Here is a 226,918-nt window from a genome sequence, read left to right as displayed (position 1 = left end):
GCGACACGACGACGGCCGGCGCCTCGCTCGTTGCCGGCTCAACGGTGGCCCTGCTGTTCCTCCGCCGTCAGCGCCGCATCGAGAACCCGCTCGTCGACCTGTCGCTGTTCCGCAGCCGGGCCTTCTCGACGGCTCTCGCCGTGATGTTGATCGGTGGCGTCGTGATGGCCGGCGTGTCGTTCCTCAGCACGCAGTGGCTCCAGCTCGTTGCCGGGCTCGAGCCCCTGGGCGCAGGCCTCTGGATGCTTCCGGCGAACCTCGCGCTGCTCGCCGGGTCGTCCTCGTCCGCCGCCATCGCCCGTCGGCTCGGCACCGGGCGCACCATGGCCGCCGGCCTGGGCATCTGCGCGGCCGGCCTGGCCCTCTACACACAGATCGGTCCGTTCGCCGGCCTCGGACTTCTCGTCACCGGGATGTGCCTCGCCTCCTTCGGGATCATGATTCCGTCGACGCTGACGATGTCGGTGATGATGCAGTCCGCGCCGCCGGAGCGCGCCGGCTCCGTGGCGTCGATGTCGGAGACGTCCGGGGAGTTCGGCATCGCGGTGGGCATTGCCGGGCTGGGCTCGTTGGCCACCTTCGTCTACCGCGACGAGCTCAGCCCGTATGCCGCTGAGCACACTTCCAGCGCCACCGCCGTCGCGCTCGACTCCCTTGCCGGCGCCGTCCAGGCTGCGGCCGGCGTCCCCGGCGCCGCGGGCCGGGAGCTGCTCGCCGCTGCGCAGGGGGCCTTCACGACGAGCCTCAACGTCGTCGCGGCGGTCGGGGCGCTGCTCTTCGTCGCCGTCGCCGTGGCGGCACTGCGAGTCCTTCGGGCCGCTGACTGACGGTCCTGCGGCGGACGCAGGGCAGGAGCACCCGGGCCGGCCGACCCGGGTGCTCGTCCGCAGGTCTCGCCGCGCCGGGCTGCACCGCCTGTGGCAGCATGCTGGCCGTGGCCCTCCTTCTCCGTGTCCTTGGTGTGGAGCTCATGGTGCGGCTCGGGCGTCGCCTGCCCGCGTCGGCGTCGTGGCTGGTCAGCGCTGTGGTGCTCGTCCTGGCGAACCTGCTGCCCATCTGGGCCCTGCACGAGGGGAGGTTCGGCGTCGGTGACGCGCTCCTCATCTACTGGTTCGAGAACCTTGTGGTCTGGTTGATGACCGTGGTCCGGGTCCTCACCGTCCGGGACCCCTCCCTCGCGCGCCGCGCCCGGTCGTGGGTCACTGGGGACCGACAGCGGGCTCGGGCCTTCGGGGTGCGCTTCGGGGTCTTCACGCTCGTGCACGGCGTGCTGTCCTCGTCCTCATCGGCACGGTGGGGGTGCAGGGAGGCCTGCTCGACTGGGCCGCCGCGGCCGCCCTCATCCTGTTCAGCCACGCCCTGTCGCTCGGGGTGCACTGGTTCGGCCGGCAGGAACGGACCCGGGCCACGGCCGCGTGGGCCGTCGTCGCCCCCTATCCGCGGATGCTGGCCCTGCACATCACGGTCATCGGGGGCTTCCTGCTCATGGGGGGCCCGGACAGTGCGGTCGCCGACGACGTCGCCGCGGTGATGGTGCTGATGGCCGGCAAGCTGGTCATCGACCTGGGCTTCCACGTCGTCGAGCACCTGGGCCTGGCGCGGGCCGGGAGCGCGAGTGTCGAGGCCTGGCGCTGATCCGGGGAGTCCACGAGGCGGACGCGACTTCATAAGTTTCGATTATGCAATGCATAATGAGGCATGCGTTCTTCTCGCTTTCCCGTGGTCGTCGACGACGTGACCGTCCGGCTCATCGCCGCAGTGGTGCTGCTCGTCTCCACCGCTGCCCTTGCGACGCAGCAGTGGTGGCTCCTGGCCGTCCTCGCCGTGGACTTCACCCTCCGGGCCGTGCTCGGGCCCCAGGCAAGCCCCATCGCCCGCCTCGTGCAGCAGTGGATCCGACCTCGGGTCCGCGCCGAGCGGCGCCCGACCGCCGGTGCCCCGAAGCGGTTCGCGGCGTCGATCGGCGCCGTGCTCACGGTCGCGGGCACCGCCGCCTGGCTGGTCCACTCGGCGACGGGTTCCGGTGCTGCCCTGGCCGCGGTCGTCGCGATCACCGTCGTCATGGTCGCCTTCCCCGCGCTCGAGTCGATCTTTGGCCTCTGTGTCGGCTGCGTCCTCTTCGGCCAGCTGATGCGGCTCGGTCTCGTTCCCGAGGATGTCTGCCTCGACTGCGCCGACATCACTCGGCGGGCCCGGCTCCGGACGGTCTCCACCTCAGGGCGCGCGGCCTGACGGAGCGTCCCACGGCGGATTCCGCCGAGAGCGCACAGAATCCACGGATCCGTCGGGTCCCCCGGCCCCTCCCGCTCCTCTCGCCGACTAGCGTCGATGGAGCCCGCCGCCCGGTGGGTGCCCTCCACGTGGCCGCTCGCGCCAGCGCGAGCAGAGGAAAGGACCTGCATGGGATTTCTTGACAGCCTGAAGGATGCGCTCGGCATCGACGACGACGACAACGCCGTCGAGGAGGCCAAGAAGGCAGCCGACGAAGCCGCCGCGAAGGCCAAGGAGGCAGAGGAGAAGGCCAGGACGGAGTCGGCCGAGAAGGCCGCCGCGGCGCAGAAGGAGGCGGACCAGGCAGCCGCCGTCGCGAAGCAGAAGGCCGACGAGGCGCGGCAGGCCGCCGAGGAGGCGGCAGCGCGTTCCGGCAAGCCGGCAACGCCCGCACCCCCTGCTGACCAGGCGAAGGCGACGCCGACGGACAAGCCGAAGGCCGCCACACCGGCCGCCAAGCCGAAGGCCGCGCCGGCCGAGAAGGCGAAGCCCAAGCACCGGACGTACACGGTCAAGAAGGGCGACACGCTGAGCGAGATCGGGCAGCGCTACGGCGTCTCCTGGAAGGAGATCGCCCGGGTCAACCACATCAAGAACCCGGACCTGATCTTCCCCGGCCAGACGTTCATCATCCCCGAGGACTGACCGCGCGTCGTCTACCCGGGAGCGAGGGCCCGGCCACCCACGTGGCCGGGCCCTCTCGCCTGAGCCGGCCCAGCGGCATACGGCCTCATCTGTTGACAGCCCTGCGAGTATCGGCACATGGCCGACACGCGCACCCACCTCATCGGACTGCTGCTCGGTGCCGAGGAGGACTGGCCGACCGCCTTCGAGGCCCTCCTCGGGCTGGTCGGACCGATCACCACCGACGATGGGGTGACCCACGAGCTGACGTCCGAGCGGTTGACCATCGAGCCGTTCGACCTGCGCCAGCCGGTGCGCACCGAGCTCGTCATCGACCGGCTCGCGCACTGGTACTACCACCCGCGTGAGTGGCTCAAGAAGGCCGCGCTCGTCGACGACACCTACCTGCTCAACAGCCCGTTCACGTTCCAGTCGATGGAGAAGCACAGCGCCTACTGCGCGCTGATGCGCCTCGGGCTCAAGGTCCCGCAGACGATCCTCGTGCCCTACAAGAACCCGCTCGACAACGTTCGCTGGGCCTACACGAGCGCGAAGTACAACCGGCCGTTCGACCTCAAGCAGATCGCCGGCAACCTCGGTTACCCGATGTACATGAAGCCGTTCGACGGCGGGGGCTGGCGCGGAGTCTCCCGGATCGACGACGAGGCCGACCTGGTCAGGGCCTACGACGAGTCCGGCGAGATGCTCATGCACCTGCAGGCGACGATCGACTACGACATCTTCGCCCGGGCCCTGTCCATCGGCCCGGAGACGATGGTGATGAACTTCCGTCCCGACGAGCCGATGCACAACCGCTACGCCGTCAGCCACGGGTTCCTCAGCCCGAGAGCGGGGCGGGAGACGGCGGCGATCAGCCGGATCGTCAACGCCTTCTTCGGCTGGGAGTTCAACTCCTGCGAGATGCTCGTCAGAGGGGACGACGTCTACCCCATCGACTACGCCAACGCCTGCCCGGACGTCGCGGTGACGTCCCTGCACTACTACTTCCCCTGGGCCATCAAGGCCCTGGTCCGGTGGTCGGCCTACTGCCTGGTCACCGGGCGGCGGTCGCGGACCGTCGACCTCGAGACGCGGCGTTACTTCGACGTGGCCGACCGCGAGGACCTCGGCGACGACGACAAGCTCAACGCCTACCTGGCCATCGCGAACGAGTACTTCGAGACCACCGCCTACGAGCGGTGGTGCGCCGAGCACCTCGGCCACCTCGACGCCGCTGCTCTCGAGTGGTTCGGCAGCGATGCCTTCACCCGCATGCTGCGCCGGACCGTCGAGACGACCTATCCGGAGCCTGAGCGCGAGCGGTTCATGGCGCACTTCCAGGGACTGGTCGGCCTCTGGATCCGGGACGAGGAAGCCCGGCTCGCCGTCGGCGGTTAGGCCGTATGCCGCTGGGCCGGCCCGGGCGTTGCCCGTGACCGGCGCGGAGGGCGGGGTAAGGGCGCGATGTCCAGCACCCACCGACGCCCTCCGGGCGTCCACTCACCGGAAGGGATGAGCCGATGTCCAAGAAGGTCGCGTTCCTCGTCGCAGCCGAAGGAATCGAGCAGGTCGAGCTGACCGAACCATGGAAGGCGGTGACCGACGCCGGTCACCACGCGGTCCTGATCAGCCCCGAGTCGGGATCGGTCCAGATGTTCAACCACCTCGACAGGGCCGACTCGAAGCAGGTGGACCTCACGGTCGCCGACGCTCGGGTCGACGACTTCGACGCCCTCGTCCTTCCCGGCGGGGTCGCCAACCCGGACGCGCTGCGTCGTGACACGGGCGCCGTGTCGCTCGCCCGCGACTTCGTCGCCTCCGGCAAGCCCGTCGCGGCGATCTGCCACGCCCCGTGGACCCTCGTCGAGGCCGACGTCGTCCGTGGCCGGCGCCTCACCTCGTGGCCGAGCCTGCAGACCGACATCCGCAATGCCGGCGGGGAGTGGGTCGACGAGCCGATCGTCGTCGACGGCAACCTCATCACCAGCCGCAACCCGGACGACCTGCCGCACTTCTGCTCGACCCTCGTCGAGTGGCTCGAGCACGGGTCCGCAGCAGCGGCGTCGTGACCGAAGGGTAGTCCGGCCCCTCGCTTGGGTACCTCATTGGTGCGGGGGCCGTCGAGCGAGGAAGATGCACCATGCCGGATTCTCGAAGACGACTCACCGTCGTCTACAACCCGATGAAGGTCGAGGATCTCGACGGCGACCAGGGCGTCGTGGCCGAGGCCTGCCAGCGGCACGGCTGGGAGGAGCCCCAGTGGATCGAGACCACCGCGGAGGAGACCGGGGAGAAACAGGCCCGCGAGGCGGTTGAGGCCGGCTCGGACGTCGTTGCCACGCTCGGCGGCGACGGGACGGTGCGGGCCGTGGCCACCGCGCTCGTCGGCACCGACGTCGCGCTCGGCCTGCTCCCGGGTGGCACCGGCAACCTCCTGGCCCGCAACCTCGACCTGCCGGTCGACTCGATCGAGGACGCGATGGAGGCCCTGCTGACAGGGTCCGACCTCCGCCTCGACGTCGGCTTCGTCGCCGCCGACGACGACCCCGAGGAGGTCTTCCTCATCATGACCGGCCTCGGCTTCGACGGCGAGATCATGGCGGGCACGAGTGAGCGGGTGAAGGGGGTGCTCGGCTGGCCGGCCTACCTCCTGTCCGGGATGAGCAACCTCTTCAACCGCGGTTTCACCGTCGAGGTCGAGTCCACCGGGGCCGGCGGGGTGGTCGGCTCGCCCGGCGACCGACTGCGCCGCCACGCGCGCACCGTCATCGTCGGCAACTGCGGAACCCTCCAGGGCGGGATCGAGCTGATGCCCGAGGCGGAGTACGACGACGGCGTCCTCGACGCGGTCGTCATCGCACCCAAAGGGGCCTTCGGGTGGGCGTCGGTGATCGCCGACGTCAGCACCCGTCACCGGGTCGGGCACAAGCGGTTCCACCGGATGCGCGGTCGTGAGTTCACCATCGTGGCGAAGCGACCCATCGAGGCGGAGGTCGACGGGGACCCCGTGGGTCCCAAGAGCCGGCTCGACATCCGGGTCGAGCCGCTGTCCCTGGTGGTACGCCATGCCTGACCGCCTCCCCGACCACACGGCCGACCGTGCCGCACACCGTCCCCCGGCGCGTGCCACGGACCCGACCGCCCACCCGACCGCCCACCCGAGCGGACCGGCGACGGACGCCCGCCCAGCGGCATACGGCCGGGGTCGTCGGATGCTCAAGGCGGTCGGCTACGGGCTGGCCTTCGCCGTCCCGGTGACCCTCCTGGCATTCGTCGTCCGGCAGAAGTTCCTGCCCGTCATCGAGGTCGACGAGGCGGCCATCGCCGCCGCGACCGACGTGACCCGCCACAACGAGGGTTTCCAGCTGTTCCTCGTCGCCTGGCAGGAGATGACCCAGCCGAAATGGCCCTACATCGCCGCGACGATCGTGTGCCTGGTCATGTGGCGACGGCATGACCTCAAGACGAGGGCGCTGTGGGCGTTCGTCACGATGATGGTGGCCTGGAACCTCCAGCTGCTGCTCAAGGTCGTCGTCCACCGGGCGCGACCGGTCGTCAGCGACCCGGTGTCCCACGCCCCGGGATACAGCTTCCCCTCCGGCCACGCCGCCAACGCCGCCGCAGTGGCAACGATCGTGACCCTCCTCGTGTGGCCGGTGCTGTCCGCCCGCGCGCGACGGATCCTCCTCGTCAGCGCCGTCGTCTATGCCTTGGTCACGGGGGCCGACCGCGTCTTCCTCGGGGTGCACTTCCCGTCCGACGTCGTCGCCGGTCTGCTCTTCGGCACCGGGCTCGGTTTGGCCTCCTACATGGGCTATCTCGGCTGGAACCCGAGCCAACACCACGCTCCGCCGCCGCCTGAGGGCACGGCCGGGCCCGAGCCGCACGAGCTCAATCCCCTTCCTCCAGAAGAAAGTAACGACGACCATGACCGTTGATCTCCACCGCTGGCAGCGGGACGAATCCAAACCCAGCGCGCGGGAGGCCTGGCGGGACGCCGCTGCCCGCGTGATCGGTCCCGCTGTGGTGCTCTTCGCCGTGATCGTGTCGGCGGGCTGGCTCATCACGGGTCCCCTCGGGGGTCTCGAGGAGGAGACCGCTGTCAACCGTGAGCTCCAGGAGGGCCGGTCCCGGACGGCGCTGTGGGACACGACCACGGAGATCTGGTCGCGCCTCGGCAACACCGAGATCATCATCGGCACCTGCGCCATCGTCAGCCTGGTCATCCTGTGGCGGACGCGGAAGTGGTGGTACGCCGTCATCCCCGCGATCGCCATCTCGATCCAGGCGACCGTCTTCGTCATCTCGGCCTGGATCGTCGGGCGGGAGCGGCCCGACGTGGAGAAGCTCGACCCGGCGCCCCCGACGTCGAGCTATCCGAGCGGCCACGTCGGTGCTGCGACGGCGCTCTACCTCACGTTCGCCTTCATGGCGCAGCGGATCGAGCGGGCATGGCTGCGTCGGCTGGTCACCACGGTGTGCATCCTCGTGCCCCTGCTGGTGTCGTACGCACGGCTCTACCGCGGGATGCACCATCTGAGCGACGTGCTGCTCGGTGTGCTCAACGGCATCGTCTGCGCCCTGCTCGCCTGGCACTGGCTGCGCCGGCGGCGCAGCTGAGCACGCGAGGAGCCCAGGGGGTGCACGAGAGCCGCGCCGGTGCGACACCGGCGCGGCTCTCTCGGGCGTCTCTCAGACGCGGGCCTTCTTCGAGCGGACGAACGAGTAGATGCCGAAGGCGATGAAGCCGAGGGCGACCAGGGTGAGGAGCCACTGGCCGGCTGGTGCCTCGAGGATCGTCTTGAGGGCGCCGTCGAGGCCGGTCGCCTCGTCCGGGTCGTTCTCGAGCGCTGCGGTCACGAAGAGGCTGCCGACGACGATGAGCGCCACTCCCTTGGCGATGTAGCCGAAGCGAGCCAGCTTCTCCACCGCGGGGCCGGGGTGCTCGACGAGGTCCGAGAGGAACTTGCGCTTCCAGCCCTTGTGGATGTGGTAGACACCGACCCCCACCATGACGAGCGCCACGAGGACGACGAGCCCGGTGCCGAACGGCTGTTTCATCAGGCTGGCGGTGAAGTCGGACGACTGCTCCTTGCTCGAGGAGGAGCCGCCCCGGGCGAACCCGAACGCCGACCAGGCGAGGACGAAGTAGACGACCGCCTTGGCGGCGTACTTGGCCCGGTCCTTGGCCTCCTCGTGGGTGATGACCGCCTCGATGGCCTGCCACAGACCGAGGCCGAGCCAGCCGACCACGCCGATCCACAGGATGATCCGGCCCATCGTGTTGGACGCCAGCGTTCCCAGGGCGCCCGACTGGTCGGCGCTGCCCGAGGCGCCGAGCCCCCAGGCCAGCTGGAGGGCGATCCAGCCGATGAGCAGGTGCAACACCCCGTTGACCACGTAGCCCACGCGAGCCGCCATGAGCAGCGCGTCCTGGTTGCCGGCCTCCCGCGCCGCATGCTTGACGCTGTATCCGTCCATGTCTCCCTCATCTTCCGGTGCCGCAGGCGCGGCGTCTGGAGACACCTCTACCCCGTGGCGCGGCGCCGCGCGCCACGAAGGCCCGGCGACACGCCGCGGAGGTGGCGGTCAGGCGGTGCGAGCGGCCCTGCGCCGGCCCGAGACGGTGAGCCGGTAGAGCAGCCAGCCACCTCCGGCGACGACGACGGCGAGCACGGTCCACGCGACCACGATCATGCCCGCCTTGCCCGCGAGTGACCCGCCGACGGTCGGCCCCGCGGCGAAGAGGACTGCCGCCACGGGCACAGCCAGCAGGTGGGCGACCTTCTCCCGCGACGTCCAGAGGGCCGAGATGCCGACCAGGAGAGCCATGACCGTCCACAGGGGCAGGGCCGCCAGCCCTCCGGCGAGGACTGCGGCGAGGCTGCTCCCCCCGTACGTCGTCACCTCGGTCTCCCCGGTCGAGGTGGCGCCGGAGCCCTCGACCCACGCGACGCTCCCGCCGACGACCAGGATGACGAGGAGGAGCGACAGGCCCTGCAGGAGCGCCACGACGACGGGCACCCACGGACGACTCGTGATCGGGATGCGGGCGGCCCGCGGTGCCGCGGGTGGCACGGGTGGCACGGCCCGGTCGGCGTAGGCCGCCTGCGCGATCGCATCGGGTGGGCCGAGCTCGGTGAGCACGGCCGCCACCGCTGCGTCGTCCTGGTGCTGGTCACCGAGGGCCCCCTCGATGTGCTCCCGGACCCCGGCCAGGACTTCGGCGCGCTCGCCGGGCTCGAGGTCGCCGAGCATCCGGGCCAGGTCGTCCAGGTACCTCGCGACGAGGGAGTGGGTGGTGCCGTTCATCGTGTCTCTCCTTGGGTGAGCGCCGCGTCCACCGCGTCGCGGAATGGGGTCCAGGCTCGGGTGAAGGCCTCCACGGCCAGCCTCCCCTGGTCGGTCATGGCGTAGTAGCGGCGCGGGGGCCCGCTGGGCGACTCCTGCCACGTCGTCTCGACGAGGCCGGCTCGACGGAGTCGGGCGAGGAGGGGGTAGAGCGTGCCCTCGCTGGCCAGCAGGACGGAGTCGGCCGTCAGCCGGCGGGCGATGTCCAGGCCGTAGAGCGGGCCGTGGCCCAGCATGGCCAGCACGCAGTACTCCAGCGCCCCTCGTCGGAGGTTGGTGAGGATGACGTCCTGGCCGGGTACCATGTCTGGCAAGGTACCTGATCAGCAGAAGGTCTGACAAGAGGGCTGACCGCTCGGTCAGCCGCCGAGGCGCTCGAACCCCGTGACGGTGAGCACGGCGGCGCCCACGTCGTCGCTCGCTATGAGGTCGACCTCGGCCGTGATGGCCCAGTCGCGGTGGTCCTGCGGGTCGATGACGACCTGACGCAGCCGCCACGTGTGGGGCAGCTTCTCGATCTGGAGGAGGGCGGGGGAGCGAGCCTGCTGGTCGGTCGCGATCGCGTCGTGCTCGTCGTAGTAGGCGCCGAGCGCGTCGTTCCACGCCTCCGCGTCCATCACCACCTTCTGCGGCGGGTCGGTGAGCTCGGCGACCCGGGCCTCGAGCTGGCCGAGTGCCTCCCACTGGTCGCGCGCGGCGAGCTCCACGCGGTGGAACATCGCGTTGCGGATGATGACGGTGAAGGCGCGCTCGTTCGCCGTGATCGGTCGGGTGGGTGGGGCGACCTCGGTCTCCCGGGTGAGGACCTGCGCCGGGTTGACGAGGTCCTCCCACTCGTCGAGGAGGCTGGAGTCGGTCTGGCGCACCAGCTCGCCGAGCCACTCGATGATGTCCTCGAGCTCCTCGGTGCGGTTCGTCTCGGGCACGGTGTGCCGCAGCGTGCGGTACGCGTCGGTGAGGTAGCGCAGGACGAGGCCTTCGGAGCGCGCCAGGGTGTAGGCGGAGACGAACTCGTTGAACGTCATGCCCCGCTCGTACATCTCGCGGACCACCGACTTCGGCGACAGGGCGTCGGGGGAGAGCCAGGGATGGGTCTGCCGGTAGGCCGCCAACGTGACCTCGAGGAGATCGGCGAGGGGCTTGGGCCAGGTGACCTCCTCGAGCCGCTCCATCCGCTCCTCGTAGTCGACGCCGTCGAGCTTCATCGCCGCCACGGCCTCACCGCGCGCCCGGTACTCCTGGGCCCAGAGCACCTGCCGTGGGTCCTCGAGGATCGCCTCGATGACCGAGACGATGTCGCGGGCGTACGTCTCGGACTCCGGGTCCAGGGTGTCCATGACGGCGAGGGCGAACGGGGCCAGGGGCTGGTTGAGCGCGAAGTCCCTCTGCAGGTCGATCGTCAGCGCGTGGCGGCGCCCCGACGGGTCCGCGGCCGGCAGCCGCTCGACCACGCCGGAGGTGAGCAGCTCCCGGGCGAGCACGAGCGCGTGACGACCGAGACGGCGCTGGTCCTTGTCCTCGTGGTGGCTCTCGCGAATCAGCCGCACCGCATGTGCCACCGGGTTGCCTTGGCGTGCAAGAAGGTTGATGAGCAGAGCGTGCGACATGCGGAGTCGGGGCTGCAGCGGCTCGGGGTCGGCCGCGATGAGCCGCTCGAAGGTGTCACGAGACCAGCTGATGAAGCCCTCGGGCGCCTTCTTGCGCTGGATCTTGCGCTGCTTCTTCGGGTCGTCACCGGCCTTCTCGACCGCACGGAGGTTCTCGATGACGTGCTCGGGCGCCTGCGCCACGACCCAGCCGCGGGCATCGAAGCCGGCGCGGCCCGCCCGTCCGACGATCTGGTGGAACTCGCGCGCCTTGAGCATCCGCTGCTTCGTGCCGTCGAACTTCGTCAGCCCCGTGAGGAGGACCGTCCGGATGGGCACGTTGATCCCGACGCCGAGCGTGTCGGTGCCGCAGATGACCTTGAGCAGCCCGTCCTGGGCGAGCTGCTCGACGAGCCGGCGGTACTTCGGCAGCATCCCGGCGTGGTGGACGCCGATGCCGTGGCGGACGAGCCGCGACAGCGTCCGGCCGAACCCGGCACCGAACCGGAACCCGCCGATCCGCTCGGCGATGGCGTCGCGCTCCTCCCGTGACGTGATCTTGACGGCGACGAGGCTCTGGGCGCGCTCCAGTGCAGCGGCCTGGGTGAAGTGGACGACGTAGATCGGCGCCCGCCCCGCCTCGAGGAGCTCCTCGATCGTCTCGTGCAGGGGAGTCTCGGCATAGGAGAACTCGAGGGGCACCGGCCGCTCGGTCCCGGCGATGACCGCCGTCGACCGTCCGGTGCGGCGGGTCAGGTCGTCGCGGAACATCGTCACGTCGCCCAGGGTCGCGGACATGAGGATGAACTGGGCCTGCGGGAGCTCGAGGATCGGCACCTGCCACGCCCAGCCCCGGTCCGGCTCCGAGTAGAAGTGGAACTCGTCCATGACGACGAGCCCGATGTCTGCGGCCGTCCCCTCCCGGAGTGCGATGTTGGCGAGGATCTCGGCCGTGCAGCAGATGATCGGGGCGTCCGCGTTGACGGAGGCGTCGCCGGTGATCATGCCGACGTTGTCCGCGCCGAACTGCTCGCACAGGGCGAAGAACTTCTCCGACACGAGGGCCTTGATCGGCGCCGTGTAGAAGGAGACGCGGTCCTCGGCGAGCGCGGTGAAGTGCGCGGCCGTCGCGACGAGTGACTTACCGGAGCCGGTCGGGGTGGACAGGATGAGGTTGCTGCCGCTCAGCACCTCGAGGAACGCCTCGTCCTGGTGCGGGTAGAGCGTCAGGTCCCGCTCGCTCGTCCACTCCGTGAAGACCTCGTAGAGGCTGTCCGGATCCGGGTCGGCTGGGATCCGCTCGCTGAGGTTCTTCACTCAGTGAGTATGCCGCTCAGCCCGGGGCGGCGCGAACCGCGAGGGCGCGCTCCAGCAGGGTCAGGGCATGCAAGGTCGTCTGCTCCAGGACGTCCTCGGGCTCACCGTCCCAGCGACGCAGCTCCGTGCTGACCCCATCGGGTGTGCTGATGCCGAACCAGACGGTGCCGGGCGGCTCTCCGTCCTGCGAGTCCGGTCCCCCGACCCCGGTGACGGCCACGGCCGTGTCCGCCCCGAGCAGCTCCGCCACCCCTGCGGCCATGGCAGCCGCGGCGGCTGCGCTGACGACCGGCCCCTCCGGCACTCCGAGGACGGCACGCTTCACGGCGCTCGAGTAGGCCACGAGACACCCGCGGAACCAGTCGCTCGAGTCGGAGGCAGCCCCCAGATGGCACGAGATCTTGCCGCCGGTGAGCGACTCCGCCAGGGCCACGGTGCGTCCCTCGCGGGTCGCCGCTCGCGCGATGGCCTCGGCGACCCGCTCGGCCGGGCCCGTCAGTTCGTCGGAAGTCGTCATGCACCTCTCCTACCCCGGAACCTCAGCGCTCTCAGCCCCACCATCGCTCGCCGTGGAGGCGCGCCTCGAGGTCGTGCTCGATGTCGCGGGTCGCGAGGGCGAGGGCACTCACCACGTCGACGAGGCGGTCCTCCTGGAAGCGGACGGTGGGCATCGAGACGGTGACGGCGGCACTGGTCTGCTCGCCGACCCGAAGGCCCCGGCCGATGGCGGTGACTCCCGTCTCGGTCCGGTCTCGGTTGATCGCGAAGCCGCGGCGCCGGACGACCTCGAGCTCCCGCTCGAGCGCGTCCACGTCCGGGCGCTCGTCCTCCCGTCCCTCCCAGCGCTCGGGTGCGTAGAGCTCGGCTCGCGCGTCCGCTGGGAGGTCGGCGAGCATCGGCTTGCCGCCCGATGTCAGGTGCGCGGGAAAGACCATGCCTTCGCGGCTGCCGACCCGGAACGCCTGCGGCGACTCGACGGAGGCGATGAAGCGGACGTAGTCGCCGGCGAGCACCAGGACGTTGGCCGTCTCTCCGACCCGATCGACGAGGACCTGGAGATGGGGCATCGAGACCTCGCGGAGCACGGCGGTGTGGTCGCTGCCGCCGGCCTCGAGTGAGATCACCGGGCCCGGGTAGTAGCGGCGGTCCGGGCCCTGGCGGGCGAAGTCGCGGTAGACGAGCATCGACAGGAGCCGGTGCGCGGTCGACCGGGCCACGTCGAGGCGCCGCGCGACCTCGGTGACCGTCTGAGGTCCTTCCACCTGAAGGATGACGGCGAGCTGGAGCGCGTGGTCCACACTCTGGAGCGCATAATGCGGTTTGTTCTTCATAGCAGAATCCTCTGTTCTCCCATGGCGAACTTAACGGAGGATCTCTCCTCATGGCAACGACGCCCCTCAATCCTGCAAATCTCGCTTCCACGCTTCGGACCCGTCCGGCGTGGCTCGTCACGCTGCTCTGCTGGCTCATCGTCGTGTTCGACGGCTACGACCTCATCGTCTACGGCACGACCATTCCGGCCCTGCTCGAGGAGCCGGGCTGGAAGCTGACCCCCGCGACCGCGGGCTTCGTCGGCAGCCTCGCCTTCGCCGGGATGCTCGTCGGGGCCCTCGGTGCCGGCTACCTCGCCGACCGGCTCGGGCGGCGGCGCACCATCCTCTGGTGCACGCTGTGGTTCTCCCTCTTCACGGCGCTCTGTGCCATCGCGACGACGCCTGAGACCTTCGGCCTCTTCCGCTTCATCGCGGGACTCGGGCTCGGTGGGCTCGTCCCCTCGGCCAACGCGCTGACGGCCGAGTTCGTCTCACGCAAGCACCGCTCTGCCGTGCCGACGATCATGATGTCCGGGGTGCCCATCGGTGGGTCGGCCGCCGCCCTCGTCGGCCTGTGGCTCCTCCCGGAGTTCGGCTGGCGCTCGATGTACGCCGTGGCGTTCCTCGCCGTCGTCGTCCTGCTGCCGCTCTGCTTCGTCCTCCTGCCGGAGTCTCCGACGTGGCTGCGCGCCCACGGCCGGAGGGAGGAGGCGCTCGCAGTGGAGGCCCGCTACTCCCTGGTCCACGACGCGTCGGAGCACACGGGAGACGAGCACGCCCCGGGTTTCCGGACCATCCTCAGCGGCCAGTGGCGCCGGCCGACCGTCCTGTTCGCCGCCGCCACCGTCGCGACCCTCTTCGCCTGGTACGGCCTCGGCACGTGGCTGCCGAAGCTGATGGGATCCGACGCCCGCTTCGAGATGGGCCAGCCCCTGCACTTCCTGCTCGCTCTCAACCTCGGCGCCGTGCTCGGATCCGTCGTCACCGCCTGGGCCGGAGTGCGCTTCGGGCCCCTCCGCAGCGCGATCTTCGCCGCGGCGGCCGCCGCACTCGGTCTCGCCTTCCTGCTCACCTACCCGACCGACCTCCTGCCGATCTACGGCGCGCTCATCCTCGCCGGCGTCGGCACGCACGGCACCCAGTGCCTCATCATCGCGGCGGTGGCGACGCACTACCCGTCTCGGCTGCGCGGCACGTCGCTCGGCTTCGCCCTCGGCGTCGGCCGGATCGGCGCCGTCCTCGCACCGCAGGTCGGCGGCTGGCTGCTCGCGGCCGGCCTCGGCGTCGGGAGCAACTTCCTCGCCTTCTCGATCGCGGCCGGCGTCGCGGCCGTGCTCCTGCTCACCACCTTGCTCGCCACTCGTCCGGCCGCTCAGCCCGCTGACGTCCGCGACCAGCTCCTCGTCCACTGAAAGGGACTGCCATGACAACGGAAGCCACCGCCCCGATCGCGACCTCCATGGCGACGCCGGTCAGCATCAAGGCCGTCGACGCGCCCGACCAGCCGACGGTGACCCCGGAGCTCGAGGACCTCTACCGCGGCTTCGAGAAGGAGCTGCTCGTCCCGCTCTGGACCGAGATCGGCGACCTCATGCCACCGAACCCCAGGTCCAAGGCGCAGCCGCACCGGTGGGAGTGGGCCACCCTGCTCGAGCTGGCCGGTCGGGCCGGCGACCTCGTGCCGGTCGGCCGAGGCGGCGAGCGCCGGGCCATCGCCCTGGCGAACCCCGCCCTCGGCGGCAAGCCGTATGCGAGCCCCACCCTGTGGGCGGCGATCCAGTACCTCATGCCCGGTGAGGACGCCCCGGAGCACCGGCACACCCAGAACGCCTTCCGCTTCGTCGTCGAGGGAGAGGGCGTGTGGACCGTCGTCGGCCAGGACCCGGTCCCGATGAGCCGCGGCGACTTCCTTCCGCAGGCGGGCTGGAACTGGCACGCCCACCACAACGCCGCCGACCAGCCGATGGCGTGGATCGACGGTCTCGACATCCCCTTCCAGTACGAGGTCGAGGGCCAGTTCTTCGAGTTCGGCCGGGACGTCATCTCCGACGCCGAACGCATCACGCCGGAGCGCTCGCGGTCCCAGCGCCTCTGGGGGCACCCGGGGATCGCTCCGGTGTCGCAGCTCGGCTCGACCCAGGGCAGCCCGCTGCTCTGCTACCGCTGGGAGCACACCGACCGGGCGCTCGCCGACCAGCTCGAGCTCGAGGCCGAGCGGCACGGGGCGACGGTGGAGCACGGCCACGCCGCGATCCGCTTCACCAACCCCACCAACGGGCTCGACGTGCTGCCGACGATCCGCGCCGAGTTCCACCGGGTCGCTGCAGGGGTCGACACCGCGCCACGCCGGGAGACCGGCTCGTCGGTCTACCAGGTCTTCGACGGCTCCGGCACCATCACCGTCGGTGACGTCACCTGGTCGGTCACGCGCGGCGACCTCTTCGTCGTCCCCTCGTGGCAGCCGTTGTCGATCCGGTCCGAGGCCTCGGCCTCCGACTCGGACTCCGGCGCCCTGGACCTCTTCCGGTTCAGCGACGCCCCCATCTTCGAGAAGCTCAACCTCGCCCGCACCGTCGTCGACGCCTGAGCGCCGCCCGCCCCGCCAGCCCGACCAGAACGAAGGAACACGAACCCATGAAGCTCGCCACCATCCGCACCGCCGACGGCGGCACCCAGGCCGTCCGCGTTGACGGGGCGACCACCGTCGCCCTGGGCTTCCCCGACGTGGGGGCCCTGCTCGCCCAGCCCGACTGGCGCGACCTCGCGACCAACGCCAGCCAGGGCGAGACCGGGCAGGCGCTGGAAGCCGGCTCAGCGGCATACGCCTCACTCGTCACCCACCCGGGCAAGATCATCTGCGTCGGTCTCAACTACCGCAACCACATCCTCGAGATGGGGCGCGACCTTCCCGAGCACCCCACGCTGTTCAGCAAGTACGCCGACACCCTCATCGGTGCCGACGACGACATCAAGCGGCCGGCCGAGACCGAGGAGCTCGACTGGGAGGCCGAGCTCGCCGTCGTCATCGGGGCCGAGGTGCGCCGCGCCACGACGGAGCAGGCCGAGGCCGCGATCGCCGGCTTCGCCGTCCTCAACGACGTGACCTGCCGCGACTGGCAGTTCCGCACCCGTGAGTGGCTCCAGGGCAAGAACTGGGAGTCCACCACGCCGCTCGGACCGTGGCTCGTCACTCCTGACGAGCTGCCCGGTGGCGTCCGGCCGGCGCTCGCCATCCGCAGCGAGGTCGACGGAGAGGTCATGCAGGAGGACAACACGTCCGACCTGCTCTTCGACCCCGTCGCCCTCGTCGAGTACGTGTCCACGATGATCACCCTCCGCCCGGGCGACGTCATCGCGACGGGCACGCCCGGAGGCGTGGGCCACGCTCGGAAGCCGGCGCGCTACCTGCAGGCCGGCCAGAAGCTGGTCACCGAGATCGAGGGGCTCGGTCGCTGCGAGAACGTCGTCGTCGCCGACGGGCCGGGCGGCTCCCGCTGATGGCACCCCGGCCGGCGCTGTCGCGCGAGCTCATGGCGCAGGGAACGGCGCTCTTCCGGTCGGCGCTCGACAGCGTCACGGACGAGCAGCTCGCCGGACCCACCTCCCTGCCGGGGTGGACCGGCACGCACGTCGTCGCCCACGTCGCGGCGAACGCCGAGGCCCTGGGCAACCTCGTGACCTGGGCCAGGACGGGTCACGAGACACCGATGTACTCCTCGCCGGACCAGCGCAACGCCGACATCGAGGCGGGTGCGACCCGTCCCGCCGCCGAGCTGCGCGAGTGGGTCAACAGCTCGGCCGCCGACCTCGAGGCCGGTCTCGCCGGGCTCTCCGAGCAGCAGTGGCAGCGCGAGGTCCGCACCGCGCAGGGGCGTCTCGTCCCGGCCACCGAGATCCCGTGGATGCGGGCCCGCGAGGTGATGGTCCACGCCGTCGACCTCGGCGGCTCCGTGGGTTACGCCGACCTGCCGGCCGAGTTCCACGCGGAGCTGATCGACGACATCGTCGCCAAGCGGTCCGCGTCGGCCGACGGCCCGGCGCTGCACCTCGCCCCGACCGACGACGAGCGCCGCTGGGACGTCTCCGGAGCGGGTGAGCCGACGACGGTCCGTGGCCCGCTCGGCGACCTCGCCGCCTACCTCACCGGCCGGCCGGCCACCGGTCTCGTCGCCGACGGCGCCGAGGGCCACCTGCCCGACCTTCCCCGCTGGCTCTGAGCCGGCTCGCACCGAACATCGAAGGAGATGTGACATGACCCTCAACGCCCTGAGCAAGGCCACCTCCGCCGTCGACGTCATCGTGGTCGGCGGCGGGATCGGGGGCCTCGCGGCCGCCGTCGCCCTGACCCGGAAGGGCCTGCGGGTCCGAGTCCTCGAGCGTGCACCCGAGTTCGGCGAGGTCGGCGCCGGCCTGCAGATCGCCCCGAACTGCACCCGCATCCTCGACCAGTGGGGCCTGCTCGACGAGGTGAAGTCCCTCGGCGTCCTGCCCAGGAACATCGTCATGAAGGACGCCGTGGACGGGTCGGAGCTGAGCCGCCTCGACCTGGCCGACACCGAGGCGCGCTACGGCTACCCCTACATGGTCATCCACCGGAGCGACCTCCACGGCACCCTGCTCCGCGCCGCCCGCAACGCGGGCGTGGACCTCGTCAACAACGTGGCCGTCTCCGGCTACGAGCAGACCGAGCACGGCGCTGCGGTCCTCCACGCGGAGGGCCGGGAGGAGGCGCCCGTCGTGATCGCCGCGGACGGCCTGCACTCCGTCGCCCGGCCGCTCATCTCCGACGACGAGCCGGTGAGCTCGTCCTACGTCGCCTACCGGGGCGCCGTGCCGGTCGATCAGGTGGCCGGCCACGACGTGTCCCTCGACGACGTCGTCGTCTACGTCGGACCGCAGCGCCACTTCGTCCAGTACGCGCTGCGCGGCGGGGAGATGTTCAACCAGGTCGCGGTGTTCGAGTCACCCAAGGCGAAGGCCGGCGAGGATGACTGGGGCACCCCCGACGAGCTCGACGGCGCGTTCGAGGGGTCGTGCGAGCAGGTCACCCGGGGACTGCCGCTCATGTGGCGGGACCGGTGGTGGCGGATGTTCGACCGCGACCCGATCATGAACTGGGTCACCGGTCGCGTCGCCCTCCTCGGCGACGCCGCGCACCCGCCGCTGCAGTACCTCGCCCAGGGCGCGGTCATGGCGATCGAGGACGCGTGGGTGCTCTCCGAGCACGTCGGCCGCCAGCTCGCCGCTGGTCGCTCGGTCGCCGAGCTCGACTGGGACGGCGTGCTCTCTGCCTACAACGCCGTGCGCCCCGAGCACTGCCGGCGCGTGCTCACCACCGCTCGTGCGTGGGGCGAGCTCTGGCACGTCGACGGCGCCGCCCGGGAGTGGCGCAACGAGATCCTCCGCGAGCGCTCCGTGGACGACTACAGCTATGTCGACTGGCTGTACGGGCCGACCGCGCTCACCCCGGACGAGGAGGCGGACATGTTCCTCCCGCACTCCGCGCGGGAAGCCGCCACCAGCGCCGTCTGAGCGCCACCTCACGTCGTATGCCGCTGGGCCGGGTCCCAGCCCCGCCCTCACTCAGCGGGTGGCCAGGACCCGGCCCAGCGGCATACTCCCTCCGCAGCGACCCCGACCGGGCTGGGAGGGCGGGTGACGGTCAGCTCCGGGCGAAGACCTTCTCCACGAACTCGCTCAGCTGGTGCTCGTCCAGGTGCCGGGCGAGATCGGCTTCGCTGATCATGCCGACGAGCTGGTGGTTCTCGATCACGGGCAGCCGCTTGATCTGGTCGCGGCCCATGACGTCGACGACCTCGCGGACGTCGGTCATGGCGTCGACCCAGGTGACCTCGCCCTGGGCGAGCTCCCCGGCGGTGCAGGTCGCGACGTCCTTGCCCTCGGCGAGGCACTTCACGACGATGTCGCGGTCGGTGATGATGCCGTGCAGCTTCTTGTCGTTGCCGCAGATCGGAAGTGAGCCGACTCCCATGTCGCGCATCATGCGCGCGGCCTCGAGCAGGCTCTGGTCCTCGTTGATGCAGGTGGCTCCCGGGTTCATGATCTCTCGGGCGGTCGTCATGGTTCCTCCTTCATCCCTCACGGGCTGTGGTGGTGGTGGAGGCGGCGCGTCAGCGCGTGCTGGCGATGACACCCAAGGGCGTCAGCCGCCATCCGGCACGTCGCCCACGGTCCACTCTCCTCCGGAGGCCGTACCCGGACAAGACGGATCGACACACCAGGGACCCCCCCCGGCCGAGGGGCAGCGGAGGGGGTCAGTCGCGCGCGTCGTTCCGGAGCTCCTCCGCGAACATGACGATGATGCCGCTGGGGCCGCGGACATACGTCAGCTTGTAGACGTCCTGGTAGGTCGCCACGCCGCGCAGGGGGTGACAGCCGTGCCTCGCGGCGATCTCGAGGGCCTCCTCGATGTCGTCGACCGAGAAGGCGACGCGGTGCATGCCGATCTCGTTCGGTCGGGTGGGCTCCGTCTCGATCGCGTCCGGGTGGAGGTACTCGAAGAGCTCGAGGCGACCGTTGCCGTCCGGCGTCTGGAGCATGGCGATCTTGGCGTGGTTGCCGTCGAGGCCGACCGCGGTGTCGGTCCACTCTCCACTGACCGTGTCACGGCCGAGAACGGTCAGTCCGAGGTCGGTGAAGAAGGCGATCGTCGCTTCCAGGTCGCGCACGGCGATCCCGACGTTCTCGAGCTTGATGGGCATGTGTTTCACGGTACCGAGCCAGGATCGGCACGGGGCTGTTCGGCTGGGTCAGGCGGTCGGACCGCTCGGTGTCACCGCGTGGTGGCAGGCTGGGCTCGATGGCGACAGAGGACGAGGCGAGCGACGGCGTGCTCGACCGCTTCTCTCCGGCGACCGCGGCGTGGTTCCGGAGCAGCTTCCGCGCGCCCACCACCGCCCAGTCGGGGGCCTGGGATGCGATCTCCTCGGGCCACCACTGCGTCGTCGTCGCACCCACCGGCTCGGGCAAGACGCTGTCCGCCTTCCTCTGGGCCATCGACCGGATGGCGCGCGAGCCCGTGCCCGAGGACCGGCTCGCCCGGTGCCGCGGTCTCTACGTCTCCCCGATGAAGGCGCTCGCCGTGGACGTCGAGCGCAACCTCCGGGCCCCGCTCGTCGGCATCGGACACGCGGCGACGCGGCTCGGCCTGCCGGTCCCGCAGATCGGGGTGTCGGTGCGCTCCGGCGACACGCCGGCCAATGAGCGCAGGGCCTTCGCTCGCACACCGACCGACATCCTCATCACGACACCGGAGTCGCTCTTCCTCATGCTGACCTCGTCGGTGCGCGAGGCGCTCCGCGGCGTCGAGACGGTCATCGTCGACGAGGTCCACGCCGTCGCGGGGACGAAGCGAGGGGCGCACCTCGCCCTCTCCCTGGAGCGACTCGACGCGCTGCTCGAGCGGCCGGTCCAGCGGGTCGGCCTCTCGGCGACCGTCCGGCCGGTCGAGGAGGTCGCCCGCTACCTCGCCGGCGGCCGTCCGGTCGAGATCGTCCAGCCCCCGTCCACCAAGGAGTGGGACCTCGACGTCGTCGTGCCGGTGCCCGACCTCGCCGAGCTCGCAGGTGCGCCGGTCGAGCTGTCCCCCGGGGTGCGGGACCTGTCTGGTCCAGCGGCGGGCAACGGCCCGCGTGCCTCCATCTGGCCCCACGTGGAGGAGCGGATCGCCGACCTCATTTCCGAGCACCGGTCGACGTTGGTCTTCGCCAACTCGCGTCGGCTCGCCGAGCGGCTCACCGCCCGGCTCAACGAGATCTGGGAGGAACGACAGACGGAGGCGGATGCCGCTGAGCCCGCTCCCACCGAAGGCGAGGTGGGCACGGCGCCGGCTGAGCGGCATACGGCCTCCTCGCGACCACCCGCGCAGGTGATGGCGCAGTCCGGAGCCAGCCGGGGCGCCCCTGCGGTCCTCGCCCGGGCCCACCACGGCTCGGTGAGCAAGGAGCACCGCGCCGCGATCGAGGAGGACCTCAAGGCGGGCCGGTTGCCCGCGGTTGTGGCCACGAGCAGCCTCGAGCTCGGGATCGACATGGGCGCGGTCGACCTCGTCGTCCAGGTCGAGAGCCCGCCCAGCGTCGCCAGCGGGCTCCAGCGGGTCGGGCGCGCCGGCCACCAGGTGGGGGCGGTGAGCCGGGGGGTGCTCTTCCCGAAGTTCCGTGGTGACCTCGTGCAGACGGCCGTCGTCGTCGAGCGGATGCGGGCCGGGGCGATCGAGAGCCTGCGCGTGCCGGCCAACCCCGTCGACGTCCTCGCCCAGCAGGTCGTCGCGATGTGCGCCATGGACGAGTGGACGGTCGACGAGCTCGAGGCGCTGGTGCGCCGCGCCGCGAGCTTCGCCGGGCTGCCGCGGACGGTGCTCGAGGCGACGCTCGACATGCTCGCGGGCAAGTACCCGAGCGACGAGTTCGCCGAGCTGCGGCCCCGGATCGTCTGGGACCGGGTGACCGACACGCTCACCGGGCGGCGCGGCGCCCAGCGCCTGGCCGTGACGAGCGGCGGCACCATCCCCGACCGCGGTCTCTACGCGGTCTTCCTCGCGTCGGGCGAGGGCCCGGGGCGGCGCGTCGGCGAGCTCGACGAGGAGATGGTCTACGAGTCCCGCGTCGGCGACGTCTTCACCCTCGGCACGTCGTCATGGCGGATCGAGGACATCACCCACGACCGCGTCCTGGTGACGCCCGCGCCGGGCCAGGCCGGGCGCCTGCCGTTCTGGAAGGGCGACCAGCAGGGTCGACCGGCCGAGCTCGGCCGGGCCGTGGGCGCCTTCGTCCGCGAGGTCGTCGGGCTGTCGCCGGCCAAGGCGCGGGCCAGGGTCGTCGAGGCGGGGCTCGACGAGTGGGCCGCCGACAACCTGCTCGCCTACCTCGCCGAGCAGCGCGAGGCCACTCGCCACGTGCCTGACGACCGGACGATCGTCGTCGAGCGGTTCCGCGACGAGATCGGCGACTGGCGGGTGGCCGTCCTCTCGCCCTTCGGCGGCCAGGTGCACGCCCCGTGGGCCCTTTGCGTCGCCGCGCGGATGCGGGAGCGGTTCGGCATCGACGTGCAGGCCATGCACGGCGACGACGGGATCGTCTTCCGGCTCCCCGACCTCGAGTTCGACGACGGGGACGGCGCGTCCGGGCCGGCCGCGACGAGCAGCGAGATCGGCCGCCAGCTGATGGAGCTCGTCACCCTCGAGCCTGACGACGTCGCGGAGCTCGTGACCCAGGAGCTCGGCGGGTCGGCCCTCTTCGCGGCCCGCTTCCGCGAGTGCGCGGCCCGGGCGCTGCTCCTGCCACGGCGCCGGCCCGACCGGCGCCAACCGCTCTGGCAGCAGCGCCAGCGAGCGGCCCAGCTGCTCCAGGTGGCGAGCCAGTACCCAACCTTCCCCATCGTCCTCGAGACGGTCCGGGAGTGCGTCCAGGACGTCTTCGACGTGCCCGGCCTGGTCGAGCTGATGACCGACATCCGGTCCCGCGCCGTGACCGTGGTCGACGTCGAGTCGGGGCAACCGAGCCCGTTCGCCAAGTCGCTTGCCTTCGGCTACGTCGCGCAGTACCTCTACGAAGGTGACTCACCGCTCGCCGAGCGACGAGCCGCCGCGCTCGCACTCGACCCGTCGCTGCTCTCCGAGCTGCTCGGGCAGGGCGACGCCCTCGCGCTGCGTGACCTGCTCGACCCCTCGGCCGTCGCGCGGACCGAGGCCGAGCTGCAACGGCTCACCCCCGAACGCTCCGCCCGGGACGCCGAGGACCTCGCCGACCTCGTCCGCGTCCTCGGGCCGCTCCCGATGGGTGACATCGTCGCGCGCTGCGCCGACGGCTTCCCCCCGGAGGCGGTGGTGGCCGCCCTGCGCTCGCTGGAGGAGGCTCGCCGGGTCATCGCCGTGCGCGTCGCCGGCCAGGACCGCTGGGCCGCTGTCGAGGACGCCGGTCGCCTGCGCGACGCGCTGGGCACGGCTCTGCCGGTCGGTGTTCCCGGAGCCTTCCTCGAGCCGGTCCCGGACCCGCTCGGTGACCTGGTGGCGCGTTTCGCGCGCACGCACGGTCCCTTCACCGTCCACACGGTCGCCGAGTGGTGGGGCCTCGGGCCCGCCGTCGTCCATGACGCCCTGCGCCGTCTCGTGTCCGCCGGCAGGGTCGTCGAGGGAGAGCTGCTTCCGACCGAGAGCGGCGGCGGCCACGGCGCCGAGTTCTGCGACGCCGAGGTGCTCCGGCTCCTGCGGCGCCGGTCCCTCGCGGCCCTGCGGCACGAGGTCGAGCCGGTGTCCCAGGTCGACCTGGCGCGGTTCCTCCCGCAGTGGCAGGGCATCGGCAGCGGCCAGCGCGGGCACGAGGGACTGCTCCGCGCGGTCGAGCAGCTGACCGGCGCCGTCCTCCCCGCGAGCGCCCTCGAGACCCTCGTCCTGCCGGCGCGCGTCGCCGATTACCGTCCGGCGCTGCTCGACGAGGTGATGAGCTCCGGAGAGGTCATCTGGAGGGGCCACGGCTCGCTGCCCGGCGACGACGGCTGGGTCAGCCTGCATCTGGCCGACACCGCGCAGCTCACCCTGGCCCCACCCACGCTGACCGACCTGACCGACGCCGAGGATGCGGTGCTCGAGGCCCTGGCGGGCGGGGGCGCCTGGTTCTTCCACGCCCTGACCGAGCGGGTCCGGGCCGCGGGGGCCGACCTGCGAGACGCGGAGGTCCTCGACGCGCTGTGGTCGCTGCTCTGGGCCGGACGGGTCACCAACGACACGATCGCGCCGCTGCGAGCCCTGCTCTCGGGGGGCCGCACCGCCCACCGACGCACGACGACGGCCCCCCGGACCGCCCGCTACGCGGGGCGACGGGGGTCGCTCGGCCGGCTCGGCTCACTCCGCGGCCCCTTGGCAGGCGTCCCCCAGGACCGCATCGCGCCGCCGACCGGAGTGGGCCGCTGGACACTCCTGCCCCCCGCCGAGACCGACCCGACGGTGCGCGCGCTGACGAGCGCCGAGCTGCTCCTCGATCGCTACGGCGTGCTGACCCGCGGCTCGGTCGGGTCCGAGGAGGTGCCGGGAGGGTTCGCCGCGGTCTACCGGGTGCTCTCCGCAGCGGAGGAGGCCGGCCGGGTGAGGCGGGGATACTTCGTCGAGTCGCTCGGCGCCTCACAGTTCGGCTCCACGGGAGCGGTGGACCGGATGCGCTCACTCTCACGGCTCCCGGGGAGCCGGCCCAGCGGCATACGGCCGGACTCGGCGCCCACGGCTCTCGTGCTCGCGGCCAGCGACCCCGCCAACCCCTACGGTGCGGCGTTGGCCTGGCCCGACCGGCCGACCGACGACCCCGCTGACCTGCCGACCCGCAAGGGGCACCAGCCCGGCCGCAAGGCGGGCGCGCTCGTCGTGCTCGTGGACGGCGCCCTCGTGCTCTACGTCGAGCGTGGGGGCAGGACGATGCTGTGCTGGGCCGACGACCCGGACGTGCTCCAGGCTGCCGCAGATGCGCTGGCGCTGGCCGTGCGAGAGGGGGCGCTCGGCCGGCTCACCGTCGAGAAGGCGGACGGGGCGCCGCTGCTCGGCTCGGACCACCCCCTGGTCGAGGCCCTGTCCCGAGCCGGGTTCCACATGACGCCGAGGGGACTGCGCCTGCGCCGGTGACTCGGAGCTGCGACCCCGAGCGGACCCGGGGGGCCGGATCACCGGACATGATGGAACCGCGGGTCCCCGCGACGCGGGTCGCCCACGCCGTTCCGCCCGTGGACGGGTAGGGAGTGGGTGGAAGGCGATGGAAGGAGCGTGTCGTGCCGGAGGGTGACACGGTGTGGCGCACGGCCCGCCGTCTCCACGAGGCTCTCGCGGGACGTGAGATCGTCGATGCGGACCTGCGCTGGCCCACGCTCGCGACGATCGACCTCACCGGACGCCGCACCCTCGAGGTGGTCAGCCGGGGCAAGCATCTGCTCCATCGGGTCGACGGCGGGCTGACGCTCCACTCCCACCTGCGGATGGAGGGACAGTGGCGGATCGAGCCGACGGCCCGTCTGAGGCCCGGCTGGCGACGCTCGCCCGACCTGCGCGCCCTCGTGGCGGCGGCGGACTGGACGGCGCTCGGTCTGCGGCTCGGCATGCTCGACGTCGTCGAGACGCGCCGCGAGCGCGACCTCGTCGGCCACCTCGGCCCGGACCTGCTCGGCGCCGACTGGGACCCGGTCCGCGCGGTCGACAACCTCGCGGCCGCGCCGGCTCCCATCGGGGAGGCGCTGCTCGACCAGCGCAACCTCGCCGGGCTGGGGACCCTGTGGACGGCCGAGACGCTCTTCGCCCTGCGCCTGCACCCCTGGGCCACTGCGTCGGGCCTCGGCCGCCCGACACTGGAGCAGGTGGTGGACCGGGCACGGCACCTCATCGACACGGGCCGTCGGGACGCCGTCCAGTCCTCGACCGGGTCCCGCGCCAAGGGGGAGACGACCTACGTGCACGGTCGGAGCGGACGCCCCTGTCGACGCTGCGGGTCGACGGTCCGGGTGGCGCTCATCGGTCCCCCGACCCGCGAGCGGACGATGTTCTACTGCCCGTCGTGCCAGGGCGGACTCGGCCCGACCGACGACGGGCGACCCCAGCACCCCTTGGGTTCCGAGGCGAGCCGCGACGCCGGTCAACGGCGACGCCGGGGCGGCAGTCAGCGCTGAAGGGCCTTCAGCGACATCGGCCGGCCCCCGCTGAGCCGCGCGACCTGCGCCAGGTAGAGCTCGGCGCAGGCCAGGGCGTCGGTGAGCGCCTCGTGGGCGCTGTAGCGAGGCAGGCCGAGGTGGGCGCGAGCGGTGCTGAGACGCAGCGCCCCCGGCGGCAGGTCGGCGCCGGTGTGGCTCCCGAGGAGCCGCGCCTGCAGCTCCATCGTGTCGACCGCTTCGAGCGGAAGCGGAACCCCGTGCGTCCGCAGGCAGGCGGCGGACAGGAAGTCCCGCTCGATGCCGGCGTGGTGCGCCAGCAAGATCCGTCCCGTCAGCGCTGCGGCCACGCGCTCCACCACGTCGCCGAGCTCCACGCCGCCCGCGAGGTCGTCGTCGGTGATGCCGTGGACGACGGCGCTCTGGCCGACCTCGGCGTCGGCTCGGCAGAGCACCCCGGCCGCCCCGGAGAGGTCGATGGCCAGCCCGGCGACCGGCACGAAGCCCACGGCGAGGATCTGGTCCGTGCGCGGGTCGAGTCCCGTGGTCTCGAGGTCGAGGGCGAGCAGCCGGAGCTCGGTGACGTCGGTGCGCGGGCTCTGCTCAGGGGTGCTCAGCAGGTCACGGACGGGTCCGGCGGGCGCCTGCCCGGCCAGCCGGGCCCGGCGCCGGTCCGGGCCCAGGAGCGATCGGATCACGTGACGAAACCCAGGGGGTAGCTCTGCACGACGGTCTGCTGCGCCGACCGGACGATGTGGAAGGCGTCGCGAAGGTGCCGCTTCTCGAAGCTGCTCAGCTCGTCGGGGGAGACGAAGCTGTCGCAGTCCTGGCCCTCACGCAGCTGACGGGCCTGGTGGAGGAGGCGGACGTAGCGGATGAACTCGAAGGCGTCGTGCAGGTCCGCCGCGGTCTCGGGGGCCAGTGCGCCTGCGTTGGCGGCCGCGCTGATCCGCGAGAGGGTGTTGACCTGCGGAAGTCCCTTGGAGAGGGACTGGACCCGTGCGATCTCGACGATCGCGTGGACCCCGCCACGCTTGAGGTCGAGCCTGTCCTTGTGCTCGCCCTTCCGCTCGAGGACGAAGCCGCGGAAGAACCCCAGGGGAGGTTCGTTGTGGGCGGCGTTGCGAGCCAGGTGGGCCAGGAAGCGACCACTCCGGGGAGCCAGGGCGGCCACGTGGGCGTGGAGCGCGTTGACCAGGCTGCGCTCGCCGTGGACCAGGCGGAGGTCGAAGAAGATCGCCGACCGGAGGACCGCCTCCGGAGTGGGCTCGTTGATCCACCGGGCGAACATCCGCTTCCAGTCGCGGAGCGGCTGTCGCCACTCGGGGTTGCTCGCCATGATGCCGCCCGGGCACCGCGGGTAGCCGCACGCGACCAGACCCTCGACGACGAAGGACGCGAGGGACTCGAACCACTCGAGCTGTTCCGGCGCCACCTCGTCGGAGAGCACGAGAGCGTTGTCCTGGTCGCTCCCGGGCCCCTGCTCCAGCCGGGCCTGGGACCCCAGGACGATCCACGCATAGGGGACCGGAGGTGGTCCCAGCCCCTGCTCGGCCAGGGTGATGAGCCGCTTCTCGATGGCATCGCCGACCGCGGTGACGATGCGTCCGATGCCGTCCGCCGTGGCGTCCTCGTGGACGAGCTGGTCGACGATGCGGGGCAGCCGCTGGCTGAGGAGCACCAGAGCGGCGAGGTCCTTGGCCTTGGCGACGTCGCCGACGAGGTGGATCGGGTTGGCGCGCTCGAGACGCATCAGGTCGGTGCTCGTCAGCATGCCGAGTGGCCGGCGCCCCTCGACGACGGGCATGTGGTGGATGTTGCGGGAGGTCATCTCCAGGATGAGCTCCATCGCGAGCGCGTCCGGCGACGCCGTGACCGGGTCCGGGGTCATGATGGCGCTGACCGGCTGGGTCGTCTCCAGGCCGGCCGCGAGGACGCGCGTGCGCAGGTCCCGGTCGGTGACGATGCCCGTCAGCCGGTCGCCCTCGACGACCAGGAGCGAGGACACCTGCTCGCGAGCCATCAGCTCCGCGGCCTCGCGGATCGTCGCGCCCCCGGTCGTCGTGATCGGGTCGCGCCGCAGCAGGTCGCGCAGGCGGGTCTGGAGGACTGCGCTGTGCCGGTCCTGCTGCGGCAGCGACACCAGGGCGTGGCGGAGTCGCGCCTCGCGCTGCTCCGAGAAGAAGTCGCGGACGGCTGGGTGGTGGTCGGCGAGCTCCCTGAAGACCTCGGACGACATGACGAAGAGGAGGCAGTCCTCGATCGCGACGACGTCGAAGCGAGATGGACTCCCGCCCAGCGCCGTCGTCCCGAAGCCGGTGCCCTCCCCGCCTCGTTCCACGAGGGAGCCGTTCTCGTCGGTGATCTGGACCGCGCCGGACCGGACGACGAAGACCTCGTCGTTGCCCTTCCCGACGCTCATCAGGTGGGTGCCGCGACGGGCGTACCGCACGGTCAGTCGGCGACCGAGCCGGTCCAGCTCCTCACGCGGCACGGCCGCGAACGGCGCGTGCTCGGCGAGGAAGTCGGTGACTTCGGGGATGTCGACATCGGCCACGGCGCCATCGTCGCACCACTTGGCGCATTCCGGTCGGGCAAACGAGGCTGACCGCGACGGTGCTGCCGTCCTAGGCTGGTCGCGCCAGATCAGCACCGCAACGTCAGGAGCAGGATCAGATGGCTTCACTACTCAACCCCTACATCTCCTTCAAGGACAACGCCCGGGAGGCGATGGAGTTCTACCGTGACGTCTTCGGAGGGAACCTCGAGGTCAACACCTTCGGCGAGTACGGTCAGCCCGACTCCCCGGATGCCGACAAGATCATGCATGCGCGGCTCGAGACCGACAGCGGGTTCACCCTGATGGGCGCCGACACGCCGCAGGGCATGGAGCACCACCCCGGGGACAACATCGCCGTCAGCGTCACCGGTGACGACGCCGACGAGCTGCGGGGCTACTGGACCAAGCTGGCCGAGGGAGGTCAGGTGTCGGTCCCGCTCGAGAAGCAGATGTGGGGCGACGAGTTCGGCATGTGCACCGACAGGTTCGGCATCAACTGGATGGTCAACATCGCCGGCAGCAGCGCCTGAGCGCCGCAACCCCGGGGCTCAGGCCAGGTCGAGCCGGGCGAGCTGGGCCTCCAGCTCGCCCGCCTCGATGAAGCTCGTGTGCGTGCCGGCCGTCCCGCAGGCCCACGCACCTCCCACGCTGCCCGACCACGCAGCCGTCAGCACGCCGCGGCCAGCCAGCCAGGCGTGCAGGAAGGCCGCGACGTAGCTGTCGCCTGCACCGTTCGAGTCGACCACCGCGCGCCCGGGCAGGTCCACCGCGGGCACCGAGAAGCGGGTCCCGTCCCGCTGGATCACCCTGCTCCCGCGGGCGCCGTCCATGACGACGACCACCTGGGCCCGTCCGCGCTCGAAGATGTCCGAGACGACGGCCCCCTCGCGAGCCGAGCGTGCACCGTCGAGGCGCGACCCGGACAGGAAGACGAGGTCCGCCCCGTGTGCGAACGGCCGATGGTGGTCGGCCACCCCGTCCCAGTCATGCAGGTCGGTCGAGGTCGACAGCCCGGCAGCCGTCGCGTCGGCGAGTGCGTGGATCGTCCACGGCATGATCGAGGCATGCACGTGCCGCGCCTCCGCGAGGGGCGTTTGCCAGAGGTCCGGGTCAGGGACGAGCTCGTAGGGGTGGCGACTGTCGTAGAAGGAGAGCCGGCGCCCTTGTGGGTCAACGAGATTGACGGCCCGCCGGGTACCGCTGGGGTGAGTCGTGTGCCCGAAGACGAGCCCTTCCTCGTCGGCCCGCGCCCGGATCAGCCGACCCTCATGGTCGTCCCCGATGACGTCGACGAAGCGGGTGCCCAGGCCGAGGCGGTGGCAGCCGAGCGCAACCCCGAGTCCGGTGTGCCCGACGTACGTCTCGATGGGCGGCACGCCGTAGGAGTCGGCGAGGGGGACGGGCAACGCCTCGACCCGCACGATGGTGTCAACCCCGGCGCCCCCGACGACGAGGACGTCGTACGTGGGCGACTGCGCCGCCGGTGCCATCAGCGGGTCACGCCCAGGATGCCGAGGCACATCTCGTCGGTCGTGCCCTCGCCCCACACCACGTAACGATCCGGAACTCCCTGCAGGGCAGGCAGTCTGTCGCGCCACGCCTGGTCGTGGGTGCAGGTGACGGTGATCCGGTCGCCGGGCCGCACCTTCGTCGGCCGGACCCGTCGCGCCGCCTGGTCGTCGAAGTCCCACTGCTCCACGTCGAGCAGCGTCCTCGCCGTGGCGGTCCCCGCGTTGAGCTCGATGCGGATGCTCGAGCCGAGCAGGTGCATGTGGCCGGCCGCAGACCGGACCGTCGCTGCCTCGCCCACGGTGCGGGTGCACGACTGGGTCGGTCCGGGCTCGGGCTCGAACGAGCCGTTGCAGAGCAGCTGGAGACCCGCCACGGTCGCGGCCGCGCGTCTGCCGAAGCGCGCGCCCACGTCCCAGAGGGCTGCCTCACGGTCACACAGCCGGCCGGACCTGCCGTCGCGGCAAGGAAGCTCGACCGGCGCGGGGTAGAGCACCGTCTCGAGGGGCGACAGCCTGGACGAGGTGGACAGGCGCAGGTCGACGGCGGTGCGGTCCGGCTTGGCGCCGTGGAGCAGGTTGTAGTGCACCTGGAGGACGATCCGCGAGCCCTTCTCCACGGGGATGCCGAGGTCGGCGTCGAGCAGGCGAGCGGTCCCGCCCGGCGCCCAGGCGCCCACCCACGGCGCGTCGTCGAGGCTGGCCCCCTGCTGCTCGATCCCCGTCCCGCCGAAGCAGGTCCACCCGTCGCCCGGAGTGCGGGCGTCCTGGGCCCGAGCGAGGCGCACCTTGTCGGCGGGGACGCGGTAAAGGATGACGTGGTGGACGACGGAGACGTCGCCGGGCACGACGTCGTATCCCGTGACGAAGCTGTCCCGGGTGACCTTCGGGTCGAGGAGGAAGCACCGGTAGTCGTCGGTCGCGCCGTTGGGGGCCCTGGGGAGGTAGCCGGCCGGCATGGCGACGCGCCTGAGCTCCTCACCGGCGCGCAGGGGCGGCGCCGAGGTCGTCGCGCGCGGTTGCCCGGTGCCGTGTCCAGACGAGGGGGCGGCACCGGCCGGCGCGCTCGGTGTCGCCCCGGAGGGAGCTCCCGCCGGTGTCTCAGCGGTGCGCTGGGCAGCCGGGTCGGGGCCATCCGAGCCGCACCCGGCGACGAGCAGGCCGACGGCCACGCCGAGTGCGACGAGGATGCGCCGTGACCTCATCACGTCAGTGTAGGAGCCGTCCGCGGTGCCGTTGGTCTCGCGGTGACGGTGGCTCTCGCGGTGAAGCTGGCGTCTGCGATGGCTGCCCCGGCTAGTCCCGGCTGACCGGGATCCGGCGGGGGTCGGGTGCGCTGAGGCGCTCGGCGTTGGCCTCGGAGTCGACCAGCTCGCGCTGCGACTCGCGCTCCGCCTCGACCCGGGCGACATAGGCGGCGACCTCGGCCTCGGTCCGGTCGACGTCCCAGCCGAGCACCGGCGCGACGAGCTCAGCGGCGGCCCGGGCACTGTCCACGCCCCGGTGCGGTGTCTCGATGGAGATGCGGGTCCGCCGGGTGAGGACGTCGTCGAGGTGGAGCGCCGCCTCATGGGTGGCGGCGTAGACGATCTCGACCTTGAGGTACTCCTCGGCTGCCTGGAGCGGCTGGTAGAGGCTCCGGTCGGCCTCACCCAGGGCGAAGAGCTCGTGGACCAGGGAGCCGTAGCGTTGGAGCAGGTGCCGGATGCGCCAGGCGGGGAGCTCCTGCTTGCGGGCGAGCCGGTCGACCTGGTTGACGAGTGCGACGTAGCCCTCGGCGCCGGACAGGGGGATGAACTCGGTGACGCTGTCGCTGACGTCGCCCCCGATGTCCTCGCGAGCAGCATCGACGGCGTCCTCGGCCATGAGGCGGTAGGTCGTGTACTTGCCGCCGGCGATGGAGACGAGGCCGGGCTGGGGTCGCGCCACCGCGTGCTCGCGGGACAGCTGGGTCGTGAGGGCGGAGTCCCCGGAGAGGAGCGGGCGCAGGCCGGCGTAGACGCCCTGGATGTCGTCGTGCGTGAGCGGCACCTTGAGGACGGTGTTGATGTGCTCGAGGATGTAGTCGATGTCGGCGCGGGTCGCTGCCGGGTGGGCGCGGTCGAGATCCCAGTCGGTGTCGGTCGTGCCGATGATCCAGTGGGTGCCCCACGGGATGACGAAGAGCACCGACCGGTCGGTGCGCAGGATCAGCCCGGTCTCCGAGTTGATCCGGTCGCGGGCGACGACGATGTGGACTCCCTTGGACGCCCGGACGCGGAAGTGTCCGCGGCCGCCGGCCATCGCCTGGATGTCGTCGGTCCAGACCCCGGTGCAGTTGATGACGACCGACGCGTTCACCTCGTGGGTGTGGCCCGTCTCGACGTCGTCGACGACCGCGCCCACGACCCGCTCGCCGGCGCGGAGCAGGCCGGTCACCCGGGCGGAGCTGACCACGGTGGCTCCGTAGGCGGCCGCGGTGCGCACCGTCGTCAGGGTGTGCCGCGCGTCGTCGGTCTGCGCGTCGTAGTAGAGCAGGCCTCCGGTCAGCGCCTCGCGCTTGAGCGCGGGGGCGAGCTTGAGTGCGCCGCTGCGGGTGAGCTGCTTGTGCCGAGGCATCGCGCGGCTGCCACCCATCGAGTCGTAGAGGGTGAGGCCGGCGGTGACGTAGGGCCGTTCCCAGCCGCGGCCGGTGAGCGGGTAGAGGAAGGAGACGGGACGGACGAGGTGCGGGGCGATCGTCTTGAGCGTCAGGTCCCGCTCCTTGAGCGCCTCCCGGACGAGGTCGAAGTTCATCTGCTCGAGATAGCGCAGCCCGCCGTGGAAGAGCTTGGACGACCTGGACGAGGTGCCCGACGCGAAGTCGCGTTGCTCGACCAGCGCGGTGGCCAGGCCGCGGGTCGCGGCGTCGAGCGCGACCCCGGCGCCGGTGATGCCGCCGCCGATCACGAGCACGTCGAACTGCTTGCCGGCGAGCCGCCTCCAGGCTGCCGCGCGGTAGTCCGCGTCGAGGCGCACGGGAGTCGTCATGCCCTTCCCCTTACATCGGTGCCGACGGTCTCACCCTAGCCATGCGGTCGCAGTGTCGAGGCCGTATGCCGCTGGGCCGGCTCTCGGGCGGAGGTTCACGCGCGCTGTGGCATGGGTCACACCCCAGCCGATTCCCGCCGCACGGCCTGTCGTGGTGCCAGCGTGGACCCCACGGGCGCGACCCGAGGGTCGGGCCGGCCCTACGGAAGTGAGGCGTGACCATGAATCGACTCGTTCGTCGTGCGTTCCCGCTCGGCGTCGTGTTGGCCGTCACTGCCGTTGCTCCGGTCTACGCCGCAGGCGTCACCAGCCCCACGGGCCTGGGTGCCGCCGGCGGGAGTGGGCTGAGCGCGACACAGGGCGCCGATGGGGCCAACCTGTCGACTCCGGGACGAGACGACAACCGGATGGATCCGCTCACCAGCAGCCAGCTCGAGCTGAAGCAGAAGGCTCTGGAGGCCAGGCTCAACGGCAAGGCGAAGGGCAGGGCGTACGAGGCGGCCAAGGGCCAGTACGTCGAGCTGCAGCGCGAGGGCGAGGGCGCGTTGTGGACGGTGCTCGGCGAGTTCGCCGACCTCTCGCACAACCAGATCGCGGAACCGGACCGCACGGTGGACAACACGACGCTGTGGCGGGCCGACTTCGACCGGCAGTCGTATCTGAAGATGCTCTTCGACGACTCGCGCGGCGCCAACTCGATGCGCAACTTCTACATCGAGCAGTCGTCCAACCGCTACACCGTCCACGGCGACGTCACCGACTGGGTCCAGGTGCCCGGCGCGGCCGCGACGTACGACGACGACGTGCAGAGCCCGCTCGGCGGCAACGCCGTCTGGTACTTCCTCAAGGATGCCGTCAACGGCTGGTACGACGCCCAGATCGCCGCCGGCAAGACGCCGGCCGAGATCAACGCGTACCTCAAGACCTTCGACGTCTGGGACCGCTACGACTACAACGGCAACGGCAACTTCGACGAGCCCGACGGCTACATCGACACCTTCCAGTCGGTCCACGCCGGCGAGGGCAACGAGGCCGGTGGCGGCGTCCTCGGCGACGCAGCCATCTGGAGCCACAGCTGGTACGCCTTCTACGGCGATATGGGTGACACGGGCCCTGACTTCAACAAGCTCGGCGGGATCCGGATCGGCGACAGCGACATCTGGGTCGGCAAGTACACGATCCAGCCGGAGAACGGCGGCGTCGGCGTGTTCACCCACGAGTACGGTCACGACCTCGGACTGCCCGACCTCTACGACACCTCCGGTGGCGAGAACGGCACCGGCTTCTGGACGCTCATGTCCTCGGGATCGTGGCTGGGCGACGGCACGGAGGACATCGGCTCCAAGCCGAGCCACATGGGCGCATGGGAGAAGTTCCAGCTCGGCTGGCTCGACTACGGAGTCGCGTTCGCGGGCACGAAGTCGGTCCACCGGATGGGGCCCATGGAGTTCACCACCAAGCAGGAGCAGGCGCTCTTCGTCGTCCTCCCGAAGAAGGAGGTGATCACGGTCATCGGGACGCCCTTCGCCGGTGCGCACTTCTACTACAGCGGCGCGGGGGACGACCTCGACAACACCATGACGAAGTCGGTCACGCTGCCGGAGGGGGCGGTGTCGCTGGCCGCGAAGGTCCGTTACAACATCGAGCTCGACTGGGACTACGCCTACCTCACGGTCAACGGCCAGCCGGTCCACACCAACCTGTCGTCCATGACCAGCCCCAACGGGCAGAACTTCGGCCACGGCATCACGGGTTCGAGCGGTGGCAACTGGGTCGACCTGACGGCCGACCTGTCGGCGTTCGCCGGGCAGACGGTGGACCTCGGGTTCCGCTACTGGACCGACGGCAACACCGGCGGCTTCGGCTTCATGGCCGACGAGATCGCCCTCACCGGGCTGCCGACCGACGGAGCCGAGGCCGACGCGGGCTGGACGTTCAAGGGCTTCAAGGTGAGCACCGGCACCGAGAGCGCGCTCTTCAGCCACTACTACGTGGCCGAGTACCGCACCTACAAGGGCTACGACTCCACGCTGAAGACGGGCCCGTACTACTTCGGCTACCCGGCGACGCCCGACCTGGTGGACCACTTCCCCTACCAGGACGGCCTGCTCATCAACTACTGGGACACCTCGCAGCGCAACAACAACACGCGCCAGCACCCGGGCCAGGGACTGATCCTCCCGATCGACTCGCACTACGCGGCGCTCTATCGGGTTGACGACGGCCTGTGGCGCAACCGGATCCAGACGTACGACGCGACCTTCACGCTCGCTCGCACGGACGGCATCCCGAACATCCACCACGCCGGTGTGCTGTCGCCCGTGCCGAGCCTGGCTGCCGTGCCGGTGTTCGACGACCGCACGATGTACTACGACCCGGCGAACCCGCGGGGCAGCGTGAAGAACCCCGACACCGGGACCCAGATCCGGGTCCAGGGCATCAACCGAACCGGGTTCATGCAGGTCGAGGTCCGGCCCGCCAGGTAGCGGCACCGCCCCGAACCCCGCAACAGCAGAGGGCCGTCACCACGTCGGTGGCGGCCCTCTCGGCCACCCCGGGGACCCGACCGTCCCGTGGGAGCGAGCCCAGCGGCATACGGCTGAGCTGTGCCGGGCCGGCCACGGCGCGACGGGCGCTACGGTCGGCCCATGGACTACGTCGTCGCGATCGACCAGGGCACCACGAGCACACGCGCGATGGTGTTCGACCGCGCGGGAAGCATCGTCGCGATGGACCAGCGCGAGCACCGTCAGATCTTCCCTCGCGCAGGGTGGGTCGAGCACGACGCCCTGGAGGTCTGGGAGAACACCCGGGCCGTCGTCGGGGGGGCCCTGGGCAAGGCGAACCTCGACGCCAAGCGCGTCGTCGCCGTCGGGATCACGAACCAGCGCGAGACGACCGTCGTCTGGGACCGCGCCACCGGCCAGCCCGTCCACAACGCGATCGTCTGGCAGGACACCCGGACCCAGGCCATCTGCGACGACCTCGCTGGTGACGTGGGGCCCGAGCGGTTCACGGAGCGGACCGGCCTGCCCCTGGCGACGTACTTCGCCGGGCCGAAGATCCGCTGGATCCTCGACCACGTCGACGGGGCCCGCGCGCGGGCGGAGTCCGGTGAGATCCTCGCCGGGACGATGGACAGCTGGGTGCTGTGGAACCTCACCGGTGGGCCCGACGGCGGCGTCCATGTCACTGACGTCACCAACGCCTCCCGCACCCTGCTCATGGACCTGCGCACGCTGGCGTGGGACGAGGACATCGCCGCCGAGATGGGCGTCCCGCTCCGGATGCTCCCCGAGATCCGGTCCTCCTCCGAGGTCTACGGCACCTGCCAGCCGGGCATCCTGCTCGACGTCCCCGTCGGCGGGATCCTCGGCGACCAGCAGGCAGCGACCTTCGGGCAGGCGTGCCTCGAGCCGGGCACCGCGAAGAACACCTACGGGACCGGCAACTTCATGCTCCTCAACACGGGCGAGGAGATCGTCCCGTCCCACCACGGACTGCTGACGACCGTGTGCTACCAGCTCGGGGACCAGCGACCCGTCTATGCCCTCGAGGGCTCCATCGCCGTGACCGGCTCGCTCGTCCAGTGGCTGCGCGACAACCTCGGCCTGATCCGGGACGCGGCCGAGGTGGAGACGCTCGCGGCGTCGGTGGAGGACAACGGCGGCGCCTACTTCGTCCCGGCGTTCTCCGGGCTCTTCGCGCCGCACTGGCGTCCGGACGCCCGAGGGGCACTCGTCGGCCTCACCCGCTACGTCACCAAGGGGCACCTGGCGCGAGCGGCGTTGGAGGCCACCGCGTTCCAGACCCGCGAGGTGCTCGACGCGATGAACGCGGACTCCGGCGTCCCGCTCACGGAGCTGCGGGTCGACGGCGGGATGGTCGTCAACGACACCCTCATGCAGTTCCAGGCCGACCTGCTCGGCGTCGACGTCGTCCGCCCGCGGGTGGCCGAGACGACGGCGCTGGGTGCGGCGTATGCCGCCGGGCTGGCTGTCGGGTACTGGTCGGGTCCCAGCGAGGTGACCGCCAACTGGGGCGAGGACCGGCGCTGGTCACCGTCGATGGACCCGGCCGAGCGCGAGCGCCTCTACCGCAACTGGAAGAAGGCGGTTCAGCGCACCCTCGACTGGGTCGACGACGACACCCCCTGACAATCGAAAGAGCAGTTCGCGACGATCGAAAGAGCAGTTCGCGACATCGACCTCCGTCGCGAACTGCTCTTTCGATCGGGTGTCGCGAACTGCTCTTTCGATCGGGTGTCGCGACCTGCTCTTTCGATCGGGTCAGTTGAGGGCGGCGATGGCCGCGTCGTAGTCCGGCTCCTGCGAGATGTCCGGGACGAGCTCGGTGTGGAGCACGGTGCCCTCTTCGTCGATGACAACGACGGAGCGGGCGAGCAGGCCGCGCATCGCACCCTCGGCGAGCGTGACCCCGTAGTCCTCGCCGAAGGTCGACCGGAAGCTCGACGCCGCGATGACGTTGTCGATCCCCTCGGCCCCACAGAAGCGCTTGAGCGCGAAGGGCAGGTCCTCGGACGCGCAGATGACCTTGGTGTTCTCGAGGGCGCCGGCGAGCTCGTTGAAGCGGCGCACGCTCTGGGCGCAGACGCCCGTGTCGATGCTCGGGAAGATGTTGAGGACGAGGCGTGTGCCGTGATTGAGGGGGACGTCGGTGAGGTCGGCGCCCGCGAGGACGAAGTCGGGTGCCACGTCGCCGACGGTGGGCAGGTCCCCGGTCGTCTCGACGGGGGTGCCGCGCAGTGCAGTGGTAGCCATGGGTTGTTTCTATCCCGGTTACTCGCCGGTTGCCATGTTGTCCCGGGTCCCGGACACGGGGGTGGGACAAACCGGGGCGTATGCCGCTGGGCGCGGCTCCGCACGGTGGTGCACTCAGTAGGTTGGTGGCCATGACAGGCACCCAAGGGGAGCGATCCCTCACTCCGGAGGACCGACGGCGGATCGTCGACATCGCGATGGAGCTGGCCCGCACCGGACAGACGGCGGACCTGCTCGACTTCCTCGACCACGGCGTGCCGGTGGACATCACGGACGCCGACGGCAACAGCTTCCTCATGCTCGCCGCCTACCACGGGCGGGCCGAGACGGTGCAGGCCCTCATCGCCCGTGGCGCCGATGTCGACCTGCGCAACTCGCGGGACCAGTCGCCGGTCGCTGGCGCGATCTTCAAGGGCGAGGAGTCCGTCGTGCGCTTCCTCGTCGGGGCCGGGGCGGACCTCGACGCGGGCACTCCCACCGCCCGGCAGGCCGCCGAGATGTTCGGGCGCACTCGTCTGCTCGAGGTGGAGGAGTGACCCAGCCCTCAGTCGGCGAGACCGGAGTCGGTCGCCGCTTCCTGATCAACATCATCGGCGCGGTCGGGCTGGTCTTCGGCTTCCTGCCGATGCTGCGCTACCTCCTCGAGCTCGACCTCTTCGACTTCACGGTCGCGCCCTACGAGTGGCTCGAGCTCGAGGGCGCCGCGCGACTCCTGCCGCCGGCCATCGTGCTCGTCACCTGCCTCGTCGTCGCCTACCTCCTGGAGCGGGGCAGCGCCGAGGCGTGAACCGTGCGGGATTCGCGCACCGCCGTGATGTGATTGCCCAATGTCGCCGTCATCCCGGGCTCGTGGGCCCCGGCTCCGTGCCGGTGTCGCCGCGCTCGGGCTCGTCCTCGGCGCAGCCCTCGGCGCCGCTGCGGCCCCGTCGGCGGGGGCGGCCCCGGCGGCCGCCGCTGCTGCTGCGGTCGAGAACCTCACTGTCCGGGTCGCGCCGGAGCCCGATGGCGCGGCCGTCACGCTCGACGCCGCGGTCCGTACCCCTGCCGGCGGTGGCCGGCACCCCGTCGTCCTGCTCGCCCACGGCTTCGGCGGGTCCAAGGACTCGGTGACCACCGAGGCGACCGAGCTGCAGGAGCGGGGCTACGTCGTCGTCACGTGGTCGGCCAGAGGGCACGGCACGTCGGGTGGCCGGATCCACCTCAACGCGCCGGAGTTCGAGATCGCGGACGCCAGGGCTCTGGTCGACCTCGTGGCCGAGCGCTCCGACGTCCTGCTCGACTCCGCGGGCGATCCCCGGCTCGGAGTGATGGGCGGTTCCTACGGAGGGGCACTCGGTCTCATGCTCGCGGGCGTCGATCCCCGGGTCGACGCCGTCGTCGCGGCGATCACGTGGAACGACCTCGCTGACGCCTTCTTCCCGCAGGCCGCCACGACGTCGACCGGCCCGACGCCGGCAGGTCGCGAGCCGGTCGACACCCCGGGCCCGTTCAAGCAGGTCTGGGCCTCGAACTTCTTCCTCGGCGCCAACGCCTCGTTCCGGTCGGTGGCCTCGTCCGACGGTGCCGTGCCCAACCCCACGTCGAGTGCGCAGGACATGCCGCCCTCCGCACCCTCGAGTGGGCAGCGACTGCCGACGACGTGCGGCCGTTTCGACGCCACGATCTGCGCCGGGTTCCTCGACGCCTCGGAGCGGGGCGAGCCGAGCGAGGCGCTCCTCCGGCTGCTTCGCGCGCACAGCCCGCAGCCCACCCTGGACCGGGTGACGGCACCGACCCTGCTCATCCAGGGCATCGCCGACTCCCTCTTCGGGCTCGAGCACGCGGACGCGACCGCCCGGGGGCTCGCCGCAGCCGGGACGCCCGTCGCCGTCCGCTGGAGCGACGGAGGACACGACGGGCCGAGCTCTCGGGAGGCGGAGGAGACCGAGGCGGCGCAGGCCTGGCTCGACCACTACGTCCGCGACGGTGCGTCGCCCGAGTCCGCCCTGCCCGTGGCCGGCTTCACCTTCCCCACGCCGGCGGGCCGGCGCAGCGAGCCCGCGGACCTGTGGACCCTTCCTCAGTACCCGGGCCTGGGCGGCAGCGCGGGGTCGGGCCCCGTGGAGACCGAACGGCTGCCGCTCGCCGCGACGACCGGCGCGCTGCTGCACCCGCCGGGCGGCCAGCCGGCGTCGATGGTCGTCGTGCCGGGCCTGGCCCGCCTCGGGATCACCGTGTCGACCTACCAGATCGCAGCCCTCCCCGGCCTGTCGACGGCCTTCGAGACCGAGCCGGCGCTGCGCACCGTCACCGTCGCCGGGTCGCCGACCCTCACCCTGACCCTCACCTCGGACCGGCCCACCGTCACGCTCTTCGCCTCGCTGTGGCGGATCTCGGGCGAGCAGGCGACGATGCCCGCCGCGCTCGTCGCCCCCGTCCGCGTCCCCGTCACGCCCGGCCGACCGACGACGGTGACGGTCTCCCTTCCGGCCGCGACCTACGAGATGCCGACCGGCAGCCGCTGGCGCGTGCTCCTCACGAGCACGGAGGCGACCTTCTCGAACGACCGGGAGCCGGCCCGCATCGCCGTGCAGGCCGGGGCCGACCTGACCGTGCCCGTCGTCAGGGCCACCCCCGTGGGCACGTCCATCGGCGGCACCGACACCGAGTCCGCTCTCGCCGCCAGCCTCCTCGCCGCCCTGCTCCTGCTGGCCGGTGGCGCGGCGCTCTGGCGGCGTCGGCAGCGGCGGCACGAGGAGCCGCGGCTCGATCTCGCCGACGTCCCGCTCGTCGTCACCGACCTCGTCAAGTCCTACGCCGACGGTCACCGGGCCGTCGACGGCGTGACCTGGCGCGCCGAGAAGGGCCAGGTCGTCGGGCTCCTCGGCCCCAACGGCGCCGGCAAGACGACGACGATGCGCATGGTCATGGGCCTCATCGCGCCTGACTCGGGCACGGTCCACGTCCTCGGCCAGCCGGTGTCCGCCGGCTCCGACGTCCTCGAACGCGTCGGCGCCCTCATCGAGGGGCCGGGCTTCCTGCCCCACCTGACCGGCCGCCAGAACCTCGAGGCCTACTGGTCCGCGACCGGCCGACCCCTGACCGAGGCGCACCTCGCCGAGGCACTGGAGGTCGCCGCGCTCGGCGGGGCCGTCGACCGACCGGTGCGCTCCTACAGCCACGGGATGAAGCAACGGCTCGGGATCGCCCAGGCCATGCTCGGTCTGCCCGAGCTGCTCGTCCTCGACGAGCCGACCAACGGGCTCGACCCGCCGCAGATCGCCGCGATGCGCCCGATCCTCCGGCGCTACGCCGAGACCGGGCGGACGGTCGTCGTCTCGAGCCACATGCTCGCCGAGGTGGAGATGACGTGCACCCACGTCGTCGTCATGCACGCCGGTCGGGTCGTGACCCAGGGCCCGGTCGCCGAGCTCATCGACAGCCAGGACACCACGATCCTCGACCTCGACCCACTCGCGGTCGAGGCCGACGACGACTCGGGCTCGCCCGAGATCCCGCGCCGGCTGGCCGCCCTGCGCGCGACCGCGGGCATCGAGGAGGTGCGGCGCGACACCGAGACCCGGGTCGTCGTCGTCGCCGAGCGGCCCCGTGTCGAGGTCGTCGGCGCAGCGGTCAAGGCCGGCCTGCCCGTGATCGGGGTGAGCAGCCGTCGGCACCTCGAGGAGGTCTTCCTCGGCGTGATCTCCAGCGCATCGGCCAACGGGTCCCGCCCCTCCGACGCCACCGACGCGTCCCTGATCGAGCGACTGAGGCAGGTGCGGGCCCGATGACCCAGCCCAGGACCACCGAGCAGACAGCGGAAGCGAGCCCAGCGGCATACGGCATCACGCGCGTGCGAGACCCGCTGTCCTGGCGCGCCGAGTGGGGTCGGCAGTGGGGACGGCGGCGCACCCTCGTCGCCTTCGGGCTGCTCCTCTCGCTGCCCCTCATCCTCGTCATCGCCTTCGCCTTCGGCGACGACGGCGAGAACCGTCGCGGAAGTGCGGCGTCCCGGATCTTCGACCTCGCGCAGAGCGGTGCGGCGAACTTCAGCCTCGTCGTCGTCTTCCTCGCCTCGGAGCTGCTCCTCATCCTCATCGCCGCGCTCTTCTGCGGCGACGCGGTGCCGAGCGAGGCGTCCTGGTCCTCGCTCCGCTACCTGCTCGTCGCACCGGTCCGCCGCGCCCGCCTGCTGACGAGCAAGGCCGTCATCGGCCTCGCGTCCACGGTCCTCGCCACCGCGCTGCTGCCCGCGTGGGCGTTGCTCGTCGGCGGGGTCGCCTACGGCTGGGACCCGCTGACCAACCCGCTCGGCGAGAACCTCACCTGGGCACAGTTCCTCCCTCGCCTCGCCCTCGCCTGCGCCTACATCTTCGTGACGCTGCTGCCGATCGCGGCGATCGCCTTCTGGCTCGGGGTGCGCTCGGACGCACCGCTCGCGGCCGTCGGTGGGGCCGTGCTCATCAACATCCTCGCCAACATCCTCGACCAGCTCGACGCCCTCGACCCCTATCGCAACGCCCTTCCGGGCCACTACAGCCGGGCGTGGCAGGATGCGCTCGCGATCGAGCCCCAGTGGACCGACATGATCCACGGGAGCCTGTGGTCGCTCGTGTGGGCGGTCGCCTTCACCATGCTCGCCTACCGCAGGTTCCGGCGGGTCGACATCCTCAGCTAGCGGCTCGGCGCGCGCTCCCACGGGGTCACGCTGGAGCACGACGAAAATCCGTCAAAAGACACCCCCGCGACACCCCTCAGAGCGGGCGCGCCGGGAGTAGCGTGACGGTCGGCGTGACCGCTGACCGGCGACCGCTCGGCCTCTCGTCATGCCGCTCCCATCCCGTCCCCGAGAGGTGAGGTAGATGAGCAACATCGCTCCAGATCAGACCGAGCTGCCACCCGCCGCGGTGGATCCTCAGGTCGCCGACGAGTACGACCGGCGCTGGACCCCGCAGAAGATCGTCACCTGGGCGGTGGTAGCCCTCGTCGGCGCCGTCGCCTGGTCGATGATCGCCTTCTTCCGCGGGGAGACGATCAACGCCATCTGGTTCGTCTTCGCCGCCGTGTCGACCTACCTCATCGCCTTCCGGTTCTACTCGAAGTACATCGAGCGCAACATCACCAAGCCGGACGACACCCGCGCGACTCCCGCCGAGTACAAGGACAACGGCAAGGACTTCATGCCGACCGACCGGCGGGTCCTCTACGGCCACCACTTCGCCGCCATCGCCGGCGCAGGTCCTCTGGTCGGGCCCGTCCTCGCCGCGCAGATGGGCTACCTGCCGGGCACGATCTGGATCATCGTCGGCGTCGTCCTCGCCGGAGCGGTCCAGGACTACCTCGTCATGTTCTTCTCGATGCGTCGCGGCGGACGTTCGCTCGGGCAGATGGCGCGTGAGGAGCTCGGCATCATCGGGGGCACGGCTGCCCTCATCGCGACCCTCACCATCATGATCATCATCACGGCGATCCTCGCGCTCGTCGTCGTCAACGCCCTCGGTGAGTCTCCTTGGGGCGTCTACTCCGTCGGCCTGACCCTGCCGATCGCGCTCTTCATGGGCGTCTACCTCCGGTTCATCCGGCCCGGCAAGGTCATGGAGGTCTCGGTCATCGGCTTCGCGCTCCTGATGTTCGCGATCATCTCCGGCCGCTGGGTCGCCGAGTCCGCTTGGGGTGCAGAGTTCTTCCACCTCGACCGCACGACGATCGCCTGGCTCATCATCATCTACGGCTTCATCGCAGCCGTCCTGCCGGTGTGGCTCCTGCTCGCCCCGCGCGACTACCTGTCGACCTTCATGAAGATCGGCGTCATCTTCCTCCTCGCCATCGCCATCATCGTCGTCCGTCCGACCGTCAACTTCCCGGCCGTGTCGGAGTTCGCGAGCCGCGACAACGGGCCCGTCGTCCCGGGGTCGTTGTTCCCCTTCCTCTTCGTGACGATCGCCTGCGGAGCGTTGTCCGGCTTCCACGCGCTCATCTCGTCGGGCACGACCCCGAAGCTCGTCGAGAAGGAGCGCCAGACCCGCTTCCTCGGCTACGGCGGCATGCTCATGGAGTCGTTCGTGGCCATCATGGCCCTCGTCGCCGCGATCACCATCGACCGCGGGATCTACTTCGCGATGAACTCGTCCGCCGCCGCGACCGGCGGTACCGTCGAGGGAGCCGTGGCCTTCGTCAACTCGCTCGGCCTGTCCGGCGTCAACCTCACCCCCGACATGCTGTCCGAGCTGGCCCGCAACGTCGGCGAGCAGTCGGTCGTGTCGCGCACCGGTGGTGCGCCGACGCTCGCCGTCGGCATCGCCACCGTCCTGCACCAGTGGTTCGGCGGCACCGCCCTGATGGGCTTCTGGTACCACTTCGCGATCATGTTCGAGGCGCTGTTCATCCTCACCGCCGTCGACGCCGGCACCCGAGTCGCGCGCTTCATGCTGCAGGACACCATCGGCAACGTCATCCCGAGGTTCAAGGACACCTCGTGGACCGTGGGAGCGTGGATCTGCACCGCCATCATGGTCGGTGGCTGGGGCTACATCCTCGTGCTCGGCGTCACCGACCCGCTCGGTGGCATCAACACGTTCTTCCCGCTCTTCGGCATCGCCAACCAGCTCCTCGCCGTCATCGCCCTGTCCGTGGTCATGGCGATCGTCGCGCGCCGGCGCAACTTCAAGCACATCTGGGTCGTCATCGTGCCGCTCAGCTTCGCCGGGGTCATCACCGTCACGGCCTCGATGTACAAGATCTTCTCGCCGGTCCCGGCGGTCGGCTACTGGGCCCAGAACAACGCCTTCCGCACCGCTCTCGATGAGGGCAAGACGAGTCTCGGCACGGCCAAGACGGTCGAGGCGATGCAGGCGGTGGTCCGCAACACGACGGTCCAGGGCACCCTGTCCGTCGTCTTCGTCGTGCTCACCCTCATCGTCCTCGTCGCCTCGATCGTCGCGACGATCCGGGCCGCGCAGGGACACGTCGGTGTCAACAGCGAGGACCCGCGCGTCGAGTCGCGGATCTTCGCACCGGCCGGCCTCTTCCCGACACCCCCGGAGCGTGAGCTCGAGGAGGAGTGGGCGAAGGTTCCGGTGGGCCGTCCGGCCAGAAGGCACCACTGACCATGGGCATCCCGTCCAACGAGCGGCTGCCGGGACTCTCGAGGCTCTTCTCGGGAGGCCTGGCCGGCGCCCGTGGCCTCGTCGGCTACCTCAGTTCGGTCATGGGCGCCGACGCCTACGACCGCTACTGTGCCCACCTCGCGGCCAACCACCCGGACCGGGAGCCCCCGACGGAGAAGGAGTTCTGGCGGGAGCACATGGACTGGATGGAGAAGAACCCCCAGGGCCGCTGCTGCTGACCCGGCCTGAGCTGGAGGGAGCTTGCAGGGCAAGCGAGCCCAGCGGCATACGGAATGACGACGGAGGCCCCACCACCCGCAGGTGGTGGGGCCTCCGTCTACCGCGGGAGCCTCAGAGGACGTCGGCGAAGTCGTCGTCCCGGTCGATGGGGGCGCCGTCGACGGGGGCGTTCGCGTTGGCTGCGCCCTTGGCGACGTCGTCCGCCTCGGCCGCAGCGGCGTTGAGGGCGTCGATGGCTGCACGCACGCCGGCACCGTAGGCGGCGTCGGCCTTGGTGCAGTTGGCGATGTGCCGCTCGATGGTCTCCCTCGACGCGCCCGCGATGGCGCGCGTGGTGTTCTCGAAGAGAGCCTGCTGCTGCTCCGGAGTCATCTTCTCGCGGAAGAGGATTCCGGGCTGCGTGAAGTAGTCCTGGTCATCTTCGCGGTGGTTGAACCGGTCGGCGTAGGGGTCGATCTTCCACGCCGGCTCCTTGTACTGCGGCTGGCTGGAGTAGCGGCCGTAGGAGTTCGGCGTGATGGCCGGCGTCGCCCCCGCGTCGATGCGCATCGCGCCGTCCCGGTGCGGGCTGTTCGTGACCGCGGCCGCCTTGGGGGCGTTGACCGGGATCTGGTGGTGGTTGACCCCGAGGCGGTAGCGCTGCGCGTCACCGTAGGAGAAGAGGCGGCCCTGGAGCATCCGGTCGGGCGAGAAGCTGATGCCCGGCACGACGTTGGCGGGGGAGAAGGCGGCCTGCTCGACCTCGGCGTGGTAGTTCTCCGGGTTGCGGTTGAGCTCCCACTCGCCGACCTCGATGAGCGGGTAGTCGCCCTTCGGCCAGACCTTTGTCAGGTCGAACGGGTGGTAGGGCACCTTGAGGGCGTCGGCCTCGGGCATGACCTGAACGAAGAGCTTCCACTTCGGGAAGTCGCCGGCCTCGATCGCGTCGAACAGGTCCCGCTGGTGGGACTCGCGGTCCTTGCCGATCAGGGCCTCCGCCTCGGCGTCGGTGAGGTTCTTGATGCCCTGCTGGGTGCGGTGGTGGAACTTGACCCAGAAGCGCTCGCCCTCGGCGTTGTAGAACGAGTAGGTGTGCGAGCCGAAGCCGTGCATGTGGCGGTAGCTGGCCGGGATGCCGCGGTCGGACATGACGATGGTGACCTGGTGCAGGGCCTCGGGGAGGTTGGTCCAGAAGTCCCAGTTGTTCTCGGCGTTGCGCAGGTTGGTCTTCGGGTCGCGCTTGACCGCGTGGTTGAGGTCGGGGAACTGCAGCGGGTCGCGGAAGAAGAAGACCGGGGTGTTGTTGCCGACGATGTCCCAGTTGCCCTCCTCGGTGTAGAACTTCACCGCGAAGCCGCGGATGTCACGCTCGGCGTCGGCCGCGCCGCGCTCACCGGCGACGGTGGAGAAGCGGACGAACATCTCGGTCTGCTTGCCGACCTCGGCGAAGATCTTCGCGCAGGAGTACTTCGTGATGTCGTTCGTCACGGTGAACGTGCCGTAGGCGCCCGAGCCCTTGGCGTGCATCCGGCGCTCCGGGATGACCTCCCGGTCGAAGTGGGCGAGCTTCTCGAGGAACCAGACGTCCTGCAGCAGCATGGGGCCGCGCGGGCCGGCGGTGACGCTGTTCTCACCGTCCCAGACGGGTGCGCCGGCGACGGTGGTCAGCGGCTCGGTGTTGCCCGGGTCCTGCCGGGGGCCTTCGACAGACATGTGTCTCCTCGTGTTGTGTGTTGCGTTGCGTTGTGGACAGGTGGTCGTATGCCGCTGGGCTCAGTCAGCGGGAGCCGTTGCGGGAGCAGGGCGGCCGGCTCTGCAGGCGGGGCATGTGCCCCAGTAGATGACCTCGGCCTCGTCGATGTCGTAGCCGTGGTCGTCGGAGGCGTGCAGGCAGGGGCGGATGCCGGTGGCGCAGTCGACGTCGGCGATGGCTCCGCAGCTGCGGCAGACGAGGTGGTGGTGGTTGTCGCCGACGCGCAGCTCGTACCTGGCGGGGGAGCCGGCCGGTTCGATCCGGCGGACGAGGCCCGCCTCGGTCAGGGCGCCGAGGATGTCGTAGATGGCCTGCGTGGAGACCTTGCCGAGGCCGGCGCGGGCGGCGCGCGCGATGGTGTCGGCGTCCGCATGGGGGTGCTGCTCGAGGAAGTCGAGCACCGAGAGCCGCGGCCTGGTGACCCGGAGCCGCGCCTCGCGCAGCATCGTCATCGGGTCGCTGGTCGTCACGGTCCTGACTCAACCACCTGATCTGGAATCAGTCAAGAAAACAGCGGCCCCGTCTCGGCCGGTGCGATGGGCTCGGCTCCCGACCCCTCGAGTGTGCAGTTCGGGCCGGGACGGGAAGTGCGCACTCGTGGCCGGACTGCCGGTTCGCCTCAGCAGTGCGTGCTGCAGGGTGCACCTCTGGGGCAACGGTGGTCCCGGAGCACGAGTGTGCCCTTCTCGCCGGGAACGATCCCCGCGCCTGACCCCGGATGAGAGCGGTGGCGAGCCCAGCGGCATACGGCCTAAACCCCGCAACACACCCGCTTACCTCCTGCTGACCCCGCCTGCAGCCGGCACCTCCAGGACGTAAGCGGGTGTGTTGCGTCAGAGGGTGGCGAGGCGGCGCAGCGCCATTTCGGCGAGATACGCTGCGGCGTCGGGGAGGACCGAGTCGTCGAACGAGGCCCGAGGCGAGTGGTTGTCGTCCGCGAGCTCGGGGTCGCCAGTCGCGCAGGCGCTGAGGTTGAGGTAGGCGCCGGGGACGTGCTCGAAGACGATCGCCATGTCCTCGGAGCCGAGCTCCGGGTTGGCCATCTCGACCCACCGCTCGGGTCCGAACAGGTCGACCACGGTGTCCCGGGCGAGCTCGAACTCCGCCTCGTCGTTGACGGTGACGGGGTAGGCGCCGGAGGCCCAGGTGATCTCGACCTCGAGGCCGTGGGCGTGGGCGATGCCGCGGCAGGCGCGCTCGATGTCGGCGATCGCCTGGGTGCGGGCGGCCGCCGAGAGCGTGCGCACGGTCCCCTCGAACACCGCGTCGTCGGGGATGATGTTGTCCTTCGTCCCGGCGGCGAACCGGCCGACGGTCACGACGACCGGGTCGAAGACGTCGAACCCTCGGGTGACGCGGGTCTGCAGCGCCAGGACCATCTCGCAGGCCGCCGGGATCGGGTCGCTGGCCCGGTGCGGTTGAGAGCCGTGGCCACCCTGGCCGACGACGCGGACCGTCATCTCGTCGGCGGCGGCCATCTGAGCGCCGGGCCGCCCGAACCAGGTCCCGAGCGGGTGCTCCGCGGAGAAGACGTGCAGCGTGTAGGCCGCACTGACCGGGGTGCCGCTCGCCTCGAGCAGTCCCTCCTCGATCATCGGTGCCGCGCCGCCGGGGCCCTCCTCGCCGGGCTGGAACATCAGCACGACGTCGCCAGCGAGCTCGGCCCGTCGCTCGACCAGGATGCTGGCGGCGCCGACGAGCGCCGCGACATGGAGGTCGTGGCCGCACGCGTGCATCGCACCGTTGGTCGACCGGAAGTCCACCTCGACCTCCTCCGTCACGGGCAGCGCATCCATGTCGGCTCGCAGCAGCACCGCTGGCCTTGGCGCCCCGTCCGGGACGGCCCCTCCACGGAGCACGGCGACCACGGACGAGAGCGCCTGCCCTGTGGTGATCTCCAGGCCCAGCCCCTCGAGAGACTCGAGCACGACTGCCTGAGTCCGTGGCAGCTCCAGCCCGATCTCGGGAACCTGGTGCAGCCGCCGCCGCAGAGCCACGAGGTCAGGGGTGAGGGACCGCGCGATCTCCAGGCTGCGGGTGCTCATGGCAGTCACCCTAGTGAGAGGTGGATTCCGGGGTTGGTGTGGAGGATTGCCAGTCGCATGGTGCCGGCCGGTAGCTGCTGCACGGGCACGTCCGGAGTGAACGGAGTCTCCCCGGCGCCGCCCGTCAGAGTGTCCACTGGGTGAACGCCAATCTGCTTGGATAGCAAGCCAGTTCCCAAGTTGCTGGGCCTGCCACGGGTTGCTAGGTTCCTTTGCGGTCGGGGGACAACCGGTCTCCCGTCTCGATCTCCTGCGGCGTCGTGTGCGCGGTGAGCTCCGGAACCCTGTGCGCGGCGTGCGTGGCTGCCGCAGGCAGCGTGACCGCGACCACGATCTTCTACTGTGCGAGAACGTCATGACGGAGCAGGCAGCGGGCGGTCGGCGGCGCTGGGCCTGGATCTTCCTGCTCGAGCCACCTCTCGTCCTTCTCGGCACGTACAGCGGCTCGAGCTTGGCCCCACTGGGCTGGATCGGCGCCGCGCTGGTGCTCGCCACGATGCTGGTGGTCGCGTCGAGGTCCGCCAGGCACTAGGCGTGGCGCGGGGCGCCTCCTCCGTGCAGGAGGCGCCCCGTGGCCGTGTCCGCTCTCGCGCGGGCTACCCGCTCACCTCGATGAAGCCGCGGGCGCCGCGCTCGGCGTCGACCATGATGTGGCTGACCAGCGGATAGCGGCCCGGCTCCGGGAAGCTCAGCTCGACGAAACCGCCTTGCGCCGCAGCGAGATCGAGCGCCTGCGAGCCGCCGGTCCTCGTGCCCGGCGGGTCGAGTGCGCCGCGGCCGTCCTTGAGCAGGTAGGTCCCTTCCTTGTAGACGGTGTCGAACTGGCCGCCGACGACGTGGAAGGACGTGGGCCGGTTGGGGCCGATGTCGAGCACCCAGATCCGGACGCGCTCGCCGACGCGCGCCTCGAGCGGGTGGTCGACGTACTGGTTGGCGTGGCCGTTGAAGACGACGGCGTCTGGCTGCTCGGCTGCGACCTTGTCGGCGTCGACCGGGCCACCCGGGGCGCCGAGGTAGATCTCCGACTGGGCCAGGACGTAGGTCCGGTCCACCGCGGGGAGCCCGTCGGGCTCGATGACGACGGCGCCGGCCATCCCGGCGGCGATGTGGGACGACATCGGCATCGTGCTGCAGTGGTACATCCAGATCCCCGAGCGCTTCGCCGTGAAGCGGTAGACGAGGCTCTCGCCCGGCTGGATCGTCCGCATCGGGCCCTGTGGGGCGAGCTCGCTGGCGTGGAAGTCGATGGAGTGACCCATTGACCCCTGGTTGACGAGGGTCACCTCGAAGGTGTCGCCCACTCGCCCGTGAAGCGTGGGAGCGATCGAGGAGCCGTTGTAGGTCCACCGCGTCTGCGTGACGCCGGGCGCTACCTCGAGCGCGACCTCGCGGACGGTGAGGGTGATCCGGCGCACCCTCTCGTCGGTCAGGGGTGGCAGAAGGGGGTCGTATGCCGCTGAGCCGGCTCCCCACTTGGCCATGAAGTCGATCTCGGGGCTGGGTCCCGAGCCTGCTGGGGTGCCGTGGCCGGTCGCTTCGTGGGTTGCGCCGGTGTGGCCGGCCGCCGGGTCGTCGGAGCTGGTCGAGCCGGAGGCGGGGGAGCCGATCGCGTTGACCGTGAAGAGCATGCCCATCTGGCGGTGTCCGACGACGGAGCACCAGCCCTCGATGGACGATCGGACGACCTCGACCTCGAGGCGTCCGCTGCCGCCCGGGGTGATCCGACCGGAGCGCTCGCCGGAGGCGAGGACGAGGTCGTGGACGTCACCGGCGTCGGTGTTCTGCACCTCGATGACCAGACGGTTGCCGAGCGGGACGTCCACCGTGTCAGGGGTGAACCTCATGTCCTGCATCGTGACCTTGACCGTCGTCGTCTGGCCGGTCGGGGTGACCGCGGCTGCGGCGGGTGTGGCGCCGCTGGCGACGGTGAGGCCGGCTGCTGACGGGTCGAGGCCGACGCCGAGGGTGGCCCCGACGGCGATGATGGCGACACCGGCGACCAGCTGGGGTCGGGACCAGGTCTGGGACTGCGACTCTGCGGTCCGGGCCGCGACCTGCTCCTTGGACAGTCTCGTGTCGCCAGGGGCCGCGGTCGGGTCGGCGGCGGCCTCCTTGGCCCGTTTGGCCGCGACGGACGCGCGGATCCCCCGGAAGACCAGCGGGATGGACGTGGCCAGGGCCGCGAGGGTGAGCACGGAGAGGACGACGCGCACCAGGCTCGGGACGGGCAGCAGGCACAGGGCGAGCCCGAGGTTGGCGACCGCGACGCGCGCGGTCCCCCACCGCTCGAGCTCGACCATCCCGGCGCGGACCACGGAGGGCCCGCCGCCGATGACGACGGGCAGCAGGTAGGAGAGGGCGCCGAGGAGGACCTGGAGGGCGAAGCCGACGACGAAGATCGTCGTGAGCGCACCGTAGTTGTCGGCGATCGCCTCCCAGGAACCGCGCGCCCCGAGCGACCACGCCATGAGCAGCAGGCCCACGGGCAGCCAGAGCAGCCCGGCGCCGACCGACAGCGTCGGGAAGGCGTAGGGCGGGCGCTGCCGCGCGGCGGTGAGGATGGGCCGGTAGACCCAGAGCGTGCCGGCGAGGTAGAGACCGATGCCGATGGCCCCGACGAGGGGCTGGTCGAGGAAGGGGGAGGTGACGACGAGGGCGACGCCGGCCGCGAGGACCGGCAGGGCGCGCTGGGACGCGCTCTCGGCGGAGGCGGCCATCCGGGTGCGCAGCATCGTCGGCCACAGGGTGACGAGGGTGCCGAGAATCGTCAGGCCGACCCACCCGAGCAGGTTGACCATGGTGTGCGCGACCAGGAGCTGGGCGTGGCGGCTGTCGGATGCGCCCGCCGCGTGGTCGTGGCCCGCCGCGAGGAGGATGCCGAACGTCGCCCCGACCGGGAGGAGGAGCGCGGCGAGGATGTAGTAGCGGACGGTGACCCGAAAGCGCCCGGGGAGCGCGGCCTTGAGGCGCCGGACGAGCATGACCGCGTGCCAGAGGACGGCGCCCGAGATGAGGGTTCCGCCGATCATCGTCAGGACCGGGACGCTGGTGGGGACGCCGACGAGGACGAGGGCGACGCCGGCCTGGAAGACGCTGAGGCGGATCGTCTGGAGCCGGCGCTCCTCGAACCCGGCCCGTGTCTTGAGCAGGGCCTCGGAGAAGTGGACGCTCCACACCATCGCTGCATGGGTGACCGCGCCGAGGACGACGAGGTGGACCATGAGCCACCGTGAGTAGCCGAAGAAGGGGTGGACGAGGCTGACGAGCAGGGCTGCCATCAGCCAGATGACGACGGGACGGTCGCGCATGAACCACGTGCCGCGGGTGCTCATGAGGGGCTCCGGGTGCCGGTAGGGATGGAGGTGAGGGGCTGGGGCTGGGTCTCGGGCTGGGTCTTGTCTTGGGCCTGGTCAAGGGTGGCTCGGGTGCTGCTCCTGCTCGGCGTGCGGGCGGCGCCGGCGCGGCGGCTGGTCCGCTTCACGGGGCCGGCGATGCTCGAGGCGGCGGCGACGCCGAAGAAGAGGAGCAGGGCGACGATGTTGATGATCGAGCCGACCTGCCAGACGGTCCGCAGACCCGCGAAGTCGCCGGCGATGATGCGCGCCGCGAGCCCGAGATGCATGAGCACCAAGGGAGCCCACATGAGCGGCCGATAGGGCAGGGGGCGCTTGAGGACGGCCGGCAGGATGATCGGCGCGTGCGCCATGACCATGGACACGGCGAAGCCCAGCATGACCGCGTGGACGACGGCGTCGTAGCCGAAGCCCTCGGTCTGCGCACCCGTGCCCAGCCAGGTGATGGCTGCGAGCAGCAGCCACGCATAGCCGCCGAGGAGGGCGGCGGCGCTGAACCGCGGCAGACCGGTGGCCCGCACGGTCCGGCGGGCGACGTCGTGCCGCACCAGCCAGAGGACGAGTGAGGTGAGGACGAGGCCGGAGGCGCGGGCCCCGGCGTCGACATGGACCAGCGTGAGGACGAGGGTGGTGGTGAGGGCAGCCGCGTGCAGGACGAGGGTCCGCCCTCCCGACGCGGGCATGGTCAGTCGCGCGAGCTCGACCCGTTCGGCGCAGATCGTCAGGACGAGGAAACCGACGAGCCACGGCATGAGCCACGGCACCTCGAGGCGCAGCCACAGCACCGCAGCGATGGTCAGGTGGACGGCGCCGAGGAGCTCGACGAGGACGACGTCGTCGTGGTTGCGACGCCAGAGTGCGCCGTAGACCGCCACGAGGGCGATGCAGCCGTCGACGAGAAGCAGCTGCCCGAGGGCCAGCGGTGCGGGGGTGAGCAGGGAGATCGCGCCCAGGCCGAGCAGTCCGGGAGCCACGAAGCCCAGCGGCTGGCGGAGCGCGACGGCACGCTCCATCGCGATGAGCGTGCCGAGGAACCCGGCGACCATGAGCATGCCGTGCAGGTCGCCGAGCCGCCCTGTCTGGACAGGAGCGCTGACCCCGATGAGCAGGAGCGCCGCGTTGAGACCGGCCAGCACGGCGATCCCGGCCGGGACGAGGAAGACGGCCCGGCGGAGCGTCTCGCCCGACCTGTGATTTTGCACGGAACCCACTGTAGATAATCAGCGGGGCGGCCACCAAGCCGGGGTCCGGTGTCCTCCGCCACACGCACGGGCTGGCTGCCGACGGCTCGTCCCTCAGCGGACGAGGACCTCCGCGATCTCCTCGGCGATCCGGCCGGGGACCTCGAGCGGGAGGCCATGGGCGATGCCCTCGAGCTCGACCTCCTTGACGAGACCCTCCTGTCCCGGTTGTGCGGCGTAGCCGGCGAGCACCGCACGGGTCTGCTGCTTCATCGGCTGGGACGGCAGGACCGCTGCGCCGGGCCAGCCGGGGACCGCGCCGAGCTCGCCGAGGGTGCCGAAGTCGAACATCGACCGGTCCGCGCAGACAGCGTCGTCGCTGCCGTGGATCCAGGTGATGGGGATGCCGGCTGTGCTCCGTGCGATGGCCGAGGTGTCGTAGTGGTTGGGTGACATCGTGTTGAGCACGCCCCGGTCGCCGGGGGCGAGCATCGGCCAGTTCTCCGATGGGCGGCTGTCGCCGGGGTAGAAGTCGTCGCCCACGCGCGTCGTCAGGGCCTCGGAGAGGAGGAACTCCTCGTCAACGTTGGGCGCGTTGGCCCCAGCGCCGAAGAAGGATCGAAGCACGATCCGCGGGCTCGAGCCGGGGTCGTCCTCGCTGCGGTCCTTCTCGCGCAGCCGACGCACGAACTCAGGCGCAGCGCCGCCCCCGCCACTGCCGGCCGCGTCGTCGAAGGCCCGAGTGCCGGCGGCATCGACCGTCCCACCGAAGCCGTACGGCGACACCGGCGCCACGAGGACCAGGGCGCCGAGGTCGTCCGGGTGCTCGAGAAACAGCTGCTGGAGAACGCCGCCGCCCATCGACCAGCCGGCGGCGGTCACCCGACGCGTGCCGGCCAGTCCGAGCGTCTCGAGGAGAGCGTGGACGTCGTCAGACATGTCGCCGAGGCCGCGCGTGGCGTCGATAGGGGCTGCGTCGGTGCGGCCGAAGCCGCGCATGTCCGGTGCGATGACGCGCACGTCACTCGGCAGCTCGGCTGCGACGTACGTCCAGAAGCCGCCCGTCGTGAGGTTGCCGTGGACGAGCAGCACGGGCGCGCCGTCCGCCGGCCCGCTGGTCCAGACGTTCATCCGAAGCCGCGGCGTCTCGACGACAGAGCAGGTGAAGTCCGATGCTGCACCACCCGGCGTCGGTGCGGGGGTCGTTCCTGAAGTCGACACAGCAGTCCCTTCGGCAGTGGGTCGGTGGACGCACTGTGTCTACCAGCCGGCGGCCAGCGACGGCAGTGTGTGTGGATCCCACAGGTGCGGTGCTCCGATGTGGCGGTGGTGAGAGCTCATTTGATTTCTACGGCCGATTCCGTGTAAAAAGACTACGACGTTAAGTAGTACTTCATCCCGTTTGCCCCAGGCTGGAGCGCCCCATGACCGAGTTCGACTTCCCTGCCTGGCTCCGCGTCACCCACCTGCTCAACTTCTTCCTCATCGGTCTCCTGCTGAGGTCCGGGTGGCAGATCATCGCGACGCACCCCCGCTTCTACTGGCGCAGCGACTGCGGCCCGGGGACCGAGTGGATCAAGTTCACCAAGCGGATCGTTCCGCCGGAGGAGGGCGCGTACACCGCGCACGACGACGAGCTGGAGCCGCCCAGCTGGCTGACGCTGCCGGGCCGGCGAAACCCTGGACTGGGCCGCCACTGGCACGGCCTGGTGACCATGCTCTGGGTGCTCAACGGTCTGGTCTACGTGTCGCTGCTCTTCCTCACCGGCGAGTGGCGGCGCATCGTCCCGACGTCGTGGAGCGTCTTCGGGGAGGCGTGGGAGTCCCTGAAGATCTACGCAGGCTTCGGGGTGCCGTCCATCGAGCACTTCACGCCCTATGACTCACTCCAGCGGCTCACCTACTTCGCCGTCGTCTTCGTCGTCGCACCGCTCATGATGGTGACGGGTCCGGTCATGTCCCCGGCGGTCAGCAGCCGGTTCCCGTGGCTGCCCAAGCTGTTTGGCGGCCGTCAGGCTGCCCGCTCGATCCACTTCCTGGGGATGGTCGTCCTCAGCCTCTTCATCGTCGGTCACGTCGCCCTCGTCTTCGTCACGCACCGCGAGTACAACGTCACCCACATGGTCTTCGGGGCCTACGACCCCGCGCGGGTGGGTCAGGCCACCACGATCATCCTCACCACGATCGCCCTGGTCGTCGTTGCCTGGGTCGCGATCAGCTATCTCAGCCTCGTGGACCGCCGCAGGACCCAGCGATTCCTCTTCGCCCTCCTCGAGCCCTTCCGCCGCGCGACAGTGAACAAGCTGAAACCGAGGAACCGGCGCTCGCAGGCATACACGGAGAAGGACATCTCGCCCTACCACTGGACCAACGGCCGCTACCCGAAGCCGGACGAGTCGCCGGAGTGGCACGAGCTGGCCGCGCACGACTTCCGCGACTACGTCCTCGAGATCGGCCCGTCCAACGACCCGGACAGGGTCCTTCGGGTGTCCTTCGACGAGATCAAGGCACTGCCGCAGCAGGAGCAGATCGTGGCCCACGCCTGCATGCAGGGCTGGACCGGGATCGCGAAGTGGAAGGGCCCGAAGGTCATGGACGTCATGGCCCTCGCCGGTCCGCCTCCTGCGGACGCGAAGTACCTGCTCGTCACGTCGTTCGGCCTCGCCCAGAGCATGCACGACGGGCGTGCGCTCGAGCCCTTCTACTCCTGCGTCCCGATCGACGACTGCCGCGAGGAGGAGTCGATCTTCGCCTGGTCGATGAACGACAAGCCGCTGCCGTGGACCTTCGGGGCGCCGCTCCGTCTCCGCGTCGAGTCCTACGTGGGCTACAAGATGGTCAAGTACATCCGGTCCCTGGAGTGGATCGCGGACTACCGCACCGTCGGAGACGGAATGGGCGGCACGCGCGAGGACTCCGGCTACCAAGCGATCAACGCGCGGATCTGACGTCTCACCCCCGATCCGGACCGAGAAGGAGTTCCCGTGTCGACCACCCAGGACGGGCCCGCCCCGTCGACGATCCTGTCGCCGGCCCAGATGGCGCAGGCGGCAGAGGACGCCGCCTTCGCCAAGGCGACGAGCAGCCCGATGAAGTCCTTCCTCCTGGGCCTGACGGCGGGCGGCTACATCGCCCTCGGTTTCGTCTTCTTCACGACCAGCCAGGTCGGGGCGCAGGCGCTGCCCTGGGGAGTGGCAAAGGTCCTCGGCGGGCTCACCTTCTCAACGGGACTCGCCCTCGTCGTGCTCACCGGAGCGGAGCTGTTCACGTCCTCCACCCTCACCTTGACGGCCCGCGCCAGCGGACGCATCAGCTGGGGACAGCTGCTGCGCAACTGGCTCGTCGTCTACGTCGCCAACTTCCTCGGCGCCCTCACCATGGTCGGCCTCGTCTTCGTCGGGGGCACCTGGCGCAGCGCGGGCGGCGGGTGGGGCCAGGTCGTGCTCACCACGGCCTCCGCCAAGCTGCACCACTCCTTCCTCGAGGCGCTCGTCCTCGGCATCCTCTGCAACCTGATGGTCTGCCTGGCCATCTGGGCGGCCTACTCGGGCCGCACGACGACGGACAAGGTGATCGCCGTGACGATGCCGATCGCACTGTTCGTCGCCTCGGGTTTCGAGCACTCCGTCGCGAACATGTTCCTGGTGCCGCTCGGGATCCTCGTCAAGGACCATGCCGATGCCGACTTCTGGGTCATGAGCGGTCTGGACCCGACGACCTACGGAGACCTCACCTGGGTCGGCTTCCTCACCGGCAACCTGGTGCCCGTGACGCTGGGCAACATCATTGGTGGCGGGGTGATGATCGGCATCCTCTACTGGACGATCTTCCACCGGATCGACGCGCCGAAGCGGCTGTCGACCGGTCAGCTCGGCAGCAGTGCCCCTGTCGCCGTGCCGGCCACCGCTCCGGGGATGCGAAGAAGCGGGTAGGCCGGCGGCTCCTGCCCCGGAGCAGGCCCACCAGGGCTCGTCGGGCCACTCGACCGGGGCTCAGGGGATCCGTCCGGCGGGGTGGGAGGCCGCTGCGGCGCGTTCCTGCGGAGTCAGGGTGGCGGGGTCGACGACGTGCACGACCTCGACCCGGTCGTGCACGGGGCAGCGCATGATCCGGTAACGGCCCAGCCGGATCGCCCGCAGGGACGCCCCCGGCACCCAGAGCGTCTCGAAGAGGCCGCCGCGAGCACACCGAGCGATGACGACGAACCCCTCGCCGGCGCGGCCGACCTCAGTGGCGGCATAGATCGTCTCGCGGTCCCCCTCCAGCTGCGCCGGCGTAGGCTCCGGAAGCTCCTCGAAGGCCCGCCCGTCGATCACGAGGACGACCCGGGCCGTGGTCATCCGGCCGATGTGCTCGCGGGCCACGAACCGCCAGCCGCGGCGCCCCGTCACGACGAGGCCGCGGAAGATGTCCTGGTCGACGTCGGCGACCACCCGATCCACCGTCCCGACCCGGTGCCCTGACGCGGCGCAGACCTCGACCCCCGGCGCCAGCGCGGTGTAGGCGATCGGCTGCTCGTCCTCGGTCACGTCCAGACCTCCTTGCGCGGAGCTTTCCTCCCGGTCCCAGCGTAGGCCGACCGTGCGCGAGACTGATGCTCGTGACTCCGAGGCCGCACTCGTTCCAACCGTCCCGTCGCTCGCAGGTCCCACCCTTCGAGGTGATGGACGTGCTCGACCGCGTGGCGGTGCTCCGGGCCGCCGGTCGCGACGCCATCTCCCTGTGCGCGGGTGAGCCCTCGGGCGGGGCGCCGACCGCCGTGTCACGGGCGGCGGCCGCGGTCCATGCCTCCGGACAGGCGCTGACCTACACCTCCGCCCTGGGGATCCGGCCCCTGCGCGAGGCGCTCGCCGGTCACTACCGACGCTGGTACGGCGTCGACATCGACCCCGCCCGGGTCGCGGTGACGACCGGGTCGTCCGGCGGCTTCATGCTCGCCTTCCTCGCCGCGTTCGACGCAGGAGACCGCGTGGCCCTGGCGCGCCCCGGATACCCGGCCTACCGCAACATCCTCGCTGCCCTCGGCTGCGAGGTCGTCGAGATCGACTGTGGCCCCGACGTGCGCTTCCAGCCGACCCCGGAGCTGCTCGAGGCCGCGCACCGAGACGCCCCACTCAACGGCCTCATCGTCGCCTCGCCGGCCAACCCGACGGGCACCATGGTCGACCGGGCCGAGCTGACCGCGATCTCCGAGTGGTGCGCCGCCAACGGAGTGCGCCTCGTCAGCGACGAGATCTACCACGGCGTGACCTACCCGGAGCCCGGTGCCCCGGACCCGAGGGGGGTCTGTGCCCGGGAGCTCGACGAGTCGGCGATCGTCGTGTCGTCCTTCTCCAAGTACTGGGGGATGACCGGCTGGCGCCTCGGCTGGCTGCTCCTGCCGGAGGACCTCGTGCGGCCCGTCGACGCGCTCGCCGGCAATGTCGCCCTCTGTCCCCCCGCCCCGGCGCAGTACGCCGCGGTCGAGGCCTTCACCGAGGAGTCCTACGCCGAGTGCGACGAGGCGGTCGCGGAGTTCGCCCGCACCCGCGCGCTCCTTCTCGAGCACGCCCCACGCCTCGGCTGGGGGACGGCGGCCCCCGCTGACGGGGCGTTCTACTACTACGCCGAGCTGGGAGGGCTGCTGGAGCGCTGGCCCAGCTCAGCGGCATACGCCTCCGCCCTGCTCGACACGGAAGGGGTCGCGCTGACACCCGGCGGCGACTTCGACGACCGAGCGGGCGAGCGGTCGGTGCGACTCAGCTTCGCCGCCGGGTCGGAGGCCGTCGGAGAGGCGGTCGAGCGCATCGTGCGGTTCCACGAGCGGGGCTGACCCCGGAGCCCGCGGTCTGCTCTGGCCAGTACGCGCGGTTCGCCCACGGCGCAGTGAGGGCCGACGCTACCGTCGAGCATGGGTTGGCTCTCGGGGATCGTCGACGGCGTCCGGTCGTGGTGGAGCGGCAACCGGTCGGGCTCAGGGCAGGTGCCGCCGGCGGGAGAGGCTGCCGGCATCGCCACGATCGAGGCGCTCGTCGAGCGGATGCGCGCGCTCGACGCGTCACTCGACCGGGATGACGGCGTGCGGGCCTTCAGTCGGATGTACCTGCGCGTCACCGAGCTCGTCCTGGAGCGCGCCACGGACGGCTGGTTCACCGATGTCCGCTTCCTCACCCGGCTCGACATCCTCTTCGCCGGGCTGTACCTCGACGTACTCCGCGCCCCGGTGCCACCGCCGGCCTGGGCTCCCGTGCTCGAGCTGAGACGGGCGCCGGGGCGGCTGCCGATCCAGTACGCGCTCGCGGGGATGAACGCCCACATCAACCATGACCTGCCGCTCGCGGTCGTGGCCGCGTGCCGTGAGCTGCGAGTCTCGCCCACGAGCCGCGGCGTCCACGAGGACTACCTCAAGGTCAACGACCTGCTCGCAGCGGTGCAGCAGGAGGTGCGCCAGTCGTTCCTCGAGGGACTCGCCCTGGAGGTCGATCGGGCCCACGCGGGACCGGTGGCGAACCTCGTCGGGGCGTGGAGCATCACCCGCGCGAGGGATGCCGCGTGGACCAACGCCAACGTCCTCTGGCGCCTGGACGGCCATGAGCCGCTTCGCGGCGACTACGCGGCGACGCTCTCCCGTTCGGTCGGGCTCGCGGGCAGGCTGCTGCTGACCCCGGTGGACGAGCTCGCCTGAGCGCGCTCGGCCCTGCCGGCCCCGTGGGTTCGCAGGGCCTTGCGCAGCCGCCACGCGGCGTAGACGGCGAGCAGGCTGATGCCGAGGTGCAGGCCGAGGAAGCCGTTGGCGAGCCCGGCTCCGAGCAGGGCGCCGGCGACGAGCGGCCCGACGGCCGAGAAGGTCGTCTGGAGGGCGGCGAACGTCCCGAGCGTCTGCCCGACCATGCCCTTCGGGGCGAGGGACGCGGTGAGCGGGTTGAGCACCGGCGAGTACATCGTCTCGCCCACGGCGAAGACTCCGAAGGTCGTCACGAAGAGCGCGGCCGCGACGCCGGGCGCGAACTGGGCCGCGGAGAGGATGAGCCAGGCCAGCACCCAGATCGACCCGACGGCCATGAGCAGGACCGGAGCGCTGCGCCGCGCCGTGGCGCGCACGACGACGACCTGGAGCAGCACGATGATGATCGCGTTGACCGCGGCCGCCGTGCCGATCGCCCTGGAGTCGACGTCGAGCACGGTGATGGCGTACGCGGGCAGGCCGGCCTCGAACTGCGCGTAGAAGCCGAGGGCGAGGGTCACCGTGATGACGGCCGTCCACCGCAGGGCCGGACTCGCGAAGATCGCGCGCAGCGCCTCGATCGGTCGGCCCGGGTTCGCGCCCGCGGTGTCGAGGCCGCTCTCGGGGTGGGTCGTGGCGCCGAGCCCGGCGCCCCCGATGATGACGGAGGAGAGGACGAACCCGAGGGCAGCGGTGAGGAAGCCGACGTCGAGGCCGTCCGCCCGGGAGAGGTCGACGAGGTGGCCGGCGACGTAGGCACCGATCGCCATGCCGATCGCCTCGCCGGTGAACTTGTAGGCGAACACCTTGCGCCGCTCGCTCACGGCGACCCAGCGGAGCACGAGGACCTGCTTGGCGGGCATCGCAGCCGAGAGCCCGAGACCGAAGACGAACATCCCCACGAGGAACGACTCGGGCGAGTCGGCGGCCACGAGCGCGCCGACGCCGAGGGCACCGAGGAGCTGCGCGAGGACGGTGACGAGGACGGGGTCGAAACGGTCGCTCAGCCGTCCGGCGAACGGCGCCGCGACGAGCGCTCCGACGGAGAAGAGGGAGGATGCGGCAGCGGCGGCGAGCGATCCCCACGCGCGGGTGTCAGCGGCATACGCGTACTGGTAGGGCAGCACGGCACCCCAGCCGAGCATCCCGATGGAGGACGCGAGGATGAGCAGTTTGGCGCGCATGTCGGTTTCACACCCTTTCTGGTGTCGTGGGGTTCCGGCGGCGGCGCGTGCCCGCACCTGCAGGCACGTGCCCGCACGTGCGGGCAGGCGCGGGCACGGCGCGGCGGCCGCCAGGAGGAACGCGGCTTCGATGCCGAATATTTCGAACTCTAAGTTCGACGTCGAAAGGTTAGCAGTCGAAGGAGGCGTGCCACAATTGGGTCGTGCCACCGAGACCGAGAACTGCGCAGGAGCAGCACCGCAAGGCCGTGGCCGCCTACGTCGCGGCCGGGGGCGAGGAGTCGGTCCAACGCGTCATCACGGGCATCTACGGGGTGACCAAGAAGCTGGACCAGTGGTACGTGCGGCAGCTCGCTGACCTCGACCTGACCCAGGGCGAGTGGGCGGTCGTCGCCGCCCTCGCGAAAGCGGGCGAGACCTGCCTCACCCCGAGCCAGCTCGCCGACCTGACGAGCGTCGCACCGTCGTCGATGACGCACCGCCTCGACAAGATGGCCCAGCGCGGCCTCATCGAGCGGCGCCCCGACGAGGCCAACCGCACCCGCACGCTCATCTCGCTGACCCCGGAGGGATGGGACCTGTTCAGCGAGGCGATCCGCGAGTCCAACGTCGTCGAGAGCGACATCCTCCGGGGCCTGAGCGGCGACGAGCGCGCCGAGCTCGCCGGCCTGCTCGAGCGGGTCATCGAGCAGCTCGACCGCGTGGAGGCCTGAGCGCCCTCCACCGAGCCGTATGCCGCTGGGCTCGCTCCCGTGGTTAGGCTCGCGCGAGTGACCTACCGCCGGCCTGTCCCCTCCATCGGCGACCCGACCTCCGCGGCGGAGCGCGCAGCGGCGCCGGACGCCTGGGCGCTCACCGAGGACATCGAACCCCTCGCCCGGGTCGTCGCGGCGCGCCGCGACATCCGCCGCTTCCGGCCGGACCCGGTGCCTGAGGACGTGCTCGGCTCAGTCCTCACCGCGGGCCATCGCGGCCCCTCCGTCGGGCACTCGCAGCCGTGGCGCTTCCTCGTCGTGACCGAGGCGGCGACGCGTGAGGCAGCAGCTGTCATGGCCGACCGCTGCCGACTCCGGCAGGCGGCGGGACTGACCGAGGACGCGGCGCGAGGCTTGCTCGACCTGCGCCTCGAGGGGATCCGTGAGGCGCCCGTCGGCATCGTCGTCGCTTGCGACAGGCGCGCGCCGGCAGCCGGGGCGCTCGGTCGGGCGACCTTCCCGGACGCCGACCTCTGGTCCTGCGCCGCGGCCATCGAGAACATGTGGCTGACCGCGCGCGCCCACGGTCTCGGCCTCGGCTGGGTCACCCTCTTCGAGCCGGACGAGCTCGCCGACCTCCTCGGTCTGCCCGACGGCGTCGTGACGCTCGGTTGGCTCTGCCTCGGCTGGCCCGACGAGCGGCCACCGGAGCCGGGGCTCGAGCGGGCCGGGTGGTCCAGGCGGCTCCCGCTCGAGCAGGTGGTCATGCGCGAACGGTGGACCGAGCGGCCGGCTCCGGTCTCGCACCTGCGCGCGCCCTCGCCGGACCAGGTGGTCGGCGCCAGGGATCGGGCGGACGACCTGCTCACCGTCCCCGAGTCCCTCGGCGTCCTCGACACCGTCCTCAACCGAGTGGAGGCCCTCGGCCGATGCGCCGAGGGCGGAACGCTCGTCATCGCGGCGGCCGACCACGGTGTCGTCGACCACGGCGTCACCGCGTTCGACCCGTCCGTCACCGCGGACGTGGCCCGAGCGACGACCGCAGGGGTGTCCATGGGCGCGGTCGCCGCCCGCTCGGCCGGGCTGGCCCTCCAGCTCGTCGATGGCGGAGTGGGGCGCCGGCGCGGCGACCTCGTCCACAGCGACGCCCTGGACGAGGAGACGTATGCCGCTCTGCTCGCTCGCGGGACCGCGCTCGGTCGGGCGCTCGCCCCCTCCGGGCTCGTCGCCCTCGGCGAGGTCGGGGTCGGGAACACCACCGTCGCGGCCTGTCTCGCGGCAGCCCTGCTGGGCCGCACGGCGGTCGAGGTCGTCGGACGGGGTGCGGCTGCGGACTCGGCGATGGTCGCGCGCAAGACGGCCGTCGTGGAGCAGGCCCTGCGCCGCACGGGTCTCGCTGATCCCTCACACCTGCCCCCTCACTCGAGTGGCCCCGCAGTCCACAGCAGCCGAGGCACCTCCCGGGCCTCCCGCCCCTCGAGTGGCCCCGCAGTCCACAGCGTGCTGCGCCGCCTCGGAGGCGGCGAGTTCGCCGTCCTCACCGGGGTCGTCCTCGGTGCCGCGGAGGCAGGTGGGGTCGTCGTCCTCGACGGGCTCGCGACGTCGGTCTGTGCCCTCGCCGCCGTCCGGCTCGAGCCCGCAGCGGCGGCCCATCTCGTCGCGGGCCAGCGCTCCAGGGAGCGCGGGCACGGCCTCGTCCTGGCGGAGCTCGGCCTCGAGCCGGTCCTCGACCTGCGCATCCGGGCCGGCGAGGGCGTCGGCGCGGCGCTCGCCTGCGGGGTCATCGCGGGAGCCCAACGGCTGCGGACCGAGGTGGCCCGCACCACCGCCTGAGGTCCCCTGGGCGCGGACCGAGCCCAGCGGCATACCCTCTTGCTCATGCTCATCCCCCTCGGTGACCACGCCCCCAACGTCCACGACAACGCCTGGGTCGCCCCGAGCGCCGAGGTCATCGGCCAGGTCGAGCTCCGCGACGGCTCGAGCGTCTGGTACACCGCGGTCCTGCGGGCCGAGTTCGAGCCCATCGTGCTCGGGGAGCGGAGCAACCTGCAGGACGGCGTCATCGTCCACACCGACGCCGGCAAGTCGACGACGATCGGCGCGGGTGTCTCGGTGGGCCACCGCGCAGTCCTCCACGGCTGCACGATCGAGGACGACTGCCTCATCGGGATGGGTGCCATCGTCCTCAACCAGGCGCACATCGGGGCCGGGTCGCTCATCGCCGCCGGAGCCGTCGTCCAGGAGGGCACCGTCATCCCGCCGCGCTCGCTCGTCGCGGGAGTCCCCGGCAAGGTGCGGCGCGAGCTGACCGATGCGGACGTCCAGCGGATTCGGGCCAACGCCGAGGGGTACGTAGGGCTGAAGGACATGCACCAGAACGCCCGCGGCTGAGGGTTCGTGGCCGCGGGCCGCCTCGCGGAAGGACCCGAGCCATGAAGCCGACCCTGACCAGGACCGGGCTCTCGCTCCTCGGGCTCGGCGGCGTCGCTGCCTACGACCTGATCCAGCGCAAGCACGCCCTCCTGCGCAACTTCCCGGTCATCGGGCACGGGCGCTACCTGCTCGAGAAGATCGGCCCTGAGCTGCGTCAGTACATCGTCTCGAGCAACGACGAGGAGCGACCCTTCAGCCGCGACCAGCGTTCGTGGATCTATGCATCGGCAAAGCTGGAGAACAACTACCGCGGGTTCGGCACGGACAACGACATCGAGTACAACGAGGGCTACCCCGTCATCAAGCAGCGCACCTTCGCCACGGTCGCGCCGCCGAGCTCCGCACATGCGGGTCAGGAGGCCTGGCTGCCGAGTGCGAAGGTGATGGGCGCGGCCCGCGGTCGGCGCCACGCCTTCCGGCCCGACTCGATCATCAACGTCTCGGCGATGAGTTTCGGGTCGTTGTCCGGGCCGGCGATCCGGGCCATCAACGAGGGCGTCAAGCTCGTTGGGGCGCTGCACAACACCGGCGAGGGCGGGCTGTCGGACCACCACCGGCAGGGCGGGGACCTCATCTTCCAGATCGGCACCGCCTACTTCGGCTGCCGCGACGCGAAGGGGCGTTTCGACCTCGAGCGGCTCGTCGACCTCGTCCGGTCGGCGCCGGTCAAGGCGATCGAGGTCAAGCTGAGCCAGGGAGCCAAGCCGGGCCTCGGGGGGCTCCTGCCGGCCGCGAAGATCACCCCGGAGATCGCCCGCATCCGTGGGATCTCGATGGACGTGGACTGCGTCAGCCCCTCCAGGCACGCGGAGTTCACCGACGTCGACTCGATGCTCGACTGGGTCGAGAAGATCGCCGACGCCACCGGGCTGCCCGTGGGGATCAAGTCGTCCGTGGGGCACCTCGACTTCTGGGAGGAGCTCGTCCGGCAGATGAGCGACGGCTCCCGAGGGGTGGACTTCGTGACGGTCGACGGCGGCGAGGGCGGGACCGGTGCGGCGCCCATGGTGTTCAGCGACACGGTGTCGCTGCCCTTCCGGGCCGGGTTCGGGCGGGTGTACCCGCTCTTCGCCGAGGCCGGGCTCTCGGACCACGTCACCTTCATCGGCGCCGGCAAGCTCGGCCTGCCCGACAACGCCGTCATCGCCTTCGCCCTCGGCGCCGACATGGTCAACGTCGCTCGGGAGGCGATGCTCGCGATCAGGTGCATCCAGGCGCAGAAGTGCCACACCGACACCTGCCCGACCGGCGTCGCGACCCAGAACCCGTGGCTGGTCCGGGGCCTCGACCCGACCCTGAAGGCGGTCCGGCTCGCGAACTACCTCAAGACGTGGCGCAAGGACATGCTGCGGATCACCGAGTCGGCGGGGGTCCTGCACCCGGGCCTGCTCAGCATGGGGGACGTCGAGGTGATGTTCGGTCAGATGGAGGCCCGCCCTTTGGCGGAGGTGTTCGGCTACCAGCCCGGCTGGGGGCTCCCGTCGCCCGCCGACCAGGAGGAGCTGGCCCGGCTGATGGCCGGCACGGTGCCGCAGGGAGGATCGGCGCCACCGTCCGAGCACGCCGAGGGCTGAGCGGGCCCCGCGGTCCACTCGCCCTCAGCGGAACCGGGCGGCGAAGCGACCGGGGGTGAGGCCGGTCGCGGCCCGGAAGTCCCGGGTGAAGTGCGCCTGGTCCGCGTAGCCCAGGTCGACGGCGATGCCCGCCAGGTCGGCCTCTCGGTCGCGGAGGCGGTCGGCCGCCTCCTGCAGGCGCCGACGACGGATCAGCCACTTGGGGCTGATGCCGACGCGCTTGTGCAGGACCCGCTGGAGCGTCCGCTCGCCGATGTCGAGACGCTCACAGAGGTCGTCCACGCGCAGCAGCTCCGGTGTCGTCTCGACGGCCTCGACGACGGCGTTGACGAAGCGGCCCTCCTCGTCCACCGGCATGAGGGAAGCGAGGTGGTCCTCCACGAGCCCGCGAGCCTCGGTGCGCCGTCGTTCGTCGCGGGGGTCGTCGTCCATCACGTCCCGGATCCGGTCAGCCAGCCGTATGCCGCTGAGCCCGGTCACGCTCTCGAGGTCGACGAAGCGGTCAGTGACCTCGCGCACCGGCCGGCCCGTGAGCAGGTGGCCGGCCGCGGGCTGGAGCATGAGGCCGAGCGCCCACCCTCGGCCGACGAGCGTCGTCGACGACAGGCCGGGGACCACGCCGTAGAACCGGGCGTACTCCGGGGACACGACGATGAGGCACACGGGGTACTGCAGGACCCGCTGCGGTGACTCCCGGCCGAGTGGCACGTCCCACACCGGGATCCAGAACCTCCTGGCCAGCTGGTCGAGATCCTGACGGACGGCGTAGCGGTCGATGGTGAAGGGGAGGTCGGCCGGGTCGAGGAGGTGGGCGGGCTCGGTGTCGGGCTCGGTGTCGGGGTCGGGCCTGCCGGGCATGTGTCGGAAAGTATCAAGACCCTCCGACGCCCGGCTTCGTAGCGTCGGCGCATGACCTCACCAACCGACACCGCAGCCCCGTCCGTCCTCGACCGCTATGCCGACCTCGCCGACCGCTTCGGCACCGTCGTCGACTCGCTCCCGCCAGCAGCCTGGGACGCCCCTTCGGCATGCGAGGGCTGGTCCGGACGGGACGTGCTCGAGCACGTGATCGGCTCCCAGCGGGGCTTCCTCAGGACCCGCGGGCTCGAGCTCGGCGCCGATCCCGACGTCACCGACGACCCCGTCAGCGCGTGGCGTGCGCACGACGAGGAGATGGTGAGGCTCCTCGCGGACGAGTCGGTGTGCGCGCAGGAGTACGACGGGATGTTCGGTCGGACCACCATCGACGCCACCGTCGCGAACTTCTACGGGTTCGACCTCATCGTCCACCGCTGGGACCTCGCTCGGGCGGCCGGCCGCGACGAGAGGTTCAGCGACGCGGAGCTGGAGGCCATCGAGGCGGCGCTGCCGGCCTTCGGCGAACACCTCTACGACGACGGGGTCTGCAAACCGGCGCTCCCGGTGGCCGCCGACGCCGACCGGCAGGCCTCGGTCCTTGCGCGTCTGGGCCGCGCTCACCGCCGCTGACCTCCCTGCTCGCACATACTGGGTTGATGGACGGACTCACCACAGAGCAGATCCTCGATGCCGGGCTCGATGACTGGCGCAAGCTGGCCCAGGCCCTCCACGCGCGCTACCTCACCGGGGACTTCGCCGCGGGGGTGCGCTTCGTCACCGCCGTCGGCGACGCCGCGGAGGCGATGAACCACCACCCCGACGTGACCCTCACCTATCCGCACGTCGACCTGAAGCTCATGAGCCACGACGCCGGCGCCCTCACCCAGCGGGATCTCGACCTCGCCCATCGGATCAGCGAGATCGCGCGGGAGCAGGGGGTGGAGGCCGCGCCGCACGCCGTGGCCGAGATCGAGCTCGCCCTCGACACGGCGGACGTCGCTGCGGTCGGCCCGTTCTGGGCGGCCTTGCTGACCGGGAGCGCCGAGGCGTTGCACGGCTCCGACGTCGTCGACCCGAAGGGCCGGGTGCCGCTGCTGTGGTTCCAGGACACGGACGCCCACCGGACACCACGTCAGAGGTTCCACCTCGACGTCTGGGTGCCGCACGACATCGCCGAGGAGCGGATAGCGGCCGCTGTGGCGGCCGGGGGGCAGGTCGTGGACAACGACAACGCTCCGTCCTTCGTCGTCCTCGCCGATCCGGACGGCAACCGTGCCTGCGTCTGCACCTGCCTCGACCGCTGACCGCGGCACCTCAGGCCCTGCCGGGCACCGCGATCCGGCTGCAGACGTGAGCGCTTCGCCCAACTCGAGTGGCCCCGCTCTCCACAGGCCCCGCGACCACGTCCACTCGAGTGGCCCCGCTCTCCACAGGCCCGGCGACCACGTCCACTCGAGTGGCCCCGCTCTCCACAGGCCCCGCGACCACGTCCACTCGAGTGGCCCGCTCATCCCCAGCCCTTCGCCGGGCGGCAGGGTGAGCCTGAACGGGCGTGCGGCCCGCGAAGGACCTGACGATCCGCAACCGCTACGTCGGCGTCTCGGTCGTCCCCGCGCGGGTGCCGGTCCCACCCCCAGGACGCAGCTCCGGTGTGGACTCCCGCTTCTTGGGTGAGGGACGGCTCGGCAACGGCAGGACGATGAGCCCGGCGCCGGCCAGCTGCAGGAGGTGGGCCCACCAGCCCTGTCCCCACCACACGGCTGAGAGCACGAGGAGCACCAAGCCGAGCGCGGCGAAGAGACGGTAGCGGCGGCTGTGCAGCGCCTCACGGAACGTGGCTGAACGCAGCACGGGCCCTCCTGGCTCGAGGTGAAGGGGCTCATCGTAGCTGCCGGGCGCGGGGAGGGCCCGGCCTCGGCATGAGGTCGGGCCCTCGCCTTCTCGGCGGTCAGGTCAGCATCGTGATCAGCTCGCCTGGCTCTCGATCGCTGCCTTCTTGTCGTCGGTGTGCGAGACGGAGATCTTGCGCGGCTTGGCCTCCTCGGCGACGGGGATCGTCAGCGTGAGGACGCCGTTGCGGTAGTCCGCCTGGATGTCGTCGAGCGCCAGCCCGCGGCCCAGCGACAGCTGCCGGGCGAACGTGCCGGTCGGCCGCTCGTGGGACAGCCAGCGGACGTCGTCGAGGTTCTCCCTCATCCGCTCGGCGCGCACCGTGAGCGTGCGGTCCTCGACGTCGATGTCGATCGAGCCCGGGTCGACGCCCGGGAGGTCGATCTGTGCGATGAAGGTCTCACCGCGGCGGTAGAGGTCCATCGGCATGGGGCCCGGCGTCGCCGTGCGGAACCCCTCGCCGAAGAGTCGGTCCATCTCCCGGAACGGGTCGAAGGTCCTGGTCATGTGAGTGTCACTCCTCTGAACTCGAACTGCTGCTCGGCAGCGAGCCGGGCAGACGCACCTTTCTTGAGTGGTAACGACTCAACTTTGCACCGAATTCCCGCTCGCCGTCAAGCCCCCAACGAGGGCAGGACGTTCGCCTCTTCTCGCGGCTTCGGGAGCGCCCGATGGTGGACACACGGTGGCCTCCAGAGGACGCAGCCCCCTGCTGGCCAGTCATGCCCGAGGCACAAGGGGGAACGACGATGGCATCGTGGCGTCTGACCACTCGGAGGCGCTCCGAGGACTTCCAGTCCTGGGCCGGTCGTGGCCCCGTGTGGGACCTGGACGGGGTCGGCCTCCGCGCCCCCGTCTTCTATCACCGCGCCGACCTCTTCGAGACCATCCATCTCGCATCCTTGGACGCGGTGCAGGACGTTCTCCCATCGGACGACCTGTATCCCGTTCGATGGTTCGACGGCCGCGCACTCGTCCTGCTCGCGGCCTACCGCTATCAGCACGTCTCCGCCGAGGACGCCCGCGGTGCTCGGCAGCTTCTCACTCCCTACGGGGAGATCAGCGTGGCCGTGGTCGTGACCCGTGGGAAGCCCCGGCGCCGGGGACTCGGTCTGGTCCAAGCCATGATCAGTGGCGGCGGTGGCTTCATCCTCGACCTGCCGGTCACGACCAAGCAGGCCTGTGACGGGGGACGGACCGGCTACGGCCTTCCCAAGTTCGTGGCCGACATGGACTTCACTGAAGAACCCGGGCGTCGGAAGGTCGTCCTGAGCGAGGGTGAGACGCACATCCTCACCCTCGAGGTCCGGACCGGGGGTCCCGTCCTGGCAGACCATGCGCCCGTCACGGCGTACTCGGTGCAGCGGGGCCGGCTGATCGAGACCGTCGTCCCGGTGTCGGGACACCGGCAGTCCAGAAGGGGAGCGGGCTCCGGGCATCTCCTCCTCGGACGGCACCCGGTTGCGGACCGGCTCCGCACCCTCGAGGTCGTCGCGGAGCCGTTGGCCGTGACGAGCTACCTCGACGCCAGCTTCATCCTCCCCGTGGGCACACCGGTGGGGCCGGCGCGGGACTACGTCGGCCATCTCGGCCGGGACCGTGGACGCGGACGTTTCACCCTGTCATATCCCGGGACGGGCCCGATCGACCTCTACCGCATGCCTGGTCGGGTCGACCAGGTCCCAGCCACCGTGGGTGTTCAGCAGGGGCAGAGGGCGCACGCCTGAGCTGGAGGACGGAACGGCGGTCGACGTCCGGCCGTCAGCTGAACTGACGGGGCAGCTCGGGCGTCACCTCGTCGATGAGCTCGTAGGCCCGGTCCGGTGTCAGGTCGACGAGGTCGTAGTGCTGCCGACCGGCCGCCGTCGTCGCGATGAGGGTCACGACGCCGACGCGACGCTGGAAGAAGGACTGCCGGACCGTCCAGCCGATGACCCCGGGGCGGGCCAGGACGGCTCGCCGCCGGTCGAACGACCCGCTGCGGCTGACGAGGTGGCGTGCGGTGACCAGATGTCCCAGACCGCGGTACCGATCGCGGCCGAGGAACCAGGAGCCCACCAACAACGGGAGGGCGAACCAGAGCGGCCAACCGGGCCAGTCACGCAGCAGCCACCCGGCCGTCAGAACCGTCACCAGGACGCTGGGCAGGAGCAGGGCCCGCGTGAGGCGGCGCCGGCGCGCGGCCGGACCGTGCGGGAGCAGCGCTGCCGAGACGGCCTCGGCGTCCCCGGTGATGGCGGTCGCGACGGCCTCGACGACGCCCACGGGTGCGGGTGGGGCGAGCCAGTCGGAACCACCCCCGGCCTCACCCTGGAGCCCGGTGCTCACCGCCTTGAGGCGCCGGCCCCCGGCCAGGCGCAGGCCGAGCTGCTCACCGACCTCGACGCCTCGCACGCGGGTGTGGTCGATCCCGACCTCCCGGCTGGTGAGCAGGCCACGACGGGTGTGCAGGCTGCCGGTGTGGTTCCGGCGCAGGCGGAAGCCCCAGAAGGACAGGACGTACGCACCCACGGCGAGGAGCGAGACGATGAGGATGACGCCGAGGACGTCGACCCACCAGGCCAGCTCGCGAACCCAGTCGGCGCCCGACTCGTAGAGGTCGCCCTGCTCGTAGACCCGTCCGAGCCCCTGGCTGACGAAGCCGAAGATGGCGGCCGCGGTGCCGATACCGGTCATCGTGAACGGCGCGAACCTCACCCAGGTCGGGTCGAGCCGCACCAGCTCCTCGTCCGCCGCGGCGGCCTCGGTCGCGGGCTGGGGCGCGGGGGCCTCGAGGTCGACAGCGGGGCCGGTCGGGGCGGGCAGGGCGTCCAGGGCCGGGTCGACCGGCTGAGCGCGGTGGAGCAGCTCGGCGCGGAGATGACGGCCCTCCTCGACGCCGAGCGAGTCGAGGACGAGCCGGTCCTTGCCCGCACTGCCCGTCGAGATCTCGACCTTGGCCAGCCCCAGGGCACGGTGGTGCAGCTGCGCGGTCAGGTCGACGGTGCGCACCTTGTCGAGTCGGGCCGTGCGGGTCTGCTTGTTGAGCAGCCCGCGGCGCAGCTCGATCTGCTCGTCGCTGACCCGGTAGCGCGTCGTCATCCAGCGGAGCACGCCGAACGCGACGACCACGGGGAGCGCGAGGAGCTCCCACCGGTCGGAGTCCTCGGCCCCGATCCGGGCGACGAAGATCGCCAGGAGGGCCGGGAGTGCCTGGATCAGCGACTGGAGCGGGTGGATGAGGAGCATCCGCTTGTCCAGCCTGCGCCACCCGGCCTCGTCGGCGGGGTCACTCACGTGGCATCGCCCTTCTCCGCGACGGCGGCAGTCGTCAAGGTCTCCACCAGGTGGCGCGCGACCTCGAGGTCCAACCCGGCGATCTCCAGGGGCCCGGCGGCGGAGGCAGTCGTCACCGTCACCGTGGCCAGCCTGAAGAGCTGCGCGATGGGCCCGCGCTCGAGGTCCACCGTCTGCACGCGAGACAGCGGCGCGATCCGCCGCTCCTGGTTGAGCCAGCCGGTCTGGGTGTAGATCGCGTGCCGCGTCGCCTCCCAACGGTGCACGCGGTAGCGCCATCGAGGCATCCCCACCGCGTAGGCCGCCGACAGCACGAGCCAGACGACCGCCACGACCTGGTGGATCGTGCGGTCGGGGGCGTCGTCGACCAGCCACCAGCCGACCTGGACGGCCCCGAGGAACAGGGCGCCGATGACCGCCTCGACGGTCCACATCCGGATGGCCCTCGGCGAGACGAGGTTCGCGGGCTCACGCAGCTGCACCCGTCCACCGTTTCACACGGGGAGGCCACCTTCGACGCTCGGCCGGCCCAGCGGCATACGGCAGGTCGTTGTCCCTGCCGCCGAGCGGCACCTACGGTGGGCACATGAGCCTCGAACTCGGCCTCGACACCTTCGGTGACATCGCCAACGGCACTGACGGGCAGCCACTCCACCCAGCCGTCGTCATCCGGGAGGTGATCGCCGAGGCCGAGCTCGCGGACGAGCTCGGCCTCGACTTCTTCGGGGTGGGGGAGCACCACCGGAAGGACTACGCGATCTCCGCGCCCGACACCGTGCTGGCCGCGCTCGCTGCCCGGACCGACCGGATCCGGCTCGGCACGTCGGTCACGGTGCTGTCCTCCGACGACCCGATCCGGGTGTTCCAGCGGTTCTCCACGGTGGACGCCGTCTCCAGGGGGCGCGCCGAGATCACCGTGGGGCGGGGCTCGTTCATCGAGTCCTTCCCGCTCTTCGGCCTCGACCTGTCGGAGTACGAGACGCTCTTCGACGAGAAGCTCAGCCTGCTGGCCGCCGTGGTCGCGGAGCAGCCGGTGAAGTGGCAGGGCACGATCCGCCCTCCCGTCGACGTCGAGTTCGTCCAGCCCGCAACGGAGTCCGGGCACCTGCCCGTCTGGGTGGGGGTCGGCGGCACGCCGCAGTCGGTGGTCCGCGCCGCGCACTACGGATTCCCGGTGGTCATCGCCATCATCGGCGGGTCGGCGCGCCAGTTCGCCCCGCTCGCCGACCTCTACCGTCGCGCGCTCGACGAGATGGGCAAGGAGCCTCGCCCGGTCGGCGTCCACTCCCCGGGCTACGTCGCGGCCACCGACGAGCAGGCCGAGGCGGAGTTCCTGCCGCACCAGGTGGCATACAGGAACAAGCTGGGCCGCGAGCGTCGCTGGGCCCCGATGACCGTGGAGCAGGCCAAGCAGCAGCTCGGACCCGACGGCGCCATCTACTGCGGCTCCCCCGAGACGGTGGCCCAGAAGATCGCCGACACGATGAAGGTCCTCGGCGCGACACGCTTCCAGCTCAAGTACTCCGTCGGGACCCTGCCGCACGAGCTGCGGATGGAGAGTATCCGGCTCTACGCGACCGAGGTGGCACCGCGGGTGCGTGAGCTGCTGGCGTGACGATCCTGCTCCTCGCGATGGGTTCGCGAGGTGACGTCCAGCCGATGCTCGCCCTGGGCGACCGCCTCCGCCGTGAGGGGTTCTCCGTGTCGGTCGCCGCGGCCGCCGACTTCGGGCCGTTCGTCGCGGAGCACGGCCTCGGCTTCGAGCCGCTCTCCTTCGAGGTGATGGAGGGCGTCCGCAGCGAGCTCGGTCAGCAGTGGCTCGGCGGCACGAGCACCAACCAGCAGCGCGAGGCCTACCTCATGCGCAAGGTGGTGCGCTACGTCGCCGAGCCGCTCGCCGACGACCTGATCCGCCTCAGCGACCGAGCCGACGCGTTCGTGTCCGGACCGCTGACCTTCGAGGCGATGGAGGTGCTGGCCGGGCGTGCAGGCAAGCACCACGTCTATGCGATGTTCCAGCCGACCTGGCCCACGGCACTGGGCGCCTCGGCGACCTTCGCGCTGCGGCCGCGCTCCACCTCGCTCCTCAACCGTCTCTGGGGTTGGGGCGCCGCCTACGCCGCCTGGGACGTCGTGCGTTCGACCGGCGACGTGGTGCGACGCCGGCTCGGCCTGCCCCGCGGGACGTTCCGCGACTACGTCGCCTCAGCCCGACGAGTCCCCACGGTGCTTGCGGTCAGTCCCCGGGTCGTGCCGCCCGCCCCGGAATGGGGGCCCGACCTCACCGCCACGGGGTTCTGGTTCGTCGACCGGACGACGGCCTGGCAACCGCCGACGGAGCTTGGGGTCTTCCTCGCCGACGGCCCTGCGCCCGTCTACCTCGGCCTGGGCTCCATGGCGACCGCCGACCCGGCCGGCGTCGTGCGGTCCTTCGTCACGGCCCTCGACCGTCTCGGCCGGCGAGGCGTGCTCAACGCCGGCTGGGCACAGCTGCACGCCGAGGACCTCCCCGACACCGTCCTCGCCATCGACGGCGCCCCGCACGACGCGCTCTTCCCGGAGATGTCGGTCGTGATCCACCACGGCGGGGCCGGGACGACGGCTGCCGCCCTGCGCGCGGGGGTGCCCCAGGTCGTCGTCCCCCACATCGCCGACCAGCCCTACTGGGGTCGGCGCGTCCACGAGCTCGGGGTCGGCGCTGCGCCGATCCATCGCAAGCACCTGTCCGCCGAGGGGCTCGCCGCAGCCGTCACCTCGGCCGCCCGTCCCGAAGTCGCGCGGGAGGCCGGCGCGCTCGGCGAGGTGATCCGCGCCGAGGACGGCGTCGGCAACGCCACGGCAGCGATCCGTGCGGCTCTCGAGAAGCCGGCCCAGCGGCATACGGCCTGAGCAGTCGTGCGCAGGTCGCCCGTATGCCGCTGAGCTCGCTCCCAGCCCGACGGGCGTACCAGCCCTCCCGCGCTATGGGCGGTGGTGCGGGAGGTCCTGCACCGTCGAGCGCGTGGTCGAGTGGGCACTCCGTGTCCGTCGCCCCACCGCGCGGACCAGTGCCAGGAGCGAGCCGACCACAGGGACGGCGATGGCGAGGAGGATGACGGCGACCCCACGAGGACCCCGGTCGCCGCGGCGGTAGCCGTCGACCGCCACGACGACGCCGATCAGCCACACGACGACGACGAGCACTTCGACGCCGGTGAGATCGAACATCGCTACGCCCAGCCCTTCGTCGAGTGTGCAGTTCGTGTCGTGCCCGCACCGCCAGAATCGCACACTGGACGGGGACAGGGCTCCCGGGGGGCAGGAGTCAGAGGCGGGCGGCGAGCTCGGCGCCCTGCTTGATGGCGCGCTTCGCGTCGAGCTCGGCGGCGACGTCCGCGCCGCCGATGACGTGGACGCTGACGCCGCGGTGGCGGAGCGCCGGGACGAGACCGTTGACCGACTCCTGACCGGTGCACAGGATGATCGTCTCGACGTCGAGCACCTGCGGGTCGCGGCGTTCCTCGCCGAAGCTGATGTGCAGCCCCGCGTCGTCGATCCGCTCGTAGTTCACCCCCACGTGGTGGTGGACCCCCTTGGCCCTCAAAGCCGCTCGGTGCACCCAGCCGGTCGTCTTGCCGAGCCCCTTGCCGATCGGGCTGCTCTTGCGCTGGAGGAGGTGCACCTCGCGGGGCGACGGCGCCGGGGCCGGCTTGACGAGCCCGCCCCGGGAGGCGTCGGGCGCACCGACCCCCCACTCGGCCATCCACTCCGCCACGGACAGCGGGGACTCGACGGTGTGGTGCGGGTGCGTCAGGAACTCGGCCACGTCGACCCCGATCCCGCCGGCGCCCATGACGGCGACGGTGCGTCCGACGGGTGCGCCCTCCCGGACGACCTGGGCATACGTGACGACCTTGGGGTGGTCGACCCCGGGCAGGTCGGGGACGCGCGGCTCGACCCCGGTCGCCACGACGACCTCGTCGAAACCGGCCAGGTCCTCGGCCTCGGCCCGGCGTCCGAGGTGGACCTTGACGCCGGTGAGGTCGAGGCGGCGGCGGTAGTAGCGGACGGTCTCGGCGAAGTCCTCCTTGCCGGGGATCCGCATCGCGATGGCGAACTGCCCGCCGATGTCGTTCGCCGCCTCGAAGAGCTCGACCTCGTGGCCGCGCTCTGCAGCCGCCACCGCAGTGGCCAGGCCGGCGGGCCCGGCACCGACGACGGCGACCCGCTTGGTCGTGCGCGTCGGGGCGAGGACGAGCAGGGTCTCGTGGCCGGCTCGCGGGTTGACGAGGCACGAGGCCGTCTTCTTCGAGAAGGTGTGGTCGAGGCACGCCTGGTTGCAGGCGATGCACGTGTTGATCTCGTCGGCCCGTCCCTCGGCCGCCTTGAGCACCCAGTCGGGGTCGGCGAGGAACGGCCGGGCCATCGAGACGAGGTCGGCCTTGCCGTCGGCGATGACCTGCTCGGCGAGGTCGGGCATCGAGATCCGGTTGGACGCGACCACGGGGATCGACACCTCGGGCCGCAGCCGGCCGGTCACCTCGACGAAGGCGCCGCGAGGGACCGAGGTGACGATCGTCGGAACGCGGGCCTCGTGCCAGCCGATGCCCGTGTTGATGATGGTGGCCCCGGCCGCCTCGACCTCCTTCGCCAAAGCGACGATCTCGTCCCACGACTGGCCGTCCGGGACGAGGTCGAGCATCGACAGCCGGTAGATGACGATGAAGTCCGGGCCGACGGCCTCGCGGACGGCGCGGACCACCTCGACCGGCAGTCGGCGCCGATTCTCCGGCGTGCCGCCGTAGGAGTCGGTGCGCTGGTTGGTCCGCGGCGCGAGGAACTCGTTGAGGAAGTAGCCCTCCGAGCCCATGATCTCGACCCCGTCGTAGCCGGCCTCGCGGGCCAGGCGCGCGCAGCGGGCGTAGGCCTCCACCTGGCGGCGGACCCCGCGCTCGGACAGGCCGCGAGCGGTGAACCGGGAGATCGGTGCCTTGCTCGTCGTCGCCGTCACCCCGAGGGGGTGGTAGGCGTACCGGCCGGCATGCAGGATCTGCAGGGCGATCTTGCCGCCCTCGCGGTGCACCGCGTCGGTGACCCGCTGGTGTCGCCTCGCCTGGCGGCTGGTCATCAGGACCGACCCGCCGGGGTAGAGGGTGCCCTCGAGGTTCGGGGCGAAGCCTCCGGTCACCATGAGGGCGACCCCGCCGCGGGCGCGCTCGGCGAAGTAGGACGCGAGCCGGTCGAAGTCGGCCGCCCGGTCCTCGAGGCCCGTGTGCATCGATCCCATGACGACCCTGTTGCGCAGGGTGGTGAACCCCAGGTCGAGCGGCTCGAGGAGGTGGGGGTAGGTGCTCACCCGGCCGAGCGTATCGGGGGGCTACTCCGTGGTAGCAGGCCCAGCGGCATACGTCACAATGACGGGCGTGACCCCGCCGAGCCCGCCCGAGCACGTCGACGTGCTCATCGTCGGAGCCGGCCTGTCCGGGATCAACGCGGCCTACCGCCTCCAGACGGAGTGCCCCGCCCGGACGTGGGCCATCCTCGAGGGGCGGGACGCCATCGGCGGCACGTGGGACCTGTTCCGCTACCCGGGGATCCGGTCCGACTCCGACATGGCGACGCTCGGCTTCCCCTTCGAGCCGTGGTCCGAGGCGGACGCCATCGCCGACGGGGACCAGATCCGCGACTACATCCGGCGCACCGCCGCCAAGCACGGCATCGACGAGCACATCCGGCTGCGGCACCGCGTCGTCGCCGCGGACTGGTCGAGCGAGGCCGCCCGATGGACCGTGACGGTGCAGACCGCCGACGCGACGACCACGATGACGTGCGGCTTCCTCTACCTGTGCAGCGGCTACTACGACTACGACTCAGGCCACCGACCGGACTTCCCCGGCGAGGAGCGCTTCCGCGGACGCCTGATCCACCCGCAGTTCTGGCCGGACGACCTCGACCCGGAGGGGGCGCGGATCGTGGTGATCGGCTCCGGCGCCACCGCCATGACGCTCGTCCCCGCCCTGGCTGAGCGCGGAGCCCACGTCACGATGCTCCAGCGCTCCACGACGTGGGTCACCGCCCTCCCGAGGCGCGACCGCGTCGCCGACACGCTCCGCCGGGTCCTGCCGTCGAAGGTCGCCGGCACCGCGGTCCGCTACAAGAACGTCCTGTTCAGCATGGCCTTCTACCAGCTGAGCCGACGCCGGCCGCGCTGGGCGAGGGCCTTGCTGCTCAAGGGGGTCCGTCGCGGGCTGGCTGAGGTGCCCGACGCCCACGAGCTCGTCGCGGAGCACTTCACGCCCAGCTACGACCCGTGGGACCAGCGCCTCTGCGTCGTCCGCGACGGCGACCTCTTCGACGCCCTGCGCGACGGGCGGGCCGAGATCCTGACGGACACGGTCGACACCTTCACCGAGCGTGGGGTCCGGCTCACCTCCGGGCGCGAGCTCGAGGCCGATGTCATCGTCACGGCGACCGGTCTCAAGATCCTCGTCGCAGGTGGCATCGACGTCTCGGTGGACGGCGAGCGCCGGCCGACGTCGGAGCTGCGGGTCTACCGCGGTCTCATGATCGGCGACGTGCCCAACTTCGCCCTGTCCGTCGGCTACGTCAACGCCTCCTGGACGCTCCGCTCCGACCTCGCGTCCCGGTATGTCTGCCGGCTCCTCAACCACCTGGCCTCCAACGGGCTCACCGTGGCGGTTCCGCAGCCGCCGGCGGACCTCGTCGCCCGGCCGCTGCTGCCCCTCAGCTCCGGCTACGTCCAGCGGGCCGCGGGCCGGCTGCCCCGACAGGGCGACCGCGCGCCGTGGCTGATGCGGCAGAACTACCTGCTCGACCGCCGCGAGCTGCTCGGCGGGGACGTCACGGACTCGATGGCCTTCCGCTGACGCGCAGCCCGTATGCCGCTGGGCCGGCTTCCACGCGGCGGCTCACCCATCGAGGCGCACGTCGGCCGACACCGCCCCTGCGTCGACCAGCTCACGCAGCCGGCTGACGACGCGCTCGTGGACGGACCACGGGCTGACGGTGTTGACGTAGATCTTCGTCCCGCCCTCGAAGCCGGCGAGCGTCGAGATCCGCCACTTGAGCACGGCCCGCAACGGCATCGGCAGGTCCACGGTCGGCGGCCGGTGGTGCCACTCCTCGTTGCTCGGCACCTCGACCCCCGTCGCGGCATGGCACGCATGCAGCAGGTCGGCGAAGTCCCGGACCTCGTCGGGGGTCAGCTCCCACGGGGACCGGTCCGTCACCAGGGAGTGCACCTCCAGGGCCGGGAACCGGTGCCCGATCCCGACGAACGCCACCGCGCTGGGAGTGCAGGCGACCACGAGACCGCGCTCAGCGGCATACCGCCGCCCCCACCGCTCGTAGAGGTCGGGCTCCCGGGAGACCTGCTCCAGCTCGCGCTCGAGGTCGGCGCCGAGCTCGTCGATGGCGACGACCTGCTTGTGCAGGTGGTCGAACGAGGCCCCCGCCGGCTGGAGCCAGTTCTGGAAGACGCTGACATACGAGGCGTGCTCGTTGTCGCGGTAGACGTCGCGCATCGTCGCGATGGAGAAGTCGACGTACTTCCGATGCTCCTCCGGCGTCAGCCGGCCGGACCCGCGCAGGCGCGAGTCGTCCGTCGCGCCCTCCTCGAAGTGCCTCCGGGCGACGACGAGCAGGTGGTTGCCGGCGAAGAGCCCGATCGCCTCGCGCTCGACGTCCGCCTCGGAGAGCGGCTCGTCGACCGTCCCGTCGTCAGCCCGGGCGGCGACCCGGATCCGGGCCAGCCGCTCGACGTGCTCACGCCCGACCGGTGTCGAGAGGTACGCCTCGCGGCGGGCCGTCATCGCCGGCGTCGGCTCCCACCCATGCGTCAGGTGCCAGTAGTCGAAGGAGAGGATCTCGAAGAGGTTGGGCACGAGCCGGAACTCCGCGGGACTGGCCGTGACCTCCTCGGCGCTCAGACCGCGGACCTCTCGCCATCCGTCGGGGGAGGCGGTGTCGCGCACCAGGCGGGCGATCTCCGGGGTCGTCTCGAGGGCCCGCTGCGGGCAGAACGCGCAGATCCGGTCGGCATCGGCGGGGTCGATGGGCAGCGGGGGGCGGGGCACACGCTCGATCGGTCGACGACCACGGCCCGGGAGCGTCCACACCTTCGTCCCGGTGAACGGGTTGACCTGCTTGATGGTCCCGTCGGGCAGTCGCGTCAGCGGCTCGATCACCCGGCCAGACTAAGCCTGTGCTCCGGCCCACGTGCGTAGCCCACGTCACAGCCGGCGGCGCCGTGCGCCGGGACGGCTCGGGCTACTGTCCCCTACATGCGTGCAGCCAGAGTCTCCGCCCTCGACGGGCCCGCCGCCGTCACCATCGACGAGGTCGACGAGCCGACGCTCGAGCCGGGTCACGTCCTGGTCGACGTCCACGAGGCCGGGGTGAGCTTCCCCGACGTGCTCCTGACCAGGGGCCTCTACCAGATGAAGCCCGACCTGCCCTTCATTCCCGGCGCCGAGTGCGCGGGTGTGGTGCGCCGCGCGGGTGAGGACAGCCTCTTCCAGCCGGGCGACCGGGTGGCCGCCTTCCCCGTCCTGGGCGCCTTCGCCGAGACCGTCGCGGTGCCGGAGGACATGGTCTTCCCGCTCCCGGACGGGGTCTCCTTCACCACCGGCGCCGCCCTCCTGATGAACTACCTGACCGTCCACTTCGCGCTCGCCCGACGGGGCCGCATCGAGCGTGGGGAGACGGTGCTCGTCCACGGGGCGGCCGGTGGCATCGGGACCGCGGCGATCCAGCTCGCTCGCGCGATGCACGCCAGGGTGATCGCCGTCGTGTCGTCGGAGGAGAAGCGCGCTGTCGCGGAGCAGGCCGGCGCGCACCACGTCATCGCCACTGACGGCTTCCTCGCCGCCGCGAAGGAGCTCACCGGGGGACGCGGGGTCGACATCGTCGTCGACCCGGTCGGCGGCGACCGGTTCACCGACAGCCTCCGCTGCCTCGCCCCCGAGGGGCGCATCCTCGTCATCGGGTTCACCGCGGGCTCCATCCCGGAGGTCAAGGTCAACCGGCTCCTCCTCGGCAACATCAGCGTCGTCGGCGTCGCCTGGGGCGCGATGTGGCAGGGCGAGCCGGGCTACCTGCGGGCCCAGTGGAAGGCGATCACCCCCCTCCTCGAGAGCGGTGCCATCGACCCGCCGATCGGCAGCAGCCATCCGCTCGACGAGGTCGCGGCGGCCCTCGCCGAGATCGACGAGCGTCGGGCCGTCGGGAAGGTGACCCTGCGCGTGCGGTGAGCCGGTCGCGCCCGCGACGTAGGGTCAGCCGTATGCCGCTCAGCTCGCCACCTGCCCGACCGACCTCCCGGCGCGTCCTCGTCACCGGCGCCGCCTCGGGGCTCGGGCTGGCGCTCGCGCGCGGGCTCGCCGAGCGGGGCGACCGTGTCCTGGCCACCGACATCCCGCTCACCCGGCCGGACGCGGTGCCGGACACGGTGGACTACCTGTCGCTCGACGTCCGGAGCGACGACGACTGGGCGGGCACCCATGGCCACGTGATGGATACGTGGGGCGGGCTCGACCTGCTCATCAACAACGCGGGCATCGCGACGGGCGGCCGGATCGACGTGGCGGCGATGGACGAGTGGCACCGCATCGTCGACGTCAACCTGCTCGGGGTCGTTCGGGGCTGCCGGACCTTCACGCCGCTCTTCAAGGAGCAGGAGAACGGGCACATCGTCAACGTCGCCTCGCTCGCCGGCCTCGTCCACGCGCCCGGGATGGCGTCCTACAACGCGGTCAAGGCAGCCGTCGTGGCCATCAGCGAGACCTTGGACCACGAGCTGGCACCACACGGGATCACGGTGTCGGTCGTCTGCCCGGCGTTCTTCCGGACCAACCTCGGCGCCTCGTTCGCGGGGAACGACGGAGCGATGGAGGCGGCCGGGCGCCGCATGCTCGATCGGTCCAGGCGGTCCGCGGAGGACGTCGCGGCCATCGTCATCAAGGGCATCGACGCGCGACGCGATGTCATCCTCACTGACCCCGAGGGCCGAATCGCCTGGCGGCTCAAGAGATTCGCGCGGCCGGTGTACAGCCGGACCATGCGCAGGGCCGGTGCCCGCCTGAGCAGAGACGCACACTCGACGGCGACGAGCTAGCGCCCGCCCTCCACCCGCCACCTTCAGTCGAGTGTGCACTTCGTGCCGACTGCTTCTGACGCGGCAGACGTCGGATGCTGGAGGGGACAACGCGCGACCGCCTAGCCCAAGGGAGAACTCGTGACCAGGAAGACAACCGCCCGCATCGTCGACCAGCGCACTCCCGCCGAGCGGGGCCGCCCGTTCCTCCCGGGCATGGCGAGGGCTTGGCTCATGCCGTTCTACGACCTCTTCAGCCGGGTGGCCGGCGCCGACGCGCTCCACCGGCGTGCCGTGGAGCTCGTCGACATCGCGCCTGGCCAGACCGTCCTCGATGTCGGTTGCGGAACCGGAAACCTGTCCCTTGCCCTCCTCAGGGCTCAGCCGGCCGCCCGTGTCACCGGCCTCGACCCGGATGGGGCCGCTCTGCGCAGGGCGGCCCGGAAGGCCGGGCGCCGGGGTGTCGACCTCACTCTGGTCCAGGGCTACGCGGACCGGCTCCCGGCGGACGACGCCTCACTCGACCACGTCGTCACGTCACTCGCGCTGCACCATCTCGACGACGCCGGCCGCGTGGCCTTCGCAGGCGATGCCATGCGCGCCCTGCGTCCCGGCGGTGAGGTGACCGTCGTCGACTTCGGCGAGGCCGCATCCGGTTCCGACCACGCCCACCATCATGGGCGCGGGCACAGCGCGCTCGGGCACCTGCCGCAGCTGCTCTCGCTGCTCGGACGGAACCGACGGGATCGCATCCGGTCCCAGAGCGTGGGCAGCGGCATCGTGTCGCTCCTCGCCGCGGCCGGTTTCGAGGATGCCCGGGAGGTTGCGCACCTCGACCACCGGTTCGGGCCGATCACGTTCGTGCGCGCTTCCCGGGCAAGGGGCCTCTGAGGGGATGGGGCAGGAAGTGCACACTCGACGAGGGGTGAGCGGCGGGAAGTGCACACTCGACGGGGTCAGGGGCTGCGGCGGACGTCGACCCGGCTCGGGGAGTCGGCGCCCAGCACACCGCGAAGGCTCGCGGCGAGCAGCTCCGCGGCATCAGCGGCATCAGCGGCCTCGGACGGGTCGAACGTCGCGCCGAAGTCGGGGTCGTCGCCCGTGCGCTCCCAGCCGAGCGTGACAAGGGTGTCCAGCTGCCTGGGAGTGAGGTCGGTGATGCCCTCGAACTCGGCGTCAGCGATGCACTCGAGGACCAGCAGCGCCTCCACGCGCCTGGCCTGGACGAACACGTCGGGGACCGGGGGCGGCGACGGAGGTGGCGCGAGCGCCCGCCGCCATCCCTTCCGCGCCTGGGCCCGGCGCTCGGCCACGGTGGCCGCAGAGTCCACATGCACGACGAACGTCACCCAGTCGTCCGGGCCGAGCTGTGCCAGCAGGCTTGCGGTGCGGGCGGTCCAGGAGTCCCACGACTCCTCCACCGAGGGAGTGCTCATGGCCCGTCCGTGGCCTCGGCGTCCACGACGGCCGTCTCGAGCAGCCGGCGCAGGTGCTCGGGGATCGGCGTCGGGCGTCTGGTGTCGGCGTCGATCTCCACGTGGACCCAGTGGCCCACTGCCTTCGGCGCCCCGTCGCCCACCTCGGCCGCCACCGGGTCGACGAAGAGACCGAGCTGGTAGGTGACGCTGCTCTTGCCCAGGCGGGTGATGCGAAGTCCGATCACGATCGGCGTCGGGAAGGCGACCTCGGCGTAGAACGTGCAGCCCGACTCGGCGACGACACCCTGCGTGGGGTCGGTCAGCGGGTCGATCGTGACGTGGTCAGCCTGCCAACCGTTGATCGCCGAGTCGAACAGCTCGTAGTACACGGCGTTGTTGAGGTGCCCGTACATGTCGTTGTCGGACCACCGGGTCGTCACCGGCCGATGCACGGGGAAGTCCGAGAGCGTCAGGGTGCGCGGATCGGCCACCCGCCCATCCTGCCCGACGACAGCCGCCTTTGGGCCACGTAGCCTGCATTCATGTCGACGTGGATCGTCTTCCTGCGGGCCGTCAACATCGGCGCGCGCGCGTACCCGATGGCGGAGCTGCGCTCCGTGCTCAACGAGGCCGGGTACGGCGACGTCGAGACCCACATCCAGACCGGCAATGTCCGGTTGACGAGCCCGCTCCGCTCCCGCGCCAAGCTCGAGGCGGCACTCGAAGCCCTCTTCGAGAGAGACCGAGGCTTCCCTGTGGTGACCATGGCCTTCACCTCGAAGGAGCTGACCCGGGTGGCACGCGACGCGACGGCCCTCGGGGAAGCCGGCCCAGCGGCATACGGCCAGTACGTCAGCCTGCTGAAGGAGACGCCCAGCGCTGCGGATGCCCGACGGGTGGAGGGTCTTTCGCGCGATGGAGAGCGGATCGCTGTGCGGGACAGGGCCGTACACTTCCTGTTCGACGTGCCCTACCACGCCGCAAAGGTGTCCAACGCCGCCATCGAGAAGATCCTCGGCCCGGCGACGAACCGCAACGTCAAGGTCATCAACGCCCTCGCCGAGAAGTGGGGCTGAGCTGATGCACGTGGAGGTCTCATGAAGAAGATCGGTTTCCTGTCCTTCGGACACTGGACCCCGTCGCCGCACTCGCAGACCCGGTCCGCCGCCGACGCGCTCCTCCAGTCGATCGACCTCGCCGTCGCCGCCGAGGAGCTCGGGGCGGACGGCGCCTACTTCAGGGTCCACCACTTCGCCCGCCAGCTCGCGTCGCCCTTCCCGCTGCTCGCCGCCGTCGGCGCCCGGACGAGCCGGATCGAGATCGGCACGGGCGTCATCGACATGCGCTACGAGAACCCGCTCTACATGGCCGAGGACGCGGGCGCCGCCGACCTCATCTCCGGCGGGCGACTCCAGCTCGGCATCAGCCGGGGGTCACCGGAGCAGGTCGTCGACGGCTACCGCTACTTCGGCCACGTCCCAGCGGAGGGCTCGGACGCCGCGGCGATGGCCCGAGACCATGCGCAGGCGTTCCTCCAGGTCCTCGAGGGGGAGGGCTTCGCCGAGCCCAACCCCAGGCCGATGTTCCCCAACCCGCCCGGCCTGCTCCGGATCGAGCCGCACTCGCCGGGGTTGCGGGACCGGATCTGGTGGGGCGCGGGCACTCGGGCCACCGCCGAGTGGAGCGCCGAGCTCGGGATGAACCTGATGAGCAGCACCCTGCTCACCGAGGACACCGGCGTGCCGTTCCACCAGCTCCAGGCGGAGCAGATCCAGCGGTTCCGCGACGCCTGGAACGCCGCGGGCCATGAGCGCGAGCCACGGGTCTCGGTCAGCCGCAGCATCTTCCCGATCGTCAGTGACCTCGACCGCCAGCTCTTCCTCCGGGAGACGGCGAGCCAGGACCAGGTCGGCCACCTCGAGGGCGGCCTCGCGCGGTTCGGGAAGAGCTACGCCGGAGAGCCGGACCGACTCGTCGCGGAGCTGGCCGAGGACGAGGCCATCGCGGCTGCGGACACGCTGCTCCTGACCGTGCCCAACCAGCTCGGTGTCGACTACAACGCCCACGTCGTCGAGAGCGTTCTGACCCACCTCGCCCCCCAGCTCGGCTGGCGCTGAGTCCGCCGCGGACGCTCGGCTCCAGACGTGGGGCCCTGTGGATCGAGCCGCCCCGGTGTCGGCCCGCGAGCCTAGAGTCGGTCCATGGCGTGGAGCGTGGGCCGGGCGACGTGGGTCGGCGACCTCACCGACCCCGAGATCGCCCAGCAGGTGGGCTCCCGGACCTTCGAGCGAGGAGCGGCCTACGCGGCGCAGCGCCGGGTCCGGTCGCTGGCCGCACGACCCGAGGGGATGATGATCCTCGGCACCGTCGAGGGCAGTGGGTCGGAGACCTACCAGACGATCGTCGAGGCGCGGCCGCACCCGAAGGGGCGTGCGCCCTTGTGGTCCGGCCGGTGCAGCTGCCCCGTCGGGTCCGACTGCAAGCACGTCGTCGCGCTGCTCCTCCTCGCTCGGGACGTCGCGCACGGCAAGGAGCCGCCCCCGCCGCAGCCTCAGGTGGCCGAGGGCGTCGACCCGCAGGCCTCGTCGGCCGGTGCGACGACGCCCGGCGCCCCGGGTGGCTCGCCCCGTGAGCCCCACTGGTCGGAGGTGCTCGGCCACGTGCGGCCACGGGCCCCGGAGCGCGACGTGCCAGCTCCCCCTGAGCCACGAGGCGACCTCATGCCGGCTGGGCTCTTCGTCGACACGATCTACCGCAGCGCCGGCTGGCAGCGGCAGCCCGAGATCGGCTATGGGCTGCGGGCCACTCGGTGGACCCGGACCGGGACGTGGCACCAGAGCCTGACCTGGCACGACGCCCTGCCGCAGTGGCGGTCCGGCATCCGCTACCTGCCCGAGCACGAGCGGATCATGGCGCGGCTCCGCGACGAGGTGCGCAAGGGGTCCGGCAACACGACCTACTTCACTGCCGCAGCCCCGCTCGCCCTCGACGCCAGCCCGGAGGTGTGGCCCCTGCTCCAGGAGGCGCGGGACGCCGGGATCGCCCTGCTCCCGGGTGAAGGGGTGGTCGGCCCGGTGCGCCTGCTCGACGAGCCCGTCCAGCTGGTCCTCCACGTCCTGCGGGCCGACGACGACTCGGGAGACCTGCTGCTGCGCGTCACGACCGGGGAGCTGCCCGAGGGCGAGGTGCTCCACATCGGCGACCCGGTCCACGGCCTCGTGGTCGAGGGGCCGGACGGGACGCTCAGCCTCCTGCCGCTCGAGCAGGACCTCGGGCTCGACCGTGCCGGCATCCTCCAGGCGCTCGCCGGGCTGCGCGTGCCCGCGGACGAGCGGGCGCGCTTCCTCAAGGCGGCCGTGCCCGGACTGCGCGACCACGTCCGGGTCCGCTCCGAGGTCCCCCTGCCGGTGCCGGACCTCGAGCTCCAGACCGGGCCCGAGCGGGTGCAGGTGCACGTGCTCGTGCAGCCTGACGTGCCGGGGGAGGTGCGCCTGGATCTCGGCTTCGCCTACGGCGGGCGGATCCGCTCGTTCACCACCCCACGGTTCGGTGGGGCCGCTCGCGACCGGGCGGCGGAGCTGGCTGCGCTGGAGTCGGCGACCTCGCTGGAGCTCGTGCCCGGGGCGACGTGGCGTGACTCGAGCGGTCACCTGCATCTGACAAGCCGGTTGGAGCTCAAGGGAATCGACGCGGCACGGTTCGTCGCGGAGCAGCTCGACGCGCTCGAGTCGGACGATCACGTCCTCGTCGAGGTGGATGGTGAGCTGCCCCCCTATGAGGAGGTGACGAGCACGCCGGTCATCCGCCTCGGCACGTCGGACTCCGCAGGACCGGACGGAGCGGCCGGGACGAGGCAGACACCCGGGGAGGCCACCGACTGGTTCGACCTGCGGGTCTCCGTCGAGGTGGACGGGGAGGAGGTGCCCTTCGAGCCGCTCTTCGCCGCGCTCGCAGCGGGCGAGGAGGTGATGGTGCTCGACTCCGGCGCCTGGTTCCGGCTCGACCAGCCGGAGCTGGTGCGCCTCCGCGCCCTCATCGAGGAGGCTCGCGAGATCGCCGACCCGGAGTCCGGCGCGCTGCGCCTCTCCGCCCATCACGTCGACCTGTGGGAGGAGCTCGCCGCCCTCGGCGTCGTGGACCGCCAGAGCGCACGGTGGGCGACGAACGTCGAGGCGCTGCGCTCCGAGGTGGCCGTCCCGCCTCCCTCCGTGCCGGCCGGCCTGCGCGCCACCCTCCGGCCCTACCAGCTCGAGGGCTACCACTGGCTCGCCCGGCTCTGGGACGCCCGGATCGGCGGCATCCTCGCCGACGACATGGGACTGGGCAAGACACTCCAGGTCATCGCCGTCCTGGCCCTCGCCCACGAGCGCGACGAGCTCGGCGCCATCGGGTCGCTCGCCGCGACGGAGGGCCGCGGACCGGTCCTCATCGTCGCGCCGACGAGTGTCGTCGGGACGTGGCTCGGTGAGCTCGACACCTTCGCCCCGCACCTCCGCGTCGTGGCCCTCACCGACACGAGCCGCAAACGGGGCACCACGGTCGCCGAGGCGGTCGGGTCCGCTCAGGTCGTCGTCACGTCCTACGCCGTGCTCCGGCTCGACGATGCCGCGTTCCACGGCGTGGACTGGGGCGGCGTCGTCCTCGACGAGGCGCAGTTCGTCAAGAACCGTCAGGCCAAGACGCACGTGGCGATCCGTCGCCTCGGCGCTCCCTTCACCATCGCCGTGACGGGCACGCCCCTGGAGAACTCCCTGATGGACCTCTGGGCGCTGCTCTCCCTGACCGCGCCCGGGCTCTACCCCAGGCCTGACGTCTTCACCAAGAACTACCGCAAGCCCATCGAGTCGGGCGCCCGGCCGGAGCTGCTCGACCACCTCCGGCGCCGCATCCGCCCGCTCATGCTGCGGCGGACCAAGGAGCAGGTGGCCCTCGACCTGCCGCCCAAGCAGATCCAGGTCGTCGCGCTCGACCCGCATCCGGTCCATCGCCACATCTACGACCAGCACCTGCAGCGCGAGCGGCAACGCGTGCTCGGCCTGCTCACCGACGCAGAGGCCAACCGCGTCGCCATCCTCGCCTCGCTGACCCGCCTGCGGCAGCTCGCCCTCGACCCGGGCCTCGTCGACGAGGCCCATCGCGGGAAGGCGACCGCGGCCAAGGTCGAGTTCCTCGTCGACCAGCTCAGGGAGCTCGCCGCAGAAGGCCACCGGGCCCTCGTCTTCAGCCAGTTCACCGGCTTCCTGCGGGTGGTCCAGCGCGCCCTCGACACGGCGGGGGTCGCTACGGCCTACCTCGACGGGTCCACGACGGACCGCCCAGCCGTCATCCGTGGGTTCCGAGAGGGGGATGCCACGGCCTTCCTCATCAGTCTCAAGGCGGGCGGGTTCGGCCTGACCCTCACCGAGGCGGACTACGTCTTCGTCCTCGACCCCTGGTGGAACCCTGCCGCAGAGTCGCAGGCCATCGACCGCGCCCACCGCATCGGGCAGAACAAGCCCGTCACCGTCTACCGGCTCGTCTCGGCAGGGACCATCGAGGAGAAGGTCGTCGCCCTCCAGGAACGCAAGCGTGACCTCTTCCAGCGCGTCGTCGACGAGGGCGGCGCCCTGTCCGGCGCCATCTCGACCGAGGACGTCAGGGCCCTGCTCGGCCTCGAGTGACGCGGCGCCGCGCGAGCCGACCCGGCCAGACCGAGGGGTGGGTGGTGGCGGCTGCTGCCAGAATGCGCCCATGGAGATCGAGGAAACGCTCCTTCCGGGTGTCGGCATCCGCTACGAGCTGGCAACGCGCGCCGGTCGGGCCATCGTCGTCGTCGTCGAGCGCGACGGTGGCGTCCAGGTCGGGACGTACTCCCCGGACGACCCGGACGAGGCGGTCGAGAGCATCGTCCTCGACGCCGACGAGGCGCTCGCGATCGGAGAGCTGCTCGGCGCGGCCCGGATGAGCCAGCGCTTCGCCGACCTGTCCCGGGAGGTGCCGGGCCTCGAGTCGGCCAGGCTGCCGATCACTGCAGAGAGCCCCTACGGCGGTCGGTCGCTCGCCGACACGCACGCCCGCACCAGGACAGGCTGCTCCGTCGTCGCCATCGTGCGGGGTGACGACGTGATCTCCTCGCCGACACCCTCCGAGCGGCTCCACGTGGGCGACACGCTCGTCGCGATCGGCACGGAGCGAGGCCTCCGGACCCTGGCAGCGCTCATCGAGAAGGGGTGGACCGAAGAGGTGCGAGCCCTCTGCGCCGGACCGGCCTGAGGCGATGCACTCACTCACCCTCCTCCTCGTGGAGCTCGGTGCCATCTTTGCCGGGCTGGCCGTGCTCAGCTGGGCGGCCAACCGGCTCGGGATCTCCGCGATCCCGCTCTACCTCGTGGCCGGACTCTTCTTCGGCACCGGCGGACTCGTGCCCCTCGACGCCGCGCTCCCGTTCGTCAGCATCGGCTCCGAGATCGGCGTCCTGCTGCTCCTGCTCACCCTCGGTCTGGAGTTCACCGCGTCCGAGCTCGTCCAGAGCCTCAGGCGACACCGCAGCTCCGGCATCGTCGACTTCGTCCTCAACTTCCTCCCGGGGCTGGGGGCCGGACTGCTGCTCGGGCTCCCGCTCGTCGTCGCCGTGGCACTCGGCGGCGTCACGTGGATCTCCTCCTCTGGGCTCATCTCGCGGCTGCTCGGCGACCTCGGGCGGATCGGCAACCGTGAGACACCGGCCGTCCTCTCCGTGCTCGTGCTCGAGGACATCGCGATGGCGCTCTTCCTCCCGGTGCTCCTGGTCATGCTGTCCGGCGGAGGACCGGTGCGGGCTCTGGGTGGTGCCGCCCTGGCTGTGGGCGCGGTCGGGCTGGCACTCCTCGCCGCTCGCCATGCCGGTCACCGGATCGCGCGGATCCTCGCCACCAAGAACGACGAGCTCGCTCTCTTCTGGCTGCTCGGCGCAACCCTCCTCGTCGCCGGGGCCACCGAGGCGCTCGGGGCGAGCGCGGCGGTCGGCGCCTTCCTCGTGGGCATCGCCGTCCCCACCGAGGTGGCCCACCGCGCCCGAACCCTGCTCAGCCCCCTGCGTGACCTCTTCGCGGCAGTGTTCTTCGTCAGCTTCGGCCTCTCGACCGACCAGGCCGCGATCTGGCCGGTCATCGGCCCGGCGCTCGCCCTCGCCGTCGTCACCGCCCTGACGAAGGTGGCGACCGGCTGGCACGCAGCCAAGCGTGACGGTGTGCTGTTCAGGGGTCGGCTCCGCGCCGGCACCGCCCTGGTGGCGCGCGGCGAGTTCTCCATCGTCATCGCCGGCCTCGCAGCCACGGCCGGCAGCGACGAGATCAAGCCCATTGCGACCGCCTACGTCCTCGTGCTCGCCATTGTCGGCCCGCTCCTCGCGAGGTACAGCGACAGCATCGCCACCTGGCTGCGCCCCTCGGAACGAACATCCGGAGCGCGACGACGTCACCTCACCCCCTGACCACGACGGGCGGCCACACGAGAGCGGCGCCGAGCCCAGCGGCATACGGCCGTGACGGGCTGTCGGGACCACTCGACGAGCGAACGTGGTGGCAGGGCCAGGGCGCGACGGCCGTTGTCCCTCGTCAAGGGGAGCGGCATAGAGTGGTCGCAGCCGGAAGGTCTTCTACGAAAGGAATGACAGTGGCTTACACGCTTCCCGAGCTGGACTACGACTACGCGGCCCTCGAGCCGCACATCAGCGCTCGCATCATGGAGCTGCACCACAGCAAGCACCACAAGGCCTACGTCGACGGCGCCAACGCCGCGGTCGCCAAGCTCGAGGAGCTGCGCGAGTCAGGTGACTACGCAGCCGTCAACGGCGTCGAGAAGAACCTCGCCTTCCACCTCGGTGGTCACACCAACCACTCGGTCTTCTGGAAGAACATGAGCCCGGACGGTGGCGGTCGCCCCGACGGCGAGGTCGCTGCGGCGATCGACGAGTACTTCGGTGGGTTCGACAAGTTCCAGGCGCACTTCAACGCCAACGCCAACGCCATCCAGGGCTCCGGCTGGTCGATCCTCGCGTGGGACACCCTCGCCCAGCGGCCGCACATCATGCAGCTGTTCGACCAGCAGGGCAACATCCCCGTCGGGCAGATCCCGCTGCTCCAGCTCGACATGTGGGAGCACGCGTTCTACCTGCAGTACGAGAACGTCAAGGCCGACTACGTCAACGCGTGGTGGAACGTCGTCAACTGGCAGGACGTCGCCCAGCGCCTCGAGCGCGCCAAGGGCACGAAGGGCCTCATCATCCCTGCCTGACGCCGCGCAGACTCCGACCGAAGGGCGGGCACCCAGCCGGGTGCCCGCCCTTCGGCGTGCCTGAGATCGCAGGACCTTTGCCTCTGGATCCGCCACTGCCGGCGGGATATCGCTGCGATAGGAGATGAGTAGGGAGAGTGAGTAGGGGGAGGAGGTGAAGGATGATGGCAACGATCGAGAGACCAATGATCACACCGTCCGGGATGAGGCACCCCGAGACCATCGCTCCCCGCCGCACCGGCTGGGTTGCCCTGCTCTCGGTGATCCTCCTGGTCGTCGGGCTGGCAGCCGGGTTCCTCGTCGGCCGGGCCACGGTGCCTGAGGCGGAAGCCCCTGCGCCGCCGGCGGACCTCGCCGGGACAACCGCCACGAGGTTTCTGAGTGAGTACGTGGCGGTCGTCAACGCCGGTGACGAGGCGTGGATCGCCCCGTTCTACAAGGCCGACGCGACGCTGTCGAGCAACGTCCCGTGGATGTCGGACGAGCCTTGGCTCGTCACCGGCGACCGGGCCATCGCGTCGGCCATCGGAAGCTGGTGGGACTACCAGGGCTTCCGGCTGGACAACGCCGGCACGGCCATCCAGAAGGGTGACCTGGTGATGCAGTCCTACGACAGCGTCTTCGGGCCGGCCATGATGGTCTTCCAGCTCGACAACGGCAAGATCGTGAACCAGTGGATCCTTCAGGCAGTCAAGTGAGGGCCGCACCGATCCACCCGCTTCACTCGCACGGGGTTGTCCGGCACCAGGTGCCGGACAACCTGTGCACCCAGCAGCGGGCGCTGTGCAGCCGAGTCACTTCGCAGCCGAGTCACTTCCCGATGGTGACGACGGCGACCAGACGTCTCGCGAAGCCGGGCACGTCGGCTCACGAGTTGCCGTTGTAGGCGATCTCGCCGGTCCACGTGCCGGACGTGAAGCCTGACGCCGGCCCCGTGATCGCGGTGTGCGCGGCGCCTGTCCCGGAGCCCGTCGCTCCGGCGAAGCGGCCGGTGCCACCCACAATCATCCAGCTGAGGGTTGCGTCAGCACGGGTGGGGTTCTCGACGGCGTCCAGCTGGAAGGTCCCCCAGTGCTCCATCCACAGCTCGTCGCCGTTGGCGGCGGTGAAGACCGTGGTCCCCTGGCCGAACCGTCCCTCGGGCGCGACCGTGCAGTGCGTGATCTCGAAGGTCACGCGACCGAGGTGCGACAGCCAGGCGGTCCCGGTCTGGGAGTAGCGCCAGCTTGTCCCCTCAGGACAGTCGACGGGGGCGCCGTAGACGTCCGGGGCGGGAGCGGACCACCCCTGGAGTGGTCTGGTGGGGGTCTCCGCGGCGACGGCGCTCGGGACCCCCGTCGCGAGAACGGCGGCTCCGAGAGCCAGTGCGGTGAGGTGTTTGCGCATGATGTCCCTCCTCCTGTTGTCATGGCGCCCTCGGACCATAGGCGCGCGTCACCTCGGGCAGTAGGGGCGAACGTCCCGGGTCCGAGAACACCATCGACGCCGGGTGCCACTGCGCTCGCCGGCTGGAAGGGGCGTGCAGTCCTGCCGGTGGCTGGGTGAGAATCGCGGACATGGCCTTCACGATCCGGCGCGCGGTCCCGGGCGACCTCGAAGCGGTGGGGCGGGTCACGGTTCGCGCCTATCTCGACGAGGGTCACCTGCCGCCCCACTCCCCCTACGCCGCAACGTTGGACGATGCCCGTTCGCGCGCCGAGCAGGCCGAACTCTGGGTGGCGGTCGACGATGCAGACGGCCGCGTGCTCGGGTCGGTCACGTTCGCCGCGCCGGGCTCTGCCTTCCACGAGATCGCCGCGTCGGACGAGGGCGATGTCCGGATGCTCGCCGTGGCCGGCTCTGCGCGGGGACGGGGGATCGGCGAGGCGTTGATGGTGCGGTGCGTCGAGCGGGCCCGCGAGCTCGGGCTGTCCGCCCTGGCCCTGTCGACTCAGCCGTCGATGCGGGCGGCACACCGCGTCTACGAGCGGCTGGGCTTCGAGCGCGTGCCGGAGCGGGACTGGACGCCCGCGCCGGGCATCACGCTGCTCGCCTACCGCCTCGACCTCAGGCAGCCGACCGGATCCTGACGAACCCCCAGCCCGGCCGCCCGGCTCTGTGCTGCCGGGCGAACACCAGGGCGTTCGTCTGGCACCACAGCGGATCAGCGGCCGGCGGCCCCGGCGCAGTCGCTGCACCGTCCGAGCAGCGCCGCGTGGGTGGTGTCGAGATCGAAGCCGAGGGCCTCGCGCAGCTGCCGGCCCGCCTCGTCGAGCACGTCGGGTGGGGCGTCCTGGACGCGGCCACAGATCGAGCACTGGACGTGCAGGTGCCCGTGGGCGTGCGGGTGCCCGTCACCGAGGCCGTATGCCGCTGGGCTCGCTTCCCGGGCCCGCTCCCTCGGGTGGGCGACGAGGTGGTAGACGGTTGCGCTCCCGCCGAGGTGGACGTGCGAGAGAACTCCTGCATCGGTGAGGGCCGTCAGGGTCCGGTAGACGGTCGCCCGATGCACCGACGGCTCGAGCCGGGTGACCCGCTCGCTGATCTGCTCCGCCGAGAGGTGCTCGTCACTGCCGTCGGCCGCGTCGATGACGCGCAGCACCGCCTGCCGGGCCGGGGTGACCCGCTCGCCGGAGGCGCGCAGTGCCTCGAGCGCTGCGGTGACGCGGGGGCTGCCCGCTGACCTGTCCACGCGCCCATCTTGCACCGGCCCGCGCGACCGAGCCCAGCGGCATACGGCACACTGCTCCTCGTGCGTGCTCTCACCAAGCTGACCGCAGGGCCCGGCCTCGAGCTGGTTGACCGTCCAGAGCCCCAGTGCGGCCCGACCGACGTGAAGATCCGCGTCCTGCGGGCCGGCCTGTGTGGCACCGACCTGCACCTGCAGGAGTGGGACGAGTGGGCGGCCGCGACGGTGCAGCCCCCGCTCGTCATCGGCCACGAGTTCTACGGCGAGGTCGTCGAGATCGGCGAGGACGTCGACCACGTGGCCGTCGGTGACCGCGCCTCGGGGGAGGGGCACATCGTCTGCGGGGTGTGCCGCAACTGCCGAGCCGGGCGGCGCCACCTGTGCATCCGCACCAAGGGGGTCGGCGTCAACCGGGACGGCGCCTTCGCGGACTACGTCGTCATCCCCGCGAGCAACGTGTGGGTGCAGCCGCCCGAGCTCGACCCCGACCTGGCCGCGGCCTTCGACCCGCTCGGCAACGCGACGCACACGGCGCTCCAGTGGCCCATGGTCGGCGAGGACGTCGTCATCACCGGCGCCGGTCCGATCGGCGTCATGGCGGCAGCCATCGCGCGGCACGCCGGGGCCCGCTACGTCGTCGTGTCGGACGCGAGCGACTACCGCCTGGGCCTCGCGAAGGCGGCCGGCGCGGACCTGACGATCAACGTGACCCGCGAGTCGCTGGCCGACGCGCAGCGGCAGCTCGGCATGAAGGAGGGCTTCGACATCGCCCTCGAGATGTCCGGGGCGGCACCGGCGGTCACCGACCTCATCGCCAACATGAACCACGGGGGACGCATCGCCCTGCTCGGGCTGCCCCACCAGCCCTACGAGCTCGACTGGGGCAAGGTCATCACCCACATGCTCACCCTCAAGGGGATCTACGGCCGGGAGATGTTCGACACCTGGTACGCCATGTCCCAGATGATCGCGACGTCCGAGACCTTCCGGGCCACCGTCACCCAGGTCATCACGCACCGCTTCCCCGCCGAGCAGTGGGAGGAGGCCTTCGACACCGCGCGCTCCGGGCAGTGCGGGAAGGTCGTCCTCGACTGGAGCTGACCCGTGTCCGACCCGCGACCACTCGTCCTGCTGCACGGGCTCGGCCAGTCGCCCATCGTCTGGCAGGACCTCGTGTCGGCCCTCGGCGCGGGGCGACCGATGCACGCTCCGTGGATGGTCGGGCTGCGGCCCAAGGACCCGATCGGGTTCGACCTCGCTGCGGCCGCCGCCGGCCTGGCCGAGGAGCTCGAGCTGCAGGGGATCCAGCGGGCTGACGTCCTCGGGGTGTCGGTCGGCGGGTCGGTGGCGATGCACCTCGCGGTCGAGCGGCCCGACCTCGTCGGGAGGCTCGTGCTGGCCGGCCCCATCGTGCGCCCCTCTGCGGGCGCACTGCGGATGCAGAAGCTGGCGCTGCGGCTGATGCCGGAGAGCAAGCTCCTCGACATGGGGGTGTCCCGGCCGCGGATGCTGGCGGTCTTCGACGCGCTGCGCGGGTTCGACGGGCTCGACAGCATCGGGCGGATCGCGGCGCCGACCCTCGTCGTCGTCGGGGCGCGCGACCGGGTGGGGATCGTCGCCGCCCGCCAGGTCGTCCGCGCCGTCGCCGGCGCCCGACTCGAGACGGTCGAGGGCGGCAGCTCGCTCCTCAACGCCGACAGACCGCGCGAGCTGGCCGAGCTGACCCGGGCCTTCCTCGACGAAGGCGAGTGACGGCGGTGACCGACGCCGACCGGATGGAGGTCAACGCCAACGACGTCGTCGCCTTCGTCGTCGAGCTCGTGTCCCTCGTCCTCATCGGGCTCTGGGCCTACCGGGCCGTGGAGCCCCAGTGGGCCCAACTCGTGCTCGGCGTCGGACTGCCCGTGGGTGCGGCGGTGCTGTGGGGCCTCTTCGCGGCGCCGCGAGCCCGCATCCGGGTGCCGTGGCTGACGCTGCTGGTCAAGGTGCTCGTGCTCGGCGCCGCCGTCGGTGCGGCGTTCACGATCCTGCCCACGGTCTGGGCCGTCGGGTTCGGGGCCGTGGTGGCCCTCAACCTCCTGCTCATGTATGTCGGGCCGTTCGCCCGCTGAGACTGGCGCAGCGGTGCTCGCCGCAATCAGACCGCGACCCACTCGCAACCGGCGCCCCCCAGGGTGAGGCATCGGCCGGGCGCAGGAGCCCGCCCAAGGGGAAGGGCACGCACATGCACGCACGCACCAGACGTCGGACCAGGTCCACCGCCGCGGTCGGGACCGTCGTCCTTGCCGTGGTCCTTGCCGCGGTCGGGCTCCCGCTCGCCGGCACCGCCACCGCCGGCGCTGTGGACCATGCCGCGAGCTGCCGGCTCGTCGAGCTCACGATGCCGTCTGACGGCGTCGAGAGCGGCGTCATGGACATCGAGGTCGTCGACGGGACGACCGTCTACTACGGCAACTACCAGCGACCCGAGGCGGACGGCAGCTGGAGCCAGCACGCCGTGATCTGGCGCGGGCTGGACGCCGAGCCCGAGGAGGTCGGCCCGGTCGACGCCCCGGTCAACATCGCCTTCGAGCTGACCGCCCCGGGCCTGGTGAACGGGCAGGCGGAGTACCCGGACGGCACCTTCCGGCCCTGGATCCAGGACATCACCTCGGGGGAGATCACCTTCCTCCACCTGGGCGGCAGCGCGGCCAGGGACGCGAACGGCGGCCGGATCCGCCGGATCAACGACGACGGGGCGACGGTGGGCACGCTCAACACCGGCAAGGGCCGCAGCAAGTGGAACGCCGACGTCGTCGGCCACGACAGCCCGGAGGCCCCGCTCGAGAGGCTCCTGTCCCCTGGCCGGGTCGGGGACGGCTGGGGGATCAACAACCTCGGCGAGCGGGTCGGCTTCGTCCAGCACCGCAACCTCCCGGGCGCGCCGCACTGGGCGCTCTGGCTCCCGACGATCTGGGCGTCGGACGGCTCCTCCCGCACCGCGGCCATGCCCGGCACCGACGGTGCCATCTTCACCATCGAGGACGACGGCGAGATGGCGGGCATGGTGTTCGTGGGCACCCCGGAGAGCGGTCACTTCGAGCCGATCCAGTGGTCGGACCCTGACCACTACGAGACGCTCGGCGTCCTCGAGGGCGGCGGCTGGGGTCGCCCGTTCGGTGCTGACGGTGAGGCCCAGGTCGGCTTCCTCGACCTCGTCGCCGACCCGGCAGCCGTCCCGGAGTGGGCCCTCGACCAGATCTGGGTCAACTACGGCTACTACTGGGAGCGGGGCATGGCCGACAGCGTGCGGATCCTGCCCACGCTGCACACCGACGCGAACGGAGTGACGGACTGGCGTGAGTTCCACGGCGTCGGGGCCGTGCACGCCGTCAGCACCCTCCTGGACCAGGCGGCGACGGCGACCCACTCGGGCTACGCCCCCGACGGCTCTCCGACCTTCGCCGCCACGGTCTACCTCAACGTCTCGGTCTGCGGCGCCGAGGTCGCAACGACCCACGACCCCTACCACCTGACCGACCTCGAATCGGCCATCGCGCGCACCGAGGGTGCCGGCTGACGGCCCCGCGGTGAGGGGGAGGCGGGAGGTGCGCCGGCTGGGGAGGGGCCGGCCGGCGCACCTCCCTCCGGTGTCGCGCCCCCGTCACCGGACCAGCCCGGGGAAGGCACGGGCCAGGCCGTCGCTGAGCAGGTCCGCCATGGCGAGGATGTGCGCGTGGACCTCCTCGTAGTCGGCGATGCTCGCTGCGTGGTCACCGGCCAGCTCGTGGGCCGCCTCCGACAGCGTCTGGTCCAGGTGCATGCGCATGTCGGCCCGCATCAGATCCGGCGGCCAGGACCTCGGGTTCGCGGCGGAGAGGAAGGCGGCGATGTCGTCCGCGTTGGCGTACCACCGCTCGCGGGCGCTGGCGAAGGCGGCGTCGTCACCGGCCTTGGCTGCCTGGAGCAGCTCGACGGCAGTCGTGATGTGGTCCGTCAACAGTACGGTCAGCTGGTCGCCCGCTGCAGCGCCGTAGAAGGGCTTGATCGCGTCGCCGATGTCCACCTGGTTCTGCAGCAGCCGTCCCGCCGTCGCGTCGAACCCCGCTGAACCGTCGGCGAAGGTGACGATGGCGAGCCGCGTCCAGGTGACGTGGTCCTCCCACAGCTTGCGCATCTGGTCGTGCAGCGCCTGCTGGCCCGTCGTGCGGGGGGCCGTGACGTGGGCCTGGTGCCCCGCCGACACGGTCGGCTCTGCCTCGGCCCGCGGCAGCGTCCAGGCGAGGAACCCGCTGAGCAGGGCGACGAGCGCCAGCGTGGCGAAGCGGGCGGCCCTCCCCGTGGAGCGTCGTGTGTCCATCCGTGGTCCTTCCTCTCGGCCCTGACCCGGGGTTGGTGTCGCAGCCGTGCGCGTCCTTACCCCCCGTGCTCAGCGGGCCGGGCTGCTCTTCTCACGGGCGGCGAGCCCGGGAGAGGATGGAGCGGTGATGGCGATGGGCCCCTGCGGCCTCGTCGAGGGTCTCGGTAAGACCGGCGGCCGGGGCCGACACCAACTCGGCATGACGACGAACCGTGTGAACGCGACGCACCCCGGACCTCCGTGCGGGGCCGCCGGCCCGCCGGTCGACGTCGTGGTGTGGAGGCGGTGCCGTCTCTTGGAGGCCGGCTTCGAGGAGGCTCTGGCCCGGCGAGTTGCCGAGGACCGCGCCCTGGACGTCCACGCCCTGCTCGACCTCGTCGACCGGGGCTGCCCACCACCCCTCGCGGTCCGGATCCTCGCGCCGGTGGGCCCGACGCGATGACCCGGGCGACGTCCGCGGACGACCCCTCACCGGCGTCGGAGGGCCCGGCCCGCTTGGCCCCCGTCCTGACCGGGCCGGCTCCGTCCGGCCGCGAGGTCGAGCGGGACTGGGTCGACGCCCTCCGATCGAGCGGTCCCGAACGTGACGCGGCCCTACGGGACCTGCACGCGCTGCTCGTCGCCGCCGCGCGGCACCAGGTCGGGCGGATGAGAGGCCAGCTCCCTCATCTCGGGGCCCGCTCGCTCGAAGACCTCGCCCAGGGCGCCGCCGATGACGCCCTGACCACCCTCCTCGCCAAGCTCGGGACCTTCGAGGGTCGCAGCCGCTTCACGACGTGGGCCTACAAGTTCGCGATCTTCCAGACCGCCAACGAGGTCCGTCGTCACGCGTGGTCGGCGCGTGAGGTGGAGCTGCGCGACGACGACGTGACGACCCCGGGGCCCGAGGAGATCGCCGAGGCGACCGACCTGGCCGAGGCCGTCCGAGCCGCCATGCAGGTCGCGTTGACCGGCTACCAGCGGCGCATTGCCGTGGCGCTGCTCGTCGACGGGGTGCCGATCGACGTTCTGGCCCAGCGCCTCGGCACCACCCGGGGCGCCCTCTACAAGACCCTGCATGTCGCCCGAACCCGACTGCGAGCCCATCTCGTCACGAGCGGACGACTCCAACCGGAGGCCGCTACCGGAGGCCCGTCATGACCGACACCCCGCGCCGCCTCGACGCCGCTGCTGTCCGCGCGCTCACGCTCTCCACCGAGCCGTGGCTGTCCTGCGAGGACTGCTTCCACCTCACCGACCAGTTCGCGGAGCTGGTCCTGTCCGACCCCGACACCGCCGAGATGCCGGCCATGTTCGTGCACCTCCGGGCGTGCCCGGCCTGCGCAGAGGAGGCCGAGTCCCTCGTCGCCCTCGTCGCGGAGGAGCAGGGCATCGACCCCACCGCGGCCCTGGCGCGACTCCGCGGCTGAGCCCCGGTCATCGCGGGAGCGGGAGCGAGCCCAGCGGCATACGCTGGCGTCTGTCACCCGACCCACCCGCGAAGGACACCGATGTACGGCACCGTCAAGGACGAGATCGCAGCAACCCTGCAGGAGATCAAGGACGCCGGCCTCTACAAGAACGAGCGTGAGCTGACCTCACCCCAGTCGGCCCACGTGACGACGCTCAAGGCCGAGGCGATCAACTTCTGCGCCAACAACTACCTCGGCCTCGCCGACGACCCCTCGATCGTCGAGGCCTCCAAGCGGGCCCTCGACGACTGGGGTTTCGGGATGGCGTCGGTGCGGTTCATCTGCGGGACCCAGACCCAGCACACCACCCTCGAGCGCCGCATCGCCGACTTCCTCGGCACGGAGGCGGCGATCCTCTACTCGTCCTGCTTCGACGCCAACGGCGGGGTCTTCGAGGTGCTCTTCGGCGCCGAGGACGCGATCATCAGCGACGAGCTCAACCATGCGTCGATCATCGACGGCATCCGGCTGTCCAAGGCGGTGCGCTACCGCTACCGCAACGCGGACATGGCCGACCTGCGGGCTCAGCTCGAGGCCGCGGTCGCCGCTGGTGCCCGGCGCACGGTCGTCGTCACCGACGGCGTCTTCTCCATGGACGGCTCCTACGCCCCGCTCGACAGGATCTGCGACCTCGCCGACGAGTTCGGCGCGCTCGTCTTCGTCGACGACTCGCACGCGGTCGGCTTCATCGGCGACGCCGGGCGTGGGACGCCCGAGCTCTTCGGGGTCCAGGAGCGTGTCGACATCATCACCGGCACGCTCGGCAAGGCACTGGGTGGAGCCTCCGGAGGCTACGTCGCGAGCCACCAGGAGGTCGTCGACCTGCTTCGCCAGCGCTCGCGGCCCTACCTCTTCTCGAACTCCGTGGCGCCGCCCGTCGTCGCCGGCTCGATGCGCGCGCTCGAGCTGATCGAGTCCTCCGGGGAGAAGCGGCAGGCCCTGCGCCGCAACACCGAGCTCTTCCACCGCCTCATGACGGAGGCCGGCTTCGAACTGCTGCCGGGGACCCATCCGATCCGTCCCGTGATGTTCCCCGGCGAGGACGGCGCCCGCCGTGCGGCGCAGATCGCCGACCACATGCTCGGCAACGGCGTCTACGTCATCGCGTTCAGCTTCCCCGTCGTCCCCCGCGGCAAGGCGCGCATCCGGGTCCAGCTGTCCGCGGCTCACTCGGAGGACGACGTGCGCGCCTGCGTGGACGCGTTCGTCTCCGCGCGCGACGCCGTCGGCTGAGGATCGAGGAGGCCGTATGCCGCTGGGCCAGCTCCGTGAGACACGACCGGGTCGGGTGGGTGGCCTGGTCGAACGGCTCACGCCCGGATACTTCGCGCTCGTCATGGCGAGCGGCATCATCTCGCTCGGGCTGGACCTGCGGGGGTTCAGCGCGCTGTCGGTCGTGCTCTTCACGGTGTGCATCACCGCCTACGTCGTGCTCGTCACCCTCAACGTCTGGCGGTTCGTCGCCTTCCGGGCGGCGATGGTCGACGACTTCCGCGACCCCAAGCGAGCCTTCGGCTTCTTCACCTTCGTCGCCGGCACCAACGTCCTGGGTGCCCGGGCCGGGGCCGCCGGCTGGCACCACGTGACCGCGGCGCTGCTCGCCGTGTCGTTCGCCGTCTGGCTGGTCCTCGGCTACGTCATCCCGTGGAGCGCGGTGCTGAGCCGGTCTGAGCGACCCGTGGTGGCCCTGGCCAACGGCACGTGGTTCATCTGGGTCGTCGCCAGCCAGTCGGTCGCCGTGTCCGCCGCGACCCTCGAGACGGTCTTCACCAACGCGAAGGCCTACCTGGCGATCCTCGCGGTCTTCTCCTGGTCCGTCGGGGTGTTCCTCTACGTCGCCTCGGCCATCATCGTCTCGTTGCGCCTCATGCTCTACGAGCTGGACCCGAAGGACTTCGACCCGCCCTACTGGGTCTCGATGGGCGCGGTGGCCATCACCGTCGTGGCCGGCGCCCGCATCGTCGAGATGGACTCGGCGCCGATGGTGGACGCGACCCGTGGTCTCATCGCCGGGCTCTCCGTCGTCTTCTGGGCCTTCGCGACGTGGCTGATCCCCGCCCTCGTCGCGGCCGGGGTCTGGCGGCACTACGTCCGCAAGGTGCCGCTGGTCTACGTGCCGACGCTGTGGAGCATGATCTTCCCGTTGGGGATGTATGCCGTCGCCGGCATCTACCTCGGGCGCGCCGACCGGTTGCCCATCGTCGAGGCGATCGGCTCCGGCTGGCTGTGGGTGGCACTGACTGCGTGGGCCATCGTCTTCGTCGCCATGGCCAGGAGCGTCAGCGCCGCGCTCGCCCCCCGCTCCCGGGTCTGACCGAGCGCGGCGGCGGCGGTGAGCGCCGGGACGGCCGGGACCGCCGGACGAGGTCTGCCAGCGGCTACGGGCGGGGGATGTCGTGGAGCCAGGGCCGGTTGAGGTCGAAGGAGCGGCCGGAGATCTCGTCGACGCGGATCGCGACGACCACGGTCTTCGGGCTCGGCACCCACGGACGGATCGGCAGCTGCTCGACGATGTAGGCCTCCTGGCCCTCGAGGATGCGGGCGCGGCCGCGGACGATGACGCTGGTCGCTCGGTCGTCGACGATCTCGTCCACCTCGAAGGCGACGTCCGGGTTCGACGTGACGCCGAAGAGCTTGCTGCCCTCGCTCGTGATGAAGATGATCCGGTCGTCCCCGTCGACGGCATAGTTGATCGGGGCGATGTGGACCTCGCCGACGAGATGGAAGGCGAGCCGACCGAACTCCCGGGCCCGCAGGAAGTCCCAGGACTGTTCAGGGTGCAGGACGTGCGTCGGGCCGTCGTCCTCGTACTCGTGCATGTCAGTTCTCCCTCGTCGGCGGGTCCAGCTCCCGGGTCATCGGGTACTACGCAGTGTAGTAGGGGGCGGGGTGGTCCACCGTTCGCGTGCGAGGTGGATCACCGCGTGGTTCAAGCCTAGTCAGGCGGGCCACCTCCCCGCCGTCCGGGAAGTGGTGGGATTGACTATGCCCATGGACTTCTACAGTTCGTATGCCCACGGCTTCGCCCGCGTCGCTGCCTGCACGCTGCCGGTCGCCGCCGCTGACCCCGCCCGGAACGCCGACGCGGTCATCGAGCAGGCCCGCGCCTGCAGCGACCAGGGAGTGGCGCTCGCCATCTTCCCGGAGCTGTGCCTCACCGGATATGCCATCGACGACCTGCTCCTCCAGGACCCGCTGCTCGACGCGGCCGAGGAGGCCGTCGCGCGGATCGTCGAGGAGTCCGCCGACCTGTTGCCCGTCCTCGTCGTCGGGGCGCCCCTCGTCCTGGGCGCCCGAGTCTTCAACTGCGCCGTGGTCATCCACCGCGGAGCGATCCTCGGCGTCGCGCCCAAGGCGTACCTGCCGACCTACCGGGAGTTCTACGAGCGGCGCCACTTCGGAGCGGGCGACGACCAGCGGGGCAAGACCATCGAGGTGGCGGGGTGGACGGTGCCGTTCGGGACGGACCTGCTCTTCCGGGGGACCGATCTCGAGGGGTTCGTCATCGCGGTGGAGGTGTGCGAGGACATGTGGATCCCCGTGCCCCCGAGCGCCGAGGCGGCCCTCGCCGGGGCCACGGTCCTGGTCAACCTGTCCGGCTCGCCGATCACCGTCGCGCGGGCCGAGGACCGTCACCTGCTCAGCCGCAGTGCCTCGGTGCGTTGCCTCGCCGCCTACCTCTACGCCGCTGCCGGTGAGGGAGAGTCGACGACCGACCTGTCCTGGGATGGGCAGACGATGATCTACGAGCGGGGAATGCTCCTCGCGGAGACCGAGCGCTTCCCGGACGGCCCGCGCCGGTCGGTCGCCGACCTCGACCTCGACATGCTGCGGCAGGAGCGCATGCGGATGGGAACCTTCGACGACAACCGGCGCACGCTCACCGACCGGGTCAGCCAGTTCCGGACGGTCGAGTTCGAGGTCGGTCCGCCGGACGGTGACATCGGACTGCTGCGCAAGGTGGACCGCTTCCCCTTCGTCCCCGACGACGAGGAGCGGCTCGCCCTCGACTGCTACGAGGCCTACAACATCCAGGTTTCCGGACTCGAGCAGCGACTCCGGGCCATCGGCCAGCCGCGGATCGTCATCGGCGTCTCCGGCGGCCTCGACTCGACGCACGCCCTCATCGTCGCGGCCAAGGCGATGGACCGGCTGGGTCGGCCCCGCAGCGACATCCTCGCCTTCACCATGCCGGGCTTCGCGACGTCGGCGCACACAAAGAACAACGCGATCCGCCTCATGGAGTCGCTGGGGGTGACCTGGGAGGAGCTCGACATCCGGCCCGCCGCGACCGAGATGCTCCAGGGCATGGGACACCCCTTCGCCCGCGGCGAACAGGTCTACGACGTCACCTTCGAGAACGTCCAGGCCGGGATGCGCACCGACTTCCTCTTCCGCATCGCGAACCAGCGCGGCGGCATCGTCCTCGGCACCGGCGACCTGTCCGAGCTGGCCCTCGGCTGGTGCACCTACGGCGTCGGGGACCAGATGTCGCACTACGGCGTCAACGCCGGCGTCCCGAAGACCCTCATGCAGCACCTCATCCGGTGGGTCGTCTCCTCCGGGCAGTTCGACGAGCAGGTCGGCGCGACGCTGCTCTCCATCCTCGCGACCGAGATCACCCCCGAGCTCATCCCGGCCAAGGAAGGTGAGAAGCCGCAGTCGACCCAGGCGCAGATCGGCCCCTACGCCCTGCAGGACTTCAACCTCTACCACGTGCTCCGCTGGGGCTATCGCCCGTCGAAGATCGCCTTCCTCTCGTGGCACGCCTGGCACGACGCCGAGTCCGGGGACTGGCCCGCTGGATACCCGGCCGCCGAGCGCGAGGCCTACGACCTGCCGACGATCCGGCGCTGGCTCGAGCTGTTCCTCCGGCGGTTCTTCGCCAACCAGTTCAAGCGTTCGGCGCTGCCCAACGGACCGAAGGTCGCGGCCGGGGGGTCGCTCTCGCCCCGCGGTGACTGGCGGATGCCCTCGGACACCTCAGGAGCGGCCTGGTTGGACGAGCTCGACGCCAACGTGCCGGACGCCTGAGGCGCACCTCGGCCGGGCAGGTCGGCTCGGGTCACTCGTAGAGGACGTAGTCGACGGTCGGCTCGAGGGCCAGCACCTGCCGCGGCGTCATGAGGGGTCCGAACGCCCGGTCCTCCTCGAAGAACAGCTTGAAACCGACGTGCATCCCCTTGGGCAGCCGCGCCGTCAGCTTGCGCCACGTGGACACCTTCATCGTCCGGCTGCCGATCCCGTCCACCGACTTGACCAGGGCAACTCCGGCGCGCGGCACGATGGCCGACTCCTGCCGGATGACGTCGGGCGCGAGCTCGTGGACGATGACGGCCTTCTGCGGCAGGCGGTGCCGCTTGACGATTCGGGCGACCCACCGGGTCACCTCGTTGATCTCGGATCCGGTCGTGTGGCCGAAGACGCGCATGGGGACCTGCCCCGGCGCCATCGCCCACTCCGGATCGAGAGCCAGGCCGACGTCGGGCTGGCGGAGCCACTGCTCGTAGGCGCGGACCTCCTCGAGGAAGCTCGCCCGGCCCGGCTGGATGCCGAGGAGCAGGATCGCCCGGTGGCGCCGCGCCGCGTTCAGATGCTCCCGAATCACCGCGTCGGACAAGCGGCTCCGCCACTTGCCGTCGCGTCCCGGTGCCCCTTGCACCACGGTGGCGAGCAGCTCGAGGACGGGCTGGGGCACGCGGCCGCCCTCCCCGAAGCTCTCCGCACGTGCCTCGAGCTCGCGGATCCGGTCCTCGAGGTCTCCGACGCCCAGCCTGCCGAGTGCGGCCGAGCCCGGGGCGCCGGCGTAGCCCACGAGCCGGTAGTGGGGGAAGAGGACCTTCCCCCCACGGGGAAGCTCGGCCGGGTGGGTCCCCGCGGTCGACGGGTTCGCCGAGGCGGGCGGGGGCGGGTCCACCGGCCGCGACGTAGTGGACGCCACCGACGACGTGCTCGCCGACGGGTCGGGAGCCGGGGCGCCCGAGGAGGCGGCGGTTCGCTGGGGCGTGGTTACCGGGGCCTGACAGGCCCCGACCAGGGCCAGGGCTGCCACCCCCGCCGTCGTGATCCAGCGACGTGCGGTCGTGGTCGGCCTCACGGTGTGCTCCTCGATCGGCTTCGGGTGTGTTGGGGCGACTACCCACTGGCTGCGGCTTGCTACGGTCAGGGCATGACTGAGCAACCTGACGAGTCTGCCATCTCCCAGCGCGCCGAGCTGCTGCCCGAGGAGCAGGCGGCTGGCAGCGACGACGCCGAGGCTCAGGCGGAGGCCATCCTCGACGAGTCGGCGGAGCGCACCGAGCGCCCCGAGGAGACCCGTCGCGAGTCGACGCAGACGCCCGACTGACCCGTCACCGGGGTCCGCCCGGGGGGGGGGCGGGTCAGGTCATACGAGCCAGGTGACACGGGCCAGGTGACACGTTCCCGTGTCCGACCGAGCTGGACGAGCGGTCGGTGCGCGCCCTGTGGCTCGAGAAGACGACAGGTCAGGCGAGGGCCCCCCGGAGCAGCGTCACCAACGCGTCGAGCTGGACCGAGTCGGTGCTGGCGACCTCGACGTCGCTCCCGTCGAGAGCGCGGGCCGCAAGTCCCTGCTTCGAGTCGATGAGCTCGGCGATCCGTGTGTCGACGGTGCCGGCTGCCAGGATCCGCCACGCCGTGACCGGCTCGTCCTGGCCGATGCGGTGGACCCGGTCGATCGCCTGCTGCTGCTCGGCGGCCGTCCAGGACAGCTCGCTGAGCACGACGTTGGACGAGGCATGCAGGTTGACGCCGACGCCGGCCGCGAGCAACGAGCAGACCGCCACCGAGACCTCCGGATCCTTCTGGAACGCGTCGACCGCCTCCTGGCGCTGCCTGGCGGACTGGTTGCCCCGGATCGACACGGTCCGCAGGCCGGCCTCGGCCAGGATCTGCTCGGCCTTGTCCATGACGTCGAGGTGCTTGGCGAAGAAGACGACCTTGCCGACGGAGTGCGAGAGCTGAGCGGCGTAGTCGGCCGCCAGGGCCGCCTTCGCCTGTCCGATGCGACGCACGAGGGTGAAGACGTTCTCGCCCGTGCCCTCGCCGGAGGGTGCCTTGAGCTCCGCCATGGCGACCCGTCGGAGCAGTGCCTCGTCGGGCTCGCCGTCGACCTCGTGGCCGTGGCCCTCGGCGAGCTGGGCGCGGTAACGGCGGGCGAGGCGCTCGCCCAGGGCCCGCTCGGCCCGCTCGATGGAGCGTCCGGCGTCGTCGTCGAGCTCGACCGTGATGTCGGCGATCCGCTTGTCCGGCAGGTCGCTGGCGACGTCGACCTTGCGTCGTCGGACGATGCCCATGTCGATGACGGCCTGCCGGGCCTCGGGGTAGAACGCCCGGTCCATCGGCGTCAGGCCGGTCTCGTCGAGGCGGCGGACGATGTCGGCCACCGGCCTGCCGTCCTTGATCCAGCCGAGGAACCGCCAGATCGCGTCGAAGTCCTTGATGTCGTTGATCAGCGGGGTCCCGGTCAGGGCCATGAGCAACGGGTTGCCGCCGGGGGTCGTGGCGCGCAGCCGGTCGGCGAGCGCGAGGACCTGCTGGGAGCGCTGCGACTGGAGATTCTTGATGAAATGGGCCTCGTCGACGACCATCGACCTGAAGCCGAAGGTGGAGAGCCAGCCGAAGTGTCGGTCGAGGATCGCGTAGTTGACGACGAAGACGTCCGCGAAAGCGTCGACGTCCTCTCCGTCACCGTGGATGACGGTGACCCGGCGTTGCGGCGTCCAGCGCTCGACCTCGCGCGCCCAGTTGATCTTCACGACGTTGGGGACGACGGCCAGCATCGGGTAGGCGTCGGCCACCGAGGCCGCCAGGACCGACTGGGCGGTCTTGCCGAGGCCGGGCTCGTCGGCCAGCAGGAAGGTCCGGTGGCCCTGCTGCACCGCGCGCAGGAAGCGGGACTGGTGCACCATCAGCTGCGACCCGGGCGGGGAGAACCGGTCGATGCGCGGCTTGGGGGGCAGGTCCATCGTCGCTGCCTCCCCTCCTGAGCCCTGCTCGAAGGCGCGGTAGAGCGGGCCGAGGAGCTCCCATCCGGAGAGACGCCCGACATAGTCGTGCCGGTTGCCTGCGGACAGGTCCGGGGCGAGGAAGGGGTTGGCCCGCACCCGTGCCGGCACCGACTGGGGAGTGACCTGCTTGGCCGCGAGCTCAGGCGGCAGGGCCGAGGCGACCGGCTGGGGACGGGTGATGACGAGGTCCTCCGGAGCGAGCTCGGCGCCGGACTCGAGCAGCCAGTCGCGACGCATCTGCTGCGCGGCCGGTCCCGGCGTCGCTGCCGGGTCGAGGAGTGCGAGCAGGCTCGTGTCGCGGGCGGCGATCTGGGCGAGGATCCCGGCGATGCCATCGAGGCGCTTGAGCAGGTCGGCGCGCTGGCCACCGGGGATCGAGGTGTCGTCCTTGACGCGGGCTCGTTCGGCACGCATGAGCAGGGCGACGACCTGGAACTTGGTGCGGTTCGTCGGGGTGGCGCGGCCCTTGGAGGTCACTCGAGCCTCCACCTCCCGCACCCGCCGGGCGAGGATGGGGATGATCGGCGCGGGGTCGTCCTCCCGGTGGTTGGACCGAGTGGCGGAGCGGGACGGGCCCCTGCTGCCTGGGGAGCCGGCAGCACCGTTGGCGCTGTCGGATCCGGTGGCGGACCGCTGACGGACTCGCGTGGGCATCTTCCTCCTGGTGATGCGATGTGCATACCGTCCCGACGCGGCGGCCTCATGGGTGAGGCCGTAGGGAAGGTCCGGCTCTTCGGGCGCTCACTGCGGTCCCGATGTCCACACGTGCGTCGAGGTCAACCCCAGCGAATGGTGCTGGTCGGGGCCGAATGGCCGGGAATCCGGGTCGACGTCCACGCTCTCTGGACGCACCGAGTTTACCGCACCCGGAGCGCCCGGGCGTGCGACGCGCCTCCCAGGCGGTCAGCGACCGGCTGGGACCCTCTGGCTCAGCCGAGGTTGGTGCCGACCAGTGCGCCGATGAGGTAGGTGATGCCCATTGCCAGCAGGCCGCCGGAGACGGTGCGGACCATGGCGCGCACCCTCGGGCTGTGACCAAGGCGCGCGCCGAGCCAACCGGTGAGGGCCAGGGCCATCGCCACGCTGACCACCGTCACCCAGGTGCGCACCGAGGCGGGGCTGAAGGTGATGGTCACCATGGGCAGCACTGCGCCCGCGGTGAACGCAGCCATCGAGGCCCATGCGGCGTGCCACGGGTTGGTCAGGTCGTCGGGGTCGATGCCGAGCTCCACCTCCGCGTGCGCGCCCAGGGCGTCGTGGGCGGTCAGCTCGCGCGCCACCTGCTCGGCGAGGGGCCGACTGATTCCCTTGGCCTGGTAGAGCTGGGTCAGCTCCTCGAGCTCCCCGTGGGGATCCTCGCGCAGCTCGTGGCGCTCGAGCCGGAGCAGGGATCGCTCCGAGTCGCGCTGCGTGCTCACCGACACGTACTCTCCGGCCGCCATCGAGATGGCCCCGGCCACGAGTGCTGCCAGGCCGGCGATCATGATCGCGGCCTTGTCGCTGGTGGCGCCCGCGACGCCGACGACGACACCAGCCGTGGAGACGATGCCGTCGTTGGCTCCGAGAACGGCGGCCCGCAGCCAGTTGAGCCGGGTGCCCATCGAGCCGTCGTGCGGCTCGTCGTGAGCGTCGTCAGGAACAGGGGTGGTCACGGCCCGATCCTGACACCTCGAGCCGGCCCGCGGACGGAGTGTCCCGTCTCGGCGGTGTCGTCACGCTCCCACCCCGGGCTCGCGGGGACAGCAACCTCACAGGATTCGCACAGGGAAGTGCTGGTCATGGCACAGGGGTGCCGGGTTCGATGGGTCCATGACCAACCAGGGCAAGATGTCGGCTGCGCAGCTCCAGCGCCTCGATGGTTCTCCGGTCCGCGTCCTCGTCGTCGACGACGAGCCCAACCTCACCGAGCTGCTCGGCATGGCGTTGCGCTACGAGGGGTGGGAGGTGCGCGCTGCGGGCACGGGCATGGAGGCCGTGCGAGCCGCTCGGGAGTTCGACCCCGACGCAGTCGTGCTCGACATGATGCTGCCTGACTTCGACGGTCTCGAGGTGCTCCGCCGGATGCGGACGGACAACCCGGGCGTGCCGGTCCTCTTCCTCACCGCCAAGGACGCCGTCGAGGACCGGGTCTCGGGCCTGACCGCCGGAGGCGACGACTACGTCACCAAGCCGTTCTCGCTGGAGGAGGTCGTGGCGCGCGTCCGCGCGCTGATGCGGCGAACGACGATGGCCGTGACGTCCTCGGACTCCGTCCTCGTCGTGGGAGACCTGACGCTCGACGAGGACAGCCACGAGGTCTACCGCGCGGGTGACGAGATCCACCTCACGGCGACGGAGTTCGAGCTGCTCCGATACCTCATGCGCAACCCGCGGCGGGTGCTGTCCAAGGCACAGATCCTCGACCGGGTCTGGAACTACGACTTCGGGGGCCAGGCCAACGTCGTCGAGCTCTACATCTCCTATCTGCGCAAGAAGATCGATGCCGGGCGTGAGCCGATGATCCACACGATGCGCGGAGCCGGGTATGTCCTCAGACCGGCCGTCTGAGGCGGCCCCGCCGCACCCCCGCCACGGCCCTCTCGGCGCCGCGGCCGAGCGGGCTCGGGCGGCTGCCACCCGCGTGACCACCCGCGTCAGGCCGTTGTCGACCTGGACCCTGCGGGCCAAGCTGATGGCGTCGATGCTCGCGCTCTTCACGGTGCTCAGCCTGGCCACTGCTGCCTTCACCGTCGCTGCTCTCAACCAGCAGCTGGTCGCGCAGGTGGACGAGCAGCTCAGGGACACCCTGCACGCACCGAGGATGATGGACGGCAACATGCGGCGAGGCGGGCCGGGTGCCGACAGCCTCATCGCCCAGTACACCCCGGGCAGCGCCGTCGGCTGGGTCCTCGCCCCGGAACGGGACGTCAAGCTCGGGAGCAGCGCCCTCGCCGCCATCAGCGCGGCCGACCTCGGCTCGACGGCCGAGACGGTCGACCTGGGCGCCCTCGGTCGCTTCCGCATGATGGCCCAGGCCGTGAACCTGCCCTCCGGCAACGAGCTCATCCCCGTCACCCTCGTCGTGGGCCTGTCGATGGCGCCCACCGATGCCACCATCGCCCGGATGGTCCTCATCGCCGCGTCGAGCGTCGCTGCGGGCGTGCTCCTCGTGGGCGGGATCGGGACGTGGATCGTCCGACGGAGCCTCGAGCCGCTCAGACGGGTCGCCGACACGGCCTCACGAGTCTCCCGGATGCCGTTGCACGCCGGCCAGGTCCAGCTGGTGGAGCGCGTGGCGCCCGCCGACACCGACACCCGCACCGAGGTGGGCCAGGTCGGGGCGGCGTTCAACGAGATGCTCGACCACGTCGACGAAGCCCTCAATGCGCGCCACCGGAGCGAGCAGCGGGTGCGCCAGTTCGTGGCCGACGCCTCACACGAGCTGCGCACCCCGTTGGCCTCGATCAAGGGCTACGCCGAGCTGTCGCGGCGCGAGCCGGAGTCGCTGACCGACACGGTCAGCCACGCGATGGGCCGGATCGAGTCCGAGGCCGGGCGGATGGGCTCTCTCGTCGAGGACCTCCTCCTGCTGGCCCGTCTCGATGCCGGGCGGCCCCTCGCCTCCGAGCCCGTCGACATGTCGATGCTCGTCGTCAACGCGGTCAGCGACGCCCACGCCGCCGCCCCCGAGCACCGCTGGGACCTCGACCTGCCCCCCGACCCCGTCGAGGTGCGAGGGGACTCCGCGAGGCTGCACCAAGTGGTCGCCAACCTGTTGGCCAACGCGCGGACCCACACCCCGCCGGGCACCCACGTGACCACGTCGGTCCGCCCGGACGGGGACCTCGTCCGGATCTCGGTGCACGACGACGGGCCAGGCATTCCCGAGGCGCTGCAGCCGAACGTCTTCGAGCGTTTCGCCCGCGGTGACAGTGCCCGCAACCGCGCAGGTGGCAGCACCGGGCTCGGCCTCTCGATCGTCGCCGCCGTCACCCGCGCGCACGGGGGGCGGGTGGAGCTGGCGAGCCGACCGGGGGACACGACGATCGCGGTCCTGCTCCCCGCAGCCTGACCACGCGCGGACCGCGCGGTCGCCACGCGAGCCGGCCCAGCGGCATACGGAACTGCTTCAGTCGCGGTCCTCGGGGGCCGCGCACGGCTCCCACCACGCGTCCTGATCGAGGGTGTCGTCCGCGCGGGACGTCCCGCCCGTCAGGGTGACGCGGCCGCCGGGCCGAGGGGTCAACAGGGTGACGGCATACTCCTCGGCGCATCGGCGAGCCCACCTGATCGGCTCGGACCACCAGTGCATCGCGAGGTTGAACGTCGCCCAGTGGACCGGGAGCAGGCGGGAGGTCGTGGCGTCCCCGCGGTTGACGTCGACGTGCGCGCCGATCGCCTGTGCCGGGTTGAGGTGGATGTCGGGCCAGTGGTCGCTGTAGGCGCCGATCGGCAGGATCGTCAGGTCGAAGGGGCCGAGGTCGCGGCCGATCTCCTCGAACCGGTGCGTGGGGCCGGAGTCGCCGGCGAAGTACACCGCATGCCGTGGCCCGCGCAGGGCCCACCCGGCCCAGAGCGTCTGGTTGCGGACGAAGCCGCGACCCGAGAAGTGCCTCGCCTCCGTGCACGTGAGGACCACGTCGCCGACCCGGGTCTCCTCGCGCCAGTCGAGGGCCGTGATGCGCTCCGCGGGAACGCCCCAGGTCTCGAGGTGCAGGTCGACCCCCACGGGCACGACGTAGCGGGGGGGGTGGCTGCGCTCGAGCTCGAGGACCGTCGGCTCGTCGAGGTGGTCGTAGTGGTCATGGCTGATGACCACGGCGTCGAGCGGCGGCAGGTCGGCGACGACGCACGGGACGGGATGCAGCCGTCGCGGTCCCACCACACCTGACGGCGAGACCCGGTCACTGAACACCGGGTCGAGGAGGAACCGATGCCCGTCGACCTCGACGAGGGTGGACGCGTGGCCGAGCCAGGTCACCGCGAGTCCCGCGGCGACCTCGGGCCACACCGGGCGCACGAGCGGGATGGTGCCCCGCGGCCGGCCCTGGGCCCGGGCGCGATAGGCGGCGACCGCAGGGTGGCCCAGACCCTCGCCCTCGGGTGCCGCCACCCACTGCGTCGGCTCATGGGACCGGAACTGGCCGTCGCGGTAGTTGGGTGAGGCGACGGCTCGTGCCCGCATCGCCCCTGGCGTGGCGCCGATCCGGCGCAGCACCGGCACCCTGCCCTTGGACCTCCCGGCCACGGATCTCAGCATGCTCACACGCCACGGTAACGCGGGTCGGCCGGCCCCGGCCGTGCGGCGGGCGAGTCGGGGCGTGACCCTAGTCGTGGTCCTCGGGTGCCGAGCACCCGTCCCACCAGGGCTCGGCGTACGTGGCGGCGACGGCGGCAGGCTCGCCCTCGGTCAGGTCGACGCGCTCACCCGGGCGGGGGGAGACCACCGGGACGCCGGCCTCGGCAGCCGCTCGCCGTAGCCGGCGCATCGGCTCGGCCCACCAGTGCATCGCGAGGTTGAACGTCGCCCAGTGAACGGGGAACAGCACCGACGTGCGGGCCGAGGTCGGCGCGCGCCGGCCGGTCCGGGTCGCCGCCCCCTCCTCGTGGGTTCCGCCGGGGGTGTCGATGCGCTGGTCGCCCTCGATGAAATCGTCCGCGACGCCGGCGGCGTCAGCGGTCACCGCTGCGGAGGCGCTCCCGATGCGGTTGACGTCGCGGTGCGCCGCCACCGCCTGCTCGGGCTCGAGGTGCAGGTCCGGCCAGAAGGGGTCGTAGGCGCCGATCGGCAGCAGGGTGACGTCGAACGGGCCGAGGTCGGCGCCGATGTGCGCGAAGCGCTTCGACGTGCCCGAGTCCCCGGCGTAGTAGGCGCAGTGGCGGGGCCCGTGGATGGCCCACCCGGCCCACAGTGTCTGGCTGTCCACCAGGCCGCGTCCTGAGTTGTGGCGGGCCTCGGTGCACGTCAGCCGCACGCCGGCCACCTCGGTGGAGTCGCGCCAGTCGAGCGCGGTGATCCGCTCAGGCGGCACCCGCCAGGCCCTGAGGTGGAAGTCGACCCCGAGCGGCACGACGTAGTGCGGCCGATGCGTGCGCTCGAGGGTGGCGATGGACGGGGCGTCGAGATGGTCGTAGTGGTCGTGCGAGATGAGCACCACGTCGACCCCCGGGAGGTCCTCGATCGCTCCGGGCACCGGGTGCAGCCGCCTCGGGCCGAACCGCGCGGACGGCGAGACGCGCTCGCCGAACACCGGGTCGACGAGGAGGCGGACCCCGTCGACCTCGAGGAGGGTCGTGGCGTGGCCGTACCAGGTCACGGCGAGGTCGCCCGCCTGCTCGGGCAGCTGCGGGGTCACGAGGGGAACCGTGCCGACGGGCCGGCCCCGACCGTGGACCCGGATCGCGGCGAGGAGTGCGCTGGTCTGCGCGCGCAGACGCGGTCGCAGCGACGGCTCGTCGGCCTCGAACCGCCGGTTCCGGAAGTTGGGGGAGTCGCGGACGGCAGGCACGATCTCCGACGTCGAGGCGCCCATGCGGTGCAGGACCTGCAGGAACTCGCGGGCGTGGGACCGGGTCGACACCACGGCGATGACGCGTGAAGCGGCTCGGGCGGACCGACGGTCTGACGTGGCCAGGCTGCGCATGTCTCTCCCTCTGCCTTCTCGGCCGCCCACCGCGGCTGCCCCCATTCTGGGGCCTCGCCGGCGTGGACGGGACGAGTCCCGCCCCGCAGGCTCCGGTTGGGGGAGGCCGGAGCGGCTCAGCACCACGTGGGACGTCCCAGTGACATTGACATGATGCCATCATGATGTCACTGTGGTGCACATGGACATCACCGAGTATGTGGAGGCGCTGCGTCAGGACCTCACCCGGGCGGCCGGCGCGATGGGGCCCGACACGGAGCAGGCGGCCCAGCGACTGGGCGTCGCCCTGGACTCAAGCGTCCGTCTCGCCCTGATGGACGCCCTCTCGCACGCGGCAGCCGAGATCACGAACGAGCTGGACGGCATCTCCGTGGAGGTCCGCCTCCAGGGCCGTGAGCCGGTCTTCGTCGTCGTGGGCGCCGGTCCTTCGGCCGTGGCCGAGGCGACCACCCCGATCCGCCAGACGGACACGGCGGCCCTGCCCGCCGACGACGAGGGGGCCGAGACCGCGCGCATCACGCTCCGCATCCCCGACGCGCTCAAGTCACGCGCGGAGGAGCTCGCCGCCGGGCGTGGACAGTCCCTCAACACCTGGATCGTCAATGCCGTGCGGCTCGCGACGATGCCGGGTGTCGACCTCACCATCAGCGGCCAGTGGGGCGCCGGCCCCGGGGCCCCTGGCCGCAACCGTTCCTCCAACAAGCGCATTCAGGGCTGGGTTCGCTGAAGCCCATCGCCAACCACCACACCGCAAGGGAATCCACCATGACCAACCTCGAGACCCGCTTCGAGACGACAGGACCGATCAACCTCAAGGTCGAGCAGCTCGTCGGCGACGTGACCCTCACCGCCACCGACGACCCGACCACCACCGTCCGGCTCAAGCCCCACGGGCGCACCGGTGAGGAGCTGGCCCGGCGCTTCACGGTCGAGGCGCGCGGCAACGACGTCGTCGTCCTCGCGCCGAAGAAGGAGTCGTTCATCGGGTTGCCCTTCAACGCCTCGGTCGACGTCGAGATCGACCTTCCTGCGTCGAGCACCGTCGATGTCCGGACTGCCTCCGGTGACATCCAGGGCTCCGGGCTGCTTGCCGACGTTCACGCTGCGACCGGCGCCGGCGACATCGCCCTGCACGAGCTCGCCGCCGCCGACCTGAAGTCAGGATCCGGCGACATCGCCGTCCAGGTGGCGCGGAACGGGATCCGCGCCAAGACGGGCTCCGGAGACGTCGTCGTCGGCCAGTCGGGCGGCCGCGTCGACCTCGTCTCGGGCAGCGGCGACGTGCACGTGCGCCGGGCCGACGCCGAGGTGAAGGCGAAGACGGGGTCAGGCGACGTGGTCGTCAAGGCCTCCGTCGCCGACCTGGACCTGATGACGGGCACGGGAGACGTCGTGCTCGGCGGCATCCACGGGGGTGCGGTCAAGGTGAGGACCGGCACCGGCGACGTCTCGATGGGGGTGGCGGCCGGCGTCGCGGCCTACCTCGACCTCAACACCGTGACCGGCGACGTCGACGTCGACCTCGACGAGACGGATGGGCCCGGTGACGCCGAGGCGCAGACGAGTCTCGCCGTCCAGTCCGGCAGTGGCGACATCCACGTCAAGCGGGCGCAGGTGAGCCTGTCATGAGCACGCCCTACCCCTCGCAGCACGTCCGCCCGCTCCGGTCCGCCGAGGAGGCCATGGTCCGTGACCTCCTCCCTGACCGGGTCGACCAGCCGTCCTCCCCCCGTCCGGTGCGACGGCACGTCCGCACCGCTCTCGTCCTCCGACGTCTCGCTGCACGGCTCGACCCGGAGGCCGTTGCCACGGTTGGCACCACGGTCTGCCCCGAGGCGACCCGGCGTCTGCCACGCCCGTGGAGCGCAGGGCCGCGACGTGCGAGCGGGGCGCACTGAGGGGCGACCCGACCCGGGGGCCTCGGCCACCCGGGGCCCGGGACCGGTCGCCGCGGCACCTCCACGCCCGCGGCGGCCGGCTCAGGTCCGCGTGCTCCCGGGTGCCCCATCGGTGAGCGTGACGGCGTCAGGTCGCGGTCGCAGGGTCAGGAAGAGCCGATGCGCGGTGATCACGGCGAGGGCCCAGGCCAGGCCGAGCGCCCAGCCCGCCACGACGTCGGTGAACCAGTGGTGCCCGAGGAAGACGCGGCTCAGGCCCATCGTCACGACGAAACCTGCGCCGAGGCCGACCGTGAGGACGCGCTGCCACGGGGCCGTGCTCCGGAGCAGCACCAGGTAGACGACCACCGTCGTGAGCACGGTCGCGTTGAGGGTGTGCCCGCTCGGGAAGCTCGGGGACGACTCGTAGGGCGGGACGGCCAGGTCCAGCGGCGGCCGGGCCCTCCCCGCGAGGCCCTTGGTGGCCAGGGTCATCAGCAGCGAGCCGGCCGCGGCGGCCACGGTGACGACGACGGGCATCCACGTCCGCCAGTGCCAGGCCAGGCCGCCCACGACGAGGGCGACGAGGAGCGGCATGCCGACCGGTCCGCCGACGTCTGTGAACCACGTGATCGCCTCGTTGCGCCAGGGCGTGCGTGCCTGCACGGCCAGGTCGAGGACCGGCTGGTCGATCGTCGAGATGCCGTTGTGGTCGACGACGGCCTCGTAGACCTCGCCCGCGCTCTTCGTCAGGGACACCGCCACGCCCATCGCCACTGCCGCGAAGGCGACGAAGGCCACGTGGGCCGTCGACCACCCGTACGCGCGGCCGACCCAGGGCACCCGGCGCCCCAGAGAGGCGGCGGCCCCGACCAGCAGGCGGCCGAGCGCCGTGGGCCAGGCCGTCAGGTCCCGTGAACCGATCTGCTCCGGCTCGCGGCCCTGCCGCCGGGGGTCCCGACTCGACGCGTCCGCTCCCTCCACCATCGGCACAGTGTGCCAAAGCCGGGTCCCAGACGCGTGGAGCCCGCACAATCAAGGGGTGTACGTCCCCCACTTCAATGTCATGGAGGAGGCCGACGTCGTCGGCTTCCTGGCGGCCCACCCGGCCGGTCACCTCGTCACCGTGGGGCCCGACGGCCGCCCCGACGTGACCCTCCTGCCCCTGGTCCTCGACGAGGGCCGGGTCCTGGCGCACCTGGCCCGAGCCAACGAGCACTGGCGCCGGATCACCTCCGGCTCGTCGGGTCTCCTCGTCGTCACGGCGGCCGACGCCTACATCTCGCCGAGCTGGTATGCCTCCAAGAGGGAGCACGGCAGGGTCGTGCCGACGTGGAACTACAGCGAGGTCCAGCTGAGTGGTCAGGTGACCGTCCACGACGACGAGGCTTTCGTCCGCGACGTCGTCACGCGCCTCACCGAGCGGCACGAGGCGCACCGGTCCCGGCCCTGGGGCGTCACCGACGCTCCCGAGCGCTACATCGCCGGCCAGCTCAGGGCGGTCGTCGGCGTCGAGCTGCGCGTCGAGTCCGTCTCTGCCAAGGCCAAGCTCAGCCAGAACCGCTCGCGCGCCGACCGGGAGGGCGCGATCGCGGGCCTCGAGGCGGAGCCGGGCTCGTCGTCCCACGACGTCGCCCGCGCGATGCGAGCTGCTCTCGGGGACTGAGCCCAGCGGCATACGGCAGCTCATGCGTGCCACAGCGGAACGGCACAGGCCGCGCACAGGACCGCTCGCGAACCTCGATCCATGAACCGAAGAGCACGCACCATCGCAGGCGGCCTCGGGGCCGCCGTCACCGTCGCCTTCGTCGGAACCGCCGCGCTGGGAGTGGGCCCGGCGCAGGCGGCCGGGATCGCGCGTGGACTGTCGTATGCCGCTGAGCCCGGTCCGCGCCCAGGGGCACCACCGCGCCCTGCCGCGCACCCGGCAAACCTGCCGCCCGCCATGACGACAGCCGTGCGCTACGCCGTCCGCGACGGGGAGCTGGCGGAGCTCTGACCGCCGGCGACCGGGCTGTCCGAGCAGCCGCCTATCGTCGGACCATGACGGTCGTTGGTGCTGACGGACTCGCCCGCCCGCAGTGGGCCTCGGTCGACCCCATGCTGAGGGAGTACTACGACACCGAGTGGGGAATGCCGGTCCGGGACGAGCAGGGCCTCTACGAGCGGATCTGCCTCGAGGGCTTCCAGGCGGGACTGTCCTGGGCGACGATCCTGCGCAAGCGGCCGGGCTTCCGGTCCGCCTTCGCCGACTTCGACCCGGACGTGGTCTCGGACTTCGGCCCGGACGACGTCGAGCGGCTCATGCTCGACCCCGGGATCGTGCGCAACCGGATGAAGATCAACGCCACCATCCAGAACGCCCGCGCCACGGTTGCCCTCCGCGGGGAGGGCGGGCTCGTCGACCTCGTCTGGGGGTTCCAGCCGGTTGACACGCCGCGACCGCGCGAGCAGTCCGACGTGCCGACCGTCTCGGACGAGTCCAAGGCCCTGTCACGGGCCTTGCGCAAGAAGGGATTTGCGTTCGTGGGCCCCACGACGATGTTCGCCCTGATGGAGGCCGTCGGCATCATCGACACGCATCTGGTGACGAGCCATCGTCGCGGCACGTCGGGCGTGTGGCCGCACTAGTGCAGCGACGGGATCAGAGGTAGTCCTCGTAGGCGACGAGGTCCAGGACGCCGTTGCCGGAGAGACCGATGACGATGGTCTCCTCGGTCGTCGCAGCACGCGCGTGCGCCATCGCAGCAGCGAGGGCGTGGGTCGACTCGGGCGCGGGGATGATGCCCTCGGCCCGGGCGAACTCGATCCCGGCGCGGAACGCGTCGTCCTGCTCCACCGCGGTCGCCGTCAGGAGCCCCAGCTCGAGCGCGTGGGAGACCATCGGGGCCATGCCGTGGTAGCGGAGGCCACCGGCGTGGATGGGCGGGGGCACGAAGTCCTTGCCGAGCGTGTGCATCTTGAGCAGCGGCGTGAGCCCGGCGACGTCGCCGTGGTCGTAGCGGTACTCGCCCTGGGTGAGGGACGGGCACGCCGCCGGCTCGCAGGCGACGACCTTCGTCGTCGCTCCGTCGCGCAGGTTGCGGCCGATGAAGGGGAAGGAGAGGCCGGCGAGGTTGGAGCCGCCGCCCGCGCAGCCGAAGACGACGTCGGCCCGCTCTCCGATGGAGTCGAGCTGCTCGAGGGCCTCGATGCCGATGACGCTCTGGTGGAGCAGCACGTGGTTGAGGACGCTGCCGAGCGCGTAGTGCGCCTCGGGGTCCCGGGCCGCCACCTCGACCGCCTCGGAGATCGCCATGCCGAGTGAGCCGGTCGTCTGGGGGTCGGCCGCGAGCATCGCGCGGCCGGCCTCGGTCAGGTCCGAGGGCGACGGGTGACAGACCCCGCCGTAGGTCTCCATCTGGAAGCGACGGTAGGGCTTCTGGTCGTAGGAGGCACGCACCTGCCACACCTCGCACTCAAGGCCGAGCAGCGAGCAGGCGAGCGAGAGGGAGGCGCCCCACTGCCCGGCGCCCGTCTCGGTCGTGAGCTTCCTGGTGCCCTCGACGGCGTTGTAGTAGGCCTGTGCGACAGCGGTGTTCGGTTTGTGCGAGCCGGCGGGGCTGACCCCTTCGTACTTGTAGAAGATCTTCGCCGGAGTGCCGAGGAACCGCTCCAGACGGTCGGCGCGGATGAGGGGGGACGGCCGCCACCTCGCGTAGATCTCCCGCACGGTCTGCGGGATCTCCACCCAGCGCTCGGTGGTGACCTCCTGCTGGATCAGGGCCATCGGGAACAGCGGGGTCAGGTCCTCCGGCCCGAGCGGCTGCTGGGTCCCCGGGTGCAGGGGCGGCGGGCACGGCGAGGGCAGGTCGGCCGCCAGGTTGTACCAGTGCGTCGGCACGGACGAGGGGACGACGACCCCGGTGGGCTCGGTGAGCGGCTGCGTGGACCTGACCTCGGTCATCGGGGCTCCTCGGTTGTGCTGCTGGGGACGAGCGCGAGGCTAACCGAGACAGGTGGGCGCAGGGGAGGGTCGTATCACCTGTCGACGGCGTCAGCGGCGAGCCGCCCACTCCGCGGCCTGGCGCGCCGACCAGACCCGGTCGGCCCGGTCGATGCTGGTCCGGCTCGACAGGTCGACGCCGGCAGCGGCGGCTGCCGACCTGGCCCGTGCGGAGCTCAGGTCGGGGGCGACGAACTCCTCGGGGTCGATCGTCCGGTCGATGCTGGTGAACCTGCGGGCATCCGCCTCGATGGTGGACGCGGACAGTCGGGCGGCGGCGCGGGCAGTGGCACTGACCCCGAAGACGGGCTTGGTCAGGTAGGCGTAGCCGTCCCGGTGTCCCGCGATGTTGGGGTGGTAGCTCTCCGAGATCGGGCTGGACAGGCCGTTGATCCACTCGACGGTGTCGCAGACCGCGTGACCGGTGAAGCGCGACGTCGGGTTGACGAAGCTGAACCCCTTGGCGGAGGCCTGGGTCGACGTCCTCGAGTTGAGCAGGTCCGCGGTGTAGTTGAGCCGCGACTGCTCCGACGGCGAGAACCAGGTGAGAGCGTTGCAGTCCTCGCCCATGAAGATCCGGGGGTAGCCGACGACGATGACCTTCGCGTTGGGGGCCTTGCTCCGGATGGAGGTGTAGAGCGTGGAGAGCCGAGCCGGCAGGACGTTGTTGATGATGTACTGCGCGTCGTCGATGGCGCCGTTGCAGTTGCTCATCCAGGCCGGCATGGCGCACTCGGTGAGGACGTCGGCGAAGCCGGCGTCGTTGCCGCCCACCGAGATCGTCACGAAGCGCGTCGTGCCCGAGAGCGCCGAGAGCTGCGTGTTGGTGACGTCGAGGACCTTGGCCCCGGAGCAGGCCCGGAACGTCAGAGCCAGGTTGAGCGCGGCCGCGTCGAGTGACGGGTATGCGTAGACGGAGCGCTGGCAGCTCGTCCCGTCGTTGATGTAGGTGCGGGTGCCGGTGCCGGAGGAGTAGGAGTCGCCGAGGGCGACGTAGCTCTCGCCGGCCGCCTGGGCGGGCGCGGCGAGGGCGATGGCGAGGCTGGACACGAGGCCGGTCACGAGGGTGATGACGGCCGCGGCCCGGCGGCGAGTCGTGAAGCTCTTCACTGCGCTCTCCTTGGGGGTGTCAACTGCGCTGTCAACCAGAGGCACTGCAACAACCGGCGCCCGGGACGGGGCGTCATTACCGACGGTAAGGGCGCCTCGCCTCGGCCGCCACCTGAACGGGACGTGGGCGCTCTACGCTGACGCCATGGGATTCCCCGAGAACGTCCTCGCCCAGGGCGAGCGGGTCGAGCGCAGCATCCACCCGCACTGGCTCACCGTCGCCGGGCCGACCTTCGTCGGCCTCTTGTTGATCGTCGGGGGGGTCCTCGGAGCCGCCGCGACCCCGGACGACGACACCGGCAACCTGATCCAGTGGATCCTGCTGGGGCTCATCGTCGTCATCGCGATCCCCATGGTGATCGTGCCGTTCCTCCGGTGGCGCACGACGCACTACGTCGTGACGACCCACCGCGTTATGGTCCGCCGCGGCATCCTCAACAAGTCCGGCAAGGACATCACCCTCTCGAAGATCACCGACGTGTCGTTCCAGCAGTCGCTCGTCGACCGGATCATCAACTCCGGTTCGCTGCGGATCGAGTCGGCCGGTGACAGTCCCGACGAGACCCTGAAGAACATCCCCCACAGCAACCACGTCCAGCAGCTCATCAACCGTCTCATCGACGAGGACGACACGCGGCGCCGCATGGTCGCCCAGGGGCGGGCAGCGCACGGACGGCCCGGCTACGAGGTGGCGCAGGACGACGAGACCGATGGCCGTATGCCGCCGGGCTCGGACCCGCGCCGGCCTGACCGTCCCGATCTGGCTGAGGACTGACACAGCCGCAGGTCCGGGTGTGTGGGATCTCACGCGTGTCGATTGCTAGGACGTCCTAGAGTCTTGCCATGACGGCTTTCACGGGCAGCACTCCCGACGTGACCGAGACCTTCCGCGCGGCACGCGACCGCCTCGTCGAGCTCCGTGAGGACTACGACCAGGCCGTGGCCGAGTTCAGCTTCCCCGACGTCGGGGACCGGTGGAACTGGGCGATCGACTGGTTCGACGCCGTAGCCCGGGGCAACGGCCGGCCCGCGCTCACCATCGTCGAACAGGACGAGTCGGTCCGGACCATCAGCTTCGACGAGATGGCTCGCCGCTCCGACCAGGTGGCCGCATACCTCGCCGGGCTCGGCGTCGGCAAGGGCGACTCGGTCGTCCTCATGCTCGGCAACCAGGTCGAGCTGTGGGAGTCGATGCTCGGCGTCATGAAGCTCGGCGCCGTCATCATGCCCACGACGGTCGCGGTCGGCCCGGGCGACCTCGTCGACCGGATGCAGCGCGGCGCCGCCCGCGCCGTCATCACCAATGCGACCGAGTGCCACAAGTTCGACGAGGTGCCCGGCCACTACCTGCGCATCGCCGTGGGCGTCGACCCAGCCGACGCGGGCGGCCGCGCGGGATGGGAACCGTACCCAGCTGCATACGACCTCGTGGTCGCGCCCGCCGAGCACCCGGGCACCGGACCCGACGACCGGCTGCTCCTCTACTTCACCTCCGGGACGACGAGCAAGCCCAAGCTCGTGGAGCACACCCAGCGCTCGTACCCCGTCGGCCACCTGTCGACGATGTACTGGATCGGGCTGCGCCCCGGCGACGTCCACCTCAACATCTCGAGCCCCGGCTGGGCCAAGCACGCCTGGTCCTCGTTCTTCGCGCCGTGGATCGCCGAGGCGACGATCTTCATCTACAACTACTCACGGTTCGATCCCGCCGCCCTGCTCCGGGTGCTGCGCACGCACGAGGTCACCTCGCTGTGCGCGCCGCCGACGGTGTGGCGGATGCTCATCAACGCCGACCTGTCCGGCGGCCCCGGCTCCCTGCGGGAGGTCATCGGGGCAGGTGAGCCGCTCAACCCCGAGGTCATCGCCCAGGTCGAGAAGGCCTGGGGGATGACGATCCGCGACGGCTTCGGCCAGACGGAGATGACCGCTGCGATCGGCAACACGCCCGGCGCGCGGGTCAAGCCGGGCTCGATGGGCCGCCCGCTGCCGGGCGTCCCGGTCGCCATCGTCGACCCCGTCGAGGGCACCCTCGTCAGCCCCTCGGACGATGCCGACACCATCGAGGGAGAGATCTGCCTCGACCTGTCGAAGCGCCCCGTCCCCCTCATGACCGGCTATCAGGGCGACCCGGAGCGCAACGCGGCGGCGATGGAGGGCGGCTGGTACCACACGGGCGACGTCGCATCGGTCGACGCCGAGGGCTACGTGACCTACGTCGGGCGGACCGACGACGTCTTCAAGGCGAGCGACTACAAGATCAGCCCCTTCGAGCTGGAGTCGGTTCTCATCGAGCACGCCGCGGTCGCCGAGGCGGCGGTGGTCCCGTCGCCGGACCCGGTGCGGCTCGCCGTGCCCAAGGCCTACGTCGCCCTGAGCCCCGGCCACGAGCCCGGCGAGGAGGTCGCGCGGTCGATCCTCGCCCATGCGCGGGCCCGGCTGGCGCCGTGGCAGCGAGTCCGGCGGATCGAGTTCTACGAGCTGCCCAAGACCATCTCGGGCAAGATCCGCCGGGTCGAGCTGCGGGGCCGCGAGGAGCAGCTCGATGCGACCGGGGCGGCCCAGCCCCCGCTCGAGTGGCGCGACGACCAGTTCCCCGACCTGCGCGGCTGACGCTGGAGCGGCCTCACCCCGGAGTGCGGCTGGCCCTCCACTGGACGGCACCGAAGCCGGCCACGACGAGCCCGGTCGCGACGGCAGCTCCGAGCCCCGCCGGGCCGAACCGGGCACCGGCCACGGCGAGCAGACCGGCGGTTCCGACCACCCACGCTCCGTCGAGGAGCGAGAGCACTCGGCCGACTCGTGGCGCCACACCGCGGCCGGCGAGCCAGCCCAGCAGGACCGCGTATGCGAGCAGGGTTGCGCCGACCAGCGCGATCACCGGGGCTCCCACCCCGCCGTACTCGTGCGCCCACCACCGGGACCACAGCACGAGCCCGCCGCCGGAGGCCAGGCTGAAGAGCGCGTTGAGCCCCACGGCCCGGTCGAGGACGGGGTTCCCGGCTGATCGTCGTTGCTTGCGCCGGCTCGGCTGGCCGGTCTCGACGTAGGTCGCCAGGTCGGCGGCATTGCGTCGTCCCATGATCGACAGGTAGGGCGCCAGCACGGGTGCGAGGAGGCGGCCGAATCGGGTCAGCCGGAACTCTGCATCGACCCGCACCACGCTTTCGTGGTCGGACCGGGCCTCCACGCTCCATGTGCTGACCGCAGACCGGGCGAACCGTTCCATGCCGGTGGCGAGGGCGTAGGTCAGGCTGCGGCCGTGGTCGTCGTACGCCACGAGCTCCTCGACCAGTCGCTCGGCACCGGGCGCCGCGACGTGGCACTCCCTGGCCGTGCACGGCGCCCCGGCCAGGGGTGCCGCCGCTGCCGGGCCTTCCTGGGCCGGCGGGGTTGCCGGGCCCGTCGCGCGGGAGGCCGCGATGCTGCTCGCCCAGACGCCCGCCTCGTCGAACCTGCGCCCGACGACGTCCCAGACGTCGTCGGCGGGGCGGTGGATGGTCCTTCTCGTCGTGATCCTCATGCGACCAGCGTCGAGCCGGTGGCGACGAGGGTCGATTCCCGCAGAGGGAATGGTGATGCGTCCCCGTGGCGGCCACGATGTGGGGATGAGCTTCACGACCGTTGCCACGACTCCTTTCGGCGCTGCGCTGCGCCGGTGGCGCCAGGCGGGCGGCACGAGCCAGCTCACCCTGGCTCATCGCGCCGGCACCACGCCGCGACACCTCTCCTTCCTCGAGACCGGGCGCTCACGACCCAGTCGCGACATGGTGGTGCGCCTGAGCGAGGCCCTCGACCTGTCGCTGCGTGAGGCGAACGACCTCTTCCGGGCAGCCGGCCTCGCCCCAGCCCACCCCGAGACCCCGCTGGCCACGACCGATCTCGCGCCGTTCTCCGCAGTCGTCGACCAGATGCTCGAGCGGCACCTGCCCTATCCGGCCTACGCCATCGACCGAGACTGGAACATCGTGCGCGCCAACGCCGTCGCCGAGACACTCCTGCCCGACACTCCTGAGCGCAACGTCGTCCGGCTGATGTACGCCGGACCGTGGCGAGAGGTGATCGCGAACTGGGCCGACCTCGCCTGGCCCGGCATCCGTCGCCTGCAGGCCGAGGCCTCGCACCGTCTCGACGACGGGCGCCTGACGGAGCTCATCGAGATCGCCGTCAGCGCCTGTCGGGACGTGCCTCAGCGGCCCGCGCCCGACGACTCCCGAGTGCTGTGCCCGCACTTCCGGTTCGGAGACGAGCTGATCCGCACGATCAGCGTGGTCGCGCAGTTCGGAGCCGCACGGGACGTGACGCTGGACGAGCTGCGGATCGAGCTCATCCATCCCGCTGACGAGACAGCCGACGCGTTCTTCCGCCGGCGCGCGGAGGCCACGCCTCCGCAGCAGCCACCGTCCTGATGGCCCTCTCACCGGCCCCTACGGGGTCGAGGTGCCCGGCGACGGTGCCGTCGAGGTCGTCAGTGTCGAGGTCGTCAGTGTCGAGGTCGTCATCGTCGCCGGCGTCGTGGTGCTGCCGTCCGGCGGTGGGCCCGTGGGGACCTCGCGAAGGGTCGTCTCTTCGAGCGGGCTGCACGATCGGGGTTGCCGACCCTCGGGGACCGGCACTCCCGGGGGCTCGGGGGGCGCCGCCTCTGCGGCCCGGGTCTCGTCGGCGCCGCGAGGGTCGATCGTGGCGCCGTTGACCACCTGGATGTTGTCGTAGACCGGTCGACCCTCGATGAGGTTGCGGTAGGTGTAGCGCGTCAGCTGCGTGAGGGCGCAGCGGGGGCCGAAGGTGAGCAGGTCGAAGGCATAGGGCTGCCCACGCAGCTCCTCGTCCTCCGTCGCGATGAAGTGGGACACGACACCGCCTCCGGTGAACGTACCCACCTGGATCCGGGACCCGTCCAGCACGGACGTGTGGATGTGGCCGTTGAGCAGGACGCGGCCGCGGGCGACGCCCGTCGCGGCGTACGGCTCGTGGGTGAGCACGAGGTCGCTCTCCGGCTCGTCCTCCATCGCCGCGTTGTAGGCGTCGACCGCTGGAGCCTGCTTGCCGGCCGGGTCCTGAGCGTCGTCACCGAAGTAGCGGGGGTCGTTGAAGCCGGTGATGCGCAGTCCGTGGAAGGACAGCTCCCGATGGACGCCCTCGGGGTCCTGGAGGAGCACGACGTTGGGGACCCGGGCCATCCGCTGGAGCAGGGCCCGGTCGGTCGGGGATGACTGGTCGTGGTTGCCGCTGACGAAGATGTAGGGCACCCCGAGCGACTCGATGCCCCGGAAGATGCCGGCCGCCTCGCCTTCCTCGACCTGGCCGAAGTTGATGATGTCGCCGGTGTCGATGACCGCGTCCACGCCCTCCTCCTCGACGATGGTGCGCATCAGCGGGTACTGGTTGGCGCCGTGGATGTCCGAGACGAGCAGGATCCGGGCTGACACGACGGGCTGGGTGAGGTCAGCGGGGACGAACTTCTCCTGGAGTGCCTGGGAGAGGGCGAGCAGGTTGCGCAGGTAGGGCGTCGCCTGCTCCGCCCTGGACTCGACTCCGGCGAGCAGCCCGGCGTTGCGCTGGACCGTGCCGAGGACACCTGTCGTCGACAGGGCGGCGAACCGGTCCGGCTGGTACGTGAGGGCGGTGCTGACGCCGGTGCCGGCAGAGACGACGACCAGCGCGGTCGCCACCATGACCAGGTGCATCCGCTCGGGCCGTCGTCTCCGCGCGTAGTGGACCGCGACGGAGGAGGCGAGGGCGACGATGGCGGCACCCAGCGCGAAGCGCCAGCCGACCCCGATGGCGGCCTCACGGATCGCGGCCGAGATCTCGGCGTCGGTCGGCTGGAGAGCGCGGACACTGACGGAGCCGCGGCTCAGCAGGTCAGTGATCTCCTCACGCACCGACACGGCGACGTCGAGTCCGGGGGCCACCGCAGGCGACGTGAAGGCGAGGTCGACATCGCCGACGATCGTCGGGCTGTGCAGCGTCGGCGTGTGGCGGGGGACGGGGTCGAGCCGGAGCGTCGCCCGGTAGTGGGAGGTCTCGACGGTCGTCGGCGAGAGGTTGGTGGCCGCGACCCCGCCGAGATAGCAGGCGAGGAGGATCGCGACCCAGCGGGCCACGAGGCCGACTCGGGCCCAGGCAGGGTGATCCGTCGTCAGTCGCATCGGGTCCACCCTATGCGTCGGCCCACCCGCGCCCACGCGGTGAGCAGGTGGATGGGCGTGCCCTCAGAGGTACTGGCCCGTGGGTCCCGGCTCGCCCCCAGGGACCTGCCCCGGAGCCTGGCCGTGCCCCGCTCCCGGCGGCGTGCCATAACTGGCGCCGGGGGCCGGCAGGGCCCGCATCTGGGCCAGCTGCTGCTGCGCCGCCATCTGTTGCGCCACGAGGGCGGTCTGGATGCCGTGGAAGAGGCCCTCGAGCCAGCCGACGAGCTGCGCCTGGGCGATCCGCAGCTCCGGGTCGCTGGGCGACTCGTCGCGGAACGGCTGGGCGATCCGCTCGAGCTCCTCGACGAGCTCGGGCGACAGGCCGTCCTTGAGCTCCTCGATGGACTGGTGGTGGATGTCGGCGAGGCGACGGCGGCCGGCCGGATCGAGGGGGGCGCTGCGGACCTCCTCGAGCAGCTGCTTGATCATCGAGCCGATCCGCATCACCTTGGCCGGCTCCTCGACGAGGTCGGCGGGATTGGTGCGGCCACGCTCCTGGCGGTCGTCGCCGGAGTCGGGGCCGGGCCCGGCGCCATGCCCAGGAGCGTCCGCCACGCCCATGCCGTCGGGGGTGAGCACGACGATGCGCTGGTCCTCGCGCGGTTGCTCGTCGCTGGGATCCGGGCCGGGCACTGGCTGGCGGGGCTGATCAGTCATGAGTCCCATCCTGCCCCACGGTCGCCACGCCGCGGCAACACGCCCGCGGTCATCCGTCAGCGGATCAGCCCCCGGCTGCGGGCGGCCGCCACCGCAGCCGTCCGGGAGGCCACCCCCAGCTTGCCGAAGGCCCTGACCAGGTGGCTCTTGACCGTGGCCTCGGACAGGAAGAGCGCCTGGGCGATGTCGCGGTTGGGCTGGCCCTCGGCCACGAGTCCGAGGACGTCGAGCTCCCTCCTGCTCAACGCGGGCTCGGGCGAGCGGCGTCGCTGATCCAGGCGCCGGGCGACGACGGGCGAGAGCACGGTGCCGCCACGAGACGCCGTCCGGACGGCGTCGATGAGGTCTGCGGCCGGAGCGTCCTTGAGCAGGTAGCCGCACGCGCCGGCCTCCACGCTGGCGAGCACGTCGGCGTCCGACTCGTACGTCGTGAGGATGACGACGCGAGGGGGCCGGTCGAGCGCGAGGAGCCGGCGGGTGGCTCCCACGCCGTCCACGCCGTCGCCGAGCTGGAGGTCCATGAGGACGACATCCGGGTGGCGCCGCTCGGCGACGACCACCGCCTCGGCGGCGCTCGCCGCCTCGCCGACGACCTCGATCGACCGGTCGGCGGCGAGCAGCGCGGACAGGCCCGCCCTCACGACGGGGTGGTCGTCGACGACGACGAGCCGGATCGGGGCGGTCATGGTGCAGTACCTGGCAGGTGGGCGGCGATGGCGGTGCCGGCACCCGGAGTGGACTCCACCGTGAGGTGCCCGCCGAGCGTCGCCATCCGTTCGCGCATCGACCGGAGGCCGTAGCCCGTCCCGTCCTCACGGGGGTGCATGCCGGCGGGCTCGAAGCCCACGCCGTCGTCGACCACGTCGAGCCGCGCGCCGTCATCGTCGACGCTGAGCGACACGACGACACGAGTGGCCCCCGAGTGGGTGGTGACGTTGGCGAGCGCCCCCTGCGCCAGGCGCAGCAGGGCGACCTCGTGTGCCCGTGGCAGTGGACGCGGCGGCCCGTCCATCTCGAACGTCGCCCGTATGCCGCTGTGCTGGCTCACGCTCGTGACCAGCCGTTCGAGGGCGGCGGGCAGGTCGCTGCCGGCGAGTGACTCTGGCGTGAGGTCGGCGATCACGGCTCGGGCCTCGGCCAGGGAAGCGGACGACTGACGCTCGATCCGCTCCAGGGCCTCGCGGACGCTGGTGGCGTCGGCCCCGGGACGGGCAGCCGCACGGGCGAGGAGGATGACGGAGGAGAACCCTTGGGCGAGCGTGTCGTGGATGTCGCGCGAGAGCCGGGCTCGTTCCTCGAGGGCGCCTGCTTCGCGCCGGCTCTCGGCCAGGGACTCGTGCGTGGCCTCCAGGTCGGTTTTGGCCGCGGCGAGCTCTTCCACCAGCTGCTGTCGGGCGGCGTTCTCGCGCAGCAGCATCCGGTAGGCGTGGGCCATGCCGATGGAGACCAGTGCGCCGACGGTGGGGCCGATGACCGTGGCCAGTCCGACGTCGGCCCACCCGGTGACTCGCGCGTGCGCCCAGACGACGGCGAGGACCATGAGGCCGATGAGCGGGACCGCCCAGACACTCGGCAGGAGGCGAAGGACGGCGAAGAACAGGGGAAAGGCGAGCCAGGCGAAGTCAGGGGTGAGGCTGACCGAGCCCAGCCAGGCCAGGACGAGCACGGCGAGCACGCCGAGGACGGCCACCCCGACGCCGGGGTGGCGGAGCCGGTGGGGACAGTGGTCACTACCGCCGCCCGGCGAGCGCACGTGATGCTGCTCCGCGACGGCCAGCCCCGTGTAGAGGATGCCGAGAGCGGCCGCGACGACCTCGAACCACGGCGTCTCGCCCGCCGCTCTCGCCCAGGCGACGAGGAGCAGGACGGCGAAGAGGGAGTGCTGACCGAGGAGGAGGGCGCGCGTCAGGACGGCAAGGGGTCGGGGCTGGACCGACGCGGTGGTGCTCACCTGCCCACGCTAACGGCGGGAGGGCAGCGGGCGCGCCACGGTGGCCTGCACACCCGCGCACGCTCAGGGGAGGGCGTCGCGCACGTCGGGTGTGCAGGGGTGACGAGCGCTGGTGTCAGCGCTTGCCCCCGGTGGCGAACCAGGGGTGGTGCAGGTCGTGGTAGGAGACGTCCTTCAGGACGTCGTCCATACCGGCCATCTGGTCCTGCATCTCCTTCGGCATCTCCTTCTTCTCGCCCTCGCGCGCCTCGGCCTCGCTCCGGAAGGCGATCGTCTGCGTGAAGTAGCCGTTCTCGTCGACGGCCACGGTGCCGCCGATGATCTCGGGGCGCTCACGGTGGAGCATCTCCATCGGCTGGTCCATCATCATCCGGAACTTCTCGGGGTCGCTGATGCGGCCCTGGATGACCTGGACGAAGCCGGCGTCGTCGGACCCGCCGTCGAGCATCAGCTGCACGTCGTCGCAGTCGTGGAAGGTGACGGGACCGTCGAAGCACCTCTCGGTCTCGGCCCACCATGCGCCCTGCTCCGGACGGGTGCTGTTGCGCATCGCCGACTCCTTCGAGTCGAACCGGACGACACCGATGAACTCGTTGTCGTCGGTCACGCCGTAGGTCCCGCCGAGGAAGCCCATCGCGCCGGGCTCGAGCTCTTCGCGCCAGAGGTCCATGCGGCGGTGCAGCTCGTCCGCGTCGTTGCATCGACCTTGAATCACCTGGATGAACACTTCATGACCTCCCGCTGTGTGAGTTGGGAGGGCCGCTTCGTGACGAAGTGGTCCACGTCACGACGGTACGCCGGTGTCGCCCGGGCCGTCACCGGCCCAAAAGGGCCGGAAAGGGGCGGGTGGGAGATTGCTCCGGCCGCTGTCCCCTCCCGGCCGGGATCCTTGCCTAGTGTGATGTGGATCACCCACTGCACGACACAGCGAGCAAGAGCGAGGAGACAGCACTGTGGCCATTGACAGACGCACCATGCTCAGAGGCAGCGCTGCGGTCGCGGGGGCAGCCGCCCTGGGCGGACCGTTCCAGGGACTCGTGGCGGGACCCGCCAACGCCCTCGGAGCGCCCGCGTTCCGCAACCTGCGTGCGACACCGGACCTGCGTGACGGCGCGGTCCGCCTGTACCTGCCGGAGGGCTTCAGCTACCGGTCCTTCCATGACACCGAGTCGCCGGTCGTGCTCGACGACGGCACGAAGCTGCCCGGCCGCCATGACGGCATGGCGGCGTTCGAGGGGCCGGACGGTCACGTGACGCTCGTGCGCAACCACGAGGTCAACAACCCCGGCCCGGCCTTCGGCCCGCTCGGGGACTGGACCTACGACGCGATGGCCGCCGGCGGCTGCACGGTCGTCAACGTGACGCACGACGGGCACGTCCTGTCCGCGTGGACCGGGATCAACGGGACGATGATGAACTGCTCGGGTGGCCCGATGCCCTGGGGTGCCTGGATCACCTGCGAGGAGACGATCAACGGGCCGGACGTCGGGCCGGACTTCACGGGCGTCCCGAACACCAGCCTCACCAAGCCGCACGGCTACGTCTTCGAGGTGCCCACGTCCGGACGGGCCTCCGGCGAACCCATCACGGCGGCTGGCCGGTTCGCCCACGAGGCGGTGGCGCTCGACCCCGTCGACGGCTACCTCTACCTCACGGAGGACAACTTCGGGTTCGCCTCCGGCTTCTACCGCTACCAGCCGAAGCGCCACCCCTTGGAGACCGGGCACATCGACAACGACGGCACGCTCCAGATGCTCGCCGTGCGCGGCATGCCGAACGTCCACCTCGAGGCGACGCAGCGTCAGCGGGTGACCTATCAGGTCGAGTGGGTCGACATCGAGGACCCCGACCCGACGTTCCCCTACACGCCTGGGGAGACCGCCCCGACGACGAACAACGAGGCCATCGCCTACGTCGGGAACCAAGGACGAGCCCAGGGGGCGGCGAACTTCTCCCGGCTCGAGGGCGCCATCCACGACAACGGGATCATCTACTTCACCTCCACCCAGGGCGGCGGGCCGGCCGAGGAGTCCGACGGGCCGATCGGCAACGGCTACGGCAACGGGTTCGGCCAGGTCTGGGCCTATCACTGCCGCTCCACCACGCTGGAGCTGATCTACCAGTCGCCCGGAAGGTCGGTCCTGGACCTGCCGGACAACATCACCGTCAGCACGCGTGGCACGCTCGTGGTCTGCGAGGACAACGACCAGGACAACTACCTGCGCGGCCTCAACCGCGGCGGTCAGCTCTGGGACATCGCCCTCAACCGGGTCGAGAGCGCCCGCACGGGCAAACCGCGCTACGACGACGAGTTCGCCGGGTCGACGTTCAGCCCCGATGGCCGGACGCTCTACGTCAACATCCAGGCGCGTGACGGGTTGAGCTTCGCGATCTGGGGACCGTGGCACCAGCACGGCGTCTGACACCTGCTGACGAGGCCGTATGCCGCTGGGCTCGCTTCCGCTCGGAAGCGGGCCCAGCGCTCGCGCGGGGCCACTCGACCGGGTTCCAGACTCGAGTGGCCCGGCCGTCCACAGGCCTAGGGGCCACTAGGCCGGGTTCCAGACTCGAGTGGCCCGGCCATCCACGGAGGGTTTGGAGACTCGCCGGGCCCAGCGGCATACGGCGTGGTCGACGGGTGCTCAGGTGGTCAGCAGGATCTTCCCCTTGTGCATGGACGCCTCCAGCGCGCGGTGGGCATCCGCGGCTCGGGCGAGCGGGTGGCGCGAGTTGATGACGGGTCGAACGACGCCGGCCTCGACCAGGGGCCACACGTGCTCGCGGACAGCGGCCACGATCGCGGCCTTCTCCGCGGCGGGGCGGGCGCGCAGCGTCGTGGCGATGACGGCGCCGCGCTTGGTCAGCAGCTTGCCGAGGTCGAGCTCCGCCTTCCGCCCTCCCTGCAGACCGATGGTGACGAGGCGACCGTTGATGGCGAGGGCGTCGACGTTGCGGGAGAGGTACTTCGCGCCGATGTTGTCGAGGATGACGTCGGCGCCGTGGTTGCCGTTGCTCGCCCGGAGCTGCTCGACGAAGTCCTGTTCCCGGTAGTTGACGAGCACCTCTGCGCCGAGATCGCGGCAGAAGTCGAGCTTCTCCTGCGTGCCGGCGGTGACGGCCACGTGGGCGCCGACGGCCTTGGCCAGCTGGATGGCCATGGTGCCGATGCCCGAGCTGCCGCCGTGGACGAGGAGCCACTGCCCCGGCTGGATGTTGGCGGTCATGAAGACGTTCGACCACACGGTGCAGGCCACCTCGGGCAGCCCGGCGGCCTCGACGAGATCGACGGTGGTCGGTTTCGCGAGCACCTGCGCGACGGGGACGGAGACCACCTCCGCGTAGCCGCCGCCCTCCAGGAGGGCGCACACCTCGTCACCGACGGTGAAGGAGTCGACCCCCTCGCCCAGCTCGAGGATCCGGCCGCTGATCTCGAGACCGGGATAGGGCGACGCGCCGGGCGGGGGGTCGTAGAAGCCCTGCCGCTGCATGACGTCCGCGCGGTTGACTCCCGCGGCGACGACCTCGATGAGCACGTGACCGCGCTCGAGCGTCGGGGCAGGGACATCAGTGAGCACCAGGGCCTCGGGGCCACCTGGCTCTGGAATGGTGATGGCGCGCATGGTCGGAGCCTATTCGCAGGCTGAACCAGCGCCGCTGCCTGTGGGTGACCCCCGCGGACGGGGTGACTGTCGGACGTGCTGCCCGATCGAGGGACCTTCGCCACTGTTGAGTACCCGTGCTCTCGACGGAGCGTGGAGCATGAACGAGCCTTCAACCATGTCGCCGCACGGCACGCACGTGACCCCGGATCGGTCGTCCAAGGGAGGTCGGCGGGCGCTCACCCTCCAGGACTTCCCCCACCTCGACTTCGTCGAGGAGGTCCTCCTTCCCGAAGCCCGGGCGAGGGGAGTGCTGACGAGGGAGGCGGACGCGGTCCTGACGGCCGTCGTCACCGACCTGAGGCTGGAGGCGAGCGAAGGGGCCGTCCCCCATCCGATGTCGCTCGGCGAGCTGGTGCGGGGGGACCTCGCGCCGCTGGTTCCATCGTCGGGCCTGCGGCCACCTCTCATGTCGCCACCCCTCGCGTCGCCACCCCTCGCGTCGCCACCCCTCGGTGTGCCGCCACTGCGGCCGGGGCCCCGGGTGCCGGAGACCGGAGCGCGCGTGGCACCGCGCCCGTCCGCTCCGCCGCGCCCCTCTCCCTTGCGGCAGTGGTGGGGGCGCACCCTCGAGGCGGTCGGGTCCGACCTCGCGGTCCACGGGCTCGCCTATCTCGGTGTACTGCTCTTCTTCGTCGGCGCCTTCGGCCTGGTTGCCTTCGCGTTCGGCGACGTGGCGCGTGAGCTGCGCCCCGTCGCCGAGGCCGTCATCGCTGCGGCTCCGTTCGGGGCCGGGGCCGTGCTGCGTCGGCGGCGGGCCGAGTTCGTCGGTCGGGCACTCGAGCTGGCCGGTGGACTGGTCCTGCCCATCATGCTCGTCACGACCTTCCTCGACGGTGTCGCGGTGCCGCCCGACCTGACCGGCGGGCCGCTCGTCGTGGTCCTGACCGCGGTCCTGCTGCTCGTGGCCGGAGCCTATGCGGTGTGGTCGAGCCGGGTGCCGGACAGCGCCCTGCGGTTCCTCGTGGCGCCGGTCGCCTGGCTCGCCGTCGGACTGGCCACGATGGGCCTCGGCCGAGCCGTCCCCGAGGGCAAAGCCGTAGCGAACCCGAGCGCCGCCCAAGTGGCGGCAATGGCCGTCGCGCTGCTGGTGACGCTCGCCTGGGCAAACCTCCGGTCGCCGGCCCGGCTCGCCGAGGCCACCAAGCTGGCCGCCATTCCCGGCCTCGCGGTCATCGGCTGTCTCGCCGCGCTGACCTGGGCCGCCGAGGGTGCGCCGCGGTCGTCGGTGCTCGTGGCCGGAGTCGCCGTTCTCCTGAGTGTCGAGCTGCTCGCGCCGCGGCTGCCCCGAGTGGTGCCGGGGATCGCGGAGCCACTCTGGTGGCTCACGGTGTGGGCGGTGCTCGTGTCGGGCGTGTCGTCCGGTTCTGTCCCGGGGCTCGCGCCCGATACCGGCCCGGTGGCGGCGACCTCGGTCCTGGGCGCCGCAGGCTTCCTCGCGATCCTGGAGAGGGCGGGGTCGGGGCAGCGACGCCCGGCCCCGGCACTCCTGCTCCCGGCCGCCGGGCTCCTGCTGACGCTGGCCGCGACGGCGGTCGAGCCCGGAATCGCCGCTGCGGCCCTGGCCGTTGCGAGCTGGTGGGCTGCCGCTCGTCGGCGGGCGCCGTACCACGCCTTCCGTGCACCCATGCTGCTCGATGTCGCGGCGGCGGTGCTGCCCATCGCTGCCATCCTCGCGCTGGTCGCTGCGACGGATCTGGTCATCGGAGCCGTCGGCGCCGCGGCCCTGCTCCTGTTCGCAGCGGTCCCGGCCCGACGTGGCTGGCTGGTTCGGAAGAGTGGCGAGCACTACTGGGCGCTGTGGTGGTCGGCCGGGACGACGCTGGCCGCGCTGCTCGCACTGCAGGCCTGGCAGGAGGCGACGGACACGCGCGAAGCCTGGTGGGTCGCCCTCGCCTTCGCGGTCCTCGCCGTCGCGGCGGCGGTCGGACCGGTGGCGGTCTCGTGGCGCCTGCCGGTCGTCACGGTCCTGACGGTGCCCTCCTGGTTGGCGGCGGCGTCGGCCTTCGGAGCGAGCGACGACTTCCGCTTCTCGGTCCTGGGGACCGCCGGGCTCGGACTCGTCCTCCTGGCCCACCTCCAGAACCGGCCGAAGTGGTCCGGACCGCCCTCTCCGATCGGGATGACCGGGCATGTCCTGGGGACCCTCGCCGTCGTCGCAGCGATCGGTGCGAGCTGGGGAGGCGTGATCGCCGCAGCGAGCGCGACGCTCGCCTGGACCCTGACGAGCTGGCTCGATGCCAAGGGCCGGTCGTCCGTCGGAACGGCCCTGCGCGCCACGCACCCGGTAGCGGGCTGGGCGCCGTACGCCTTCGCGCTGGCCGGAGTCCCGCTCACCGTCTCGCTCGCCCTCGACCGTTCCGGCCTGCTGCCGTGGAGTCGCGACTGGGCACCGACCGTCCTCGTGGTTGTCGCGGTTGCCTATGCCCTGGTCCCGCGCACCGGTGTGCCTGACCGCGTTGCCGCGGCCACCAGCTGGGGCGCCTTCGGTGCGGTGCTCTCGGCGGTGGCCCTGGCGCCCGAGGACCTCCCCGCGGCCGCCGCCTGGGGTGGCCTCATGGTGGTCGTCGGCGTGCTGCCCGCAGTCCGTCGCGCGACGCTGATGACGTGGGCCGGCTGGGCGGCTGCGATGCCGACGACCTTCCTGCTCGGTCGCCAGGGGTGGCCGTGGTTCGCCGGACTGCCGGACGACGTGGCGGTGGCACTCGCGCTGGTGTCCGTGGGCCTCCTGCTCGTCGTGGGCGCGGCGGCCGCGGACCTGGCCGGCCGGTCGTGGGAGCTCAGAACGCGACCGGCGCACGACTGGGCCCGGGCGCCGATCGGCGTGGGCGCGGTCGGGGCCGGCGCCGGGCTCGTCGTCGGTGTGGGTGCTGCCCCCGACGGCATCGCCGGCTGGCTGCTCGTCTCCGTGGGCGTCGCGCTGCTCGCCGTGGCGGTGATGTGGCGGGTTGGCCTGCTGGCCGGAGCGGCCGTGACCGTTGCGTGGTCGGGGACCGTGCTGTTGGCTCAGCCGGTCCTGGAGACTCGCCCATGGATCGGCGTCGCCGTCGCCCTCGCGCTCCTGTCGCTCGCTCACCTGTTCTCGATGCGTCCCGGGAGCGGCCCGTGGTGGTCCCGGTGGGACGGGTCGCTCGCCGTGGCGTCCGCGCCGGTCGCCGTCAGTGAGCTCGTCCTCATCGGGTCGGGCAGACCGGCCAGCCCGGTCTACGTCGCGGTCGGACTCGCGTGCCTCGCGGCAGCCGTTCGCCTCCGGCAGCAGCCCACCGTCACGGTCCCGCTCGCGGCCGTCGGCGCGGTCCTCATGCTCACGGGCGCTGGGTGGGCTGGCTCTGGCTGGCTCGCTCTCGCCCTCCTCGTGCTCGCCATGACGCTGTCGGTCCTCGGAGCAGTGGTCTCCGGCCCGGTCCGTCGCCCGGTGCGAGCCCTGGGTGCCGCAGCCGCCGTCGCCGCGTGGGTCGTGGGGGTCGACTGGCTCGGCTGGCAGGACCAGACCGTGCTCGATGCCTCCTCCCTGGCGGGCGCCGGAGTGGTCGCAGCGGCCGCGCTGCTGCTGGTCACGCGGATCGAGCGCGAGTGGCTCGTGGTCTGGGGTGGCGCAGGGGCACTCGTCGAGTCGGGGGCCGCCGCCGTCGCGCTCCTGCCCGACGACGTCCTGGGCCTCGTGCCCGGCGCTCGTGCGAGCTGGTGGATCGTCGTCGGCCTCACGGTCGTCGCCGTCGCCGTGGGCAGTGCGCCACCTCGCGTGCCCCTGCCCTGGCTGCATGACCTCGCCGCGGCCTTCCTGGGGCTGGGCCTGCTCGTGGCCCTGCAGATCTCGGGGCTGACCTCGGCCGGCACGGTGTGGGTCCTGTGCCTGGCCGCGTCGACAGCGGCCGTCGGCCTGCTGGCGCTCGTCGGCGGCGGACACACCACGGCGTGGCGCCGCCCGCTCGCCGGCTTCGGTGTCGTGCTCACCGGGTGGGCGCTGACCGCTGGCCTCTCCGCCGACGCAGCGGCCGGTTGGGCTCTGCTCAGTGCACCTCTTGCCGTGGCCGCGATGCAGGCGGTGGCCACGGGCGTGGCCTACCGCCGGGTCGAGGTGCAGATGCTCGGCCCCGGCTTGGCGGCGGCCGCGTGGATCGCGTTCGCCCTGGATGCGCTCGACGGCCGGGCGACCTGGACCATCGCCCCCATCGGGCTCGCGGTCCTCGTCTCCGTGGGGCTGTGGCGCAGAGACCGGGCGGAGCGCGGCGAGCGCCGCGCCGACCCCGACATCGTCTGGCTCGAGCTCGTGGGCGTGGCCCTGCTCGTGGGTCCGTCGCTCGCCCTGGCCGCGACCGAGTCGCTCGCCCACGTCGCCGTCGCGTTCGCCCTCGGGCTCGGGGTCGCGGCGTGGGGGGTGGTCAGCAAGGTGCGACGCCGCGTGGCCGCGGGTGTCGGCGTCGCCCTCGTCGCAGTGGTCCTTCTCGTGGCCGTCCCCCTCGTCCTCCTCCTGCCGAGCTGGGAAGGCGCCGCCCTCTGGGTCCTCATCGCGGTCGTGGGACTGGTCGCCGTCCTGGTCGCGGCCTTCCTCGAACGAGGCAAGGTGGCTGCGCGCAAGGGCCTCACCCGCTTCAAGGAGGCCACCGCCGACTGGGAGTGAGCACCGCACGCGAGGGACTGCGCGCTCGACTCCGCGGCGGCTGCGTGACCGAGCCCAGCGGCATACGGCCGGCACGGAGTGCGCACTCGACTCAGCGGGGGCTCGGGCTCAGCCGCCGGGCGATGTCGGAGGCGGCGCCCTTGGCGCGGTTGACGAGCTCTGCGACGTGGTCCGGGTTGCCGTCCGCGCTGCGGAAGGTCACGGCGACCGCGGCGAGGGGCCGGTCGGCCCGGTCGAGCACCGGGACCGCGACGGAGGACAGGTCCGGGGTGACGGTGCCGTCCTCCCGCGCGAACCCGTCGGCACGCGTGCGGGTCAGCAGGGTGCGCAGCTCGGTCAGGGAGGACGGGCCGGTCCCGTGTCGCTGGGTGAACGAGCCCCTGTCCGGGTAGAGCGCGCGTACCTGCGCTCCCGGCAGCGCGGACAGCATGGCGACCCCGCTCGCGGTGAGATGAGCCGGGAGGCGCACCCCCACATCCGTGACGAGCGTCGGCTGGCCGGGGGCGCGCTCCTCGAGCAGGTAGATGACGTCCCGGCCGTCGAGCGTGGCGAAGTGGGCGTTGCGCCCGGACTGGTCCACGAGCCGGCGCATCGGCGCCCGAGCCACCCGCGACAGCGGCGCCTGACGCTGGTAGGCCGAGCCCAGCTCGTACGCGGCGGCACCCAGCCCGAACCGCCGGTCCTCGACGTAGTGCGTCACGTAGCCGCGCGAGCACAGCACCGTGAGCAGGTGGTACACCGACGACCGGGGGAGGACGAGGTCGCGAGCAACGGAAGCGGCGGGCACCGGCTCGGCGTGACGCGAGAGGTACTCGAGCACGTCGAGCGCACTCGCGGCAGCCGGTACGTTCGGCACGGGCCCCCCTTCGATCGGCGCGGGTTCCACGACCCTGTCTCGGATCCGAGACAATTGTGCTCCGCTGAAGGATGCTGCGCCACCGTCCACGGGGTTCGATGGAGGCATGACCGAGACGCTCACCTCACCCCGCACCGTGACCGTCGGGACCGGCCCGCTCGCCTTCGACGAGATCGTCGCCGTGGCCCGCCACGGTGCCCGGGTCGAGCTGTCCACGGCAGCGGAGGCGGAGATCGCCCGCAGCCGCGCGATCGTCGACGCCCACGCCGACGACACCATCCCCCACTACGGGATCTCGACCGGCTTCGGGGCGCTGGCGACCCGCCACATCCCCACCGACCTCCGAGCGCAGCTGCAGCGGTCCCTCGTCCGCTCGCACGCCGCCGGCAGCGGACCGGAGGTGGAGCCGGAGGTCGTGCGCGCCCTCATGCTGCTCCGCTTGTCGACCCTGGCCACCGGACGCACCGGTGTCCGTCTCCAGACAGCGAGGGCGTATGCCGCTGTGCTCAGTTCCGGTGTCACGCCCGTCGTGCACGAGTACGGTTCCCTCGGATGCTCCGGGGACCTGGCCCCCCTTGCCCACTGTGCGCTCGCGGTCATGGGGGAGGGCCCGGTCCGGCTCGGCGACGGGACGCTGACCGACGCGGCGACGGCTTTGCGTGACAACGGGATCGAGCCGGTCGCGCTCGCCGAGAAGGAGGGCCTCGCTCTCATCAACGGCACCGACGGCATGCTCGGGATGCTCGTCCTCGCCATCGAGGACCTGCGGGCCCTGCTCAAAATCGCCGATGTCACGGCCGCGATGAGCGTCGAGGGCCTGCTCGGCACGGACGACGTCTTCGCCGCGGACCTGCACGAGCTGCGGCCCCACCCCGGGCAGGCCCTCTCGGCGGCGAACATCCGGGCGATCATGGCGCACTCGCCGATCCGGGAGTCGCACCGGACCGACGAGTGCACGCGCGTGCAGGATGCCTACTCGCTGCGGTGCGCCCCCCAGGTGGCCGGGGGCGCTCGCGACACCGTCGAGCACGCGGCTCGCGTCGCCGGGTGGGAGCTCGCCGCCGCCGTCGACAACCCGGTCATCACCAAGGACCGGCGCGTCGAGTCGAACGGCAACTTCCACGGCGCACCCGTCGCCTACGTCCTCGACTTCCTCGCGATCGTGGCGGCCGACGTCGCGTCGATGGCCGAGCGCCGGACCGACCGGTTCCTCGACACGGCCCGGTCGCACGGCCTGAACGCCTTCCTCGCCGACGACCCGGGCGTGGACAGCGGGCACATGATCGCCCAGTACACCCAGGCCGCGATCGTCTCGGAGATGAAGCGGCTGGCCGCCCCTGCCTCGGTCGACTCCATCCCGAGCTCGGCCATGCAGGAGGACCACGTGTCGATGGGGTGGTCGGCCGCTCGCAAGCTGCGCCGATCGGTGGACGCCCTGACCCGGGTGCTGGCGATCGAGCTGCTCACCGCCGCCAGGGGCATCGAGATGCGCGCGCCACTGAAGCCCGCGCCGGCAACGGGGGCCGTGATCGCCGCCCTGCGTGAGTCCGTCGAGGGGGTGGGCACGGACCGGTTCCTCGCCCCGGAGATCGAGTCGGCCGTCGAGCTGGTCCGGTCCGGGCGGGCGCTGGCCGCGGTCGAGGCGGTCACCGGCCCCCTCCACTGACGATCGAAAGAGCAGTTCGCGACACGCCTGACGTCGCGAGTCGCTCCTTCCATCGGGATGGTGTCGCGAACTGCTCCTTCGACCGAGAGCGAGCCCAGCGGCATACGAACAGGTGTGAACGATCTGAACGAGAAGGGAACTGACATGGACGGTGCACGACCGGTCCGCGCCCCGCGCGGCACCCAGCTGACGGCGCGGTCGTGGGCCACCGAGGCCCCGCTGCGGATGCTGATGAACAACCTCGACCCCGAGGTGGCCGAGCGGCCGGACGACCTCGTCGTCTACGGCGGGACGGGGCGGGCGGCGCGCGACTGGACGTCCTTCGACGCGATGGTCCGCACGCTGACGACGCTCAAGCAGGACGAGACGATGCTCGTCCAGAGCGGCCGGCCCGTCGGTGTCATGCAGACGCACGAGTGGGCGCCGCGCGTGCTCATCGCCAACTCCAACCTCGTCGGCGACTGGGCGAACTGGCCCGAGTTCCGGCGGCTCGAGCACCTGGGCCTGACGATGTACGGCCAGATGACCGCGGGGTCGTGGATCTACATCGGCACCCAGGGCATCGTGCAGGGGACCTATGAGACGTTCGCCGCGGTGGCCGAGAAGCGCTTCGGTGGGACGCTCGCCGGCACGCTGACCCTGACCGGCGGCTGCGGGGGCATGGGCGGCGCGCAGCCGCTCGCCGTGACGATGAACGAGGGCGCCTGTCTCATCGTCGACGTCGACCCGGCCCGCCTGCACCGCCGGGTCGAGCACCGCTACCTCGACGAGGTCGCCGACAACCTCGACGACGCCATCGACAAGGCCGTCCGCGCCAAGGAGGAGCGCCGGGGCTGGTCCGTCGGCGTCGTCGGCAACGCGGCCGAGGTCTTCCCCGAGCTGCTGCGCCGGGGCGTCCCCATCGACATCGTCACCGACCAGACCTCGGCGCACGATCCCTTGTCGTATCTGCCGGAAGGCATCGCGCTCGAGGACTGGCACGAGTACGCCGAGAAGAAGCCCGAGGAGTTCACCGACCGCGCCCGCGAGTCCATGGCCAAGCACGTCCAGGCCATGGTCGAGTTCCAGGACGGGGGCGCCGAGGTCTTCGACTACGGCAACTCGATCCGGGACGAGGCGCGTCTCGGTGGTTATGACCGCGCGTTCGAGTTCCCCGGTTTCGTGCCCGCGTACATCCGGCCGCTGTTCTGCGAGGGCAAGGGCCCGTTCCGCTGGGCGGCGCTCTCGGGTGACCCCAAGGACATCGCGGCCACTGACCGTGCCGTGCTCGAGCTCTTCCCCGACAACGACCGGCTGCACAAGTGGATCCGCGTCGCGCAGGACCGGATCGCCTTCCAGGGTCTGCCTGCTCGGATCTGCTGGTTGGGCTACGGCGAGCGGGACAAGGCCGGGCTCCGCTTCAACGAGATGGTCGCGTCGGGCGAGATCTCGGCGCCGATCGTCATCGGCCGGGACCACCTCGACGCGGGCTCCGTCGCGAGCCCCTACCGGGAGACCGAGGCGATGGCCGACGGCTCCGACGCCATCGCGGACTGGCCGCTGCTCAACGCCCTCGTCAACACGGCGAGCGGCGCGAGCTGGGTGTCGATCCACCACGGCGGCGGCGTCGGCATCGGACGGTCGCTCCACGCGGGGCAGGTGTCGGTCGCCGACGGCACCGCGCTCGCGGCCCAGAAGCTCGCGCGGGTGCTCACCAACGACCCCGGCATGGGCGTCATCCGGCACGTCGACGCAGGCTACGAACGGGCCGACGAGGTCGCCCGCGAGCGCGGGGTCCGCATCCCGATGAAGGAGTCATGACGATCGAGAGAGCACTTCGCGACACGAGCGGTGTCGCGAAGTGCTCTCTCGATCGGGGTGGGGTGGGCTGGGGGGTGTCGCGAAGTGCTCTCTCGATCGGGGTGGGGTCAGTCGGAGATGTCGGCGACCGTCGCGTCGAACTCCCTGATGACGTCGTCCCCGGCCACGGTCAGGCCGACGCCGTGGGCCCCGCCACCGATCGAGATCGTCCGCCCGCACAGGTGCGTGTCGGCGATGACGGGCAGCCGGGTGCGCGACCCGAACGGCGTGATGGTCCCGCGCTCGTATCCCGTGACCTCCGTCGCCTCCGCGGCGTCGGGCATGGAGATCCGGTTGGTGCCGAGCAGCGCGCGCACCTTGGCCCACGAGAACGTCCGGTCGCCGGGCACGAGGACGAAGACGTGCTCACCCTCCGACCTGCGCACGACGAGCGTCTTGATGAGGTCACGCGGCTCGATCCCGCGTGCGGCCGCGGCCTCCTCGAGCGAACGCACCCGCCCGTGCCGGGTCACGGTGTGCTCGATCCCGGCGGCCCGGGCGGCCTCGATGGCCGGTGTCATCGCGTCGTCCGTCATGCAGACAGCCTAGATTGAGGGGGTGCAGTCGCTGATGACCACCGGTTTCGACCGGATGTGGGCCGAGCTCGCCCCCGTCGGTCGCGACGGGTCCACCGGTGGCTATCGCCGGTTCGCGTGGACCCGCACGGACCACGACCTGCGCGAGTGGTTCGCCGCGGAGTGCGCCGCGAGGGGGCTGGAGGTCACGGAGGACCGCGCCGGCAACCAGTGGGCCTGGTGGGGCGACCCCGACGCCGCCCCGGGCATCGTCGTCGGGTCCCACCTCGACTCGGTGCCTGACGGGGGCGCCTTCGACGGCCCGCTCGGCGTGGTCAGCGCGCTGGCCACGGTGGACGCCCTCCGTGCGGCAGGCGTGCGGCCGGCCCGCCCCGTCGGTGTCGTCAACTTCGTCGACGAGGAGGGCGCGCGCTTCGGGATCGCCTGCGCCGGTTCACGCATCATCACGGGTGCCCTCGACGCAGACCGGGCACGGGGGCTGACCGACGCCGACGGCGTCACCATGGCGCGGGCGTGGGAGGCTGCGGGCCGCGACCCCGCCACGCTCGGCCCCGACCAGGAGGCGCTGAGACGGGTCCACGCCTTCGTCGAGCTGCACGTCGAGCAGGGTCGAGGGCTCGCGCTGGCGCCCGACGGCTCGCCGGGCGACCTCACCGACGCGGGGCGCGCCGTGGCGATCGGGACCGACATCTGGCCGCACGGACGGTGGCGCGTCGAGATCCCCGGCGAGGCCAACCATGCAGGCACGACCCGCCTCGAGGACCGGCGGGACGCCATGCTCGGCCTCGCGACGGTCGTCCACCAAGCCAGGTCGTATGCCGCTGCGCTGGGTTGCGTCGCCACCGTGGGCAAGGTGCGGGTCGAGCCCGGAGGGGTCAATGCCATCGCCAGCCACGTGACTGCCTGGCTGGACGCACGAGGTCCCGACGCACCTGCCGTGCGCGACACGGTGGCCGGTGTCGTGGCGGCCGTCCGGGACCTCGGCGGCACTCACGAGGAGGAGTCGTGGACCCCGACGACCCGCTTCGACACCTCCCTCGTGAGCCGACTTCGCGGCATACTTCCTCGTGCGCCCCTGCTCGGGACCGGAGCCGGGCACGACGCCGGCATCCTGGCCACCCACGGGATTCCCACGGCAATGCTCTTCGTCCGCAACCCGACCGGGGTGTCACACTCGCCGGCGGAGTTCGCGGAGCCGCAGGACTGCCACCGCGGCGTGGCGGCGCTCACCGACATCGTCACCGAGCTGTGCACATCGGACGACCGACCCCAAGGGACTCAGACGGAGGAACTCCACGCATGACCACTTTCTGGTGTGAAAGTGCTTGGTTGACCGGCGGTTTCGCGAAGCGTGTGCGTCTGGTCGTCTCCGGTGGCCTGCTGAAGGACATCCTCGTCGACACGGACCCGGAGGACCGGGACGTCATCCTCGAGGGCGTGACCCTGCCCGGCATGGCCAACACCCACAGCCACGCCTTCCACCGGGCCCTCCGCGGCCGGGTCAACGGCGGCGGCGGCAACTTCTGGAACTGGCGTGAGCAGATGTACCAGATCGCCGCCCAGCTCAACCCGGACACCTACCTCGCCCTCGCCCGCGCGGTCTTCGCCGAGATGGCTCTGGCGGGGTGCACCCTCGTCGGTGAGTTCCACTACGTCCACCACCGTCCCGGTGGCAGGAAGTTCGGCGACCCCAACGCGATGAGCCTGGCCGTGCGTCAGGCCGCCGACGAGGCGGGGATCCGCCTGACCCTGCTCGACACGTGCTATCTCGAGGGCGGCCTCAACGGCGGCGGCCACGTCGAGCTGCATCCGGGACAGCTGAGGTTCAGCGATGGGTCGGTCGACGCCTGGGCCGAGCGGATGCTGGCCCGTCGGCCCGAGAACGACCGGGTGAGGCTCGGTGCGGCGATCCACTCGATCCGGGCCGTGCGCAAGGAGGACCTGCCCAAGGTGGTCGACGCCGCGAACGGCATGCCGCTGCATGTCCACCTCTCCGAACAGCCGGGCGAGAACATGGCCTGCCAGATGCACTACGGCTGCACGCCCACCGAGCTGCTCGATGACGCAGGGGCCCTCGGCCACCACGTGACCGCCATCCACGCCACCCACCTGACCGACCACGACGTCGAGCTGCTGGGGGCGACGGGCACCGGGGCGTGCTTCTGCCCGACGACGGAGCGGGACCTCGCCGACGGCATCGGGCCGGCTCGCGCCCTCCACGACGCAGGCTCGCCCCTCTCGCTCGGGACGGACCAGCACGTCGTCATCGACCCCTTCGAGGAGCTGCGGGGCCTCGAGATGCACGAGCGCCTCATCACCAACGAACGGGACCGCTTCACCCCGAACGACCTGCTCCAGGCAGCGTCCTTCAACGGCTACCGCGCGCTCGGCTGGTCCGACGGCGGCCACCTGTCCAAGGGCGCGCTGGCCGACTTCGTCACGGTGCGCACGGACACGGTCAACACCGCGGGCTCCGCGCCCGAGCAGATCATCTACGCGTGCGTCGCCTCGGACGTCTCGACGGTCGTCGTGGGCGGCGACATCGTCGTGCGTGACGGGCAGCACCGCCTCGGCGACGTCGGCCGCCTCCTCGGGTCGTCGATCGAGCGGGTCGTCAACGCGGCGGTGGCTGGGTGAGCCTGCTGCTCACGGGGATCGCCGAGCTCGTCACCAACGATCCCCACTGGGGATCTGCCCACAGCGACCCCGGGGACCGGCTGCTCGGGATCGTCAGGGACGCAGCGCTGGTCATCGGGGACGGCGTGGTCGAGTGGGTCGGCCCCGCAGCGGCAGCCCCCGACGCGGACGAGCGCCGCGACCTGGGCGGACGCGCGGTCATTCCCGGCTTCGTCGACTCCCACACCCACCTCGTCTTCGCCGGCGACCGTTCCGCCGAGTTCGCTGCCCGCATGACGGGCACGCCCTACGACGGTGGTGGCATCGCCGTCTCCGTCGCCGCCACCCGCGCCGCGACCGACGACGAGCTGCGTTCCCTCGTGGCCGCGCGGGTCGCGGAGATGCGCGCCCAGGGCACGACGACTGTGGAGATCAAGAGCGGCTACGGGCTGACCCTCGAGGACGAGCTGCGCTCGCTGCGCATCGCCAGGGAGCTCACCCCGCACACGACGTTCCTCGGCGCCCACGTCGTGCCGCCCGAGTACACCGCGCGGCGGGACGCCTACGTCGACCTCGTCACGGGACCCATGCTCGACGCCCTGCTCGCCGATGGGCTGGAAGCGAGCCCAGCGGCATACGTCGACGTCTTCTGCGAGCCGCACTCGCCGCACGCGTTCGACGGGGAGGAGTCCCGGGCGGTCCTCGAGGCCGGACGAGCCCGCGGGCTGCGGCTGCGCGTCCACGGCAACCAGCTCGGACCCGGCCCCGGGGTCCAGCTGGCCTGCGAGCTGGGTGCGGCCAGCGTCGACCACTGCACCCACCTCACCGACGACGACGTCGAGGCCCTCGTGGCGGCCCGTGACACGACGGTCGCGACGCTCCTGCCCGGCGTCGAGTTCTCGACGCGGTCGCCCTACCCGGACGCGCGACGCCTCATCGACGCCGGTGCCGCTGTCGCGCTGGCCTCGGACTGCAACCCCGGGACCTGCTACTCGTCGTCGATCCCCTTCGCCATCGCCCTGGCCGTGCGCGAGATGGGCATGACGCCCGCCGAGGCGCTGTACGCCGCGACGGCCGGGTCCGGCAGGTCGCTCGGGCTCGACCGGCGTCTCGCCGTCGGCGAGCCCGCCGAGCTCGCGGTGGTCGACGGTCCGAGCCACCTGCACCTGTCGTACCGCGCCGGCGTCCCGCTCGTGAGGGCCTTCGAGCCCTGAGGCCTTCGCCGAGGTGACGTCGCGCGGTCGCGGCTCAGACGGCCCTGATGTGGGCCTCCTCGCCGGTCAGCTGGGAGACGTCCCCCTCGGCAGTCTCCATCAGCTGGTCGGCCAGGTGTCGCAGGGCCCGCGCCACGGCGACCTCGTCGCCGATCTCGGGAACGCCCGGGTCGTGTGAGGAGCGGTGCGCCGTGCCCCTCGCGCTGATCTGCCCCGGCGAGTCCGCGATGAGGACCACGTTGGCGCTCGTCTCGTCGCCGGACTCGAAGATCGACACCCGCACGTTCCACTCCCGCACGTGGCCGGGCCCGACGACCGGAGGAGCCCCCTTGGAGGGGGCGGCGGGCATGAGCGGCCGCGGGGGAGCCGCCACGGTCGCCGGGGGAGGCCCCCCGCCGGCCGAGGTCGCGCCGATCCGCAGCACGGCCCCGGGCCCGGGGTAGATGAGGCCGATGTGCCCGTTGGACCACCGCACGAGGTAGGGGGGCGCGCCATCGGTGCCACGGATCTCGAGGATCTCGCCGTCCCTCGTGGGTTCGTCGATGTGCTCTGCCGCGAGAATGATGCGGTCTCCGACTCGTGCGCGCATGATGGCCTCCTTGGATCTCCAACCGACACCGTCAGGAGAGCACCGGGCGCCCGGTTCGCGGCAGGGTCCAAGGTCCCGAACGTCCTCTCTGCGGCAAACCGTCCCGAACTCCGCCGTTCTGCCTACGATCGAGACATGGAGCCGGCTCACGTGCCACGTGCCTCGGCCACCGGCGGCGCCACCGACGTGCAGGAACCGCCCGGGGTCGAGGTGGTCGTCGACGACCGGCTCGCGTCGCTCGTCGAGGCGATCATGCCGCTCAGCGCGGACCTCGAGCTCCCCGAGGTCCTCAGCCGGATCGTGTCAGGGGCCTGTGAGCTGGTGGATGCCCGCTTCGGCGCGCTCGGCGTGCTCGGCCCCGACCGTCGTCACCTCTCCGGCTTCTACACGCACGGGCTCACGCCGGAGGAGGCCGCCCGGATCGGGCCCCCACCGGTTGGCCACGGCGTCCTCGGGGTGCTCCTCACCGACCCGAGCCCCATCCGGCTCGCCGACCTGACCAGCCACCCAAGGTCGGTGGGATTCCCCGCGAACCACCCGCGCATGCGCACGCTGCTCGGCGCGCCCATCCGGATCCGCGACCGGATGTTCGGCAACATCTACGTCGCCGAGAAGCGCGGCGGCGGACCGTTCACGGCCGAGGACGAGTCGCTGCTCGTGTCCCTGGCGGGCGCTGCCGGCTCGGCCCTCGACAACGCGCGCCTGCTGGCCCAGAGCGAGGTGCGGCAGCGCTGGTCGGCGGCGACCAGCGAGCTCATCCAGTCGCTGCTCGAGTCCGAGTCGGAGGACCCGTCGATCGCTCTCATGGCGACCCAGGTCCGGGAGCTCAGCGGCGGCGTCGTCAGCGCGGTCGCCTTCGTCGATGCGGCGGCCCGCCTCGAGATCAGGGCCGTCGACCGCTGCCCACAGGCACCCGTGCCCTCCTCGGGGGAGCCGTCCGGTGCGATCCTCGCCGGGAGCCAGTGGGACGACCTGCTCGCTGCGCGACAGCCGATCCTGCACGTGCCCGGGGGCGGGGACGACCCGCGGGCCCGACCGGCGGAGGAGGCTCGCGCGGTGCTCGGGCTGGCGGCGGACACGGCGGTCGCGCTCGTCCCGCTGGGCACCGGCCCCCGCGGCAACGGCGTGCTCATCACCGGGTGGGACGCGAGCGACGAGGCGACGGCCCGGGACGCGCTGCCGGCGCAGACCGCCTACGCGGTCCAGGCCGGAGTCGCCGTCCTGGCCGCCCAGGCCCACGTGGACCGTGGGCGGGTGGCCCTGCTCGAGGAGCGGGAGCGGATCGCCCGCGAGATGCACGACCACGTCATCCAGCAGCTGTTCGCCACCGGGCTGTCGCTGCAGTCCGCGGTCCCGCTGGCGCAGCATCCGGTCGTCCGCGCGCGCCTCAGCCAGGCCGTCGACGACCTCGACCGCGCCATCCGGCAGATCCGACAGTCGATCTTCGAACTGCACACCCCGGACCCGGGCGAGAACCTCCTCGGCGTGCTGCGGGCCATCGCCGAGTCGTATGCCGTGAGCCTGGGTTTCCGTCCCGAGGTGACCGTGTCGCGCGGGCTGGGTCACCTACCCGACCAGCTGCGCGCCGACATCATCGCGGTGGTGCGCGAGGGGCTGGCCAACGTCGCGCGGCACGCGCAGGCCAGCTCGGCGCGGGTCGACGTCAGCGCCGGCGCCATCGGCGACGACGGGGTGCTGTTGGTCCACGTCACCGACGACGGAGTCGGCTTCGACCTCACGGAGGCCCGCAGCGGACTGGTCAACCTGAGCAGCCGCGCCAGCGCCCACGGGGGCTCCCTCGAGATCCGGCCGGGCCCCTCCGGCGGCAGCCAGCTGCAGTGGCACGTGCAGCGGGACGCCGGCGCCGGGAAAGGGAGGTGATGTCCCCGATGTCCTCCGCCACCCCGCCCGACCGGACGATCAGGGTCTACCTGCTCGACGACCACGAGATCGTGCGCCGCGGCCTGCGCGACCTCGTGGAGGCGGCACCGGACATGGACGTGGTCGGGGAGTCCGGTTCCGCCCGTGAGGCCGGGCGCCGGATCCCGGCGCTGCTCCCCGACGTGGCCGTGCTCGACGTCCGGCTCCCCGACGGTTCGGGCATCGAGGTGTGCCGTGAGATCCGCTCGGTCGACCCGAGGATCCGGGCCTTGATGCTCACGTCCTACGACGACGAGCAGGCGCTCGTGGCCTCGGTGCTCGCCGGCGCCTCCGGCTACCTGCTCAAGCAGCTGAGCGGCGAGGGGATCGTCGCCGCGATCCGCCGGGTCGCCGCCGGAGAGGACCTCTCCGACCACCCGCACGCGCAGGCGTTGCGGGACCGGTGGGCCTCCCGCGAGGAGCACGACCCACGCCTCAAGGCGCTCTCCCCGGTCGAGCGCCGCATCCTCGACCTCGTCGCCGAGGGCCGGACCAACCGGCAGATCGGAGACCGCCTCGGCCTCGCCGAGAAGACCGTCAAGAACTACGTGTCGTCGGTCCTCAGCAAGATGGGGATGGAGACCCGCACCCAGGCGGCCGTCTATGCAGCCACCCACCGCGATCACCAGGATCCCTCAGCTCGCTGAGACCGGCCCAGCACAGCGCTGGGCGGGCTCGCAGCGCGAGCCCGCCCAGCGGCATACGGCGCTGTCCGTCACCTCGTGTCGGACGTGGGGCGGGCGCCCTCGGACTGCAGGACGGCCTGCCGGCCGGCCTCGAGGCGGGCGACCGGCACCCGTGGCGGCGAGCAGGACAGGTAGTCGATCCCGGCCCTCGCGAAGAACCCGATGGACGTCGGGTCGCCCGCGTGCTCACCGCAGACGCCGAGCTCGAGGTCGCGGCGCGTGGCCCGGCCCTTCTCCACGGCGAGCCGGACGAGCGCGCCGACGCCGACCTCGTCGAGCGTCTGGAACGGGTCGACCGCGACGATGCCCTCCTCGCGGTAGGCCGCGAGGAAGCTGGCCTCGGCGTCGTCGCGCGAGATGCCCCACGTCGTCTGCGTGAGGTCGTTGGTGCCGAACGAGAAGAAGTCGGCGTGCGCCGCGAGGTCACCGGCCGTCAGGGCGGCCCGCGGCAGCTCGATCATCACCCCGACGGGGATCGCGAGGGTCCGTCCGTGCCGGGCGCCGACGTCGGCGATGACCGCCTCGACCCGCCCTCGGGCGGCCTTCAGCTCGGCGACCTCCGCGACGAGTGGGAGCATCACCTCGGGCCGCACGTCGCGCCCCTCCTCGACCAGCCGGGCCACGGCCTCGGCGAGCGCCCGCACCTGGACCTCGGCCACCTCTGGGTGCACGAGCAGCAGCCGCACGCCGCGGAGCCCGAGCATCGGGTTCGCCTCGTGCAGGCGGCGGACCGCCGCCAGCCGCTTCTCGGCGACGGGGTCCTCGACCTCACCTCTGGCCGCGGCGACGGCCGCCGTCACGGAGAGGTCGACGAGGTCGGGGAGGAACTCGTGCAGCGGCGGGTCGAGGAGTCGCACCACCACGGGCAGCCCCTCCATGACGGTCAGCAGCGTGGTGAACTCGTCCAGCGCGAGGGCCTCGATCTCCGCCAGGGCGCCCGGGGCGTCGTCGTCGGTGACGACCCGCTCGACGAGCTGGCGGCGCGGACCCATGAGCATGTGCTCGGTGCGGCACAGGCCGATCCCCTCGGCGCCGTAGCGGCGGGCAGTCCGGGCCTCCTCGGGCGTCTCGGCGTTGGCCCGCACGCCCATGGTGCGCCGCTTGTCCGCGTGCTCGAGGAGACGGAGCACGCCGCGGGCGGTCGGGTCCTCGGGTGGTGCGGTGTCCGCCGCCGTCGACCGCTCCTGGATCGAGGTGGCGACGACGCTCGCCTGGATCTCGCGGCTGCCTTCGAAGAGCTCGCCCGTGCTGCCGTCGACCGAGACGACGGTGCCTTCGGCGAGCACCTGGTCGCCGTGGAACGTGACGATCCGCGCGGCGGGGTCGACGACCATCTGCTCGATCCCGGTGACGCAGGTCTTGCCGAGCCCGCGGGCGACGACCGCGGCGTGCGAGGTGAGCCCACCGCGGGAGGTGATGACCGCCTTGGCGGCGAGCATGCCCCCGAAGTCGTCCGGGCTGGTCTCGGGGCGAGCGAGCACGACACTCCGGCCGAGCCCGGCCCACTCCATCGCGGTGGCGGCGTCGAAGACGAGCTGCCCCACGGCCGCCCCCGGGCTGGCGGCCAGGCCGCTCGCGAGCGGTGTCGTCCCGCCGACCTGGAACGACGGGTGGAGCAGGGTCGTCAGCTGGTGGCCGTTGACACGGGTCAGTGCCTCGTCGAGGTCGATGACGCCCTCGTCGGCGAGCTCCACCGCGATCCGGAAGGCCGCGGCGGGGCTGCGCTTGCCCAGCCGGGTCTGGAGGATCCAGAGCCGGCCCCGTTCGACGGTGAACTCCACGTCGCACAGGTCGCGGTAGTGGTGCTCGAGCGCCTCGAGGTGGCGTGAGAGCTCGTCGTGGATCTCCGGGTCCCGCCGGTGCAGCTCGGAGAGGTCCATCGGGCTGCGCACGCCGCTGACGACGTCCTCGCCCTGGGCGTTGGGCAGGTAGTCGCCGAAGGCTCCGGGCGCCCCGGTCACCGGGTCACGGGTGAAGCAGACGCCGCTGCCGGAGCGGTCGCCGCGGTTGCCGAAGACCATCTGGACGACGTTGACCGCGGTGCCCAGGTCGTCGGGGATCCCCTCGTGAGCCCGGTAGAGGCGGGCGCGCTCGCCGTTCCACGAGCGGAAGACCGCGCGGACCGCCTCGCGCAGCTGGGTGCGAGCGTCCTGCGGGAGCTCCCGGCCGGTCTCCGCGACGATGAGCGCCCGGAAGTCGCCCGCGAGTCGTTGCAGGTGCGCGTCGTCCAGCTCTGCGTCGGTGGCAACGCCCGCGTCGGCCCGGGCCCGGGTCAACAGGTCGTCGAAACGCGAGCCCTCGACGCCGAGGACCGTGCGGCCGTACATCTGGGCGAGGCGGCGGTAGCTGTCCCAGGCGAAGTGGGCCTCGCCGCGCTCCGACAGGGCGGCCACGACCGCGTCGTTCATGCCGATGTTGAGGACGGTCTCCATCATGCCCGGCATGGAGAACTTCGCCCCCGAGCGAACCGACACGAGGAGCGGTCGCTCCGGGTCGCCGAGGACGAGGCCGGAACGCTCCTCGAGGTCGGCCAGGGCCGAGTCGACCTGGTCCCACAGGCCCTCGGGGTCGCCACCCGCGGCGAGAAAGGCACGGCAGGCCTCGGTCGTCACGATGAAGCCCGGCGGCACCGGGAGCCCCAGGCGCGTCATCTCCGCCAACCCGGCGCCCTTGCCTCCGAGCAGCTCGGCCATCGTGCGGTCGCCCTCGTGGAACTCGAGGACGAGGGGACGCGGTGTGGTGATCATCGGCGTGCTGATTTCCGTAGCGGTCATGGCAGTCTCCAGCCGTGCACGGCGGGCCCTGCCTCAAGGCGCAGGCTGACGAGGGGTCCCGCCTACCAGCATCCTGCGGTGCACCCCCCAAGGCGGCAGTAGGGACTTTGGTCCCGAGCCTTGGTCACCCCGGGGGCGGCACGCACCCTGGCGTCAGCTGCCCGGGCTGCTCGCCTCCTCGTGCTCGCACTTGAGGACCGAGCCGGGCCCGGGATGGATGAGGCCCGTGTGCCCGTCCGACCACTCGACGAGGTAGGGCGGCGCCCCGTCCTCGCCGTGCACCTCGCGGATCGTGCCCTCACGCACGCGCTCGCCGACGTGCTCCGCGGCCATGGTGATCCGGTCTCCGACGGCTGCCTTCATGAGTCAGGTCCTCCTCAGACGGTGCGGCATCGTTCCGCTCCAAGCACACCACTTCGTAGGCCTCCGCCGGAAGGGGTGACGTGAGGATCACGTCGCCGCCAGGGTCGGGTCACACTGGCGGCACGGGTGTCCTCAGTCGAGCAGGACCCGCTCCAGCAGCCTCGGGACGTTGACCGCGCAGTCGAGCTCGTCGCGGATCCGGCCGGCCAGAGCGCGGCTGGCCTCGGGCTCGCCGTGGACGACGTGGACCGTCTCAGGCTGCACGGGCAGCTCCGCGAGCCAGGCGACGAGCTCGTCCGCGTCGGCGTGCACCGAGAAGTCCTCGACCTGGAGGACCTCGGCGCGGACCCTGACGTACCGGCCGGCCAGCTTGAGCTCCCCGGCCCCGTCCAGGAGCGCGCGGCCCCGGGTGCCGACTGCCTGGTAGCCGGTCAGCAGGACGAGGTTGCGCTCCTGTGGCAGCAGGTGGCGCAGGTGGTGGACCACCCTGCCTCCGGTGGCCATGCCGGAGGCCGAGACCATGATGCACGGAGTCCCCGGGGTGTTGAGCCGCATCGACTCCTCCGCGGTCCGTGCGGCACGCAACTGTCGCATGCCGGCGATGGCCTCGAGGACGTCGGGTCGGACCTCGTCGCGGTGGGCCGGGTCCTGATAGACCGCGAGGGCAGCGAGCGCCATCGGGCTGTCGACCCACACGGGGACGTCGGGGATGTCGCCCCGGGCCATCATCTCGGCGAGGGCGAGCAGGACGATCTCGGTGCGGTCGACGGCAAAGGCCGGCACGACGACGGAGCCGCCCCGGTCGACGGTTCTGCGGATCGCCGCCGACATCATGCCGTGCGCCGGGTCGACGTCCGGGTGGGCACGGTCGCCGTACGTCGACTCGATCACGACGGTTCGAGCCGCTGGCGGTCTCTCTCGCTCCTTGAGGATGGGGTGGACCGGACGGCCGAGATCTCCCGAGAAGAGGACGGTGGCGTCGCCGGCGGTCACGTGCGGACTGGTCGCGCCGAGGATGTGGCCCGCCCGGAAGAGGCTGACGTCCACCGAGGCGCGGCTGCCGTCGCCCCCCAGCCGGAGCCGGCGGTCCGGACCGCAGGGCTCCATCAGCGCGATGGCGCGCTCGGCGTCGGCGACCGTGTAGAGCGGCCGTGGCTCGGGATGCCGCGACCATCCGTAGGTCGCGGCGTTCGCCGCCTCCTCCTCCTGGAGGAAGGCGCTGTCCCGCAGGATGATGCGCGCCAGCTCAGCGGTGCCCGGGGTGCAGTGCACCGGCCCGGCGAACCCGTCGCGCACCAGCCGAGGCAGGTAGCCGCAGTGGTCGAGGTGCGCATGGGTGAGGATGACCTCGGCGACGGTCGTCGGGTCGAGCGGCGGCGGGTCCCAGTTGAGCCGACGCCAGTGCCGCTCACCCTGGTAGAGGCCGCAGTCGACGAGGATCCGCTGACCTGCGTGCTCGAGCAGGAACTTGCCCCCGGTCACGGTCCCCACGCCCCCGAGGAAGGTCAGTGCGGTTGCTGCGTCGGCGCCGCTCACGGTCATCACCACCCGCGATCATCGTGTCGCGCGCAGATGGGCGCGTCGCGGGAATGTGGTGGAGCAGTCAGCCGACCGCTCAGGACGCCAGCTTCTTGGCGCCCCTCTCCGTCTTGGCCGCCGCCTTCTCGAGCTTCTTGTGCGCCTTCTTCTCCTTGCGGCTCAGCTTGGTGTCCTCGAGCGCCTTCGGCAGGTGACCGGTCGACTGCCGGTAGTACTCGGCGGCCTTGCGCTCCGCCGCAACCTTGGTCCCCGCCATGATCATGCCGGCGATGGCGGTGTAGGCGACGACGTCGCGGGTCTTCTCGTTGTCGTAGTCGCCGCGCATCGGGACGGGCTTGCCGGTCGCGAGCTTCCACCCCTTCGACGCGACGGTCGTGGCGAGCCTCGTCGCGACGACCGTCGAGGTGACGGTGATCGCCTTCCAGACCACTCCGCCGAGGGGTGAGTGCTTGTCCGCTTCGTGCGCGGTCACGTCGGTCTTCGCCGCTTTGGTCGCCTTCGCCATGGTGTGACTGTACCCACGTGCGTGGGGGTAGAGTCAGGCTGAAAACTGAACAGCACCGCCCTATTCACGACAGGGGAGCGCAGACGCGCTGAGAGTGCGGCCCGTGACATCACGAGGCCGCAGACCCTCGAACCTGCTCCGGTTAGCACCGGCGAAGGGAGTCGGTAATTCTCAGGACACCCACGTGGCTCGTCATCGCCATGACGGCCGCCACCGGGTGCCCTCCCCGAGGTATCCACCTTCTTCACGGAAACCACGGGAGACCCACACCATGACCACCTCAAAGACGGTCCGTCCCACCGAGATCCGCGCCTCCGGAGCGCTGTCCCGGTGGCGGACCATCGACCTGCTCACCTGCGCCTTCCTCGGCGTCGCGTTCGGCGTCGCCTACTGGGCGTGGGGGCTCGCCTACCAGACCCCGTCCAACCTCATCTCCGCGGGCTTCCCCCCGCTGTCCGCTCTGCTCAACTGGCCCTGGCTCGTCGCCGGCATCGTCGGCATGCTCATCATCCGGCGGCCCGGCGCCGCCGTCTTCACGGAGCTGCTCGCCGCGATCGTCTCGGCGCTCATCGGCACGCAGTGGGGGCTGACCACGCTCGTCTCGGGGCTCGTCCAGGGACTCGGAGTCGAGCTCGGCTTCGCGGCCTTCGCCTACGCGACGTTCCGCTGGGCGCCCCTGCTCCTCGGTGGCTTCCTCGGCGGGGCCTTCGAGGCCGTCTACGAGTGGTACTCGTGGTACCAGGACTGGGACATGGGCTACAAGGTCGCCTACCTGTTCCTCTTCGGCGCCTCGGTGGCCGTCTTCGGCTCGCTGCTCGCCGTGTTCCTCACCTGGCTGCTCTCCGCCGCCGGAGCCCTCAACGCGTTCCCACCGGGCCAGCAGCTCCGGGAGCGCGACGCGGTCTGACCCAGCGGGACGGACAGTGATGCCGACGCGGAGCGGGCCGGGAGCCGACGGCGCGGTGCCCCCCATCGCCCCGGTGACGCCCATCGCCCCGGTGACGCCCATCGCCCCGGTGACGCCCATCGCCCCGGTGACCCAGATCGCCACGGCGACGCCGACCGAGGGGGTCAGCGCAGCCACGCGCGCCCCCGCCGGCGCCCGCGTCCGCGTCGAGGACCTGACCTGGCGGCCCTACGGCCGGGCGCGGCCGGTCCTCGCCGGCCTGCACCTGACCATCGCGCCCGGCGAGCGGATCCTGCTCGCCGGGCCGAGCGGGTCGGGCAAGTCGACGTTGCTCCGGGCCCTCGCCGGCCTGCTCCTCACCGCCGACTCGGGTGACCTCTCCGGGTCCGTGACGGTCGACGGGCAGGCGCCGCAGGAACGGCCCGGCTCGGTCGGCCTCGTGCTGCAGGACCCGGGCTCAGGAGTGGTGGCCTCGACGATCGGGCGGGACGTCGCGTTCGGCCTCGAGAACGTCGAGGTGCCGCGGGGCGAGATGCCGCCGCGGATCGCTGCGACCCTGGCCGAGGTCGGGCTCACGATGGCCCAGGACAGCCCCCCGTCCGCGCTGAGCGGCGGCGAGTCGCAGCGCCTGGCTCTCGCCGGGGCGCTGGCCATGGAGCCCAGCGTGCTGCTCCTCGACGAACCCACCGCGATGCTCGACACCGCGACGGCTGGAGCCGTCCGGGGCCTCGTCGACGACGTGACCCGCGGTCGCGGCCTCACGCTCGTCGTCGTCGAGCACCGCCTGACCGGGTGGATCGACCTCGTCGACCGGATCGTCGTCCTCGACTCGGAGGGCGCCGTCATGGCTGACGGGCCGCCCGCCGTCGTCCTCCGGGAGCACGGCGAACGTCTGGCTGCCGAGGGGATCTGGGTGCCGGACTTCCCGGAGCCCGAGCCGCTCGGGCTGAACCTGACGCCGTGGCCGGTTGCGACGGGCTCGGCGGTCTCGGCGGGCTCGGCGGGCTCGGCGGGCGCCGCCGCGGGGACGGTCCGCGCGGGCGAGGTCGTGGCTGCCGCCCGCGGCCTGACGGTCGAGCACCGTGCTCGCCGACTCGGCGCCGAGAGCCGGACGACGACCGCGGTCAGCGACGTCGACCTCGACGTGCGGGCCGGTCGGGTCCTGGCGTTGGTCGGGCCGAGCGGCTCTGGCAAGACCTCGTTGATGGGAGCGCTGGGTGGGCTCACCGCCCCGGCCGCAGGTCGGGTCTCCTTCGCCCCGGCCCTGACGCCCGGCGGCCCGGGCGAGTCGGCCCCCGCCGGCGCGGGCCTGGCGCCGCCGCACGAGTGGTCCTCGCCGGACCTTGCGCGTGTCGTCGCCTGGGTCCCGCAGCGGTCGGCCTCTGCCGTCGTCGGGCGCACGGTGCGCGACGACGTCCTCACCACGCCGCGGGCGTTGGGGCTCGACCCGTCGGTGAGCGAGGAGCGCGCCGACGAGGTGCTCGCCGCGCTGGGGCTGAGCGGCCTCGCCGGCGTCGACCCACGTCACCTGTCGGGCGGGGAGCAGCGCCGGCTCGCCGTGGCCTCGGCGATCCTGCACGGACCCGCGCTCGTCCTGGCCGACGAGCCGACCGTGGGACAGGACCGTCTGACCTGGGCGGCGGTCATGGGGATCCTCGAGGCGGCCCGCGACGAGGGTGCGGCGCTCGTCGTCACGACGCACGACGAGGGCGCCATCGGGCGGGCCGACGAGACGAGGCACCTCTCGGCGCCCCCGCCCCAGCCGCCGCCGGCGGTGCCGGAGCGTGTTCCCCTGGTCTCCCGGGCCGGGCCGCTCGCTCTGCTCGCCGTCGGGCTCAGCGTGCTCCCGCTGCCCGCCGTGCTCGAGACCTGGCGTCAAGGGCTCGCCGTCCTCGGCGTCGAGGTCCTCCTCGGGCTCATCGGCCTCGTCGCACCGGGGCCGGGCCGCCGCCCCGCTGCGCGGGTCCGAGGCGTCCTCGCGCGGCTCGCCCCGGCTGCCCTCGCCGTCCTCGGGGTCGCCTGGTCCGCCTGGCTCCTCGGTGGCCGCGACCTCGAGGTGGCTTCCGGGGCCGCCCTCCGGGTCCTGTGCCTCGTCGTCCCCTCCGCCTTCGTCGTGGGCTACCTCGACCCGGAGCGCCTCGGAGACCAGCTCGCGCAGCGGCTCCGGCTCCCACCCCGGCCCGTCGTTGCCGCCACGGCGGCGCTGCAGCGCGTCCAGTCGTTCGACGCCCTCTGGGACGAGCTGATGAAGACGCGCCGCGTGCGCGGCATCCGCGCCGACCGTGGCGTCGTCCCCCGCGTGTGGGAGGCCGTCGTCGTCACCGGAGGGCTGCTCATCGGGGCGCTCGGGCAGGCGGCCAGCCTCGCCCTCGCCATGGACGCGCGCGGTTTCGCCGAGGCTCGCCGGCGCACCTGGGCCGACGATGCTCCGTGGCGGCCCGCCGACACGCTGGCGGTCGTCGCCGGCCTGCTCGTCATCGCGGCCGGGTTCGGCGCCCGCTTCCTCCTGCCGGCGTGAGGACCACGCTCGGTGACTCGGGGACTGGGGGACTCGGGGACTGGGGGACTCGGGACTCGGAGCGGGCGCCGGGGTCCCGACACGCAGTGCGCACTCGACGTGCGGGGTGCACAGGGCACAATGGGCCCCGTGCGCAGGCCGTTGACGTATGCCGCTGGGCTCGCTCTCGCGGTCACCTCCGTGGTGGGGGTGGCCGGGTGCGGCCAACCGGACCAGGCGCCCACCGACGAGGGGACGGTCAGCGTCCCCATCCAGCCCACGATCACGCCGTTGCAGACCGAGCCGGAGGCCGTCGAGACGTCGGCCGCGGGCAGCGGTGGTCTGTTCGACCTCGGCGACCTGCTCACGACCGAGTCCTGCGACCAGACGGACGGCGTCTGGAGCTACCGGGGGACCTTCGCGAACACCACGGGCGAGGAGCTGCCGATCACGGTGGCCATCTCGCTCGTGTCCTCCGCCGACATGACGCTGCTGACCGTCCACGAGATGGACCTCACCGTCCCGCCTGGTGAGACGGTGCCGGTCGAGGCCCCGGCCTTCCACTCCGACCCGGACGTCGACCCGGCCACCGTCCAGTGCCTGACCGGCGTGACCGACAAGGACCAGTGACGATGCGCCTCTTCCTCGTCCGTCACGGCGAGACGCACGCCAACGTCGCGCGTCAGCTCGACACTGCCGTCCCGGGCCTGGACCTCACCGACTCCGGCCGTCGGCAGGCCGAGCAGCTCGCGGCGCGACTGGGCGGCGAGGAACTCGGCGCCATCTATGTCTCCGACCTGCGCCGCGCGCAGCAGACCGCCGAGCCGCTGGCGGCCGCCCTCGGCCTCGAGGTCGTCGTGCTGCCCGGCCTCCGGGAGATCCAGGCGGGCGACTACGAGATGTCGACGGACTGGGGGCCCTTCGTCGACTCCGTGCAACGCTGGCGGGACGACCCGGAGCACACGATCCCGGGCGGCGACTCCGGCATCGGCTTCATAGCGCGCTACGAGTCCGCGATCCGGCGCATCGCCGGGGACGGGCACGCGTCCGCGCTCGCCGTGAGCCACGGCGCGGCCATGCGGGTGTGGGTGGCGGCAGCGACGGGCCTCCAGCCGGCCTTCTTCGAGACGCGGCGGGTCGACAACACGCTCGTCATGACCTTGGAGGGCGACCCCGACGCGGGATGGCGCCTGCTCGCCTGGGGTGACGAGCCGATCATCCATGGGTGACGGCGCCCGCCCGACCTCATCTCGCGACGTCCGCGGGTGGCGGTTCGTCGGACTCGCCTCGGCGATCGCCCTGGCGGCGTCCTCGTGGGGGTCCGGGTCGAGGCCGACCCTGCACACGCGGATCCTGTGGCCCGGGCTGGCGCCGACCGCGGAGTCGGGCGGCTCCCCGCTGGCCGCGACCGTGTCCGTCGTGGCGATGGGTGGGCTCGTCCTCGCGTGGTGGCGGCTGCGGACCGCGGCGGTGGGCGAACGATGGTGGTGGGGGACCGCTGCGCTCTGGTTCGCGCCGCTCCTGCTGTCCGTGCCGCTCTACAGCCGCGACCTCTACTCGTATGCCGCGCAGGGTGCGCTCTGGGCCGAGGGCCTGAGCCCCTACGAGCACGGCGTGAGCGATCTGACGTCCGACTGGAGGGAGTCGACGGCGCCCACGTGGCTCGAGAGCCCGTCGCCCTACGGGCCGGTGTGGCTCCTCATCGCTCGCGGCGCGGCAGTGATCGCCGGCGACCAGCTCTGGGTGGCGCTCCTCCTGCTGCGGGTGGTGGCGGTGGCCGCGGCCGTCGTCCTGGCATGGGCGGTCTCCGACGTGGCACGCCGTGTGGGCGCACCGGGCCGGCCCGCCGCCTGGCTCGCTGTCTCGGCCCCGCTCGTCGGCGCGCACTTCGTCAGCGGCGCCCACAACGACGCGGTGATGGTCGCCGCCGTCGTCGCCGGGTTCGCCCTGGCCCTGCGCGGCCGCTTCGTCCCCGCCGTCGTCCTCGTCGCACTGGGAGCGATGGTCAAGGTCACTGCCGTCGTGGCGCTGCCCTTCGTCGCCCTTCTCTGGGCGCGGCGGCTGGCTCGCGCTCAGCTCGGGGAGGACGACCATGCCGCGGAGTGGCTCGGCTCCCTCAGACGCCGCGAGGTGGCGTCCGGTCTCGCCCTCACCGTCGTGACCGCCGCGCTCGTCATGGCCCTGGTGAGCCGCGCGGCGGGGATCGGCACGGCGTGGCTCAACCCGATGGCGACGCCGGGACGGAACGAGCAGTGGACCTCGCTGCCGACTGCGCTGGGCATGGCGGTGGGGGCCGTCGGACATGTCCTCGGGCGTCCGGAGTGGCGCGAGTCGGGCATCACCGTCTCGCGGACCCTCGGGCTCGTCGTGCTCGCCGTCGTGCTCGTGCTGATCTGGCTGGCGGCGGCCAAGCCGGGCGCCTCTGCCGCCATCGGTACCGCGGACCGGAGGGTGGTCCGCGCGGCTGGGTGGGCGTTCCTCGCCGTGGTCGTCCTCGCGCCGGCCTTCCTGGGGTGGTACTTCCTCTGGGCCCTGCCCCTGCTCGCCGCGACCGACCGGGCGGGCGAGTCCAGCCCGGCGTCGCAGCGGTGGCTGCCCGCCGCGGCGACCGTCCTCGCGTTCGCACAGCTGCCCGATGGCTACAGCCTCGGCCTCACGACGACGGCCGTCGGCGTCCCGCTGGCCGTCCTCGCGTCGGTGTTCCTGCTCCGGGCGGCGCTGCGCTGGGCCCGGCGCGTCGACTGGGCGGGCGCCCTCTCGCTGGATCGCCCTCTGGCGACGGCCCCGGTGGGAGATGATAGCCAGGTGCGTCCGCGGACCTCGCCGCCCGATGGGGGGTGGCCCTCCTCGGCTCCCGGGTCGGGGTGGGCCACGACCGACCTGCGGGTGCGCCGTCGCCCTCGGCGGGGCCTCGCGCTCTTCTTCGCTGTCGTCGTCCTCGGTCTCCTCGCCTTCGCGCTGTGGGCCCTCACGGCCCGGACCAACGCCGACGACGTCGCCGCCTACGCCGGGCTCCGGGGCCGGGCCCAGGAGATCCGGGGGGAGCTCGCACCGCTCGGGATCAGCTCGAGACCACCCTGCGGCCTCACCGACGAGGGCTGGACCGAGCTCACCTGGGGCGCGATCACCGGTCCCACGGTCGACGACATCGAGACGTACCTCCGCGCCCACGGCTGGCGGCGGCTCACGGCCGAGGACGGCGTCGTCCTGCGGCTGGAGGAGGACGGTCGCGAGCTGACCGCGCGGGTCAGCCCCCCGGACGGAGCGGTCGGGGTTCGCCTCACCCTGACGAGCGAGGCCAGCTCCCTTGCCTGCCTGCTGCACTGAGCCCGACCCGACCCCCGGCCCAGCGCACCCTGGGCACCCGGCGGGCCCAGCGGCATACGGCCACCCCTGAGCGCGGCCACGCACGGATCACATGACGAGAATCACGGGGCGGCTCCCAGCCTCACCTGACACGCTGTGGCCCATGCGCCTCGTGTCCCAGTCCAAGAAGCTCGCGTCCGTCTGCTACGAGATCCGCGGACCGGTGCTCGCCGAGGCCAAGCGGCTCGAGGACGAGGGCCACCGGATCCTCAAGCTCAACATCGGCAACCCGGCGCCCTTCGGCTTCGAGGCGCCCGAGGACATCCTCGTCGACGTCATCCGGGCCCTGCCCACGGCGCAGGGCTACAGCGACAGCAAGGGCATCGTCAGCGCCCGCCGAGCCATCAAGCAGCACTACGAGGTCCGTGACTTCCCCCGCCTGGACATCGAGGACATCTACCTCGGCAACGGCGTCAGCGAGCTCATCGTCATGGCCATGCAGGGCCTGCTCAACAACGGCGACGAGGTCCTCATCCCCGCGCCGGACTACCCGCTGTGGACCGCGGCCGCGTCGCTGGCCGGCGGCACGCCCGTCCACTACGTCTGCGACGAGCAGGCGGACTGGGCGCCCGACCTCGACGACATCGCCGGGAAGATCACCGACCGCACCAAGGCGATCGTCGTCATCAACCCCAACAACCCGACCGGCGCCGTCTACCCGGCCGACGTTCTCGAGGGGATCGCCGAGCTCGCGCGCCAGCACCAGCTGATCATCATGGCGGACGAGATCTACGACAAGATCCTCTACGACGGAGCGAAGCACACGTCCATCGCCGCGCTCGCGCCCGACCTGTTCTGCCTCACCTTCAACGGCCTGTCCAAGGCCTACCGGGTGGCGGGGTTCCGGTCCGGCTGGCTCGCGCTGACCGGACCGAAGGAGCATGCTCGCAGCTACATCGAGGGTCTCGAGATCCTCGCCAACATGCGCCTGTGCGCCAACGTGCCGGCCCAGCACGCCATCCAGGTCGCGCTCGGCGGCTACCAGTCGATCAACGAGCTGATCCACCCCGGTGGCCGGCTCCTCGAGCAGCGCGACCGGGCGTGGGAGCTGCTCAACCAGATCCCCGGCGTGTCGTGCACGAAGCCGCAGGGCGCGCTCTACCTCTTCCCGCGGCTCGACCCGAAGGTCCACCGGATCCTCGACGACGAGCGGTTCGCCTACGACCTGCTCAGCGAGGAGAAGCTGCTCGTCGTCCACGGCACCGGCTTCAACTGGCCGACCCACGACCACTTCCGGATCGTGTTCCTGCCGCGCGTGGAGGAGCTCGAGGACGCCGTGGGGCGGATCGAGCGCTTCCTCTCGACGTACTCCCAGTAGCCCGTATGCCGCTGGGCCGGCTCAGGCGACCGAGCCGGCCCACCACTTCAGCAGGGCTCCGAGCAGGACGCCCCAGACGACGGTGAGCACGAGGGACAGGGCGATGGCGAGGGCGGCGTGGCGGCGCCCCTCCGGCTCGCGGGTCAGGCTGATGCCGCCCAGGGCGAGGCCGAGGAGCTGCGGCACGAAGCAGAACCCGAGGACGACCCCGGCGAACGCGGCGGCCAGCGCGGACCTCGCGAGCGGCGCCTCCGCCGCGAGGTGAACGCCCCCCTGCCGCGGTGGGGGATGATCGGCTGGAGTCACCCGTTCAGCCTAACGATGGAGATCCAGATGCCCGTCCGCTCCGCGGTCCCGAGGTCGGTGCGCAGCACCGCCGTGGCGGTGGCGTTCGTGGCTGTGCTGGGCGCCTGCACGGAGGAGCAGCCGGGACTGACCGACCTGCCGCCCGACGTCGCCCGGGCCCGGCCGACGATCAGTGCCGAGGAGGCCCGCTTCGTCCTCGTCGCGCGCGAGCGCGGGGCCTTCGTGACCGGCGCGACCGTCGATGACGACATCGAGACGGGGACGACGGTGTGCTGGGCCCTGCAGAACGGCGCATCGCTCCGCGAGATCGCCGTCGACGGGGCCGGGCGGCCGCTCGGCAACGACGGGGAGCAGTTGCGGACCAAGCAGCTCATGGCCGCCGCCGTCGACGCCCTGTGTCCCGACTACGACGACCAGGTCGCCCAGCTCGACCTCCCCTGATCCGGCAACCCGAGAGTGGCCGGCCGGAAGAACTGGCCCGACCTGCGGGTTGGCACCACCGTGACCACGACCCGCGCCCAGCTCAACGTCCTCGACCTCGTCCCGATCGCCGAAGGCGGCTCGGCCTCGGATGCCATCGCGCAGACGGTCGACCTCGCCCAGCACGCAGAGCGGTGGGGCTATGGCCGGTACTGGATGGCCGAGCACCACAACTTCCGCGGAGTCGCCTCCTCGTCGACGGCGGTCCTGATCGGGCACGTCGCGGCCCACACCTCGACGATCCGGGTCGGGGCCGGCGGCATCATGCTGCCGAACCATGCGCCGTACATCGTCGCCGAGCAGTTCGGCACCCTCGCGACGATGTATCCGGACCGGATCGACCTCGGTCTGGGGCGGGCGCCGGGGACCGACCCGGCCACCGCGCGGGCCCTGCGGCGCAACGAGCTCGCCGCGATGAACTTCGCCGCCGAGGTGGAGGAGGTCCAGGGCTACCTCGGCGACCCCGACCCCGGGGCCGCCGTGCGTGCCATCCCGGGGGAGGGCACCCACGTCCCCGTCTGGGTCCTCGGCTCGAGCCACGCGGGCGCCCAGGTCGCAGCGGCTCTCGGCCTGCCCTACTCGTTCGCCTCGCACTTCGCCCCCGCCGCGCTGATGAGCGCCCTCGAGGTCTATCGTCGCGGCTTCCACCCGTCACCCCGGCCCGCCGGCCTCGATGCGCCGCGCACCATGGCCGGTGCCAACGTCATGGTCGCCGACACCCGGGCCGAGGCCGAGCGTCTCTTCACCTCCGTCCTAGAGCGCTTCAGGGGGATCGTCACCAACCGGCGCAGTGGTCTGCAGCCGCCCGCCGAGCTGTCACCGGCTGAGCTGGTGGCGTCCTGGTCACCGGCAGAGCGGTCCGCGGTGACCGAGATGACCCGCGTCTCCTTCGTCGGCACACCTGACGACGTGCGCGGTCAGCTCGCCGACTTCACCCGGGCGACCGGCGTCGACGAGGTCATCGTCACGTGCGGCGCCTTCGACCCCGAGGCCCGCCGGCGGTCACTCGAGCTGCTCGCCGACGCCTGGCACTGACCGCGCACGAACCACCGATCACCGATCTGAGAGGCTGACCCCATGACCGACAAGGACCTGCGTCGCGTCACGCTGACGCGAGACACGATGGGCCACTACACGGTGCGCAACGAGCGCGGCGGCTCGATCACGACGAGCTCCGGGACCGAAGAGCTCTCACCCGTGGAGCTGCTCCTCGCCGGGATCGCCGCTTGCACCGCCGTCGACGTCGACACCGTGACGACGCGCCGCGCCGAGCCCGACAGCTTCGAGATCGAGGTGACGGCCGACAAGGTCAAGGACGAGCAGGGCAACCACCTCAAGGACATCGAGGTGACCTTCCGGGTCCGCTTCCCGGACGGCGAGGGCGGCGAGGCTGCGCGCACGATCCTGCCCAGCCTCGTGCGACGCTCGCACGAGGAGTTCTGCACCGTCAGCCGCACCGTCATGCTCGGGGCGAAGGTCACCTCGCGCATCGAGTGACCGTCCCCGGGGGCGCCGTGCGTGATCATCGCCACGCCTGACTCCGCAAGCCGATTTCGATGTCTCACCTGGCGGACACCCGCGCTAGGCTCCACGAGGCGTCCCGCCGGGCGCCCGACGAATCGGCTTCGACGTGAGGACAATTGATGGCCGGCCGCATGACCAGGGGGGCCGCCCGCGCGGGCATGGTCCTCGTTCTCCTCGGGCTGACCGGCTGCTCGGCCGGCGGCGCAGGAGCGGCCCAGAACCGCTCCCCGGAGCAGGTCGCGACCGACTTCGTGCCGCTTGCCGAGTCGGTCGTCGCCGCGACCGGCACCGCGGGCTGGACCTTCGAGGACAGCCGGCCCTGGGCCGCGGGTGACATCGGCGGCCTCCGCGGCCAGGCCTGCACCGGCCTGCCGGGCAAGCACACGCTCCAGCTGCTCCTCCTCGGACAGCCCGTCGCGGACGCCGAGGCAGCCGTCGCCGCCATGCGGAAGCACCTCGAGGAGCACGACTTCACCATCTCCGGCCAGTTCACCCCCGACTCCGCCGGCGCAGAGTTCACCGTCTCCGGCCAGCGACCCGACGGGGCCGCCGTCGACTACCGGGCGAGCGTGGCCGGCCAGACCCTCGACCTCGAGAGCGAGTGCTCCGCAGCCATCGAGCTCAACCAGAACGTCCCCGTCGGGCCCTGACCGCGCGCCCGCAAAGCCGGCCATCCGCCCCACCGCACGGCCGTATGCCGCTCAGCTCAGCGGCATACGGCGGCGTCCTCGGGCGGTGGCTGGGTCAGCCGGGCGGCATCGGGCGGACGGTGAGGATCTGCTCCGCGCGACCGACCGGTCCGCGCTCGTCGTGGAGGGTCGTCGACGTCAGGCCCATCCCGGTCGTGCCCATGGTGACCTGGGTGTCGAAACCGACCCAGCCTCGCACCGGCTCTCGGAAAAGGTGGATCGTCAGGTCGACGTTGGGGAACATCCAGTCCTGCGGGGAGGCCCGCACCGCAATGCCGTTCGCGGTGTCGACGAGACGGATCAGGTCGGCCGTCGGGGAGCCCACCTCGCCGTCGACGAGGGCGTGCGGCGTGCGGATCCACGTCCGGGTGCGCCCGGGGCGGCGCTCGGGGTCGGCGCGGAACTCGACGCCGCGGATGTAGCCGCCCGGCCACACGTCGACACCGCGCCACTCGGGGAACTCGTCCGGCCCCGGCATCGGCTCGAACTCCACCCCGGCCACCGGAGTGGAGTCATGCGCCGCGAGCCGCCAGGCGTGCGCCCGGACGACGTCGCGCCCGTCGACCGAGAGCGTCCCCTCGAGGAGCTCGATGCTGCGCCCCGGCCGGGTCGTGCGGACCGTGACCAGGCTCGGCCGGGCCGGGATCATCCCGAGGATGTCGAAGCTGACCCGCGCGAGCTGCATCTCGTCACGCGGCTCGTGCCGGTCGATGGCATGCGTGAGGAGACCACCGACCGGGGCCATGTGCTGCTCGTCGTCGCGCCACGCGCCCTGCACGTGGATCGTCGGTGCGAAGAGGTCATTGCCGAGTGGCCGGTAGAAGGCGGGGACGTCGACCTCGAGGGCGAAGGTCGAGTCGGGCGACCGGTCGGGGGAGGAGTCCTGCGTGCTCACGCAGCGAGCCTACGGGTGCCGGGTCGAGCGTCTATGCGGATGGGGGCCGGACCACTCCGAGGCCGAGGTCGACCATGCGCACGAGACGGGGGGTCAGCGCATCGATGGCAGTGCGTGGCAGGTCCCGGAGTGGGCCCTCGAGGGCCAGCATGGCGAGCCCATGGACCGCGGACCAGGCGAGCAGCTCCGCCCCGGGCCGCTCCGCAGCGGGCAGCACGCCGGTCGCGAGCATCTCATCGAGCTGGTCGGACAGCAGCTGGAACGGGGTGCGCCCGCACCCGCCGGCCGCATCGGGCGACGCGGAACGGCTGAGGTCCGTGGGGACGGCGAAGGCGGTGCGGAACAGGCCCGGCTCGGTCAGGGCGAAGCGGAGGTAGCCCACGCCGACGGCGCGGAACCGGGCCCGGGACCGCGACGCGGGGTCCCCGGCACCGTCGACCTCGCCGATGGCCTCGGCGATGACGTCGGCGGCTTCAGCCTGCGCTCGCGAGACGACGTCCGCCAGCAGCGCGTCGCGGTCGGCGAAGTGCCGGTAGGCGGCGTTCGCCGAGACCCCGACCCGCCGGGTCGCCTCGCGGAGGACCACCGCGTCCGGGCCGCCGGCACGAGCCAGGTCCAGTCCCGCCTCGAGCAGGGCCCGGCGCAGGTCACCGTGGTGATAGGTCTCGCGGGCGACGCTCACCCTCCCATCATGGCCGCCCCCGGGACAAAGGTGGAGCCGGCCCGCGGCGAGTGGGGCAGAGTAGCCCCGACAGCGAACCACCGATGGGGGACCGATGGACTTCCTGACCTATGCACTCGCCACCGTCGTCAACGTTGCCGTGGTGGCCGTCGTCACGCGCCGACTGCTCGGAGTCCCCGTCGGCTGGCCGAGGACCATCGTCGTCAGCCTGCTCATGCTCGGGACGTTCAGCGGCGTCGGCACGTGGATCACCGCGGCCCTGCACCTCGACCTGGCGGCCACCGACCAGGTGGCCGCGACGGCCGCGATCCTCGGGCTGACTGTCGGCTGGCTCCTCGCCGCGCAGGTCGCGATCCTCGCCGTGCTCGAGGCGTTCGTGCCGACCGGCACCCTGCCCGGCCCGGTCGCGCTCCTCCGCTCCGTGCCCCTCCGGCGCCGCCGGGCGGTCCGCTACTCGAAGATCGTGAGGATCGCCGCGGCCCACGGACTGTCCGCCTACCTGCGCCCCACGGGGGCCCGGGCCGCCGGTGACGTGCCGGCCTCCAAGGTCGCGCGGTCCCTCCGAGAGGCGCTGACCGAGGGCGGGGTCACCTTCATCAAGCTCGGCCAGATGCTCTCCTCGCGGCCCGACCTGCTTCCCGAGGCCTACGTGCGCGAGCTCTCGTCGCTGCAGAGCAACGTGCCGCCGGCGCCCTGGCCGCAGATCCACTCGGTGCTCGCGCGGGAGGTGGGCCGGCCCCTCGCCGAGGTCTTCGAGCACGTCGACGAGGTGCCGGTGGCGGCGGCCTCCGTCGCCCAGGTCCACCGCGCCCAGCTCATCGGTGGCGAGGAGGTCGTCGTCAAGATCCAGCGGCCGGAGGCGCGCCGCCAGGCCCTCGCCGACCTGGACATCGTGCTCCGGCTCGGGGCCTGGCTCGACCGCACGACGGGCTGGGGGCGCCGCCTCGGTGTCGACGGACTCGCCAAGGGCTTCGCGCGGTCCCTCGAGGAGGAGCTCGACTACCGAGTCGAGCTTGGCAACATGCGCGCCGTCGCCGAGGGAGTCGCGCGGGCGGGGTTCCCCCGGGTCACGGTGCCCCGGGCACGCGAGGACCTGTCCACCTCGCACGTCATCGTGATGGAGCGGATGAGCGGCTCGCCCGTGTCCGCCGCCGAGCCGGTCCTCAGCCGTTTCAGCCCGGCCGAGCGTCGGCAGATGGCCGAGGACCTGCTCGGTGTCGTCCTCCACCAGGTCGTCATCACCGGCGTCTTCCACGCGGACCTGCACCCGGGCAACATCTTCGTGTCCGAGGAGGGCGGGCTGGGGCTGCTCGACCTCGGCGCGGTGGGCCGGCTCGACCGCGGCGCCCGGACGTCGATCGGGCTGCTCCTCGCCGCGGTCGACCGGCAGGACTCCCTCGGGGCCGCGGACGCGCTGCTCGACCTGCTCGACCGGAGCGAGCACCTCGACGACCGGCGGCTCGAGCGCGAGGTCGGGCAGCTGATCCTGCGGCACGGCTCGGGGCTGTCGTCCGCCGGCAGCGCGGCTCTCTTCGTCGACCTCTTCCGGCTGGTCCTCGACCACGGCTTCGCGGTCCCGTCGCAGGTGGCCGCCGCCTTCCGGGCCCTCGGCTCCCTCGAAGGAAGTCTTCGGCTCATCAGCCCCGGCATGGACCTCGTCGAGGCCGCCCGCGAACAGGGCCGCGGCCTGGTCACCCAGACGATGACCCCGGCGGCCGCCAAGGAGACGCTCGAGGCCCAGCTGGCCAGCCTGCTTCCCGTCATCCAGCGCCTGCCCCGGCGCATCAACAAGATCACGGAGGACGTGGAGGCCGGTCGGCTCACCGTCAACGTCCGGGCGCTCGGCGACCCGCGTGACCGGGCCTTCATCACGGGAATCGTCCACCAGGTCGTCATGACGGCCCTGGCGGCGGCGTGCGTGCTCGGCGGCATCCTCCTCGTCGCGTCCGACGGCGGCCCGATGATGACCCCGACGGTGGAGCTCAACTCGTTCCTCGGGTTCACCCTGCTCTTCTTCGGCTTCGTCCTCGGCAGCCGGGTGCTCGTGCTGATCTTCCACCAGCACCGCACGACAGCCGACGCGCTGCGCTCCGACTGGCGCCGCTGACCGGCGCGGCCGCTGCGCCCGCGCGGCCGCTGCGCCCGCGCGGCCGCTGCGCCCGCGCGGCCGCTGCGCCCGCGGAAACGCAACACACCGAGTTCCGTGCAACACACCCGGATCCGATCCCGGTGTGTTGCACGCAACTCGGTGTGTTGCGTCGGTCAGAGGCCGAACTGCCCCGCCGTCGCCCGCACCGCGTCGGCCGACCGTCGCAGGCCGGCCAGCTCCGCCTCGGTGAGCGGGACGTCGACCGCCTCGCCGGCGCCTCCCGCGTGGACCAGGGTCGGCACGGACAGGCACACGTCGCTGATCCCGTGGTAGTCCTCGAGGAGCGAGGACACGGGCAGGATGCGCCGCTCGTCGTTGACGACCGCCTCGATGATGCGCGAGGCGGCGAGGCCGATGGCGTAGTTCGTCGCGCCCTTGCCGGCGATGATCCGGTAGGCCGAGTCGACGACGTCGCGCGCGATCCGCTCCCGGTCGTCGGCGCTGAGCGGGCCGCGGCCCTCGAGCCCCTTCCACTCGAGCAGCGGGACCGAGGCGATCGACGCCGAGCTCCACAGGGGGAGCTCGGAGTCCCCGTGCTCGCCCGCGATGTAGGCGTGGATGTTCTGCACGGCGACGCCGGTGTGCTCGGCGAGGAGGAACCGCAGGCGCGACGAGTCGAGCACCGTGCCCGAGCCGAAGACGCGCTCCCGCGGTAGCCCGGACGTCTTCAGGGCGGCGTAGGTGACGACGTCGACCGGGTTGGTCACGAGCAGGTGCACGGCGTGCGGGGCGACCCGGACCAGCTCGGGCATGAGCCGGCGGACGAGCGCGATGGTCGTGCCGGCCAGCTCGAGGCGGGTCTGGCCCGGCTTCTGCTTGGCGCCGGCGGTGAAGGCGATGACGTCGCAGTCGGCGAGGACGTCGACGTCGTCCGACCCGACGACGTGCGCCATCGGCATGAACTGGATGCCGTGGCCGAGGTCGAGCGCCTCGGCCGACACCTTGGCGGCGTCGATGTCGTAGAGCGCGACGGTTCGTGCCGCGCCCCTCATCAGCGCCGCATAGGCGAGGGTCGCGCCCACCGCTCCGGCTCCGACGATGCCGAGCTTGGTGGTCCGCCGACGTGGGATCTCGGTCAAGGCTTCCTCCGGTTCGGGGCGGCACGGGCCATCGGGGCGACCCGCGGGCGCAGGACGCCTGTGCCACCCTAGTCGGCATGGCGGTGCCCGAACCGGTCCTGACGGCGGCTCGATCGGCGAGACGCGTCGTCGTGCTCACCGGCGCGGGGATGTCCGCAGAGAGCGGTGTCCCGACCTTCCGGGACGCGCAGTCCGGCCTCTGGGAGCGCTACTCGCCCGAGGAGCTGGCCACGCCGCAGGCCTGGCGCCGGGACCGGCCCTTCGTCTTGGCCTGGTACCTCTGGCGGTTCGGTCTGGTGTCCACCGTCGAGCCGCACGCGGGTCACCGCGCGGTCGCCGGCTGGGCCGGGGCAGACGGCCCCGAGGTCGCGGTCGTCACCCAGAACGTCGACGACCTCCATGAGCGAGCGGGCAGCTCCGAGGTCGTCCACCTCCACGGAGCCCTCGCGGACTGGCGGTGCGAGGACTGCGCGCAGCGCTACGACGGCCCCCTGCCCTCCGTGGCAGAGGGCGTGGACCGCGTCGAGCCACCGCGGTGCGGCGCGTGCGGCGCGGCGATCCGCCCCGGCGTCGTCTGGTTCGGGGAAGCGCTCCCGCTGGGCCCGTGGTCCGAGGCGGTGGCCCGGGTCGAGGACGCCGACCTCGTCCTCGTCGTCGGGACATCGGGCATCGTCCACCCGGCCGCCGGCCTGCCGGCCATCGCCCGTGCCGCGGGCGCGGTCGTCGTCGAGGTCAACCCGGTCGAGACCGAGGTCTCCGACGTGGCTCATCACGTCTGGCGGGAGACGGCGGCGGTCGCGTTGCCGGCCCTCGTCGAGGCGGCGCGGCTGCCTGAGCGCTGAGACGACGAGCACGTCGTTTGGGCGATCGACCCTATCAGGGCGTACCGTTGGTTACGGAAGCGTAGGTTACGGTCGCGGAGGTTCTGCATGGATGGGCACCGAGCCCCTGTCGTCATACAGGGCGGAATGGGCGTCAACGTGTCCGCCTGGCCGCTGGCCCGAGCGGTCTCGCAACGGGGCCAGCTGGGGGTCGTCTCGGGCACGGCGCTCGACGCGGTCCTCGCCCGCGGCCTGCAGGACGGCGACCCCGGTGGCCACCTGCGCCGGGCCCTGGCCGCCTTCCCCGACCAGGAGATGGCGCAGCGCGCCCTCGACCGCTACTTCATCGAGGGCGGACGGGCGGCCGGCACCTCCTACCGCCCCAATCCGACCCTGACCATCAACCCCAGCCGCGGCGCGGTCGAGATGTCCGTGCTCGGCAACTTCGCCCACGTCTGGCTCGCGAAGGAGGGGCACGACGGCATCGTCGGCATCAACTTCCTGGAGAAGGTCCAGATGGCGACGCCGTCGGCGGCGCTCGGCGCCATGGTGGCCGGCGTCGACTACGTCCTCATGGGCGCGGGGATCCCCCGCGAGATCCCGCAGCTGCTCACCGACTTCGCGTCGGGCCGTCCGGGCACGCTCACCATCGACGTCACCGACGCGACCCGCACCCACACGAGCACGGTCGACCCGGTGGAGGTCCTCGGGGCGCACCTGCCGGTGCTGCCCCGCCCGAAGTTCCTCGCCATCATCTCCCTGCACAGCCTTGCCGGTTACCTCCACCGCGACGAGTCGATCCGGCCGGACGGCTTCGTCGTCGAGGGCCCGGTCGCGGGCGGGCACAGCGCGCCCCCGCGCGGCCAGCTCACGCTCGACGACGACGGCCAGCCCATCTACAGCGAGCGCGACTACGCGAACCTCACCGCCATGGCGAAGATCGGCCTGCCCTTCTGGCTGGCCGGGGCCTACGGCACACCGGAGCGCGTCGCCGAGGCCGTCGAGGCCGGCGCCGCGGGCGTCCAGGTCGGCACGATCTTCGCGCTCTGCGAGGAGTCCGGGATCACCCTCGACATCCGGCGCCAGCTCCTCGGTGGGCTCGCGGCCGGCACGCTCGTCGTCCGCAACGACCCCGCCGCGTCCCCGACGGGCTTCCCGTTCAAGGTCGCGAGCCTCCCCGGCACCCTGTCGGAGCCCGACGAGTACGCCGCCCGGCCCCGCCTCTGCGACCTGTCCTACCTGCGCGAGCCGTTCGAGCGGGTCGACGGGTCGGTGGGCTACCGCTGTGCCGCAGAGCCGGTGGACGCCTACGTCAAGAAGGGCGGCTCGCTCGAGGCGACCCTCGGCCGCAAGTGCCTCTGCAATGCGCTGATGGCCGATGTCGGCATGGGGCAGCACCGCCGTGACGGTTACGACGAGATGCCCGCCGTGACCCTCGGCCAGGACCTCGACGGCGCGCGCCGCCTCCTCGAGGCGCACCCGAGCGGCTGGTCCGCCACCGAGGCAGTCGACTTCCTGCTCGCCCACGTCACCGTCGCCTGACGCCACCTCCCGTCGGCGGCGAGCCCAGCGGCATACGGCCACTGCGGTCGTATGCCGCTGAGCTCGCTCCCAGCCCGGTCGTCCTCCTCCTAGGGCTGGCTGAACAGCTCCCTCAGGCACTCGTGGAACATCACCGTGTGGACGTCGACGTCGTCGCGAGTGGTGGACGGTGACATGAGGGCCATGTTGTGGAAGGGCGTCAGGAGGATGCCCCGGTTGAGGGCGTAGAGGTGCAGGTACTGCTGCAGCTCGAAGTCGTCGGCTGCGTGCGCCTCGTGACCGTTGCGCGGCGGTGCGGGTGAGAAGGCGTACTCCGCGCGCGCACCGAGGCGGGTGACGTGCCAGGGCGCGCCGACGGCATCGATCCCGGCCTGCACCCCCTCGGCCCAGGCCTGCGCCAGCAGGATCATGTGGTCGAACGCTGCCTCCGTCATGACCTGCTCGAGCGTCGCCCGCATCGCCGCCATGGACAGGCCGTTGCCTGCGAGGGTGCCCCCGATGCCGCCCACGTCGATGTCCTCGAGGTCGGCCGACCGCGCGATCCGCTCGGCCACCTCGTCGGTGAACCCGAACGTGCCGCACGGGATGCCGCCTCCGATCGACTTGCCGATGACGAGGAGGTCCGGGTGGAGGCTCTCCGCCCCGGTCACGCCGCCCGGCCCGGCGCAGATGGTGTGCGTCTCGTCGTTGACGAGCAACGCGCCGTGCCTCGTGGCGAGCTCGCGGACGGCCTCGTTGTAGCCGTCGTCCGGCAGGACGATCCCGATGTTCGTCAGCGCCGGCTCGACGAGGATCGCCGCGACGTCGCCCTCGGCGAGGGCCCTCTCGAGGCCGTCGACGTCGTTGAACTCGACGACGCGCGTGGTCTGCGCCGGGTCGACGGGAGGACCGATGTTGCTGCGTCGGGAGGTCGTCCGGCCCCGGGAGTCGAGCGTCGCGAACGCCTCGTCGACGGACCCGTGGTAGCAGTAGTCGTGGACGACGACCTTGCGGCGACCGGTGAGATGCCGGGCGTACCGGATCGCTTGGCGGTTCGCATCGGTCGCGGTCAGGGTGAACTGCCAGTAGGGCAGGCCGAAGCGGCGGGCGAGCTCCGTGGACACGGCGATCGCGTCGTCGGTGGGCAGCATGGTCGTGATGCCCCTCGCGAGCTGGGCCGTGACGGCCTCGACGGTGGCCTCGGGGGAATGGCCCATCATGGCGCCCGTGTCGCCCAGGCAGAGGTCGATGTGGTCGATGCCGTCCACGCACGTGAAGTGGGCGCCCGCGGCCCGCTCGACGAAGACGGGGTGGTCTCCCGGCCACTTGACCATCCAGCTCATGGGGACGCCCCCGGGCAGATGGGCGCGGGCCTGCTCGGCCAGTGCCGCCGACCGGGGCCGAGCGGCACGGAAGGTGTCCAGCTCCCTCGCGTGCAGCGCGGACAGACGGATGCGGTCGAGGGACGCGTAGTCGGTCATGTGGCTCATCGTGCCCAACGGACCGCCGCTGCGGAAGTGGTTGTCCACACGGGCCAGCACGACTGATTTCGAAGGTGAAGTCAGGTTGAGGGACGAGATCGGTCGAGCCAGCATCGTCAAGCGGCGCGAATCGCGGCATACTTCCGCCTATGCCCCCGTCCGACTACCGCGGTCTCAGCCTGTGGCACGACACCGTCGGCGAAGAGCTCACCCCCCGGCCGGCCCTCGCCGGAGACCTCGATGCCGACGTGGCGATCATCGGCGCCGGCTACACGGGGCTGTGGACGGCCTACCACCTGGCCCTCGCCGACCCCGGGACGCGGATCGTCGTCATCGACAAGGAGATCGCCGGGTACGGCGCCTCCGGGCGCAACGGCGGCTGGTGTTCCGCGCTGTTTCCCACCTCGCTGCGGCGGATGGCCCTCGACCGGGGCCGTGCGGGCGCGGTGCGCATGCAGCACCTGCTCAACGCGACGGTGCCCGAGGTGGGCCGGGTGGCGGCGGCCGAGGGTATCGACTGCCACTTCGACCAGGGTGGGTCCCTGTCCGCCGCGCGCAACCCAGCGCAGCTGGAGCGGATCCGCGCCCACGTCGCCGACTACCAGGCGTGGGGCTTCGGCGCGGACGACCACCGCCTTCTCGACGCCGGCGAGGTGCATGAGATCGCCGCGGTCGACGGAGCCCTCGGCGGTTCCTGGACCCCGCACTGCGCGGCGATCCACCCGGCGCGACTGGTCCGCGGGCTGGCGCGCGCCGTCGAGCGGCGCGGCGTGACCATCCACGAGCAGACCGCCGCGACCGATGTCCACAGCCGCCACGTCGTGACCCGACACGGGACGATCCGCGCCGACCACATCGTCCTCGCCACCGAGGGCTACACCGCGACCATCGCCGGGCGACGCCGCGCCCTCGCGCCCGTCTACTCCCTCATGACGGCCACCGAGCCCCTCCCGGAGGAGGTGTGGGACCAGATCGGGCTGCGCGACCGGACGACGTTCGCCGACAACCGCCACCTCGTCATCTACGGCCAGCGCACCCGGGACGGGCGGATCGCCTTCGGTGGCCGGGGCGCCCCCTACCACTACGCGTCGAGGGTGTCCCCGGCCTACGAGCGCGACGACCGGGTCCATGCGACGCTGCAACGGGTCCTCGTCGACCTCTTCCCGGTCCTCCGAGACGTCGCGTTCACGCACTCCTGGGGCGGCAGCCTCGGCGTGCCCCGGGACTGGTACCCATCGGTGCGCCACGACCGGCGCACCGGACTCGCCTTCGCCGGGGGCTACGTCGGTGACGGGGTCGCGACGTCTGCGCTCGCGGGTCGCACCCTCGCCGCCCTGATCCGCGACGACGACCCCGACGATCTCGCCTCCCTGCCGTGGGCGGGCCGGACCTCCCGGTCGTGGGAGCCCGAGCCGCTGCGCTGGCTCGGCGTCAATGCCGTGACCGCGCTGATGGGTGCCGCTGACCGGTCGGAGCAGCGGTCGGGGCGGCCGTCGCGGGCAGCCGCCGCCTTCTGGACCGCCATCGGCCAGTAGCCCCCCAGCGCCTCAGGCCGATCGAAAGAGCAGTTCGCGACGATCGAAAGAGCAGTTCGCGACACGTCGCGCCCGGGTCACCCCGGCGCGACGTGTCGCGAACTGCTCTTTCGATCAGGTGTCGCGAACTGCTCTTTCGATCCTCAGGAGGTGGCGGGGCGGAAGGCGCCGTCGACGAGGACCGGCACCGCCTGGCTGACGTCCACCTCGCCCGCCATCCGAACGTCATCCGCGAAGCCCATGTCGACCAGCTCCCGGCCGCTCGCGCACGCCTCCAGCGACGACGGCACCCGCTCCTGCACCCATGACCAGGCCGCCAGCGCCACGGCGGCCTCGGCGCTCGGCAGCATCGGACCCGCGCGGTGCTCCAGCTTGGTGACGATCGCGTCGACGATGGCGCCGGCACCCCAGAGGTCATCCGCGGCCGGGCGCAGGCTGCCGTTGGGCCAGCGCTCCCCGGCGGGCACGACGATCACCGCGGGGTCCCCGACGGTCCCCTTCCGTCCGGCGCCGACCGCCAGGGCGTCGAGCTTGCCGATCACCCAGGCCGCCACCGCGGACCGGTTGCGCAACGACCCGGCCGCGACGACGGCGCCCGCCCCGTCGAGCAGGGCGCTGATGGTCGAGCCGTTCGGAGACGGCAGGACGAGTCGCTCGACCGAGCCGGCGGCATCGCGAATCGCCCCGGGCGACAGGCTGACTCCGCCATGCCTCGCAGCAGCGGCGCGCCCCAGGGCCAGCTCGGCCCGGTGCTCCCGGGCGAACGCGGCCGCCGAGTCGTCCTTCCACCGGTAGGGCCAGACCGTCATCCCCGCGTCGACCGCCACCGTCACCGCCGTCGTGAAGCTCAGCACGTCGATGACGACGGCGACGACGGGACCGCGCTCAGCGGCATACGACACGAGTGCCTCAGCCCCGACGGGACCCCACTCGACGCGGATCGTGCCGTCGTCCTGACTCCAGCTGTCACGCACGGGAGTCGAGCTCCTTGACGAGTCTGGCGGGCGCCGTGAGCCGGTAGGACCCGTCGACGAGCTCGGCGACCTCGTCCCAGTCGACGCGTTCGGGGCCGCCCGTGAGGTGGAAGCTGAGGCCGAGCCACCCCGTCGCCCCGACATAGGCGGGCACGAAGAACCGCTCGTCCGCGAGCAGCGCCTCGTGCTCGCTCGCGTCCGGCAGGAAGAGGAGCGCTCGCCGGGCGACGGGAGAGAAGTGGTCCCCCTTGATCGAGCCGCCGAAGATCGCAAAGACCTTGCGGGTGAAGAAGTTCGGCCGGCCGTGGGATACCTTCTCCTGCGCCTCGGGGAGCGCGAGGCAGATCGGGCGCAGCCGCGCGAGATGGGGATCCGTCTCGTCGAACATCACGGGATGCGACATGCCTCCACGCTACGCGAGGGCGTATGCCGCTGAGCTCGCCGGGCGCTCCCCGCGCCGTCGAGGGGGTGGCCGGGTCTCAGGCGCTGCAGGCTCCGCCGCACCCGTCCGGCCCGCACCCGCCGCACCCGCCGCCGGACATGGCGGGCTCCCGGGCCTCGTCCTTGGCTGTCCACGCCTGGGCGAGGGCCTGCTCGAAGACCTCGGTGGGCTGGGCGCCGGACACGCCGTAGCGCCGGTCGAGGACGAAGAAGGGGACGCCGGTGATGCCGAGCATCTTCGCGGTGGCTTCGTCGCTGCGGACGTGGTTGCCGTAGTCATCCGAGTCGAGCATCGCGCGGACGGCGGCCGGGTCGAGGCCGAGGTCGGGGGCGAGGTGGACGAGGGAGTCCCGGTCCCCGATCGCGAGGCCCTCGGCGAAGTAGGCGCGCATGAGCCGGTCGTGGGTGCGGCCGGCGAGCTCCGGGCCCCCCACCTCGGCCGCGAGGTGCACGAGGCGGTGCGCGTCGAAGGTGTTGCCGTGGCGGGCCCGGCGCCAGTCGAGCTCCAGCCCGAGAGCGGCTGCCTCGACGGCCAGCCTCTCGTGCTGCGCCGTGGCCTCCTCGCGCGAGGTGCCGTACTTGGCCGCGATGAGGTCGGGCAGGTCGTGCTCGACGACCGGGTCGGCGTTGCGGTCGAGCTCGAAGCTGTGCCACTGGACCTCGACCTCGTCACGGTGCTCGAACTGCTCCAGGGCCAGCTCGAAGCGGCGCCGCCCGAGATAGCAGTAGGGGCAGACGATGTCGGTCCAGATGTCGATCCTCACGACTCGACAACCTATCTCCTGCCGGCTGGCGGGGCGCTGGACGTCCACCGACGGCGGGCCGGCCGGGCGCGCGCCGGAAACGGGGCGCGGGGCGGCGCCTGTCGTGCCTAGGGTGGCCTCATGCCCTCCACCGCGATCTCCGCCCGGGCCTGGCCGGCTCGGTGGTGGCACCTGTCGGGGCCGGGGCTGTTCTTCGCGGCTGCGTACTTCCTCATCTCGATGTCGCCGAGCCTGCTCCCGCGGACCTGGTACTACCAGGGCGTCATCAGCGGGCTGTGCGCGGCGGCCGGTTACGGCCTCGGGGTCCTGGTGGCCTGGGTCGTGCGTGCGGTCGCCCGCCTCATCGAGCTGCGGGTCTCGGTCAGCCGCGAGACCGAGCACTTCCTGCGCGTCGCGTTGCCGATCCTGAGCGCCGTCGCCGTCGTCGCCCTCACCGTCTCGAACGTCCGCTCGCAGGGCCGGACGGCCGAGTTCCTCGGGCTGAGGCCCCTGCGGCCGGTCGACTGGCTCGGCGCGATCGCGCTCGCGGTCGCGCTGGCCGTGCTGCTGCTCGGGATCGCCCGCGGCCTGCGCCGGGCGACCCACCGGCTGGCCGAGGCGGCCGGGCAGGTGCTGCCCCGCACGCTCGCCTCCATCGTCGCGGTGATCGTCGTCGGGACGGCAACCCTCTGGGTCTCCGACAGCGTCCTCTTCCACCGCGGTATGCAGGCGATGGCCGCGAGTGCCGCGCAGGTCAACGCGCGGCAGCCAGCGGGCCGGTCGGCCCCGACGTCCGTGTTCGTCTCCGGGGGGCCGGGGTCGACGCAGAGCTACTCGAGCCTCGGCTTCCAGGGGCAGCTGTTCGTCACGAGTGTCTCTCGCGCCGTGCAGATCCAGGCGGCGACCGGGCGGCCTGCCAAGGAGCCGATCCGGGTCTATGCCGGTCAGGGTGACGACCGGACGATCGAGCAGGTCGCCGACGCGGTGGTGGCCGAGCTGCACCGCACCAGGGCCTTCGAGCGCAGCGTGCTCGCGGTCATCACGACGACCGGCACGGGGTGGGTCGACGACTGGTCGACCAAGTCGATCGAGTACCTCGCCGGTGGCGACAGCGCCGTGGCCGCGATGCAGTACAGCTACGTGCCGAGCGCGGTGGCTCTCCTGACCGACCGTGAGACGCCGCGGGAGGCGGGGCGCGTCCTCTTCGACAAGGTCCACGCCGAGTGGTCGAAGCTGCCCGAAGGGCGTCGCCCCCGGCTCGTCGTCGGCGGCGAGTCCCTCGGGTCCTACGGCGGTCACGCGGCGTTCGCGGACGCCGACGACATGCTGCGCCGGGCCGACGGCGGGGTGTGGGTCGGCACGCCGACCTTCACCCGGATCCACGCCGAGCTGACCGGTGCCCGCACACCGGGGAGCCTGGAGATCGCGCCGGTCATCGAGGACGGCCGGCACTTCCGCTTTGCGACCAACGCGGAGGAGCTGACCCACGACTACTACGGGCGCGACTACGGCGAGTGGGCCTTCCCCCGCTACGTCTACGCTCAGCACCCGTCCGACCCGGTCGTCTGGTGGAACCCGGCCACGCTCGGCGCCGAGCCGGACTGGCTCCGGGAGCCGAGGGGTCGGGACGTCAACCCGGACGTCACGTGGATTCCCTTCGTCACCTTCTGGCAGCTGACCACGGACATGGCCGTGGGTCACGACCCCGCTGACGGGCTGGGGCACCGCTACGGAGCGGAGCTGGTCCCCGCCTGGGGTGCGGTGCTGGGCGGCGAGCCGGACGCGGACTACTCCCGCATCATCGCCGGGGTGCAGCAGGCGGTCCACCGCGCCCGGTGACACCAGCTCGTATGCCGCTGGGCTCGCTCCCCTCCCACCCTCACTCGAGTGGCCCCTCAGTCCACAGCCCGGACGCCGCTCGGCGAACCTCCGGCCCCCACCCTCACTCGAGTGGCCCCTCAGTCCACAGCCCGAGGGGCGGGTACGTGTGCACCGCGGGGCCACTCGAGGGGTGGGGTGATGGGGATACCCGGGCCACTCGAGGGGCGGGGTGATGGGGATACCCGGGCCACTCGAGTGGAGGGAGGGTCAGCGGACGGCCTCGAGCTCCCTCGGGGCGTCCTGGGCGGCTGACGCCGCGGCCGGGGCGTCGTCGTGCGGCTCGCTCCTGGGAGTCGCCGCGCGGGCGGCACGGAGCGCCCCGTCGAGGTCGGCGATGAGGTCGGCGGGGTGCTCGAGGCCGACGGAGAGCCGGAGCAGGCCGGCGTTCGGTCGGGCCTCGGGGGCCACGGGGCGATGGGTCAGCGCGGCCGCGTGCTGGATCAGGGTGTCGACGCCGCCCAGCGACACGGCGTGCGTGATGAGCCGGCAGCTCTCGGCGAAGGCAGCGGCGGAGGCGTACCCGCCTTCGAGGACGATGGCGAGGATCGATCCGGGGCCTGCCATCTGCGTGCCGACCAGACCGCGGGGGTCGCCGCCGGGCAGCCCCGGATAGGCGACTCGGGCCACGTCGTACTGGCGGTCGAGCCAGGAGGCGACGACCTGAGCGGTCTCCTGCTGGGCGCGCACCCGCACGGGCAGGGTCTGCAGGCCTCGGTGGAGCTGGTAGGCCGACGTCGGCGCGAGCAGGCCCCCGGTCAGCGCCCGGACCTGGCGGAGCCGGACGGCCCACTCCTCGTTCGTCGCGACGACGCCCCCGAGCAGGTCGCCGTGTCCGCCGAGGAACTTGGTGGCGGAGTGGACGCTCAGGGTCGCGCCGAGGTGGAGGGGCTGCTGGAGGATCGGTGTCGCGAAGGTGTTGTCCACGAGGACGGGGACGGATCCCGCCGCGGCAACGACCGCCCGCAGGTCGACGAGGTCGAGTGACGGGTTGGCCGGGGTCTCGACGATGACGAGCCCGGTGTCGGGGCGGATGGCTGCGGCGACCTCGTCGGGCGTCGCCCAGGTGACCGACGTGCCGACGAGACCGGTGGCCAGCAGGTGGTCCGTGCCGCCGTAGAGCGGCCGGATGGCAACCACGTGTGGCCGGCCGGCCGCCACGGTCGCGACGAGGCACGCCGTGATGGCGGCCATGCCGGAAGCGAACGCCACGCCTTCCTCGGCGTCCTCCAGGCGGGCCAGCGCTCGCTCGAAGCGGTCGACGTTGGGGTTCCAGAGTCGTTGGTAGACGAAGGAGTCAGCGGGCTCCGGCCGGCCGCCGGTCGCCATCCGCTCGTAGGCGGCGCCGCCGGCGTCGACAGAGGGCAGGGGATAGGTGCTCGACTGGTCCAGCGGCGGGACGTGGACGCCGATCGCGGTGCAGTCCTCCCGGCCGGCGTGCACGGCAACGGTCTCGCGGGCCAGGGCGGGCGTGCCTGCGTCGCCCGAGGTGACGGGTGGGACAGCCACAGATGTGTCCGAGGTGAAGTCGGGAGCCATAGCGAGAATCCTCACGGAACCAGCGACATCACGGCAATAATCCCGCAGAACCCTCGACATTCCCCTGCCAAGTGGTGGATCCTGCGGGTCATGCCCGATCGGTCAACAGGTGAGCCGCGGAATCCGCGAGCCCTCTATCCGCCTCCGCCCGCCCGTCCCCTGGACGAGACGGATCGTGCCCTCGTGCGCGCCCTGCTCGACGACGGCAGGCTCTCCAACGCCGAGCTCGCCCGCCGCGTCAACCTCCCCGAGTCCACCTGCGCCGGACGGGTCCGTGCGCTGCGGGACTCCGGAGTCATCCGGGGAGTCCATGCCGAGGTCGACCACGCCGCGCTGGGACAGCCCATGGAGGCGATCATCGCCCTTCGCTTCGCCGTCCACACGCGCACGTCGATGGACTCGTTCCGCGAGCGCATCGCCGCAGTCCCAGGGGTCATCGCGGCCTTCCACGTGGCAGGCGCCGACGACTTCCTCGTGCACGTGACTGCGCCCACCAGCGACGACCTGCGCGACCTGGTGCTCGACCACCTGACGGCGGTGGAGGGCGTGGCCCACGCCCAGACGAGTCTGGTCTTCGAGCGCATCGTCGGGGTGCGCCAGCTCGGCTGACGACCGGGCGCGAGCTGCACACTCGACGTGGGGTCAGGATCCTTCCGCGCGACCCAGCGGAGCCAGTGCGAACACGCGAACCGCGTTGTCGTGCAGGACGGCCCGGTTCCAGTCGGCCCCGTGCCCGAGCCCGAGCACGGACTCCACGGCGACGACGTAGCTGTGCGGGATGTTCGGGAAGTCGCTGCCGAAGAGGATCCGGTCGCCGAGGTCGGGCAGGCGGGCGACCGTCGCGGGGTCCATCGGCATCATCTCGTCGACGAAGGGGGTGAAGGCCATCGTCGTGTCCAGGTGGACGTGCTCGTGACCCACTGCGATGTCGAGGAACTCGCTGTACTCGGGCATGCCCATGTGAGCGATGATGAGCGGCAGTCGGGGGTGGCGGGCCAGCACTCGTCGGATGGGCTCCGGGCCCGTGAACCGACCCGGCGCCGGCCCGGATCCGCAGTGGATCACCGTCGGGACCCCGGCCTCGGCGAGCAGGTCCCAGACGGGGTCGAGGAGCGGGTCGGTCGGGTCGTAGCCGCCGACCTGGACGTGGGCCTTGAAGACCCGGGCGCCCTCGTCGATCGCCCGGGCCACGTAGTCCCGGGCACCGGCCTCGGGGAAGAACGTGGCCGTGTGGAGGCAGTCGGGGGTCCGCGCGGCGAACTCGGCGGCCCACGCATTGAGCCACTCGGCCATCCCCGCCCGGTGCGGATAGAGCATCGACGTGAAGGCGAGGACACCGAAGTCGCGCAGCTGCGCCACCCGCTCGTCCTCGTCGTGGCGGTAGCGAATCGGCCAGCGGCGGCCGACGAGCGGGCCGGCCGCGTCGAAGTAGGCCCACACCTTGTCGAGGACGTTGCGCGGCATGAAGTGCGTGTGGACGTCGACGATCCCGGGCAGTCCGAGGGCGGCGGCTGCCGCGCGGACGGCTGCGGCGTCCTCGACGTGGTCGGTCGGCGTCCCCATCAGCTGGGGAAGAGCCCGCGGCACGGGTCGCCCTGCTCGGCGCGGACACCGGTTCGGTCGGAGGAGCGCATGGTGCCTACCGGGAAGGGCGGTGGCTGATGAGTCATGTCCTCATCCTCACATCCACCGGGCCCGTCGCCCAGACGCCGCCGTGACGCCGCCGTGACGTCGGCGTGACGTCGGCACCGAGCCCAGCGGCATACGACCTCACCCAGTCGTCGTCGTGTTCCTCCACGACAGGGACGGTACGACGTCTGGTGGGTGGCACCATTGCCAGCAATGCCGATCAACGTCGTCTACCTCGTCGCCGGGCTCGCGTTGCTCCTCGCGGCCGTCCTGCCGCCCGTCCTGACGCGCTTCGCCGTCTCGGCCCCGATGGTCCTGCTCGTCCTCGGGATGGCCATCGGGCTGGCCCCGCTGCCCGACGGGCTCGCGCTCGACCCGGTCGACGTCCGGCCCGTGATCCAGCGGGTCACCGAGATCGCCGTGCTCGTCGCGCTGATGGGCGTCGGGCTGGCCCTGGACCGGCCGTTCTCGTTCCGGGACCGGTCCTCGTGGCGCGCCTGGAGCGCGACCTGGCGACTGCTCGCCATCGCCATGCCGATCACCATCGCCGCGGTCGCGCTGCTCGGCTGGCGGCTCGGGCTGGCGCCGGCCGCCGCCCTGCTGCTCGGCGCCGTCCTCGCCCCGACCGACCCGGTCCTCGCCGGGGACGTCCAGGTCTCCGGGCCGCAGGTGATCGACGACGAGGACGATGACATCGAAAGCGTCGAGGAGATCGACGAGGAGGACGAGGTCCGGTTCGCGCTGACGTCGGAGGCCGGTCTCAACGACGGACTGGCCTTCCCCTTCGTCTATGCGGCGATCTTCCTCGCCGTCGAGGGCCCGCCGACCGAATGGGCCCTGCGATGGGTGGCGTGGGAGCTCGTCGGCAAGATCGTCCTCGGCGTCGCCGTCGGCGTGGTCGTCGGGTGGGGGCTGGCCAAGGTGGCCTTCCGGGCGCCGAAGCGGACCCTGCGGATGGCCGAACAGGGCGAGCCCCTCCTCGTCCTCGCCGCGCTCGTCACGACGTACGGCCTGAGTGAGATCGTCGGGGGGTACGGCTTCCTCGCGGTCTTCGCCTGTGGCATGGCGCTGCGCGCGGCCGAACGCGGCCATGAGTTCCACGCCACGATGCACCAGGTCATCGAAAATTTCGAGAGGCTGCTCGTCCTCATGGTCCTGCTCCTGCTCGGCACGGCGATGACCAACGGGCTGCTCGCACCGCTTGACTGGCGCGGTGTCTTCGTCGCCGCGCTCCTCGTCTTCGTCGTGCGGCCCCTCGCCGGTGTCGTCAGCCTGGCCGGCTGGCGCCATCGCCCCGACGCCTCAGGCGGCATGACCCGCTGGGAGGCGCTCGCCACGGCCTTCTTCGGGGTCCGTGGCGTGGGTTCCCTGTACTACCTCGCCTACGCCGCCGGGCAGCACGCCTTCCCGGAGGAGCGCTGGCTGTGGGCCACGGTGGCCCTGTCGATCGCCCTGTCCGTGTTCGTCCACGGCGTCCTGGCGACACCGGTCATGCGCCGGCTCGAAGCACGGCGGGACCGGTTCACAGCCTGATTCGGCTCCACGGGGGAGCGAATGCGGGTATGCCTGAACCATGGACGCTCCGACGAGCCTGGTGCTCGGGCCGATGCTCCGCTATGCCGACGAGACGACGGCATCGGTGTGGGTCGAGACGGCAGCGAGCGCCGAGGTCACCGTCCGCTGCGGGGCCCGCGCCTGGTCCGCGCGGACCTTCCGCGTCGAGGGGCATCACTACGCGCTCGTCGTCGTCGACGGGCTGGAGCCGGCCAAAACGTGCGACTACGTCCTCGCCGTGGACGGCCAGCCGGTGTGGCCGCCGCCGGACAGCCGGTACCCGCCGCCGGGGATCCGCACGATCGACCGGACGCAACCGACCCGTCTCGCCTACGGGTCGTGTCGGACCTCCGTGCCGCACGACCGCGAGGGCAACGAGACCAACGGCGTGGACGCGCTGCGTGCCCTGGCCCTCGCCATCGCCGCGGGGGAGGCTGAGCAGCCCGACCTCATCGCCTTCCTCGGCGACCAGGTGTACGCCGACCTGACCTCCGAGGCGATGCGGGAGTGGATCAGTGCGCGGCGCAGCCTCGACGAGCCCCCCGGAGAGGAGATCAAGGACTACGCGGAGTACGCCCATCTCTACCGCCTCGCCTGGACCGACCCGGCCAACCGGTGGCTGTTGTCGACGGTTCCCTCGTGCATGATCTTCGACGACCACGACATCCGGGACGACTGGAACACCTCGTGGACGTGGCACGAGACGATGAACCGGACCTCGTGGTGGCACGAGCGTCTCGTGGGCGGGCTGGCGTCGTACTGGGTGTACCAGCACATCGGCAACCTGTCTCCGGACCAGCTGCGCGAGGACGAGATCTACCGCCGGGTCCTGTCGCACGACAGCGACGACGAGCTTGACCTCACCGACGCCGTGATGGACCTGGCGAGCCGCGTCGACCGGCACCCGGACGTCTACCGCTGGAGCTACGTCCGCGACTTCGGCGACAGCAGGCTCGTCGTCGTCGACTCCCGGGCCGCTCGGGTCCTCGAGCCGGACCGTCGCTCGATGCTCGATCCCGTCGAGATGGCCTGGCTCGACGACCAGCTCGTCGGTGACGTCGACCACCTCCTCATCGGGACGTCGCTGCCGTTCCTCCTCCCGCCGGGACTGCACGACTTCGAGGCGATCGACGAGATGCTCGCCACCGGGGCCTTCTCGTCCCAGCGGCTGTCCCGGCCGGTCTCCCGAGCGGCCGAGCGCCTGCGGCAAGCGGTCGACCTCGAGCACTGGGCCGCCTTCAACGAGGGCTTCGCCGAGGTGTTCGAGCTCGTCATGGCGGTGGCCCGCGGGGAGCGCGGCCGGGCCCCGGCCACCGTGACCTTCCTGTCCGGAGACGTCCACAACTCGTACGTGGCGCAGGTCGACCACGCGGAGCGGTACGGCGCCAGGTCACTCATCGTCCAGGTGGTCTGCTCGCCGATCCGCAACCCGATGCCCCGGACGCTCCGGGTCTTCATGTCCGCGTTCGCCAAGAGCCTGGTCCGGCCGATGCGGTGGATCGCCAGCCGGTCGAGCCGGATCCCGGACCCCGCCTACCCGTGGCGTGTCACGGACGGCCCGTGGTTCGACAACTGCATCGGGGAGCTCATGGTCGATGGTCCCGCCCTCGAGCTGACCTGGCGACGCGGTGAGCTCCCGGACGGCGAGGGAGACCCCACCCTCGCCACGGTCGCCACAGTGCGGCTCCAGGGGACCGGGCAGCCCGGGATCGTCGCGGTCTGACCGACCCGCGCGGCAGCCGAGCGGCTGCAGGGCCTCCGTGCGCATCCCTGGTGTCAGCCCAGGATGACCTCGAGCAGCTGTCCTGCGGCGCTCCTGCCGTCGAGGAGGGAGCGCATCGACTCCTGGGCTCGACGGAGGGTGTCGTGGCGAGCGGCCGGGTCCCGGAGCGACCAGATGATGTCCACGGCTTCGTCGACCGTCTCGAAGATGGCCGAGGGCGGGAAGAGGCCGGCGGCTCCGTGGTACCTGGCGAAGGCGGGCCAGTCGCGGATGACGGGGACGGCGCCCGCGACGATCCCCTCCATGGCGCCGATGTGGAACGACTCGCGCAGACTCGTGCTGAGGATGAAGGAGCTCCCCGCCAGGGCTGCCGGGACGTCGGCGGTGTGCCCGGTGTAGTCGATGGCGTCGACGAGGTCCGGTTGAGCCGCCCGACGACGGAAGGCCTCGACGTAGGCGGAGACCAGCCCACTGTCGGTCGCGGGGAAGTCCGCTCCGATGAGCCGGAGGCGCCACCCCGGCTCACGTCGCAGGAGGGCGGCGAGGATCTCGAGGGCCATGAGGGGGTCCTTGACCTTCTGGCCCCAGCCGACCATGGCCAGCGTGCGCCCGTCAGCCCCGCCCGGCTCGTCCACCTCGGCGGGGAGGTCGGCCAGGAGGTTGGGGATGACGTGGATCCGGAGGTGGGCGACCCGGTCGCCGAGCAGCGCGACGAAGACGTGGCGGAGATGCTCGCTCACGCAGATGACGTCGTCCACCCGGGACCAGTCGACGAGGTGGACTCCCGCGCTGAGCACGTCGGCGCTGTGGACCCGAACGACCAGGCGCGCGTCGGTCGGCAGCTCCCGGGAGGCCCAGACGGCTCCCTTGTCAGCCCAGTCGGCCACGACGACGTCAGCCTGCTCCAGCGCTGAGAGCTGGTCCTGGTCACCCGGGCGCGGACCCTCGGGGGCGCCCGGGACCGCGCGGCCCAGCAGGTAGGTGACGAAGTACTCGCCGATGCTCATGCTCTGCAGGGTGGTCTGCCGCAGCCGGAGCACGGACAGGTCGACCCGGGGGTCGTGGCGCAGGGCCGAGAGGGCGCGCGCAGCGTGCCAGGGGTACGAGCCGGGCAGGTAGACCACCTTGAGCCGCGAGCGGTCGGGGACGCGGTGTCCGGCTGCTGCCGTGGCAGTCGCGGCGTGAGGGTTCGCGGCGGGCGCGGTGAGCAGTCGGCCGACGCGGGACTCACGGAGCGGGGCGGTGAAGGCGGTGGGGTCATCGACCAGGGGAGTGCTCGGCACGTCGGTGTGCAGACGGGGATGGAAGAGCAGGTCGATCGCGATCGACATGCGCCCTGCACAGTCCCGCCACGAAAGCGACTCGAGGGCGGCGTCCGCCGAGGCGAACACCGCTCTGGTCGGGCCCTCCAGCTCGCGGGTGGGGACCACCTCGTCATGCAGGCGCAGGTGCATCTCCAGGGCAGTGAAGGCAGGCGCCTCGTCCCCGGGTGGCACCGTGCTCTCGGCTCTGCGACACAGGCGGAGCAGCGCCGCAGCGCGCTCGAGGCGGCCGGTGCTGACGAAGCCGTGGATGATGCTGCGGGAGAACCGGTGGAGGTCCGCGGGTGGTGGAAAGAGCGCCGGCTCGCGCTGCTCGAGCCAGGTCACCGCCTCCATGAGGCCCTTGGTCCGCAACGGCTTGAGGAGGCTGCCCGAGAGCTGGTGCAGCCGGCGGTCGAGATAGCGCCACCAGAGCTCCTCCTGGAGCACCGCGTCCACCTGGTCGCCGGTCCAGTAGCGCGCGGTCGGGTTGAGGTCCCGCAGAGGCCCTTGGGCGCCGGCGGCAGCATCGTCGAGAAGCAGCACGTACTCCGCCTGCCGGACCGTCTGCGCGAGGGACGCGTCAGCCGCGAGGGCGAGCTTGGCGCGACGTGTCGGAGGCACGGCCAGCTCGATCGCCTTCGCCACCCGACGCACCCGCTTCGGAACGTCGGTCACCGCGGAGATCCGCCGGGGGGCGACGGGCACGTCGAGCGGTGCAGGCAGGCGGTCGAAGTGGATGAGCTCGACCGTGTGGCCCGCCTCGACCAGCCCCCTCACGCCATCTCGGTGGCAGGAGATCTCCTGTGGGTTCCCGGCGACGAGCAGCCAGCGCGAGCGGTGCAGGGACGTGCCCTCCAGGACCGCAAACCTCGGCGTTGGCTGCATCGTCGCCCTCTTCCTGATCCGCTCCAAGACCCCGGCAGACCCTATCCAAGCGGAGGGCTCGAGCCATGACCGCGGCCGCTCTCTTTGCACCCTTGTTATGCGCGGAGCTCCCGGAGGCGGTCAGGTGCGAGGCCCGGGCGGCGCGGCTAGCTCTCGACGTGTCGCAGCTGGGCACGGTAGACGACCGGGGTGAGGTAGGGGCGGTCGCGGCGCCGCCGCCGAGGCGCCGCCGTCTCGTCCGACGGCGCGTCCCAGCTCACGCGCACCGTCGCTGCGGGACGCCCGGTCAGCCGATGGATGAGTCGTTCGGTGAGCGTGCGCGTGTCGTCTCCCCGGACGACGGTCCCGAGCGTGCCGTGCACCCGCATCATCCGAGCATGGGCCTCGTGCACCCTGGGGGCGGCAGACTCGTCCGGCGGCTCAGCGAGCGCGGACAGGTCGAGCATGACGCGGTCGCCCCGGTTGAACACGGGGTCGGCCGGCGGATCGTGGGCCTCCATGGCGCCAGTCTGGCAGCCCTGGGGCGCACTGCTCACTCGGGGACGTCGCCCGCCTTGAGGTGCTGGGCGAGGTAGCCGGCTGCGCCGACCCGCTTGATGGCGTCGAGCTGGCTCTCGAACCAGTCGGCGTGCTTCTCCTCGTCACGGACCATCTCTTCGAAGACGTTGGCCGTGCCGTGGTCCCCGAGGTCGTGGCACTCCTTGGCCGAGGCGTTGAACTGGGCCACGGCGGCCTTCTCGCTGTCGAGGGCGAGCGCGAGCATCTCCTCGGGCGACTCGCCGATGGTGATCGGGTTGAGGCGCTGGACGTTGGGGTGCCCGTCGAACATGAGGATGCGATTGATGAGGTCGTCCGCGTCGCGCATCTCGTCGATCGACAGGTCGTAGAAGACCTTGCCGAGGCGCGGAAAGCCCCAGTTGTCGAGCATCCGTGCGTGGAGGAAGTAGGTGTTGGTGACGGTGAGCTCGAACGTCAGGGCATCATTGAGCAGTTGGGTGATGCGGGGGCTAGCTGGCTGCACCTTCCACCTCCAGGAGAGTCGCGCGCTGAGTGTCCTCATGCTGGCAGATGAGCCGTCGCAATGAGAAGACACATGCGCCGCAGTCCTGGCCGGCCCCGGTGCTCCTGCACACCTGCGAGAGGGTCCGCGCGCCCGAGTCGACGGCGCGCACGACACTGTCGTCGTTGACGACTCCGCAGTGGCACACGATCACGTAGCCAAGGTAAGGCTTACCTCAACTCCCTGTCGAGCGCCGTCCACACAGTGTGGTCCATGTCATGGCCCCCGCGCCTCTCTCGGCCGAGGCGCGGGGTGGGACGCTGGAGCGAGACGGAGGTCCGAAGCACGATGTCGCCCAACCGCATCACTCGTCGCATGGGAGCCGCCGGCGCCGTCGCCGGCGTCGGCTGGGCACTGTGGACGGCGCGCTACTCGCTCCTGAACTGGGGTGCGACCCACGCCGAGCTGAGCGAGACGCTGCCGGGCGACGACCTCCTGCCACACGCGAACCGGGTCGCCACGCGGGCCATCACCGTCGACGGGCCGCCCGACTCGGTCTGGCCGTGGATCGCCCAGCTCGGCCAGGGGCGGGGAGGCCTCTACAGCCACGACTGGCTCGAGAACCTCGTCGGGTGCGACATCCACAGCGTCGACCACGTCGAGCCACAGTGGCAGTCCATCAGCGCGGGGGACCAGGTGCGACTGCACCCGCAAGCAGCGCTGACCGTCGCCGACGTGGACGCCGGCTCGCACCTCGTGCTGCGCCCCGGTCCCATGGACCGCCAGACTCCGCTGGAGGGGTTCCCCTTCGACTACACGTGGGCCCTCGTGCTGCGTCGGCATTCCGGGCGCCGAACCCGCCTCGTCGTCCGTGAGCGGTACGCGCCGGCGCGTCCCGCGGCTGTGGCCGTGGTCGAGCCGCTGGCCGTCGTCAGCGCCGTCATGGGAATAAAGCAGCTGCGGGGCATCCGCGACCGCGTGGCCCGAGACGTCCTCGGCCGCTGAACCCGGGGCCGACGCAGGCGGGGGATGCAGTCTTTCGCGGATCTCTCAGAAACGGCTGTGGTTCTGGTTGTGGGATCGGACCGCGTTTGTTCCTGACTCCCGACCGAACCAGAAGGCAGGGGAAAGGACTGTCTGGCTGATGTGATTGCGGCGCGAGTCCTGCCGTGGAACCGGCAACAGTTGGTGATTCGTCACCGTGGGCCCCCGTGTCCGAGATCGGCGGCGCGCAGCTGCGCGACTTGGCCGGCGACGCCCTGTGTACGGGCGGGCCGGGGCGCGACAGACGGTGGCGCCCGCTCGCGGCGGGCGAGCAGGGGCGCCGACTCGTGGAACAAACCGGCGCACGGTAAAGTTGAGTCCGATAGACGCAAGATTTGCGAGCGTGGTTTTGACAAGAGGGCCACGGCGGAGCAGATTGAGCGGCGAACCCAGACCAACACCACGACAGACCAATCCCGGCCAGAGCGCCACTGAGCCTCCCCCAGGAGCGAGCTCAGCGGCATACGGCCACCACTGGAACCAAGGAGAACACTCATGGCACGTGCGGTCGGAATCGACCTCGGTACCACCAACTCGGCCGTCGCCGTCCTCGAGGGCGGCGAGCCGACGATCATCGCGAACGCCGAGGGCGGCCGCACCACGCCGTCCGTCGTCGCGTTCAGCAAGAGCGGCGAGGTGCTGGTCGGAGAGGTCGCCAAGCGGCAGGCCGTCACCAACGTCGACCGGACCATCCGGTCGGTCAAGCGACACATGGGCACCGACTGGAAGTCGCCGGAGATCGACGGCAAGTCCTACACCGCGCAGGAGATCAGCGCCCGCATCCTGCAGAAGCTCAAGCGCGACGCCGAGGCCTACCTCGGTGAGACGGTCACCGACGCGGTCATCACCGTCCCCGCCTACTTCGAGGACCACCAGCGCCAGGCCACCAAGGAGGCCGGCGAGATCGCGGGCCTCAACGTCCTGCGCATCGTCAACGAGCCCACCGCTGCGGCGCTCGCCTACGGCCTCGACAAGGGCAAGGAGGACGAGCTGATCCTCGTCTTCGACCTCGGTGGCGGCACGTTCGACGTGTCCCTCCTCGAGGTCGGCAAGGACGCCGAGGACGGCTTCGCGACGATCCAGGTCCGCGCCACGAACGGCGACAACCACCTCGGTGGCGACGACTGGGACGAGGTCATCGTCCAGCACCTCATCACCCAGGTGAAGAACAAGACGGGCCAGGACCTGTCCAAGGACAAGATCGCGATGCAGCGCCTTCGCGACGAGGCCGAGCGCGCCAAGAAGGAGCTCTCCACCGCCACGTCGACGAACATCTCGGCGCAGTACATCTCGATGACGCCCGAGGGCCCGATCCACCTCGACGAGTCCCTGTCCCGCGCCCAGTTCGAGCAGATGACCAAGCACCTGCTCGAGCGGACCAAGGCGCCGTTCCACCGGGTCATCGAGGACGCCGGCATCAAGCTCTCCGACATCGACCACGTCGTCCTCGTCGGCGGCTCGACGCGCATGCCCGCCGTGACCAACCTCGTCAAGGAGCTGGCCGGCAAGGAGCCCAACAAGGGCGTCAACCCGGACGAGGTCGTCGCCGTCGGCGCCTCCCTCCAGGCGGGTGTCCTCAAGGGCGAGCGCAAGGACGTCCTCCTCATCGACGTCACGCCGCTCTCGCTCGGCATCGAGACGAAGGGTGGCCTGTTCACCAAGCTCATCGAGCGCAACACCGCCATCCCGACGAAGCGGTCCGAGATCTTCACGACGGCCGACGACAACCAGCCGTCGGTTCTCATCCAGGTCTTCCAGGGTGAGCGTGAGATCGCGCAGCACAACAAGTCGCTCGGTACCTTCGAGCTGACCGGCATCGCGCCGGCGCCGCGCGGCGTGCCGAAGATCGAGGTCACCTTCGACATCGACGCCAACGGCATCGTCAACGTCTCCGCCAAGGACCAGGGCACCGGCAAGGAGCAGAAGATGACGATCACCGGCGGCTCGGCCCTCTCCAAGGAGGAGATCGACCGCATGGTCAAGGACGCCGAGGCGCATGCCGAGGAGGACCGCGTCCGGCGCGAGCAGGCCGAGGTCCGCAACCAGGGCGAGCAGCTCGTCTTCTCGACCGAGACCTTCCTCAAGGAGTCCGGCGACAAGGTCCCGGCCGACGCGAAGACGCCGGTCGAGGAGGCCCTCGCCGACCTCAAGAGCGCGGTCGCGGAGGGCTCCGAGGCCAGCGTCGACGACATCAAGGCGAAGATCGAGGCGCTCAACGAGAAGTCGCAGGCCATGGGCCAGGCGGTGTATGCCGCTGAGTCGGCTTCCGCTGCAGCCGGCGGTGCCGCTGGGGCTGACGGTGAGCACGCCGGGGCGGGTGCGTCGAGCGGCGCAGGGGCCGACGACGACGTCGTCGACGCCGAGGTCATCGACGATGACACCGCTGAGGACGTGAAGGACGCGAAGTGAGCACCAACGACCCCGGCGTGATGCCCGAGGGCGGCAGGCCTGAGCCGGCCGAGCCCGACGTGGGCTCGACCACGAGCGCCGGGCACGGTGCTGGGACGGGTGCTGGGACGGGTGCTGGGACGGGTGCCGGTGGCGACGCCGGCACCCGGCCCCAGGGCTCGACGCCACGGCCCACCTACTACGAGGGTGGTCCGGGCGCGTCGGCCGAGCCCGGCGGGGAGGACGAGTACGACCACGCCCCCGACGCGAAGGACGCCGCGCCGGCCGACGGCTCGAAGGACCAGTCCGAGGGCGACGCCCTCGCCGAAGAGGAGACCATGGCGGCCACGCTGCTGGCGGACCTGCAGCGGCTGCAGGCCGAGTACGTCAACTACAAGAAGCGCGTCGACCGGGATCGCGAGCTGATCCGGACGACCGCAGTGGGTGGCGTCGTCGAGTCCCTCCTGCCCGTGCTCGACGACATCCACTCGGCCCGGGAGGCGGGAGCCCTCGAGGGGGGTCCCTTCGCCACGATCGCCGAGAAGCTCGAGTCGATCCTCGGCCGGTTCGGCGTCGAGCGGGTGGGGGCGTCCGGGGAGGAGTTCGACCCCACCGTGCACGAGGCACTGATGCACGTCGAGGCCGAGCTGCCCGAGGGCTCGACAGGCACCACCGTGGTCCAGGTCATCCAGCCGGGCTACCGGATCGGCGACCGGCTCGTCCGCGCCGCCCGCGTGTCGGTGGCCGACCCGTCCTGAGCGGGCGACCGTGACCCGTAACGTGACCGCCGGGGTGACCGGCATGATGAGAGAGACGGAGGTGCGCCATGGCTAGCCAGGACTGGTTCGAGAAGGACTTCTACGCGATCCTCGGCGTGCCCCACGATGCGGACGCGGCGACGATCAAGAAGACCTACCGCAAGCTCGCTCGCGACCTGCACCCCGACCACAACGTCGGTGACACGAAGGCCGAGGAGCGGTTCAAGGAGATCGGCGAGGCCTACGCCGTCCTGTCCGACCCGGAGCAGCGCCGCGAGTACGACGCGATCCGCGCCATGTCGCACGGCGGCGCCCGGTTCGCCCCCGGTGGCCCGGGCGGCGGGTTCGAGGACATCTTCGCCAACTTCGGCGCCGGCGGTGGCGCCGGCGGACCACGAGTGCACTTCGGCACGAGTGGGGGCCAGCCGAACCTCGAGGACCTCCTCGGCCAGATGTTCGGCGGTGGCGGTGCCGCCGGCTTCCCGGGTGGGTCCGCCTACCCCGGTGGCTTCGGCGCCACCCCCGGGCCCCGGGGCGGGGCCGACGTCTCGGCGTCGACCCGGATCGGGTTCCGCGAGGCGGTCGAGGGCTCGACCGTCACCCTGACCTCGCCGGAGCTGGGCCGCATCACGGCCCGGATCCCGGCAGGCGTCAAGGACGGGCAGAAGATCAAGCTGCGCGGCAAGGGACGGCAGGGTGACCCGGGTGCGCCGGCCGGCGACCTCATCCTCACCGTGTCCGTCGACAAGCACCCGGTCTTCGGCCGCGAGGGCGACAACCTCACGGTCGACCTGCCGGTCACGTTCGCGGAGGCGGCACTCGGTGCGACGGTGGCCGTGCCCACCCTCGACGGTGGCTCGGTCAAGGTGAGGATCCCGGCCGGGACACCGAGCGGCCGGGTGCTGCGGCTCAAGGGCCGCGGGGTCAAGCGCGGCGACAAGGCCGGCGACCTCCTCGCCAAGGTCCAGGTCGTCGTTCCTCAGCGGCTGACCGACGAGGCGCGCGAGGCGATCGAGAAGATGGCGGCCGCCGAGGACGGGCACGACCCGAGGGCCGACCTCTTCCAGCGGGCCCGGCTCTGAGGGGTGGTGACGATGCAACGGATGAACCGCACCCCCATGGGGCACGACGACGACACGCCGGTGTTCGTCATCTCCGTCGCTGCCGAGCTCGCCGGGATGCACGCCCAGACCCTGCGGCAGTACGACCGGCTCGGGCTCGTCTCGCCGTCCCGGACCCAGGGCGGCGGCCGGCGCTACAGCGGCCGCGACGTGTCCCTGCTCCGCGAGATCCAGCGGCTCTCCCAGGAGGGTGTGTCGCTCGCCGGCATCCAACGGATCCTCGACCTCGAGAACCAGGTGACGGCGCTCCAGTCGCGCATCGAGGAGCTCGACGCGGAGCTCGCCGCGACCCAGGCGGCCCTCGCCGGTGCTCGCCCGGGCGAGCGGGTCTTCGCGGCCGGCCCACGCGGCGACGTCGTCGCCGTGCGCCCCGGCCAGCGCCCGAAGCGGACCTTCGCGTCCCAGGCTCTCGTCGTCTGGCGGCCCGGTCGCTGACCCGGAGTCGATCCGCGGCCTGGCTCAGCCGAGGCGGTGGCTCAGGGCGGCGCCGGAATGCGTGCCGGCCAGCCGCTTCATCCCCTGCGCCGGGCGGATCGGGACCGGCCACTTCGGTGGGGTCCGGTCGCCCTCCCGGACCCCCCGCACGCGGCGTCGCACGAGCGGCACGACCTCGCGCCGGACGAAGGCAACCTCGTCGGCCACCGCCTGTGGCCAGGGCCGCCGCTCCGCTTCGCCCAACGCCTTGATGCGCAGCGTGTGAGCCCAGCCCAACGCCTCGAGCACGGCCGCGGCCATCCGCTTGTGGCCCGGACGAGACATGTGGATCCGGTCGGGCGCCCACAGCCTCGGGTCCTCGTACTCCCGCATCCGCGCATGGTCCACGAGGACCGCGCCGTGCGCCTCGGCGAGGCTTCGCACGGTGTCGTTGAAGACCCACAACCGCCGGCGGAGCGGCTCCAGCACAGCCGTCGTGCGTGGGTCGAAGATGGTGAAGACGACGACGACCGGAACCTCGCCGCAGAGGCGTGCGAGGACCTGCGCGTAACGCCCCATGAGCGCATCCATGTCCGCCCGCAGGGAGAGGATGTCGTTCCCACCGGCGTGGAAGGACAGATGGGTCGGTCGCAGGGCCAGGGCGGGCTCGAGCTGCTCGGTCACCACCTCGTCGAGCAGCTTGCTGCGGATGGCGACGTTGGCGTACTCCCATCGTGGATCCGCACGACCGAGCTGGCGCGCCAGGCGGTCCCCCCAGCCGCGGAACCCGTTGGGATAGAGGACATGGGGGTCGCCCACCCCCTCCGAGAACGAGTCCCCGACGACGACGAAACGGCCTGCCTGCACCGGGCCACTCTGCCCCGGGTCGGCGCCCTGCGACGCTCGACGCGGAAGACGTCCCCGGATGTTCGCCTCGTCGTCGCCGGGCCGTTGCCGAGGGGCGCTGCTCGGGCGCGACCGGGATCGCTACGGTGCCAGCGTGGTCCGGTTCGTGGCTCTCGGCGACTCCCTGACCGAGGGGGTCGGCGACCCGCACCCGCTGTCCCCCAACGGTCTTCGCGGCTGGGCCGACCGCTTCGCCAAGCACCTCTCGACGCTCGATCCGACGACGGAGTACGCCAACCTGGCGCTCCGCTCGAAACGCGCCCACGAGGTCCTCACCGAGCAGGTCGGCGCGGCGCTCGCCCTCCAGCCGGACCTCGTGAGCCTCTGGGCGGGCGGGAACGACGTCCTCCGACCCCTGCTCGACCCGCACAGCGTCCTCACGCCCGTCGACGTCGCCGTCGAGAAGCTGTCCTCCGCCGGGGCCCAGGTCGTCGTCATCACCGGGTTCGAGCTGACGGGGTCGCCGGCACTCGGCCTGCTGCGCCGGCGCGTCCTCGCCCTCAACGACGGTCTTCGCGAGATCGCCCACGGCCACGCCGCCGCGCTCGTCGACGTCTCCGACCCGCGGCCTTGGTCGGACCGCCGCCTCTGGGCGCCGGACCGGGTCCACCCGTCCCCGCTCGGGCACGCCAGGCTGGCTCAGGCGGTGGCGACAGCCTGCCGTATGCCGCTGGGTGCCCTCCCAGCCGACCCTCTCCCGGCGTGGGCCGCCGGGAGCGAGCCCAGCGGCATACGGCCCGGCTGGCGGGACGAAGCGCTCTGGTGGCGCGAGCACGCGATCCCGCACGTGCGCCGGTGGGTGACCGGTGCTTCCGCGCGTGAGGACGTGGTGCCGAAGTGGGCTCACTGGGTCCGGCCCGCCCGGGACTTCGCGTGGTGACCGCGGATGTGGTGCCGGACCGCCCTCACCGGGCCGTTAGGCTGTGGCGCCAGAAGGCAGGAGGAACCGGATGTACCGCGTCATGACCATCTACGGCACTCGCCCGGAGGCCATCAAGATGGCACCACTGGTCGGCGAGCTGCGAGGACACGACCAGATCGACCCCATCGTGGCGGTCACGGGCCAGCACCGCGAGATGCTCGACCAGGTCAACTCGCTCTTCGGGATCGAGCCGACCCACGACCTCGACCTGATGACCCCGGGCGCGACCCTCGCCCAGATCACGTCGAAGACGATCCTCGCCACGTCGCACCTGCTCCAGGATGTCCGCCCGGACGTCGTCGTCGTCCAGGGTGACACGACCACGGTCCTCGCGGCCGCACTGTCCGCCTTCTACGAGAAGATCCCCGTGGTGCACCTGGAGGCTGGGCTGCGCACCGGCGACATCTACTCGCCGTTCCCGGAGGAGGTCAACCGCCGGCTCACCTCGCCGCTCGCCTCGCTCCACCTCGCGCCCACGCCGACCTCGAAGGCCAACCTCCTGCGTGAGGGCATCGACGAGGCCACGATCCCCGTCACCGGAAACACCGTCATCGACGCGCTCCAGTGGACGACGACCCAGCCGGTCGCATTCAGCGACCCCCGGGTCGGTGAGATCGTCGAGGCGGCCAGGGGCGGGCGCAAGCTGCTCCTCGTCACCTCGCACCGGCGCGAGTCCTGGGGCGACCGGATGACCGAGTCGATGGGCGCCATCCGCGACCTCGCCGCCGCCAACCCTGACGTCCTCGTCCTGCTCCCCATGCATCGCAACCCGATCGTGCGCGACGTCATCGAGCCGATGCTCGGCCCGTTGGACAACGTCACCCTGACCGAGCCGCTCGAGTACCACCAGTTCGCGCACGTGCTCGCTGCCTCCAACGTGGTGCTCACCGACTCCGGCGGGGTCCAGGAGGAGGCGCCCAGCCTCGGCAAGCCCGTCCTCGTCATGCGGGACACGACGGAGCGTCCGGAAGCCGTCGAGGCCGGCACGGTGCGTCTGGTCGGCACCGACGCCGAGACGATCCGGTCCTCGGTCCAGCAGCTCTTCGACGACCGCGACGCCTACGACGCCATGGCCAACGCCGTCAACCCGTACGGCGACGGCAAGGCAGCGAAGCGCTGCGTGGCTGCGATCGCCGAGATGCTCGGTATCGGCGAGCGGGAGCCGGACTTCGCCAGCTGACCACCGCCCGAGCCAGATCGAAAGAGCCACATCGAAAGAGCAGTTCGCGACACCGCCCGCGGAGATCCCTCCGCGGCGACGTGTCGCGAACTGCTCTTTCGATGGTGTGTCGCGAACTGCTCTTTCGATGAGTGGGGTCAGCGCCAGATGCCGCGGGTGTCGATGACCTTCTTGCCCTCGAGGTCGCCCAGGGTGAGGCGCTTGAACGGCTGGTGGTCGACGAGCAGCAGGACGACGTCAGCCTCCTGGACGGCGTGTGAGACCTCGGCCAGCCTGACGTTGGCGAGCCCGTCGAGGGACTTCGGCAGCGCCGGCACGTGCGGCTCGACGGCGAGGATGACGGCCCCCGGCAGCTCGGACGAGAGCTGCTCGGTGATCTGCAGGGCCGGAGACTCACGAAGGTCGTCGATGTCGGCCTTGAACGCCAGACCGAGGCAGGCGATGGTCCCGCCCTCGCCGTCCGGGCCCTTGCCCAGCTCGGCGAGTGCCGACTTCACCTTGCCCACGACGGTCTGGGGGCGCGCGTCGTTCGTCTCGCGGGCGGTGCGGATCAGGCGGGCCTGCTCCGGGGCCGCGGCGACGATGAACCACGGGTCGACCGCGATGCAGTGGCCGCCCACGCCCGGTCCGGGGTTGAGGATGTTGACCCGGGGGTGCCGGTTGGCCAGGCGGATGACCTCCCAGACGTCGAGGCCGAGCTCCTCACAGATCTCGGCGAGCTCGTTGGCGAAGGCGATGTTGACGTCCCGGAAGGAGTTCTCGGTGAGCTTGGCCATCTCGGCCGTCGTCGCGTCGGTGAGCAGGATCTCGCCCGTGACGAAGGTGCGGTAGAGCTCGGCCGCCTTCTCGGCACACCTCGGGGTCAGACCGCCCACGACCCGGTCGTTGCTGAAGATCTCGATCATGATCCGGCCGGGGAGCACCCGCTCCGGGCAGTGCGCGAGGTGGACGTCGGGGGTGTCATGGTCGTGCGGGAACGTGAGGTCGGGACGGAGCTCGGCGAGCCATCGGCTGATCTGCAGGGTCGTCCCGGGGGGTGAGGTGGACTCGAGGATGACGACCTCGCCGCCGCGCAGCTTGGGAGCGATCGACTCGGTGGCCGACCGGATGTAGGACAGGTCCGGCTCGTGGTCACCCTTGAACGGCGTGGGAACCGCGATGAGGTAGACGGATGCCTGCGGCGTCTCGGTGCTCGCGCTCAGCAGCCCCTTGCCGACGGCCTCCGCGACGGCCTCGTCGAGGTCCGGCTCGACGATCGGCACCCGGCCGGCGTTGATCTCGTCGACGGTGTGCTGGTTGACGTCGACACCCTTGAGGGTGAGGCCCTGTCGGGTGAGCGCGGCGCAGGTCGGCAGACCGATGTAGCCCAGGCCGATGACCGCGATTCCGTCGTGGAACATGGAGTGACTCTCCGTGGAGTTGGGAAACAGGCTGGTCAACTGTACCCGCCTGGTTCGGGCGGCCCGGTCGTGGTGCCCACGCCGGGAGATCGAGGTGGATCGGCCGGGTGCCCGGCCATCACCGCACGGACTGCCTCGACGAAAGCGTCCTTCGTCGATCGCCAGTCGTGGTGGGCGCGGGCGTACGAGTGGCCGGAGGCACCCATGCGGGCGGCCTCCTCGGGATGGTTCCACAGCCGCAGCACGGCGTCGGCGACCGCCTCGGCATCGTCGAACGGGACCACGAGGCCGCCGGTCGATGCCTCGACCAGGTCACGAGCCAACGGGAGCGGCGTGGTCACGACGGGAACCCCGTGCGCGAGGTACTCGTAGACCTTCGTCGGTGTCGAGTGCCGGTAGTTGGGCTCGTCACGCAACAGCGACAGGCCAGCGAGGGAACCCGACACCAGCCGCAGGGCGGTCTCGTTGGCGACGAACCCGTGCAGGCGCAGGTCTCCCCGAGCCTGCGCGTCGTCGAGAATCCGGTGGCTCTCCTCGTCGCGAGCGGGGCCGATGATCTCGACGGTGACCGCGCCGTCGGTCCGCTCCCGGAGCAGCCGCCCCGCCTCGGCCATCACGCGCGCACCCCTCGCCACGGTCACGGAGCCGAGGTAGACGACCCGATCCCGGCCGGGAGGAACGACGGTGTCCGGGACGCTCGTCGTGTTGGGGATGACGGGGTGAGCGCGCGCGAACCGGTCGGTGTAGCCGGGCTCGGCCAGCAGGAGGGCATGCCGTCGCTCAGCGGCGCTCTCGAGCGCGCGGATCGCCGCGGCGGCCGGTCGGCGCACCGGGACGGGGAGCCAGTCCTTGACCTCGATCGCCGCTGCGGTGTCCTCGTGGACGTCCCAGATGAGGTGCGGGATGCGACGACCGACGGCCGCGAGGAGCAGCTCGGGGTCGTGGATGATGACGGCCGCGTGGCTCGGCGCCTGCGTCCGCAGCAGCCGTCGCGCCGCCACCAGGGCCGAGAGCCTGCGTCGGCCCACCGCTCGCGGCAGGTCCACGGTGGTGAGGCCGGCGCGGGGCGCCGGAACGATGCCGTAGCCGGAGAACGGCGCCGCATACGTGACGGGATGTCCCGCCTCCAGCAGCGCCTCGATCTCCCGGAAGCGGATGCGGGCGTCATCTGGATGGTGCACGACCGTGACGACGAGGACCGACCGGGCGGACGCCCTGGGCAGGGGCCCCGGCGGGGGGCTCGCCGCTGGCTGGGGGGCGGTCATGACTCGATCGGTTTGGCAGCCGACTTGGTCGTCTTCTTCTGCGGGAAGGTCTTCTGGTACTCCGCGACGACGTCGTCGGCAGGGCCGTCGGCGATGAGTCGGCCCTTGTCCATCCAGAGCGCTCGCGTGCACATGTCCTTGATGGTGTTGTTCGAGTGGCTGACGACGAAGACGGTCCCCGCCTCATCCCGGATCTGCTTGATGCGCTCCGAGCTGCGGGCCTTGAAGTCGGCGTCGCCGGTGGCCAGGGCCTCGTCCACCATGAGGATGTCGGGGCTCTTGGCCGTGGAGATCGCGAAGCGCAGGCGGGCCCCCATCCCGGAGGAGTATGCCTTCATCGGCATGTAGACGAAGTCGCCGATGCCGGAGAACTCGACGATGTCGTCGAACCGGGACCGGACCTCCTTGGGGGAGAGGCCGAGCGCCTGACCGCCGATCATGATGTTGCGCTCGCCGGTGAGGTCCCCGAGGAGGATGGCGTTGACGCCGAGCAGGGCGGGCTCGCCGGACAGCCAGACCGACCCCGACGTCGGGGGGATGAGTCCGGCGATGGCACGCAGCAGCGTGCTCTTGCCTGAGCCGTTGCGCCCGATGATGCCGATGGACTCGCCGACATTCGCGACGAAGGAGACGTCCCGGACGGCGTGCACCTTCTGCACGTGGCCGAGCTTCTCCTCCCGCTCACCGAGGAACCGCTCGACGATCCTCAGCCCGTTCTCCTCATCCGTCGGCGCTGCGGGGCGGCCGCGCTTGGCACCGTAGACCTCGTAGACGATGTCGACGTGGGACACGACGACGCTGGGCTTCGGCTCGGGAGCCTCCTGCCCGGCGGTGGCGGTGGACTCAGGAAGCACGGCCGTACCTCGCCTCCGCGCGCCAGAAGAACAGGAACCCAGCGGTGGGCAGGAAGAGTGCCCAGGCCAGCGCGGCGAACCAGGTGCTCGGGGTGATCGGGAACTCCGACAGGAGCGCCTCCCGCATGATGGTCAACGGAAGCGCCACCGGCTGGTAGGCCATGATCGCGTGGACCACGGGGTGGTCGGCATAGCTGTCGATGCTGAAGAACACGCCGGAGATGTAGCGGAGCAGGCGGGTCACCACCGGGATGAGGTTGCCGATGTCGCGGGAGATCTCGACGATCCGGGCCAGGAAGAAGGTGATGCCGAGGACGTTGAGGAACAGCAGCACGATCGCCACCGGAAGCATCAGCCACTCCAGCTGCAGTGGCTCACCCGTGACGATCATCAGCAGAAGGAGCACGCCGAGCGCCGGCAGGGTGTGGATCAGCTGGGTCAGGGCCACGGAGATCGGCAGGACGGCCCGGGGGAACCGGAGAGACCGCACGAGTCCGATGTTGCTCGTGATGGCCTTCGCGCCCGACGTCATGGAGGACGCGATGAAGGAGAAGAGGAAGATGCCGATCGTCAGGAAGCCGAGGTAGTTCTCCGTCCCTCTCCTCGTGTTGAGGAGCAGCCCGAAGATGACGTAGTACGACGCGACGAGCAGGAGCGGGTTGAGGACGGCCCACACCTGGCCCAGCAGGTACTTCTGGTGGGCGGCGTAGGCCTGCGAGGACGCGAGGGTCCAGATGAAGTTGCGCTTGCGCCAGATGTCGCGCACGTAGGTGGCCAGCGGCGGGCGGACGCCGATCTGCATCAGCTCATGGCGTTGGGCCAGGGCGGCGGCCTCATCGGCGGACAGGATCCTGGGGGCGAGGCCCGCGGGCACGGACGGGGTGTCGGTCACAGGCGCTCGATCCTCTCGCCCTCGGTGACGACGCCCCGGGTGTCGAAGAACCGCTGGGCACCGCCCGCCAGGGCGTCGACGTCGTACTCACGATGGTTCTGCACGAGGATCGTCAGGTCCGCTGCCGCGGCCGCGGCAGCGGGGTCCTCGACTCGGGTGGCGTGCTCGCTGAGGCCCCGCCACTCGCTCACCTTGGGGTCATGGAACTGGACGGCGGCGCCGTGCGAGATCAGCTGCCGAGCGAGCGGCACTGCCGGGCTCTCGCGTTCGTCGGCGATGTCGGGCTTGTAGGTGACCCCGAGGAGGAGGACGGTGGAGCCGCGCAGGGACTTGGCGTCCTCGTTGAGCGCGTCCTGAGCCCGCCGGACGATGTAGCTCGGCATCGTCGCGTTGATCTCCTGGGCGAGCTCCACGAAACGGAACGGGTAGCCCAGTCGAGCACGGACGTTGTGGGACAGGTAGTTCGGGTCGATGGGGATGCAGTGGCCGCCGACTCCGGGGCCGGGATAGAACGCCTGGAACCCGAAGGGCTTGGACTTCGCCGCGTTGATCACGTCCCAGAGGTCGATGTCGAGGTCGTGACAGAAGCGCGCCATCTCGTTGACCAGGGCGATGTTGATGTGGCGGTAGGTGTTCTCCAGCAGCTTGGCCATCTCGGCCTCGCGGGTGCCTTTGGTCCGCACGATGGTGTCGACGAACTTGCCGTAGAACGACGCAGCGGCCTCGGTGCAGCCGGGCGTGTGGCCCCCGACGACCTTGGGCGTGTTGGTGGCTCCGAACGACGGGTTGCCGGGATCGATCCGCTCCGGCGAGAACGCGAGGTGGAAGTCCGTGCCCGCCGTCAGCCCACCCGCCTCGAGCACCGGGCGCACCACTTCGTCCGTCGTGCCCGGGTAGGTGGTCGACTCGAGGATGACGAGCATGCCCGGACGCAGCTGGGCGGCAACGGTCGAGACGGCCGCGTTGACCGCGCTCAGGTCCGGGCCCCCATCGGGCGAGAGCGGGGTCGGGACGCTGATGACGAGGGTCCCGGCTTCGCGGAGCTCCGCCGGGTCCGTGGTCGCGCGGAACCCACGGTCCCGCATGTCCGCGACGTCGGCCGAGGACAGGTCGTCGACGTGGGAGCGGCCGGCGTTGAGGGACGCGACGACGCGCTCGTCGATGTCGAACCCGAGGACGCTGAGTCCGGCCCGCGTCGCGGCCTGCGCCAGTGGGAGGCCGACGTAGCCGAGGCCGATCACGGCGGCGTCAACTGCCACGGGTTGCTCCCTCGTCCTCGTCGGGGGTCTGCCCCGTACCGTTCAGAACCCGGGCGTAGAGATCTGCGTACGTGAGGGCGGCAGCATCCCAGGTTCGGCTCTCATGGACCCACTGCCTCGCGGCCTGACCCATGCGTGCTCTAAGCGCTGGATCATACAGGAGCACCCTCAGGGCCCCGGCCCACGAGACCGGGTCGTCGGGGGCGGCGACGACCCCGCGCTGGTCCTCGTCCGATGCCGCCCCCACCAGCTCGACCAGCGGTGGGAGGTCGCTGACGATGACGGGCCGGGCCGTCGCCATCGCCTCGACCGGCTTGAGTGGTGGGACGAGCTCGGTGACCGCGGTTCGTCGGCGGGGGACGCAGAAGATGTCGAGCGCGGCGTGGTGCTCACGGGCAACGGCGTGGGGCACGCGGCCGGTGAAGACGGCCCGTCCGGGAGCGAGCGTCTCGGCGGCGAGTCTCTCGAGGTCGCGCTGTGCGGGCCCGTCCCCCACGACGAGGACCACCAGCCTCGGGTCGTCGACGAGCGCTGCCGCTCGCAGCAGCACGTCCACGCCCTCGTAGTCGTTGAGGGTGCTCACCAGGCCGGCGACCACGGCGTCCTCGGCGATGCCCAGCCGAGCGCGCAGCGGATGGGACTCAGGCGTCGGCGTGAGGTACTCCGCCGAGACGGCGTTGCCGATGACGGTGACCTTGCCGGCCGGGATGCCTCGGGCCACGATGTCGGCGCGCATGGAGTCCGACACCGTCACCACGACATCGGCCGCCCGCATGCAGGCCGTCTCCGCCTCGCGCGAGAGGCGGTAGAAGTCCGAGTCCGCCCGCCCGCCCCGGGTGCGCCACGTCTCCTCGAGGAATCCTCGCGCCTCGTAGACGACGGGCAGGCCGAGGCGGGCTCCGGCGAGGAGCGCCACCTGACCGTTCTCGTGCCGGCTGTGGGCATGGAGGATGTCGGCGTCGATGCGCTGGGCGAGCCGGGCCAGGTGGGTGACGTGGGCTGCCAGCCGCGCGTCCGCCCTGACCGGCAGACCCCGCAGCGGCAGCAGCCGGTGGTTGGGGACGCCCTCGTGGCAGAAGTTCGCGGACCGCGAGATGCGGCCGCTGTCGACCGGGAAGCCCAACCGGGTCACGACGTGTGCGTCGATGCCTGCCGCCCGCTGACCGGCGGCGATCCCCTGGGTCCGGATCGTGTACCCAGCCTGCACCTCGGGGAGGGCGTTGGTCACGACGTGGAGCACCGTGGCCGGGAGGGTCTGGTCCGGCGGGTGTGGTCGGCGTGCTGGTCGTGGCGACGGGACCGCGGTGCGCTCGGGCAGGCGGTGCACCGGGGCGGCCTCGAGCACCGCGAGCTGGCCGCGGAGCCCTGCGGCGAGCCGGTCGCGCCGTCCACGCGGAGCCTGGTCGGCCAGGGCGACCGCCTCGGAGAGGTTGCCCTCGGACCAGGCCCTGAGTGCGTGAAGGCGCACCCGCGCCGGGTCGCCGACCGGCAGGCGCTCCACGGCGGCGGCGGAGAGATCCGGCCTGTCGAGAACGGCGGCAATCGCCGCCGCGGCCCGGAGCCGTCCCGGGGTGCCGGTCGCGATGATCGACTCGAGGGCACGGGCGGACTCCTCCCGCCCACCCGCTGCCGCGTCGGCGAGCGCGGCCACGGCGGGAGCCCGGCGACGCAGCTGTCGGGAGCGGAGCGCGTCACGCAACGCCGACGGCCCCGCCCGCAGGACGACGGACGCCGCCTTCCACGGGTCGCGGGTGAGGTGTTGCGTCAGCACCGCCGCCAGTGCCGGCACGTTGGCGAGGACCGCGGCGACCTCGACGGTGTGGTTCTGGTGCCCGCTGGAGGACAGCTCAGGACCGTGGGGCGCCATACGGGCATCTTGGCACACGTGAGAAGGCTGCTTTCGGGGCTGTCACACTGGTACCCATGCCCTCACGTGACATCGGTCTGCGCCATGACTGGGGCCGAGCCACCCAGGCCCTCCGAGAGGCCATGACCGACCGCAGAGTCCGACGTGACCTTCCCCGCAAGCTCCGCAAGGAGATGGACCGGCGGTTCCCCGCCCTTCGTCCGAAGGTCAAGCTCCGGACGTCGCTGCCCGACGTCGACCTGCCCACGGGGCCGGTCGTCCGTCCGGAGATCCGCGCGGCGGTCATCCTCGACCCCTTCTCGTCGCTCGCGCTGCGCTACGAGTGGGACCAGGTGGACGTGCGACCCGGCCAGTGGCGTGAGCAGCTGACCACGCCGAGGCCACCGGACCTGCTCTTCGTGGAGTCTGCATGGCAGGGCAACGGTGGCCTGTGGCGGCTCGCCATGACCGGGGCCGGGGCGCTTCGCGAGGAGCTGCGCGAGCTCGTCGAGTGGGCGCGTGAGCAGGGGATCCCGACGGTCTTCTGGAACAAGGAGGACCCGCCCAACTACGACCGGTTCATCGAGACGGCCAGGTGGTTCGACCACGTCCTGACCGTCGACGCGGACCGGCTTCCCGACTACCGTCGCGACCTGGGCCATGACCGCGTCGGCCTGCTGCCGTTCGCGGCTCAGCCGCGGCTGCACAACCCGGTCCTGCGCGACCACGGCCGTCAGCACGAGGTGGCATTCGCCGGCACGTACTTCACCGAGAAGCATCCTGAGCGTCGGGCCCAGGTCGAGAGCGTGATCCGGCCGGCGCTCGGCCACGGTCTCCACGTGTACTCCCGGATGGCGCTCGAGGACACGCGATACCAGTTCCCGGCGGAGTTCCGCTCGAGCATCGTCGGATCCTTGCCGTACGAGCGCATGCTGGCCGCGTACACCTCCTACAAGGTGTTCCTCAACGTCAACTCGGTGACGACCTCACCGACGATGTGTGCCCGCCGGCTCTTCGAGCTGTCGGCCGCGCAGACCCCGGTGATCAGTGGCCCGGCCGCCTCGATCGAACCCTTCTTCGGCGACACGATCACCGTGTCGGGCAGTGCCGAGGAGACCGAGCGCGCCCTCACCGTGCTGCTGCGCCACGCCGAGTACCGGGACCGGATCGCCTTGCGCGCGCACCGGCGGGTCTTCGACGAGCACCTCTACCGTCATCGGGTCGCGGAGGTGCTGGCTCGGACCGGGCACCCGGTTCCGCCCGTGGACCAGTCGATCAGTGCGGTGGTGCCGACGATGCGCCCGGAGCGGCTCGACGACGTCCTCGACTTCGTCGCGGCGCAGTCCCACGAGGACGTCGAGCTGATCCTCGTGACCCACGGCTTCGAGCACGACGACGCCGACGTGAAGCGCCGGGCGGAGGAGCGGGGGATGAAGGCTCCCGTGCTCCGACAGGCGGACGCCTCCCTCACCCTCGGCGCCTGCATGAACCTCGGCGTCGAGGCTGCCTCGGGGCGATACATCGCCAAGATGGACGACGACAACGTCTATGCGCAGCACTACCTGCGCGACCTCGTCCGCGCCTTCGAGTACACCGACGCCGTCGTGGTCGGCAAGTGGGCCCACTACGCACACCTGAGCGCCTCCGGCGCCACGCTGCTGCGCTTTCCCGACGCCGAGCACCGCTACGTCAAGCTCGTCCAGGGCGGCACCATGCTCGTGCCGCGGGAGGTCGCGGCCGCAGAGCGTTTCGAGGACCTGCCCCGCCGGGTCGACACCACGTTCCTCGACAAGGTGAGGGCTGCCGGCGGCAAGGTCTACTCCGCCGACCGGTTCAACTTCGTCTCCATGCGCAGCGCGAGTCCGGACGGCCACACGTGGCCCATCTCCGACATGGACCTCCTGGCCCGACGTGCGACGCTGGCCTTCTACGGAGATGCAACCACCCATGTCACCGTGTGACCATGGTTCGTCCCCCGACGGGACGCGCCACCCGAAGTTGGAAGGAAAGTCCCTTTTCGTATGAGTTCTGCCACGACGAAGCCGCGTTCACTGATGCGTGGGGACATCGAAGGGCTGCGGTCGATCGCCGTGCTCTTCGTGCTCATCTACCACCTCGGCGTTGACCGACTCTCTGGCGGGTTCGCCGGCGTCGACATCTTCTTCGTCATCTCGGGGTTCCTGATCACCTCGGGCCTGCTGACGGAGGCCGAGCGGTCCGGAACGGTCTCGCTCCTGAAGTTCTACGCCCGGCGGGCACGCCGCCTGCTTCCCGCCGCAACGGTCGTGCTCGTCGCCACGGCGCTGGTGGGCTGGCAGGTGATGCCTCGGAGCGAGTGGTCCGACCTGTCGACAGACGTCATCGCCGCCGCGCTCTACGTCGTCAACTGGGCCCTGGCGTTCCGGGCCGTCGACTACCTCGCCGAGGACGCCGCGGTCTCACCGGTCCAGCACTACTGGTCGTTGTCGGTCGAGGAGCAGTTCTACGTCATCATCCCGGTGATGATGATCGTGCTGGCGTGGGTCGCTCGTCGGTTCGGCTTCAGCATCCGACGGATCATCACCATCGCCCTGGCGGTCATCGTGGCCGTGTCCCTCGTCTACTCGATCCGGTACACCGACTCGTCGCCCCAGACCGCGTACTTCTACTCGACGACTCGTGCCTGGGAGCTCGGCATCGGGTCGCTGCTCGCGTGTGCGGTCCCGCTGCTCAAGCGCCTCACCGACAAGGTCGCCATGCTGGTCGCCGCCGCGGGGCTGGCTCTCGTGATCGGGTCCGGCCTGGTCATCTCGACACAGACGCCCTGGCCGGGCTCGGCGGCGCTGTTCCCGACGGTCGGGACGGCGGCCGTCATCGCGGCCGGCGTGGCCAACCCGCTCACGCCGGTCGGCCGGCTGCTGTCGATCCGGCCGATGGTCTGGATCGGTGGGCTCTCGTACTCCATCTACCTGTGGCACTGGCCGCTCATCATCCTGACCGGCTACGTGGTGGACCTCACTCGCTGGCACAAGGTCCTCATCGCCCTGGCGGCGGTGGGCTTCGCCTGGCTGTCCAAGCACCTCATCGAGGACCCTATCCGCTTCGGTCCGCTCTTCGCGCGCCGCACGGCCCCGACTCTCGCCATGGGCGCCGCCGGGATGGCGCTCTCGCTCGTCGCCGCATCAGTCGTCTACGCGCAGGCGCCGCGCCTCGAGCAGAAGCCCGCCCAGGCCCAGGGTGCGAGAGCACTGATGACGGGAGACGTGCTGGCGGCGCCCAAGGGGCATCTGCCGAGCGCCAGCCCCGAGATCACGACGTCGGGCACCCTCTATCCCGATCCCGCGCTCGCCCCGAAGGACGTGCCCGCCTACTACGCGGACGGCTGCCAGGTGGCGGTGGGGGTCACGACCATCGACCCGAAGTGCGTCTACGGCGACCCCGACGGGTCGGTCTCGGTCGCCCTGCTGGGCGACTCGAAGATGGGCCAGTGGTTCGACGTCCTCAACACGATCGCCAAGGACAATGGCTGGCGGCTCGAGCTCTACCTCAAGAGCGCGTGCGCGTTCAACCCGGCGCAGTCCGAGGACGACTGCCAGCAGTTCAACGAGAACGTCCTCAGCCGGCTGACGTCCGACCAGGGCCGCGTGGACTTCGTGCTGACCTCGGCGGTCAAGGGCGGGAACTCCGAGGGTGGGGCGAAACCTGAGTACGTGAGCGGCTACGACGAGTACTGGAAGCGGCTCGAGGCGGTCGGCACCCAGATCGTGGCCATCAGTGACAGCCCGTCGCCCTCGAGCGAACAGCCCGTGTACGAGTGCGCGAGCGAGAACCCCAACGATCTCCTCGAGTGCGCGTTCCCTGCGAACGACGGTCGCGGCAGTCCGGCGCTGCAGGAAGCGACCCGTCTGGACAAGGACCGTCACTGGGTCGACCTGAATCCCTGGGTCTGCCCCGAGATCGCCGGCGACAAGTGCCCGGTGGCCATCGGAGGCGTCCTCGTGTACCGACAGGGCAGCCACGTCACGAAGACCTACGCCGACACCATGCGTCCGATCCTGGAGCAGCTCCTGGAGCGGGAGGGCCTCGTCGGCCGTTGACGGGACGGTGCCGTTGACGGGACGGTGCCGTTGACGGGACGGTGCCGTTGACGGGACGGTGCCGTTGACGGGACGGTGCCGTTGACGGGACCGTGGGGCGCTCCGGGCCGTGGAGGCGGTCAGCGCGCCGTCCCGGCCGCCGTGTCGCCTGACGTCGCGCACCAGGGGCGGTTCCACTGCCGTGCGAAGGCGTTCTCGTAGAAGGGCAGGAACTGGCCGAAGTACGGCCCCTTGCCGCGGGCCCACTCGGCTGCCTGCTCCGCGAGCTGGCAGCGTCGTGTCTCGGCGAGCGGTTCGGCGGAGCCGCTGACGAGCTGGGCCTGCGCGGTCTCCCACAGGGCGTACTGGTCGACGGCGCGGATCGTCTGGACCGCACTCACCGTCGTGGGCCAGACGAGAACCCCCACGAGGGCGGTCGCCACCGCGACGGACAGGGGCACCACGGCCCGGCGCCGCCGGGTCGAGCCGCGGGGCAGGCACATCAGCAGGCTGGTCGCCGCGGCGGCCAGAGCAGCCCAGATCCAGGGGGTGCCTCGATAGGTGTCCCCGAGCGAGACGATGATCTCGTGCGACTGCGCCGACACGGAGGTGATGGTCGCCACGGCGCCGGCCGAGACCACGAGGGCCCCGGCCAGGATGAGGAGCCCGCGACGGTCTGGACCGACCTGGTCCGGCATGCGGGCGCCTGCCCGAGCGAAGAGCACGGCGAAGCCGACGGCGGTCAGCAGGGCCCAGAGCCAGCCCCCGCCACCGAAGGGCTGCGGCTCGGGGAGCCCCTCCCCGACCGTGTCCATCACTCGGCCCGTCCCGGATCCGGGGATGGCGTTGGCGACCTGCAGCCACGCCGTCGGGATGACCGGGCCGCCGAGGTCGAGGAGCGTGCCGGCGTACTGGGCTTCCTGGTCGTGTCGAGACAGCAGCATGCGGGTCCCGATGAACGCGATCGCCCACCCCGCACTGAGGGAAAGGATGAGGGCGAGGCGGTGCTTCCAGACGGCCGAGCCGGCGAAGGCGAGGAGAACCACGGCGAAGGGGACCGCGGCCCAGTGCAGCTCGTAGCTCAGCATGACAACGGCTCCGAGCCCGAACACGGCGGCCGCGGCAGCGAGCTTGCCGACGGTCGTGGCTCGAGGCCAGACACGCAAGGTCCAGAGTGACGCCGCACCGGTGAGGAACATGACACTGATGCCACCGATGCACAGCACGATGTAGGCGGTCCATCCGTTGCGCACCGGTGAGGTCGCGGTGACGCCGAGGACGAGCAGCACGCTGAAGACGAGGAGTGCGGCGGCGCGCACGCCCCGGTCGAGCTGCTCACCGTCGCGGCGTCGAGTCATCCTCAGCAGCAAGGCGAAGGAGCCCACGGCCGACAGGAGCAGCACCACCTTGACGAGTCCGTGAACGAGTGTCAGGGGGATCCCGGTGGCGAAGGACAGCTGCATGCCGAGCAGGTAGCCGACCTGCTGGAGGAAGACGGCGACCGGGGCGATGCGCCCGTGTGACATGCGCGGCCTGATGTCGTGGATCGTCCAGGTCACGACGTTGAACAGGCTGTTGTCCATCCGGGTCGGGGCCGCCACGTAGTGGTAGCGCTCGTCGCCGATGACGGGTGCGAGGAGCCAGGGCAGGAGCAGGCCCGTGACGCCGACGACCAGCAGCAGCGCCCCCAGCCAGGGGGGAGGACGTCGCAGCAGTCGAAGCACCCGGTCAGTGTAGTCAGGAGTCAGCGGGCCATCAGGCCCTCGTCAACCGCGCGTAGGCGGCGTCGACCACCGTGACGACGTCGGACCAGTCGCGTTCCGCGAGCACCCACTCGCGAGCCTGGGCGCCCATCCGGGACCGCAGCTCCGGTGAGTCGAGGTAGCGGCGCAGCTGGCTGGCGAGGTCCTCGCTGGAACCCTTCTCGAACACCAGGCCGCGGACGTCACGCTCGACGATCTCGGTCAGCGCCGCCACGGACGACGAGATGACGGCCTTGCCCATCGACATCGCCTCGAAGGGCTTGATCGGCGAGATCAGCTCGCACACCGGCAGGGGCAGCCGCGGGAAGGGCGTGATGTCGAAGATCGAGAGGTATCGGGGCACCTCGGCGTGTGGCACGCGACCGGTGAAGGTCACCACGTCGGTGACGCCGAGGTCGACGGCGAGCTGGCGCAGCCGCCCCTCGAAGTGGCCGTCGCCGACGATGACGACGCCGAAGTCCTGCCGCTCCTGCTTGAGCAGGGCCGTGGCCTCCAGCAGGAGGTCGAGGCCCTCATAGTCGACGAGGCCACCGGCATAGCCGATGACCGTCCGTCCGGTCAGTCCCAGCTCGGCCTGAAGGGCATCGTCGCGCGAGCGCGGCTCGAAGTCGGCGGTGTTGACGCCATTGGGCAGCACCTCGATGCGATCCGCGGGGCCCCCGCGCCGGATCATCTCGTCGCGCAGGGCCTCGGTGATCACGAAGGTGAGGTCGGCGTTGGCGACGATGTGGTTCTCGAGCCCGGTGAGGTAGCGGTAGGCGTCGGTCTCGGCGAACCCCGGGTTGCGGGAGACCCGCATGAGGTCCTCGAGGCCGCGCATCTCGTAGACGAAGGGGATGCCGAGCCGTCGCGCGGCGGCCAGCCCTGCCAGGCCGTTGTTCTGGAAGCTCGACGCGTGGATGAGGGCGGCCCGCCTGTCGATGGCCTCGTCCTCGATCCGGTGGGCGAAGCGCTCGATGTAGGAGCTCATCGGCGTCTGCGGGTAGACCCTCTCGTCGGGCTCGAGGATGCGGCGGTAGGTCACGTCGTCGACGACGTCGAACGCCGGCACGACGTCGGTGGACGTCCTCGGCCAGCGGTCGTAGGGGAAGCCCAGCCGTGTCACGGCTGCTGCGTCCCAGCCCAGCCGGCGCAGTCCGACGAGGATGCCGTGGGACCTGGTCGCGTAGCCTCCGGACCGGTGCGGCAACGACTGCGCCAGGACGGAGAGGGTGGACCGGGGGTTGACGTCGTAGGAGGGCTCGCGGGCCGGCTCGACCGGCCAGCCGGTGTGGACGATGCCGAGCTTGTCCGTCGCCTCGACGTGGACGGCCCGGGCAGACGGCTGTCCTCCAGCGGACCTGATGACGGCCTCGGCGATGATGGCTGCGTCCCCGAGATGGCCGGCCTTGAGCGCGCGAGAGGCGAGGCGCCGCAGGGCAACCGCCTGGTCACGAGGGACGGTGCGACCGCGGACCACCTCGGCGAGCAGAGCCCAGTCCTCGAGGTCGCTCGCCCGCAGGATGGCCCGCTCCGCACCGTCCGAGCCGTCGCGCGCCTCGGCACGCACGAGCTCCGTCAGGTCAGCATGGGTGGCGCCTCGGGCCCGCCGGCTGAGGTTGTCCAGTCGGATCACGGCGCTCGTCGGCGCAGGGTAGGTCCACCCCGCGACCTGGGTCTGGAAGGCCTCGGCGACGTCGGGGTCCTCGGTGGTGAAGACCTGGGCCAGCATGGCCGCGTCGCTGCGGTTCCGCGGCTTGGCCGAGCAGGACAGGGTGGCCAGGCCCGCGAGGTCGTCGACCTCGCCGAGTGCCCGGGCGATGGTGAAGTGGGCGACGAGAGCCTGGACGTCGGCACCGCTGCGGGCCGTGACCGGGCGGATCGCCGCGAGCGCCTCGGTGCTGCGCCCGGCAGCCCACAGGGCCTCGGCCCGAACGGCCGAGAGGTTGGCGGGGAGGGACTCGACCGGGCCGCGGTCCACGAGACGCAGCGCCTCGAGGGGCCGTCCGGTCTTGATGAGGTGCCGTGCCCGGGCGACGAGGGCAGATCGGCCGGGGGTGCCGCCCTGCTTGGGCAGCAGGGCGATCGGGCCGAGCGGCGCGTGGCGGACGGCCTTGCGTGCGCCGTTGATCGCCGACGACTTGAGGCTTTGCTTGCTGGGCATGGAGGTCCTCTCGAACTAGGGCGTCATGCAGGCGTGTCTGGGGGATCGGTCAGCGGAGTGGGCCCGGGACACGGGTGGACAGGTGTGCACGGCTCGGGGGGACATCACGGGGACATCACACCGACACGTGGGGGCGGGGGTCGCCGAAGAACTGGAGCCGTCCGGTCTTGGTCATGAACGTGGAGTCGGCGACCGTCCAGGTGTGGGCCGTGCGGTCCGTGCCCCGGATCGAGACGTAGTTGAAGCGGTCACCGCTGTAGATGGTGATGCCCTCAGCCATGGCACGGTCGAGGATGTCGGAGTCGACGGCACGCGGGATGTCGCTGAAGCCGAGGTCTCGCACGACGTCGCCGTCGAACACCATGGAGCCGCCCTGGATGCGCCGCTCCGGACGGTGCTCCGAGTCGGGGTAGCGCAGGACGACGGCGTCGGAGGACCGAAGCCAGACGTAGTGGCACCACTTGCCGACGATGCCGGCATCGGTGTAGCTGAAGGCGTCGAGCAGGTCACCGAGGAAGTGGGCGCCGTAGAAGTTGTCGTCATCCATCTTTGCGATGTAGCGCCCGGACGCTGCCTGGACGCCGAGGTTCATGCAGGCGCCGAGGGTGAGCGACGCGTCCGCCTCGACGACGACGAGGTGGTCGACACCCGCTTCGGCCGCGCGCGCCTCGAGGTCGGCCTGGTCGACGTCCAGGCCGTGGAGGACGAGCACGAGCTCGCGGTCGGCGTGCGCCTGGCGTCCGAGGTTGGCGAAGACGTTGTCCAGCTCGTGCGTGCGGTTGGTCGGGATCACCGCCGAGACGGTCCGGGACGGCTGCTGCGCGAGCTCCCCAACCGGCAGCCCGGCGTGGGCGAGGAGGGTCCGGGCCCGGTGTGCGGCCGTGTGCGAGGCGAGGACGGCACGCTGGAGCCGCAGTCCCTCACGGGCGACGAGCTCGGTCTGCTCGAGGCGCGCCACGAGCTCGCTGCGCAGCTGCTTGGGGTCGTGGACCCGGGGCACCATGGCCGCGACGTCGACGGGCAGCCCGGAGTCGGTGCCGTCGATCCCGACGAGGGGGGTGGCCGAGGCGGCGGCCGCCAGGGAGGTCCATGCGGAGTCCCCGGTCAGGCTGCTGAGATCCACGACGGCTCGGTGGCTGGCCAGGTCGTGCTCGACGCGCGGCCAGTCGCGCTGCTCGACGGCGCGCCCCAGCCGGGCTCCGAGGGCACCGACCGACGCACCCGGCCGGCCGACGGCCTGCAGGGTCACGTCCTCGGCGGGCATCGGCTTGATGGCCGGCCCGACGAGGCCCTCCAGGGCAGGGGCAGCGCTGCTGTCGCTGTCCTCGACGAGGACGGCCGCGCCCCGGCGCTCGTGCGGCGGACCTCCGGGCCGGTGGCGGCGTGGCTGTGCGGCCGCCTCGAGGAGCTCGACGGGCCGCCCGCTGAGCGAGGCCAGCTCGCTGCGCAGCAGGGGGGTGGCGGCGGCCAGCACCGTCACCTCGTCGAGCCACGCGGGGGCAGAGCACGGTCCCACCGTGACCCACACGGCCACCGGGACGCCGCCCTGCGCGCAGGTGCGGACGAGCGCGGCCAGGTCCTCGGCGTGATCGGTCCAGCGGACGACGACGTCGCCGCGCATCTCGAGGAGGAGCAGCTCGAGCCCGGCCGGGGGCTCGGCGCCCGGGAGGAGGTCGATCTGGTGCCATTCGTCGGCCAGGAGGTGACGGAGCCGGTCACTGGCGGCGATCCCCACCCGGGTCGTCAGCGGTGCCGCCCCCGAGACGACGAGGGCGCCCTGCGGGGCCGCCTCCGAGGCGGAGGTGGACCCGCCCTCCGATGCCCGTTCGGACCCACCATCGGCGGCGCTCGGACGGCCTCGAGGACGGGTCGGGCGCGGCGCCGACCCCGTCGACCCGGCGGCTCCGTGCCGCGTCGGGTGGTCGGGGTCGATCAGCCGGGCGACGCGGCGACGCAGCGCGGTCAACCGACGCGAAGCCGAGGTGGGCATGCGTTGTCTCCTCGAGGCCGGGGCGGGACGGACGGGACCACAGTAGTCAAGGCGCCGCCCCCGCGATGACGCCGGACCGTTCCAGCCGTATGCCGCTGGGCTGGGTGGGTGGGCCCGTTCGCGCCCAGCCCGGCCCGGTCGTCGTGGAGGACGGGGCCACTCGACGGAGGGTGGACGCGGGAGCGAGCCCAGCGGCATACGGCCGAAGGTTGAGTGGAATAGACTCAACTTTCGCGGAGTTGCCCCTCATGGACCTCAGCGCCAGACCTGCCCAGGAGAACGAATGGACCTTCAGCTGACCAACAAGGCTCAGGAGGCCTTTGCCCAGGCCGCGACGACGGCCGCCGCGAAGCACCACCCGAACATCGAGCCGGCCCACCTGCTGCTCGCGTTGGCAGCCCAGCCCGGCACCACCACCCCGACCCTGCTCGAGAAGGCGGGGTCGTCCGTCGCTGCCGCCACGGCCGCCGCCGAGAAGGAGATGGCGGCCCTGCCGCAGGTCACCGGCGGCGCCCAGCAGCCCCAGCTCTCCCGCACGGCCGCGGCCGCGATCCAGCAGGCCCAGCAGTACATGACCTCGATGGGCGACAGCTTCGTCTCCACCGACCACCTCCTGCTCGCGCTCGCGCGCACCGGCCAGTTCGGCCTCGACGCGGACGCCATCGAGCGGGCCATCCCCGACCTGCGCGGCGGTCGACCCGTGACCTCCGAGAACCCGGAGGGCACCTACGAGGCGCTGGCGAAGTACGGCACCGACCTCACCGAACGGGCCCGCGAGGGCAAGCTCGACCCCGTCATCGGCCGTGACGCCGAGATCCGCCGCGTCGTCCAGGTGCTCAGCCGGCGCACGAAGAACAACCCGGTCCTCATCGGCGAGCCCGGCGTCGGCAAGACCGCCGTCGTCGAGGGGCTCGCCCAGCGCATCGTCGAGGGCGACGTCCCCGAGAGCCTGCGCGACAAGACGCTCTACTCCCTCGACCTGGCCGCGATGCTCGCCGGCGCGAAGTACCGCGGCGAGTTCGAGGAGCGGCTCAAGGCCGTCCTGGAGGAGATCAAGCAGTCGGACGGGCAGATCGTCACCTTCATCGACGAGCTGCACACCGTCGTCGGCGCAGGTGCCGGCGGCGAGGGCGCGATGGACGCGGGCAACATGCTCAAGCCGATGCTCGCCCGCGGCGAGCTGCGGCTCGTCGGCGCGACGACGCTCGACGAGTACCGCAAGCACATCGAGAAGGACGCCGCCCTCGAGCGCCGCTTCCAGCAGGTCTTCGTCGGTGAGCCGTCGGTCGAGGACACCATCGCCATCCTCCGCGGTCTCAAGGAGCGCTACGAGGGGCACCACAAGGTGACGATCGCCGACTCGGCGCTCGTCGCAGCAGCGTCGCTGTCCGACCGCTACATCACCGGCCGCAAGCTGCCCGACAAGGCCATCGACCTCATCGACGAGGCGGCCTCGCGGCTCCGCATGGAGATCGACAGCTCACCCGTCGAGATCGACGAGCTCCGTCGCGCCGTCGACCGGCTCAAGATGGAGGAGTTCGCGCTCGAGCAGGAGCACGACGAGGCCTCCCGCGAGCGGCTCGAGCGGCTGCGCAAGGACCTCGCCGACCGCACCGAGGAGCTCGCTGCCCTGACGGCCCGCTGGGAGGCGGAGAAGTCCGGCCTCAACGCCGTCGGTGAGCTCAAGGCCCGGATCGACGACCTGCGCACCCAGGCCGACCGGCTCCAGCGCGAGGGCGACCTCGCCGGCGCCTCCAAGGTTCTCTACGGCGACATCCCGACGCTCGAGAAGGAGCTCGCCGCGGCCCAGGAGCGAGAGGCGGCCACCGTCTCGGGCGGCGAGGCCCCCATGGTCAAGGAGGAGGTCGGCGCGGACGACATCGCCGACGTCATCTCCGCGTGGACCGGCATCCCCGCCGGCCGCCTGCTCGAGGGAGAGACCGAGAAGCTGCTCCACATGGAGCAGCACATCGGCGCCCGGCTCGTCGGCCAGACCGAGGCCGTGCGGGCCGTGTCCGACGCCGTGCGCCGCAACCGGGCCGGCGTCTCCGACCCCGACCGGCCGACCGGCTCGTTCCTCTTCCTCGGCCCCACCGGTGTCGGCAAGACCGAGCTGGCCAAGAGCCTCGCCGACTTCCTCTTCGACGACGAGCGGGCCATGGTCCGCATCGACATGTCGGAGTACTCCGAGCGGCACGCCGTGGCGCGCCTCATCGGCGCGCCCCCCGGCTACGTCGGCTACGAGGAGGGCGGTCAGCTCACCGAGGCCGTGCGGCGCCGGCCCTACTCGGTGATCCTGCTCGACGAGGTCGAGAAGGCCCACCCCGAGACCTTCGACGTGCTCCTCCAGGTGCTCGACGACGGCCGGCTCACGGACGGCCAGGGGCGGACGGTCGACTTCCGCAACGTCATCCTCGTGATGACCTCCAACCTCGGGTCGCAGTTCCTCGTCGACCCGCTGCTGTCGCCCGAGGAGAAGCGCGAGGAGGTCCTCGGGATCGTGCGAGCGGCGTTCAAGCCCGAGTTCCTCAACCGGCTCGACGAGATCGTCGTGTTCGACGCGCTGAGCCGCGACGAGCTCGCCGACATCGTCGACCTCCAGGTGCGGGCCTTCGCGACCCGGCTCGCCGACCGGCGCATCACCCTGGAGGTCAAGGACGCGGCTCGCGACTGGCTGGCGGCTCGCGGCTACGACCCGGCCTACGGTGCCCGCCCGCTGCGGCGCCTCGTCCAGAAGGAGATCGGCGACCGGCTGGCTCGGGCCCTGCTCAGCGGCGAGGTGCGGGACGGCCAGACCGTCCACGTCGACGTCGACCCGGCGGGGGACACCCTCGTCGTCGGCTGACGCCCCCTTGACTGAGTGCCGAGCGCGCCCGGTCGCGCGTTCGGCACTCAGGCCGTATGCCGCTGGGCGCGCTCCCGCTGTCGGCCTGGCCTCGTGGACGGCAACGTCGTGATCCAGTACCGGATCTCCTTCCCGACCGCGAGTACGCCCCGGTCCGCTCCGGAAACCCCGCCGGGCAGTGAGCCGGCTCTTCGTGCGGGAGCCAGCTCAGCGGCATACGGCATGATCCGTATGCCGCTGAGCCCGCGCGCGCACGTCGCCGACCCCCGGCTCGGGCTGGGTCAGCGGACGAACAGCTCCGCGTCCCAGCCGAACTCGCGTGCCGCGTCGACGTTGTCCGGACGGTCGTCGGTGAACCAGACCTCGCCGCGCTCGAGCGGGTGACCGATGTCCGCCTCGATGACCCGGTGGGCCGCTGCGAAGGCCGCGCGCTCCGGCTTGGCGACCCCGAAGTCGGCGCTGTTGAGGATCCGGTCGAACAGCGGAGTCAGACCGAGCATCTCGATCTCCTCCGGTACGTAGTCCGTGCCGTTGGTGAAGACGTAGGTGCGGTGGCCCTCCTCGCGCAGGGCTCGCAGCCGCTCGACCGTCTCGTCGACCGGGGAGCCGCGGTGCCGCCGCCACTTCTCCATGTGCTCCCGCACGCGATCCGGCTCCGGGACCGCAGACTCGAGGACGAGGCAGATCGCGGAGTACCAGTCGTCGAAGCTCTGCTGGCCGGTGATCGTCGGCCCCAGCAGGTCCGGTCGGAACGCCGTCGTCGCGACCGTGCCGGGAGGGAGGTTGAGCGCCGCCTCGATGACGGGGTTCTGGTCCCCAGGCGCGAAGTCGCGGACGACGCCGTCGAGGTCGAAGACATAGGCGGCGTGCTCCCTCACCCGCTTGGTCACGTGGCCGGGTTGCCGTCCGTGCGCTCGCGCGGCGTCCGGTTCGCCCAGTGAGCCGTCCCCTCGGTGACGCTGCCCTCCGCGCGCCCCGTCACGACATCGGCCACGGAGGGATTGACTCGCTCCTGGTGGGCCGCCTCGAGCCGGGCCACCTCCCGCTCACGGGCATCGAGCTCCTTCGCCCAGGCATCCAGGTGGCTCTCCCGGCGCCCCAGGTCCTCGTCCCGCAACGAGGCGTCCTCGAACCGCCGCTCCTGCTCGAGCCGGTCGGACTCGGCGGTCCGCTCCAGCTCGGCGAGGCGCTGCGCCTCACGTTCGTCGCGGCGGAGCCGGGCCCGCCGGCGCGCTGCAGCCGCCATCAGGGCCCACCCCAGCGCGAAGAGGAGCATGGCCAGAGCTCCGAGCGCCAGCAGCTCAAGGGGTTGGGCGTCACGAGTGAACCCGAGCGCCTCCAGACGAACCGTCGCCGTCTCATCCCGAACGCCGAGGAAGGCGGCGGTTCCCAGACCGGCACCGAACAGCAAGAGAATGAGGCCGAGCAGGACCATGTCAGCTCCTTCGTCGCGAGCGCTGCGCTCCGGTGTCGGGCAACGCTCCTGGGTTTCCTGCCATCTGTCGAGGCTATCCGTACCCACTCGGACGCACTCAGACGCACCGAGACCGACTCCCACGCGCCTTCGCGGAGCCAGCCCGACGGACTCGGTTAGCCTGACGCCCATGCGCACCCCGGTGAAGCTCGCCGCCGCCGCCCTCTCCGTCCTCTGTGCGACAGGGCTCGCCGCGTGCACGAGTGACGACGAGACCACGCCGGGCCCGACCCCGCCCAGCCCGGCCCAGCGCCTCGCGGCCGCCAAGGCGGCCGTTGACGCGGCCCCGTCGGTGCATCTCAAGCTCACCAGCTCCGGTGTGCCCAAGGACGCGAGCGGGGTTCTGTCGGGTGACGGCTGGGGAGCGCATCCGCCGGCGTTCAAGGGGACCCTCAAGGGCAGCTTCGCCGGGATTCCGGCCGACGTGGAGATCGTCTCCGTCGGGGGTGAGGTGTGGGCCAAGCTGCCGCTCATCCCGGGGATGAACAAGATCGACCCCAAGGCCTTCGGCGTGCCGGACCCCGCCACCCTCTTCTCGACCGACAAGGGACTCTCGTCGCTCCTCACGGCAACGCAGAGCCCAGCCGAGAGCGACAAGATCCGCAACGGCGCCGAGATCCTCACGACGATCAAGGGCAGCATCCCGGGAGCGAACGTCGTCGACCTGTTCCTCATCGGTGACCGCAACGGGTCCTTTCAGGCCACGTACGGCCTCACCGAGGCCGACCAGCTGCGCCAGGTCGACGTCACCGGGCCGTTCTTCGGTGCGGGAACCTCCTCGACCTACACGATGACGCTCGACCAGTACGGCACTCCCGTCACGATCACGAAGCCCTGACCAGCGTGCTCATGGTGCCCTCCTCCCGCAGGCACGCCCTGCTCGCCACCGCCGCGGCCGGCGTCGCGCTCGCCGCAGCAGACACGTACGTCGTCGTCCTCGCCCTGACGGACATGATGGCCGGCGTGGGGATCGGCGTCGACGCCCTGCAGCGCGCGACGCCGATCATCTCGGGGTTCCTGCTCGGCTACATCGCGGTACTGCCCCTCATCGGGCGGCTCTCCGACCTCCTCGACCGGCAGCGGGTCCTCCTCGGCTGCCTCATCGTCTTCGTCGTGGGCTCAGGGGTGACGGCGCTCGCCACGGACCTGGGCATCCTCGTCGGTGGCCGCGTGCTCCAGGGGATGGGCGGTGGCGGCCTGGTCCCCGCGACGCTGGCCCTCGTCGCAGATCTGTGGCCCTCCGACCGGCGGGGCACCCCGCTCGGCGTCGTCGGCGCCGTCCAGGAGCTCGGTTCGGTGCTCGGCCCCGTGCTCGGGGCCGTGATCCTCGCGTGGTCGGGCTGGCGCGCCATCTTCTGGGTCAACGTCGCCGCCGGCCTCGTGCTGTATGCCGCTGTGCGTGCTCTCGGGTCCCGCTCCCTCCCAGCCCTGCCGCCTCCCCCCACCCACTCGAGTGGCCCCGCCGTCCCCAGCTCGAGTGGCCCCGCCGTCCCCAGCTCGAGTGGCCCCGCCGTCCCCAGGTCGAGTGGCCCGGGAGTCCACAGGCAGGGTGTGGAGACCGGGGCCACTCGACGGGTTGCGGCTCGCGTCCTCGGTGGGCTCGGCCTTGCCCTGGGATGGCTCGCGCTCGCCGCACCGGACTCCCTCGTCACGGATGTGACGCTCGGGCTCCCCTTCGTGCCCGTGACCGGGAGCTCGCCCCTCCTGACACCGATCGCACTCACGGCGGCGGCGCTCCTGATCCTCCTGGCGGGCGTCACCGCGCCGCGCTGGTGGGCGGTGCTCCGCCGCGTCGACCTCTTCGGGGCCCTGCTCGTCGCGGTCGCGCTTGGGAGCCTGGTCCTGACCTTCGCGTCGTCCGACCCCGAGCGGGAGGTCGTTGGGCCCTGGGGCTACGCCCTCCTCCCGTTCGGCGCGGCCGCCTTGCTCGCCCTCCTGTGGTGGCACCGCCGCTCCGCCGACCCGCTCATCCCCAGGGGGGTCGTCGGTCGGCGTGGTCTGCGGTCCCTCCTCGTCAGCCTCCTCGTCGGTGCTGCACTCGTCGCGGTCGTGGTCGACGTGCCCGTGCTGGCCCGCCTGACCGACTCCTACGACGCCACCGGTGCGGCGTTGGTGCTCGTCCGTTTCCTGCTGGCAGTGCCGGTCGGCGCGCTCCTCGGCGGATGGTCTCTCCACCGACTCGGGGACGGAGTCGTGGCCGGTGGCGGCCTCGCCCTCGCTGCCGGCGGCATGTTCCACATGTCCACGTGGACGGTCGACTCGATCGCCGACACGGTGCCGACGACGGCCGCCCTCGTGATCGTCGGTCTGGGCATCGGCCTCGCCCTGGCACCGGTCAACAACGCAGCGCTTGCGGACTCACCCGGCCACGCCCATGGCGTGGCCAGTGCTCTGGTCGTCGTGGCTCGGATGGTCGGGATGGTCGTCGGCCTCGCGCTGCTCACCTCCATCGGCCTCAACCGGTACTTCGAGGAGGTCCGGCAACTGCCCGACCCGTTCGACACGGAGGCCTTGATCGCGGCGGGAGTCGTGCAGGTGCAGACCGTCTTCCTCGGTGGGGCCGTTGCAGCGCTCCTCGGTGGCTTGGTCGCGTTCACCCTCGGTAGCCGCCGCGCCGTGGCCACCGTCCCGGACGAACCCCGCTTCGTCGGCCTCTGACCGCAGTCGACGACACCGCGCCCCTCGACACGAGTCCGCACTTGTTCTCCCGGTGCATCTTTGTCACAGAAGCACATCCAGCACCCCGCACCTCTGTTGCGCGGCCGTTCGCAGAGGAGGAGTGTGCACTGGTCTGCCGTCGTGGCCGGCTCCGAACGTGGCGGTTGTCCACAGGTCGCCCGCCCGCGAAGAGCGCCGCCCCCGGAACCGGCCCACGATGGTCGGCATGATCGAACTGCTGCAACTCGCCCGTAACGATGTGCTGAGCGCGGCCACCGCACGAAAGGCCGGCGTGAACGCGGGCGGTCTGGCGAGGCTGGTCGCGGCCGGGACCTTGCACCCACTCGTCCGCGGGTGGTACTCGGTCAGGGCGCCGCAGGACGAGAAGGATGCGCACTGGCTGCGCGCCTGCGCCGCGTTCTGGCGACTCAACAGCACCGCGATGATCAGTCATCAGTCCGCCCTCATCGGCTACGGGCTTCCCTGTTACCAAGCGGATCTGGCCACCGTGCACTTGACCAAGGCACGCGGGGGGACAACGCGGATGGTGCCTCAGGTGAAACTTCACCGCGCAGTCAAAGGCCTCAAGCCGGCTTCGGATCGCTCACCGTGTGGAGCCGCGATCGTCCAGGCCGGACTCACCTGCGGACCGCTGACTGCCTTGGTCGCAGCCGATGCCGCCCTCGGGCTCAAGCGCGTCACGCAGGAGGAGATCGACGCCGCCGTGGCCCTGTTCGCCCGGTACGCGGGCATCGGACCCGTGCGTGCAGTCCTCAGGCACGTGGACGGGGCGCATCAGTCGCCCGGCGAGACGATCATCGCCCACCGGCTGAGGGGCCTCGGTTGGGAGACTGAGCCGCAGTTCCGGATCGAGACAGACCGTGGGGACTACTTCGCGGACCTACGAGTCGTGGGGCACCGCGTGCTCGTTGAGTTCGACGGCAAGCTGAAGTACACCGATCCTGCGGTCAACTACGCCGAGAAGCAGCGCGAGGACGCGATCCGCCGAAAGCATTGGCGCGTGGTCCGATTCGGCTGGTCGGAGCTGGACGACCTCACCCTGATCCGGGGACGGGTCAACCAAGCCATTGCCGACAGTCGGCTCTAGAGATGCGCACTTCTCGTCAGTGACCACGGTTGGCGCAGCGGTGCGTCCTGGGTCGTGCACTCCTGTGGCGATCGTGTGCGCGCATGACAAGTGCGCCCTTGTCGCATGTCGCGAAGTGCTCTTTTGATGGGAAGGGCGCAGATGTCGGCCGTCGGGGTGTCGCGAAGTGCTCTTTCGATGGGAGTCGGTCAGAGGTGGGCGCGGATCGCCGCGACGACCGTGTCGGTCGCCTCGTAGGTGAGCATGTGTCCCGCACCCGGCACGACCGTCAACGAGGCGTGCGGCAGGTCCTCGGCGAGCCTGCGCGACAGCGACGGCGGCGTCAGCTGGTCCCGCTCGCCGACGAGGACCGTGACCGGAACCTGCCCGAGCGCGGTGAAGGCGGCCCTCACGTCCAACCGCGAGATCGCCCCGTAGAACGCCCCCATGGTCGTCAAGGGGGTCCGTCCCACCTGCCGCACCGTCTCCCTGACGTGTCCGGGGTCCGCCGACTCGCCGAAGAGGAAGGCCCGCTGCGAGCGAGCGGGGATCGCCCGACCACCACGCAGGGGCAGCCCCCGCGCGAGGAAACGCATGAGCCGGGCCTCGCCCACTCGTCGTCCCAGCGGGATGCCGTGGGCAGCAGTGGAGACCAGCACCACCCCCCGCACTCTGGCGGCGACAGCGGTGGGGAACTGAGCGGCATACGACATCACGGTCATGCCACCCATCGAGTGCCCGGCGAGGACGAGCGGTGACGAAGGGGGGACGACGGAGTCGACCACGGCCGCGAGGTCGGTGCCCAGGTGGTCGATGGAGACCGTGTCGACCTCCTTGCGCCGCAAGCGGAGTCGCGACCGGCCATGCCCACGCTGGTCCCAGGTGACGATGCGGACCGGGTCATCGGCCAGCGCCTCCACGACGGGGGACCAGCTGCGGTGGCTGAGGGTCCAGCCGTGCGCGAGGACGAGCGTGGGCGTCTGCGGCCCGGCCGTCGAGGGGGTGTGGACGTAGACCGCGAGGACCGCGCCGTCCGGTGCGACGACCCTGCGGCTCTCGTGCCGCATCAGTCGTCGATCTCGAAGACGACGGGCGCGTGGTCACTGGCGCCCTTGCCCTTGCGGGCCTCGCGGTCGATGGCGGCCCCGGTCACCCGCGCGGCGAGCGCCGGCGAGCACAGCGCGAAGTCGATGCGCATCCCGCGGCCCTTCTGGAAGCGCAGCTGCGTGTAGTCCCAATAGGTGTAGACCCCCGGGCCCGGGCAGTGCGGCCGCACGACGTCGGCGTAGCCGGCCTCGACGACGCCCTGGAAGGCAGCCCGCTCGGGTGGTGAGGTGTGCGTGCGTCCCTCGTAGAACGGCACGCTCCAGACGTCCTCGTCGAACGGGGCGATGTTCCAGTCGCCGAGGAGGGCGATCTGGGCGCCGGGGTCAGCGTCGAGCCAGCCCCGGCCCGCGTCGGCGAGCGCCCGCAGCCAGTCGAGCTTGTAGAGCAGGTGGG

198 protein-coding genes, 1 pseudogene and 1 riboswitch (2 of these 200 only partly in view) are annotated in these 226,918 nt (G+C 71.7%); of the genes and pseudogenes, 113 read left to right on the top strand and 86 right to left on the bottom strand.

The annotated features are described in order from the left end of the window. From ABWV20_RS06125 to ABWV20_RS06085, 9 genes and pseudogenes are all read left to right on the top strand, one after another. On the top strand, nt 1-827 hold the 3' portion of the coding sequence (locus ABWV20_RS06125; protein WP_353353941.1) for an MFS transporter. 730 nt of this gene lie to the left of the window's left edge; only the last 827 of its 1,557 coding nucleotides appear in the window; its start codon lies beyond the left edge, outside the window; it ends in the stop codon at nt 825-827. A 98-nt stretch (nt 828-925) separates the two neighbouring features. Then, nucleotides 926-1,635: pseudogene (locus ABWV20_RS06120) on the top strand (DUF6498-containing protein). A 63-nt stretch (nt 1,636-1,698) separates the two neighbouring features. Further along, a complete protein-coding gene (locus ABWV20_RS06115) occupies nt 1,699-2,232 on the top strand; it encodes a DUF4395 domain-containing protein (RefSeq protein ID WP_353353940.1) in 534 nt (177 codons plus the stop codon). Between the two features lie 168 nt (nt 2,233-2,400). After that, nucleotides 2,401-2,916 carry a LysM peptidoglycan-binding domain-containing protein gene (locus ABWV20_RS06110; RefSeq protein ID WP_353353939.1) on the top strand — a complete coding sequence of 172 codons (516 nt, stop codon included), beginning with the start codon at nt 2,401-2,403 and terminating at the stop codon, nt 2,914-2,916. A gap of 117 nt (nt 2,917-3,033) precedes the next feature. Further along, a complete protein-coding gene (locus ABWV20_RS06105; RefSeq protein WP_353353938.1) occupies nt 3,034-4,293 on the top strand; it encodes an ATP-grasp domain-containing protein in 1,260 nt (419 codons plus the stop codon). Between the two features lie 122 nt (nt 4,294-4,415). Then, complete coding sequence (locus ABWV20_RS06100) at nt 4,416-4,964, top strand: type 1 glutamine amidotransferase domain-containing protein (RefSeq protein ID WP_353353937.1); 549 nt, start codon at nt 4,416-4,418, stop codon at nt 4,962-4,964. A gap of 71 nt (nt 4,965-5,035) precedes the next feature. Then, nucleotides 5,036-5,968 carry a diacylglycerol/lipid kinase family protein gene (locus tag ABWV20_RS06095; protein WP_353353936.1) on the top strand — a complete coding sequence of 311 codons (933 nt, stop codon included), beginning with the start codon at nt 5,036-5,038 and terminating at the stop codon, nt 5,966-5,968. Beyond that, nucleotides 5,961-6,833, top strand: a complete 873-nt coding sequence (locus ABWV20_RS06090) for a phosphatase PAP2 family protein (protein ID WP_353353935.1) — start codon at nt 5,961-5,963, stop codon at nt 6,831-6,833. Before ABWV20_RS06095 ends, ABWV20_RS06090 begins: the two co-directional genes overlap by 8 nt. Next, on the top strand, nt 6,823-7,515 hold the full coding sequence (locus ABWV20_RS06085; RefSeq protein ID WP_353353934.1) for a phosphatase PAP2 family protein: 693 nt from the start codon (nt 6,823-6,825) through the stop codon (nt 7,513-7,515). The genes ABWV20_RS06090 and ABWV20_RS06085 overlap by 11 nt, the downstream gene beginning before the upstream one ends. A gap of 72 nt (nt 7,516-7,587) precedes the next feature. Here ABWV20_RS06085 and ABWV20_RS06080 read toward each other — a convergent pair whose 3' ends face one another. The 6 genes from ABWV20_RS06080 to ABWV20_RS06055 form a co-directional block, all read right to left on the bottom strand. Then, nucleotides 7,588-8,376 carry a DUF1206 domain-containing protein gene (locus tag ABWV20_RS06080; protein WP_353353933.1) on the bottom strand — a complete coding sequence of 263 codons (789 nt, stop codon included), beginning with the start codon at nt 8,374-8,376 and terminating at the stop codon, nt 7,588-7,590. A gap of 108 nt (nt 8,377-8,484) precedes the next feature. Continuing rightward, a complete protein-coding gene (locus tag ABWV20_RS06075; protein ID WP_353353932.1) occupies nt 8,485-9,207 on the bottom strand; it encodes an HAAS signaling domain-containing protein in 723 nt (240 codons plus the stop codon). Further along, a complete protein-coding gene (locus ABWV20_RS06070) occupies nt 9,204-9,551 on the bottom strand; it encodes a PadR family transcriptional regulator (protein ID WP_353353931.1) in 348 nt (115 codons plus the stop codon). Before ABWV20_RS06070 ends, ABWV20_RS06075 begins: the two co-directional genes overlap by 4 nt. Before the next feature lie 54 nt (nt 9,552-9,605). Continuing rightward, entirely contained in the window at nt 9,606-12,149 is a 2,544-nt protein-coding gene (locus ABWV20_RS06065; RefSeq protein ID WP_353353930.1) for a DEAD/DEAH box helicase, read from the bottom strand. A gap of 16 nt (nt 12,150-12,165) precedes the next feature. Next, nucleotides 12,166-12,666 (bottom strand): CinA family protein, encoded by a 501-nt coding sequence (locus ABWV20_RS06060; protein WP_353353929.1) that lies wholly within the window; start codon nt 12,664-12,666, stop codon nt 12,166-12,168. Between the two features lie 31 nt (nt 12,667-12,697). Continuing rightward, nucleotides 12,698-13,480: an IclR family transcriptional regulator gene (locus ABWV20_RS06055; protein WP_353353928.1), complete on the bottom strand. Its 783-nt coding sequence runs from the start codon at nt 13,478-13,480 to the stop codon at nt 12,698-12,700. Between the two features lie 50 nt (nt 13,481-13,530). On the opposite strand from ABWV20_RS06055, the gene ABWV20_RS06050 reads away from it, so the two are divergent. Genes ABWV20_RS06050 through ABWV20_RS06030 form a run of 5 tightly spaced genes read left to right on the top strand, consistent with a single transcriptional unit; the run spans nt 13,531 to nt 18,994 of the window. Further along, complete coding sequence (locus ABWV20_RS06050) at nt 13,531-14,874, top strand: MFS transporter (protein WP_353353927.1); 1,344 nt, start codon at nt 13,531-13,533, stop codon at nt 14,872-14,874. 47 nt (nt 14,875-14,921) lie between these two features. After that, nucleotides 14,922-16,049, top strand: a complete 1,128-nt coding sequence (locus tag ABWV20_RS06045; protein WP_353354195.1) for a cupin domain-containing protein — start codon at nt 14,922-14,924, stop codon at nt 16,047-16,049. Between the two features lie 47 nt (nt 16,050-16,096). Beyond that, nucleotides 16,097-16,960, top strand: coding sequence for a fumarylacetoacetate hydrolase family protein (locus tag ABWV20_RS06040; protein WP_353353926.1), 864 nt, complete (start codon nt 16,097-16,099; stop codon nt 16,958-16,960). Continuing rightward, the gene (locus tag ABWV20_RS06035; protein ID WP_353353925.1) at nt 16,960-17,679 is read left to right on the top strand and encodes a maleylpyruvate isomerase family mycothiol-dependent enzyme; all 720 of its coding nucleotides are present in this window, start codon (nt 16,960-16,962) and stop codon (nt 17,677-17,679) included. Before ABWV20_RS06040 ends, ABWV20_RS06035 begins: the two co-directional genes overlap by 1 nt. 34 nt (nt 17,680-17,713) lie before the next feature. Further along, nucleotides 17,714-18,994 (top strand): FAD-dependent oxidoreductase, encoded by a 1,281-nt coding sequence (locus ABWV20_RS06030; RefSeq protein WP_353353924.1) that lies wholly within the window; start codon nt 17,714-17,716, stop codon nt 18,992-18,994. Nucleotides 18,995-19,124: 130 nt separating this feature from the next. Here ABWV20_RS06030 and ABWV20_RS06025 read toward each other — a convergent pair whose 3' ends face one another. Both ABWV20_RS06025 and ABWV20_RS06020 read right to left on the bottom strand, forming a co-directional pair. Beyond that, complete coding sequence (locus tag ABWV20_RS06025) at nt 19,125-19,544, bottom strand: CBS domain-containing protein (protein WP_353353923.1); 420 nt, start codon at nt 19,542-19,544, stop codon at nt 19,125-19,127. Nucleotides 19,545-19,737: 193 nt separating this feature from the next. Beyond that, on the bottom strand, nt 19,738-20,184 hold the full coding sequence (locus ABWV20_RS06020) for a VOC family protein (protein ID WP_353353922.1): 447 nt from the start codon (nt 20,182-20,184) through the stop codon (nt 19,738-19,740). A gap of 98 nt (nt 20,185-20,282) precedes the next feature. On the opposite strand from ABWV20_RS06020, the gene ABWV20_RS06015 reads away from it, so the two are divergent. After that, nucleotides 20,283-25,088 carry an ATP-dependent helicase gene (locus ABWV20_RS06015; protein ID WP_353353921.1) on the top strand — a complete coding sequence of 1,602 codons (4,806 nt, stop codon included), beginning with the start codon at nt 20,283-20,285 and terminating at the stop codon, nt 25,086-25,088. Nucleotides 25,089-25,231: 143 nt separating this feature from the next. Continuing rightward, on the top strand, nt 25,232-26,119 hold the full coding sequence (locus tag ABWV20_RS06010) for a DNA-formamidopyrimidine glycosylase family protein (RefSeq protein ID WP_353353920.1): 888 nt from the start codon (nt 25,232-25,234) through the stop codon (nt 26,117-26,119). On the opposite strand, the gene ABWV20_RS06005 is transcribed toward ABWV20_RS06010, so the two are convergent. Together ABWV20_RS06005 and ABWV20_RS06000 are read right to left on the bottom strand one after the other, a co-directional pair. Then, on the bottom strand, nt 26,110-26,796 hold the full coding sequence (locus ABWV20_RS06005) for an exonuclease domain-containing protein (RefSeq protein WP_353353919.1): 687 nt from the start codon (nt 26,794-26,796) through the stop codon (nt 26,110-26,112). The two genes, ABWV20_RS06010 and ABWV20_RS06005, sit on opposite strands and share 10 nt — an antisense overlap. Continuing rightward, the gene (locus ABWV20_RS06000; RefSeq protein ID WP_353353918.1) at nt 26,793-28,655 is read right to left on the bottom strand and encodes a DUF294 nucleotidyltransferase-like domain-containing protein; all 1,863 of its coding nucleotides are present in this window, start codon (nt 28,653-28,655) and stop codon (nt 26,793-26,795) included. Before ABWV20_RS06000 ends, ABWV20_RS06005 begins: the two co-directional genes overlap by 4 nt. A 119-nt stretch (nt 28,656-28,774) precedes the next feature. Between ABWV20_RS06000 and ABWV20_RS05995 the strand changes: the two genes are divergently transcribed. Next, nucleotides 28,775-29,188, top strand: a complete 414-nt coding sequence (locus ABWV20_RS05995) for a VOC family protein (RefSeq protein ID WP_353353917.1) — start codon at nt 28,775-28,777, stop codon at nt 29,186-29,188. 18 nt (nt 29,189-29,206) lie between these two features. Here ABWV20_RS05995 and ABWV20_RS05990 read toward each other — a convergent pair whose 3' ends face one another. From ABWV20_RS05990 to ABWV20_RS05980, 3 genes are all read right to left on the bottom strand, one after another. Further along, complete coding sequence (locus ABWV20_RS05990) at nt 29,207-30,148, bottom strand: carbohydrate kinase family protein (protein ID WP_353353916.1); 942 nt, start codon at nt 30,146-30,148, stop codon at nt 29,207-29,209. After that, on the bottom strand, nt 30,148-31,371 hold the full coding sequence (locus tag ABWV20_RS05985; RefSeq protein ID WP_353353915.1) for a hypothetical protein: 1,224 nt from the start codon (nt 31,369-31,371) through the stop codon (nt 30,148-30,150). The genes ABWV20_RS05990 and ABWV20_RS05985 overlap by 1 nt, the downstream gene beginning before the upstream one ends. Before the next feature lie 91 nt (nt 31,372-31,462). Beyond that, the gene (locus tag ABWV20_RS05980; RefSeq protein WP_353353914.1) at nt 31,463-33,175 is read right to left on the bottom strand and encodes a glycerol-3-phosphate dehydrogenase/oxidase; all 1,713 of its coding nucleotides are present in this window, start codon (nt 33,173-33,175) and stop codon (nt 31,463-31,465) included. 221 nt (nt 33,176-33,396) lie between these two features. Between ABWV20_RS05980 and ABWV20_RS05975 the strand changes: the two genes are divergently transcribed. Further along, nucleotides 33,397-35,661, top strand: coding sequence for an immune inhibitor A domain-containing protein (locus tag ABWV20_RS05975; RefSeq protein WP_353353913.1), 2,265 nt, complete (start codon nt 33,397-33,399; stop codon nt 35,659-35,661). A 162-nt stretch (nt 35,662-35,823) separates the two neighbouring features. After that, on the top strand, nt 35,824-37,332 hold the full coding sequence (gene glpK, locus ABWV20_RS05970) for a glycerol kinase GlpK (RefSeq protein ID WP_353353912.1): 1,509 nt from the start codon (nt 35,824-35,826) through the stop codon (nt 37,330-37,332). A gap of 132 nt (nt 37,333-37,464) precedes the next feature. Here glpK and tpx read toward each other — a convergent pair whose 3' ends face one another. Then, nucleotides 37,465-37,956: a thiol peroxidase gene (tpx, locus tag ABWV20_RS05965; RefSeq protein WP_353353911.1), complete on the bottom strand. Its 492-nt coding sequence runs from the start codon at nt 37,954-37,956 to the stop codon at nt 37,465-37,467. Nucleotides 37,957-38,087: 131 nt separating this feature from the next. On the opposite strand from tpx, the gene ABWV20_RS05960 reads away from it, so the two are divergent. From ABWV20_RS05960 to ABWV20_RS05935, 6 genes are all read left to right on the top strand, one after another. After that, the gene (locus ABWV20_RS05960; RefSeq protein WP_353353910.1) at nt 38,088-38,492 is read left to right on the top strand and encodes an ankyrin repeat domain-containing protein; all 405 of its coding nucleotides are present in this window, start codon (nt 38,088-38,090) and stop codon (nt 38,490-38,492) included. Continuing rightward, nucleotides 38,489-38,743 (top strand): hypothetical protein, encoded by a 255-nt coding sequence (locus ABWV20_RS05955; RefSeq protein WP_353353909.1) that lies wholly within the window; start codon nt 38,489-38,491, stop codon nt 38,741-38,743. Before ABWV20_RS05960 ends, ABWV20_RS05955 begins: the two co-directional genes overlap by 4 nt. Before the next feature lie 40 nt (nt 38,744-38,783). Beyond that, nucleotides 38,784-41,726: an alpha/beta fold hydrolase gene (locus tag ABWV20_RS05950; RefSeq protein WP_353353908.1), complete on the top strand. Its 2,943-nt coding sequence runs from the start codon at nt 38,784-38,786 to the stop codon at nt 41,724-41,726. Continuing rightward, the gene (locus ABWV20_RS05945) at nt 41,723-42,613 is read left to right on the top strand and encodes a DUF2705 family protein (protein WP_353353907.1); all 891 of its coding nucleotides are present in this window, start codon (nt 41,723-41,725) and stop codon (nt 42,611-42,613) included. Before ABWV20_RS05950 ends, ABWV20_RS05945 begins: the two co-directional genes overlap by 4 nt. Nucleotides 42,614-42,797: 184 nt before the next feature. Further along, the gene (locus tag ABWV20_RS05940) at nt 42,798-45,041 is read left to right on the top strand and encodes a carbon starvation CstA family protein (protein WP_353353906.1); all 2,244 of its coding nucleotides are present in this window, start codon (nt 42,798-42,800) and stop codon (nt 45,039-45,041) included. Between the two features lie 2 nt (nt 45,042-45,043). Further along, on the top strand, nt 45,044-45,280 hold the full coding sequence (locus tag ABWV20_RS05935) for a YbdD/YjiX family protein (protein WP_353353905.1): 237 nt from the start codon (nt 45,044-45,046) through the stop codon (nt 45,278-45,280). A gap of 112 nt (nt 45,281-45,392) precedes the next feature. On the opposite strand, the gene ABWV20_RS05930 is transcribed toward ABWV20_RS05935, so the two are convergent. The 3 genes from ABWV20_RS05930 to ABWV20_RS05920 form a co-directional block, all read right to left on the bottom strand. Further along, on the bottom strand, nt 45,393-46,973 hold the full coding sequence (locus tag ABWV20_RS05930; protein ID WP_353353904.1) for a catalase: 1,581 nt from the start codon (nt 46,971-46,973) through the stop codon (nt 45,393-45,395). Nucleotides 46,974-47,033: 60 nt separating this feature from the next. Next, nucleotides 47,034-47,465, bottom strand: coding sequence for a Fur family transcriptional regulator (locus ABWV20_RS05925; protein ID WP_353354194.1), 432 nt, complete (start codon nt 47,463-47,465; stop codon nt 47,034-47,036). A 381-nt stretch (nt 47,466-47,846) separates the two neighbouring features. Next, nucleotides 47,847-49,058 carry a M20 metallopeptidase family protein gene (locus ABWV20_RS05920; protein ID WP_353353903.1) on the bottom strand — a complete coding sequence of 404 codons (1,212 nt, stop codon included), beginning with the start codon at nt 49,056-49,058 and terminating at the stop codon, nt 47,847-47,849. Between the two features lie 355 nt (nt 49,059-49,413). Here ABWV20_RS05920 and ABWV20_RS05915 point away from each other — a divergent pair, with 355 nt between their 5' ends. Continuing rightward, complete coding sequence (locus tag ABWV20_RS05915; RefSeq protein WP_353353902.1) at nt 49,414-49,590, top strand: hypothetical protein; 177 nt, start codon at nt 49,414-49,416, stop codon at nt 49,588-49,590. 64 nt (nt 49,591-49,654) lie between these two features. On the opposite strand, the gene ABWV20_RS05910 is transcribed toward ABWV20_RS05915, so the two are convergent. From ABWV20_RS05910 to ABWV20_RS05900, 3 genes are all read right to left on the bottom strand, one after another. Beyond that, complete coding sequence (locus tag ABWV20_RS05910) at nt 49,655-52,390, bottom strand: multicopper oxidase domain-containing protein (protein ID WP_353353901.1); 2,736 nt, start codon at nt 52,388-52,390, stop codon at nt 49,655-49,657. Next, entirely contained in the window at nt 52,387-53,613 is a 1,227-nt protein-coding gene (locus ABWV20_RS05905) for a DUF8744 domain-containing protein (protein WP_353353900.1), read from the bottom strand. Before ABWV20_RS05905 ends, ABWV20_RS05910 begins: the two co-directional genes overlap by 4 nt. Nucleotides 53,614-53,706: 93 nt before the next feature. Next, on the bottom strand, nt 53,707-54,813 hold the full coding sequence (locus tag ABWV20_RS05900; RefSeq protein ID WP_353353899.1) for an alpha/beta hydrolase: 1,107 nt from the start codon (nt 54,811-54,813) through the stop codon (nt 53,707-53,709). Nucleotides 54,814-55,016: 203 nt separating this feature from the next. Between ABWV20_RS05900 and ABWV20_RS05895 the strand changes: the two genes are divergently transcribed. Together ABWV20_RS05895 and focA are read left to right on the top strand one after the other, a co-directional pair. Continuing rightward, on the top strand, nt 55,017-56,540 hold the full coding sequence (locus ABWV20_RS05895) for a molybdopterin-dependent oxidoreductase (RefSeq protein WP_353353898.1): 1,524 nt from the start codon (nt 55,017-55,019) through the stop codon (nt 56,538-56,540). 36 nt (nt 56,541-56,576) lie between these two features. Continuing rightward, nucleotides 56,577-57,524, top strand: a complete 948-nt coding sequence (gene focA / locus ABWV20_RS05890) for a formate transporter FocA (RefSeq protein WP_353353897.1) — start codon at nt 56,577-56,579, stop codon at nt 57,522-57,524. A 60-nt stretch (nt 57,525-57,584) separates the two neighbouring features. Here focA and ABWV20_RS05885 read toward each other — a convergent pair whose 3' ends face one another. After that, a complete protein-coding gene (locus ABWV20_RS05885) occupies nt 57,585-58,121 on the bottom strand; it encodes a hypothetical protein (protein WP_353353896.1) in 537 nt (178 codons plus the stop codon). A 65-nt stretch (nt 58,122-58,186) separates the two neighbouring features. Here ABWV20_RS05885 and ABWV20_RS05880 point away from each other — a divergent pair, with 65 nt between their 5' ends. Both ABWV20_RS05880 and ABWV20_RS05875 read left to right on the top strand, forming a co-directional pair. After that, entirely contained in the window at nt 58,187-59,404 is a 1,218-nt protein-coding gene (locus ABWV20_RS05880) for an aminotransferase class I/II-fold pyridoxal phosphate-dependent enzyme (RefSeq protein ID WP_502901759.1), read from the top strand. A 78-nt stretch (nt 59,405-59,482) separates the two neighbouring features. Next, on the top strand, nt 59,483-60,256 hold the full coding sequence (locus ABWV20_RS05875; RefSeq protein WP_353353894.1) for a DUF5995 family protein: 774 nt from the start codon (nt 59,483-59,485) through the stop codon (nt 60,254-60,256). Here the strand turns inward: ABWV20_RS05875 and ABWV20_RS05870 are convergent. Further along, nucleotides 60,181-61,479 carry an MFS transporter gene (locus ABWV20_RS05870; RefSeq protein ID WP_353353893.1) on the bottom strand — a complete coding sequence of 433 codons (1,299 nt, stop codon included), beginning with the start codon at nt 61,477-61,479 and terminating at the stop codon, nt 60,181-60,183. The genes ABWV20_RS05875 and ABWV20_RS05870 overlap by 76 nt on opposite strands. Before the next feature lie 203 nt (nt 61,480-61,682). Between ABWV20_RS05870 and ABWV20_RS05865 the strand changes: the two genes are divergently transcribed. Genes ABWV20_RS05865 through ABWV20_RS05850 form a run of 4 tightly spaced genes read left to right on the top strand, consistent with a single transcriptional unit; the run spans nt 61,683 to nt 66,181 of the window. Continuing rightward, nucleotides 61,683-62,192: a MarR family winged helix-turn-helix transcriptional regulator gene (locus tag ABWV20_RS05865; protein ID WP_353353892.1), complete on the top strand. Its 510-nt coding sequence runs from the start codon at nt 61,683-61,685 to the stop codon at nt 62,190-62,192. A gap of 57 nt (nt 62,193-62,249) precedes the next feature. Further along, nucleotides 62,250-64,007: a 5,6-dimethylbenzimidazole synthase gene (bluB, locus tag ABWV20_RS05860; RefSeq protein WP_353353891.1), complete on the top strand. Its 1,758-nt coding sequence runs from the start codon at nt 62,250-62,252 to the stop codon at nt 64,005-64,007. Between the two features lie 45 nt (nt 64,008-64,052). After that, a complete protein-coding gene (locus ABWV20_RS05855) occupies nt 64,053-64,565 on the top strand; it encodes a gamma carbonic anhydrase family protein (RefSeq protein WP_353353890.1) in 513 nt (170 codons plus the stop codon). A 41-nt stretch (nt 64,566-64,606) separates the two neighbouring features. Beyond that, nucleotides 64,607-66,181, top strand: coding sequence for an FMN-binding glutamate synthase family protein (locus tag ABWV20_RS05850; RefSeq protein ID WP_353353889.1), 1,575 nt, complete (start codon nt 64,607-64,609; stop codon nt 66,179-66,181). 24 nt (nt 66,182-66,205) lie between these two features. Here the strand turns inward: ABWV20_RS05850 and ABWV20_RS05845 are convergent, their stop codons facing one another. Next, entirely contained in the window at nt 66,206-67,039 is an 834-nt protein-coding gene (locus tag ABWV20_RS05845; RefSeq protein WP_353353888.1) for a helix-turn-helix domain-containing protein, read from the bottom strand. A 51-nt stretch (nt 67,040-67,090) separates the two neighbouring features. On the opposite strand from ABWV20_RS05845, the gene ABWV20_RS05840 reads away from it, so the two are divergent. Then, nucleotides 67,091-67,669, top strand: coding sequence for a TIGR03086 family metal-binding protein (locus tag ABWV20_RS05840; protein ID WP_353353887.1), 579 nt, complete (start codon nt 67,091-67,093; stop codon nt 67,667-67,669). 26 nt (nt 67,670-67,695) lie between these two features. Further along, on the top strand, nt 67,696-68,343 hold the full coding sequence (locus tag ABWV20_RS05835) for a 4a-hydroxytetrahydrobiopterin dehydratase (protein ID WP_353353886.1): 648 nt from the start codon (nt 67,696-67,698) through the stop codon (nt 68,341-68,343). A 283-nt stretch (nt 68,344-68,626) separates the two neighbouring features. On the opposite strand, the gene ABWV20_RS05830 is transcribed toward ABWV20_RS05835, so the two are convergent. Continuing rightward, entirely contained in the window at nt 68,627-68,890 is a 264-nt protein-coding gene (locus ABWV20_RS05830; RefSeq protein ID WP_353353885.1) for a hypothetical protein, read from the bottom strand. Between the two features lie 114 nt (nt 68,891-69,004). Further along, on the bottom strand, nt 69,005-69,436 hold the full coding sequence (locus ABWV20_RS05825; RefSeq protein ID WP_353353884.1) for an Hsp20/alpha crystallin family protein: 432 nt from the start codon (nt 69,434-69,436) through the stop codon (nt 69,005-69,007). 242 nt (nt 69,437-69,678) lie between these two features. Between ABWV20_RS05825 and ABWV20_RS05820 the strand changes: the two genes are divergently transcribed. Further along, nucleotides 69,679-70,656, top strand: a complete 978-nt coding sequence (locus ABWV20_RS05820; protein WP_353353883.1) for an acetoacetate decarboxylase family protein — start codon at nt 69,679-69,681, stop codon at nt 70,654-70,656. Nucleotides 70,657-70,690: 34 nt separating this feature from the next. Here ABWV20_RS05820 and ABWV20_RS05815 read toward each other — a convergent pair whose 3' ends face one another. Continuing rightward, nucleotides 70,691-72,205: a PH domain-containing protein gene (locus ABWV20_RS05815; RefSeq protein WP_353353882.1), complete on the bottom strand. Its 1,515-nt coding sequence runs from the start codon at nt 72,203-72,205 to the stop codon at nt 70,691-70,693. Next, nucleotides 72,202-72,687, bottom strand: a complete 486-nt coding sequence (locus tag ABWV20_RS05810; RefSeq protein WP_353353881.1) for a PH domain-containing protein — start codon at nt 72,685-72,687, stop codon at nt 72,202-72,204. The genes ABWV20_RS05815 and ABWV20_RS05810 overlap by 4 nt, the downstream gene beginning before the upstream one ends. 104 nt (nt 72,688-72,791) lie before the next feature. Between ABWV20_RS05810 and ABWV20_RS05805 the strand changes: the two genes are divergently transcribed. Together ABWV20_RS05805 and ABWV20_RS05800 are read left to right on the top strand one after the other, a co-directional pair. Beyond that, a complete protein-coding gene (locus ABWV20_RS05805; RefSeq protein ID WP_353353880.1) occupies nt 72,792-73,820 on the top strand; it encodes an LLM class flavin-dependent oxidoreductase in 1,029 nt (342 codons plus the stop codon). After that, nucleotides 73,817-75,094 carry a glycosyltransferase gene (locus ABWV20_RS05800; protein WP_353353879.1) on the top strand — a complete coding sequence of 426 codons (1,278 nt, stop codon included), beginning with the start codon at nt 73,817-73,819 and terminating at the stop codon, nt 75,092-75,094. The genes ABWV20_RS05805 and ABWV20_RS05800 overlap by 4 nt, the downstream gene beginning before the upstream one ends. A 72-nt stretch (nt 75,095-75,166) precedes the next feature. On the opposite strand, the gene ABWV20_RS05795 is transcribed toward ABWV20_RS05800, so the two are convergent. After that, nucleotides 75,167-75,412 (bottom strand): hypothetical protein, encoded by a 246-nt coding sequence (locus ABWV20_RS05795; RefSeq protein ID WP_353353878.1) that lies wholly within the window; start codon nt 75,410-75,412, stop codon nt 75,167-75,169. 97 nt (nt 75,413-75,509) lie between these two features. After that, the gene (locus ABWV20_RS05790) at nt 75,510-77,540 is read right to left on the bottom strand and encodes an oxidoreductase (RefSeq protein ID WP_353353877.1); all 2,031 of its coding nucleotides are present in this window, start codon (nt 77,538-77,540) and stop codon (nt 75,510-75,512) included. A gap of 67 nt (nt 77,541-77,607) precedes the next feature. Between ABWV20_RS05790 and ABWV20_RS05785 the strand changes: the two genes are divergently transcribed. Next, complete coding sequence (locus ABWV20_RS05785) at nt 77,608-79,071, top strand: flavin-containing monooxygenase (RefSeq protein ID WP_353353876.1); 1,464 nt, start codon at nt 77,608-77,610, stop codon at nt 79,069-79,071. Between the two features lie 42 nt (nt 79,072-79,113). Here ABWV20_RS05785 and ABWV20_RS05780 read toward each other — a convergent pair whose 3' ends face one another. After that, entirely contained in the window at nt 79,114-80,391 is a 1,278-nt protein-coding gene (locus ABWV20_RS05780; RefSeq protein WP_353353875.1) for a DUF4921 family protein, read from the bottom strand. A gap of 96 nt (nt 80,392-80,487) precedes the next feature. On the opposite strand from ABWV20_RS05780, the gene ABWV20_RS05775 reads away from it, so the two are divergent. The 3 genes from ABWV20_RS05775 (at nt 80,488) to ABWV20_RS05765 (ending at nt 83,189) form a co-directional block, all read left to right on the top strand. Continuing rightward, nucleotides 80,488-81,456, top strand: a complete 969-nt coding sequence (locus ABWV20_RS05775) for an NADPH:quinone oxidoreductase family protein (protein WP_353353874.1) — start codon at nt 80,488-80,490, stop codon at nt 81,454-81,456. Nucleotides 81,457-81,488: 32 nt separating this feature from the next. Beyond that, nucleotides 81,489-82,319 carry an SDR family NAD(P)-dependent oxidoreductase gene (locus tag ABWV20_RS05770; protein WP_353353873.1) on the top strand — a complete coding sequence of 277 codons (831 nt, stop codon included), beginning with the start codon at nt 81,489-81,491 and terminating at the stop codon, nt 82,317-82,319. A 120-nt stretch (nt 82,320-82,439) separates the two neighbouring features. Next, nucleotides 82,440-83,189, top strand: coding sequence for a class I SAM-dependent methyltransferase (locus tag ABWV20_RS05765; RefSeq protein WP_353353872.1), 750 nt, complete (start codon nt 82,440-82,442; stop codon nt 83,187-83,189). A 65-nt stretch (nt 83,190-83,254) separates the two neighbouring features. Here the strand turns inward: ABWV20_RS05765 and ABWV20_RS05760 are convergent, their stop codons facing one another. Both ABWV20_RS05760 and ABWV20_RS05755 read right to left on the bottom strand, forming a co-directional pair. Then, complete coding sequence (locus ABWV20_RS05760; RefSeq protein WP_353353871.1) at nt 83,255-83,734, bottom strand: TY-Chap domain-containing protein; 480 nt, start codon at nt 83,732-83,734, stop codon at nt 83,255-83,257. Continuing rightward, nucleotides 83,731-84,207: an acyl-CoA thioesterase gene (locus ABWV20_RS05755; RefSeq protein ID WP_353353870.1), complete on the bottom strand. Its 477-nt coding sequence runs from the start codon at nt 84,205-84,207 to the stop codon at nt 83,731-83,733. Before ABWV20_RS05755 ends, ABWV20_RS05760 begins: the two co-directional genes overlap by 4 nt. A 51-nt stretch (nt 84,208-84,258) precedes the next feature. On the opposite strand from ABWV20_RS05755, the gene ABWV20_RS05750 reads away from it, so the two are divergent. The 7 genes from ABWV20_RS05750 to ABWV20_RS05720 all read left to right on the top strand — a co-directional run bounded on the left by ABWV20_RS05750 (nt 84,259) and on the right by ABWV20_RS05720 (nt 92,667). Next, on the top strand, nt 84,259-84,792 hold the full coding sequence (locus tag ABWV20_RS05750) for a DUF1697 domain-containing protein (protein ID WP_353353869.1): 534 nt from the start codon (nt 84,259-84,261) through the stop codon (nt 84,790-84,792). Between the two features lie 21 nt (nt 84,793-84,813). Next, nucleotides 84,814-85,833, top strand: a complete 1,020-nt coding sequence (locus ABWV20_RS05745) for an LLM class flavin-dependent oxidoreductase (RefSeq protein WP_353353868.1) — start codon at nt 84,814-84,816, stop codon at nt 85,831-85,833. Nucleotides 85,834-85,917: 84 nt separating this feature from the next. Beyond that, nucleotides 85,918-89,376 carry a DEAD/DEAH box helicase gene (locus tag ABWV20_RS05740; protein ID WP_353353867.1) on the top strand — a complete coding sequence of 1,153 codons (3,459 nt, stop codon included), beginning with the start codon at nt 85,918-85,920 and terminating at the stop codon, nt 89,374-89,376. Nucleotides 89,377-89,446: 70 nt separating this feature from the next. Continuing rightward, entirely contained in the window at nt 89,447-89,968 is a 522-nt protein-coding gene (locus ABWV20_RS05735) for a cation:proton antiporter regulatory subunit (protein ID WP_353353866.1), read from the top strand. A gap of 4 nt (nt 89,969-89,972) precedes the next feature. Beyond that, nucleotides 89,973-91,166, top strand: coding sequence for a cation:proton antiporter (locus tag ABWV20_RS05730; protein ID WP_353353865.1), 1,194 nt, complete (start codon nt 89,973-89,975; stop codon nt 91,164-91,166). A gap of 176 nt (nt 91,167-91,342) precedes the next feature. Next, nucleotides 91,343-91,969: a superoxide dismutase gene (locus tag ABWV20_RS05725; RefSeq protein ID WP_353353864.1), complete on the top strand. Its 627-nt coding sequence runs from the start codon at nt 91,343-91,345 to the stop codon at nt 91,967-91,969. Between the two features lie 185 nt (nt 91,970-92,154). Further along, entirely contained in the window at nt 92,155-92,667 is a 513-nt protein-coding gene (locus ABWV20_RS05720; protein ID WP_353353863.1) for a hypothetical protein, read from the top strand. A 169-nt stretch (nt 92,668-92,836) separates the two neighbouring features. On the opposite strand, the gene ABWV20_RS05715 is transcribed toward ABWV20_RS05720, so the two are convergent. After that, nucleotides 92,837-93,355 (bottom strand): hypothetical protein, encoded by a 519-nt coding sequence (locus ABWV20_RS05715; protein ID WP_353353862.1) that lies wholly within the window; start codon nt 93,353-93,355, stop codon nt 92,837-92,839. 170 nt (nt 93,356-93,525) lie between these two features. Here ABWV20_RS05715 and ABWV20_RS05710 point away from each other — a divergent pair, with 170 nt between their 5' ends. Then, nucleotides 93,526-94,038, top strand: a complete 513-nt coding sequence (locus tag ABWV20_RS05710; protein ID WP_353353861.1) for a GNAT family N-acetyltransferase — start codon at nt 93,526-93,528, stop codon at nt 94,036-94,038. Between the two features lie 74 nt (nt 94,039-94,112). Here the strand turns inward: ABWV20_RS05710 and ABWV20_RS05705 are convergent, their stop codons facing one another. Continuing rightward, a complete protein-coding gene (locus ABWV20_RS05705) occupies nt 94,113-94,640 on the bottom strand; it encodes a Fur family transcriptional regulator (RefSeq protein WP_353353860.1) in 528 nt (175 codons plus the stop codon). Nucleotides 94,641-94,700: 60 nt separating this feature from the next. Between ABWV20_RS05705 and tdh the strand changes: the two genes are divergently transcribed. The 4 genes from tdh to ABWV20_RS05685 all read left to right on the top strand — a co-directional run bounded on the left by tdh (nt 94,701) and on the right by ABWV20_RS05685 (nt 98,196). Next, complete coding sequence (gene tdh / locus ABWV20_RS05700) at nt 94,701-95,738, top strand: L-threonine 3-dehydrogenase (protein WP_353353859.1); 1,038 nt, start codon at nt 94,701-94,703, stop codon at nt 95,736-95,738. A 3-nt stretch (nt 95,739-95,741) separates the two neighbouring features. After that, a complete protein-coding gene (locus ABWV20_RS05695; protein WP_353353858.1) occupies nt 95,742-96,389 on the top strand; it encodes an alpha/beta fold hydrolase in 648 nt (215 codons plus the stop codon). After that, on the top strand, nt 96,386-96,748 hold the full coding sequence (locus ABWV20_RS05690; RefSeq protein WP_353353857.1) for a YrdB family protein: 363 nt from the start codon (nt 96,386-96,388) through the stop codon (nt 96,746-96,748). Before ABWV20_RS05695 ends, ABWV20_RS05690 begins: the two co-directional genes overlap by 4 nt. A 113-nt stretch (nt 96,749-96,861) precedes the next feature. Further along, the gene (locus ABWV20_RS05685) at nt 96,862-98,196 is read left to right on the top strand and encodes a hypothetical protein (RefSeq protein WP_353353856.1); all 1,335 of its coding nucleotides are present in this window, start codon (nt 96,862-96,864) and stop codon (nt 98,194-98,196) included. 84 nt (nt 98,197-98,280) lie between these two features. Here the strand turns inward: ABWV20_RS05685 and ABWV20_RS05680 are convergent, their stop codons facing one another. Beyond that, complete coding sequence (locus ABWV20_RS05680; RefSeq protein ID WP_353353855.1) at nt 98,281-98,976, bottom strand: hypothetical protein; 696 nt, start codon at nt 98,974-98,976, stop codon at nt 98,281-98,283. Nucleotides 98,977-99,175: 199 nt separating this feature from the next. Between ABWV20_RS05680 and ABWV20_RS05675 the strand changes: the two genes are divergently transcribed. From ABWV20_RS05675 to ABWV20_RS05655, 5 genes are all read left to right on the top strand, one after another. After that, complete coding sequence (locus ABWV20_RS05675; protein ID WP_353353854.1) at nt 99,176-99,418, top strand: hypothetical protein; 243 nt, start codon at nt 99,176-99,178, stop codon at nt 99,416-99,418. Then, the gene (locus ABWV20_RS05670; RefSeq protein WP_353353853.1) at nt 99,415-100,116 is read left to right on the top strand and encodes an RNA polymerase sigma factor; all 702 of its coding nucleotides are present in this window, start codon (nt 99,415-99,417) and stop codon (nt 100,114-100,116) included. Before ABWV20_RS05675 ends, ABWV20_RS05670 begins: the two co-directional genes overlap by 4 nt. After that, nucleotides 100,113-100,385: a hypothetical protein gene (locus tag ABWV20_RS05665; RefSeq protein ID WP_353353852.1), complete on the top strand. Its 273-nt coding sequence runs from the start codon at nt 100,113-100,115 to the stop codon at nt 100,383-100,385. The genes ABWV20_RS05670 and ABWV20_RS05665 overlap by 4 nt, the downstream gene beginning before the upstream one ends. 81 nt (nt 100,386-100,466) lie before the next feature. After that, on the top strand, nt 100,467-101,660 hold the full coding sequence (locus ABWV20_RS05660) for a glycine C-acetyltransferase (RefSeq protein ID WP_353353851.1): 1,194 nt from the start codon (nt 100,467-100,469) through the stop codon (nt 101,658-101,660). 16 nt (nt 101,661-101,676) lie between these two features. Continuing rightward, entirely contained in the window at nt 101,677-102,741 is a 1,065-nt protein-coding gene (locus ABWV20_RS05655) for a tellurite resistance/C4-dicarboxylate transporter family protein (protein ID WP_353353850.1), read from the top strand. Between the two features lie 64 nt (nt 102,742-102,805). On the opposite strand, the gene ABWV20_RS05650 is transcribed toward ABWV20_RS05655, so the two are convergent. Then, nucleotides 102,806-103,246, bottom strand: a complete 441-nt coding sequence (locus tag ABWV20_RS05650; protein ID WP_353353849.1) for a pyridoxamine 5'-phosphate oxidase family protein — start codon at nt 103,244-103,246, stop codon at nt 102,806-102,808. 172 nt (nt 103,247-103,418) lie between these two features. On the opposite strand from ABWV20_RS05650, the gene ABWV20_RS05645 reads away from it, so the two are divergent. Continuing rightward, nucleotides 103,419-105,461 carry an NAD(+) synthase gene (locus tag ABWV20_RS05645; RefSeq protein ID WP_353353848.1) on the top strand — a complete coding sequence of 681 codons (2,043 nt, stop codon included), beginning with the start codon at nt 103,419-103,421 and terminating at the stop codon, nt 105,459-105,461. 31 nt (nt 105,462-105,492) lie between these two features. Here ABWV20_RS05645 and ABWV20_RS05640 read toward each other — a convergent pair whose 3' ends face one another. Then, nucleotides 105,493-106,344, bottom strand: a complete 852-nt coding sequence (locus ABWV20_RS05640; protein WP_353353847.1) for a hypothetical protein — start codon at nt 106,342-106,344, stop codon at nt 105,493-105,495. A gap of 252 nt (nt 106,345-106,596) precedes the next feature. Here ABWV20_RS05640 and ABWV20_RS05635 point away from each other — a divergent pair, with 252 nt between their 5' ends. Beyond that, on the top strand, nt 106,597-106,773 hold the full coding sequence (locus ABWV20_RS05635; RefSeq protein WP_353353846.1) for a hypothetical protein: 177 nt from the start codon (nt 106,597-106,599) through the stop codon (nt 106,771-106,773). 139 nt (nt 106,774-106,912) lie between these two features. Here ABWV20_RS05635 and ABWV20_RS05630 read toward each other — a convergent pair whose 3' ends face one another. Together ABWV20_RS05630 and ABWV20_RS05625 are read right to left on the bottom strand one after the other, a co-directional pair. Continuing rightward, nucleotides 106,913-109,111: a DEAD/DEAH box helicase gene (locus ABWV20_RS05630; RefSeq protein ID WP_353353845.1), complete on the bottom strand. Its 2,199-nt coding sequence runs from the start codon at nt 109,109-109,111 to the stop codon at nt 106,913-106,915. 275 nt (nt 109,112-109,386) lie between these two features. Beyond that, nucleotides 109,387-110,058, bottom strand: coding sequence for a VIT1/CCC1 transporter family protein (locus tag ABWV20_RS05625; protein WP_353354193.1), 672 nt, complete (start codon nt 110,056-110,058; stop codon nt 109,387-109,389). 208 nt (nt 110,059-110,266) lie between these two features. Here ABWV20_RS05625 and ABWV20_RS05620 point away from each other — a divergent pair, with 208 nt between their 5' ends. Both ABWV20_RS05620 and ABWV20_RS05615 read left to right on the top strand, forming a co-directional pair. Beyond that, entirely contained in the window at nt 110,267-111,004 is a 738-nt protein-coding gene (locus ABWV20_RS05620) for a response regulator transcription factor (protein ID WP_353353844.1), read from the top strand. Further along, the gene (locus tag ABWV20_RS05615) at nt 110,982-112,508 is read left to right on the top strand and encodes a sensor histidine kinase (RefSeq protein ID WP_502901758.1); all 1,527 of its coding nucleotides are present in this window, start codon (nt 110,982-110,984) and stop codon (nt 112,506-112,508) included. Before ABWV20_RS05620 ends, ABWV20_RS05615 begins: the two co-directional genes overlap by 23 nt. Before the next feature lie 57 nt (nt 112,509-112,565). Here the strand turns inward: ABWV20_RS05615 and ABWV20_RS05610 are convergent, their stop codons facing one another. Both ABWV20_RS05610 and ABWV20_RS05605 read right to left on the bottom strand, forming a co-directional pair. Then, nucleotides 112,566-113,684 carry an MBL fold metallo-hydrolase gene (locus ABWV20_RS05610; protein WP_353353842.1) on the bottom strand — a complete coding sequence of 373 codons (1,119 nt, stop codon included), beginning with the start codon at nt 113,682-113,684 and terminating at the stop codon, nt 112,566-112,568. Between the two features lie 79 nt (nt 113,685-113,763). Beyond that, nucleotides 113,764-115,080, bottom strand: a complete 1,317-nt coding sequence (locus ABWV20_RS05605) for an MBL fold metallo-hydrolase (protein WP_353353841.1) — start codon at nt 115,078-115,080, stop codon at nt 113,764-113,766. Nucleotides 115,081-115,261: 181 nt separating this feature from the next. Here ABWV20_RS05605 and ABWV20_RS05600 point away from each other — a divergent pair, with 181 nt between their 5' ends. The 3 genes from ABWV20_RS05600 to ABWV20_RS05590 are packed head-to-tail and all read left to right on the top strand — an operon-like array spanning nt 115,262 to nt 116,978. Next, the gene (locus tag ABWV20_RS05600; RefSeq protein ID WP_353353840.1) at nt 115,262-115,807 is read left to right on the top strand and encodes a toxin-antitoxin system HicB family antitoxin; all 546 of its coding nucleotides are present in this window, start codon (nt 115,262-115,264) and stop codon (nt 115,805-115,807) included. A gap of 38 nt (nt 115,808-115,845) precedes the next feature. Next, complete coding sequence (locus ABWV20_RS05595; RefSeq protein ID WP_353353839.1) at nt 115,846-116,709, top strand: DUF4097 family beta strand repeat-containing protein; 864 nt, start codon at nt 115,846-115,848, stop codon at nt 116,707-116,709. Next, nucleotides 116,706-116,978, top strand: a complete 273-nt coding sequence (locus tag ABWV20_RS05590; protein ID WP_353353838.1) for a hypothetical protein — start codon at nt 116,706-116,708, stop codon at nt 116,976-116,978. The genes ABWV20_RS05595 and ABWV20_RS05590 overlap by 4 nt, the downstream gene beginning before the upstream one ends. A gap of 81 nt (nt 116,979-117,059) precedes the next feature. On the opposite strand, the gene ABWV20_RS05585 is transcribed toward ABWV20_RS05590, so the two are convergent. Further along, on the bottom strand, nt 117,060-117,944 hold the full coding sequence (locus tag ABWV20_RS05585) for a phosphatase PAP2 family protein (protein WP_353353837.1): 885 nt from the start codon (nt 117,942-117,944) through the stop codon (nt 117,060-117,062). Between the two features lie 55 nt (nt 117,945-117,999). On the opposite strand from ABWV20_RS05585, the gene ABWV20_RS05580 reads away from it, so the two are divergent. From ABWV20_RS05580 to ABWV20_RS05570, 3 genes are all read left to right on the top strand, one after another. Continuing rightward, nucleotides 118,000-118,623, top strand: a complete 624-nt coding sequence (locus ABWV20_RS05580; protein WP_353353836.1) for an FMN-binding negative transcriptional regulator — start codon at nt 118,000-118,002, stop codon at nt 118,621-118,623. An 81-nt stretch (nt 118,624-118,704) separates the two neighbouring features. Beyond that, nucleotides 118,705-118,956: a hypothetical protein gene (locus tag ABWV20_RS05575; protein WP_353353835.1), complete on the top strand. Its 252-nt coding sequence runs from the start codon at nt 118,705-118,707 to the stop codon at nt 118,954-118,956. Nucleotides 118,957-119,000: 44 nt separating this feature from the next. After that, a complete protein-coding gene (locus ABWV20_RS05570; RefSeq protein ID WP_353353834.1) occupies nt 119,001-119,588 on the top strand; it encodes a DNA-3-methyladenine glycosylase I in 588 nt (195 codons plus the stop codon). Nucleotides 119,589-119,601: 13 nt separating this feature from the next. Here the strand turns inward: ABWV20_RS05570 and ABWV20_RS05565 are convergent, their stop codons facing one another. Together ABWV20_RS05565 and ABWV20_RS05560 are read right to left on the bottom strand one after the other, a co-directional pair. Further along, entirely contained in the window at nt 119,602-120,903 is a 1,302-nt protein-coding gene (locus ABWV20_RS05565) for a TrpB-like pyridoxal phosphate-dependent enzyme (protein ID WP_353353833.1), read from the bottom strand. A gap of 90 nt (nt 120,904-120,993) precedes the next feature. Continuing rightward, complete coding sequence (locus ABWV20_RS05560; RefSeq protein WP_353353832.1) at nt 120,994-122,052, bottom strand: SGNH/GDSL hydrolase family protein; 1,059 nt, start codon at nt 122,050-122,052, stop codon at nt 120,994-120,996. 145 nt (nt 122,053-122,197) lie between these two features. Here ABWV20_RS05560 and ABWV20_RS05555 point away from each other — a divergent pair, with 145 nt between their 5' ends. Together ABWV20_RS05555 and ABWV20_RS05550 are read left to right on the top strand one after the other, a co-directional pair. Next, nucleotides 122,198-122,827, top strand: a complete 630-nt coding sequence (locus tag ABWV20_RS05555) for a PH domain-containing protein (protein ID WP_353353831.1) — start codon at nt 122,198-122,200, stop codon at nt 122,825-122,827. Between the two features lie 68 nt (nt 122,828-122,895). Beyond that, entirely contained in the window at nt 122,896-124,662 is a 1,767-nt protein-coding gene (locus tag ABWV20_RS05550) for an AMP-binding protein (RefSeq protein ID WP_353353830.1), read from the top strand. 13 nt (nt 124,663-124,675) lie between these two features. Here ABWV20_RS05550 and ABWV20_RS05545 read toward each other — a convergent pair whose 3' ends face one another. After that, entirely contained in the window at nt 124,676-125,572 is an 897-nt protein-coding gene (locus ABWV20_RS05545) for an SRPBCC family protein (RefSeq protein ID WP_353353829.1), read from the bottom strand. An 85-nt stretch (nt 125,573-125,657) separates the two neighbouring features. Between ABWV20_RS05545 and ABWV20_RS05540 the strand changes: the two genes are divergently transcribed. Beyond that, nucleotides 125,658-126,458 carry a helix-turn-helix domain-containing protein gene (locus ABWV20_RS05540; RefSeq protein WP_353353828.1) on the top strand — a complete coding sequence of 267 codons (801 nt, stop codon included), beginning with the start codon at nt 125,658-125,660 and terminating at the stop codon, nt 126,456-126,458. Between the two features lie 18 nt (nt 126,459-126,476). Here the strand turns inward: ABWV20_RS05540 and ABWV20_RS05535 are convergent, their stop codons facing one another. The 5 genes from ABWV20_RS05535 to ABWV20_RS05515 all read right to left on the bottom strand — a co-directional run bounded on the left by ABWV20_RS05535 (nt 126,477) and on the right by ABWV20_RS05515 (nt 131,578). Beyond that, complete coding sequence (locus ABWV20_RS05535) at nt 126,477-128,201, bottom strand: metallophosphoesterase (RefSeq protein ID WP_353353827.1); 1,725 nt, start codon at nt 128,199-128,201, stop codon at nt 126,477-126,479. 63 nt (nt 128,202-128,264) lie between these two features. Further along, entirely contained in the window at nt 128,265-128,900 is a 636-nt protein-coding gene (locus ABWV20_RS05530) for a proteasome activator (RefSeq protein ID WP_353353826.1), read from the bottom strand. 56 nt (nt 128,901-128,956) lie between these two features. Further along, nucleotides 128,957-129,586 carry a response regulator gene (locus tag ABWV20_RS05525; protein ID WP_353353825.1) on the bottom strand — a complete coding sequence of 210 codons (630 nt, stop codon included), beginning with the start codon at nt 129,584-129,586 and terminating at the stop codon, nt 128,957-128,959. After that, nucleotides 129,583-130,851, bottom strand: coding sequence for a sensor histidine kinase (locus ABWV20_RS05520; protein ID WP_353353824.1), 1,269 nt, complete (start codon nt 130,849-130,851; stop codon nt 129,583-129,585). Before ABWV20_RS05520 ends, ABWV20_RS05525 begins: the two co-directional genes overlap by 4 nt. A 115-nt stretch (nt 130,852-130,966) precedes the next feature. Next, entirely contained in the window at nt 130,967-131,578 is a 612-nt protein-coding gene (locus ABWV20_RS05515) for a hypothetical protein (RefSeq protein ID WP_353353823.1), read from the bottom strand. Between the two features lie 247 nt (nt 131,579-131,825). Between ABWV20_RS05515 and ABWV20_RS05510 the strand changes: the two genes are divergently transcribed. Further along, nucleotides 131,826-133,274: a PhoX family protein gene (locus tag ABWV20_RS05510; RefSeq protein WP_353353822.1), complete on the top strand. Its 1,449-nt coding sequence runs from the start codon at nt 131,826-131,828 to the stop codon at nt 133,272-133,274. A gap of 219 nt (nt 133,275-133,493) precedes the next feature. Here the strand turns inward: ABWV20_RS05510 and ABWV20_RS05505 are convergent, their stop codons facing one another. Beyond that, the gene (locus ABWV20_RS05505) at nt 133,494-134,471 is read right to left on the bottom strand and encodes an NAD(P)H-quinone oxidoreductase (RefSeq protein WP_353353821.1); all 978 of its coding nucleotides are present in this window, start codon (nt 134,469-134,471) and stop codon (nt 133,494-133,496) included. A 139-nt stretch (nt 134,472-134,610) separates the two neighbouring features. Between ABWV20_RS05505 and ABWV20_RS05500 the strand changes: the two genes are divergently transcribed. After that, nucleotides 134,611-139,131 carry a hypothetical protein gene (locus ABWV20_RS05500; protein WP_353353820.1) on the top strand — a complete coding sequence of 1,507 codons (4,521 nt, stop codon included), beginning with the start codon at nt 134,611-134,613 and terminating at the stop codon, nt 139,129-139,131. A 91-nt stretch (nt 139,132-139,222) separates the two neighbouring features. Here the strand turns inward: ABWV20_RS05500 and ABWV20_RS05495 are convergent, their stop codons facing one another. Next, complete coding sequence (locus ABWV20_RS05495) at nt 139,223-139,987, bottom strand: IclR family transcriptional regulator (protein ID WP_353353819.1); 765 nt, start codon at nt 139,985-139,987, stop codon at nt 139,223-139,225. Between the two features lie 106 nt (nt 139,988-140,093). On the opposite strand from ABWV20_RS05495, the gene hutH reads away from it, so the two are divergent. Both hutH and hutU read left to right on the top strand, forming a co-directional pair. After that, nucleotides 140,094-141,653 carry a histidine ammonia-lyase gene (hutH, locus tag ABWV20_RS05490; RefSeq protein ID WP_353353818.1) on the top strand — a complete coding sequence of 520 codons (1,560 nt, stop codon included), beginning with the start codon at nt 140,094-140,096 and terminating at the stop codon, nt 141,651-141,653. A gap of 144 nt (nt 141,654-141,797) precedes the next feature. Then, entirely contained in the window at nt 141,798-143,453 is a 1,656-nt protein-coding gene (gene hutU / locus ABWV20_RS05485) for a urocanate hydratase (RefSeq protein WP_353353817.1), read from the top strand. A 107-nt stretch (nt 143,454-143,560) separates the two neighbouring features. Here hutU and ABWV20_RS05480 read toward each other — a convergent pair whose 3' ends face one another. Then, nucleotides 143,561-144,028, bottom strand: a complete 468-nt coding sequence (locus tag ABWV20_RS05480) for an aminoacyl-tRNA deacylase (protein ID WP_353353816.1) — start codon at nt 144,026-144,028, stop codon at nt 143,561-143,563. 34 nt (nt 144,029-144,062) lie between these two features. On the opposite strand from ABWV20_RS05480, the gene ABWV20_RS05475 reads away from it, so the two are divergent. Genes ABWV20_RS05475 through hutI form a run of 3 tightly spaced genes read left to right on the top strand, consistent with a single transcriptional unit; the run spans nt 144,063 to nt 147,858 of the window. Then, a complete protein-coding gene (locus ABWV20_RS05475; protein WP_353354192.1) occupies nt 144,063-145,331 on the top strand; it encodes an allantoate amidohydrolase in 1,269 nt (422 codons plus the stop codon). Then, on the top strand, nt 145,328-146,665 hold the full coding sequence (locus tag ABWV20_RS05470) for a formimidoylglutamate deiminase (RefSeq protein WP_353353815.1): 1,338 nt from the start codon (nt 145,328-145,330) through the stop codon (nt 146,663-146,665). Before ABWV20_RS05475 ends, ABWV20_RS05470 begins: the two co-directional genes overlap by 4 nt. Then, nucleotides 146,662-147,858, top strand: a complete 1,197-nt coding sequence (hutI, locus tag ABWV20_RS05465; protein WP_353353814.1) for an imidazolonepropionase — start codon at nt 146,662-146,664, stop codon at nt 147,856-147,858. The genes ABWV20_RS05470 and hutI overlap by 4 nt, the downstream gene beginning before the upstream one ends. A 34-nt stretch (nt 147,859-147,892) precedes the next feature. On the opposite strand, the gene ABWV20_RS05460 is transcribed toward hutI, so the two are convergent. Beyond that, nucleotides 147,893-148,447, bottom strand: coding sequence for a dsRBD fold-containing protein (locus ABWV20_RS05460; protein WP_353353813.1), 555 nt, complete (start codon nt 148,445-148,447; stop codon nt 147,893-147,895). 135 nt (nt 148,448-148,582) lie between these two features. On the opposite strand from ABWV20_RS05460, the gene ABWV20_RS05455 reads away from it, so the two are divergent. Both ABWV20_RS05455 and ABWV20_RS05450 read left to right on the top strand, forming a co-directional pair. Then, nucleotides 148,583-150,328 (top strand): GAF domain-containing sensor histidine kinase, encoded by a 1,746-nt coding sequence (locus ABWV20_RS05455; protein WP_353353812.1) that lies wholly within the window; start codon nt 148,583-148,585, stop codon nt 150,326-150,328. Between the two features lie 8 nt (nt 150,329-150,336). Beyond that, entirely contained in the window at nt 150,337-151,014 is a 678-nt protein-coding gene (locus ABWV20_RS05450; protein ID WP_353353811.1) for a response regulator, read from the top strand. 68 nt (nt 151,015-151,082) lie between these two features. On the opposite strand, the gene ppdK is transcribed toward ABWV20_RS05450, so the two are convergent. The 4 genes from ppdK to ABWV20_RS05430 form a co-directional block, all read right to left on the bottom strand. Then, complete coding sequence (gene ppdK, locus ABWV20_RS05445) at nt 151,083-153,827, bottom strand: pyruvate, phosphate dikinase (protein ID WP_353353810.1); 2,745 nt, start codon at nt 153,825-153,827, stop codon at nt 151,083-151,085. 153 nt (nt 153,828-153,980) lie between these two features. Continuing rightward, nucleotides 153,981-154,190, bottom strand: coding sequence for a DUF1918 domain-containing protein (locus ABWV20_RS05440; RefSeq protein ID WP_353353809.1), 210 nt, complete (start codon nt 154,188-154,190; stop codon nt 153,981-153,983). A gap of 132 nt (nt 154,191-154,322) precedes the next feature. Then, complete coding sequence (locus tag ABWV20_RS05435; protein WP_353353808.1) at nt 154,323-155,726, bottom strand: MBL fold metallo-hydrolase RNA specificity domain-containing protein; 1,404 nt, start codon at nt 155,724-155,726, stop codon at nt 154,323-154,325. A gap of 79 nt (nt 155,727-155,805) precedes the next feature. Then, nucleotides 155,806-156,234: a DUF4235 domain-containing protein gene (locus tag ABWV20_RS05430; RefSeq protein ID WP_353353807.1), complete on the bottom strand. Its 429-nt coding sequence runs from the start codon at nt 156,232-156,234 to the stop codon at nt 155,806-155,808. Between the two features lie 61 nt (nt 156,235-156,295). Further along, nucleotides 156,296-156,411: riboswitch (TPP riboswitch) on the top strand. 94 nt (nt 156,412-156,505) lie between these two features. Here ABWV20_RS05430 and ABWV20_RS05425 point away from each other — a divergent pair. The 6 genes from ABWV20_RS05425 to ABWV20_RS05400 all read left to right on the top strand — a co-directional run bounded on the left by ABWV20_RS05425 (nt 156,506) and on the right by ABWV20_RS05400 (nt 164,322). Further along, nucleotides 156,506-157,141, top strand: a complete 636-nt coding sequence (locus ABWV20_RS05425) for an ECF transporter S component (protein WP_353353806.1) — start codon at nt 156,506-156,508, stop codon at nt 157,139-157,141. A gap of 19 nt (nt 157,142-157,160) precedes the next feature. Further along, complete coding sequence (locus ABWV20_RS05420; protein ID WP_353353805.1) at nt 157,161-159,659, top strand: ATP-binding cassette domain-containing protein; 2,499 nt, start codon at nt 157,161-157,163, stop codon at nt 159,657-159,659. A gap of 129 nt (nt 159,660-159,788) precedes the next feature. After that, nucleotides 159,789-160,268, top strand: a complete 480-nt coding sequence (locus ABWV20_RS05415; protein ID WP_353353804.1) for a hypothetical protein — start codon at nt 159,789-159,791, stop codon at nt 160,266-160,268. A gap of 2 nt (nt 160,269-160,270) precedes the next feature. Continuing rightward, a complete protein-coding gene (locus ABWV20_RS05410) occupies nt 160,271-160,867 on the top strand; it encodes a histidine phosphatase family protein (protein WP_353353803.1) in 597 nt (198 codons plus the stop codon). Further along, the gene (mptB, locus tag ABWV20_RS05405) at nt 160,860-162,965 is read left to right on the top strand and encodes a polyprenol phosphomannose-dependent alpha 1,6 mannosyltransferase MptB (protein ID WP_353353802.1); all 2,106 of its coding nucleotides are present in this window, start codon (nt 160,860-160,862) and stop codon (nt 162,963-162,965) included. Before ABWV20_RS05410 ends, mptB begins: the two co-directional genes overlap by 8 nt. A 142-nt stretch (nt 162,966-163,107) precedes the next feature. Next, complete coding sequence (locus ABWV20_RS05400) at nt 163,108-164,322, top strand: pyridoxal phosphate-dependent aminotransferase (protein WP_353353801.1); 1,215 nt, start codon at nt 163,108-163,110, stop codon at nt 164,320-164,322. A gap of 21 nt (nt 164,323-164,343) precedes the next feature. On the opposite strand, the gene ABWV20_RS05395 is transcribed toward ABWV20_RS05400, so the two are convergent. Continuing rightward, nucleotides 164,344-164,628, bottom strand: a complete 285-nt coding sequence (locus ABWV20_RS05395) for a hypothetical protein (protein WP_353353800.1) — start codon at nt 164,626-164,628, stop codon at nt 164,344-164,346. 27 nt (nt 164,629-164,655) lie between these two features. Between ABWV20_RS05395 and ABWV20_RS05390 the strand changes: the two genes are divergently transcribed. The 4 genes from ABWV20_RS05390 to ABWV20_RS05375 all read left to right on the top strand — a co-directional run bounded on the left by ABWV20_RS05390 (nt 164,656) and on the right by ABWV20_RS05375 (nt 167,282). Continuing rightward, on the top strand, nt 164,656-165,069 hold the full coding sequence (locus ABWV20_RS05390) for a DUF732 domain-containing protein (protein WP_353353799.1): 414 nt from the start codon (nt 164,656-164,658) through the stop codon (nt 165,067-165,069). A gap of 60 nt (nt 165,070-165,129) precedes the next feature. Further along, a complete protein-coding gene (locus ABWV20_RS05385; protein ID WP_353353798.1) occupies nt 165,130-166,143 on the top strand; it encodes an LLM class flavin-dependent oxidoreductase in 1,014 nt (337 codons plus the stop codon). Nucleotides 166,144-166,185: 42 nt separating this feature from the next. Next, nucleotides 166,186-166,605, top strand: coding sequence for an OsmC family protein (locus ABWV20_RS05380; protein WP_353353797.1), 420 nt, complete (start codon nt 166,186-166,188; stop codon nt 166,603-166,605). A 146-nt stretch (nt 166,606-166,751) separates the two neighbouring features. Further along, nucleotides 166,752-167,282 carry a hypothetical protein gene (locus tag ABWV20_RS05375; RefSeq protein ID WP_353353796.1) on the top strand — a complete coding sequence of 177 codons (531 nt, stop codon included), beginning with the start codon at nt 166,752-166,754 and terminating at the stop codon, nt 167,280-167,282. Between the two features lie 94 nt (nt 167,283-167,376). On the opposite strand, the gene ABWV20_RS05370 is transcribed toward ABWV20_RS05375, so the two are convergent. Together ABWV20_RS05370 and ABWV20_RS05365 are read right to left on the bottom strand one after the other, a co-directional pair. Beyond that, on the bottom strand, nt 167,377-168,216 hold the full coding sequence (locus ABWV20_RS05370) for a thioesterase family protein (RefSeq protein WP_353353795.1): 840 nt from the start codon (nt 168,214-168,216) through the stop codon (nt 167,377-167,379). Nucleotides 168,217-168,247: 31 nt separating this feature from the next. After that, nucleotides 168,248-168,898, bottom strand: coding sequence for a TetR/AcrR family transcriptional regulator (locus ABWV20_RS05365; protein ID WP_353353794.1), 651 nt, complete (start codon nt 168,896-168,898; stop codon nt 168,248-168,250). A gap of 94 nt (nt 168,899-168,992) precedes the next feature. Here ABWV20_RS05365 and ABWV20_RS05360 point away from each other — a divergent pair, with 94 nt between their 5' ends. Further along, a complete protein-coding gene (locus ABWV20_RS05360) occupies nt 168,993-171,005 on the top strand; it encodes an ABC1 kinase family protein (protein ID WP_353353793.1) in 2,013 nt (670 codons plus the stop codon). A 155-nt stretch (nt 171,006-171,160) separates the two neighbouring features. Here the strand turns inward: ABWV20_RS05360 and ABWV20_RS05355 are convergent, their stop codons facing one another. Continuing rightward, entirely contained in the window at nt 171,161-172,126 is a 966-nt protein-coding gene (locus ABWV20_RS05355) for an L-lactate dehydrogenase (RefSeq protein ID WP_353353792.1), read from the bottom strand. Nucleotides 172,127-172,203: 77 nt separating this feature from the next. On the opposite strand from ABWV20_RS05355, the gene ABWV20_RS05350 reads away from it, so the two are divergent. Continuing rightward, entirely contained in the window at nt 172,204-172,968 is a 765-nt protein-coding gene (locus tag ABWV20_RS05350; protein WP_353353791.1) for an SIR2 family NAD-dependent protein deacylase, read from the top strand. Nucleotides 172,969-173,094: 126 nt separating this feature from the next. After that, on the top strand, nt 173,095-174,489 hold the full coding sequence (locus tag ABWV20_RS05345; protein WP_353353790.1) for a nitronate monooxygenase: 1,395 nt from the start codon (nt 173,095-173,097) through the stop codon (nt 174,487-174,489). Between the two features lie 89 nt (nt 174,490-174,578). Here ABWV20_RS05345 and ABWV20_RS05340 read toward each other — a convergent pair whose 3' ends face one another. After that, nucleotides 174,579-175,949 carry an aspartate aminotransferase family protein gene (locus ABWV20_RS05340; RefSeq protein WP_353353789.1) on the bottom strand — a complete coding sequence of 457 codons (1,371 nt, stop codon included), beginning with the start codon at nt 175,947-175,949 and terminating at the stop codon, nt 174,579-174,581. 149 nt (nt 175,950-176,098) lie between these two features. Here ABWV20_RS05340 and ABWV20_RS05335 point away from each other — a divergent pair, with 149 nt between their 5' ends. Continuing rightward, the gene (locus tag ABWV20_RS05335; RefSeq protein WP_353353788.1) at nt 176,099-177,484 is read left to right on the top strand and encodes an NAD(P)/FAD-dependent oxidoreductase; all 1,386 of its coding nucleotides are present in this window, start codon (nt 176,099-176,101) and stop codon (nt 177,482-177,484) included. A 143-nt stretch (nt 177,485-177,627) separates the two neighbouring features. Here the strand turns inward: ABWV20_RS05335 and ABWV20_RS05330 are convergent, their stop codons facing one another. From ABWV20_RS05330 to ABWV20_RS05320, 3 genes are all read right to left on the bottom strand, one after another. Beyond that, nucleotides 177,628-178,458 (bottom strand): 2-phosphosulfolactate phosphatase, encoded by an 831-nt coding sequence (locus ABWV20_RS05330; RefSeq protein ID WP_353353787.1) that lies wholly within the window; start codon nt 178,456-178,458, stop codon nt 177,628-177,630. After that, nucleotides 178,451-178,861 (bottom strand): MmcQ/YjbR family DNA-binding protein, encoded by a 411-nt coding sequence (locus tag ABWV20_RS05325; protein ID WP_353353786.1) that lies wholly within the window; start codon nt 178,859-178,861, stop codon nt 178,451-178,453. Before ABWV20_RS05325 ends, ABWV20_RS05330 begins: the two co-directional genes overlap by 8 nt. 76 nt (nt 178,862-178,937) lie before the next feature. After that, entirely contained in the window at nt 178,938-179,663 is a 726-nt protein-coding gene (locus tag ABWV20_RS05320; protein WP_353353785.1) for a DsbA family oxidoreductase, read from the bottom strand. A gap of 120 nt (nt 179,664-179,783) precedes the next feature. On the opposite strand from ABWV20_RS05320, the gene ABWV20_RS05315 reads away from it, so the two are divergent. Then, entirely contained in the window at nt 179,784-181,481 is a 1,698-nt protein-coding gene (locus tag ABWV20_RS05315) for an alpha/beta hydrolase (RefSeq protein ID WP_353353784.1), read from the top strand. A gap of 249 nt (nt 181,482-181,730) precedes the next feature. On the opposite strand, the gene ABWV20_RS05310 is transcribed toward ABWV20_RS05315, so the two are convergent. Next, nucleotides 181,731-182,984 carry a trans-sulfuration enzyme family protein gene (locus ABWV20_RS05310; RefSeq protein WP_353354191.1) on the bottom strand — a complete coding sequence of 418 codons (1,254 nt, stop codon included), beginning with the start codon at nt 182,982-182,984 and terminating at the stop codon, nt 181,731-181,733. A 165-nt stretch (nt 182,985-183,149) separates the two neighbouring features. On the opposite strand from ABWV20_RS05310, the gene ABWV20_RS05305 reads away from it, so the two are divergent. Then, nucleotides 183,150-183,668 (top strand): Lrp/AsnC family transcriptional regulator, encoded by a 519-nt coding sequence (locus tag ABWV20_RS05305; RefSeq protein WP_353353783.1) that lies wholly within the window; start codon nt 183,150-183,152, stop codon nt 183,666-183,668. A gap of 33 nt (nt 183,669-183,701) precedes the next feature. Here the strand turns inward: ABWV20_RS05305 and ABWV20_RS05300 are convergent, their stop codons facing one another. After that, on the bottom strand, nt 183,702-184,646 hold the full coding sequence (locus ABWV20_RS05300; RefSeq protein ID WP_353353782.1) for an amidohydrolase family protein: 945 nt from the start codon (nt 184,644-184,646) through the stop codon (nt 183,702-183,704). 255 nt (nt 184,647-184,901) lie between these two features. Here ABWV20_RS05300 and ABWV20_RS05295 point away from each other — a divergent pair, with 255 nt between their 5' ends. Continuing rightward, a complete protein-coding gene (locus ABWV20_RS05295; RefSeq protein WP_353353781.1) occupies nt 184,902-186,221 on the top strand; it encodes a cation:proton antiporter domain-containing protein in 1,320 nt (439 codons plus the stop codon). 40 nt (nt 186,222-186,261) lie between these two features. Beyond that, the gene (locus ABWV20_RS05290) at nt 186,262-187,965 is read left to right on the top strand and encodes an alkaline phosphatase D family protein (RefSeq protein WP_353353780.1); all 1,704 of its coding nucleotides are present in this window, start codon (nt 186,262-186,264) and stop codon (nt 187,963-187,965) included. 53 nt (nt 187,966-188,018) lie between these two features. On the opposite strand, the gene ABWV20_RS05285 is transcribed toward ABWV20_RS05290, so the two are convergent. From ABWV20_RS05285 to ABWV20_RS05270, 4 genes are all read right to left on the bottom strand, one after another. After that, complete coding sequence (locus ABWV20_RS05285; protein WP_353353779.1) at nt 188,019-190,154, bottom strand: glycosyltransferase; 2,136 nt, start codon at nt 190,152-190,154, stop codon at nt 188,019-188,021. 146 nt (nt 190,155-190,300) lie between these two features. Continuing rightward, nucleotides 190,301-190,654 carry a hypothetical protein gene (locus tag ABWV20_RS05280; protein ID WP_353353778.1) on the bottom strand — a complete coding sequence of 118 codons (354 nt, stop codon included), beginning with the start codon at nt 190,652-190,654 and terminating at the stop codon, nt 190,301-190,303. 32 nt (nt 190,655-190,686) lie between these two features. Next, complete coding sequence (bfr, locus tag ABWV20_RS05275; RefSeq protein ID WP_353353777.1) at nt 190,687-191,175, bottom strand: bacterioferritin; 489 nt, start codon at nt 191,173-191,175, stop codon at nt 190,687-190,689. Further along, nucleotides 191,162-191,362, bottom strand: a complete 201-nt coding sequence (locus tag ABWV20_RS05270) for a (2Fe-2S)-binding protein (RefSeq protein ID WP_353354190.1) — start codon at nt 191,360-191,362, stop codon at nt 191,162-191,164. Before ABWV20_RS05270 ends, bfr begins: the two co-directional genes overlap by 14 nt. 140 nt (nt 191,363-191,502) lie before the next feature. Here ABWV20_RS05270 and ABWV20_RS05265 point away from each other — a divergent pair, with 140 nt between their 5' ends. The 5 genes from ABWV20_RS05265 to ABWV20_RS05245 all read left to right on the top strand — a co-directional run bounded on the left by ABWV20_RS05265 (nt 191,503) and on the right by ABWV20_RS05245 (nt 196,900). Then, entirely contained in the window at nt 191,503-192,159 is a 657-nt protein-coding gene (locus ABWV20_RS05265) for an SRPBCC family protein (protein WP_353353776.1), read from the top strand. Between the two features lie 534 nt (nt 192,160-192,693). Then, nucleotides 192,694-194,607, top strand: a complete 1,914-nt coding sequence (gene dnaK / locus ABWV20_RS05260) for a molecular chaperone DnaK (protein WP_353353775.1) — start codon at nt 192,694-192,696, stop codon at nt 194,605-194,607. Beyond that, a complete protein-coding gene (locus ABWV20_RS05255; protein WP_353353774.1) occupies nt 194,604-195,344 on the top strand; it encodes a nucleotide exchange factor GrpE in 741 nt (246 codons plus the stop codon). The genes dnaK and ABWV20_RS05255 overlap by 4 nt, the downstream gene beginning before the upstream one ends. A gap of 68 nt (nt 195,345-195,412) precedes the next feature. Beyond that, complete coding sequence (locus tag ABWV20_RS05250; protein WP_353353773.1) at nt 195,413-196,426, top strand: DnaJ C-terminal domain-containing protein; 1,014 nt, start codon at nt 195,413-195,415, stop codon at nt 196,424-196,426. A gap of 12 nt (nt 196,427-196,438) precedes the next feature. Beyond that, on the top strand, nt 196,439-196,900 hold the full coding sequence (locus ABWV20_RS05245; protein WP_502901757.1) for a heat shock protein transcriptional repressor HspR: 462 nt from the start codon (nt 196,439-196,441) through the stop codon (nt 196,898-196,900). A 24-nt stretch (nt 196,901-196,924) separates the two neighbouring features. Here the strand turns inward: ABWV20_RS05245 and ABWV20_RS05240 are convergent, their stop codons facing one another. Further along, the gene (locus ABWV20_RS05240; RefSeq protein WP_353353771.1) at nt 196,925-197,746 is read right to left on the bottom strand and encodes an SGNH/GDSL hydrolase family protein; all 822 of its coding nucleotides are present in this window, start codon (nt 197,744-197,746) and stop codon (nt 196,925-196,927) included. 133 nt (nt 197,747-197,879) lie between these two features. Here ABWV20_RS05240 and ABWV20_RS05235 point away from each other — a divergent pair, with 133 nt between their 5' ends. Next, the gene (locus tag ABWV20_RS05235) at nt 197,880-198,665 is read left to right on the top strand and encodes an SGNH/GDSL hydrolase family protein (RefSeq protein ID WP_353353770.1); all 786 of its coding nucleotides are present in this window, start codon (nt 197,880-197,882) and stop codon (nt 198,663-198,665) included. Nucleotides 198,666-198,735: 70 nt separating this feature from the next. Continuing rightward, nucleotides 198,736-199,887 carry a non-hydrolyzing UDP-N-acetylglucosamine 2-epimerase gene (wecB, locus tag ABWV20_RS05230; RefSeq protein WP_353353769.1) on the top strand — a complete coding sequence of 384 codons (1,152 nt, stop codon included), beginning with the start codon at nt 198,736-198,738 and terminating at the stop codon, nt 199,885-199,887. A gap of 137 nt (nt 199,888-200,024) precedes the next feature. On the opposite strand, the gene wecC is transcribed toward wecB, so the two are convergent. From wecC to ABWV20_RS05200, 6 genes are read right to left on the bottom strand one after another with little or no spacing between them, the layout of a single operon-like run. Next, nucleotides 200,025-201,287, bottom strand: a complete 1,263-nt coding sequence (gene wecC, locus ABWV20_RS05225; protein WP_353353768.1) for a UDP-N-acetyl-D-mannosamine dehydrogenase — start codon at nt 201,285-201,287, stop codon at nt 200,025-200,027. Nucleotides 201,288-201,322: 35 nt separating this feature from the next. After that, nucleotides 201,323-202,552, bottom strand: coding sequence for a glycosyltransferase (locus tag ABWV20_RS05220; RefSeq protein ID WP_353353767.1), 1,230 nt, complete (start codon nt 202,550-202,552; stop codon nt 201,323-201,325). Beyond that, nucleotides 202,549-203,406, bottom strand: a complete 858-nt coding sequence (locus ABWV20_RS05215) for an ABC transporter ATP-binding protein (protein WP_353353766.1) — start codon at nt 203,404-203,406, stop codon at nt 202,549-202,551. Before ABWV20_RS05215 ends, ABWV20_RS05220 begins: the two co-directional genes overlap by 4 nt. Beyond that, nucleotides 203,396-204,298: an ABC transporter permease gene (locus ABWV20_RS05210; RefSeq protein WP_353353765.1), complete on the bottom strand. Its 903-nt coding sequence runs from the start codon at nt 204,296-204,298 to the stop codon at nt 203,396-203,398. The genes ABWV20_RS05215 and ABWV20_RS05210 overlap by 11 nt, the downstream gene beginning before the upstream one ends. Then, the gene (locus ABWV20_RS05205; RefSeq protein ID WP_353353764.1) at nt 204,295-205,557 is read right to left on the bottom strand and encodes a nucleotide sugar dehydrogenase; all 1,263 of its coding nucleotides are present in this window, start codon (nt 205,555-205,557) and stop codon (nt 204,295-204,297) included. The genes ABWV20_RS05210 and ABWV20_RS05205 overlap by 4 nt, the downstream gene beginning before the upstream one ends. After that, nucleotides 205,547-207,424, bottom strand: a complete 1,878-nt coding sequence (locus tag ABWV20_RS05200; RefSeq protein WP_353353763.1) for a glycosyltransferase family 4 protein — start codon at nt 207,422-207,424, stop codon at nt 205,547-205,549. Before ABWV20_RS05200 ends, ABWV20_RS05205 begins: the two co-directional genes overlap by 11 nt. A 56-nt stretch (nt 207,425-207,480) precedes the next feature. On the opposite strand from ABWV20_RS05200, the gene ABWV20_RS05195 reads away from it, so the two are divergent. Further along, nucleotides 207,481-209,364 carry a glycosyltransferase family protein gene (locus tag ABWV20_RS05195; RefSeq protein ID WP_353353762.1) on the top strand — a complete coding sequence of 628 codons (1,884 nt, stop codon included), beginning with the start codon at nt 207,481-207,483 and terminating at the stop codon, nt 209,362-209,364. 93 nt (nt 209,365-209,457) lie between these two features. After that, nucleotides 209,458-211,479 carry an acyltransferase family protein gene (locus ABWV20_RS05190; protein ID WP_353353761.1) on the top strand — a complete coding sequence of 674 codons (2,022 nt, stop codon included), beginning with the start codon at nt 209,458-209,460 and terminating at the stop codon, nt 211,477-211,479. Nucleotides 211,480-211,598: 119 nt separating this feature from the next. On the opposite strand, the gene ABWV20_RS05185 is transcribed toward ABWV20_RS05190, so the two are convergent. The 3 genes from ABWV20_RS05185 to ABWV20_RS05175 form a co-directional block, all read right to left on the bottom strand. Continuing rightward, nucleotides 211,599-213,182, bottom strand: coding sequence for a hypothetical protein (locus ABWV20_RS05185; protein WP_353353760.1), 1,584 nt, complete (start codon nt 213,180-213,182; stop codon nt 211,599-211,601). Nucleotides 213,183-213,213: 31 nt separating this feature from the next. Further along, nucleotides 213,214-215,364: a glycosyltransferase family 4 protein gene (locus ABWV20_RS05180; protein ID WP_353353759.1), complete on the bottom strand. Its 2,151-nt coding sequence runs from the start codon at nt 215,362-215,364 to the stop codon at nt 213,214-213,216. A 115-nt stretch (nt 215,365-215,479) separates the two neighbouring features. Then, nucleotides 215,480-217,354 (bottom strand): glycosyltransferase, encoded by a 1,875-nt coding sequence (locus tag ABWV20_RS05175; RefSeq protein ID WP_353353758.1) that lies wholly within the window; start codon nt 217,352-217,354, stop codon nt 215,480-215,482. A gap of 283 nt (nt 217,355-217,637) precedes the next feature. Between ABWV20_RS05175 and clpB the strand changes: the two genes are divergently transcribed. Further along, on the top strand, nt 217,638-220,199 hold the full coding sequence (clpB, locus tag ABWV20_RS05170) for an ATP-dependent chaperone ClpB (RefSeq protein ID WP_353353757.1): 2,562 nt from the start codon (nt 217,638-217,640) through the stop codon (nt 220,197-220,199). A gap of 281 nt (nt 220,200-220,480) precedes the next feature. Here clpB and ABWV20_RS05165 read toward each other — a convergent pair whose 3' ends face one another. Both ABWV20_RS05165 and ABWV20_RS05160 read right to left on the bottom strand, forming a co-directional pair. Continuing rightward, nucleotides 220,481-221,089 carry an HAD family hydrolase gene (locus ABWV20_RS05165; protein ID WP_353353756.1) on the bottom strand — a complete coding sequence of 203 codons (609 nt, stop codon included), beginning with the start codon at nt 221,087-221,089 and terminating at the stop codon, nt 220,481-220,483. Further along, nucleotides 221,086-221,634 carry a hypothetical protein gene (locus ABWV20_RS05160; RefSeq protein WP_353353755.1) on the bottom strand — a complete coding sequence of 183 codons (549 nt, stop codon included), beginning with the start codon at nt 221,632-221,634 and terminating at the stop codon, nt 221,086-221,088. Before ABWV20_RS05160 ends, ABWV20_RS05165 begins: the two co-directional genes overlap by 4 nt. Nucleotides 221,635-221,803: 169 nt before the next feature. Here ABWV20_RS05160 and ABWV20_RS05155 point away from each other — a divergent pair, with 169 nt between their 5' ends. The 3 genes from ABWV20_RS05155 to ABWV20_RS05145 all read left to right on the top strand — a co-directional run bounded on the left by ABWV20_RS05155 (nt 221,804) and on the right by ABWV20_RS05145 (nt 225,439). Continuing rightward, nucleotides 221,804-222,511: an LppX_LprAFG lipoprotein gene (locus ABWV20_RS05155; RefSeq protein ID WP_353353754.1), complete on the top strand. Its 708-nt coding sequence runs from the start codon at nt 221,804-221,806 to the stop codon at nt 222,509-222,511. An 11-nt stretch (nt 222,512-222,522) separates the two neighbouring features. Next, nucleotides 222,523-224,331 (top strand): MFS transporter, encoded by a 1,809-nt coding sequence (locus ABWV20_RS05150; protein ID WP_353353753.1) that lies wholly within the window; start codon nt 222,523-222,525, stop codon nt 224,329-224,331. Nucleotides 224,332-224,557: 226 nt separating this feature from the next. Beyond that, nucleotides 224,558-225,439 carry a hypothetical protein gene (locus ABWV20_RS05145; protein WP_353353752.1) on the top strand — a complete coding sequence of 294 codons (882 nt, stop codon included), beginning with the start codon at nt 224,558-224,560 and terminating at the stop codon, nt 225,437-225,439. A gap of 188 nt (nt 225,440-225,627) precedes the next feature. Here ABWV20_RS05145 and ABWV20_RS05140 read toward each other — a convergent pair whose 3' ends face one another. Together ABWV20_RS05140 and ABWV20_RS05135 are read right to left on the bottom strand one after the other, a co-directional pair. Then, on the bottom strand, nt 225,628-226,485 hold the full coding sequence (locus ABWV20_RS05140; protein WP_353353751.1) for an alpha/beta fold hydrolase: 858 nt from the start codon (nt 226,483-226,485) through the stop codon (nt 225,628-225,630). Further along, nucleotides 226,485-226,918: the 3' portion of an exodeoxyribonuclease III gene (locus ABWV20_RS05135; RefSeq protein WP_353353750.1), read on the bottom strand. Its footprint extends 358 nt past the window's final position; 434 of the gene's 792 nt are visible here — the last part of the coding sequence; its start codon lies beyond the right edge, outside the window; it ends in the stop codon at nt 226,485-226,487. The genes ABWV20_RS05140 and ABWV20_RS05135 overlap by 1 nt, the downstream gene beginning before the upstream one ends.

The organism is Intrasporangium sp. DVR (assembly GCF_040365325.1).
Lineage (GTDB): Bacteria > Actinomycetota > Actinomycetes > Actinomycetales > Dermatophilaceae > Intrasporangium.
This window is presented reverse-complemented; position numbering and strand designations above follow the sequence as displayed.

Coding starts and splice junctions, on each gene's coding strand:
- ABWV20_RS05645 (WP_353353848.1), top strand. CDS start 103,419: ATGGACTTCTACAGTTCGTATGCCCACGGCTTCGCCCGCGTCGCTGCC.
- ABWV20_RS05315 (WP_353353784.1), top strand. CDS start 179,784: ATGCCCTCCACCGCGATCTCCGCCCGGGCCTGGCCGGCTCGGTGGTGG.
- ABWV20_RS05605 (WP_353353841.1), bottom strand. CDS start 115,080: ATGCGCAGCCTGGCCACGTCAGACCGTCGGTCCGCCCGAGCCGCTTCA.
- ABWV20_RS06020 (WP_353353922.1), bottom strand. CDS start 20,184: ATGCCCATCAAGCTCGAGAACGTCGGGATCGCCGTGCGCGACCTGGAA.
- glpK (WP_353353912.1), top strand. CDS start 35,824: ATGGACTACGTCGTCGCGATCGACCAGGGCACCACGAGCACACGCGCG.
- ABWV20_RS06090 (WP_353353935.1), top strand. CDS start 5,961: ATGCCTGACCGCCTCCCCGACCACACGGCCGACCGTGCCGCACACCGT.
- ABWV20_RS05335 (WP_353353788.1), top strand. CDS start 176,099: ATGCCCCCGTCCGACTACCGCGGTCTCAGCCTGTGGCACGACACCGTC.
- ABWV20_RS05545 (WP_353353829.1), bottom strand. CDS start 125,572: ATGAGGATCACGACGAGAAGGACCATCCACCGCCCCGCCGACGACGTC.
- ABWV20_RS05280 (WP_353353778.1), bottom strand. CDS start 190,654: ATGGAGGCCCACGATCCGCCGGCCGACCCCGTGTTCAACCGGGGCGAC.
- ABWV20_RS05635 (WP_353353846.1), top strand. CDS start 106,597: ATGACTGAGCAACCTGACGAGTCTGCCATCTCCCAGCGCGCCGAGCTG.
- ABWV20_RS05325 (WP_353353786.1), bottom strand. CDS start 178,861: ATGTCGCATCCCGTGATGTTCGACGAGACGGATCCCCATCTCGCGCGG.
- ABWV20_RS06045 (WP_353354195.1), top strand. CDS start 14,922: ATGGCGACGCCGGTCAGCATCAAGGCCGTCGACGCGCCCGACCAGCCG.
- ABWV20_RS05960 (WP_353353910.1), top strand. CDS start 38,088: ATGACAGGCACCCAAGGGGAGCGATCCCTCACTCCGGAGGACCGACGG.
- ABWV20_RS06100 (WP_353353937.1), top strand. CDS start 4,416: ATGTCCAAGAAGGTCGCGTTCCTCGTCGCAGCCGAAGGAATCGAGCAG.
- ABWV20_RS05530 (WP_353353826.1), bottom strand. CDS start 128,900: ATGACTGATCAGCCCCGCCAGCCAGTGCCCGGCCCGGATCCCAGCGAC.
- ABWV20_RS05425 (WP_353353806.1), top strand. CDS start 156,506: ATGACCACCTCAAAGACGGTCCGTCCCACCGAGATCCGCGCCTCCGGA.
- ABWV20_RS05880 (WP_502901759.1), top strand. CDS start 58,187: ATGCTCGTGACTCCGAGGCCGCACTCGTTCCAACCGTCCCGTCGCTCG.
- ABWV20_RS05290 (WP_353353780.1), top strand. CDS start 186,262: ATGGACGCTCCGACGAGCCTGGTGCTCGGGCCGATGCTCCGCTATGCC.
- ABWV20_RS05745 (WP_353353868.1), top strand. CDS start 84,814: ATGAAGAAGATCGGTTTCCTGTCCTTCGGACACTGGACCCCGTCGCCG.
- ABWV20_RS06070 (WP_353353931.1), bottom strand. CDS start 9,551: ATGGTACCCGGCCAGGACGTCATCCTCACCAACCTCCGACGAGGGGCG.
- ABWV20_RS05730 (WP_353353865.1), top strand. CDS start 89,973: ATGCACTCACTCACCCTCCTCCTCGTGGAGCTCGGTGCCATCTTTGCC.
- ABWV20_RS05835 (WP_353353886.1), top strand. CDS start 67,696: ATGGACGGACTCACCACAGAGCAGATCCTCGATGCCGGGCTCGATGAC.
- ABWV20_RS05805 (WP_353353880.1), top strand. CDS start 72,792: ATGAGCCTCGAACTCGGCCTCGACACCTTCGGTGACATCGCCAACGGC.
- ABWV20_RS05160 (WP_353353755.1), bottom strand. CDS start 221,634: ATGGTCCTGCTCGGCCTCATTCTCTTGCTGTTCGGTGCCGGTCTGGGA.
- ABWV20_RS06040 (WP_353353926.1), top strand. CDS start 16,097: ATGAAGCTCGCCACCATCCGCACCGCCGACGGCGGCACCCAGGCCGTC.
- ABWV20_RS05850 (WP_353353889.1), top strand. CDS start 64,607: ATGAAGCCGACCCTGACCAGGACCGGGCTCTCGCTCCTCGGGCTCGGC.
- ABWV20_RS05360 (WP_353353793.1), top strand. CDS start 168,993: ATGGACTTCCTGACCTATGCACTCGCCACCGTCGTCAACGTTGCCGTG.
- ABWV20_RS05565 (WP_353353833.1), bottom strand. CDS start 120,903: ATGACCGAGGTCAGGTCCACGCAGCCGCTCACCGAGCCCACCGGGGTC.
- hutU (WP_353353817.1), top strand. CDS start 141,798: ATGGACGGTGCACGACCGGTCCGCGCCCCGCGCGGCACCCAGCTGACG.
- ABWV20_RS05460 (WP_353353813.1), bottom strand. CDS start 148,447: ATGCGCGCACGAGTCGGAGACCGCATCATTCTCGCGGCAGAGCACATC.
- ABWV20_RS05910 (WP_353353901.1), bottom strand. CDS start 52,390: ATGAGCACCCGCGGCACGTGGTTCATGCGCGACCGTCCCGTCGTCATC.
- ABWV20_RS05285 (WP_353353779.1), bottom strand. CDS start 190,154: ATGCAGCCAACGCCGAGGTTTGCGGTCCTGGAGGGCACGTCCCTGCAC.
- ABWV20_RS05450 (WP_353353811.1), top strand. CDS start 150,337: ATGTCCTCCGCCACCCCGCCCGACCGGACGATCAGGGTCTACCTGCTC.
- ABWV20_RS05935 (WP_353353905.1), top strand. CDS start 45,044: ATGGGCATCCCGTCCAACGAGCGGCTGCCGGGACTCTCGAGGCTCTTC.
- ABWV20_RS05930 (WP_353353904.1), bottom strand. CDS start 46,973: ATGTCTGTCGAAGGCCCCCGGCAGGACCCGGGCAACACCGAGCCGCTG.
- ABWV20_RS06110 (WP_353353939.1), top strand. CDS start 2,401: ATGGGATTTCTTGACAGCCTGAAGGATGCGCTCGGCATCGACGACGAC.
- ABWV20_RS05920 (WP_353353903.1), bottom strand. CDS start 49,058: ATGAGCACCCGCAGCCTGGAGATCGCGCGGTCCCTCACCCCTGACCTC.
- ABWV20_RS05295 (WP_353353781.1), top strand. CDS start 184,902: ATGCCGATCAACGTCGTCTACCTCGTCGCCGGGCTCGCGTTGCTCCTC.
- ABWV20_RS05590 (WP_353353838.1), top strand. CDS start 116,706: ATGAGCACGCCCTACCCCTCGCAGCACGTCCGCCCGCTCCGGTCCGCC.
- hutH (WP_353353818.1), top strand. CDS start 140,094: ATGACCGAGACGCTCACCTCACCCCGCACCGTGACCGTCGGGACCGGC.
- ABWV20_RS05410 (WP_353353803.1), top strand. CDS start 160,271: ATGCGCCTCTTCCTCGTCCGTCACGGCGAGACGCACGCCAACGTCGCG.
- ABWV20_RS05855 (WP_353353890.1), top strand. CDS start 64,053: ATGCTCATCCCCCTCGGTGACCACGCCCCCAACGTCCACGACAACGCC.
- ABWV20_RS05975 (WP_353353913.1), top strand. CDS start 33,397: ATGAATCGACTCGTTCGTCGTGCGTTCCCGCTCGGCGTCGTGTTGGCC.
- ABWV20_RS05510 (WP_353353822.1), top strand. CDS start 131,826: ATGCTCAGAGGCAGCGCTGCGGTCGCGGGGGCAGCCGCCCTGGGCGGA.
- ABWV20_RS05655 (WP_353353850.1), top strand. CDS start 101,677: ATGCCGCTGGGCCAGCTCCGTGAGACACGACCGGGTCGGGTGGGTGGC.
- ABWV20_RS06060 (WP_353353929.1), bottom strand. CDS start 12,666: ATGACGACTTCCGACGAACTGACGGGCCCGGCCGAGCGGGTCGCCGAG.
- ABWV20_RS05925 (WP_353354194.1), bottom strand. CDS start 47,465: ATGACGATGCTGCGCGAGGCGCGGCTCCGGGTCACCAGGCCGCGGCTC.
- ABWV20_RS06030 (WP_353353924.1), top strand. CDS start 17,714: ATGACCCTCAACGCCCTGAGCAAGGCCACCTCCGCCGTCGACGTCATC.
- ABWV20_RS05725 (WP_353353864.1), top strand. CDS start 91,343: ATGACAGTGGCTTACACGCTTCCCGAGCTGGACTACGACTACGCGGCC.
- ABWV20_RS05155 (WP_353353754.1), top strand. CDS start 221,804: ATGCGCACCCCGGTGAAGCTCGCCGCCGCCGCCCTCTCCGTCCTCTGT.
- ABWV20_RS06080 (WP_353353933.1), bottom strand. CDS start 8,376: ATGGACGGATACAGCGTCAAGCATGCGGCGCGGGAGGCCGGCAACCAG.
- ABWV20_RS05940 (WP_353353906.1), top strand. CDS start 42,798: ATGAGCAACATCGCTCCAGATCAGACCGAGCTGCCACCCGCCGCGGTG.
- ABWV20_RS05760 (WP_353353871.1), bottom strand. CDS start 83,734: ATGAGCACTCCCTCGGTGGAGGAGTCGTGGGACTCCTGGACCGCCCGC.
- ABWV20_RS06015 (WP_353353921.1), top strand. CDS start 20,283: ATGGCGACAGAGGACGAGGCGAGCGACGGCGTGCTCGACCGCTTCTCT.
- ABWV20_RS05825 (WP_353353884.1), bottom strand. CDS start 69,436: ATGACCAGGACCTTCGACCCGTTCCGGGAGATGGACCGACTCTTCGGC.
- ABWV20_RS05660 (WP_353353851.1), top strand. CDS start 100,467: ATGTACGGCACCGTCAAGGACGAGATCGCAGCAACCCTGCAGGAGATC.
- ABWV20_RS05200 (WP_353353763.1), bottom strand. CDS start 207,424: ATGGCGCCCCACGGTCCTGAGCTGTCCTCCAGCGGGCACCAGAACCAC.
- ABWV20_RS05595 (WP_353353839.1), top strand. CDS start 115,846: ATGACCAACCTCGAGACCCGCTTCGAGACGACAGGACCGATCAACCTC.
- ABWV20_RS05720 (WP_353353863.1), top strand. CDS start 92,155: ATGATCACACCGTCCGGGATGAGGCACCCCGAGACCATCGCTCCCCGC.
- ABWV20_RS05615 (WP_502901758.1), top strand. CDS start 110,982: ATGTCCTCAGACCGGCCGTCTGAGGCGGCCCCGCCGCACCCCCGCCAC.
- clpB (WP_353353757.1), top strand. CDS start 217,638: ATGGACCTTCAGCTGACCAACAAGGCTCAGGAGGCCTTTGCCCAGGCC.
- ABWV20_RS05535 (WP_353353827.1), bottom strand. CDS start 128,201: ATGCGACTGACGACGGATCACCCTGCCTGGGCCCGAGTCGGCCTCGTG.
- ABWV20_RS05525 (WP_353353825.1), bottom strand. CDS start 129,586: ATGACCGCCCCGATCCGGCTCGTCGTCGTCGACGACCACCCCGTCGTG.
- ABWV20_RS05190 (WP_353353761.1), top strand. CDS start 209,458: ATGCGTGGGGACATCGAAGGGCTGCGGTCGATCGCCGTGCTCTTCGTG.
- ABWV20_RS05875 (WP_353353894.1), top strand. CDS start 59,483: ATGGGTTGGCTCTCGGGGATCGTCGACGGCGTCCGGTCGTGGTGGAGC.
- ABWV20_RS05540 (WP_353353828.1), top strand. CDS start 125,658: ATGAGCTTCACGACCGTTGCCACGACTCCTTTCGGCGCTGCGCTGCGC.
- ABWV20_RS05675 (WP_353353854.1), top strand. CDS start 99,176: ATGACGACGAACCGTGTGAACGCGACGCACCCCGGACCTCCGTGCGGG.
- ABWV20_RS05440 (WP_353353809.1), bottom strand. CDS start 154,190: ATGAAGGCAGCCGTCGGAGACCGGATCACCATGGCCGCGGAGCACGTC.
- ABWV20_RS05375 (WP_353353796.1), top strand. CDS start 166,752: ATGGCCGGCCGCATGACCAGGGGGGCCGCCCGCGCGGGCATGGTCCTC.
- ABWV20_RS06035 (WP_353353925.1), top strand. CDS start 16,960: ATGGCACCCCGGCCGGCGCTGTCGCGCGAGCTCATGGCGCAGGGAACG.
- ABWV20_RS05305 (WP_353353783.1), top strand. CDS start 183,150: ATGCCCGATCGGTCAACAGGTGAGCCGCGGAATCCGCGAGCCCTCTAT.
- ABWV20_RS05600 (WP_353353840.1), top strand. CDS start 115,262: ATGGACATCACCGAGTATGTGGAGGCGCTGCGTCAGGACCTCACCCGG.
- ABWV20_RS05630 (WP_353353845.1), bottom strand. CDS start 109,111: ATGCCCACGCGAGTCCGTCAGCGGTCCGCCACCGGATCCGACAGCGCC.
- ABWV20_RS05670 (WP_353353853.1), top strand. CDS start 99,415: ATGACCCGGGCGACGTCCGCGGACGACCCCTCACCGGCGTCGGAGGGC.
- ABWV20_RS05400 (WP_353353801.1), top strand. CDS start 163,108: ATGCGCCTCGTGTCCCAGTCCAAGAAGCTCGCGTCCGTCTGCTACGAG.
- ABWV20_RS05505 (WP_353353821.1), bottom strand. CDS start 134,471: ATGCGCGCCATCACCATTCCAGAGCCAGGTGGCCCCGAGGCCCTGGTG.
- ABWV20_RS05620 (WP_353353844.1), top strand. CDS start 110,267: ATGACCAACCAGGGCAAGATGTCGGCTGCGCAGCTCCAGCGCCTCGAT.
- ABWV20_RS05625 (WP_353354193.1), bottom strand. CDS start 110,058: ATGGGCACCCGGCTCAACTGGCTGCGGGCCGCCGTTCTCGGAGCCAAC.
- ABWV20_RS05175 (WP_353353758.1), bottom strand. CDS start 217,354: ATGCCCACCTCGGCTTCGCGTCGGTTGACCGCGCTGCGTCGCCGCGTC.
- tpx (WP_353353911.1), bottom strand. CDS start 37,956: ATGGCTACCACTGCACTGCGCGGCACCCCCGTCGAGACGACCGGGGAC.
- ABWV20_RS05455 (WP_353353812.1), top strand. CDS start 148,583: ATGGAGCCGGCTCACGTGCCACGTGCCTCGGCCACCGGCGGCGCCACC.
- ABWV20_RS05775 (WP_353353874.1), top strand. CDS start 80,488: ATGCGTGCAGCCAGAGTCTCCGCCCTCGACGGGCCCGCCGCCGTCACC.
- ABWV20_RS05845 (WP_353353888.1), bottom strand. CDS start 67,039: ATGCCCGGCAGGCCCGACCCCGACACCGAGCCCGACACCGAGCCCGCC.
- ABWV20_RS05980 (WP_353353914.1), bottom strand. CDS start 33,175: ATGACGACTCCCGTGCGCCTCGACGCGGACTACCGCGCGGCAGCCTGG.
- ABWV20_RS05480 (WP_353353816.1), bottom strand. CDS start 144,028: ATGACGGACGACGCGATGACACCGGCCATCGAGGCCGCCCGGGCCGCC.
- ABWV20_RS05915 (WP_353353902.1), top strand. CDS start 49,414: ATGACGGAGCAGGCAGCGGGCGGTCGGCGGCGCTGGGCCTGGATCTTC.
- ABWV20_RS05715 (WP_353353862.1), bottom strand. CDS start 93,355: ATGCGCAAACACCTCACCGCACTGGCTCTCGGAGCCGCCGTTCTCGCG.
- ABWV20_RS05770 (WP_353353873.1), top strand. CDS start 81,489: ATGCCGCTCAGCTCGCCACCTGCCCGACCGACCTCCCGGCGCGTCCTC.
- ppdK (WP_353353810.1), bottom strand. CDS start 153,827: ATGACCGCTACGGAAATCAGCACGCCGATGATCACCACACCGCGTCCC.
- ABWV20_RS06075 (WP_353353932.1), bottom strand. CDS start 9,207: ATGAACGGCACCACCCACTCCCTCGTCGCGAGGTACCTGGACGACCTG.
- ABWV20_RS05650 (WP_353353849.1), bottom strand. CDS start 103,246: ATGCACGAGTACGAGGACGACGGCCCGACGCACGTCCTGCACCCTGAA.
- ABWV20_RS06050 (WP_353353927.1), top strand. CDS start 13,531: ATGGCAACGACGCCCCTCAATCCTGCAAATCTCGCTTCCACGCTTCGG.
- ABWV20_RS05245 (WP_502901757.1), top strand. CDS start 196,439: ATGCAACGGATGAACCGCACCCCCATGGGGCACGACGACGACACGCCG.
- ABWV20_RS05500 (WP_353353820.1), top strand. CDS start 134,611: ATGAACGAGCCTTCAACCATGTCGCCGCACGGCACGCACGTGACCCCG.
- ABWV20_RS05680 (WP_353353855.1), bottom strand. CDS start 98,976: ATGGACACACGACGCTCCACGGGGAGGGCCGCCCGCTTCGCCACGCTG.
- ABWV20_RS05265 (WP_353353776.1), top strand. CDS start 191,503: ATGTCGCCCAACCGCATCACTCGTCGCATGGGAGCCGCCGGCGCCGTC.
- ABWV20_RS05685 (WP_353353856.1), top strand. CDS start 96,862: ATGCACGCACGCACCAGACGTCGGACCAGGTCCACCGCCGCGGTCGGG.
- ABWV20_RS05950 (WP_353353908.1), top strand. CDS start 38,784: ATGTCGCCGTCATCCCGGGCTCGTGGGCCCCGGCTCCGTGCCGGTGTC.
- ABWV20_RS05820 (WP_353353883.1), top strand. CDS start 69,679: ATGGCATCGTGGCGTCTGACCACTCGGAGGCGCTCCGAGGACTTCCAG.
- ABWV20_RS05570 (WP_353353834.1), top strand. CDS start 119,001: ATGACGGTCGTTGGTGCTGACGGACTCGCCCGCCCGCAGTGGGCCTCG.
- ABWV20_RS05575 (WP_353353835.1), top strand. CDS start 118,705: ATGAACCGAAGAGCACGCACCATCGCAGGCGGCCTCGGGGCCGCCGTC.
- ABWV20_RS06105 (WP_353353938.1), top strand. CDS start 3,034: ATGGCCGACACGCGCACCCACCTCATCGGACTGCTGCTCGGTGCCGAG.
- dnaK (WP_353353775.1), top strand. CDS start 192,694: ATGGCACGTGCGGTCGGAATCGACCTCGGTACCACCAACTCGGCCGTC.
- ABWV20_RS06055 (WP_353353928.1), bottom strand. CDS start 13,480: ATGAAGAACAAACCGCATTATGCGCTCCAGAGTGTGGACCACGCGCTC.
- ABWV20_RS05150 (WP_353353753.1), top strand. CDS start 222,523: ATGGTGCCCTCCTCCCGCAGGCACGCCCTGCTCGCCACCGCCGCGGCC.
- ABWV20_RS06095 (WP_353353936.1), top strand. CDS start 5,036: ATGCCGGATTCTCGAAGACGACTCACCGTCGTCTACAACCCGATGAAG.
- ABWV20_RS06115 (WP_353353940.1), top strand. CDS start 1,699: ATGCGTTCTTCTCGCTTTCCCGTGGTCGTCGACGACGTGACCGTCCGG.
- ABWV20_RS05220 (WP_353353767.1), bottom strand. CDS start 202,552: ATGACCGCCCCCCAGCCAGCGGCGAGCCCCCCGCCGGGGCCCCTGCCC.
- ABWV20_RS05870 (WP_353353893.1), bottom strand. CDS start 61,479: ATGCGCGCCAAACTGCTCATCCTCGCGTCCTCCATCGGGATGCTCGGC.
- ABWV20_RS06085 (WP_353353934.1), top strand. CDS start 6,823: ATGACCGTTGATCTCCACCGCTGGCAGCGGGACGAATCCAAACCCAGC.
- ABWV20_RS05550 (WP_353353830.1), top strand. CDS start 122,896: ATGACGGCTTTCACGGGCAGCACTCCCGACGTGACCGAGACCTTCCGC.
- ABWV20_RS05710 (WP_353353861.1), top strand. CDS start 93,526: ATGGCCTTCACGATCCGGCGCGCGGTCCCGGGCGACCTCGAAGCGGTG.
- ABWV20_RS05750 (WP_353353869.1), top strand. CDS start 84,259: ATGTCGACGTGGATCGTCTTCCTGCGGGCCGTCAACATCGGCGCGCGC.
- ABWV20_RS05665 (WP_353353852.1), top strand. CDS start 100,113: ATGACCGACACCCCGCGCCGCCTCGACGCCGCTGCTGTCCGCGCGCTC.
- ABWV20_RS05380 (WP_353353797.1), top strand. CDS start 166,186: ATGACCGACAAGGACCTGCGTCGCGTCACGCTGACGCGAGACACGATG.
- ABWV20_RS05350 (WP_353353791.1), top strand. CDS start 172,204: ATGGCGGTGCCCGAACCGGTCCTGACGGCGGCTCGATCGGCGAGACGC.
- ABWV20_RS05995 (WP_353353917.1), top strand. CDS start 28,775: ATGGCTTCACTACTCAACCCCTACATCTCCTTCAAGGACAACGCCCGG.
- ABWV20_RS05180 (WP_353353759.1), bottom strand. CDS start 215,364: ATGCCCAGCAAGCAAAGCCTCAAGTCGTCGGCGATCAACGGCGCACGC.
- ABWV20_RS05555 (WP_353353831.1), top strand. CDS start 122,198: ATGGGATTCCCCGAGAACGTCCTCGCCCAGGGCGAGCGGGTCGAGCGC.
- ABWV20_RS05740 (WP_353353867.1), top strand. CDS start 85,918: ATGGCGTGGAGCGTGGGCCGGGCGACGTGGGTCGGCGACCTCACCGAC.
- ABWV20_RS05345 (WP_353353790.1), top strand. CDS start 173,095: ATGGGCGTCAACGTGTCCGCCTGGCCGCTGGCCCGAGCGGTCTCGCAA.
- ABWV20_RS05985 (WP_353353915.1), bottom strand. CDS start 31,371: ATGAGGTCACGGCGCATCCTCGTCGCACTCGGCGTGGCCGTCGGCCTG.
- ABWV20_RS06025 (WP_353353923.1), bottom strand. CDS start 19,544: ATGACGACCGCCCGAGAGATCATGAACCCGGGAGCCACCTGCATCAAC.
- ABWV20_RS05140 (WP_353353751.1), bottom strand. CDS start 226,485: ATGCGGCACGAGAGCCGCAGGGTCGTCGCACCGGACGGCGCGGTCCTC.
- ABWV20_RS05390 (WP_353353799.1), top strand. CDS start 164,656: ATGCCCGTCCGCTCCGCGGTCCCGAGGTCGGTGCGCAGCACCGCCGTG.
- ABWV20_RS05340 (WP_353353789.1), bottom strand. CDS start 175,949: ATGACCGACTACGCGTCCCTCGACCGCATCCGTCTGTCCGCGCTGCAC.
- wecB (WP_353353769.1), top strand. CDS start 198,736: ATGTACCGCGTCATGACCATCTACGGCACTCGCCCGGAGGCCATCAAG.
- ABWV20_RS05795 (WP_353353878.1), bottom strand. CDS start 75,412: ATGTTCGATCTCACCGGCGTCGAAGTGCTCGTCGTCGTCGTGTGGCTG.
- ABWV20_RS05420 (WP_353353805.1), top strand. CDS start 157,161: ATGCCGACGCGGAGCGGGCCGGGAGCCGACGGCGCGGTGCCCCCCATC.
- ABWV20_RS05195 (WP_353353762.1), top strand. CDS start 207,481: ATGCCCTCACGTGACATCGGTCTGCGCCATGACTGGGGCCGAGCCACC.
- ABWV20_RS05945 (WP_353353907.1), top strand. CDS start 41,723: ATGACCCAGCCCAGGACCACCGAGCAGACAGCGGAAGCGAGCCCAGCG.
- ABWV20_RS05585 (WP_353353837.1), bottom strand. CDS start 117,944: ATGGTGGAGGGAGCGGACGCGTCGAGTCGGGACCCCCGGCGGCAGGGC.
- ABWV20_RS05895 (WP_353353898.1), top strand. CDS start 55,017: ATGACCGAGTTCGACTTCCCTGCCTGGCTCCGCGTCACCCACCTGCTC.
- mptB (WP_353353802.1), top strand. CDS start 160,860: ATGGGTGACGGCGCCCGCCCGACCTCATCTCGCGACGTCCGCGGGTGG.
- ABWV20_RS05470 (WP_353353815.1), top strand. CDS start 145,328: ATGACCACTTTCTGGTGTGAAAGTGCTTGGTTGACCGGCGGTTTCGCG.
- ABWV20_RS05990 (WP_353353916.1), bottom strand. CDS start 30,148: ATGGCACCGGCGGCGCAGTCGCCCACGTACGACGTCCTCGTCGTCGGG.
- ABWV20_RS05250 (WP_353353773.1), top strand. CDS start 195,413: ATGGCTAGCCAGGACTGGTTCGAGAAGGACTTCTACGCGATCCTCGGC.
- wecC (WP_353353768.1), bottom strand. CDS start 201,287: ATGTTCCACGACGGAATCGCGGTCATCGGCCTGGGCTACATCGGTCTG.
- ABWV20_RS05145 (WP_353353752.1), top strand. CDS start 224,558: ATGATCGAACTGCTGCAACTCGCCCGTAACGATGTGCTGAGCGCGGCC.
- ABWV20_RS05840 (WP_353353887.1), top strand. CDS start 67,091: ATGACCTCACCAACCGACACCGCAGCCCCGTCCGTCCTCGACCGCTAT.
- ABWV20_RS05430 (WP_353353807.1), bottom strand. CDS start 156,234: ATGGCGAAGGCGACCAAAGCGGCGAAGACCGACGTGACCGCGCACGAA.
- ABWV20_RS05735 (WP_353353866.1), top strand. CDS start 89,447: ATGGAGATCGAGGAAACGCTCCTTCCGGGTGTCGGCATCCGCTACGAG.
- ABWV20_RS05475 (WP_353354192.1), top strand. CDS start 144,063: ATGACCACCGGTTTCGACCGGATGTGGGCCGAGCTCGCCCCCGTCGGT.